General features: G+C 52.7%; 221 protein-coding genes, 2 tRNA genes, 1 other RNA gene, 1 pseudogene and 1 riboswitch (1 of these 226 cut by a window edge). Of the genes and pseudogenes, 108 read left to right on the top strand and 117 right to left on the bottom strand.

Going from position 1 to position 230,686, the window contains the following annotated elements:
* Positions 1-5 precede the first annotated feature (5 nt).
* The 7 genes from gcvP to G4551_RS19580 form a co-directional block, all read right to left on the bottom strand.
* Positions 6-2,879, bottom strand: a complete 2,874-nt coding sequence (gcvP, locus tag G4551_RS19550) for an aminomethyl-transferring glycine dehydrogenase (protein WP_003838260.1) — start codon at positions 2,877-2,879, stop codon at positions 6-8.
* 131 nt (positions 2,880-3,010) lie between these two features.
* Entirely contained in the window at positions 3,011-3,400 is a 390-nt protein-coding gene (gcvH, locus tag G4551_RS19555; protein WP_003838257.1) for a glycine cleavage system protein GcvH, read from the bottom strand.
* Positions 3,401-3,425: 25 nt separating this feature from the next.
* The gene (gene gcvT / locus G4551_RS19560) at positions 3,426-4,520 is read right to left on the bottom strand and encodes a glycine cleavage system aminomethyltransferase GcvT (RefSeq protein ID WP_003026967.1); all 1,095 of its coding nucleotides are present in this window, start codon (positions 4,518-4,520) and stop codon (positions 3,426-3,428) included.
* A gap of 452 nt (positions 4,521-4,972) precedes the next feature.
* Complete coding sequence (gene ubiI, locus G4551_RS19565) at positions 4,973-6,175, bottom strand: FAD-dependent 2-octaprenylphenol hydroxylase (protein ID WP_003838254.1); 1,203 nt, start codon at positions 6,173-6,175, stop codon at positions 4,973-4,975.
* Positions 6,176-6,315: 140 nt separating this feature from the next.
* Positions 6,316-7,494, bottom strand: a complete 1,179-nt coding sequence (gene ubiH / locus G4551_RS19570) for a 2-octaprenyl-6-methoxyphenyl hydroxylase (protein WP_003838251.1) — start codon at positions 7,492-7,494, stop codon at positions 6,316-6,318.
* Positions 7,491-8,816: a Xaa-Pro aminopeptidase gene (gene pepP / locus G4551_RS19575; RefSeq protein ID WP_003838249.1), complete on the bottom strand. Its 1,326-nt coding sequence runs from the start codon at positions 8,814-8,816 to the stop codon at positions 7,491-7,493. The genes ubiH and pepP overlap by 4 nt, the downstream gene beginning before the upstream one ends.
* Before the next feature lie 24 nt (positions 8,817-8,840).
* Complete coding sequence (locus G4551_RS19580; RefSeq protein ID WP_003026978.1) at positions 8,841-9,419, bottom strand: YecA/YgfB family protein; 579 nt, start codon at positions 9,417-9,419, stop codon at positions 8,841-8,843.
* 167 nt (positions 9,420-9,586) lie between these two features.
* Between G4551_RS19580 and zapA the strand changes: the two genes are divergently transcribed.
* The 3 genes from zapA to G4551_RS19595 all read left to right on the top strand — a co-directional run bounded on the left by zapA (position 9,587) and on the right by G4551_RS19595 (position 10,757).
* Positions 9,587-9,916, top strand: a complete 330-nt coding sequence (zapA, locus tag G4551_RS19585) for a cell division protein ZapA (protein WP_003026980.1) — start codon at positions 9,587-9,589, stop codon at positions 9,914-9,916.
* 41 nt (positions 9,917-9,957) lie between these two features.
* Positions 9,958-10,141, top strand: a non-coding RNA gene (gene ssrS, locus G4551_RS19590) — 6S RNA.
* Positions 10,142-10,160: 19 nt separating this feature from the next.
* Positions 10,161-10,757, top strand: a complete 597-nt coding sequence (locus G4551_RS19595; protein WP_003026982.1) for a 5-formyltetrahydrofolate cyclo-ligase — start codon at positions 10,161-10,163, stop codon at positions 10,755-10,757.
* Positions 10,758-10,807: 50 nt separating this feature from the next.
* Here G4551_RS19595 and serA read toward each other — a convergent pair whose 3' ends face one another.
* Complete coding sequence (gene serA, locus G4551_RS19600; protein ID WP_003026984.1) at positions 10,808-12,040, bottom strand: phosphoglycerate dehydrogenase; 1,233 nt, start codon at positions 12,038-12,040, stop codon at positions 10,808-10,810.
* A gap of 271 nt (positions 12,041-12,311) precedes the next feature.
* Positions 12,312-12,971: a ribose-5-phosphate isomerase RpiA gene (rpiA, locus tag G4551_RS19605; RefSeq protein ID WP_003026986.1), complete on the bottom strand. Its 660-nt coding sequence runs from the start codon at positions 12,969-12,971 to the stop codon at positions 12,312-12,314.
* A gap of 170 nt (positions 12,972-13,141) precedes the next feature.
* On the opposite strand from rpiA, the gene argP reads away from it, so the two are divergent.
* The 5 genes from argP to G4551_RS19630 all read left to right on the top strand — a co-directional run bounded on the left by argP (position 13,142) and on the right by G4551_RS19630 (position 19,687).
* A complete protein-coding gene (argP, locus tag G4551_RS19610) occupies positions 13,142-14,035 on the top strand; it encodes a DNA-binding transcriptional regulator ArgP (protein WP_003026988.1) in 894 nt (297 codons plus the stop codon).
* Between the two features lie 232 nt (positions 14,036-14,267).
* Positions 14,268-16,412, top strand: a complete 2,145-nt coding sequence (gene scpA, locus G4551_RS19615) for a methylmalonyl-CoA mutase (protein ID WP_003838245.1) — start codon at positions 14,268-14,270, stop codon at positions 16,410-16,412.
* A complete protein-coding gene (gene meaB, locus G4551_RS19620; protein ID WP_003838244.1) occupies positions 16,405-17,400 on the top strand; it encodes a methylmalonyl Co-A mutase-associated GTPase MeaB in 996 nt (331 codons plus the stop codon). The genes scpA and meaB overlap by 8 nt, the downstream gene beginning before the upstream one ends.
* A 10-nt stretch (positions 17,401-17,410) precedes the next feature.
* The gene (scpB, locus tag G4551_RS19625; RefSeq protein ID WP_003026994.1) at positions 17,411-18,196 is read left to right on the top strand and encodes a methylmalonyl-CoA decarboxylase; all 786 of its coding nucleotides are present in this window, start codon (positions 17,411-17,413) and stop codon (positions 18,194-18,196) included.
* A gap of 24 nt (positions 18,197-18,220) precedes the next feature.
* Positions 18,221-19,687, top strand: a complete 1,467-nt coding sequence (locus tag G4551_RS19630; RefSeq protein WP_003838242.1) for an acetyl-CoA hydrolase/transferase family protein — start codon at positions 18,221-18,223, stop codon at positions 19,685-19,687.
* On the opposite strand, the gene srsR is transcribed toward G4551_RS19630, so the two are convergent.
* The 7 genes from srsR to epd form a co-directional block, all read right to left on the bottom strand.
* Positions 19,684-20,580: a LysR family transcriptional regulator SrsR gene (gene srsR, locus G4551_RS19635; RefSeq protein WP_003026999.1), complete on the bottom strand. Its 897-nt coding sequence runs from the start codon at positions 20,578-20,580 to the stop codon at positions 19,684-19,686. The genes G4551_RS19630 and srsR overlap by 4 nt on opposite strands.
* Before the next feature lie 123 nt (positions 20,581-20,703).
* On the bottom strand, positions 20,704-21,450 hold the full coding sequence (locus tag G4551_RS19640; protein WP_003027002.1) for an oxidative stress defense protein: 747 nt from the start codon (positions 21,448-21,450) through the stop codon (positions 20,704-20,706).
* Between the two features lie 93 nt (positions 21,451-21,543).
* Entirely contained in the window at positions 21,544-22,179 is a 636-nt protein-coding gene (gene argO / locus G4551_RS19645; protein WP_003027005.1) for an arginine exporter ArgO, read from the bottom strand.
* Between the two features lie 150 nt (positions 22,180-22,329).
* Positions 22,330-23,190, bottom strand: a complete 861-nt coding sequence (locus G4551_RS19650) for a small-conductance mechanosensitive channel MscS (RefSeq protein ID WP_003027007.1) — start codon at positions 23,188-23,190, stop codon at positions 22,330-22,332.
* 191 nt (positions 23,191-23,381) lie between these two features.
* The gene (gene fbaA / locus G4551_RS19655) at positions 23,382-24,461 is read right to left on the bottom strand and encodes a class II fructose-bisphosphate aldolase (RefSeq protein WP_003027029.1); all 1,080 of its coding nucleotides are present in this window, start codon (positions 24,459-24,461) and stop codon (positions 23,382-23,384) included.
* Positions 24,462-24,549: 88 nt separating this feature from the next.
* Positions 24,550-25,713, bottom strand: a complete 1,164-nt coding sequence (gene pgk, locus G4551_RS19660; RefSeq protein WP_003027032.1) for a phosphoglycerate kinase — start codon at positions 25,711-25,713, stop codon at positions 24,550-24,552.
* A 39-nt stretch (positions 25,714-25,752) separates the two neighbouring features.
* Positions 25,753-26,781, bottom strand: coding sequence for an erythrose-4-phosphate dehydrogenase (gene epd, locus G4551_RS19665; protein WP_003027035.1), 1,029 nt, complete (start codon positions 26,779-26,781; stop codon positions 25,753-25,755).
* 374 nt (positions 26,782-27,155) lie between these two features.
* Here epd and G4551_RS19670 point away from each other — a divergent pair, with 374 nt between their 5' ends.
* Genes G4551_RS19670 through G4551_RS19690 form a run of 5 tightly spaced genes read left to right on the top strand, consistent with a single transcriptional unit; the run spans position 27,156 to position 30,201 of the window.
* A complete protein-coding gene (locus G4551_RS19670; RefSeq protein WP_003027037.1) occupies positions 27,156-27,581 on the top strand; it encodes a PPC domain-containing DNA-binding protein in 426 nt (141 codons plus the stop codon).
* Between the two features lie 24 nt (positions 27,582-27,605).
* Positions 27,606-28,184, top strand: a complete 579-nt coding sequence (locus G4551_RS19675; protein WP_003027040.1) for an ECF transporter S component — start codon at positions 27,606-27,608, stop codon at positions 28,182-28,184.
* On the top strand, positions 28,185-28,892 hold the full coding sequence (locus G4551_RS19680; protein ID WP_003838237.1) for an energy-coupling factor transporter transmembrane component T: 708 nt from the start codon (positions 28,185-28,187) through the stop codon (positions 28,890-28,892).
* On the top strand, positions 28,880-29,557 hold the full coding sequence (locus tag G4551_RS19685) for an ABC transporter ATP-binding protein (protein ID WP_003838234.1): 678 nt from the start codon (positions 28,880-28,882) through the stop codon (positions 29,555-29,557). Before G4551_RS19680 ends, G4551_RS19685 begins: the two co-directional genes overlap by 13 nt.
* Complete coding sequence (locus tag G4551_RS19690; RefSeq protein WP_003838233.1) at positions 29,551-30,201, top strand: ABC transporter ATP-binding protein; 651 nt, start codon at positions 29,551-29,553, stop codon at positions 30,199-30,201. Before G4551_RS19685 ends, G4551_RS19690 begins: the two co-directional genes overlap by 7 nt.
* Before the next feature lie 59 nt (positions 30,202-30,260).
* Here G4551_RS19690 and tkt read toward each other — a convergent pair whose 3' ends face one another.
* Positions 30,261-32,252 (bottom strand): transketolase, encoded by a 1,992-nt coding sequence (gene tkt / locus G4551_RS19695; RefSeq protein ID WP_003027049.1) that lies wholly within the window; start codon positions 32,250-32,252, stop codon positions 30,261-30,263.
* A gap of 279 nt (positions 32,253-32,531) precedes the next feature.
* Between tkt and loiP the strand changes: the two genes are divergently transcribed.
* Positions 32,532-33,290, top strand: coding sequence for a metalloprotease LoiP (gene loiP, locus G4551_RS19700; protein ID WP_003027053.1), 759 nt, complete (start codon positions 32,532-32,534; stop codon positions 33,288-33,290).
* A 196-nt stretch (positions 33,291-33,486) separates the two neighbouring features.
* On the opposite strand, the gene speB is transcribed toward loiP, so the two are convergent.
* The 4 genes from speB to G4551_RS23960 form a co-directional block, all read right to left on the bottom strand.
* Positions 33,487-34,407, bottom strand: a complete 921-nt coding sequence (gene speB, locus G4551_RS19705; RefSeq protein ID WP_003027056.1) for an agmatinase — start codon at positions 34,405-34,407, stop codon at positions 33,487-33,489.
* Between the two features lie 237 nt (positions 34,408-34,644).
* Positions 34,645-36,621 (bottom strand): biosynthetic arginine decarboxylase, encoded by a 1,977-nt coding sequence (gene speA / locus G4551_RS19710; RefSeq protein ID WP_003027059.1) that lies wholly within the window; start codon positions 36,619-36,621, stop codon positions 34,645-34,647.
* A gap of 8 nt (positions 36,622-36,629) precedes the next feature.
* Positions 36,630-36,761 carry an acid stress response protein YqgB gene (gene yqgB / locus G4551_RS19715; protein WP_003027062.1) on the bottom strand — a complete coding sequence of 44 codons (132 nt, stop codon included), beginning with the start codon at positions 36,759-36,761 and terminating at the stop codon, positions 36,630-36,632.
* A 91-nt stretch (positions 36,762-36,852) separates the two neighbouring features.
* The gene (locus tag G4551_RS23960) at positions 36,853-36,990 is read right to left on the bottom strand and encodes a hypothetical protein (protein ID WP_269147429.1); all 138 of its coding nucleotides are present in this window, start codon (positions 36,988-36,990) and stop codon (positions 36,853-36,855) included.
* 418 nt (positions 36,991-37,408) lie between these two features.
* Here G4551_RS23960 and metK point away from each other — a divergent pair, with 418 nt between their 5' ends.
* From metK to ruvX, 8 genes are all read left to right on the top strand, one after another.
* Positions 37,409-38,563, top strand: a complete 1,155-nt coding sequence (metK, locus tag G4551_RS19725) for a methionine adenosyltransferase (protein WP_003027071.1) — start codon at positions 37,409-37,411, stop codon at positions 38,561-38,563.
* Between the two features lie 399 nt (positions 38,564-38,962).
* Positions 38,963-40,357 (top strand): galactose/proton symporter, encoded by a 1,395-nt coding sequence (gene galP, locus G4551_RS19730; RefSeq protein WP_003027074.1) that lies wholly within the window; start codon positions 38,963-38,965, stop codon positions 40,355-40,357.
* Between the two features lie 77 nt (positions 40,358-40,434).
* A complete protein-coding gene (locus G4551_RS19735) occupies positions 40,435-40,932 on the top strand; it encodes a SprT family zinc-dependent metalloprotease (protein ID WP_003838223.1) in 498 nt (165 codons plus the stop codon).
* 94 nt (positions 40,933-41,026) lie between these two features.
* Complete coding sequence (endA, locus tag G4551_RS19740; protein ID WP_003838221.1) at positions 41,027-41,734, top strand: deoxyribonuclease I; 708 nt, start codon at positions 41,027-41,029, stop codon at positions 41,732-41,734.
* A gap of 74 nt (positions 41,735-41,808) precedes the next feature.
* Positions 41,809-42,540: a 16S rRNA (uracil(1498)-N(3))-methyltransferase gene (rsmE, locus tag G4551_RS19745; RefSeq protein ID WP_003027080.1), complete on the top strand. Its 732-nt coding sequence runs from the start codon at positions 41,809-41,811 to the stop codon at positions 42,538-42,540.
* A gap of 19 nt (positions 42,541-42,559) precedes the next feature.
* Complete coding sequence (gene gshB / locus G4551_RS19750) at positions 42,560-43,507, top strand: glutathione synthase (protein WP_003027083.1); 948 nt, start codon at positions 42,560-42,562, stop codon at positions 43,505-43,507.
* 175 nt (positions 43,508-43,682) lie between these two features.
* On the top strand, positions 43,683-44,246 hold the full coding sequence (locus G4551_RS19755; protein ID WP_003027086.1) for a YqgE/AlgH family protein: 564 nt from the start codon (positions 43,683-43,685) through the stop codon (positions 44,244-44,246).
* Entirely contained in the window at positions 44,246-44,662 is a 417-nt protein-coding gene (gene ruvX, locus G4551_RS19760) for a Holliday junction resolvase RuvX (RefSeq protein WP_003027087.1), read from the top strand. The genes G4551_RS19755 and ruvX overlap by 1 nt, the downstream gene beginning before the upstream one ends.
* On the opposite strand, the gene G4551_RS19765 is transcribed toward ruvX, so the two are convergent.
* Positions 44,659-45,639 carry a type IV pilus twitching motility protein PilT gene (locus G4551_RS19765; protein ID WP_003838217.1) on the bottom strand — a complete coding sequence of 327 codons (981 nt, stop codon included), beginning with the start codon at positions 45,637-45,639 and terminating at the stop codon, positions 44,659-44,661. The genes ruvX and G4551_RS19765 overlap by 4 nt on opposite strands.
* Before the next feature lie 17 nt (positions 45,640-45,656).
* On the opposite strand from G4551_RS19765, the gene G4551_RS19770 reads away from it, so the two are divergent.
* Genes G4551_RS19770 through hemW form a run of 5 tightly spaced genes read left to right on the top strand, consistent with a single transcriptional unit; the run spans position 45,657 to position 48,963 of the window.
* Entirely contained in the window at positions 45,657-46,361 is a 705-nt protein-coding gene (locus tag G4551_RS19770; RefSeq protein WP_003838215.1) for a YggS family pyridoxal phosphate-dependent enzyme, read from the top strand.
* A gap of 18 nt (positions 46,362-46,379) precedes the next feature.
* Positions 46,380-46,946 (top strand): YggT family protein, encoded by a 567-nt coding sequence (locus tag G4551_RS19775; protein WP_003027097.1) that lies wholly within the window; start codon positions 46,380-46,382, stop codon positions 46,944-46,946.
* Positions 46,943-47,233 (top strand): DUF167 family protein YggU, encoded by a 291-nt coding sequence (gene yggU / locus G4551_RS19780; RefSeq protein WP_003027101.1) that lies wholly within the window; start codon positions 46,943-46,945, stop codon positions 47,231-47,233. The genes G4551_RS19775 and yggU overlap by 4 nt, the downstream gene beginning before the upstream one ends.
* A 7-nt stretch (positions 47,234-47,240) precedes the next feature.
* On the top strand, positions 47,241-47,834 hold the full coding sequence (locus tag G4551_RS19785) for an XTP/dITP diphosphatase (RefSeq protein ID WP_003027104.1): 594 nt from the start codon (positions 47,241-47,243) through the stop codon (positions 47,832-47,834).
* Complete coding sequence (gene hemW, locus G4551_RS19790) at positions 47,827-48,963, top strand: radical SAM family heme chaperone HemW (protein WP_003838212.1); 1,137 nt, start codon at positions 47,827-47,829, stop codon at positions 48,961-48,963. Before G4551_RS19785 ends, hemW begins: the two co-directional genes overlap by 8 nt.
* Before the next feature lie 62 nt (positions 48,964-49,025).
* Here hemW and G4551_RS19795 read toward each other — a convergent pair whose 3' ends face one another.
* The 5 genes from G4551_RS19795 to trmB form a co-directional block, all read right to left on the bottom strand.
* Positions 49,026-50,033: a DUF1202 family protein gene (locus tag G4551_RS19795; RefSeq protein ID WP_003838210.1), complete on the bottom strand. Its 1,008-nt coding sequence runs from the start codon at positions 50,031-50,033 to the stop codon at positions 49,026-49,028.
* 116 nt (positions 50,034-50,149) lie between these two features.
* Complete coding sequence (ansB, locus tag G4551_RS19800; protein ID WP_003027108.1) at positions 50,150-51,196, bottom strand: L-asparaginase 2; 1,047 nt, start codon at positions 51,194-51,196, stop codon at positions 50,150-50,152.
* A 188-nt stretch (positions 51,197-51,384) separates the two neighbouring features.
* On the bottom strand, positions 51,385-52,104 hold the full coding sequence (locus G4551_RS19805; RefSeq protein WP_003838208.1) for a YggN family protein: 720 nt from the start codon (positions 52,102-52,104) through the stop codon (positions 51,385-51,387).
* Between the two features lie 49 nt (positions 52,105-52,153).
* The gene (locus G4551_RS19810; RefSeq protein WP_003027115.1) at positions 52,154-52,480 is read right to left on the bottom strand and encodes a YggL family protein; all 327 of its coding nucleotides are present in this window, start codon (positions 52,478-52,480) and stop codon (positions 52,154-52,156) included.
* Positions 52,480-53,199, bottom strand: a complete 720-nt coding sequence (trmB, locus tag G4551_RS19815) for a tRNA (guanosine(46)-N7)-methyltransferase TrmB (protein ID WP_003027117.1) — start codon at positions 53,197-53,199, stop codon at positions 52,480-52,482. The genes G4551_RS19810 and trmB overlap by 1 nt, the downstream gene beginning before the upstream one ends.
* Before the next feature lie 160 nt (positions 53,200-53,359).
* Here trmB and mutY point away from each other — a divergent pair, with 160 nt between their 5' ends.
* The 4 genes from mutY to G4551_RS19835 all read left to right on the top strand — a co-directional run bounded on the left by mutY (position 53,360) and on the right by G4551_RS19835 (position 57,349).
* Positions 53,360-54,412 carry an A/G-specific adenine glycosylase gene (gene mutY, locus G4551_RS19820; protein WP_003838206.1) on the top strand — a complete coding sequence of 351 codons (1,053 nt, stop codon included), beginning with the start codon at positions 53,360-53,362 and terminating at the stop codon, positions 54,410-54,412.
* Between the two features lie 27 nt (positions 54,413-54,439).
* Entirely contained in the window at positions 54,440-54,709 is a 270-nt protein-coding gene (locus G4551_RS19825) for an oxidative damage protection protein (RefSeq protein WP_003027126.1), read from the top strand.
* Positions 54,710-54,795: 86 nt separating this feature from the next.
* Positions 54,796-55,881, top strand: a complete 1,086-nt coding sequence (mltC, locus tag G4551_RS19830; RefSeq protein ID WP_008321260.1) for a membrane-bound lytic murein transglycosylase MltC — start codon at positions 54,796-54,798, stop codon at positions 55,879-55,881.
* Between the two features lie 211 nt (positions 55,882-56,092).
* The gene (locus G4551_RS19835) at positions 56,093-57,349 is read left to right on the top strand and encodes a nucleoside permease (RefSeq protein WP_003027130.1); all 1,257 of its coding nucleotides are present in this window, start codon (positions 56,093-56,095) and stop codon (positions 57,347-57,349) included.
* A gap of 53 nt (positions 57,350-57,402) precedes the next feature.
* Here G4551_RS19835 and G4551_RS19840 read toward each other — a convergent pair whose 3' ends face one another.
* Positions 57,403-59,538 carry an ornithine decarboxylase gene (locus G4551_RS19840; protein WP_003838203.1) on the bottom strand — a complete coding sequence of 712 codons (2,136 nt, stop codon included), beginning with the start codon at positions 59,536-59,538 and terminating at the stop codon, positions 57,403-57,405.
* Between the two features lie 480 nt (positions 59,539-60,018).
* Between G4551_RS19840 and G4551_RS19845 the strand changes: the two genes are divergently transcribed.
* Positions 60,019-60,726 carry a DUF554 domain-containing protein gene (locus G4551_RS19845; protein WP_003838201.1) on the top strand — a complete coding sequence of 236 codons (708 nt, stop codon included), beginning with the start codon at positions 60,019-60,021 and terminating at the stop codon, positions 60,724-60,726.
* Positions 60,727-60,831: 105 nt separating this feature from the next.
* A tRNA-Phe gene (locus tag G4551_RS19850) sits at positions 60,832-60,907 on the top strand.
* A gap of 109 nt (positions 60,908-61,016) precedes the next feature.
* Here the strand turns inward: G4551_RS19850 and gss are convergent.
* Together gss and G4551_RS19860 are read right to left on the bottom strand one after the other, a co-directional pair.
* On the bottom strand, positions 61,017-62,876 hold the full coding sequence (gene gss, locus G4551_RS19855) for a bifunctional glutathionylspermidine amidase/synthase (RefSeq protein WP_003838200.1): 1,860 nt from the start codon (positions 62,874-62,876) through the stop codon (positions 61,017-61,019).
* A 153-nt stretch (positions 62,877-63,029) separates the two neighbouring features.
* Positions 63,030-65,318: an FdhF/YdeP family oxidoreductase gene (locus G4551_RS19860; RefSeq protein WP_003838198.1), complete on the bottom strand. Its 2,289-nt coding sequence runs from the start codon at positions 65,316-65,318 to the stop codon at positions 63,030-63,032.
* A 217-nt stretch (positions 65,319-65,535) separates the two neighbouring features.
* On the opposite strand from G4551_RS19860, the gene yghU reads away from it, so the two are divergent.
* A complete protein-coding gene (gene yghU, locus G4551_RS19865) occupies positions 65,536-66,402 on the top strand; it encodes a glutathione-dependent disulfide-bond oxidoreductase (RefSeq protein ID WP_003838197.1) in 867 nt (288 codons plus the stop codon).
* 95 nt (positions 66,403-66,497) lie between these two features.
* On the opposite strand, the gene hybG is transcribed toward yghU, so the two are convergent.
* The 11 genes from hybG to yghX form a co-directional block, all read right to left on the bottom strand.
* Positions 66,498-66,746, bottom strand: coding sequence for a hydrogenase maturation factor HybG (hybG, locus tag G4551_RS19870; protein WP_003024459.1), 249 nt, complete (start codon positions 66,744-66,746; stop codon positions 66,498-66,500).
* A gap of 30 nt (positions 66,747-66,776) precedes the next feature.
* Entirely contained in the window at positions 66,777-67,118 is a 342-nt protein-coding gene (gene hypA, locus G4551_RS19875; protein ID WP_003024462.1) for a hydrogenase maturation nickel metallochaperone HypA, read from the bottom strand.
* Positions 67,111-67,599, bottom strand: a complete 489-nt coding sequence (hybE, locus tag G4551_RS19880; protein WP_003024465.1) for a hydrogenase-2 assembly chaperone — start codon at positions 67,597-67,599, stop codon at positions 67,111-67,113. Before hybE ends, hypA begins: the two co-directional genes overlap by 8 nt.
* Positions 67,592-68,086 (bottom strand): HyaD/HybD family hydrogenase maturation endopeptidase, encoded by a 495-nt coding sequence (locus tag G4551_RS19885; RefSeq protein WP_003024473.1) that lies wholly within the window; start codon positions 68,084-68,086, stop codon positions 67,592-67,594. The genes hybE and G4551_RS19885 overlap by 8 nt, the downstream gene beginning before the upstream one ends.
* Positions 68,086-69,789: a hydrogenase 2 large subunit gene (hybC, locus tag G4551_RS19890; protein WP_003024476.1), complete on the bottom strand. Its 1,704-nt coding sequence runs from the start codon at positions 69,787-69,789 to the stop codon at positions 68,086-68,088. Before hybC ends, G4551_RS19885 begins: the two co-directional genes overlap by 1 nt.
* A complete protein-coding gene (hybB, locus tag G4551_RS19895) occupies positions 69,786-70,964 on the bottom strand; it encodes a Ni/Fe-hydrogenase cytochrome b subunit (protein ID WP_003838191.1) in 1,179 nt (392 codons plus the stop codon). Before hybB ends, hybC begins: the two co-directional genes overlap by 4 nt.
* Positions 70,954-71,940, bottom strand: coding sequence for a hydrogenase 2 operon protein HybA (hybA, locus tag G4551_RS19900; RefSeq protein WP_003828357.1), 987 nt, complete (start codon positions 71,938-71,940; stop codon positions 70,954-70,956). The genes hybB and hybA overlap by 11 nt, the downstream gene beginning before the upstream one ends.
* Positions 71,941-71,942: 2 nt before the next feature.
* Positions 71,943-73,061 carry a hydrogenase 2 small subunit gene (hybO, locus tag G4551_RS19905; RefSeq protein WP_003024486.1) on the bottom strand — a complete coding sequence of 373 codons (1,119 nt, stop codon included), beginning with the start codon at positions 73,059-73,061 and terminating at the stop codon, positions 71,943-71,945.
* Positions 73,062-73,249: 188 nt separating this feature from the next.
* Positions 73,250-73,537 carry a DUF2623 family protein gene (locus tag G4551_RS19910; protein WP_003838189.1) on the bottom strand — a complete coding sequence of 96 codons (288 nt, stop codon included), beginning with the start codon at positions 73,535-73,537 and terminating at the stop codon, positions 73,250-73,252.
* 84 nt (positions 73,538-73,621) lie between these two features.
* Positions 73,622-75,262, bottom strand: a complete 1,641-nt coding sequence (locus G4551_RS19915) for a methyl-accepting chemotaxis protein (protein ID WP_003838188.1) — start codon at positions 75,260-75,262, stop codon at positions 73,622-73,624.
* Between the two features lie 215 nt (positions 75,263-75,477).
* Positions 75,478-76,365: a YghX family hydrolase gene (gene yghX, locus G4551_RS19920; RefSeq protein WP_003838186.1), complete on the bottom strand. Its 888-nt coding sequence runs from the start codon at positions 76,363-76,365 to the stop codon at positions 75,478-75,480.
* Between the two features lie 155 nt (positions 76,366-76,520).
* Here yghX and G4551_RS19925 point away from each other — a divergent pair, with 155 nt between their 5' ends.
* Positions 76,521-77,561, top strand: coding sequence for an aldo/keto reductase (locus tag G4551_RS19925; RefSeq protein WP_003838184.1), 1,041 nt, complete (start codon positions 76,521-76,523; stop codon positions 77,559-77,561).
* A gap of 68 nt (positions 77,562-77,629) precedes the next feature.
* On the opposite strand, the gene G4551_RS19930 is transcribed toward G4551_RS19925, so the two are convergent.
* Positions 77,630-78,133: an ESA_00282 family adhesion-associated protein gene (locus G4551_RS19930; protein ID WP_003024499.1), complete on the bottom strand. Its 504-nt coding sequence runs from the start codon at positions 78,131-78,133 to the stop codon at positions 77,630-77,632.
* A gap of 104 nt (positions 78,134-78,237) precedes the next feature.
* Here G4551_RS19930 and G4551_RS19935 point away from each other — a divergent pair, with 104 nt between their 5' ends.
* A complete protein-coding gene (locus G4551_RS19935; protein ID WP_003838181.1) occupies positions 78,238-78,642 on the top strand; it encodes a hypothetical protein in 405 nt (134 codons plus the stop codon).
* A 1-nt stretch (position 78,643) separates the two neighbouring features.
* Positions 78,644-79,051: a hypothetical protein gene (locus G4551_RS19940; RefSeq protein WP_003838178.1), complete on the top strand. Its 408-nt coding sequence runs from the start codon at positions 78,644-78,646 to the stop codon at positions 79,049-79,051.
* 77 nt (positions 79,052-79,128) lie between these two features.
* Here the strand turns inward: G4551_RS19940 and exbD are convergent, their stop codons facing one another.
* Positions 79,129-79,554 (bottom strand): TonB system transport protein ExbD, encoded by a 426-nt coding sequence (gene exbD / locus G4551_RS19945; RefSeq protein WP_003024505.1) that lies wholly within the window; start codon positions 79,552-79,554, stop codon positions 79,129-79,131.
* Positions 79,555-79,560: 6 nt separating this feature from the next.
* Positions 79,561-80,295, bottom strand: a complete 735-nt coding sequence (gene exbB / locus G4551_RS19950; RefSeq protein ID WP_003838175.1) for a tol-pal system-associated acyl-CoA thioesterase — start codon at positions 80,293-80,295, stop codon at positions 79,561-79,563.
* A gap of 250 nt (positions 80,296-80,545) precedes the next feature.
* Here exbB and metC point away from each other — a divergent pair, with 250 nt between their 5' ends.
* A complete protein-coding gene (metC, locus tag G4551_RS19955; protein ID WP_003024509.1) occupies positions 80,546-81,733 on the top strand; it encodes a cystathionine beta-lyase in 1,188 nt (395 codons plus the stop codon).
* A gap of 131 nt (positions 81,734-81,864) precedes the next feature.
* Positions 81,865-82,524: a DedA family general envelope maintenance protein YghB gene (gene yghB, locus G4551_RS19960; RefSeq protein WP_003024510.1), complete on the top strand. Its 660-nt coding sequence runs from the start codon at positions 81,865-81,867 to the stop codon at positions 82,522-82,524.
* Between the two features lie 73 nt (positions 82,525-82,597).
* On the opposite strand, the gene G4551_RS19965 is transcribed toward yghB, so the two are convergent.
* A complete protein-coding gene (locus G4551_RS19965; protein WP_003838170.1) occupies positions 82,598-83,497 on the bottom strand; it encodes an AraC family transcriptional regulator in 900 nt (299 codons plus the stop codon).
* A gap of 194 nt (positions 83,498-83,691) precedes the next feature.
* Here G4551_RS19965 and yqhD point away from each other — a divergent pair, with 194 nt between their 5' ends.
* From yqhD to G4551_RS19985, 4 genes and pseudogenes are all read left to right on the top strand, one after another.
* Positions 83,692-84,855: an alcohol dehydrogenase gene (yqhD, locus tag G4551_RS19970; RefSeq protein ID WP_003838168.1), complete on the top strand. Its 1,164-nt coding sequence runs from the start codon at positions 83,692-83,694 to the stop codon at positions 84,853-84,855.
* 104 nt (positions 84,856-84,959) lie between these two features.
* Positions 84,960-85,787: a 2,5-didehydrogluconate reductase DkgA gene (dkgA, locus tag G4551_RS19975; RefSeq protein WP_003024520.1), complete on the top strand. Its 828-nt coding sequence runs from the start codon at positions 84,960-84,962 to the stop codon at positions 85,785-85,787.
* 189 nt (positions 85,788-85,976) lie between these two features.
* Positions 85,977-87,431, top strand: a pseudogene (locus G4551_RS19980) (DASS family sodium-coupled anion symporter).
* A 44-nt stretch (positions 87,432-87,475) separates the two neighbouring features.
* On the top strand, positions 87,476-87,931 hold the full coding sequence (locus tag G4551_RS19985; protein ID WP_003024529.1) for an HIT family protein: 456 nt from the start codon (positions 87,476-87,478) through the stop codon (positions 87,929-87,931).
* A gap of 103 nt (positions 87,932-88,034) precedes the next feature.
* Here the strand turns inward: G4551_RS19985 and G4551_RS19990 are convergent, their stop codons facing one another.
* Positions 88,035-90,206 carry a YgiQ family radical SAM protein gene (locus G4551_RS19990; RefSeq protein WP_003024532.1) on the bottom strand — a complete coding sequence of 724 codons (2,172 nt, stop codon included), beginning with the start codon at positions 90,204-90,206 and terminating at the stop codon, positions 88,035-88,037.
* A gap of 199 nt (positions 90,207-90,405) precedes the next feature.
* Between G4551_RS19990 and G4551_RS19995 the strand changes: the two genes are divergently transcribed.
* The gene (locus G4551_RS19995) at positions 90,406-91,881 is read left to right on the top strand and encodes a TrkH family potassium uptake protein (protein ID WP_016150983.1); all 1,476 of its coding nucleotides are present in this window, start codon (positions 90,406-90,408) and stop codon (positions 91,879-91,881) included.
* 16 nt (positions 91,882-91,897) lie between these two features.
* Here G4551_RS19995 and ftsP read toward each other — a convergent pair whose 3' ends face one another.
* From ftsP to G4551_RS20015, 4 genes are all read right to left on the bottom strand, one after another.
* Complete coding sequence (gene ftsP, locus G4551_RS20000; protein WP_003024538.1) at positions 91,898-93,310, bottom strand: cell division protein FtsP; 1,413 nt, start codon at positions 93,308-93,310, stop codon at positions 91,898-91,900.
* A 71-nt stretch (positions 93,311-93,381) separates the two neighbouring features.
* Complete coding sequence (gene plsC / locus G4551_RS20005) at positions 93,382-94,119, bottom strand: 1-acylglycerol-3-phosphate O-acyltransferase (RefSeq protein ID WP_003024540.1); 738 nt, start codon at positions 94,117-94,119, stop codon at positions 93,382-93,384.
* A gap of 195 nt (positions 94,120-94,314) precedes the next feature.
* Positions 94,315-96,573, bottom strand: a complete 2,259-nt coding sequence (gene parC, locus G4551_RS20010; RefSeq protein ID WP_003838157.1) for a DNA topoisomerase IV subunit A — start codon at positions 96,571-96,573, stop codon at positions 94,315-94,317.
* Positions 96,574-96,691: 118 nt separating this feature from the next.
* Entirely contained in the window at positions 96,692-97,090 is a 399-nt protein-coding gene (locus tag G4551_RS20015; protein WP_003024544.1) for a YgiW/YdeI family stress tolerance OB fold protein, read from the bottom strand.
* Between the two features lie 150 nt (positions 97,091-97,240).
* On the opposite strand from G4551_RS20015, the gene qseB reads away from it, so the two are divergent.
* The 4 genes from qseB (at position 97,241) to G4551_RS20035 (ending at position 100,282) form a co-directional block, all read left to right on the top strand.
* The gene (gene qseB, locus G4551_RS20020) at positions 97,241-97,900 is read left to right on the top strand and encodes a quorum sensing response regulator transcription factor QseB (protein ID WP_003024547.1); all 660 of its coding nucleotides are present in this window, start codon (positions 97,241-97,243) and stop codon (positions 97,898-97,900) included.
* Entirely contained in the window at positions 97,897-99,246 is a 1,350-nt protein-coding gene (gene qseC / locus G4551_RS20025) for a quorum sensing histidine kinase QseC (RefSeq protein WP_003838154.1), read from the top strand. The genes qseB and qseC overlap by 4 nt, the downstream gene beginning before the upstream one ends.
* A gap of 109 nt (positions 99,247-99,355) precedes the next feature.
* Positions 99,356-99,937: an NAD(P)H-dependent oxidoreductase gene (locus G4551_RS20030; RefSeq protein WP_003838153.1), complete on the top strand. Its 582-nt coding sequence runs from the start codon at positions 99,356-99,358 to the stop codon at positions 99,935-99,937.
* A gap of 30 nt (positions 99,938-99,967) precedes the next feature.
* Positions 99,968-100,282, top strand: coding sequence for a putative quinol monooxygenase (locus tag G4551_RS20035; RefSeq protein WP_003024557.1), 315 nt, complete (start codon positions 99,968-99,970; stop codon positions 100,280-100,282).
* Between the two features lie 72 nt (positions 100,283-100,354).
* On the opposite strand, the gene G4551_RS20040 is transcribed toward G4551_RS20035, so the two are convergent.
* Genes G4551_RS20040 through G4551_RS20050 form a run of 3 tightly spaced genes read right to left on the bottom strand, consistent with a single transcriptional unit; the run spans position 100,355 to position 104,668 of the window.
* Positions 100,355-101,545: a glycoside hydrolase family 88 protein gene (locus G4551_RS20040; protein ID WP_003838151.1), complete on the bottom strand. Its 1,191-nt coding sequence runs from the start codon at positions 101,543-101,545 to the stop codon at positions 100,355-100,357.
* Between the two features lie 23 nt (positions 101,546-101,568).
* Positions 101,569-102,837, bottom strand: a complete 1,269-nt coding sequence (locus G4551_RS20045; RefSeq protein WP_003838149.1) for an oligosaccharide MFS transporter — start codon at positions 102,835-102,837, stop codon at positions 101,569-101,571.
* A 10-nt stretch (positions 102,838-102,847) separates the two neighbouring features.
* Entirely contained in the window at positions 102,848-104,668 is a 1,821-nt protein-coding gene (locus tag G4551_RS20050) for a DUF2264 domain-containing protein (RefSeq protein ID WP_003838148.1), read from the bottom strand.
* A gap of 165 nt (positions 104,669-104,833) precedes the next feature.
* Here G4551_RS20050 and G4551_RS20055 point away from each other — a divergent pair, with 165 nt between their 5' ends.
* Positions 104,834-105,685: a helix-turn-helix transcriptional regulator gene (locus tag G4551_RS20055; protein WP_003838145.1), complete on the top strand. Its 852-nt coding sequence runs from the start codon at positions 104,834-104,836 to the stop codon at positions 105,683-105,685.
* Positions 105,686-105,725: 40 nt separating this feature from the next.
* Here the strand turns inward: G4551_RS20055 and parE are convergent, their stop codons facing one another.
* Genes parE through nudF form a run of 5 tightly spaced genes read right to left on the bottom strand, consistent with a single transcriptional unit; the run spans position 105,726 to position 110,131 of the window.
* Positions 105,726-107,618: a DNA topoisomerase IV subunit B gene (gene parE, locus G4551_RS20060; protein ID WP_003024571.1), complete on the bottom strand. Its 1,893-nt coding sequence runs from the start codon at positions 107,616-107,618 to the stop codon at positions 105,726-105,728.
* A 28-nt stretch (positions 107,619-107,646) separates the two neighbouring features.
* Positions 107,647-108,228, bottom strand: coding sequence for an esterase YqiA (gene yqiA / locus G4551_RS20065; RefSeq protein ID WP_003024575.1), 582 nt, complete (start codon positions 108,226-108,228; stop codon positions 107,647-107,649).
* Positions 108,228-109,055: a 3',5'-cyclic-AMP phosphodiesterase gene (gene cpdA, locus G4551_RS20070; RefSeq protein ID WP_003838143.1), complete on the bottom strand. Its 828-nt coding sequence runs from the start codon at positions 109,053-109,055 to the stop codon at positions 108,228-108,230. Before cpdA ends, yqiA begins: the two co-directional genes overlap by 1 nt.
* Before the next feature lie 24 nt (positions 109,056-109,079).
* A complete protein-coding gene (locus tag G4551_RS20075) occupies positions 109,080-109,502 on the bottom strand; it encodes a DUF1249 family protein (RefSeq protein WP_003024582.1) in 423 nt (140 codons plus the stop codon).
* The gene (nudF, locus tag G4551_RS20080; RefSeq protein ID WP_003024585.1) at positions 109,499-110,131 is read right to left on the bottom strand and encodes an ADP-ribose diphosphatase; all 633 of its coding nucleotides are present in this window, start codon (positions 110,129-110,131) and stop codon (positions 109,499-109,501) included. The genes G4551_RS20075 and nudF overlap by 4 nt, the downstream gene beginning before the upstream one ends.
* 199 nt (positions 110,132-110,330) lie before the next feature.
* On the opposite strand from nudF, the gene tolC reads away from it, so the two are divergent.
* From tolC to G4551_RS20095, 3 genes are all read left to right on the top strand, one after another.
* Complete coding sequence (gene tolC / locus G4551_RS20085) at positions 110,331-111,809, top strand: outer membrane channel protein TolC (RefSeq protein ID WP_085951568.1); 1,479 nt, start codon at positions 110,331-110,333, stop codon at positions 111,807-111,809.
* Between the two features lie 157 nt (positions 111,810-111,966).
* Complete coding sequence (locus tag G4551_RS20090) at positions 111,967-112,644, top strand: DUF1190 family protein (RefSeq protein WP_003024591.1); 678 nt, start codon at positions 111,967-111,969, stop codon at positions 112,642-112,644.
* A 5-nt stretch (positions 112,645-112,649) separates the two neighbouring features.
* Positions 112,650-113,810 carry a glutathionylspermidine synthase family protein gene (locus G4551_RS20095; RefSeq protein ID WP_003024594.1) on the top strand — a complete coding sequence of 387 codons (1,161 nt, stop codon included), beginning with the start codon at positions 112,650-112,652 and terminating at the stop codon, positions 113,808-113,810.
* A gap of 85 nt (positions 113,811-113,895) precedes the next feature.
* Here G4551_RS20095 and ygiD read toward each other — a convergent pair whose 3' ends face one another.
* Positions 113,896-114,684, bottom strand: a complete 789-nt coding sequence (gene ygiD, locus G4551_RS20100; RefSeq protein WP_003024597.1) for a 4,5-DOPA-extradiol-dioxygenase — start codon at positions 114,682-114,684, stop codon at positions 113,896-113,898.
* A gap of 147 nt (positions 114,685-114,831) precedes the next feature.
* Here ygiD and zupT point away from each other — a divergent pair, with 147 nt between their 5' ends.
* The 4 genes from zupT to dsbI all read left to right on the top strand — a co-directional run bounded on the left by zupT (position 114,832) and on the right by dsbI (position 119,420).
* Positions 114,832-115,605, top strand: a complete 774-nt coding sequence (gene zupT, locus G4551_RS20105) for a zinc transporter ZupT (protein ID WP_003024600.1) — start codon at positions 114,832-114,834, stop codon at positions 115,603-115,605.
* A gap of 640 nt (positions 115,606-116,245) precedes the next feature.
* A complete protein-coding gene (locus G4551_RS20110; protein ID WP_003838134.1) occupies positions 116,246-118,042 on the top strand; it encodes an aryl-sulfate sulfotransferase in 1,797 nt (598 codons plus the stop codon).
* 23 nt (positions 118,043-118,065) lie between these two features.
* Positions 118,066-118,734, top strand: coding sequence for a thiol:disulfide interchange protein DsbA/DsbL (locus tag G4551_RS20115; RefSeq protein ID WP_003838133.1), 669 nt, complete (start codon positions 118,066-118,068; stop codon positions 118,732-118,734).
* Positions 118,735-118,748: 14 nt separating this feature from the next.
* On the top strand, positions 118,749-119,420 hold the full coding sequence (dsbI, locus tag G4551_RS20120) for a protein-disulfide oxidoreductase DsbI (protein ID WP_003838131.1): 672 nt from the start codon (positions 118,749-118,751) through the stop codon (positions 119,418-119,420).
* Between the two features lie 82 nt (positions 119,421-119,502).
* Here the strand turns inward: dsbI and ribB are convergent, their stop codons facing one another.
* A complete protein-coding gene (ribB, locus tag G4551_RS20125; protein ID WP_003838130.1) occupies positions 119,503-120,156 on the bottom strand; it encodes a 3,4-dihydroxy-2-butanone-4-phosphate synthase in 654 nt (217 codons plus the stop codon).
* A gap of 106 nt (positions 120,157-120,262) precedes the next feature.
* Positions 120,263-120,412: riboswitch (FMN riboswitch) on the bottom strand.
* A gap of 132 nt (positions 120,413-120,544) precedes the next feature.
* Here ribB and ubiK point away from each other — a divergent pair.
* The gene (gene ubiK / locus G4551_RS20130; protein ID WP_003024618.1) at positions 120,545-120,841 is read left to right on the top strand and encodes a ubiquinone biosynthesis accessory factor UbiK; all 297 of its coding nucleotides are present in this window, start codon (positions 120,545-120,547) and stop codon (positions 120,839-120,841) included.
* Positions 120,842-120,873: 32 nt separating this feature from the next.
* Here the strand turns inward: ubiK and glgS are convergent, their stop codons facing one another.
* Positions 120,874-121,080: a cell surface composition regulator GlgS gene (gene glgS, locus G4551_RS20135; protein ID WP_019077704.1), complete on the bottom strand. Its 207-nt coding sequence runs from the start codon at positions 121,078-121,080 to the stop codon at positions 120,874-120,876.
* 260 nt (positions 121,081-121,340) lie between these two features.
* Here glgS and G4551_RS20140 point away from each other — a divergent pair, with 260 nt between their 5' ends.
* Together G4551_RS20140 and G4551_RS20145 are read left to right on the top strand one after the other, a co-directional pair.
* A complete protein-coding gene (locus G4551_RS20140; protein ID WP_003024624.1) occupies positions 121,341-121,970 on the top strand; it encodes an OB-fold-containig protein in 630 nt (209 codons plus the stop codon).
* Between the two features lie 23 nt (positions 121,971-121,993).
* Positions 121,994-123,661: a flotillin family protein gene (locus G4551_RS20145; RefSeq protein ID WP_003838127.1), complete on the top strand. Its 1,668-nt coding sequence runs from the start codon at positions 121,994-121,996 to the stop codon at positions 123,659-123,661.
* Between the two features lie 92 nt (positions 123,662-123,753).
* Here the strand turns inward: G4551_RS20145 and hldE are convergent, their stop codons facing one another.
* The 3 genes from hldE to G4551_RS20160 form a co-directional block, all read right to left on the bottom strand.
* The gene (hldE, locus tag G4551_RS20150) at positions 123,754-125,187 is read right to left on the bottom strand and encodes a bifunctional D-glycero-beta-D-manno-heptose-7-phosphate kinase/D-glycero-beta-D-manno-heptose 1-phosphate adenylyltransferase HldE (RefSeq protein ID WP_003838125.1); all 1,434 of its coding nucleotides are present in this window, start codon (positions 125,185-125,187) and stop codon (positions 123,754-123,756) included.
* A 59-nt stretch (positions 125,188-125,246) separates the two neighbouring features.
* Positions 125,247-128,087: a bifunctional [glutamate--ammonia ligase]-adenylyl-L-tyrosine phosphorylase/[glutamate--ammonia-ligase] adenylyltransferase gene (glnE, locus tag G4551_RS20155; protein ID WP_003838123.1), complete on the bottom strand. Its 2,841-nt coding sequence runs from the start codon at positions 128,085-128,087 to the stop codon at positions 125,247-125,249.
* 125 nt (positions 128,088-128,212) lie between these two features.
* A complete protein-coding gene (locus tag G4551_RS20160) occupies positions 128,213-129,514 on the bottom strand; it encodes a CYTH domain-containing protein (protein ID WP_003838121.1) in 1,302 nt (433 codons plus the stop codon).
* 241 nt (positions 129,515-129,755) lie between these two features.
* Here G4551_RS20160 and G4551_RS20165 point away from each other — a divergent pair, with 241 nt between their 5' ends.
* Together G4551_RS20165 and G4551_RS20170 are read left to right on the top strand one after the other, a co-directional pair.
* A complete protein-coding gene (locus G4551_RS20165; protein WP_003024650.1) occupies positions 129,756-130,376 on the top strand; it encodes a TIGR04211 family SH3 domain-containing protein in 621 nt (206 codons plus the stop codon).
* A 61-nt stretch (positions 130,377-130,437) separates the two neighbouring features.
* Positions 130,438-131,679 carry a multifunctional CCA addition/repair protein gene (locus tag G4551_RS20170; protein ID WP_003838120.1) on the top strand — a complete coding sequence of 414 codons (1,242 nt, stop codon included), beginning with the start codon at positions 130,438-130,440 and terminating at the stop codon, positions 131,677-131,679.
* Positions 131,680-131,776: 97 nt separating this feature from the next.
* On the opposite strand, the gene bacA is transcribed toward G4551_RS20170, so the two are convergent.
* Positions 131,777-132,595 carry an undecaprenyl-diphosphate phosphatase gene (gene bacA, locus G4551_RS20175; RefSeq protein ID WP_003838118.1) on the bottom strand — a complete coding sequence of 273 codons (819 nt, stop codon included), beginning with the start codon at positions 132,593-132,595 and terminating at the stop codon, positions 131,777-131,779.
* A gap of 86 nt (positions 132,596-132,681) precedes the next feature.
* Complete coding sequence (gene folB / locus G4551_RS20180) at positions 132,682-133,050, bottom strand: bifunctional dihydroneopterin aldolase/7,8-dihydroneopterin epimerase (protein ID WP_003838117.1); 369 nt, start codon at positions 133,048-133,050, stop codon at positions 132,682-132,684.
* 106 nt (positions 133,051-133,156) lie between these two features.
* On the opposite strand from folB, the gene plsY reads away from it, so the two are divergent.
* The gene (gene plsY, locus G4551_RS20185; RefSeq protein ID WP_003024662.1) at positions 133,157-133,774 is read left to right on the top strand and encodes a glycerol-3-phosphate 1-O-acyltransferase PlsY; all 618 of its coding nucleotides are present in this window, start codon (positions 133,157-133,159) and stop codon (positions 133,772-133,774) included.
* A 31-nt stretch (positions 133,775-133,805) separates the two neighbouring features.
* On the opposite strand, the gene ttdR is transcribed toward plsY, so the two are convergent.
* Positions 133,806-134,747, bottom strand: a complete 942-nt coding sequence (gene ttdR / locus G4551_RS20190; RefSeq protein ID WP_003838115.1) for an L-tartrate utilization transcriptional activator TtdR — start codon at positions 134,745-134,747, stop codon at positions 133,806-133,808.
* A 212-nt stretch (positions 134,748-134,959) separates the two neighbouring features.
* Here ttdR and ttdA point away from each other — a divergent pair, with 212 nt between their 5' ends.
* From ttdA to ureG, 10 genes are all read left to right on the top strand, one after another.
* Positions 134,960-135,868, top strand: a complete 909-nt coding sequence (ttdA, locus tag G4551_RS20195) for a L(+)-tartrate dehydratase subunit alpha (RefSeq protein WP_003838113.1) — start codon at positions 134,960-134,962, stop codon at positions 135,866-135,868.
* Positions 135,865-136,470 carry a L(+)-tartrate dehydratase subunit beta gene (gene ttdB, locus G4551_RS20200; RefSeq protein ID WP_003838111.1) on the top strand — a complete coding sequence of 202 codons (606 nt, stop codon included), beginning with the start codon at positions 135,865-135,867 and terminating at the stop codon, positions 136,468-136,470. Before ttdA ends, ttdB begins: the two co-directional genes overlap by 4 nt.
* 48 nt (positions 136,471-136,518) lie before the next feature.
* Positions 136,519-137,982: an anion permease gene (locus tag G4551_RS20205; protein ID WP_003838109.1), complete on the top strand. Its 1,464-nt coding sequence runs from the start codon at positions 136,519-136,521 to the stop codon at positions 137,980-137,982.
* A gap of 121 nt (positions 137,983-138,103) precedes the next feature.
* On the top strand, positions 138,104-138,928 hold the full coding sequence (locus G4551_RS20210; protein WP_197027403.1) for an urease accessory protein UreD: 825 nt from the start codon (positions 138,104-138,106) through the stop codon (positions 138,926-138,928).
* A gap of 10 nt (positions 138,929-138,938) precedes the next feature.
* Entirely contained in the window at positions 138,939-139,241 is a 303-nt protein-coding gene (locus G4551_RS20215) for an urease subunit gamma (RefSeq protein WP_003024678.1), read from the top strand.
* A gap of 9 nt (positions 139,242-139,250) precedes the next feature.
* Positions 139,251-139,571 (top strand): urease subunit beta, encoded by a 321-nt coding sequence (locus tag G4551_RS20220; protein ID WP_003838104.1) that lies wholly within the window; start codon positions 139,251-139,253, stop codon positions 139,569-139,571.
* Positions 139,564-141,267, top strand: coding sequence for an urease subunit alpha (gene ureC, locus G4551_RS20225; RefSeq protein ID WP_003838102.1), 1,704 nt, complete (start codon positions 139,564-139,566; stop codon positions 141,265-141,267). The genes G4551_RS20220 and ureC overlap by 8 nt, the downstream gene beginning before the upstream one ends.
* Before the next feature lie 8 nt (positions 141,268-141,275).
* Entirely contained in the window at positions 141,276-141,734 is a 459-nt protein-coding gene (gene ureE / locus G4551_RS20230) for an urease accessory protein UreE (protein WP_003024684.1), read from the top strand.
* A complete protein-coding gene (locus tag G4551_RS20235) occupies positions 141,734-142,405 on the top strand; it encodes an urease accessory protein UreF (RefSeq protein ID WP_003838098.1) in 672 nt (223 codons plus the stop codon). Before ureE ends, G4551_RS20235 begins: the two co-directional genes overlap by 1 nt.
* Before the next feature lie 9 nt (positions 142,406-142,414).
* Entirely contained in the window at positions 142,415-143,032 is a 618-nt protein-coding gene (ureG, locus tag G4551_RS20240; RefSeq protein ID WP_003838095.1) for an urease accessory protein UreG, read from the top strand.
* 37 nt (positions 143,033-143,069) lie between these two features.
* Here ureG and tsaD read toward each other — a convergent pair whose 3' ends face one another.
* Positions 143,070-144,083, bottom strand: coding sequence for a tRNA (adenosine(37)-N6)-threonylcarbamoyltransferase complex transferase subunit TsaD (tsaD, locus tag G4551_RS20245; protein ID WP_003024694.1), 1,014 nt, complete (start codon positions 144,081-144,083; stop codon positions 143,070-143,072).
* 236 nt (positions 144,084-144,319) lie between these two features.
* Here tsaD and rpsU point away from each other — a divergent pair, with 236 nt between their 5' ends.
* The 5 genes from rpsU (at position 144,320) to G4551_RS20270 (ending at position 151,944) form a co-directional block, all read left to right on the top strand.
* A complete protein-coding gene (gene rpsU, locus G4551_RS20250) occupies positions 144,320-144,535 on the top strand; it encodes a 30S ribosomal protein S21 (protein ID WP_001144069.1) in 216 nt (71 codons plus the stop codon).
* 237 nt (positions 144,536-144,772) lie between these two features.
* Positions 144,773-146,518, top strand: a complete 1,746-nt coding sequence (dnaG, locus tag G4551_RS20255; protein ID WP_003024697.1) for a DNA primase — start codon at positions 144,773-144,775, stop codon at positions 146,516-146,518.
* Positions 146,519-146,877: 359 nt separating this feature from the next.
* Positions 146,878-148,725, top strand: coding sequence for an RNA polymerase sigma factor RpoD (gene rpoD, locus G4551_RS20260; RefSeq protein WP_003024699.1), 1,848 nt, complete (start codon positions 146,878-146,880; stop codon positions 148,723-148,725).
* A 161-nt stretch (positions 148,726-148,886) separates the two neighbouring features.
* A complete protein-coding gene (gene yncE, locus G4551_RS20265; RefSeq protein WP_003838092.1) occupies positions 148,887-149,936 on the top strand; it encodes a 7-bladed beta-propeller protein YncE in 1,050 nt (349 codons plus the stop codon).
* A gap of 10 nt (positions 149,937-149,946) precedes the next feature.
* Positions 149,947-151,944, top strand: coding sequence for a TonB-dependent receptor domain-containing protein (locus G4551_RS20270; RefSeq protein ID WP_003838090.1), 1,998 nt, complete (start codon positions 149,947-149,949; stop codon positions 151,942-151,944).
* A gap of 30 nt (positions 151,945-151,974) precedes the next feature.
* On the opposite strand, the gene mug is transcribed toward G4551_RS20270, so the two are convergent.
* Positions 151,975-152,481: a G/U mismatch-specific DNA glycosylase gene (mug, locus tag G4551_RS20275; protein WP_003838087.1), complete on the bottom strand. Its 507-nt coding sequence runs from the start codon at positions 152,479-152,481 to the stop codon at positions 151,975-151,977.
* 125 nt (positions 152,482-152,606) lie between these two features.
* Between mug and G4551_RS20280 the strand changes: the two genes are divergently transcribed.
* A tRNA-Ile gene (locus tag G4551_RS20280) sits at positions 152,607-152,682 on the top strand.
* 309 nt (positions 152,683-152,991) lie between these two features.
* Positions 152,992-153,774, top strand: coding sequence for a hypothetical protein (locus G4551_RS20285; protein ID WP_003838085.1), 783 nt, complete (start codon positions 152,992-152,994; stop codon positions 153,772-153,774).
* A gap of 544 nt (positions 153,775-154,318) precedes the next feature.
* Here G4551_RS20285 and G4551_RS20290 read toward each other — a convergent pair.
* The 23 genes from G4551_RS20290 to G4551_RS20390 form a co-directional block, all read right to left on the bottom strand.
* Positions 154,319-156,022, bottom strand: coding sequence for a hypothetical protein (locus G4551_RS20290; RefSeq protein ID WP_085951565.1), 1,704 nt, complete (start codon positions 156,020-156,022; stop codon positions 154,319-154,321).
* Positions 156,022-156,567 (bottom strand): baseplate complex protein, encoded by a 546-nt coding sequence (locus tag G4551_RS20295; protein ID WP_003838080.1) that lies wholly within the window; start codon positions 156,565-156,567, stop codon positions 156,022-156,024. Before G4551_RS20295 ends, G4551_RS20290 begins: the two co-directional genes overlap by 1 nt.
* Positions 156,539-157,264: a hypothetical protein gene (locus tag G4551_RS20300; RefSeq protein WP_003838079.1), complete on the bottom strand. Its 726-nt coding sequence runs from the start codon at positions 157,262-157,264 to the stop codon at positions 156,539-156,541. Before G4551_RS20300 ends, G4551_RS20295 begins: the two co-directional genes overlap by 29 nt.
* Positions 157,254-157,712, bottom strand: a complete 459-nt coding sequence (locus G4551_RS20305) for a tail fiber assembly protein (protein ID WP_003838077.1) — start codon at positions 157,710-157,712, stop codon at positions 157,254-157,256. The genes G4551_RS20300 and G4551_RS20305 overlap by 11 nt, the downstream gene beginning before the upstream one ends.
* A 90-nt stretch (positions 157,713-157,802) precedes the next feature.
* Positions 157,803-159,806, bottom strand: a complete 2,004-nt coding sequence (locus G4551_RS20310; protein WP_003838074.1) for a phage tail-collar fiber domain-containing protein — start codon at positions 159,804-159,806, stop codon at positions 157,803-157,805.
* A 10-nt stretch (positions 159,807-159,816) separates the two neighbouring features.
* On the bottom strand, positions 159,817-160,404 hold the full coding sequence (locus G4551_RS20315) for a phage tail protein (protein ID WP_003838073.1): 588 nt from the start codon (positions 160,402-160,404) through the stop codon (positions 159,817-159,819).
* Complete coding sequence (locus G4551_RS20320) at positions 160,397-161,581, bottom strand: baseplate J/gp47 family protein (protein WP_003838071.1); 1,185 nt, start codon at positions 161,579-161,581, stop codon at positions 160,397-160,399. The genes G4551_RS20315 and G4551_RS20320 overlap by 8 nt, the downstream gene beginning before the upstream one ends.
* A complete protein-coding gene (locus G4551_RS20325; RefSeq protein WP_000004502.1) occupies positions 161,578-161,907 on the bottom strand; it encodes a DUF2590 family protein in 330 nt (109 codons plus the stop codon). Before G4551_RS20325 ends, G4551_RS20320 begins: the two co-directional genes overlap by 4 nt.
* Positions 161,904-163,964, bottom strand: a complete 2,061-nt coding sequence (locus G4551_RS20330) for a phage tail tape measure protein (RefSeq protein WP_003838068.1) — start codon at positions 163,962-163,964, stop codon at positions 161,904-161,906. The genes G4551_RS20325 and G4551_RS20330 overlap by 4 nt, the downstream gene beginning before the upstream one ends.
* Positions 163,961-164,155 (bottom strand): DUF6890 family protein, encoded by a 195-nt coding sequence (locus G4551_RS24080; protein ID WP_371321192.1) that lies wholly within the window; start codon positions 164,153-164,155, stop codon positions 163,961-163,963. Before G4551_RS24080 ends, G4551_RS20330 begins: the two co-directional genes overlap by 4 nt.
* Entirely contained in the window at positions 164,152-164,409 is a 258-nt protein-coding gene (locus G4551_RS20335) for a putative phage tail assembly chaperone (RefSeq protein ID WP_003838066.1), read from the bottom strand. Before G4551_RS20335 ends, G4551_RS24080 begins: the two co-directional genes overlap by 4 nt.
* On the bottom strand, positions 164,396-164,584 hold the full coding sequence (locus G4551_RS23905; RefSeq protein WP_024137079.1) for a hypothetical protein: 189 nt from the start codon (positions 164,582-164,584) through the stop codon (positions 164,396-164,398). Before G4551_RS23905 ends, G4551_RS20335 begins: the two co-directional genes overlap by 14 nt.
* A complete protein-coding gene (locus G4551_RS20340) occupies positions 164,514-164,894 on the bottom strand; it encodes a hypothetical protein (RefSeq protein WP_003838063.1) in 381 nt (126 codons plus the stop codon). The genes G4551_RS23905 and G4551_RS20340 overlap by 71 nt, the downstream gene beginning before the upstream one ends.
* Positions 164,894-165,235 (bottom strand): M15 family metallopeptidase, encoded by a 342-nt coding sequence (locus tag G4551_RS20345; protein ID WP_000175561.1) that lies wholly within the window; start codon positions 165,233-165,235, stop codon positions 164,894-164,896. Before G4551_RS20345 ends, G4551_RS20340 begins: the two co-directional genes overlap by 1 nt.
* Positions 165,222-165,524 (bottom strand): phage holin family protein, encoded by a 303-nt coding sequence (locus G4551_RS20350; protein ID WP_001738730.1) that lies wholly within the window; start codon positions 165,522-165,524, stop codon positions 165,222-165,224. Before G4551_RS20350 ends, G4551_RS20345 begins: the two co-directional genes overlap by 14 nt.
* 10 nt (positions 165,525-165,534) lie before the next feature.
* Positions 165,535-165,990, bottom strand: a complete 456-nt coding sequence (locus tag G4551_RS20355; protein ID WP_000044253.1) for a phage protein — start codon at positions 165,988-165,990, stop codon at positions 165,535-165,537.
* Entirely contained in the window at positions 165,987-167,114 is a 1,128-nt protein-coding gene (locus tag G4551_RS20360; protein ID WP_003838055.1) for a DUF2586 domain-containing protein, read from the bottom strand. The genes G4551_RS20355 and G4551_RS20360 overlap by 4 nt, the downstream gene beginning before the upstream one ends.
* Positions 167,111-167,818 (bottom strand): hypothetical protein, encoded by a 708-nt coding sequence (locus G4551_RS20365; RefSeq protein ID WP_003838053.1) that lies wholly within the window; start codon positions 167,816-167,818, stop codon positions 167,111-167,113. Before G4551_RS20365 ends, G4551_RS20360 begins: the two co-directional genes overlap by 4 nt.
* Positions 167,815-168,321, bottom strand: a complete 507-nt coding sequence (locus G4551_RS20370; protein ID WP_003838051.1) for a phage tail protein — start codon at positions 168,319-168,321, stop codon at positions 167,815-167,817. Before G4551_RS20370 ends, G4551_RS20365 begins: the two co-directional genes overlap by 4 nt.
* Positions 168,318-168,770, bottom strand: a complete 453-nt coding sequence (locus tag G4551_RS20375; RefSeq protein WP_003838049.1) for a head completion/stabilization protein — start codon at positions 168,768-168,770, stop codon at positions 168,318-168,320. The genes G4551_RS20370 and G4551_RS20375 overlap by 4 nt, the downstream gene beginning before the upstream one ends.
* A 96-nt stretch (positions 168,771-168,866) precedes the next feature.
* Positions 168,867-169,568 (bottom strand): phage terminase small subunit, encoded by a 702-nt coding sequence (gene gpM / locus G4551_RS20380; RefSeq protein WP_003838045.1) that lies wholly within the window; start codon positions 169,566-169,568, stop codon positions 168,867-168,869.
* A 3-nt stretch (positions 169,569-169,571) separates the two neighbouring features.
* Positions 169,572-170,594, bottom strand: a complete 1,023-nt coding sequence (locus G4551_RS20385) for a phage major capsid protein, P2 family (RefSeq protein WP_003838043.1) — start codon at positions 170,592-170,594, stop codon at positions 169,572-169,574.
* A gap of 61 nt (positions 170,595-170,655) precedes the next feature.
* Positions 170,656-171,459, bottom strand: coding sequence for a GPO family capsid scaffolding protein (locus tag G4551_RS20390; protein WP_003838041.1), 804 nt, complete (start codon positions 171,457-171,459; stop codon positions 170,656-170,658).
* Positions 171,460-171,620: 161 nt separating this feature from the next.
* Between G4551_RS20390 and G4551_RS20395 the strand changes: the two genes are divergently transcribed.
* The 3 genes from G4551_RS20395 to G4551_RS20405 are packed head-to-tail and all read left to right on the top strand — an operon-like array spanning position 171,621 to position 174,774.
* The gene (locus tag G4551_RS20395; protein ID WP_003838038.1) at positions 171,621-173,396 is read left to right on the top strand and encodes a terminase large subunit domain-containing protein; all 1,776 of its coding nucleotides are present in this window, start codon (positions 171,621-171,623) and stop codon (positions 173,394-173,396) included.
* On the top strand, positions 173,393-174,454 hold the full coding sequence (locus tag G4551_RS20400; RefSeq protein WP_003838036.1) for a phage portal protein: 1,062 nt from the start codon (positions 173,393-173,395) through the stop codon (positions 174,452-174,454). Before G4551_RS20395 ends, G4551_RS20400 begins: the two co-directional genes overlap by 4 nt.
* Positions 174,451-174,774, top strand: coding sequence for an Ogr/Delta-like zinc finger protein (locus G4551_RS20405; protein WP_012602735.1), 324 nt, complete (start codon positions 174,451-174,453; stop codon positions 174,772-174,774). The genes G4551_RS20400 and G4551_RS20405 overlap by 4 nt, the downstream gene beginning before the upstream one ends.
* Here G4551_RS20405 and G4551_RS20410 read toward each other — a convergent pair.
* From G4551_RS20410 to G4551_RS20455, 10 genes are all read right to left on the bottom strand, one after another.
* Positions 174,748-174,954 (bottom strand): hypothetical protein, encoded by a 207-nt coding sequence (locus tag G4551_RS20410; RefSeq protein WP_000364823.1) that lies wholly within the window; start codon positions 174,952-174,954, stop codon positions 174,748-174,750. The genes G4551_RS20405 and G4551_RS20410 overlap by 27 nt on opposite strands.
* Before the next feature lie 119 nt (positions 174,955-175,073).
* A complete protein-coding gene (locus tag G4551_RS20415) occupies positions 175,074-177,089 on the bottom strand; it encodes a replication endonuclease (protein ID WP_174435667.1) in 2,016 nt (671 codons plus the stop codon).
* A 1-nt stretch (position 177,090) separates the two neighbouring features.
* Positions 177,091-177,303, bottom strand: coding sequence for a hypothetical protein (locus tag G4551_RS20420; protein WP_003838016.1), 213 nt, complete (start codon positions 177,301-177,303; stop codon positions 177,091-177,093).
* The gene (locus tag G4551_RS20425) at positions 177,300-178,169 is read right to left on the bottom strand and encodes a DNA adenine methylase (protein ID WP_003838014.1); all 870 of its coding nucleotides are present in this window, start codon (positions 178,167-178,169) and stop codon (positions 177,300-177,302) included. Before G4551_RS20425 ends, G4551_RS20420 begins: the two co-directional genes overlap by 4 nt.
* A complete protein-coding gene (locus G4551_RS20430; protein WP_003838012.1) occupies positions 178,160-178,393 on the bottom strand; it encodes a DUF2732 family protein in 234 nt (77 codons plus the stop codon). Before G4551_RS20430 ends, G4551_RS20425 begins: the two co-directional genes overlap by 10 nt.
* 67 nt (positions 178,394-178,460) lie before the next feature.
* Positions 178,461-178,862, bottom strand: coding sequence for a hypothetical protein (locus tag G4551_RS20435; RefSeq protein WP_003838010.1), 402 nt, complete (start codon positions 178,860-178,862; stop codon positions 178,461-178,463).
* The gene (locus tag G4551_RS20440; RefSeq protein WP_003838008.1) at positions 178,862-179,290 is read right to left on the bottom strand and encodes a hypothetical protein; all 429 of its coding nucleotides are present in this window, start codon (positions 179,288-179,290) and stop codon (positions 178,862-178,864) included. Before G4551_RS20440 ends, G4551_RS20435 begins: the two co-directional genes overlap by 1 nt.
* Positions 179,280-179,507, bottom strand: coding sequence for a phage filamentation protein Fil family protein (locus G4551_RS20445; RefSeq protein WP_003838006.1), 228 nt, complete (start codon positions 179,505-179,507; stop codon positions 179,280-179,282). The genes G4551_RS20440 and G4551_RS20445 overlap by 11 nt, the downstream gene beginning before the upstream one ends.
* A gap of 9 nt (positions 179,508-179,516) precedes the next feature.
* Positions 179,517-180,020, bottom strand: a complete 504-nt coding sequence (locus G4551_RS20450) for a phage regulatory CII family protein (protein WP_000460873.1) — start codon at positions 180,018-180,020, stop codon at positions 179,517-179,519.
* 30 nt (positions 180,021-180,050) lie between these two features.
* Complete coding sequence (locus G4551_RS20455; protein WP_003838003.1) at positions 180,051-180,272, bottom strand: helix-turn-helix transcriptional regulator; 222 nt, start codon at positions 180,270-180,272, stop codon at positions 180,051-180,053.
* 133 nt (positions 180,273-180,405) lie between these two features.
* Between G4551_RS20455 and G4551_RS20460 the strand changes: the two genes are divergently transcribed.
* The 3 genes from G4551_RS20460 to G4551_RS20470 are packed head-to-tail and all read left to right on the top strand — an operon-like array spanning position 180,406 to position 183,845.
* Positions 180,406-180,987, top strand: coding sequence for a phage repressor protein CI (locus G4551_RS20460; protein WP_032941131.1), 582 nt, complete (start codon positions 180,406-180,408; stop codon positions 180,985-180,987).
* 1 nt (position 180,988) lies between these two features.
* On the top strand, positions 180,989-182,032 hold the full coding sequence (locus G4551_RS20465; RefSeq protein WP_003838000.1) for a phage integrase: 1,044 nt from the start codon (positions 180,989-180,991) through the stop codon (positions 182,030-182,032).
* Positions 182,025-183,845, top strand: a complete 1,821-nt coding sequence (locus G4551_RS20470; RefSeq protein ID WP_032941132.1) for a P-loop NTPase fold protein — start codon at positions 182,025-182,027, stop codon at positions 183,843-183,845. The genes G4551_RS20465 and G4551_RS20470 overlap by 8 nt, the downstream gene beginning before the upstream one ends.
* Before the next feature lie 378 nt (positions 183,846-184,223).
* Here G4551_RS20470 and G4551_RS20475 read toward each other — a convergent pair whose 3' ends face one another.
* The 5 genes from G4551_RS20475 to G4551_RS20495 form a co-directional block, all read right to left on the bottom strand.
* Positions 184,224-184,547: a DUF1889 family protein gene (locus G4551_RS20475; protein WP_001573898.1), complete on the bottom strand. Its 324-nt coding sequence runs from the start codon at positions 184,545-184,547 to the stop codon at positions 184,224-184,226.
* Positions 184,548-184,656: 109 nt separating this feature from the next.
* Positions 184,657-186,471 carry a diol dehydratase reactivase subunit alpha gene (locus G4551_RS20480; RefSeq protein WP_003841444.1) on the bottom strand — a complete coding sequence of 605 codons (1,815 nt, stop codon included), beginning with the start codon at positions 186,469-186,471 and terminating at the stop codon, positions 184,657-184,659.
* A gap of 10 nt (positions 186,472-186,481) precedes the next feature.
* Positions 186,482-186,910: a diol dehydratase small subunit gene (locus G4551_RS20485; protein WP_003024721.1), complete on the bottom strand. Its 429-nt coding sequence runs from the start codon at positions 186,908-186,910 to the stop codon at positions 186,482-186,484.
* A 2-nt stretch (positions 186,911-186,912) separates the two neighbouring features.
* Entirely contained in the window at positions 186,913-187,497 is a 585-nt protein-coding gene (locus G4551_RS20490) for a propanediol/glycerol family dehydratase medium subunit (RefSeq protein WP_003024724.1), read from the bottom strand.
* An 11-nt stretch (positions 187,498-187,508) separates the two neighbouring features.
* Positions 187,509-189,176 (bottom strand): propanediol/glycerol family dehydratase large subunit, encoded by a 1,668-nt coding sequence (locus tag G4551_RS20495; RefSeq protein WP_003841447.1) that lies wholly within the window; start codon positions 189,174-189,176, stop codon positions 187,509-187,511.
* Positions 189,177-189,568: 392 nt separating this feature from the next.
* Between G4551_RS20495 and G4551_RS20500 the strand changes: the two genes are divergently transcribed.
* The 4 genes from G4551_RS20500 to G4551_RS20515 are packed head-to-tail and all read left to right on the top strand — an operon-like array spanning position 189,569 to position 192,084.
* Complete coding sequence (locus G4551_RS20500) at positions 189,569-189,997, top strand: GlcG/HbpS family heme-binding protein (protein ID WP_003024730.1); 429 nt, start codon at positions 189,569-189,571, stop codon at positions 189,995-189,997.
* Positions 189,998-190,019: 22 nt separating this feature from the next.
* Complete coding sequence (dhaT, locus tag G4551_RS20505; RefSeq protein ID WP_003024734.1) at positions 190,020-191,183, top strand: 1,3-propanediol dehydrogenase; 1,164 nt, start codon at positions 190,020-190,022, stop codon at positions 191,181-191,183.
* A gap of 16 nt (positions 191,184-191,199) precedes the next feature.
* A complete protein-coding gene (locus tag G4551_RS20510; RefSeq protein WP_003841450.1) occupies positions 191,200-191,553 on the top strand; it encodes a glycerol dehydratase reactivase beta/small subunit family protein in 354 nt (117 codons plus the stop codon).
* Positions 191,554-192,084, top strand: coding sequence for a cob(I)yrinic acid a,c-diamide adenosyltransferase (locus tag G4551_RS20515; protein WP_003841452.1), 531 nt, complete (start codon positions 191,554-191,556; stop codon positions 192,082-192,084).
* Here G4551_RS20515 and dhaR read toward each other — a convergent pair.
* On the bottom strand, positions 192,062-193,987 hold the full coding sequence (gene dhaR / locus G4551_RS20520; RefSeq protein WP_003841455.1) for a dihydroxyacetone kinase operon transcriptional regulator DhaR: 1,926 nt from the start codon (positions 193,985-193,987) through the stop codon (positions 192,062-192,064). The two genes, G4551_RS20515 and dhaR, sit on opposite strands and share 23 nt — an antisense overlap.
* 91 nt (positions 193,988-194,078) lie before the next feature.
* Positions 194,079-195,176, bottom strand: a complete 1,098-nt coding sequence (locus tag G4551_RS20525; protein WP_003024745.1) for a glycerol dehydrogenase — start codon at positions 195,174-195,176, stop codon at positions 194,079-194,081.
* Between the two features lie 561 nt (positions 195,177-195,737).
* On the opposite strand from G4551_RS20525, the gene G4551_RS20530 reads away from it, so the two are divergent.
* Entirely contained in the window at positions 195,738-197,396 is a 1,659-nt protein-coding gene (locus tag G4551_RS20530) for a glycerone kinase (protein ID WP_003841457.1), read from the top strand.
* 90 nt (positions 197,397-197,486) lie between these two features.
* On the opposite strand, the gene cfa is transcribed toward G4551_RS20530, so the two are convergent.
* A complete protein-coding gene (gene cfa, locus G4551_RS20535; RefSeq protein ID WP_003841459.1) occupies positions 197,487-198,641 on the bottom strand; it encodes a cyclopropane fatty acyl phospholipid synthase in 1,155 nt (384 codons plus the stop codon).
* Positions 198,642-198,708: 67 nt separating this feature from the next.
* Between cfa and G4551_RS20540 the strand changes: the two genes are divergently transcribed.
* The gene (locus G4551_RS20540) at positions 198,709-199,557 is read left to right on the top strand and encodes a helix-turn-helix domain-containing protein (protein ID WP_032941143.1); all 849 of its coding nucleotides are present in this window, start codon (positions 198,709-198,711) and stop codon (positions 199,555-199,557) included.
* Here G4551_RS20540 and G4551_RS20545 read toward each other — a convergent pair.
* Positions 199,554-200,336, bottom strand: coding sequence for a siderophore-interacting protein (locus tag G4551_RS20545; RefSeq protein ID WP_003841463.1), 783 nt, complete (start codon positions 200,334-200,336; stop codon positions 199,554-199,556). The genes G4551_RS20540 and G4551_RS20545 overlap by 4 nt on opposite strands.
* Before the next feature lie 236 nt (positions 200,337-200,572).
* Here G4551_RS20545 and G4551_RS20550 point away from each other — a divergent pair, with 236 nt between their 5' ends.
* Entirely contained in the window at positions 200,573-201,250 is a 678-nt protein-coding gene (locus tag G4551_RS20550) for a PadR family transcriptional regulator (RefSeq protein WP_162138602.1), read from the top strand.
* 53 nt (positions 201,251-201,303) lie between these two features.
* On the opposite strand, the gene G4551_RS20555 is transcribed toward G4551_RS20550, so the two are convergent.
* A complete protein-coding gene (locus G4551_RS20555) occupies positions 201,304-202,824 on the bottom strand; it encodes a methyl-accepting chemotaxis protein (RefSeq protein ID WP_003841468.1) in 1,521 nt (506 codons plus the stop codon).
* A 430-nt stretch (positions 202,825-203,254) separates the two neighbouring features.
* Between G4551_RS20555 and ygjG the strand changes: the two genes are divergently transcribed.
* Positions 203,255-204,634, top strand: a complete 1,380-nt coding sequence (gene ygjG, locus G4551_RS20560; RefSeq protein WP_168150126.1) for a putrescine aminotransferase — start codon at positions 203,255-203,257, stop codon at positions 204,632-204,634.
* 73 nt (positions 204,635-204,707) lie between these two features.
* On the opposite strand, the gene G4551_RS20565 is transcribed toward ygjG, so the two are convergent.
* Complete coding sequence (locus G4551_RS20565; protein ID WP_003024768.1) at positions 204,708-205,040, bottom strand: tRNA-binding protein; 333 nt, start codon at positions 205,038-205,040, stop codon at positions 204,708-204,710.
* A 209-nt stretch (positions 205,041-205,249) separates the two neighbouring features.
* On the opposite strand from G4551_RS20565, the gene ebgR reads away from it, so the two are divergent.
* The 7 genes from ebgR to G4551_RS20600 all read left to right on the top strand — a co-directional run bounded on the left by ebgR (position 205,250) and on the right by G4551_RS20600 (position 217,362).
* Entirely contained in the window at positions 205,250-206,233 is a 984-nt protein-coding gene (gene ebgR / locus G4551_RS20570; RefSeq protein ID WP_003024771.1) for a transcriptional regulator EbgR, read from the top strand.
* Positions 206,234-206,440: 207 nt separating this feature from the next.
* The gene (gene ebgA / locus G4551_RS20575; protein ID WP_003841476.1) at positions 206,441-209,533 is read left to right on the top strand and encodes a beta-galactosidase subunit alpha; all 3,093 of its coding nucleotides are present in this window, start codon (positions 206,441-206,443) and stop codon (positions 209,531-209,533) included.
* Entirely contained in the window at positions 209,530-209,979 is a 450-nt protein-coding gene (locus G4551_RS20580; RefSeq protein ID WP_003024776.1) for a beta-galactosidase subunit beta, read from the top strand. Before ebgA ends, G4551_RS20580 begins: the two co-directional genes overlap by 4 nt.
* Before the next feature lie 66 nt (positions 209,980-210,045).
* A complete protein-coding gene (locus G4551_RS20585; protein ID WP_003841478.1) occupies positions 210,046-211,479 on the top strand; it encodes an amino acid permease in 1,434 nt (477 codons plus the stop codon).
* A 207-nt stretch (positions 211,480-211,686) separates the two neighbouring features.
* Complete coding sequence (ygjJ, locus tag G4551_RS20590) at positions 211,687-212,748, top strand: protein YgjJ (protein WP_003841480.1); 1,062 nt, start codon at positions 211,687-211,689, stop codon at positions 212,746-212,748.
* 15 nt (positions 212,749-212,763) lie between these two features.
* Positions 212,764-215,115 carry an alpha-glucosidase gene (ygjK, locus tag G4551_RS20595; protein ID WP_003841482.1) on the top strand — a complete coding sequence of 784 codons (2,352 nt, stop codon included), beginning with the start codon at positions 212,764-212,766 and terminating at the stop codon, positions 215,113-215,115.
* A gap of 228 nt (positions 215,116-215,343) precedes the next feature.
* A complete protein-coding gene (locus G4551_RS20600; RefSeq protein WP_003841484.1) occupies positions 215,344-217,362 on the top strand; it encodes an oxidoreductase in 2,019 nt (672 codons plus the stop codon).
* Between the two features lie 128 nt (positions 217,363-217,490).
* On the opposite strand, the gene rlmG is transcribed toward G4551_RS20600, so the two are convergent.
* Positions 217,491-218,627 (bottom strand): 23S rRNA (guanine(1835)-N(2))-methyltransferase RlmG, encoded by a 1,137-nt coding sequence (rlmG, locus tag G4551_RS20605; RefSeq protein ID WP_003024789.1) that lies wholly within the window; start codon positions 218,625-218,627, stop codon positions 217,491-217,493.
* A gap of 84 nt (positions 218,628-218,711) precedes the next feature.
* Between rlmG and G4551_RS20610 the strand changes: the two genes are divergently transcribed.
* From G4551_RS20610 to sstT, 4 genes are all read left to right on the top strand, one after another.
* Complete coding sequence (locus tag G4551_RS20610) at positions 218,712-219,212, top strand: M48 metallopeptidase family protein (RefSeq protein WP_003024792.1); 501 nt, start codon at positions 218,712-218,714, stop codon at positions 219,210-219,212.
* Between the two features lie 72 nt (positions 219,213-219,284).
* Complete coding sequence (locus tag G4551_RS20615; protein WP_003841488.1) at positions 219,285-220,283, top strand: Gfo/Idh/MocA family protein; 999 nt, start codon at positions 219,285-219,287, stop codon at positions 220,281-220,283.
* Positions 220,284-220,554: 271 nt separating this feature from the next.
* Complete coding sequence (locus tag G4551_RS20620) at positions 220,555-221,523, top strand: TerC family protein (protein WP_003828551.1); 969 nt, start codon at positions 220,555-220,557, stop codon at positions 221,521-221,523.
* A gap of 243 nt (positions 221,524-221,766) precedes the next feature.
* Positions 221,767-223,011 (top strand): serine/threonine transporter SstT, encoded by a 1,245-nt coding sequence (sstT, locus tag G4551_RS20625; RefSeq protein ID WP_003841490.1) that lies wholly within the window; start codon positions 221,767-221,769, stop codon positions 223,009-223,011.
* A 16-nt stretch (positions 223,012-223,027) separates the two neighbouring features.
* Here the strand turns inward: sstT and G4551_RS20630 are convergent, their stop codons facing one another.
* From G4551_RS20630 to uxaC, 3 genes are all read right to left on the bottom strand, one after another.
* A complete protein-coding gene (locus tag G4551_RS20630; RefSeq protein WP_003024807.1) occupies positions 223,028-223,582 on the bottom strand; it encodes a YgjV family protein in 555 nt (184 codons plus the stop codon).
* A 134-nt stretch (positions 223,583-223,716) separates the two neighbouring features.
* Positions 223,717-225,204: a UxaA family hydrolase gene (locus G4551_RS20635; RefSeq protein ID WP_003024809.1), complete on the bottom strand. Its 1,488-nt coding sequence runs from the start codon at positions 225,202-225,204 to the stop codon at positions 223,717-223,719.
* Positions 225,205-225,219: 15 nt separating this feature from the next.
* The gene (gene uxaC / locus G4551_RS20640) at positions 225,220-226,632 is read right to left on the bottom strand and encodes a glucuronate isomerase (RefSeq protein ID WP_003024811.1); all 1,413 of its coding nucleotides are present in this window, start codon (positions 226,630-226,632) and stop codon (positions 225,220-225,222) included.
* Between the two features lie 471 nt (positions 226,633-227,103).
* Here uxaC and G4551_RS20645 point away from each other — a divergent pair, with 471 nt between their 5' ends.
* The 4 genes from G4551_RS20645 to mzrA form a co-directional block, all read left to right on the top strand.
* Positions 227,104-228,405: an MFS transporter gene (locus G4551_RS20645; RefSeq protein ID WP_003024814.1), complete on the top strand. Its 1,302-nt coding sequence runs from the start codon at positions 227,104-227,106 to the stop codon at positions 228,403-228,405.
* Positions 228,406-228,539: 134 nt separating this feature from the next.
* Entirely contained in the window at positions 228,540-229,316 is a 777-nt protein-coding gene (gene exuR / locus G4551_RS20650) for a transcriptional regulator ExuR (protein WP_003024817.1), read from the top strand.
* A 348-nt stretch (positions 229,317-229,664) separates the two neighbouring features.
* Positions 229,665-230,327 carry a DedA family general envelope maintenance protein YqjA gene (gene yqjA, locus G4551_RS20655; RefSeq protein WP_003024820.1) on the top strand — a complete coding sequence of 221 codons (663 nt, stop codon included), beginning with the start codon at positions 229,665-229,667 and terminating at the stop codon, positions 230,325-230,327.
* An 18-nt stretch (positions 230,328-230,345) separates the two neighbouring features.
* Positions 230,346-230,686, top strand: partial view of an EnvZ/OmpR regulon moderator MzrA gene (gene mzrA / locus G4551_RS20660; protein WP_162838710.1) — the 5' portion only. It continues 28 nt past the right edge of the window; 341 of the gene's 369 nt are visible here — the first part of the coding sequence; its start codon is at positions 230,346-230,348; its stop codon lies beyond the right edge, outside the window.

Here is a 230,686-nt window from a genome sequence, read left to right on the forward strand (position 1 = left end):
GCAAATTACTGATATTCGCTCATCGGTACACAGGAGCAGAACAGGTTACGGTCACCGTAAACGTCATCAAGGCGTTTCACGGTTGGCCAGTATTTGTTCGCCACACCCGCCGGGAAGACGGCGATTTCGCGGCTATAACCGTGATTCCACTCCATGACCAGCTCGTTTTGCGTGTGCGGTGAGTTAACCAGCGGGTTATCTTCCAGTGACCATTCACCGGCTTTCACGCGATCGATCTCAGCGCGGATTGCCAGCATCGCATTGATAAAGCGATCCAGTTCCACTTTGCTTTCAGATTCAGTCGGTTCAACCATCAGGGTACCCGCGACCGGGAATGACATAGTCGGCGCATGGAAACCGTAATCGATTAGGCGCTTGGCAATATCCAGTTCGCTGATGCCGGTCTCTTCTTTCAGTGGGCGAATGTCGAGAATACATTCATGCGCCACGCGACCATCGCGACCGGTATACAGTACCGGATAAGCATCTTTCAGACGGCTGGCAATGTAGTTAGCGTTAAGAATCGCCACCTGGCTTGCCTGCTTCAGACCTTCTGCGCCCATCATACGGATGTACATCCAGCTGATTGGCAGAATGGATGCGCTACCGAACGGCGCCGCAGAAACTGCGCCCTGACGGGTCAGCATCCCTTCAATCTGCACTACGCTGTGGCCCGGTACAAACGGCGACAGATGTGATTTCACGCCGATCGGTCCCATACCTGGGCCGCCGCCGCCGTGCGGAATGCAGAATGTTTTATGCAGGTTGAGGTGCGAGACATCTGCGCCAATAAAGCCCGGCGTGGTGATCCCAACCTGAGCGTTCATGTTCGCGCCATCCAGGTAAACCTGGCCGCCGAACTGGTGCACAACGTCGCACACTTCACGGATCGTTTCTTCATAAACGCCGTGGGTGGATGGGTAGGTCACCATAATGCAAGAAAGGTTGTCGGCATGTTGTTCTGCTTTTGCTCGCAGATCGTCCAGGTCGATGTTGCCGTTCTTATCACAGGCGACAACCACTACCTGCATACCCGCCATCTGTGCAGACGCCGGGTTGGTACCGTGGGCAGAAGCCGGGATCAAGCAGATATCGCGATGACCTTCGTTACGGCTTTCGTGATAATGACGAATCGCCAGCAGACCCGCATACTCGCCCTGCGCGCCGGAGTTCGGCTGCATGCAGACGGCATCATAACCGGTCAGTTTTACCAGCCACTCGGAAAGCTGGCCGATCATCTGGTGATAACCTTCAGCCTGCTCTGGCGGGCAGAACGGATGCAGCTCAGCGAATTCAGGCCAGGTGATAGGGATCATCTCGGCAGCGGCGTTGAGCTTCATGGTGCAGGAACCCAGCGGGATCATTGCCTGATTCAGCGCCAGATCTTTACGCTCCAGTGAGTGCATGTAGCGCATCATCTCGGTTTCGCTGTGATAGCGATTGAACACCGGATGGCTGAGGATCGCATCGTCACGCAGCATGCTTTCCTGAATAGAACGGCTGTCGAGCGCCACGTCTTTATCCAGCGTATCGATGTTCAGAGCGTGACTGTCGCCCAGCAGTACATTGAACAACTGCACCACGTTTTCACGGGTGGTGGTTTCATCGAGCGTAATACCTACCGCGTTATGGATATCGCTACGCAGGTTGATTTCTGCCGCTTCGGCACGCGCCAGCACTGCGGCCTTATCGGCTACTTCAACGCACAGGGTGTCGAAGTAATGCGCATGACGCAGCTTCAATCCTTTCTGTTGCAGACCGGCTGCCAGGATATCAGTCAGGCGGTGGATGCGATTAGCAATGCGTTTCAGGCCAACCGGACCATGATAAACGGCATACAGGCTGGCGATGTTGGCCAGCAGGACCTGCGAGGTACAAATGTTGGAGTTCGCTTTCTCGCGGCGGATATGCTGCTCACGAGTCTGCATCGCCATGCGCAGTGCTGTATTGCCCGCCGCATCTTTGGAGACGCCGATAATACGGCCTGGCATGGAGCGTTTGAATTCGTCTTTAGCGGCGAAGAATGCCGCGTGTGGGCCACCGTAACCCATCGGTACGCCGAAGCGTTGTGCAGAACCGAAAACGATATCCGCGCCCTGTTTGCCCGGAGCAGTCAGCAGTACCAGCGCCATAAAGTCGGCAGCGACACTGACCACAACTTTACGGGATTTCAGCTCGGTAATCAGTTTGCTGTAGTCATGCACTTCACCGGTGGTGCCAACCTGCTGCAACAGCACGCCAAACACATCCTGGTGATCCAGTGCTTTCGCCGCGTCATCAACAATCACGTCAAAACCAAAGGTTTCCGCACGGGTGCGCACAACATCCAGCGTTTGCGGATGGACATCAGCGGCCACAAAGAAGCGGTTGGCGTTTTTCAGTTTACTGACGCGTTTTGCCATCGCCATCGCTTCAGCCGCCGCGGTGGCTTCATCCAGCAGAGAGGCGGAGGCCATGTCCAGACCGGTCAGATCCAGCGTCACCTGCTGGAAGTTGAGCAGCGCTTCCAGGCGCCCCTGAGAAACTTCTGGCTGATACGGCGTATACGCAGTGTACCAACCCGGGTTTTCCAGCATGTTGCGCAGGATAACCGGTGGCAACTGCACGGCGGTGTAGCCCATGCCAATGTAGGACGTGAAGCGCTTGTTACGCCCAGCGATGGCTTTTAATTCAGCCAGCGCAGCGTATTCGGTCGCCGCCTCGCCGACCTGCGGCGGGGTTGCGAGCTGAATGTCTTTCGGCACAATCTGGCCGATCAGCGCGTTTAACGACTCGGCGCCAACCGCATTCAGCATCTCTTGCTGCTGCGCGGCGTCCGGTCCGATGTGGCGTTCAATGAAAGCGCCGCTGTTTTCAAGCTGGCTTAACGTCTGTGTCATGGGCGATGGTTCCTGAAACGTGCAGTGAATCGTGATTGTCTCTGTCTACGAGCCCGGCAGCGCTAGCGCTTACCGGGTCTACGCATGCTTTGTAGGCCGGATAAGCGCAGCGCCATCCGGCAAAAGCGTATTTACTCGTCTTCTAACAATGCTTCATATGCGGCCGCATCCAGCAGCGATTCAATTTCGCTTTCATCGCTGGCTTTGATTTTGAAAATCCAGCCGCCCGCATACGGCTCGCTGTTGACCAGTTCCGGGGAGTCGCTGAGCGCGTCGTTAACCGCCACAATCTCACCACCTACTGGCGCATAGATATCGGATGCCGCTTTTACGGACTCCGCAACGGCGCAGTCATCGCCCGCGCTGACGGTTGCGCCAACTTCAGGCAGGTCAACGAAAACCATGTCACCTAACAGCTCCTGAGCGTGTTCGGTGATACCAACGGTGTAAGAGCCGTCAGCTTCTTTGCGCAGCCATTCGTGTTCTTTGCTGTATTTCAGTTCTGCAGGTACGTTGCTCATCAATCAATCTCCAAAAAAGGATGAATTACGCGACGGCTTTGCCGTTACGCACAAAAACAGGTTTAGTCACTTTTACCGGCATTTCGCGGTTACGGATCTGCACGATCGCAGTTTCGCCGATACCCGCAGGGACACGCGCCAACGCGATGCTGTAACCAAGAGTTGGGGAGAATGTCCCGCTGGTGATAATGCCTTCCTGCTGGTTGCCGGAAGCATCGGTGAAGCGCACCGGCAGTTCATTACGCAGCACGCCTTTCTCGGTCATCACCAGCCCGACCAGTTGTTCGTGGCCTTTTTCACGCTGCATTTCCAACGCTTCACGACCGATAAAGTCGCGGTCAGCCGGTTCCCATGCGATGGTCCAGCCCATGTTGGCCGCCAGCGGAGAAATGCCTTCGTCCATCTCCTGACCGTACAGGTTCATACCGGCTTCCAGACGCAGCGTGTCACGTGCGCCGAGACCGCAGGGTTTGACACCAGCCTGTACCAGCGCACGCCAGAAATCTGCCGCTTTTTCATTCGGCATGGCAATTTCATAGCCTGCTTCGCCGGTATAACCGGTGGTTGCGATAAACAAGTCGCCCGCCTGAACGCCGAAGAACGGCTTCATGCCTGCTACCGCCTGACGCTGCTCGTCAGTAAACAACGTAGCTGCTTTTTCCTGTGCGTTTGGACCCTGTACCGCAATCAGCGACAGGTCGTCACGAACGGTGATGTCGATGGCGTAAGGTTCAGCGTGTTGGGTAATCCAGGAGAGGTCTTTTTCGCGGGTGGCGGAGTTTACAACGAGGCGGAAGAAGTCTTCAGTGAAGTAGTAGACAATCAGGTCATCTATCACGCCGCCCGAAGCGTTAAGCATACCGGAGTAGAGGGCTTTACCCGTCTTCGTTAGCTTTGCGACGTCGTTTGCCAGCAGATAACGCAAGAACTCCCGGGTGCGGCTACCGCGCAGGTCGACGATGGTCATATGCGACACATCAAACATTCCGGCATCGGTGCGAACAGCATGGTGTTCATCGAGCTGAGAACCGTAATGCAGTGGCATCATCCAGCCATGGAAATCGACCATGCGCGCGCCACATAGCGTGTGTTGTTCGTACAAAGGAGTCTGTTGAGCCATCTTTTCCTCGTTGAATAAGCGGGGCTATCAACTCTTTCGCGGTGAAATTATCGCCACGAAACCCAGCACCGCAGCCGCTCCAGGGGCTACGACGCAAACGTTCTCTTTGTCCTGAACTTACCACCGAAACAGACGCTAAACCATAAGTCAAAATTAACCATCACATTAGCTTATGGCGAAAAACAGCCTGATCGCCAACAGAATAAAACTCCATGTATGTAGTAATAAACCAGAATAACAAACAAAGATAAGCGCAAACTTACAGCACCAATCCACATTAAATGTGGAAAAAATGTCAAAAATGGCGTTATGAAAAAAACGTGATATTAAAAAAACTAATGCGAAAAAAGGCGTGGAATTAGATTATTTCAAATGAGAGAAGCACCCCGGCGCACAGGCCGGGAGAGGAAAGTGTGACGGGTCTCAAACTCTTAAGATTGTCCTTACGGACACTAACGTAACCACTCGGGAAGATCGTTCAGTCCCATCGCCTGACGGATGAGTTGTGGTTTTACGCCCGGGAGGGTATCGGCCAGTTTCAGCCCAATATCGCGTAGCAGTTTTTTCGCCGGATTCTCGCCTGCAAACAGTTCACGGAAACCCTGCATCCCTGCCAGCATCAGCGCTGCGCTGTGCTTACGGCTGCGTTCGTAGCGGCGTAAATAGAGATACTGCCCAATATCTTTACCCTGACGTTGTAGCCGCTTAAGTTCATCGATCAGCTCCGCCGCATCCATAAAGCCAAGGTTAACCCCCTGACCCGCCAGCGGGTGGATGGTATGCGCCGCATCCCCCACCAGCGCCAGACGATGGGCGGCGAACTGACGGGCATAACGTCCCGTCAGCGGAAACGCCTGACGTTCGCTTTCAAGGCTGCACAGCCCCAGACGATTATCAAAAGCGATATTCAGCGCCTGATTAAACTCGTCAACGCTTGCCTGCTGCATACGTTCTGCTTCCTGCGGCGAGAGCGACCAGACGATAGAACACAGGTGTGGATCGCTGAGCGGCAGGAATGCCAGGATCCCCTCGCCGTGAAACGCCTGACGCGCAACCGCACCGTGCGCTTCCTGCGTACGGATAGTCGCCACCAGCGCATGATGACGATAATCCCAGAAGGTGAGCGGAATATCCGCTTTGTTGCGCAGCCAGGAGTTAGCACCATCAGCACCGACGACCAGGCGGGCCGTCAGCATTGCGCCATCTTTCAGGGTCAGAAATGCTTCGTTCTCCCCCCAGGCCACCTGCTGTAATTCAGCGGGTGCCATCAGCGTAATATCCGCTGAACGCTGCGCCTTTTGCCACAGCGCATAATGAATCTCTGAGTTTTCGACAATGTGCCCCAAATGGCTGTAGCCCATGCTCTGGTCATCAAACGCAATACGTCCAAAGCTGTCTTTGTCCCAGACTTCCATGCCGTGGTAGCAGCAAGCGCGACGGGCAACAATGTCGGACCAGACACCAAGACGGGTAAGCAGTTTTTCGCTGGCGGCATTAATGGCCGAAACACGAAGCTGAGGAGGTGCATCCGCCGCCAACGGCTGCGGAACATGTTGTTCTAATACAGCAACGCGCAACCCGCTGCCCTGTAAGCCGCAGGCAACCGCCAGTCCTACCATGCCGCCACCAACAATTGCTACATCAACACTTTGCACTGTTTGCTCCTGAAAAATAGGACAATCAAAAACCGTAGGCCGGATAAGGCAAAGCCGCCATCCGGCATCAATTCCGCGACATTGCCTGATGGCGCTGCGCTTATCAGGCCTACTTCTTTAATTCGGCCTACAGATTATATTTAGCGCGCAACCCAGCCCAGGGTCCGCTCCGCCAGCGCATCGCGCGCAGGGGGGAATAATTCCATCGCCATCAGCCCGGCATTACGCCCAACAACCAGCGGGGCCCAGTGATTGGCAAACAAATACACTAAATTATTGGTCACACCAATCGTCGTATCACGATCGCTTTCGCGGCGCTGCTGATAGCGTGCCAGCACCGCATAATCACCCACATCTTCCGCGCCGTTTTCCGCCTGCGTCAACGTCTCAGCCAGGCTCATTACGTCACGCAGGCCCAGGTTGAAACCTTGCCCGGCAATGGGATGCAGCGTCTGGGCGGCGTTCCCTACCAGCACGGTACGATGGGTAATCGCCTTCAGCGCTGTAGTTAACGAAAGCGGGTAGGCGCTGCGTTTACCGGCCTGGGTAATACGTCCCAGTCGCCAGCCAAAAGCGGTTTGTAGTTCACGGCAAAACTGTTCGTCGGACCAGGCCATAATCTCATCACGCTGCTCCAGCGGATGGCACCACACCAGCGAGCAGCGACCGTCAGACATCGGCAGCATTGCCAGCGGACCATATTGCGTGAAGCGTTCAAACGCTCGCCCGTCGTGCGGTACAGAGGTCGTGACGTTGGCAATTACCGCCAGTTGCTCATAAGGCTGTTGCAGCCAGTCAACACCGCAGGCGGTAGCCAGTGCGGAGCGCGTACCGTCGGCGGCCACCAGCAGGCGACCATCAATCACTTCGCCATTTTCAAGCGTAACTTCTACGCGCTCCTGTGTGCGCGACACGCTGGCTACGCGATCGGGGCAGTGCAATGTGACGCCCGGCGCTTTGCGCAGCAGCGCAAACAGACGCAGCCCGACGTCGTGCAGTTCTACCACCTGGCCCAGAGCCGGAATACGGTATTCCTGCGCATCCAGCGTCACAAATCCGGCATGACCGCGATCGCTGACGTGAACCGTTTTAATGGCCGTTGCGCAATCGGCAATCGCCTGCCATACGCCAATTCGCGCCAGCTGTTGGCAGGTTCCTGCCGCCAGAGCGATCGCCCTGGCATCAAACCCGGGATGGCGGTCAGTTTCAGGTTCGCTCGCTTCTATCAGATGAACCGGCAGAGTCCCATGGCTGAGCTGAGAAATGGCCAACGCCAGCGTCGCGCCAACCATACCACCACCAACGATAATCACGCTCATTGCAGTCGCGCCGCAGCCATTAAGGCTTCAATGTCATCCGCTTTCTTCACTACGCTGGCGGTCAGGTTTTCATTGCCGTCCTCGGTGATGAGGATGTCATCCTCAATACGAATGCCGATACCACGATAAGCCGGCGGTACATCGGCGTCTGGCGCGATATACAGTCCCGGCTCGACGGTGAGCACCATTCCCGGCTCAAGAATACGTGAGCGGTCCTGACCATAAACGCCGACGTCGTGCACATCCAGCCCAAGCCAGTGGCTTAGACCATGCATAAAGAATGGGCGATGTGCATTTTCGGTAATCAACTGATCGACATCACCGTGCAAAATACCGAGTTTCACCAGACCCGTAATCATGATGCGCACCACTTCACCAGTGACTTCCTGAATGGACGTTCCGGGACGATACAGACGCAGGCTGGTTTCTAAGGATTCCAGCACGATATCGTAGATTTCACGCTGTGCTGGGGTAAATTTGCCATTTACCGGAAAGGTACGCGTAATGTCGCCCGCATAGCCTTTGTATTCACAGCCAGCGTCGATCAGCACCAAATCGCCATCGCGCATTTCACTTTCATTTTCGGTGTAATGCAGGATACAGCCGTTTTCACCGCTGCCGACAATCGTGTTATAGGACGGATAACGCGCACCATGGCGGGTAAATTCGTGGTGAATCTCCCCTTCTAACTGGTATTCAAACATTCCCGGACGGCATTTTTCCATCGCACGGGTATGCGCCAGCGCGGTGATTTCTCCGGCACGACGCATGACCGCAATCTCTTCCGGTGATTTGAACAGGCGCATCTCATGCACCATTGGACGCCAGTCGATAATCGCGGCAGGTGCGTGCAGATTTTGTCTGGAGCCTTTACGCAGTTTATCCAGTGCCGTGCACACAATCTCGTCGGCCCAGGCATATTCGTCCTGCGCGTGGTACACCGCGTCCAGGCCATTGAGCAACAGGTGCAGCTGTTGGTTGATTTCACTGAAGGCCAGCGCCCTGTCAACGCCAAGTTTTGCCGGGGCAGCATCCTGGCCCAGACGGCGACCAAACCAGATCTCCGCCGTCAGATCGCGAACCCGATTGAACAAAACGCTATGGTTATGAGTGTCATCGCTTTTAATCAGCACCAGCACGGCTTCAGGTTCGTTAAAACCGGTGAAGTACCAGAAATCACTGCTTTGGCGGTACGGGTATTCACTGTCCGCGCTGCGCGTCGCTTCAGGCGCGGCAAAAATCAGCGCGGCGCTGCCGGGCTGCATTTGTGCCAGTAAAGCCTGGCGACGACGCTGGAATTCTTGCTGAGATATCTCGCTCATCACACTCTCCTTTGCGTTTCGTTCTTAGTGCAGAGTCGGTTTACGAACTTCCGGCGCAGTCGGCTGCTGACGCGTAAACGTGTCATGACACAGCAAAGCGGCTACGCGCACGTATTCGATGATCTCTTCGAGCGACATTTCCAGCTCTTCCTGATCTTCGTCTTCGTCATACCCTAACTGCGCGATATTGCGCAGGTCGTCAATCGCTTCCCCGGTTTCGCCGGTTACTTTGTCGAGCTTCGGCTGCGTGACGCCAAGACCCAGCAAAAAGTGGTTTACCCATCCCGCCAGCGCATCGGCGCGATCGAACACGCTGACGTCATCCCCTTCAGGCAGATAAAGCTGAAAAAGGAAGCCGTCGTCTTCGAGGGCATCGCTGGTGGCAGAGTGCATTTTCAGCAGCGCCTGAGCCAGCTCGTGACCAAAGGCCAGGCCTTCGTTCGTCAGGTCGTGCAACAGCGGCTGCCATGAGCTGTCGTTGTTTCCACCACAAATCATTCCGCTTATCAAGCCGTGCATTTCGGCCGGGGTTAATCCAGCCCCTTGTTGGTTCAAAAACTGGCTAACTTCGTTGTAACCAGGCATTTCGTTCTGTATAGACATAAGCATTCGTCATCAAAGGGAGGAATATTCATGGTATGCTACCACTTTGGACCCTGGTGGACCAGAAAAGGGCTTGTATCTTGATACCAGGGTAGCTATAGTGTCGCCCCTTCGCGGACCCATGGTCTGGAGACGAAGGCAGCGCAGTCAATCAGCAGGAAGGTGGCATGTCTGCACAACCCGTCGATATCCAAATATTTGGCCGTTCACTGCGAGTGAATTGCCCGCCTGAACAAAGGGATGCGTTGAATCAGGCTGCGGACGATCTCAATCAGCGATTGCAAGATCTAAAAGTTCGCACTAGAGTCACAAATACTGAGCAGTTGGTTTTCATCGCCGCGTTGAACATCAGCTATGAATTAACTCAGGAAAAAGCGAAGACGCGTGAGTACGCGGCGAGCATGGAACAACGTATTCGGATGCTACAACAGACCATCGAACAGGCGTTGCTTGATCAGGGTCGCATAACCGAAAAAACGGGCCAAAACTTTGAATAACACTTTTCGGTTTACTGTGGTAGAGTGACCGTGAAGACAAAATTTCTCTGAGATGTTTGCAAGCGGGCCAGTCCCCTGAGCCGATATTTCATACCACAAGAATGTGGCGCTCCACGGTTGGTGAGCATGCTCGGCCCGTCCGAGAAGCCTTAAAACTGTGACGACACATTCACCTTGAACCAAGGGTTCAAGGGTTACAGCCTGCGGCGGCATCTCGGAGATTCCCTTCTACCTGGCAACAGCCATGACATTACTTTCTGAACTCCCTTTATCCCGGCAAGAAATTCGTCAACTGATTCGGCAGCGTCGTCGTGCGCTTACCTCCGAACAGCAACGACAATACGGTCAGCAAGCCGCGACCCGAATGCTCAGCTTTCCCCCTGTTGTACTCGCTCATACGGTGGCAGTATTCCTCTCGTTCGATGGCGAACTCGATACCCAGCCGCTAATAGATCAGCTGTGGCGAGCGGGCAAGCGCGTTTATCTTCCGGTTCTTCATCCCTTCAGCGCCGGTAATTTGCTGTTCCTACACTATCATCCGCATAGCGACCTGGTAACCAATCGCTTAAAGATCCAGGAACCACGACTTGATGTACGTGACGTATTACCGCTGTCACAGCTGGATGTACTGATTACGCCGCTAGTGGCGTTTGATGAATATGGGCAACGCCTGGGCATGGGCGGCGGATTTTATGACCGCACGTTACAAAACTGGCAGCAGCATAAGATCCAGCCCGTAGGCTACGCGCACGATTGTCAGCGAGTAGAAAAGCTGCCTGTTGAAGAATGGGATATCCCGCTGCCTGCGGTGGTGACGCCGTCCAAAATTTGGGCGTGGTAGGAAAACCTGGAACATGCGGGCAGGCCAGCAGCCTGCCCGTAAAAAGGAAATCAGTACAGCAGACGAGCGCGAATGGTACCCGGGAGGGCTTTCATCGCCAGCAACGCTTTCTCCGCCACATCTTCATCCGCTTCAATATCAATAACCACGTAACCTACCTGTGCGGAAGTCTGCAGATACTGTGCGGCAATGTTGACGCCCTGCTCGGCAAAAATCTGGTTCAGCGCGGTCAGTACGCCCGGACGGTTTTCGTGAATGTGCATCAGACGACGACCGCCGTGTAGCGGCAGCGAAACTTCCGGGAAGTTAACTGCAGACAGCGTAGAGCCGTTATCGGAATACTTGGTCAGTTTCCCAGCCACTTCCAGACCGATGTTTTCCTGCGCTTCCAGCGTTGAACCACCAATGTGCGGCGTCAGGATCACGTTGTCGAAATCACACAGCGGCGAAGTGAAAGGATCGCTGTTGGTTGCCGGCTCGGTTGGGAATACGTCGATTGCCGCCCCTGCCAGGTGCTTGGTCGCTAACGCGTCGCACAGCGCAGGAATATCAACAACCGTACCACGTGCGGCGTTAATCAGCAGCGCGCCTGGTTTCATCAACGCAATCTCACGCGCGCCCATCAGATTTTTGGTAGAGGCATTTTCCGGTACGTGCAAACTGACCACGTCGCTCATATTGAGCAGGTCGGAAAGATGCTGCACCTGCGTGGCGTTGCCGAGTGGGAGTTTATTTTCAATATCATAGAAATAGACATGCATCCCCAGCGATTCCGCCAGAATGCCTAGCTGAGTACCAATGTGGCCGTAGCCGATGATCCCCAGTTTTTTGCCACGCGCTTCAAAGGAGCCGGTAGCCAGTTTGTTCCACACGCCGCGGTGTGCTTTGGCGTTCGCTTCGGGTACACCGCGTAGCAGGAGAAGCAGTTCGCCAATCACCAGTTCCGCAACGGAACGCGTGTTAGAGAATGGCGCGTTAAACACGGGGATCCCGCGCTTTGCCGCAGCGGTCAGATCAACCTGGTTGGTGCCGATACAGAAGCAGCCAATCGCGACCAGTTTCTCTGCGGCGTCAATCACATCTTCAGTCAGATGGGTACGGGATCGCAGACCAATGAAGTGGGCATCACGGATAGACTCTTTCAGTTGTTCAGTGTCCAGAGCGCCTTTGTGAAACTCGATGTTGGTATAACCTGCTGCACGAAGGCTCTCGAGTGCTTTTTGATGCACGCCTTCTACCAGCAGAAATTTAATCTTATCTTTCTCCAGTGATACCTTTGCCATTTCCCCGACCCTGTCTTTTTTTGTTCAAACTGATGTGTTGTGTGTGGGATTTTCATCCGCCTCTTCAACATATCAAAAAATAATATTGCGGCAATATGAACGTTTGCGTCGCCGTGCTGAAGAAATGTCATTCAGAGAGAAATGTCAGAGGAAAATACTGGCGATAACTTTTTCTTTGGAGAGATCGGCAGGACAATATTATAAACGTGACACAAGTCACCAAATTTGCCCTGCCAAAATTTTTTTAACGGGAGAAGACACTCCCATCAGATCATTTTACGATAGTTTTCACGCCGTCTGGGGTACCGATCAGCGCGACATCCGCACCACGGTTGGCAAACAGACCGACGGTTACCACGCCCGGAATCGCATTGATGGCGTTTTCCATGGCCACGGCGTCAAGGATCTCCAGACCGTGTACATCAAGGATCACGTTGCCGTTGTCCGTCACTACGCCCTGACGGTATTCAGGACGACCACCCAGCTTCACCAACTGGCGAGCCACAGCGCTGCGCGCCATTGGGATCACTTCAACCGGCAGCGGGAAGTTGCCGAGAATGTCGACTTCTTTGGACGCATCCGCGATGCAGATAAATTTCTTCGCCACGGAAGCAATGATTTTTTCACGGGTCAACGCTGCACCGCCGCCCTTGATCATCTGCATGTGGCCGTTGATTTCATCCGCGCCGTCCACGTATACGCCGAGACTATCAACTTCGTTAAGATCGAACACGTGGATGCCAAGGCTTTTGAGTTTTTCGGTTGAAGCGTCCGAACTGGACACAGCACCTTCAATCTGACCTTTCATTGTGCCCAGCGCATCAATAAAGTGTGCGGCTGTTGAACCTGTACCTACGCCCACAATGGTACCGGGCTGTACATACTGAAGTGCCGCCCATCCTACTGCTTTTTTCAGTTCATCCTGCGTCATGATTGTTTCGCCTGTGGTGTGAATATGGTGGGAAAATTCACGCGCATTATAGAACATTGTGCAGAAAAATGTCCCCACACCCGTTCGCAAGCGGCGGATTTCGTCTTTACCCAACCTAAATTTGTGTCATAGTGCAGAACAAGCAAAATTTTCAGGAGTGCGTCAAAGCAATGAAACGTCCGGACTACAGAACACTACAAGCACTGGATGCGGTTATTCGTGAACGAGGATTTGAGCGCGCGGCGCAAAAGCTGTGCATCACGCAATCCGCGGTTTCACAGCGCATAAAACAGCTTGAGAATATGTTCGGACAACCGCTGCTGGTGCGTACCGTACCACCACGCCCAACCGAACAGGGGCAGAAACTACTGGCACTTTTGCGTCAGGTTGAACTGCTGGAAGACGAGTGGCTGGGTGATGAACAAACCGGATCGACGCCGCTGCTGCTCTCACTGGCAGTGAACGCCGACAGTCTGGCGACCTGGTTGCTTCCGGCGTTAGCCCCGGTACTGGCCAATTCACCGATTCGGCTGAATCTGCAGGTTGAGGATGAAACGCGCACCCAGGAACGTCTGCGTCGTGGTGAAGTGGTCGGTGCGGTGAGTATCCAACATCAGGCGCTGCCAAGCTGTCTGGTGGATAAACTTGGCGCGCTGGACTACCTGTTTGTTGGCTCCAAACCTTTCGCCGAACGTTATTTCCCTAACGGCGTCACCCGCTCCGCCCTGCTGAAAGCCCCGGCGGTAGCGTTTGACCATCTTGATGATATGCACCAGGCGTTCCTACAACAAAACTTCGACCTGCCGCCGGGCAGCGTGCCGTGCCACATCGTTAACTCGTCTGAAGCCTTCGTCCAGTTGGCGCGTCAGGGCACCACCTGCTGCATGATCCCGCACTTACAGATTGAGAAAGAGCTGGAAAGCGGCGAGCTGATCGACTTAACGCCAGGTCTGTTCCAGCGTCGGATGCTGTACTGGCACCGTTTTGCACCGGAAAGCCGCATGATGCGCAACGTTACCGACGCGCTGCTGGAATACGGGCACAAGGTGTTGCGTCAGGATTAAACCGTTTATTGCTCCAGAGTGCCGGATGGCGGCGTAACGCCTTATCCGGCCGACAAGCCTTTACCCTCTATTCATGCTATTCCCGCCACGTCTTTGAAATAAATCACAAAATCAAACACGCCATGCGGCAAAAAACGACGCCCTGTTGGCTATTTTTTGCTGGCGACAAGCCAAATGAAAAAGCTCACCGTATCCGCAAAGATTCAACTTATTGCGTAATACGGAGCAAAAAATGGCAAACGTGCAGGAGTGGCAAACACTCGCTAATAAAGAACTCAGTCGACGGGAAAAAACCGTCGAATCGCTGGAAAGACAGACGGCGGAAGGAATTGCCATCAAGCCGCTGTACACTGAAGCGGACCTCGATAATCTGGAAGTCACGGGCACTCTTCCCGGCCTACCGCCTTACGTGCGTGGCCCACGCGCCACCATGTATACCGCGCAGCCGTGGACCATTCGCCAGTACGCTGGTTTCTCTACCGCCAAAGAGTCCAACGCCTTTTACCGCCGCAACCTCGCCGCCGGGCAAAAAGGACTTTCCGTCGCCTTTGACCTTGCCACCCATCGCGGCTATGACTCTGACAACCCGCGCGTGGCAGGCGACGTCGGCAAAGCGGGCGTGGCGATCGATACTGTCGAAGATATGAAGGTGCTGTTCGACCAGATTCCGCTGGATAAGATGTCGGTATCAATGACCATGAACGGCGCGGTGCTGCCGGTACTGGCGTTTTATATCGTCGCTGCAGAAGAACAAGGCGTAACGCCGGAGCAACTCACCGGGACCATTCAGAACGATATTCTGAAAGAGTACCTGTGCCGCAACACCTACATTTACCCGCCAAAACCTTCAATGCGCATCATCGCCGACATCATCGCCTGGTGTTCCGCCAATATGCCGCGCTATAACACCATCAGTATCAGCGGTTATCACATGGGGGAAGCCGGGGCGAACTGCGTCCAGCAGGTGGCGTTTACGCTGGCTGACGGCATTGAGTACATCAAAGCCGCGCTGTCTGCCGGGCTGAAAATTGATGACTTCGCGCCGCGCCTGTCATTCTTCTTCGGCATCGGCATGGATCTGTTTATGAACGTAGCCATGCTGCGCGCGGCTCGCTATTTGTGGAGTGAAGCAGTCAGCGGTTTTGGCGCAAACAACCCGAAATCTCTCGCTCTGCGTACCCACTGCCAGACCTCCGGCTGGAGTCTGACCGAGCAGGATCCTTACAACAACGTGATCCGCACGACCATTGAAGCGCTCGGCGCTACGCTTGGCGGCACCCAGTCTCTGCATACCAACGCCTTTGATGAGGCGCTCGGGCTACCCACCGATTTCTCCGCCCGCATCGCGCGTAATACACAGATCATCATTCAGGAAGAGTCAGAGATCTGCCGCACCGTCGATCCGCTGGCCGGATCGTATTACGTCGAGTCACTCACCGATCAAATCGTGAAGCAGGCGCGCACGATCATCAAACAAATTGATGAGGCAGGCGGCATGGCGAAAGCGATCGAAGCCGGGCTCCCTAAACGGATGATCGAAGAAGCTTCCGCGCGCGAGCAGTCGCTGATCGACCAGGGTAAACGCGTTATCGTCGGTGTGAATAAGTACAAGCTGGATAAAGAAGACGAAACGTCGGTACTGGAAATCGACAACGTGAAGGTACGCAACGAGCAAATTGCCTCGTTGCAGCATATCCGTGCAACTCGCGACACAGATGCCGTCAATGCCGCACTCGCGGCGCTGACCCACGCCGCGCAGCATAATGAAAATCTACTGGCCGCCGCCGTTAACGCAGCCCGCGTTCGCGCCACGCTTGGTGAGATCTCCGACGCGCTGGAAACCGCTTTTGACCGCTATCTGGTTCCCAGCCAGTGCGTAACCGGCGTGATTGCGCAAAGCTATCACCAGTCCGACAAATCCGCCGATGAGTTCGACGCCATTGTTGCGCAAACCGAACAGTTCCTCGCGGAAAATGGTCGCCGACCGAGGATCCTGATCGCCAAGATGGGCCAGGATGGTCACGATCGTGGCGCGAAAGTGATCGCCAGCGCCTACTCCGATCTCGGCTTCGATGTTGACCTCAGTCCGATGTTCTCCACACCAGAAGAGATCGCCCGTCTGGCGGTAGAAAACGATGTGCATGTAATAGGCGCATCGTCACTGGCGGCAGGTCATAAAACGCTGATCCCGGAACTGGTTACCGCGCTCAAAAAATGGGGGCGTGAAGATATCTGCGTGGTAGCAGGAGGCGTTATTCCGCCACAGGATTACGCCTTCCTGCACGAGCATGGTGTGGCTGCCATTTATGGCCCCGGCACGCCAATGCTCGACAGCGTCCGCGATGTGTTAACCCGTATCAGTCAGCATCATGATTAACGCCGCCACGCTTGAGGATACCGTCCGCCGCTTGCGGCTTGGCGAGCGGGCTACGCTCGCCCAGGCAATGACGCTGGTCGAAAGCAGCCACCCGCGCCACCAGCCGCTGAGTACACAGTTGCTGGACGCAATTATGCCGTTCACCGGTAACGCCCTGCGTTTGGGGATAACCGGTACGCCGGGCGCGGGCAAAAGCACCTTTCTGGAAGCATTCGGCATGCTGTTAATCCGTCACGGATTACGGGTGGCTGTGATCGCCGTCGATCCCAGCAGCCCGGTCAGCGGCGGCAGCATTCTTGGCGATAAAACCCGCATGACGGAGCTGTCTCGCGCCGAATCTGCGTTTATTCGCCCGGTCCCTTCCAGCGGTCATTTAGGCGGAGCCAGCCAGCGCGCCCGCGAATTAATGCTGTTGTGCGAGGCGGCTGGCTTTGACGTGGTGATTGTAGAAACCGTCGGCGTTGGGCAGTCAGAAACCGAAGTCGCAGGCATGGTGGATTGCTTTATCTCCCTGCAAATCGCTGGCGGTGGCGACGACTTGCAAGGCATCAAGAAAGGTCTGATGGAAATGGCGGATCTAGTCGTCATCAACAAGGACGACGGTGAGAACCATGCCAGCGTGGCCATCGCCCGCCATATGTACGAATCCGCCCTGCATATTCTGCGCCGCAAATATGACGAGTGGCAGCCGCTGGTTCTGACCTGTAGCGCCCTGGAAAAACGCGGTATTGAGGAGGTCTGGCAGGCAATAACCGACTTTAAAACGTGCCTTACCGCCAGCGGTCGACTGGAAAAAGTCCGCCAGCAGCAGGCGGTGGACTGGTTACACCAGCAGGCTGAAGAAGAAGCCCTACATCTGCTGTTTGCGCGGACTGATTTCGACCGCTATTTCCAGCAGACGCTACAGGCCGTCAAAAATAACGATCTGTCGCCGCGCACCGGTCTGCGGCACATCAGCGAATTTATCCAGCATCATTACTTTCAATAAAGAGAACATTATGTCTTATCAATACGTCAACGTGGTCATCATCCAGAAAGTCGCGGTTATTGAGTTCAATTACGCCCGCAAGCTCAATGCCCTGAGTAAAGTGTTTATTGACGATCTGATGCAGGCGCTGAGCGATCTCAATCGTGCGGACATTCGCTGCATCATTCTGCGCGCTCCGAGTGGAGCCAAAGTTTTCTCCGCCGGGCATGATATTCATGAACTCCCGACCGGACGTCGCGATCCGCTCTCCTATGACGATCCGCTGCGTCAGATAACCCGCATGATCCAAAAATATCCAAAACCGGTGATCTCTATGGTTGAAGGCAGCGTCTGGGGCGGCGCATTTGAGATGATCATGAGTTCCGATCTGATCATCGCCGCTGAAACATCCACCTTCTCGATGACCCCGGTCAACCTCGGCGTGCCGTATAACCTGGTCGGCATCCACAACCTGACTCGCGACGCCGGTTTTCACATCGTGAAAGAGCTGATCTTTACCGCCTCACCGATTACCGCTCAGCGTGCGATGGCCGTCGGGATCCTCAACCATGTGGTTCCTGTAGACGAACTGGAGGATTTCACTCTGCAAATGGCGCACCACATCTCGGAGAAAGCGCCGCTGGCGATCGCCGTCATTAAAGAAGAGCTGCGCGTGCTGGGTGAAGCGCACACCATGAATTCCGATGAGTTCGAGCGCATTCAGGGCATGCGCCGCGCGGTGTACGACAGCGAGGATTATCAGGAAGGGATGAACGCGTTTATGGAAAAACGTAAACCTAATTTTGTCGGCCATTAATCACGTCTGAGGAAGGAGACGGCCATGAAACGGATGAGCGCCGAACAGGCGGCAGAAATTATCCAGCACGATGATATGGTGGCGTTTAGCGGCTTTACCCCCGCGGGTTCGCCAAAAGCGTTACCCACCGCAATTTCCCAACGCGCCTGCGAACAGCATCAGAACGGACAGCCTTTTCAGATCCGCCTGCTGACCGGAGCATCAATTGGCGCCGCCGCTGATGACGTACTATCCGCGGCGGATGCCGTTTCCTGGCGTGCGCCTTATCAAACGTCATCGGGCCTGCGCGACAAAATTAATCAGGGCCAGGTGAGATTTGTCGATCTCCATTTGAGCGAAGTGGCGCAAATGGTTAATTACGGCTTTTTTGGCGAGATCGATGTTGCCGTCATTGAAGCCTCAGCCATCGCGCCGGATGGCCGGATTTGGCTGTCCAGCGGTATCGGTAATGCCCCCACCTGGCTGCTGCGGGCGAAAAAAGTGATCATTGAATTGAATCATTACCATAATCCGCGTGTGGCGGAGTTTGCCGACATCGTGATACCCGGTGCGCCGCCGCGGCGTAACAGCGTACCCATTTTTCATACCATGGATCGCGTAGGCAGTCAGTGCGTACAGATAGACCCCAAAAAGGTGGTTGCGGTGGTGGATACCGAACTGCCCGATGCAGGAAATGCATCGGATAAAACCAATCCGGTCAGCCAACAAATTGCCGATAACGTAGTCTCTTTTCTGCTGGCAGAAATGGCGCACAAACGCATTCCAGCTGAGTTTCTGCCCTTACAAAGCGGGGTGGGCAATATCAACAACGCGGTAATGGCTCGACTGGGCGAGAACCCGGATATCCCGCCCTTTATGATGTATTCGGAGGTGTTGCAGGAGTCGGTGGTGCATCTGCTGGAAACGGGCAAGATAACTGGTGCCAGCGCCTCCAGCCTGACCATTTCAGCCCCGTCGCTACAGAAGATTTACGACAACATGGACTTCTTCGCCAGCCGGATTGTGTTGCGCCCGCAGGAGATCTCCAATAACCCGGAAATCATTCGTCGGCTGGGGGTTATTGCGCTCAACGTCGGTCTGGAGTTTGATATCTACGGTCATGCCAATTCCACGCACGTTGCGGGGGTGAACCTGATGAATGGCATCGGCGGCAGCGGAGATTTCGAGCGCAACGCCTACCTGTCTATCTTTATGGCGCCGTCGATTGCCAAAGGCGGGAAAATCTCAACCATCGTACCGATGTGCAGCCATGTCGACCACAGTGAACATAGCGTTAAAGTGATCGTGACCGAACAAGGGATTGCCGATCTGCGTGGGTTATCTCCGATGCAGCGGGCGCACACAATTATCAATAACTGTGCGCATCCGCTTTACAGAGATTACTTGCACCGCTATCTGGAGAAAGCGCCCGGCGGGCATATCCATCACGATCTCAGCCATGCGTTCGATCTGCATCGCAACCTTCTCGAAACAGGCTCGATGCTAGGTTAACTTGCACTACCGTCACGATCTTCAGCAATATGCTGGAGCATGGTGGCGGTATAGCGATGATTTTTCAGCGAATAGAGAAACTCCTGCATATACATGGGACTGCCGGGCGCGTCGAAATATTTCAGCGTCGACGGGTTCACCAACCGCCAGGCGAAGTGAGGGATCACCGTCAAAAACTGCCCGCGCTCCACCGCGCTAATCTTGGCCATAAAGCTGTACGGACGATAGATAATCGTCGGGTTGATCCCGCAGGGTCGCATGTATGCATCCAGCATCGCCTCAAAGTTGGCGCGATTCTGGAAGCGCATTTGCAGCCAGGGCAGCTCGCGCAGCAGATCCTGCGGCTGTTTTTCTTCATAGCGCCGGGAAACGAGAAACCCCAGACGCAGCGGAGGCAGTTCGCTGATCGCCAGATTTTCCAGCTCCTGCACGCGGGGGGAAACGTGTTGCGGCGAGATAATAAAATCCAGTTTGCGATCGAACAGGTTATCAATCACCCCATTCTCGCTGAATTCAACGGCCTGAGCCGTCACACCGTCATACTTGTCACCAAGGCTAATCAACTGGTCAAAAATAATCGTTGGGTAGGTATTGTCGATGCCGATAACAATTTCCCGCGAGCGGCGAGAGGCGTTATGGATTTCGTTATCAATGGCAGAGAGACGCTGATAAACGGGAAACAGCTTCTGATACAGCTCTTGTCCTGCTTTATTCAGGCTGATGTTGTTATCTTTGCGGGTAAACAGCGTATAGCCGATTTGATCTTCCAGTGCAGCAATGCTTTTACCGAAGGGCGATGCGGTCATATGTATTTTTTCTGCCGCTCTGGCGATGTTATTGGTTTGCGCCAGCAGAATGAAATTACGCATCTTTTTCGAGATAAAAATATCCATAGCGTCCCCTTAAAAATCGCTATGGCCTATCCTCATTACGGCGAAAAAAAAGACCGGATGTGAAGTCTCATTTTTACAGTTGCTCACAGAAAAAACCCGGCTGGAAAGCCGGGTCTGCAACAATTACTGAGTTTTGGCTGGCGTTGCGGCTGGTTGCCCCGCCGTCGGCTCAATCTGGAAGACGACATCAACCTGATCGTCAAACTGAATAACCGGCTGTTCGTAGGTTTCCTGAGCAGAAGCAGCAGGTGCAGCATCTGCTTTCATCATCCGTACCATCGGGCTAGGCTGATAATTGGAAACGTGGTAGCGCACGCTGTACACCGGGCCAAGTTTGCTATTGAAGCCCGCAGCCAGTTGTTCTGCCTGATGAATAGCATCATCAATTGCCGCTTTACGCGCTTTATCTTTGTAAGCATCCGGTTGGGCAACACCAAGCGATACCGAACGGATCTCATTCAGACCAGCCTTCAGCGCGCCATCGAGCAGAGCGTTAAGTTTGTCCAGCTGACGCAGCGTGACTTCAACGGTGCGCACCGCACGATACCCTTTGAGGATACTTTTACCGTTCTGGTAGTCGTAATCCGGCTGGGTACGCAGGTTGGCCGCGCTAATGTCTTTCTTCGCTATCTGGTTCTGTTCAAGGAAGGACAGATATTGCGCCACGCGCTCATCGGCCTGCTTCTTCGCTGAAGCCGCATCCTTGGCAGCAACGTTCACTTCAATTGCCAGCGTAGCTATGTCTGGTGTCGCATCCACGCTTGCTGTTCCGGAAGTCACGATGTGCGGTCCATTTGGCAGCTCATTTGCCTGTACCGATAGTGCGCTGAATCCGACTAATGCCGCCAGGGCCATTATTTTGAACTTCACGGTCGTTCCTCCATGTTTCAATAATTACCCCGAAACTCAGGGCACATGCAGGCAAGCTTAGACGATCTCGCTGCGTTGTCCATCAGACAACACTTAGTTGAACAACGCATGAACGTGCGCAACACCTTCTTTTGCCAGTTGAAAAGCAATAAACCACATCACTAATCCTACCAACGTATTGATGATGCGCTGCGCTTTAGCAGTGCGCAGACGCGGAGCCAGCCAGGCCGCCAGCAATGCCAGACCGAAAAACCACAGGAACGAAGCGCTGACGGTTCCCAGCGCAAACCAGCGCTTCGGCTCAACGTCCAGCTGCCCCCCCAGACTCCCCAGCACCACAAAGGTATCCAGGTAAACATGGGGATTGAGCCATGTCACCGCCAGCATGGTGGCGATGATTTTCCAGCGCCCCTGCTTCATCACCTCGGCACTGGCCAGTTCCAGGTTACTGCTCATCGCCGTTTTTAACGCCCCGAAACCGTACCAGAGTAAAAAAGCCACCCCACCCCAGGTGACCAGCGCCATCAGCCATGGTGACTGCATCAGCAAGGCGCTACCGCCAAAGATCCCCGCACAAATCAGCACTAAATCGCTGATAGCACAGAGTAAAGCAATCATGATGTGATACTGGCGGCGAATGCCCTGGTTCATCACGAAGGCGTTTTGCGGACCAAGCGGAAGAATCATGGCCGCACCAAGTGCAAGCCCTTGAAAGTAATACGATAACACGTTAATCATCCCGAACTGTTTCTCTTAGGAGCAGACTATAGCGCGGGGAAAACATTAGCGGAAATGGATAATTTTAATCGTAGATTAGGGAAATTAATGGAAAGAAAATTCTTATCGGCCCGGAAAGCAAAAGCGCCTCCGGGCGCGTAATTACTCTGCCGCGCGCTCTTTCACACGCTTGAAATTCACATCCATCTGCGGATACGGGAAGCTGATGCCGTTGGCATCGAACTCGCGCTTAATGCGTTCCAGCACATCCCAGTAGACGCTTTGCAGATCGCTGCTGTTGCTCCAGACGCGTACCACAAAATTAATTGAGGAAGCCCCCAGCTCATTCAGGCGTACCGTCATTTCACGGTCTTTAAGAATGCGATCTTCCGACTGAATGATATCAGTGAGGATTTTTTTCACCTGATCGATATCGGAGTCGTAAGCCACGCCGATAATAAATTCGTTACGACGAACCGGCTCACGAGAGAAGTTAATGATGTTCCCGGCAATAATTTTACCGTTCGGGATCACTACAATCTTACCGTCAACGGTACGCATGGTGGTGGAGAAAATCTGCACGTTGAGCACGGTTCCAGCCACGCCGCCGAGATCGACATACTCACCCGCACGGAACGGACGGAACATTACCAGCAGGACACCTGCGGCGAGGTTGGACAGCGAACCTTGCAACGCCAGACCGACGGCTAAACCTGCGGCACCGAGAACGGCGATCACGGAGGCTGTTTGCACCCCAACGCGGCCCAGAGCGGCAATCAGCGTGAAAGCGATAATACCGTAACGCACCAGTGCAGAGAGGAAGTCGGCAACAGTGGCATCAATTTTACGCGCCAGCATCAGGCGGTTAACGGTATTTGATACAATGCGCGCCACGATCATACCGATAATGACAATCGCGATGGCCGCAACGATGTTGACGGCATAGCTCAACAGCAGTTCCTGGTTGCGCACCAGCCAGGTGCCCGCACCGTTTATGCTGTCGACAACATTCAAATCTTCCATTCAATATTCCTTTTTTGCTTACCCAAACGGGAGAAATAAAGCCGCCCTGACGGGACTGGCAACCTGACAAGGGTAAACAATAAACCTGGATTTTGCCAAACAGATCACAGAATTCTCTGCCAGCAGAGCGTTGACATAGCAATAAAAAAGGCCCGCATTTGCGGGCCTCATGTCACGTGGAACGGCGTAAATTACAGAACGTCAACCGCGTTCAGTTCTTTGAAAGCCTGTTCCAGACGGGTGATCATGGTTGCCTGACCAGCACGCAGCCATACGCGCGGATCGTAGTATTTCTTGTTCGGCTGATCTTCGCCTTTCGGGTTACCCAACTGGCCCTGCAGGTAAGCTTCGTTTGCTTTGTAGTAGTTCAGAACGCCTTCCCAGGTAGCCCATTGGGTATCGGTATCGATGTTCATTTTCACTACGCCGTAGCTTACGGAGTCTTTGATTTCCTGAGCAGTAGAACCGGAACCGCCGTGGAAGACGAAGTTCAGGCTGTTGTGCGGCAGGTTATGTTTCTTAGAAACATAGTCCTGAGAGTCGCGCAGGATGGTCGGGGTCAGAACGACGTTACCCGGCTTGTAAACGCCGTGTACGTTACCGAAGGAAGCTGCGATGGTGAAACGCGGGCTGATTTTGCTCAGCTCGGTGTATGCGTAATCAACGTCTTCCGGCTGGGTGTACAGTGCAGAAGCGTCCATGTGGCTGTTGTCCACGCCATCTTCTTCGCCACCGGTGCAACCCAGTTCGATTTCCAGAGTCATGCCCATTTTGGACATGCGCGCCAGGTATTTGGAGCAAATTTCGATGTTCTCTTCCAGAGACTCTTCAGACAGGTCGATCATGTGAGAAGAGAACAGCGGTTTGCCGGTTGCTGCGAAGTGTTTTTCGCCCGCGTCCAGCAGACCGTCGATCCACGGCAGCAGTTTCTTCGCGCAGTGGTCAGTGTGCAGGATAACCGGAACACCGTAGTGTTCAGCCATCTGGTGAACGTGATGCGCGCCAGAGATAGCACCCAGGATTGCAGCGCCCTGAGGAACGTCGGACTTCACGCCTTTACCAGCGATGAAAGAAGCACCACCGTTGGAGAATTGTACGATTACCGGCGCTTTAACTTTTGCAGCAGTTTCCAAAACGGCGTTGATGGAGTCGGTACCCACGCAGTTAACAGCTGGCAGAGCAAAGTTGTTTTCTTTAGCTACCTGGAAAACTTTCTGTACGTCATCACCAGTGATTACGCCTGGTTTTACGAAATCAAAAATTTTAGACATTTTACGAGTCCTGTATCTTCGGCCTTGGAAAGGGCGCGCGCCCTAAAGCGCGCTAAAATAAGGGCAGGTTTCCCTGCCCATTAAATTCTTACTTTTTAGCACGCTCTTCGAGCATGGCTACTGCTGGCAGTACTTTGCCTTCCACGAATTCGAGGAACGCGCCGCCGCCAGTAGAGATGTAGGAGATTTTGTCAGCAATGCCGAACAGGTCGATTGCTGCCAGGGTGTCACCGCCGCCTGCGATAGAGAATGCTTCGCTGTCTGCGATGGCATTAGCAACGATTTCAGTACCTTTGCGGAAGTTCGGGAATTCGAACACGCCAACCGGGCCGTTCCACAGAATGGTTTTCGCATTCTTCAGAATGTCAGCCAGCTGCTGTGCAGAAGCGTCGCCGATATCCAGGATCTGCTCGTCTTCTTTTACATCGCTAACGGATTTCAGGGTAGCCGGTGCGGTTTCAGAGAATTCAGTCGCTACGCGAACGTCGGTTGGGACCGGGATGTCGCAAGTGGTCAGCAGACGCTTAGCTTCGTCAACCAGGTCAGCTTCGTACAGGGATTTACCCACGTTGTGACCTTGAGCAGCAACGAAGGTGTTCGCGATACCACCGCCAACAATCAGTTGGTCAGCGATTTTTGACAGAGAATCAAGAACGGTCAGTTTGGTAGAAACTTTAGAACCACCAACGATAGCAACCATCGGACGAGCAGGTTCTTTCAGTGCTTTACCCAGTGCATCCAGCTCGGCAGCGAGCAGCGGACCTGCACAAGCGACATCGGCGAATTTACCGATACCGTGAGTAGACGCCTGCGCACGGTGAGCAGTACCGAAAGCGTCCATAACGAATACGTCGCACAGAGCAGCATATTTTTTGGACAGCGCTTCGTCGTCTTTCTTCTCGCCTTTGTTAAAGCGAACGTTTTCCAGAACAACCAGTTCACCGGCAGCGACTTCAACGCCGTCCAGGTAATCTTTTACCAGGCGAACCGGAGCAGACAGTTTGTCTTTCAGGTAGTTAACAACCGGCAGCAGAGAGAATTCTTCGTTGTACTCGCCTTCGGTAGGACGACCCAGGTGGGAAGTTACCATCACTTTAGCACCTTGTTTCAGGGCCAGTTCGATGGTTGGCAGGGAAGCACGGATACGCGCATCGCTGGTTACTTTCCCTTCTTTAACTGGTACGTTCAGGTCCGCACGGATAAAAACGCGTTTACCAGCCAGATCCAGATCGGTCATCTTAATTACAGACATGGTGAATCCTCTCGTTGATTCATAAAGTTTTGTCGACGCTCAAGCGTCGAGCCTGAAACCAATAGCAGCCATCGCTAACGTCGTATCGAGCATACGGTTAGCAAAGCCCCATTCATTATCACACCAGACCAGCGTTTTGATCAGGTGAGCGCCACTCACGCGCGTTTGCGTACCATCAACGATGGCGCTGTGCGGGTCGTGGTTAAAATCTACTGAGACCAACGGTAATTCCGTATAGTCAACTATACCATGAAATGCACCTTGTGCTGCTTTTTGCAGCAACTGGTTGACTTCACTGGCTTTTACTGGTTTTTTCACCGTCACGCTTAAGTCGATCGCCGTCACATTTATGGTCGGTACACGCACCGCTATCGCTTCAAAACGATCGTTAAACTGCGGGAAAATTCGCGTGATGCCCGCCGCCAGTTTGGTATCAACCGGAATGATCGACTGGCTGGCCGCTCGCGTGCGACGCAGGTCAGGATGATAAGCATCAATAACCTGCTGATCGTGCATCGCGGAGTGGATCGTGGTGACGGTACCAGACTCAATGCCGTAAGCATCATCCAGCAATTTAATGACGGGTATTATGCAATTCGTGGTGCAGGAGGCATTGGAAACGATCCGGTGCTCAGCGCGCAACTGATCCTGATTAACGCCAAACACAACGGTTGCGTCGATGTCGTGACTACCAGGATGTGAAAAGAGCACTTTCTTTGCGCCGGCGGCAATATGCGCCTCGCCGTGTTCGCGACTGCCAAAGACCCCCGTACAATCCAGCACAACGTCGACACCCAGCTCGCGCCACGGAAGCGCATCGAGCGTTCGCTCATGCAGAATGCGGATCGCGTCATCGCCAACGATGAGCTGGTCTCGTTCCTGACGAACATCCCAGGCAAAACGCCCATGGCTGGTGTCATATTTCAACAAATGCGCCATGCCTGCAGCATCCGCCAGTTCGTTGATTGCCACCACGGTGATTTCCGCCCGACGCCCGGATTCATACAAAGCACGAACCACGTTGCGTCCGATGCGACCGAAACCATTAATCGCTACGCGTACGGTCATAGGTCTCCTGCAAGGATTTCTCAGAAACGATGTGGCAGACAGAGTAATGCAGCAAATCGCTCAGGGAAACCTTACCTGTCGCAAACTGCGACTAATTGGTTAATTGTCGAACATTTAATCGACTGAAACGCTTCAGCTAGAATAAGCGAAACGCGGAATAAAAGGAATGATTGTCCAGCAACAGAACACAGTTATCTGACTTACGTCACATTTTAACGTCCTTCAACGCGACTTTTATTCCATATTCCAGAATTACGAATAACCGTAGCAAGATTATTTCGTTGCCATGTCACAAATCCTGATTTATATCAGAAAGCTCCCTAACCCGCGTCTATATTATCAGCGCAACGTCCGAGTCTCGGAGTCCCTCAACTATGGCAACATTCTATCCCCAACCATCTGAAGCTCGCTTTCATGCGCTGCGTTTATTACCGGGCCAGGAAGTCTTTTCAGCGCTACACGCTTTTATCCAGCAGCATCAACTACAGGCAGCCTGGATAGCGGGTTGCACCGGCAGTTTGACCAACATTGCTCTGCGCTTCGCCGGACGTGAAGAAACCACATTACTTACGGGTACGTGGGAAATTATCTCTCTGAACGGCACGCTAGAACTTACCGGCGAGCATCTTCATCTGGCGGTTGCTGACCCACACGGCGCGATGCTGGGCGGACACATGATGCCGGGCTGTACCGTGCGAACCACGCTGGAACTGGTGATTGGCGAGTTGACGTCTCTGGCATTCAGCCGTCAGCCCTGCGCCGTTTCCGGTTATGACGAACTGGTTATTTCATCCCGCTAACGATTCACTTATACGAGGTCTTTTATGGCGCGTCGCCAATTTTCCAGCCAGTCTCTGGTTCTTATTGTCATTGCTATCGCCATCAACATGGTCGGTGGGCAGCTTATCAGCATGTTGAAATTACCTATTTTTCTCGACTCGATTGGCACGTTGATCAGCGCGGTGCTGTTAGGTCCGGTTGTGGGGATGCTAACCGGATTACTCACTAACCTATTGTGGGGGTTGCTGACCGATCCGATCGCCGCCGCCTTTGCGCCCGTTGCCATGGTTATTGGACTGGTCGCCGGTTGGCTGGCACGGGCGGGATGGTTTCGCACCTTACCCAAAGTCGTGGTTAGCGGCGTAATTATCACGCTTGCCGTGACCCTCGTTGCCGTGCCGATTCGCACGACTCTGTTCGGCGGTGTCACTGGCAGCGGCGCGGATCTTTTTGTCGCCTGGATGCACTCGGTCGGTCAGAACCTGGTGGAGTCCGTCGCCATCACCGTCATCGGTGCGAATCTGGTCGATAAAATCCTCACGGCAATCATCGTCTGGGTGCTGCTGCGACAGCTTCCGCTGCGCACCACGCGCCATTTCCCTACGATGTCTGCCGTGCGCTAAATGCATCCGTTTACGTCGTTAACTCTATGGGTGCTTGCCGCCTGCTCCACGCTCCTGCTGCCAGCCGGAGTGCCGCTCAGCTTGTATAGCGCCGCGACGTTTGTCGGTTTGCTATGTATGAAGGCTACGCGGTCGCGGGCGAAATACGTACTCTGGCTGATGATCCCCTTAGGACTGGGGCTATGGCTGGTACACGGCGGATGGCTTACCGAGTGGATTAGCGGGCAGCCGCGCACACCAGAACGCTGGGTCGATGCCGTTACGCTCTGGCTGCGGATCCTCGCCATTGTGTCGACATCGCAGATGTGGATGCAGTACGTGCCGGTTGCGCGCTTTATGCGCGCCCTGTTTGCTTCACGCCTGCCGCCAGGAGTTGCCTATCTGTTCGCAGGCCCGCTGCTGGTGGTTGAACAGCTCAAACACCAATTGGCGATTATTCACGAGGCACAGCGCGCACGCGGCGTACCGCTGGATGAGTCCTGGTACCAACGTTTACGCGCTATGCCGGCATTGATTGTGCCGCTCACCCATAACGCGCTCAATGACTTGGCCGTTCGCGGTGCAGCGCTCGATATGCGGGGATTTCGCCTGCATCGCACTCGCACCACGCTATGGGCGCCGCCAGACAGCACCTTACAACGTCTGGCCCGCTACGGTATGGTGGTTCTGATGGCAGTTGAGACAGGAATCTGGATATGGTTACGTTAGAGCAGTTTCGCTATATTCCGACGCACGCTATGCGGCCATCCGCCTGTTACGATTTCCATTACGCCAGGCCTGGTATGGTGGCTATTTTTGGTGACAACGGCTGCGGGAAAAGTACGCTGGCACAGCTGATGGCTGGCTGGTACCCCGACTTCCTTCCGGGAGAAATTGAGGGCACAGGCACGCTACTGGGTAATCCCATCGGGCAACTATCGCTGGTCGAGCAGTCGAGTACCATCCAGCTTGTACAGCAGTCACCTTACCTGCAGCTTTCAGGTTGTACTTTCAGCGTGGAGGAAGAAGTGGCGTTTGGCCCGGAAAATCTCTGCCTTACCGAGACTGAAATTATGCAGCGCATAGATGCCGCCCTTACGCTGACAGAATGTCAGCCCCTACGCCATCGTCATCCCGGCACCCTTTCCGGCGGGGAAACCCAGCGGGTAGTCATTGCCAGCGCACTCGCCATGCAGCCGAAAATATTGATTCTGGATGAAGCGTTCAGTCGCCTGACGGCGCAAGCCACGGCAATGCTGCTGGCGCGACTGCAACAGTGGGCACAGGAACAGCATGCTTTGGTGATATTTTTCGAACGCAACCCTTCACCTTTTCTCAGCTACTGCCAGCAGGCATGGCAGCTGCGCGACGGAGCATTATCATCACTATGCTAACGCTAAACCAGGTCAGCTATCGCTGGCCGAACGCCGCCGATGACTGTTTACGCAATATTTCGCTGGAACTCCTGGAGGGGGAATGGCTGGCGCTAACGGGCGATAATGGCGCAGGAAAATCCACGCTTTTGCGCATCATGGCCGGGCTACTGACTCCCTCATCCGGCACAATAACCGTTCAAAATCGTGCGATTGCGCAACTGAAAAACCGGGAGCGCGCCAGGGTGCTCGGCGTACTGTTTCAGGAAGCGGAGAATCAAATCTTTCACAGCAAGGTTGCAGAGGAAGTTGCCTTCGGATTACGGCTACAGAAGCTTCCGGCGACTGAAATTGCGCAACGCACGATGGCGGCGCTGCAATTATGTCAGTTAGAGGATGTCGCCGACGCGCACCCGCTCGATCTGCATACGGCACAACGACGTATGGTTGCCGTCGCCAGTCTGGAAGCCCTCAAACCCGCTATTCTACTGCTGGATGAGCCCAGTCGGGACTTTGATGCACACTGGCTTGGCGTCTTCGAAAACTGGCTGGCAGTGTGTCGTACACGTGGCGCCAGCGTTGTAGCGATCAGTCATGACGCTGCATTTACGCAGCGCCATTTTTCGCGCATAGTACGTCTTGAAGCAGGTCAGCTACGCACGTAACTACCCTGAGAAGCAAAAAACGGGCCGCCTAAGCGACCCGTTTTCACCTGTAATCGAAATTACAGCAGTTCTTTTGCTTTCGCGACCACGTTGTCTACGGTGAAGCCGAATTCTTCAAACAGCAGTTCTGCCGGTGCAGACTCACCAAAGGTAGTCATACCGACAATAGCGCCGTTCAGGCCCACGTATTTGAACCAGTAGTCAGCAATGCCAGCTTCGATAGCGACGCGAGCAGAGACGGCTTTCGGCAGTACGGATTCACGGTAAGCCGCATCCTGCTTGTCGAATGCATCGGTAGACGGCATGGAAACCACGCGCGCTTTCACGCCTTCAGCGGTCAGTTTGTCCCAGGCAGCCACGGCAAGTTCAACTTCAGAACCGGTGGCGATGAAGATCAACTCCGGCTGACCCGCGCAATCTTTCAGCACGTAGCCACCGCGAGCGATGTTCGCCAGTTGCTCTGCGGTACGTTCCTGCTGTGCCAGGTTCTGACGGGAGAGGATCAGCGCGGTCGGGCCGTCCTGACGCTCAACACCGTATTTCCATGCTACTGCGGATTCAACCTGGTCACACGGACGCCATGTGCTCATGTTCGGAGTCACACGCAGAGAAGCAACCTGCTCTACCGGCTGGTGAGTCGGACCATCTTCACCCAGACCGATGGAGTCGTGAGTATAGACCATCACCTGACGCTGTTTCATCAGCGCAGCCATACGCACCGCGTTACGGGCATATTCCACGAACATCAGGAAGGTGGAGGTGTACGGCAGGAAACCACCATGCAGGGAAATACCGTTTGCGATAGCGGTCATACCGAATTCACGTACACCGTAATGGATGTAGTTACCGGCAGTATCTTCGTTGATGGCCTTAGAACCAGACCACAGAGTCAGGTTAGACGGTGCCAGGTCAGCAGAGCCGCCGAGGAATTCAGGCAGCAGAGGACCGAAGGCTTCAATCGCGTTCTGAGAAGCTTTACGGCTGGCGATTTTCGCCGGATTAGCCTGCAGCTTAGCAATGAACTCGTTGGCTTTCGCGTCGAAGTCAGACGGCATTTCACCTTTCATACGACGGGTGAATTCAGCAGCTTCCTGCGGGAAAGCTTTGGCATAAGCAGCGAACTTCTCGTTCCATGCGGCTTCTTTTGCCTGGCCGGCTTCTTTCGCATCCCACTGCGCGTAGATTTCAGACGGGATTTCGAACGGCGCGTATTTCCAGCCCAGCTGTTCGCGGGTCAGTGCGATTTCTGCATCGCCCAGCGGTGCACCGTGAGAGTCGTGGGTACCGGCTTTGTTCGGAGAACCGAAACCGATGATGGTTTTGCACATCAGCAGGGACGGTTTGTCGGTCACTGCGCGTGCTTCTTCAACAGCGCGTTTAATCGCGTCAGCATCGTGACCATCTACACCACGAATCACGTGCCAGCCGTAAGCTTCGAAACGCTTCGCGGTGTCATCGGTGAACCAGCCTTCAACGTGGCCATCGATAGAGATGCCGTTGTCATCGTAGAACGCAACCAGTTTACCCAGTTTCAGCGTACCAGCCAGGGAACATACCTCGTGAGAGATACCTTCCATCATGCAGCCGTCGCCCATGAAAGCATAGGTGAAGTGGTCAACGATGTCGTGACCAGGACGGTTAAACTGCGCCGCCAGCGTTTTCTCAGCGATAGCCATACCCACTGCATTCGCAATGCCCTGACCCAAAGGACCGGTCGTGGTTTCAACACCCGCGGTGTAACCCACTTCCGGGTGACCCGGCGTTTTGGAGTGCAGCTGACGGAAGTTCTGCAGCTCGGACATCGGCAGATCATAGCCGGTGAGGTGCAGCAGGCTGTAAATCAGCATTGAACCGTGGCCGTTAGACAGCACGAAGCGGTCACGGTCAGCCCAGGACGGGTTAGTCGGGTTGTGGTTCAGGAAATCACGCCACAGGACTTCGGCAATGTCAGCCATACCCATCGGGGCACCCGGGTGACCGGATTTGGCTTTCTGTACTGCGTCCATGCTCAGCGCACGAATAGCATTGGCAAGCTCTTTACGTGAGGACATTTTGACTCCAGATCGGATAATGAAGGCCACGCCCTAAACGACTTGACGACAGCGCGTTTTGGGCTACGCCGGAAAAAAGTGCCAACAATGTAACCCAAGCCGCGTGTCATGTACATGGAGCATCCTTTTACCGCTTCAGAAATCTCTGGATCATGCGCGCAAGTTGCGCAATCTTCTCGCCCGCTTATTGTTCTTTTCTTTATACTTATGCCGAGCGTCGGTTCACCTGCAAACGACGCATTTTTTAGAATAATCCTGACTTTGTGCGGAAGAGAAAAAATGAAAATTCGCGCTTTACTGCTTGCTACGAGCATGGCGGCGGCATTGACCGGCTGCCAGAACATGGACTCAAACGGACTGCTTTCCTCAGGCGCAGAGGCTTTTCAGGCCTACAGTCTGAGCGATGCGCAGGTAAAAGCGCTGAGCGATCAGGCCTGTAAGGATATGGACAGCAAAGCTACCATCGCCCCGGCTGGCAGCGAGTATGCAACGCGTCTTGGCAAAATCGCCGCCGCGCTTGGCGATAACATTAACGGCCAGCCGGTGAACTACAAAGTTTATATGGCGAAAGATGTAAATGCCTTTGCCATGGCGAACGGCTGTATCCGCGTATACAGCGGCCTGATGGATATGATGACCGACAACGAAGTCGAAGCGGTGATCGGCCACGAAATGGGTCACGTTGCGCTGGGTCACGTGAAAAAAGGGATGCAGGTTGCGCTGGGTACGAACGCTGTGCGCGCAGCTGCGGCTTCCGCTGGCGGGATTGTCGGCAGCCTGTCGCAATCGCAATTGGGCGATCTTGGCGAGAAACTGGTGAACTCGCAGTTCTCCCAGCGTCAGGAATCCGAGGCGGATGATTACTCGTATGATCTGTTGCGCAAACGTGGGATCAACCCGGCTGGCTTAGCCACCAGTTTTGAGAAACTGGCAAAACTGGAAGCAGGACGTCAAAGCTCAATGTTTGACGATCATCCGGCATCCGCAGAACGTGCGCAACATATTCGCGATCGCATGAGCGCAGACGGGATCAAATAATCTTCGAACAGTGCCGGATAGCGGCGTGAACGCCTTATCCGGCCTACAGAATTACAAATTTAGTCCAGCGATCGGGCGTTATTGGCGAAGCCAGTTTGGGACCGGACAGCGCGCAGCCACCGGAGCGTACACGTAGTACGTGAGGATGGCGAGCACTGCCCGGGTTCAAAATGGCGAGTAAAATAGCCCGAAACCGTTACTCGCCTTTCTTAGCCGCCTGGATATAGAGCATTTCTAATGCTAACGTTGCCGCCGCCAGTGCGGTGATCTCTGACTGATCGTAGGCCGGAGCCACTTCAACAACATCCATCCCGACGATGTTCAGATCTTTCAGACCACGTACCAGTTTAATAGCACGATCGGAAGTCAGACCGCCGATCACTGGCGTACCGGTTCCTGGTGCAAACGCCGGGTCCAGACAGTCGATATCAAAAGTCAGGTATACCGGCATATCACCGACAATCTGCTTAACCTGAGCGATAATGTCATCAACGCTGCGGTCGTTAACCTGGCACGCATCCAGTACGGTAAAGCCGTTGTCTTTGTCGAACTCGGTACGAATACCGATCTGCACAGAGTGATTCGGATCGATCAGACCTTCGTTCGGCGCAGTGTAGAACATGGTGCCGTGGTCGAATTCGCAGCCGTTCGCGTAGGTGTCGGTGTGGGCATCAAAGTGCACCAGCGCCATTTTACCAAAGTGCTTAGCGTGCGCGCGCAGCAGCGGCAGCGTGACGAAGTGGTCGCCGCCAAAGGAGAGCATGCGCTTACCGGCAGACAGCAGCTTCTCAGCATGCGCCTGCAGTTTTTCACTCATTTCACGCGCATCCCCGAACGCATAAACCAGATCGCCGCAGTCCACCACGTTCAGGCGCTCGCGCATATCGAAGTTCCACGGGAAGCGGTTGTGCTCCCAGGCCAGGTTGGTGGACACCTGACGGATTGCCGCCGGACCATGACGCCCGCCCGCACGACCAGACGTTGCCATATCAAACGGTACACCGGTGATCACCCAGTCGGCGTCGCTATCGTACGGCATGAAGTTCATCGGCAGACGTAAAAAACCAAAGGCGTTAGAAACCAGGGAGTTGTCGTATTGATGACCTAAGGTGCTCATGTACTGACCTCTTTAAAAATCGATGAAAAAAAATCCCCTCCGCGTCGTTAAGCCCGACGAGGAAGGGATTGATTTGGTAACTGCATATTTACGGCAAATTATCGCCGTTATTTTGTACGGATTCAAGTGAGTGCCACAAATGCTGCCCCCGCGGATTCCGACTGCCGGATGGCGGTTTCGCCTTATCCGGCCAACTTTCGTAGGAACGGTAAGCGCAGCGCCACCTGGCATTTATCGTTACTCATCTTCCAGATAAGTATAACCGTACAGACCGGCTTCAAACTCTTCGAGGAACTGCTGTTGCAGCTCAGCGTCCAGATCGGTGTTTTTCACCTGGTCACGGAACTGCGTCAGCAGGGTGTTCGGATCCAGCTGCACGTATTGCAGCATATCCGCCACGGTATCCCCTTCGTCGGACAGCTCAACTTCTACGCTGCCGTCAGGGAAGACGAACACGTCAACCGCTTCGGTATCACCAAACAAGTTGTGCATGTTGCCGAGGATCTCCTGGTACGCACCCACCATAAAGAAGCCCAGCATCGGCGGGTTCTCAGGGTCGTATTCCGGCATCGGCATGGTGGTCGCAATGCCATCACCGTCAACGTAGTGGTCGATAGCGCCATCAGAGTCACAGGTGATATCCAACAGCACCGCGCGGCGTTCAGGCACCTGATTCAACCCTTCCAGCGGCATTACCGGGAACAGCTGATCGATCCCCCACGCATCCGGCATCGACTGGAACAGCGAGAAGTTGACGTAAATCTTATCCGCCATACGCTCCTGCAGCTCGTCGATAATCGGACGGTGCGCACGGTTGCTCGGGTCGAGTTGTTTCTGCACTTCATGGCACATGTTCAGATACAGCTGCTCTGCCCACGCACGCTCCTGCAGGCTAAAGGTGCCTGAAGAGTACCCAACGTGAATATCGTGCAGATCCATCTGGCTGTCGTGCAGCCATTCACGCAGCGAACGACGGGTTCCCGGTTCATGCATCTCTTGCCAGGTTTCCCACATGCTTTGCAGGGCACGTGGCGCATCGTCAGCCGGAGGTGTAGCTTCGGTGTGTTCACTACGCTCAACGCCGATAATGTTAGATACCAGCACGGTATGGTGCGCGGTTACCGCGCGGCCAGACTCGGTGATTACCGTCGGATGCGGCAGACCGTGTTCTTCACAGGCGTCGCCAATAGCCCAGATGATGTTGTTGGCGTATTCGTTCAAACCGTAGTTTACGGAACAGTCAGACTGCGAACGGGTACCTTCGTAATCCACGCCCAGACCACCGCCCACGTCGAAGCACTGGATATTGACGCCAAGCTTGTGCAGCTCAACGTAGAAACGCGCCGATTCACGTACGCCGGTGGCGATATCACGAATGTTCGCCATTTGGGAGCCGAGATGGAAGTGCAGCAACTGGATGCTGTCCAGACGACCACGCTCGCGCAGAATTTCTACCAGTTGCAGCACCTGGTTTGCCGCCAGGCCGAATTTTGATTTTTCACCGCCGGAGGACTGCCACTTGCCAGAGCCCTGCGACGCCAGACGCGCACGCACGCCCAGACGCGGAACGACATTCAGGCGTTCAGCTTCATCCAGCACGATAGCGATTTCAGACATCTTCTCGATGACCAGATAGACCTTATGGCCCATCTTCTCGCCAATCAGCGCCAGACGGATATATTCGCGGTCTTTATAACCGTTACACACGATCACGCTACGGGTCATTCCGGCATGGGCCAGAACGGCCATCAATTCAGCTTTGGAACCAGCTTCCAGCCCCAGCGGTTCGCCGGAGTGGATCAGCGATTCAATCACGCGACGATGCTGGTTGACCTTGATCGGGTAAACGAGGAAATAGTCACCGTTGTAGCCGTAGGATTCACGGGCGCGTTTAAACGCGGCGTTAATCGAACGCAAACGATGTTGCAGGATCTGCGGGAAGCAGAACAATGCAGGCAGACGCTGGCCCTGCGCTTCACGGGCTTTCACCAACTCAGCAAGGTCAACGCGCGCTTCGGGTACGTCCGGATCCGGGCACACGCTGATGTGGCCCAGTTCATTGACGTCGTAGTAGTTATTACCCCACCAGGCAATATTGTAAGTACGCAGCATCTTGCTGGCTTCCTGGGAACTCATTGCAACCTCCTGCATGGAGCGTAGTACACCGTGTTCGCCTGCTGACGAAGGCGAACCCAAAGAAATGTCGTCAGACATAGCGAACCTCAAATTTTATTAACAAGTGTAAAACAGTTGACTACTATCGCAATCCGAAGACGCGATAACAACCCAAATACAGGCAGAATTTGCAGCAGATAGTGCTGACGCTCCGACTGTGCGACCGGTTTCTTTTTCATATCAATGTAAACACGTAACCGAACTTAATGCTGACGGTTCGGCGAAACCACGAGAAAACTCTTGTTTACCAAGAGCGCCCTTGTTCAGTTCTTAGTGACCGTTACCGGCCCTGGAGTCCTGAGAAGCGCCGAGATGGGTATAACATCGGCAGGTATGCAAGATGCAGATTGCGGGGAACATATGTACACCAGAACGGTGCGACAGATTCAGCAGAATACAACGGTTCATTATCTCGTATCACCTCCACGGTTGCTCCTTACGGAACGAACCCACAAGCCAAAGCTAAAGTCTTAACCCGGCTGGAAGTGGCAACACGATGAAAACGTCGTGTGCTTTTGTATGAGCCGCGCGCCGCGTTTTATACCCATAAGGAAGTCAAAAAGCAAAAGATAAATGCGCGCATTGCCAGCACCGTCAGGAAAAATTTCCAGTTACATTTTCAGTACAATGCGACCTCAATCAAAAAAAGCTGGAAATCAGGCGAAGAACTGTCCTAAAATAGCCGTCCAGATGTTAATCCATCTATACCGATTAACACTCAGACTGCCAGTGTCCGTCATCTGCAGACTCATGGTAGAATCTTCTACACATGGCTATTCCACTCGACAGTTTGAGCTAACCAAATTCTCCTTAGGTGAAATTAAATATGGCAAAACACCTTTTTACGTCCGAGTCCGTATCAGAAGGGCATCCTGACAAAATCGCTGACCAAATCTCTGACGCCGTACTGGACGCAATCCTCGAGCAGGATCCGAAAGCACGCGTTGCCTGCGAAACCTACGTCAAAACCGGTATGGTTTTAGTTGGCGGTGAGATCACCACCAGCGCATGGGTTGATATCGAAGAGATCACCCGTAATACGGTTCGCGAAATTGGCTATGTGCATTCCGACATGGGCTTTGACGCCAACTCTTGTGCGGTACTGAGCGCGATTGGTAAACAGTCTCCGGACATCAACCAGGGTGTTGACCGCGCCGATCCGCTGGAACAGGGCGCAGGCGACCAGGGTCTGATGTTTGGTTATGCAACCAACGAAACCGACGTGCTGATGCCAGCTCCAATTACCTATGCTCACCGTCTGGTGCAGCGTCAGGCTGAAGTGCGTAAAAACGGCACTTTATCCTGGCTGCGTCCGGATGCAAAAAGCCAGGTTACCTTCCAGTATGACGACGGCAAAATCGTCGGTATTGATGCGGTTGTTCTGTCGACTCAGCACTCTGAAGACATCGATCAGAAATCGCTGCAAGAAGCAGTTATGGAAGAGATCATCAAGCCGGTACTGCCTACTGAATGGCTGACTGCTTCGACCAAGTTCTTCATCAACCCAACCGGTCGTTTCGTAATCGGCGGTCCAATGGGCGACTGTGGACTGACAGGTCGTAAAATCATCGTTGATACCTACGGCGGCATGGCGCGTCACGGCGGCGGTGCATTCTCTGGTAAGGATCCGTCTAAAGTTGACCGTTCCGCAGCCTATGCAGCTCGTTACGTCGCGAAAAACATTGTTGCCGCTGGTCTGGCTGATCGCTGTGAGATTCAGGTTTCCTACGCAATCGGCGTGGCTGAACCGACCTCTATCATGGTGGAAACGTTTGGTACTGAAAAAGTGCCTTCTGAGCAACTGACCCTGCTGGTGCGCGAGTTCTTCGACCTGCGCCCGTATGGTCTGATTCAGATGCTGGATCTGCTGCACCCGATTTACAAAGAAACCGCTGCTTACGGTCACTTTGGTCGCGAACATTTCCCATGGGAAAAAACCGACAAAGCCGCTCTGCTGCGTGAAGCTGCCGGTCTGAAGTAATTCCCTCACGGCTCAACGCTTATGAAGACCAGCCTCGCGCTGGTCTTTTTTATGTCCTTTTCTCTTCCATACCCCATAGCCAAAGCTACGCTAATCTCCCTTGTTGCAAACAACAAATGAAAGCGATTACATATCGTAGAATTTCGATCCAACATGAATCAACATCTCTTCGTTACTATGATTGCATCACTGTTACATTATATTTCAGCATTATCTTAAACCCAGACAATCAATGTTATTCATGCGAAATAAATAACGTTATTTTTCAATCAAATAACCAATAACTTACATGAATGCTAGTGTAACCGATTACACTAATGTGATGTGATTCGCATTTTTTTACCCCGTACTCACCTACCCTTAACATCAACAAAACTAGCTACCCAACCGGAGGGCATCATGCCTGACAATAAAAAAACGGGGCGTTCCAACAAAGCCATGACATTTTTTGTCTGCTTTCTTGCAGCCCTGGCTGGATTACTTTTTGGCCTGGATATCGGTGTTATTGCCGGAGCTTTACCGTTCATCACCGACGAGTTCCAAATTACCCCCCACACTCAGGAATGGGTGGTGAGTTCGATGATGTTTGGTGCTGCCGTGGGTGCCGTCGGCAGCGGTTGGCTCTCCTTCAAACTGGGGCGTAAAAAGAGTTTGATGATCGGCGCAATCCTGTTTGTTGCCGGTTCACTGTTCTCCGCCGCGGCACCAAACGTTGAAGTGCTGTTGGTTTCCCGCGTGCTGCTCGGCCTTGCGGTAGGCGTTGCGTCTTATACCGCGCCGCTTTACCTGTCTGAAATTGCCCCGGAAAAAATTCGTGGCAGCATGATCTCTATGTATCAGTTGATGATCACCATCGGTATTTTGGGTGCGTATCTTTCCGATACGGCGTTTAGCTACAGCGGCGCATGGCGCTGGATGCTGGGCGTGATCATCATCCCTGCCCTGCTGCTGCTGGTTGGCGTTATCTTCCTGCCGGACAGCCCACGCTGGTTTGCTGCTAAACGTCGTTTTGTCGATGCTGAACGTGTTCTGTTGCGTTTGCGTGATACCAGCGCAGAAGCCAAACGCGAGCTGGATGAAATTCGTGAAAGTCTGCAGGTGAAGCAGAGCGGCTGGGCGCTGTTTAAAGAAAACAGCAACTTCCGCCGCGCGGTATTCCTTGGCGTCCTGTTACAGGTGATGCAGCAGTTCACCGGGATGAACGTCATTATGTATTACGCACCGAAAATCTTTGAGCTGGCGGGCTACACCAACACCACCGAGCAGATGTGGGGGACTGTTATCGTCGGTCTGACCAACGTGCTGGCAACCTTTATCGCCATTGGCCTGGTTGACCGCTGGGGCCGCAAGCCTACGCTGATCCTCGGCTTTATCGTCATGGCCGTCGGTATGGGCGTGCTGGGTACGATGATGCACGTGGGTATTCACTCGGCGGCCGCGCAATACTTCGCTGTACTGATGCTGCTGATGTTTATCGTTGGCTTTGCCATGAGCGCCGGTCCGCTGATTTGGGTTCTGTGCTCTGAAATCCAACCGCTGAAAGGCCGCGATTTCGGTATCACCTGCTCTACCGCAACCAACTGGATTGCCAATATGATCGTCGGTGCAACCTTCCTGACGATGCTGAACTCGCTGGGAAGCGCCAATACTTTCTGGGTCTACGGTGGTCTGAACGTCCTGTTCATCTTCCTGACCCTGTGGCTGATACCTGAAACTAAAAATGTCTCTCTGGAACACATTGAACGTAACCTGATGAAAGGTCGTAAACTGCGCGAAATTGGCGCACACGACTAATCACGAAAAGCTTCCTCCCCCGCGGGAGGAAGCCTTCCTCTTGCAGTCCCTTCCCTGTCGCACTATCCTCTGGCGTTATGAAAACCTCCCGTCTCCCTATCGCCATCCAGCAAGCCGTTATGCGCAGCCTGCGGGAAAAACTCGCTCAGGCCAATCTCAAGCTAGAACGCAATTACCCGGAGCCAAAGCTGGTTTACCAACAGCGCGGAACCGCCGCGGGTACCGCGTGGCTACAAACCTACGAAATTCGTCTGAATCCCGTCCTGCTGATGGAGAACGTTGACGCGTTCGTTAACGAAGTGGTGCCCCATGAACTGGCGCATTTACTGGTGTGGAAATACTTTGGCCGCGTGCCGCCGCACGGCAAAGAGTGGAAATGGATGATGGAAAGCGTGCTGGGCGTGCCAGCCCGACGTACGCATCAGTTCGAACTGCAATCCGTGCAGCGTAAGACCTTTACTTACCGCTGCAAGTGTCAGGAACACCAACTGACCGTACGCCGCCATAACCGCGTGATACGCGGCGAAGCCACCTACCGCTGCGTTCACTGCGGCGAACCACTGATTGCAGAATAATCTTCAGAATTATCAGGAACTTTTCTGATCTAACTGATTGCATACAGGAATGACTTTCGCTACGTTGCGGGCTCGTTTTGACACGGAGTTCGTGATGTACCGTAATTTTTCTTTTGCTGCGGCCCTGTTAGCCGCAGCATTTTCAGGCCCGGCTTTAGCCGAAGGCATCAACAGTTTTTCTCAGGCAAAAGCGGCGGGCGTCAAAGTTAACGCCGATGCGCCAGGCGATTTCTACTGCGGTTGTAAAATTAACTGGCAAGGCAAAAAAGGGGTCGTGGACCTCGAATCCTGCGGCTATAAAGTGCGAAAAAACGAAAACCGCGCCAGTCGAATTGAATGGGAGCACGTTGTCCCCGCCTGGCATTTTGGTCATCAGCGCCAGTGCTGGCAGGACGGAGGGCGTAAAAACTGCGCTAAAGATCCGGTCTATCGCAAAATGGAAAGCGATATGCATAACCTGCAGCCTGCGGTAGGTGAAGTGAATGGCGATCGCGCTAACTTCATGTACAGCCAGTGGAACGGTGGCGAAGGCCAGTATGGACAGTGCGCGATGAAGGTTGATTTCAAAGAGAAAGTTGCCGAGCCGCCTGCCCGCGCCCGTGGCGCCATCGCGCGTACCTATTTTTATATGCGCGACCAATACAACCTGACGCTCTCTCGCCAGCAAACCCAGCTTTTTAATGCCTGGAATAAGCAGTATCCGGTCACCGACTGGGAGTGTGAGCGCGACGAACGCATCGCGAAGGTACAGGGGAATCATAACCCCTATGTGCAACGCGCTTGCCAGGCGCAAAAGAGCTAACCTACACTAGCGGCAATATTTTTAACCATGCCCTGGCCTGTTGCAGCCCAGGGCCATGACGCGGATGTTTAACTATGCGCATTCCTCGCATTTATCACCCAGAGCCACTCGCTTCCGGTAGCCAAATTTCACTGTGTGAAGATGCTGCCAACCATATCGGCCGTGTACTACGTATGGGGCCAGGCCAGCCGCTACAGCTGTTTGATGGCAGCAATCAGGTATTCGACGCCGAAATTACCCACGCCAGTAAGAAAAGTGTGGAAGTGAAGGTGCTTAACGCTGAACTCGACGATCGGGAATCACCGTTGCATATCCACCTGGGCCAGGTAATGTCGCGCGGTGAAAAAATGGAATTTACTATCCAGAAATCGATTGAACTGGGTGTAAGCCTCATTACGCCACTTTTTTCTGAGCGTTGCGGCGTTAAACTGGACAATGAACGCCTGAACAAGAAGCTCCAGCAGTGGCAGAAAATCGCTATTGCCGCCTGCGAACAGTGCGGTCGTAATCGGGTGCCTGAAATTCGCCCGGCAATGGATCTGGAAGCATGGTGCGCAGAACAGGACGAAGGACTGAAGCTCAATCTGCATCCTCGCGCCAGCGCCAGCATTAACACGCTGCCGCTCCCGGTGGAGCGTATCCGCTTGCTGATTGGCCCGGAAGGTGGGTTGTCGGCAGATGAAATTGCCATGACCGCACGGTATCAGTTTACTGATATTCTGTTAGGACCTCGCGTTCTGCGTACTGAGACAACTGCGCTCACCGCCATTACCGCGCTTCAGGTGCGTTTTGGCGATCTGGGCTAAGGCATAAACGGAGAAGAACATGATCAAGCTCGGCATCGTGATGGATCCCATCGCAAGCATCAACATCAAGAAAGATTCCAGCTTCGCAATGCTGCTGGAAGCGCAACGCCGCGGTTACGAAATTCATTATATGGAGATGGCCGATCTTTATCTGATCAACGGTGAAGCCCGCGCCCATACGCGTACCCTGAGCGTAGAGCAGAACTACGACAAATGGTATGAATTTAAGAGCGAACAGGATCTCCCGCTGGCAGACCTGGACGTTATTCTGATGCGTAAGGATCCGCCGTTTGATACCGAGTTCATCTACGCGACCTATATTCTGGAACGTGCAGAAGAGAAAGGAACGCTGATCGTCAACAAACCGCAGAGCCTGCGCGACTGCAACGAAAAGTTGTTCACCGCATGGTTTGCCGATCTGACGCCGGAAACGCTGGTCACGCGTAATAAAGCGCAGCTGAAAGCCTTCTGGCAAAAACACAGCGACATCATTCTCAAACCGCTGGACGGCATGGGCGGGGCCTCTATTTTCCGCGTGAAGGAAGGCGATCCGAACCTTGGCGTTATTGCGGAAACGCTGACCGAGCACGGTACCCGCTACTGCATGGCGCAGAACTATCTGCCAGCCATTAAAGACGGCGATAAACGCGTGCTGGTGGTCGATGGCGAACCCGTTCCTTACTGCCTGGCGCGTATTCCGCAGGGCGGCGAAACCCGTGGCAACCTGGCCGCAGGTGGTCGTGGCGAGCCGCGTCCATTAACCGACAGTGACTGGGAAATTGCCCGTCGCATTGGGCCAACGCTGAAAGCGAAAGGTTTGATTTTTGTCGGTCTGGATATCATTGGCGATCGTCTGACGGAAATTAACGTCACCAGCCCAACCTGTATTCGTGAAATTGAAGCGGAGTTCCCGGTTTCGATTACCGGTATGCTGATGGATGCCATTGAGGCCCGTCTGCAGAAGTAAATACGTTGCCGGATGGCGACGATTTCGCGTCTAATCCGGCCTACAATTGCACCCCGTAGGCCGGATTAGGCAAAGCCGACATCCGGCAAGCTATTTTCAGAGGGTGACATCTTCGCACTTTGCCCACATACTGGGCGCTGTTGCTTTTTTGAACCAGGAAACAGAACCTCTGACAATGAATTTACAGCATCACTTTCTAATTGCCATGCCTGCTCTCCAGGATCCAATTTTCCGCCGTTCCGTGGTGTATATTTGCGAACACAATGAGAACGGAGCAATGGGGATTATCGTCAATAAGCCTCTGGAAAACTTACAAATTGAAGGGATTCTGGAAAAGCTGAAGATTACTCCAGAAGAACGCGATCCGGCCATTCGTCTGGATAAGCCCGTGATGCTCGGCGGCCCGCTGGCAGAAGACCGTGGATTTATACTTCATACCCCACCGTCGCGCTTTGCGTCCAGTATTCGCATTTCTGATAACACCATCATCACAACCTCCCGCGATGTATTAGAAACCCTGGGTACGCAGGAACAACCGTCCGAAGTGCTGGTTGCGCTGGGTTATTCATCATGGGAAAAGGGCCAACTGGAACAAGAGTTACTGGATAACGCCTGGCTTACGGCCCCTGCCGATCTCAACATCTTATTCAAAACACCGATTGCCGACCGCTGGCGCGATGCGGCGAAGCTTATCGGGATAGATATTCAGACCATGCCCGGCGTGGCGGGACACGCATGATGAACGGAACATTACTCTCTTTTGATTTTGGTACGAAAAGTATCGGCGTCGCCGTGGGTCAGCGCATTACCGGTACGGCAAGGCCATTGCCCGCCATCAAAGCACAGGACGGTACGCCAGACTGGAATTTGATTGAACGCCTGCTGAAAGAGTGGCAACCGGATGAAATCATTGTCGGCCTGCCACTCAACATGGATGGCACCGAACAGCCCCTTACCGCGCGCGCACGTAAATTCGCTAATCGCATTCATGGTCGCTTTGGCGTAACCGTAACGCTGCACGATGAACGTTTGAGCACCGTCGAAGCCCGCTCAGGCCTGTTTGAGCAAGGCGGTTACCGGGCGTTGAATAAAGGCAAAGTGGACTCCGCTTCTGCCGTTATTATCCTGGAAAGCTATTTCGAGCAGGGCTATTAAAGCCGCCCCTGCGCCTGTCGCTGCTGCAAACTTTGTGCAAACGTCTGCATACCTGTCTGCTGCCCGGTTTGAATCACGCCGGGTAGCTGATGCGTTTTCCCTTCGCGGATCAAATTGCCCACGGCGGGCGTGTTGACGAGCAGTTCGAATAGCGCCACGCGTCCCCCCTGCTTATCCTCCTCCAGTTTTTGCGAAAGAACCGCCCGCAGGCTGTCTGCCAGTTGGTTACGCACAGGATCTTTCTCTGTTGCTGCAAAGGAATCCACCAGCCGCGCGATGGCCTGCGCCGCACCTCGCGTATGTAACGTTGCCAGCACCAGATGTCCGGTCTCCGCCGCCGTTAATGCCAGCCGAATGGTTTCCACGTCGCGCAGCTCACCCAGCAAAATAACGTCGGGATCTTCGCGTAGCGCACCGCGCAAACCGGTGGCGAAAGAGGCGCAATGTGCGCCCACCTCCCGCTGTTGAATCAGACAACGTCGGCTGGTGTAGCGATATTCAATAGGATCTTCCAGCGTCAGAATGTGCCCCTCAATATGCTGATTAAGATACTCCACCATCGCCGCCAGGGTCGTAGATTTACCGCTGCCGGTAGCGCCTGTCACCAGAATCAACCCATTTTCACTGTGAAGCAGTTCAGGTATGACCGCGGGAGGCTGAAGATCGTCTAAATGAGGACAATCCAGCGGTAGCAGTCTTAGCGCCAGCGAGGTTCCCTGCAGATGGACAAATGCGCTGGCGCGCAGCCGCCGGGAGTCCGTCAGGGTAACGGCAAAATCAACCTGCCCTTGCTCCTGCAACTGTACCTGTTGTTGCTCACTGAGCCAGCACATCAGCAGATTCTCTACGTCAGGCGTGATAAACGGTGCGCTTTCGACTTTTCCATGTCTGCGCCAACGCGCGGGCCATGCATTGCACAGGTGTAGATCCGACACGTTATGCTTTACACTAAGGGCCACTATTTCTTCCATATTCATATGAACATCCTCGGAAAATGAACGATATCGCGCATAACCTGGCACATGTCCGGGACAAAATCTCAGCCGCCGCGACGCGTTGCGGGCGGTCTTCAGAAGAAGTTATGTTGCTTGCAGTCAGCAAAACCAAACCTGCGAGCGCCATCGAAGAAGCCATTACCGCAGGGCAGCGTGCCTTCGGTGAAAACTATGTCCAGGAAGGGGTGGATAAAATCCGCTACTTTCAGGAAAAAGGCGTCAACGATCTGCAGTGGCACTTTATCGGCCCGCTGCAGTCCAACAAAAGTCGTCTGGTCGCCGAGCACTTTGACTGGTGCCATACGATCGACCGTCTACGTATCGCTGCCCGTCTGAGCGAACAGCGCCCGGCAGACCTGCCGCCGCTGAATGTGCTGATCCAGATTAATATCAGCGATGAGAACAGTAAGTCAGGGATTCCGCTGGCAGAGCTTGATGCCCTGGCCGCTGAAGTCGCTGCGCTGCCGCGCATTACCCTGCGTGGTTTGATGGCTATTCCCGCTCCTGAGTCAGATTATGTAAGGCAGTTTGAAGTTGCACAGCAAATGGCTGTAGCATTTGCCGGGTTGAAAACACGCTATCCAAATATCGATACGCTCTCGCTGGGGATGTCTGATGATATGGATGCCGCTATCGCGGCGGGTAGCACGATGGTGCGCATCGGCACTGCCATTTTTGGTGCTCGTGATTACACTAAAAAATAAGGAAAATTAAGGAACACCATGAATACGTTGACCTTCCTGCTCTCAACGGTAATTGAGCTGTATACCATGGCGCTGCTGCTGCGCGTGTGGATGCAATGGTCTCGCTGCGATTTCTACAACCCGTTCTCGCAGTTTATTGTGAAAATCACTCAGCCCATTATTGGGCCGTTACGCCGTATTATTCCTCCGATGGGGCCCATTGACAGCGCATCAGCATTAGTCGCACTCGTTCTCAGCTTTATCAAAGCCATCGTGCTATTTAAGGTGGTCACGTTCCAGCCGATCATCTGGATCGCCGCCGTGCTGATTGTCCTGAAGACCATTGGGTTGCTGATTTTCTGGGTGCTGCTGGTAATGGCGATTATGAGCTGGGTCAGCCAGGGTCGCAGCCCGGTGGAGTACGTGCTGATTCAACTGGCGGATCCGCTGTTGCGTCCTATCCGTCGCATACTTCCAGGCATGGGCGGGATCGATTTCTCCCCAATGATTCTGGTTCTGCTGCTCTATGTCATTAACATGGGTATCGCAGAAGTGTTACAGGCGACAGGCAACATACTGCTGCCGGGGCTGTGGATGGCGCTATGAGTGCCGTTACACCCTGCGACGACGGTCTGGTTTTACGGCTCTATATTCAGCCGAAAGCCAGCCGTGACAGTATTGTGGGTTTACATGGCGACGAAGTTAAAGTCGCCATTACCGCCCCGCCGGTCGATGGACAAGCCAACAGCCATCTGGTGAAGTTTCTCGGCAAACAGTTCCGCGTAGCGAAAAGCCAGGTCGTTATTGAGAAGGGCGAGCTTGGTCGTCACAAACAGGTTAAAATTATTCATCCGCAACAGATCCCGCCCGAAATTGCGGCGCTAACTGATTAGGTATCCCATGCAAAAAGTTGTCCTCGCGACCGGCAATGCCGGTAAAGTGCGTGAACTCGCCTCTCTTCTGAGTGATTTCGGTCTTGATGTTGTTGCCCAAACGGATCTGGGAGTTGATTCTGCAGAAGAGACCGGACTGACGTTTATTGAGAACGCCATTCTGAAGGCGCGTCATGCCGCGCAAATTACGGGTTTGCCAGCCATTGCTGATGACTCCGGCCTGGCAGTAAATGCCCTTGGCGGCGCGCCGGGTATCTATTCAGCCCGCTATTCCGGCGAAGATGCGACCGATCAGCAGAACCTGGAAAAACTGCTGCACACCCTGCGGGATGTCCCGGATGACCAGCGTCAGGCGCAATTCCACTGCGTGCTGGTGTATATGCGCCATGCGGACGATCCCACGCCTTTAGTGTGCCACGGAAGCTGGCCGGGCGTGATTACCCGTGAACCGGCCGGAAACGGTGGTTTTGGTTACGACCCAATCTTTTTTGTGCCGTCCGAAGGAAAAACAGCTGCTGAGCTGACCCGCGAAGAAAAAAGTGCGATTTCTCACCGCGGACAGGCACTGAAGCTGCTGCTGGATGCCCTGCGCAATGGTTAACCTTCCGCCGCTAAGTCTTTATATTCACATCCCCTGGTGCGTGCAGAAATGCCCGTACTGCGACTTTAACTCGCATGCGCTTAAGGGCGAGGTTCCTCATGACAACTATGTTCAGCACCTGCTGAGCGATCTGGATACTGAGGTGGCCCACGCCCAGGGGCGGGAAGTAAAGACAATTTTTATCGGTGGTGGTACGCCGAGCCTGCTTTCTGGCCCGGCAATGCAAACGCTGCTCGACGGCGTGCGCGCACGGCTGAATCTGGCCGCAGATGCAGAAATCACAATGGAGGCGAATCCCGGGACGGTGGAAGCCGATCGCTTTGTTGATTATCAACGCGCTGGCGTAAACCGTATCTCAATTGGCGTACAGAGCTTTAGCTCCGCCAAACTCGAGCGTCTGGGACGTATTCACGGACCGGAAGAAGCCAAACGAGCAGCACACCTGGCGAGCGGTCTGGGGCTACGCAGCTTTAACCTCGACCTGATGCATGGTTTGCCAGATCAGACGCTGGAAGAGGCGCTGGGCGATTTACAGCAGGCCATCGCGCTCAACCCACCGCATCTTTCCTGGTATCAGTTGACCATCGAACCCAACACGCTGTTCGGTTCCCGACCGCCTGTTTTACCAGACGATGATGCGCTGTGGGATATTTTTGAGCAAGGCCACCAGTTGCTGACCGCCGCCGGGTATCAACAGTACGAAACCTCAGCCTATGCGAAGCCGGGCTATCAGTGTCAGCACAACCTTAATTACTGGCGTTTTGGCGACTATCTCGGTATTGGCTGCGGCGCGCATGGCAAAATTACGTTCCCGGACGGGCGCATTCTGCGTACCACCAAAACGCGGCATCCGCGTGGCTACATGCAAGGGCGTTATCTCGAAAGCCAGCGTGATGTCGCCGAAGCCGATAAGCCGTTCGAGTTCTTTATGAACCGTTTCCGGTTGCTTGAGGCCGCGCCTCGCGCGGAGTTCAGACAATATACCGGGCTTACCGAGGACGTTATTCGTCGACAGATCGATGAGGCTATTTCCCAGGGCTACCTGAGTGAATGCGATGAATACTGGCAGATTACTCAACAAGGTAAGCTGTTTTTGAACTCTCTGTTGGAGCTGTTTCTGGCGGAGTAATGGCTGGTGAACATGGCGTTTTAAATCAAGTTCGGTAGCGCTAACGCTACCGAACTCGAAATTTATTTGATAATACCTTTGCGCCGTAAATCAGTAATCTCTCTATCCCAGCGCTCATACTCGCTTTTTAATTGATTGATCTGCGTATCCAGCGCCATTCCCTGACCACGCAGCTCACTTTGCTGGTCATAAAGCGGTTTCAGCTTTTCATCTTGCGCTGCCATCTCTTCTTTGATTTTTGCATTCATAAGCGCGTGCTGACGGTAATATTCTCGCTTCTGTTCATTAAGCGCAGTATCACGCGCAGCGCGTAACGGCGCAGCATCACATTCTGGTTTGGCCTGGCAGGAAGCAAGCGCGGGGTCGTATACGGTTTTATAGTAATGATTCTCGAATTTCAGCGGATCGTTTTGCCTGTCGATCTCGTACATTTGCTGCAACTTTTCTTGCATAACATCGCTGCGGGTACGGGGATTGCCGTTTGCATCCTTACCCCATGATTGCTTAATTTGCGTATCCAAGTCAGCAATCTGTTTTTCCACTTTATCTATCTGGCTCTGAGCTTTTTCCTGAGCAATTTTTTTATCGTGATAGCTGGCCTCTATCCTGGCCAACTTTGGGTAGAAATTGCTGTCGGTAATCACGAGGTACTGATCTTTATTTTCCGTTTTTGACAATGGATAACCGATATTTTTAGCCGCTGTTTGCATGGAAAAAAACTCAGTCCGCCACCCTGAAGCAGGTGTACCAACAGATGTCACCATGGCAGAAAATTTAACCTGATGACCTTTAACCCAGTTTTTTTCCATAAATTTATAGTCGCCCGCCATCCCGACCATGCTATAGAGATCTTCAGTAGCGGACATATCACCTTCTGCCGACCACGTTGCCTGGTTTCCTTCTGCGCTAATCAACTTTAACGAAATATCATCTAGCTTCATCAGTCCCGTAAAGTCGGCATAAAATTGGTCTTTAAGGATCTTGTCAGTCGGAGGAGTAACGTCATTAGCAAGGCAATATGTTGATAACATTGCCAGGAGTACAATTCCAGCAGTCCATTGTTTTTTCATTCGTGGGGCTCCACCCAAATAATAACAACAGTTATTATAACAAGGAGCATTATTGCGTGGGAATTACAATGCGTGTACAGAAACGAACCCCGGCCAAATGACCGGGGCCGGAGTGATTAATACTGATTAAACATTTCCTGGATCTGTTTAGGATCCTTGGTTTGAGTCAGCGCAAGCTGCAGCAGAACACGTGCTTTTTGCGGGTTCAGGGAACCTGAAGCCACAAATCCGTATTTTGCATCATCAACTTCTGCATCCTGCGTGGTGGCACCCGTTGGTACACGAGATGAACGCACCACAACGGTACCTTTATGCGCGGCGGTTGCCAGCGTATCGAAAATGGTTTTATACAAGTTACCGTTACCTACACCCGCACTAACGATCCCTGCGTAACCCGCATCTACCAGCGCTTTTGCCGGCAGATCGGAGGCGTTAGCATAGTTGTAAACAATCCCAACTTTCGGCAGCTCGGTCAGCTTAGAAACATCGAACGGAGTAGACGTGGTGTGCTTACGCGCAGGCGTACGCTGGTAGTCGATTTTACCGTTATGAATGTAACCCAACGGGCCGTAGTTAACGGATTTGAAGGTAGCAACGTCGGTAGTGTTGGTTTTAGTCACGTCGCGACCATCCATAACGGTGTCGTTCATCACCACCAGCACTCCGCGGTTGGCAGAGGCTTTGTCTGCGGCAGTTACCACTGCGTTATACAGGTTGAACGGGCCATCAGCGCTCATACCCGTAGATGGACGCATGGCGCCGACCAGCACGACCGGCTTGTTGCACTTGACGGTCAGGTCGAGGAAATAGGCGGTTTCTTCCATGGTATCCGTACCATGTGTCACCACGAAGCCGTCGGTTTTATCACACTCGGTATTAATCTTTTTGGCCAGCGTTAACCAGACTTCGTCATTCATATCCTGGGAGCCGATGTTCACCACCTGCTCGCCTTTAACGACAGCGATATCTTTCAACTGAGGTACGGCCTCAACCAGATTTTCTACGCCAACCTTGCCTGCCGTGTAGTTAGATTTTGTCGCGGAATCACCACCGCCAGCAATCGTCCCGCCGGTCGCTAAAATGGTGATGTTTGGCAGTGCAAGCGCCGCGCCGCTGAAACCCATAACCAGTGCGGCAAGTGCCGTTTTCTTGAAAAACTCCATGTTATTTCTCCAGTTACTTGAATTTGCAGCATTATGTCTATCCTACAGATGAATAATGTGACGAGTTCCAATTAACCAGATTTATATCTCCATCAAATTGTTATTCTTAGAGATGGATATCAAAAAAACAGAAAAGTACAAAATAAAACGGCGCAGAATGTTTCTGCGCCGTTAAAAAGAGGTGAAGATTATTTCAGAGTGCTAACCAGCGTTTTACGATCGTTTTCCAGCGTCACGACGCGGGCACAGACATCTTTGCCAAACTGTTGGAAGTCTTGTTCCTGATTCTTCCATTCGTTTTGAATTGAGGTTTGCAAGCCACCAAGGCTACCGAGCACGCCCTGCAACGGATTACCACCACCTTTGAGTACGGCTTTGGCACCCATTTCGTTGATGCTGTCCTGCAAAATACCGCCCATCGCCTGATTAACCAGCTGTTGTCCGTCCGCGCGAACTTGATCAATCGCCTTATAATGGAAGGTCAGGCCATCAGTTCGATGCTCGATGATACGGTTCATCTGCTCTTTCAATTGCGCATCCAGCTTGGTTAAGCGGCCACGCATGTTGCTGCTTTCACCGACCTCTTTGGCGATGATTTTATCCAGCGCCACGCGACCTTTCTCTACGCGCGCTCTGGCACCTTCGTCAATCCACGGCAGGCTGCTACGCAACGCCGCCTGATAATCTTTGGCCTGCTCACGCTGTGCGGCGTTCAGGCTGTACTGTTTACCGTTGAAGGTGACATCGCCGGCCTGGGTAATAATCAGGTCGCCGTTCTCACCCTTCACTTGCACCGTTTGTGGGCTCAAAATCACATCGTCACGCGGGGTGACGCTGCACTGGTAATCTGCATGTGCGGCCATCGCCGTGAACGTTAGGACTGCCGCCAGCAGCGTTTTGCGCATCATATCTTTCCCTCAAGACAAATCGGGCCGGCATTTGCCGACCCTGTGCTACTTAGTCCCACCAAATATCGAAAAGTTCGCTGGTACGCACTTCTTCTAGTTTGTGCTCTTCCAGCCACTTACGCACGATTGCCTGGTGTTCTTCGGTGCATTTGCCGATTTCCTGCAGACAGATCAGACCTTCCCAGGCCAGATAGCCGCTGCCGTCAAAAGCCAGCTTGTTCGGTTCAATAACTTCATTGATAAAGTCATCAACGATTTGATCGACCTGCTCTCCAGATGTACCTTCCGGGAAACGCCATGCAACCGAAAATCCTACTTCCTGGAATTCTTCGATGTGCATCTTTTTACGCAGACGACGGCTACGGTTCTTTGCCATTATTTCACCCTCTCGAACATTAAGTCCCATACGCCGTGGCCAAGACGATGACCACGTTGTTCAAATTTGGTTACCGGGCGCGATTGTGGGCGCGGTACATAATCGTTACTCTCGGACTGGTTTTTATACCCGTCAATGGAGGACATCACTTCCAGCATATGTTCCGCATAAGCTTCCCAGTCGGTTGCCATGTGGAATACGCCGCCCAGCTTCAGCTTACTTAAGATATGCTCAGCAAACGGTACCTGAACGATACGGCGTTTATTATGACGTGCTTTATGCCACGGGTCAGGGAAAAACAGCTGAACCATAGATAAAGAATTGTCAGGAATCATTTTATGCAGGACTTCAACGGCATCATGGCACATGACGCGCAGGTTCTCGACACCCTCTTCATGGGCTGAAGCCAGACACGCACCAACGCCCGGCGAGTGAACCTCAATGCCAAGGAAATTCTGTTCCGGACGCGCTTTCGCCATTGCGACCAGCGACGCTCCCATACCAAAACCGATTTCCAGCGTGACTGGCGCATCACGGCCAAACAGTTCTGCGAAATTTACAGGCTCTTCGCTGAACTCAACGCCCATCACCGGCCAGTAGTTTTCCAGCGCGTGTTCCTGCCCTTTGGTCAGTCGCCCCTGGCGACGAACAAAACTACGAATCCGGCGCAGAGGGCGGCCGTTTTCATCAAATTCCGGTGAAATGACGTCGTTCTTCATAAAAGTTTAGTCTGCTGTGTTTGAGTTCTGAAAACGGGCATTATCCAAAGTTAGTTGCCGGATGCAAGTAAAGGAAGAAAGTGAGCAGCGGAAAGTTCCGGTTTACACCCTGTTGCCGCTGTGCTGCAATCTTGCCCCCGGCAATAATGAAACGGTAATCATGCAAGCGTCTCAATTCTCGGCTCAGGTATTGAGCTGGTACGACAAATACGGGCGGAAAACGCTGCCCTGGCAAATTGATAAGACGCCTTACAAAGTATGGCTCTCTGAGGTAATGCTGCAACAAACTCAGGTTGCGACCGTTATCCCTTATTTTGAGCGCTTTATGGCGCGCTTCCCAACGGTAACGGATTTAGCCCATGCGCCGCTGGATGAGGTTCTGCATTTGTGGACCGGGCTGGGTTATTACGCCCGAGCGCGTAATCTGCATAAAGCCGCGCAGCAGGTTGTCACGCTACATAGCGGTATATTTCCGCAAACTTTTGATGAGGTGGCCGCCCTACCTGGCGTCGGTCGCTCAACCGCAGGCGCGATCCTTTCCCTCTCTCTGGGTCAGCATTTTCCGATTCTCGACGGTAACGTCAAACGCGTGCTGGCTCGCTGTTATGCTGTAAACGGCTGGCCGGGTAAAAAAGAGGTCGAAAAGAAGCTGTGGGAGTTGAGCGAGCAGGTGACGCCCGCCCATGGCGTTGAGCGTTTTAATCAGGCGATGATGGATTTAGGCGCCATGGTCTGTACGCGCTCAAAACCTAAATGTTCGCTGTGTCCGTTGGAAAATGGCTGTGTGGCCAGCGCCAATGCAAGCTGGGCGTTGTACCCGGGTAAAAAACCCAAGCAAACGCTGCCAGAACGAACGGGCTATTTTTTACTGATGCAGCATGATGACGAAGTGCTGCTCGCACAGCGACCGCCCAGCGGCTTATGGGGTGGTTTATACTGTTTTCCACAGTTTGACGACGAAGATGGACTGCGCAACTGGCTGGCGCAACGGCAAATTAACGCAGATAATCTGACCCAACTGAATGCGTTTCGCCATACCTTTAGCCATTTCCACTTAGACATTGTGCCTATGTGGCTTCCTGTGTCTTCATTCGGCGCATGCTTGGATGAAGGCAACGCGCTCTGGTATAACTTAGCGCAACCGCCGTCGGTCGGACTGGCGGCTCCCGTGGAGCGTTTGTTACAGCAATTACGTGCCGGTACACACGTTTAACGTACCGGTCGATAGAGAGGATTTTTTATGAGCAGAACGATTTTTTGCACTTTCCTGCAACGCGAAGCAGAAGGCCAGGATTTTCAGCTGTACCCGGGCGATCTGGGGAAACGCATCTACAACGAGATTTCTAAAGAAGCATGGGCGCAATGGCAGCATAAGCAAACCATGCTGATTAACGAGAAGAAGCTCAATATGATGAACGTTGAGCATCGTAAACTGCTTGAGCAGGAGATGATCAACTTCCTGTTTGAAGGCAAAGACGTGCATATTGAAGGCTATACACCAGAGTCTTAAGAACCGTTGCCGGATGGCGCTGCGCTTATCCGGCCTACGATTTAATCTGGTCCTTGCAAATAACAAACACAACACGCACTCCCGGAATGATGAAAAAATTTCTCGCGCTTGCCGTTATTGCGCCGTTGCTCATCTCCTGTTCCAGTTCGACCAAAAAAGGCGATTCCTATAACGAAGCCTGGGTCAAGGATACCAACGGTTTTGATATTCTGATGGGGCAATTTGCCCATAACATTGAGAATTTGTGGGGATTTAAGGAAGTGCTGATTGCGGGTCCAAAGGACTACGTAAAGTATACCGATCAGTATCAAACCCGCAGCCATATCAACTTTGATGACGGTACGATAACCGTCGAGACCATTGCCGGGACAGATCCCGCCGGACACCTGCGTCGGGCGATTATCAAGACATTGCTGATGGGGGATGATCCAGGTTCTATCGACCTCTATTCCGATGTCGACGACATTAAGATTTCCAAAGAGCCGTTCCTGTACGGGCAGGTGGTCGATAATACCGGCAAGCCCATTCGTTGGGAGGGGCGTGCCACCAATTTCGCTGACTATCTGCTGAAAACACGCCTGAAAAGCCGCAGCAATGGTATTCGCATCATCTATAGCGTGACGATCAACCTGGTACCGAACCACCTTGATAAGCGTGCGCATAAATACGTCGGCATGGTGCGTCAGGCTTCGCGTAAGTATGGCGTCGATGAGTCGCTGATTCTGGCCATCATGCAAACCGAATCCTCATTTAACCCATATGCGGTCAGCCATGCCGATGCGCTGGGACTGATGCAGGTGGTACAGCACAGCGCCGGGAAAGATGTGTTTCGCTCGCAAGGGCGCTCCGGCACACCGAGCCGTAGCTTCCTGTTTGACCCGGCCAGCAACATTGATACCGGTACCGCCTATCTGGCTATGCTCAACAATGTCTATTTAGGCGGCATTGATAATCCAACATCCCGTCGCTACGCGGTGATCACGGCATATAACGGCGGTGCGGGCAGCGTGCTGCGCGTTTTCTCGAACGATAAAATCCAGGCCGCGAATATTATCAACAGCATGACCCCGGGGGACGTTTATCAAACGCTGACTACCCGGCATCCGTCTGCTGAATCACGCCGATACCTTTACAAGGTCAATTCCGCACAAAAATCATATCGACGCCGCTAATATATCCCCTCTTCTGCCCCGGTAAACGGGGTCCGGAAGAGGGTAAAGTGTTAACTCCATCACTCTTTTGCTTTGCAATCAGAAATTGTTTGCAAATATTTGTCACAGGTAACAAAAAAAGAGTGTCCCTCGTTGATAGAATCACATCATCAAGCCCCGGCAAATGTGCCTTTTAAAACATTCATCCGCATTACGGTGTGAGGAAATTAACATGAATCTTAAGCTGCAGCTGAAAGTGCTCTCGTTTCTGCAGTTCTGCTTATGGGGTAGTTGGCTCACTACCCTCGGCTCCTATATGTTTGTCACCCTAAAATTCGATGGTGCATCCATTGGCGCAGTGTATAGCTCGCTGGGGATCGCCGCCGTGTTTATGCCTACGCTGTTAGGGATCGTGGCCGACAAATGGATCAGTGCGAAATGGGTGTACGCCATTTGTCACCTGGTCGGTGCAGCAACGCTGTTCGCCGCAGCCGAAGTCACCACCCCAGGCGCGATGTTCTTTGTGATCTTGCTTAACTCTTTGGCCTATATGCCAACGCTGGGGTTAATCAACACCATTTCTTACTATCGCCTGCAGTCAGCCGGGATGGATATCGTAACGGACTTCCCGCCAATCCGTATCTGGGGCACTATCGGCTTTATCATGGCGATGTGGGGCGTGAGCTTCTCCGGCTTCGAGCTGAGTCATATGCAGCTGTATATCGGTGCAACGCTGTCCGTTGTTTTGGCGCTGTTCACGCTGACGCTGCCGCATATTCCGGTGGCTAACCAGCAGAAAAACCAGAGCTGGTCGTCCATGCTGGGCCTGGATGCTTTCGCGCTGTTTAAAAACAAGCGCATGGCGATTTTCTTCATCTTCTCAATGATGCTGGGCGCGGAACTACAGATTACCAATATGTTCGGTAATACCTTCCTGCACAGCTTCGATAACAACCCACTGTTCTCCGGTAGCTTCATCGTTGAACACGCCTCGGTGATGATGTCGATCTCGCAGATTTCCGAGACGCTGTTTATCCTGACCATCCCGTTCTTCTTGAGCCGTTACGGTATTAAGAATGTAATGCTTATCAGTATTGTGGCGTGGATGCTGCGTTTCGGCCTGTTTGCCTACGGCGATCCGACACCGTTCGGTACCGTGCTGCTGGTTCTGTCGATGATTGTTTACGGCTGCGCCTTCGACTTCTTCAACATCTCTGGCTCGGTATTCGTGGAGAAAGAAGTTCGCCCTGAAATCCGCGCCAGCGCACAGGGTATGTTCCTGATGATGACCAACGGCTTCGGTTGTATTCTGGGCGGACTGGTGAGCGGTAAAGTAGTTGAACACTATACGCTGAACGGTATTACCGACTGGCAGACCGTGTGGCTGATCTTCGCAGGTTACTCGCTGGTTCTGGCTTTTGCCTTCGTTGCGCTGTTTAAATACAAACACGTACGCGTTCCGGCAGGCACCCAAACTATCGCGCACTAACATTTACGCAGAGAAAAGCGGGTTGCCAAAAGGTAACCCGTTTTTTTTTGCGCTTACTTCACAACATATCCATACAGACGCTTAATACCGTCTGCATCCGTTTCACTGTACACACCTTGCAGCTCCGGCGAGAAGCCCGGCAGCAGGTTAACACCCTCTTCCAGCGCCAGGAAATAACGTTGCACCGCCCCGCCCCAGATTTCGCCCGGTACCACGCACAGAACGCCTGGAGGATAAGGCAGCGCACCTTCTGCCGCAACGCGACCTGCGGCATCACAAATACGCACCAGTTCGACATCACCACGGATAAAGGCGCTGTTGGCATCCTGCGGGTTCATCGCCACGGCAGGCAAACTCTCCTGTCGGAACATCGCTTTTTGCAGATCCTTCACATCAAAGCTGACGTATAAATCGTGCATCTCCTGACACAGTTCACGCAGCGTGTAATCCCGATAGCGTACCGGATACTTGTTGAAGATGGTGGGCAGCACATCTGCCAGCGGCGTATCGTCCTCAATATGCTGCTCAAACTGCGCCAGCATCGCCACCAGTTGCGCCAGTTTCTCGGTGCTTTCTGCCGGGGTCAGCAGGAACAGAATCGAGTTAAGGTCGCATTTCTCCGGAACAATGCCGTTTTCACGCAGGTAATGCGCCAGAATCGTCGCCGGAATACCAAACTCAGTATATTGCCCGGTTTGCGCATCAATGCCCGGAGTAGTTAACAACAGCTTGCAGGGATCAACGAAGTACTGGTCGCGCGCGTAGCCGGAAAAACCATGCCATTTAGCACCCGGTTCAAAGCTAAAGAAGCGGCGCTCGCTGGCAATCACCTGCGTCGGATAGCTTTCCCACGGCTTACCATCAACTACCGGAGGAATAAACGGCTGAATCATCTTACAGTGGGTAAGAATCGCTTTACGGGCCTCAATGCCCAGCGCTACACACTCCGCCCATAGCCGACGCCCGCTCTCGCCTTCATGGATTTTAGCGTTAACATCCAGCGCCGCAAACAGCGGGTAAAACGGACTAGTGGAAGCATGCAGCATAAATGCATTGTTCAGACGCTTATGCGGACAGAACCGCGCCTGACCGCGAATATGGTTATCCTTTTTGTGGATCTGCGAGGTTTGCGAGAATCCGGCCTGCTGTTTGTGTACCGATTGGGTGACAAAGATCCCCGGATCGTCAGCATTGAGCTCCAGTAGCAGCGGTGACCCATCGGCCATCATCGGAATAAATTGCTCGTAGCCAACCCAGGCAGAATCAAACAGGATGTAATCGCACAGGCTACCGATCTTGTCGATCACCTGCCGGGCGTTGTAGATCGTACCGTCATAGGTACCAAGCTGAATGATTGCAAGACGGAACGGACGCGGCTGGTCAGCCTTGTGCGGTGCAACGTCACGCAGTTGCTGGCGAAGATACGCCTCATCGAAGCAGTGCTCGTCAATGCCGCCAATAAAGCCAAACGGATTACGCGCCGCTTCCAGATAAACCGGCGTCGCGCCCGCCTGGATCAGCGCACCGTGGTGGTTCGACTTATGGTTGTTGCGGTCAAACAGCACCAGATCGCCGCGCGTCAGCAGCGCATTGGTCACCACTTTATTCGCCGCAGAGGTCCCGTTCAGCACAAAGTAGGTTTTATCCGCGTGGAAAACTTTCGCGGCAAATTTCTGCGCATGTTTCGCTGATCCCTCATGAATCAGCAGATCGCCCAGCTTAACGTCAGCGTTGCACATATCCGCGCGGAACAGGTTCTCGCCAAAGAACTCATAGAAATGTCTGCCCGCCGGATGCTTCTTAAAAAACTCACCGTGCTGGTGTCCCGGGCAGGCAAACGTGCTGTTCCCCATTTCGACATACTGGGTAAGCGTGTCATAGAACGGCGGCAGCAACTCTTCCTCATACTGACAGGCAGCAGACTCCAGCTCCAGCCAGTCCTGAGCCTGACCGCAAATCACCGCGTTAACGCCCGCAGGTACATCGACATCAGACTCTGCGAACAAAAACACCGGTATATGAAAACCAGTGCGTTTCAGCAAAGCCAGGATCCCACTGCGGCTGTCCGCAACGGTAATGACGACTGCCGCGACGTCAGTAAAATCGGTGCTGTCCAGCGCAACCACCTGGCGATGGCTGGAAAGACGAGAAGCCAGTTCACCACTGGCGGCAATTTTCATTGATTTCATAAGCGCAATAACCCGTTTCGGGAAAATCAAAAGTCCCGGGCAAAGCCGCATTGCTTTGCCCACGAAATGACGGGTCAAACTGTTTACCAGCCCCGACCGCCAGACATCAGTAAAAGCAGATAGCCTCTGATCTTACTGTTATCCTGCAGTGAGCGTACGCTGCCCTCACCGCATGGTGAGAGCGTGAAGATAAGTCGCAGGAAGGGGCGAACGTCGCGCAAAAAGGCGATGTTGAAGGCGATGTTGAAGGCGATGTAGGGGGAGTAATATCATCCCAGGCAGCCCCATTCAGACAGGAGAAAATTCGCGCAATCATGGCACCTTTCACCTACTGGCGCAAGATAAAATCCTGTGCTTAAACCTCACAGATAAACAAGCATTTCGTCTGACAATAGCGGCATAATAATGCAATCTGAAACATAATTTCACCCAAACAGTTGCCTTTAACATCAAGACGATAATGGGTATGCAGGAGCAAACGTGGTAATCGGACCCTTTATTAATGCCAGCGCCATTTTATTAGGCGGTGTTCTCGGCGCGCTGCTCAGTCAGCACTTACCCGAACGTATTCGGATCTCAATGACCTCAATATTCGGGTTGTGCTCGTTGGGAATTGGTATCTTGTTGGTTATCAAATGCGTTAACTTGCCGGTGATGGTTCTGGCGACACTGATCGGTGCATTAATTGGCGAATTCTGCCATCTGGAAAAAGGAATCAATGCCGCGGTTGCCAAAGCGCAACAGCTTTTCACCAAATCGGATGCCAATGCAACACACGAATCCTTTATCCAAAGCTATGTGGCGATCATCGTGTTGTTTTGCGCCAGCGGGACCGGGATATTCGGGGCGATCCATGAAGGGATGACCGGCGATCCTAATATTTTAATCGCCAAGTCATTTCTCGATTTCTTCACCGCTATTATCTTCGCCTGCTCGCTAGGGATCGCCGTGTCTGCCATTTTCATACCGATGCTGGCAATTCAGTTGACGCTTGCCACCTGTGCAGCTCTGATTTTACCGCTGACAACCCCAGCCATGATGGCCGATTTCAGCGCTGTAGGCGGACTGTTGCTACTTGCAACCGGTTTGCGGATTTGCGGCATTAAAATGTTTGCGGTGGTGAATATGCTTCCTGCCCTTCTACTGGCAATGCCGCTTTCCGCAGCGTGGACGGCTTTTTTTGCCTGAGAATGCGTGCAATAGCAACAATGTGGTGATAGATTGTGCAGTCTGCATTGATTTGAAGAAATTTCGTTGACGAAACGAAGTGAATCGGGTTTAATGCGCCTCGTTGCCCGGATAGCTCAGTCGGTAGAGCAGGGGATTGAAAATCCCCGTGTCCTTGGTTCGATTCCGAGTCCGGGCACCACTATTCAAAGAACCCGCCCAAAAGGCGGGTTTTTGCTTTGGAGTATTTCTAAAATTATTCCCATCAAATAACCCCGTGGTAGTAACATCACCACCACAGGGGGTTGCGATTATTCCTTCACCACAATCAGCGGTTCGATATCGCTCTCTTTTTTAATCACCAGTGATTCGTCGCCGCGCAGGCAGGTACCGCCGTAGTTACCGCCTACGGTGAAGGTACAAACCTGAATATATTTACCGGCAATGTTTGGCAAACACCAAAGCTGCTGATAAATGTTCTTCTGCTCGGCAAACTTACCGCTGGTTTTATCCAGTAGCTCTTCCTGATGGCTCACCAGATCGATGTTGCTGCCACAACGTCCTGCAATGGGTTTCACCGCATAACCGGTTTGTGCCAGCTCTTCATTAACAGTGAAATCGGTATCAAGCAGATAGCGGTGGTGCGGGAAAAGCTGCCAGAGGATTGGCAATATCGCTTTGTTGCCTGGGATCACCGTCCACAGAGGTTCGAAGACCAGCACTTCCGGGCGCAGCAACACGTCGATTAAACGCACTTCCTGATTCGTATGCCCGGTACGAATTGGTACCGCGGCGTACTCCGTTTCGCTGACCTCTCGCACCTGCTCAATCGCGGTTTCCCACGCCCAGGTTTTCCAGACACAGTTCACCAGGCGGCCGTCACCGTCAATCAGTTGACCGGCATCATCCCAACGTAGCTCATCGAGGCCACGCAGAATTTTGCTGTCAAACCCGGCCTGACGCAGCGCCTGCTGCATAAACTGCGCGTGATAGTTTTCTTCGATATCCTTATCCTGCATGATGTGGACAAACGGACGTGCGCGGCTGTGCTTCCAGGCACCCGCCAGTTCGTTGATCAACCCTTCAGCCGGGTTGTGTCCCTGCCCTGTGTAGCCCCGCTCAGCCCATCTTTCGAGAATCAAGCCAGCTTCGGTATGGCACGAGGCGGAATCGGCGTTGTACTCATACACCTTCAGTCCACGTTCATCCATACAGAAATCCATACGACCCGTAATCATATGATGCCGACGACGCTGCCAGGAAAGGCGCAAGCGCGGCCAGAGGATTTTCGGAATATCGAACAGTGCCAGCAAGTTATCGTCTTTCAGCACCTTGTCGGTCGCGTGCAAGTACATCAGGTGCAGCTCGTTAGTGGCTTTGATCAGCTCCTGCTCGGCACTTTCGGTAATGGTGAAGTACTGATGCGGATCCTGATTAATCACATGCCCATTCGCCAGCACGTAGGCTTTTTGCAGCGGATCCTGTTCATCCAGCCATTTACCGTCAAACTGCCCGTTATCTTCCAGTCGCGCGCCGCCAATTTTCAGTGAGTCACTGGCGATCTCCGGCTGCGGCAGGCTGTAACGAGTATCCTCGGTCTGGATCATCCAGCCAAGGATGGTGGTGTCGTCAAAGGTATCCCGCAGAGTGTAGCAACCGTTTTCAACCACCATCTCCAGCTCGCGGGTCCACTGCTGTCCGGGAGGCAGCGGCGTATGGAGCACGTTCTGTTCGGCAATACGGATTTTGTTTTCCAGCAACTGGGTAACGACCGCCACATGCCCGGTATCTTTAAATTCGCCGCCTTTTTGCCAGATAAGCAACGCGCCTGCTACCGGTGCGCGGGGTGAACCATTGGGAAATGCCTGTAACGGCAGGATATTGTCGTTCACCACTTCGCGCAGGAAGCGTAAGGAGAAGATCTCCCAGGCCATGCCTACATCAGTGAAGACCACACCATAGTTAAGGAAGAGAAAGCGGCGTGCGAACTCTACGCACTGCCATTTGTGGCCCATGTATTCGTCGTCGATATAGCTGCGAAATGCCGCATCATCGTCGTAGTCCCGCGGGTCGAGGGAGCTGTAATCTGAAGAGTAGATTGCTACGCCACCTGGGGCGTAGCCCAATAATGTCCCGAATGGGGCATCCTGACTGGTCGTTCCTTTGCTCATGCACCTTACCTCAAAACAATACAGCCTGAGCAGGTTGGCGTGAATTTTTCGCTCTGATTACCTGCTCTGCGACACTAACCGGACAGAGGTCGACATCATCATACACCTCAACGCAGCGGCTGGCGCTCAGAGGCGAAAAATTCACAACAGGAACTACACTTGAGTAAGGATTACCGGCACGCTTTTATAGGCCGGAGTCAAACTTTGTGTATCCACCGCGTCCAACGAGAGCAGGACATTCGCTTCAGGCAGATACGCGCCAATTGAGCCCGCCGCCATGTTGTAAATTACCACCGTTAAGCCGTACATGATGCGATCCGCGCAGGGCTGACCGTTGTCGTCCAGCGCCTGAACGTTGACCACATCACCCTGACTCAGACCGCGGCTCATCGCTTCTTCGGCGCTTAAAAACACCACATCCCGACGACCAGTAATGCCACGATAGCGATCGTTCATACCATAAATCGTGGTGTTGTACTGATCGTGGCTGCGAAGCGTCGCCAGTATCAGCGTATCGGCAGGCTGATTTTCCCGCTCTACCGCCCGCTGATGGCTGACGATAAAGTTGGCTTTGCCATTCTCCGTTCGCCATTCACGGCGCGAAGCAGGCGTATCCATACGAAATCCGCCCGGCTCGGCAATACGTGCGTTGTAATCGTGGAACGCCGGGATCACGGCTTCAATGACGTCACGGATCAACCCGTAGTCCCCGGTTAACGCTTCCCAGTTGATCGGCGAAAGCGGCAGCGTTGCGCGCGCCATGCCTGCCACAATCGCAGGCTCGGATTTTAGCCAGCGGGAAGCCGGCTTCAGCGCGCCACAGGACGCGTGGACCATCGACATCGAGTCTTCGACGGTCACAGACTGAATGCCCGTAGCTTGCAGATCGCGCTCGGTTCTACCCAACGCGGGGAGCAAATAGTTGTGTTTTGCCAGCAGCAGGTGCGATCTGTTCAGTTTGGTCGCCACATGGACCTGCAGATCCAGATTTTTCATCGCCGCAAAGGTACGCTGCGGCTGGGGCATCGCCACCGCCAGATTGCCACCCATGCAGATGAGTGCTTTTGCATCGCCCCGCTCGATGGCCCGAATACTCTCCACGCTGGAACGACCATGTTTGCGCGGAACACGGATAGAAAAATACGTCTCAAGGCGTTGCAGGAAATCTTCGGACGCCGCTTCGTTGATCCCCACAGAACGATCGCCCTGCACATTAGAATGACCGCGCAACGGGCAGATCCCCGCCCCAGGCTTACCTATATTGCCTTTCAGCAGCAGCAGGTTTACCAGTTGCTGGACGTTCTCAGTGCCGTTTTTATGCTGGGTGATGCCCAGGCCGTAACAAACAATCGTGGCGCGGGATTTACTGTAGCTGTGCGCCAGATCTTCCATCTGACTGCGCGTCAGACCCGAGTCCTGTTCCAGCTCCGCCCAGCTACGCTGGCGTAAGTCATCATACAACGCGGCATATCCAGCGGTATGCTCTTCGATAAACGCATGATCGAGCGTCGGCTGCTGATCCAATAAGATCCGCGCTTCGTCCATTTCGATTAGCGCTTTCATGATGCCTTTGAGCAGCGAAGCGTCACCGCCCATTTTTACCTGGTAGTAGTCGTTGCTCAGCGCCGTCGCCTGACCGGTGAACATCTCTTTCGCGCTTTGCGGGAAGCTAAAGCGCTCAAGCCCCCTTTCGTTCAGCGGATTAATGGAGATAATTTTAGCCCCGCGTTTGGCAACGTCGCGTAAGGTGGTCAGCATGCGCGGATGGTTAGTGCCAGGGTTATGCCCGATACAAATCACCAGATCGCAGTGGTCAAAGTCCTCAAGTTCAACGGTTCCTTTTCCAAGGCCAATGGCCGGCGTTAACCCTGCGCTGGTCGGTCCGTGGCACATGTTTGAGCAATCAGGGAAGTTGCTGCTGCCATATTCGCGGGCAAACAGCTGATACAGGAACGCTGCTTCATTTGACGTTCTGCCGGAGGTGTAAAACTCAACCTGTTGTGCTGAATCATAGCTGCGCAGACGCTCGCCGATCTCCTGGAAGGCGATATCCCAATCCACCGCCTGCCAGGTATCTGATGCGGCATCGTATTTCATTGGATGCGTCAAACGACCGATATTTTCCAGTTCATAATCGCTGTAATGCCAGAGTGTGGAAACCGGGTTACGACTGAAAAATTCCGGTGACGCTTTCTTGTTGGTAGTCTCCCAGGAGACCGCCTTAACGCCATTTTCGCACAGCTCCATCGGTGCCCGATGGCCAGGGTCCGGCCATGCACAGCCCGGACAGTCGAATCCTTTCACCTGGTTCATTTTAAACATCGCGATAATGTCGCGGGCGACAGCCTTTTGCGAAAACAGCGAAGCAGTGACGGCTTTTACCGCGCCCCACCCACCCGCCGGGCCCTGATAACCGCTTACTCCTGGAACACCCTTTTTCATTATTACTGCTTATTCACCGCCAATTTTTGATGGCGAATACGGTAGCAATTTCCGTGCAACAATGATTTCCTCTTCATGGAGTACGGGCCAGGTACAATGAACGGGTTAGATTTATCTTCCCCTTTCAGCACAAAACGGCATAAAGTCCCAATCTGTTAAATTCAGTTCTACCTGGCTGCTACACTGCATCAAACAACCACTCAGAAGGCAGGTCACTATGTCAGACAATACCTATCAGCCCGCGAAAGTCTGGACGTGGGAAAAATCGAACGGCGGCGCATTCGCCAATATCAACCGCCCTGTTTCCGGCGCTACACACGAGAAAACGCTGCCGGTTGGCAAGCATCCGCTGCAGCTCTATTCGCTGGGTACGCCAAACGGGCAGAAAGTGACGATTATGCTGGAGGAGTTGCTGGCGCAGGGCGTGAAGGGCGCGGAATACGATGCCTGGATTATCCGCATCGGCGATGGAGATCAGTTTTCCAGCGGCTTTGTTGAGGTGAATCCGAACTCGAAGATCCCGGCACTGCGTGACCACTCGCAAAACCCACCGGTTCGCGTATTTGAATCTGGCGCAATCCTACTCTATCTGGCGGAAAAATATGGTTATTTCTTGCCGCAGGATTTGGCAAAACGTACTGAAACGCTAAACTGGTTGTTCTGGTTACAGGGTGCTGCCCCGTTCCTTGGCGGTGGCTTTGGTCACTTCTATAATTATGCGCCGGTTAAAATTGAATACGCGATTAATCGCTTCACCATGGAAGCCAAGCGCTTACTTGACGTGTTGGATAAACAGTTAGCGCAGCATCAGTTTGTCGCCGGAGATGAATACACCATTGCCGATATGGCAGTCTGGCCGTGGTTTGGCAATGTGGTTCTGGGTAACGTGTACGACGCGGCAGAGTTCCTTGATGCAGGAAGCTACAAGCACGTGCAGCGCTGGGCAAAAGAGATTGCGTCGCGTCCGGCGGTTAAGCGTGGTCGTATTGTGAACCGTACCAACGGACCGCTGAACGAGCAGCTTCATGAACGCCATGACGCCAGCGACTTCGATACCAATACCGAAGATAAGCGCCAGGCTTAAAATGCCTGATGGCGACGCCGGGGCGTCTTATCAGGCCTACAAAGATGTCATGCCGTAGGTCGGATAAGGCGTTTGCGCCGCCATCCGGCATAAAATCACGCGCTGGTGACGTCGTACTCCATACGGCGAAGTGCGTCTAACGTGGCTTTAGCTTCATCTTCATCAATGATGCTCATGGCGAACCCTACGTGCACCAGCACCCATTGCCCGACCAGCTCAGCCGTATCACCTTCACAAATCAGGGCAATATTGACATCACGTTTGATGCCGCACACTTCAACCTGCGCAAGCTGGTGAATATCTTCACCAACGGCCAGAACCTGACCAGGGACTCCAATACACATATCTGACTCCGCCCCATAGCAACCTATGGGTTATTCGACTTCAATACTTTTCACTTTCAGTGAATCGCCCGCATCAACTCGCAGACGATCCCCCTGACAATGTGGACACTGCGCATCATGCTGGGTGATTTCCACAACCTGACTGCAATCCCAGCACCATGCCTGGGCTGGCTTGTAATCAATATGCAGCTCACACCCTTGCGCCAGCGTCCCCTGACAGACGATGTCGAAACTGAAACGCACGGCGCTCTCTTCAACGCAGGAGAGCGCCCCAATTTCCAGCCAAACGCCGGTTACACGTTTGACACCGTGCTGCTCTGCCTGCTGTTGAACAATCTCAACCGCGCTCTGACAAAGGGACAGCTCATGCATTTTCGCAGTTCCGACGACCCAGCAGCAGCGCGCGGCGATTGAGCTGCGGCGCATTTGGATCGCTCACCGGCAGCGATAACAGCATTCGCGCACAATCGTCAGTCAGGCGCACACCTTCTTGCGCAGACATGCTGTGCGAAAGCGGCGACATCAGTGAACAGGAAAGGTATTGTGATACGCCCTCCAGTTCACCAACGGTAAAGGTCATCTCGCCATACGGCAGACGCAGCCCGATTTTTTCGCTGACTTTACGTACCGGCCAGACCTGGTCTGGTCCAGGGAAAATCAGTGCGCTGAGCATCCAGGGTGTGATAACACACCCCGTCCACTGCCCTTCAAACAGCGTAAAATCAGAGACATATACCGGCATATTCGGATGCAAGAAAGAGAGATCGTGCATCGAACGCCGGGCAACCTCTTCAAACGCTGCCTGAATCTGCATCTTCGGGGCCGTCTGAAAACCGACAAACTCCTCAGACATGAGCCGCCTCCCGAGGGATCGCTTCAACACCTGATTCGCGAAGCGCAGCAAGAACCTGCTCAAGCGCAGGTTCAATCATCGCTTCGACCGTTGGCGTTAGCCCGATATGCGGCTCCAGTGATTCCGGAATAATGCCGACTAACGTCAGCTTTTTCGGAAACTCTCCGGTGAAACGCAGGGCCGACAAAACGTCGGCCAGGCCAAGCTGGTGCGGTGAGATTTTGTTGGTAAACAGCGCCGGGATCTCTTCATCCCGCAGGACCATCATCGTTCCTGGCGTGTTTTTCTTCGACACAATGGCGTCAGCAATGATCAGATGATCTCTGTTCGCCATATCGCCGAGAAGCTCCATCCCAGCCGTACCACCGTCCAGAACATCAACAAAGTCTGGCAGGATGTACCGTTGCTCTAATGCCTCAACGATACGTACTCCGATGGCTTCGTCGGTCAGCAAAATATTGCCGACCCCTAAGACTAATATCCGCATTACAGAACCTTAACTGAGACCACTTCGTTCCCGTCAACGTCCACCACATGCACCGCACATGACATACAAGGATCGAAGGAGTGAATGGTACGAACCACTTCCAGCGGTTTGTTTGGATCGGCAATCGGCGTACCTACCAGCGAGCGCTCATACGGTCCCACTTCATCATTAAAGTTACGTGGGCCAGAGTTCCAGGTTGACGGTACAACCGCCTGGTAGTTGCTGATAATGCCATCTTTAATGACCATCCAGTGAGACAGCATACCGCGCGGCGCTTCGAGGAAACCAACACCTTTGAATTCGCCCGTTGCCGGAATATCCGGTTTCACGAAGGTGGTATGGTCGCCTTTACCGATGTTCACGATCAGCGCGTTGTACTGATCCTGCAGAACGTTCTGCAGTTCACAGCAGTGAACGGTACGGCCAATAATACGACCCAGCGTAGAGTGCAGTTGAGACACTTCGATAGTTTTACCGGTCAGCTTGGTGTAAATCGCGATGATTTCATTCAGCTTGGCATGAGTAGACTCGCGTTTGGCCGCCAGTTTACACAGCATGTTGGCCAGCGGACCCACTTCAACCGTTTTACCGTAGAAGGTCGGTGCTTTAACCCAGGAGTACTTGCCGTCATCTGACCAACCGGTGTAATCAGGAACCGTTGTACCTTCCCACGGAGCCTGCGGCGCTTCGTCTTTGTACCACGCGTGTTTCGCGCTCTCCTGAATCCCTTTGATCAGGTACTCATCGGAGTGAGAGGTGATCGGACGATAGGTCGACAGATCTTCATTAGTAATGTAACCACCCGGGAACAGGAAGCTGCCGTTTTTACCGTCAGTCGGGAATTCCGGCGCGCTCAGGTAGTTAACCGCGCCCTGACCACGTTCCAGCCATTCAGGGTAGAACGCAGCAATGACCGCGGTATCAACCTTGTAAACCTGCTCAACGAAGTCGCTCAGCTTATCAATGAATGACTTGATGTACATCAGACGCTCAAGGTTCAGCACGCCAAGACCGTCGAGGTTAATCGGGTTAGCAACCCCACCTACAGCCAGGTTCTGGATGTGCGGCGTTTTACCGCCCAACAGCGCCACAACGCGGTTGGCATCACGCTGGCATTCCAGCGCCTGCAGATAGTGAGCGACCGCAATCAGGTTCACTTCCGGCGGCAGCTGCATTGCCGGGTGACCCCAGCAACCGTTAGCAAAAATGCCTAACTGACCGCTGGCAACAAGATCTTTGATCTTGTTCTGAACCTTGGTGAACTCTTCTGCGCTGTTCAGGTGCCAGGAGGACACGCCGTTCAGCATGGCAGATGCTTTCGCTGGGTCAGCTTTCAGGGCAGAGGTGATATCCACCCAGTCCAGCGCAGACAGCTGATAGAAGTGAACAATATGGTCGTGCGTGGTGTGCGCGGCCAGAATGATGTTACGGATATACTGTGCGTTCACCGGAACATCAATATTCAGCGCACTTTCTGCTGCACGAACGGAAGAGATAGCGTGAGTGGTCGTACAAACGCCACAGATACGCTGCACAATCATCCAGGCATCGCGCGGATCGCGGTTTTTCACGATCTCTTCCATGCCGCGCCACATGGTACCGGAAGCCCATGCTTTAGATACCACGCCATTTTCGATTTCGCAGTCGATGCGTAAATGACCCTCAATACGGGTTACCGGATCAATAGTAATTCTCTGGCTCATGCTTTGCTCGCCTCATGACGATTTTGATCGTTTTGTTTTAAAGGAGGAAGTATCGGCAGTAGACGAATGAGTACGATGTATGCACAAATCTCAATAGCCACAAAACCAATAGAAATCAACAGTTCTTCCCAGGTCGGGAAGTAGTGGTAGCCACCACCAGGATTGAACGCCACCAGCGAATAGGACAGACGCCATGTTGCACAACCCAGCAATGCGCTCAGCGCAGACAGATACAGCATGCGCGAATCATTACGCAGCTTAGTGACGCGCAGCACCACCAGCGGGAAGACCATCAGCACGACCTCAAGCCAGAACATGGCTGAGTAGAAATCGCCTGCAAACGCATACGACAGCTTGTCGCGATAGATCAGTTCGCCAAAGCGCAGAATCACGAAAATCGCCAGCAGCACGCTGATGGTGTTCGTCAGCTTGATGAACAAACTTTTCTCGTCCGGACCGTTACCTTTCAGACCCGCTTGTACCAGTGAGCCTTCAAAGATGACGATCGAGAAGCCCATAATAAAGGCGGTTAATACCGAGAAAAGCGGCAACATTTCATAAGCTTGCCAAAGCGGATGCACCTTATAACCCGCAGAAATCATCAATGAACCCATTGAAGACTGGTGCATGGTTGGCAGCAGCGCGCCGAGGGCAATAACAAAGAACATCACTTTATTCAAACGCTTGAGAGAAACTTTCCACCCCAGACGTTCAAACAGAGCCGGAGCAAATTCCAGCGCCATGATGCCGATATAGATGGTCATACAGACCGCCGTTTCGAACAGTACCGAATTCACGTTGAAGTGACCCGGAATGTAGAAATACGGCAGGTTCCAGTAACGACCGACGTCGATGGTGATTGACAGACCACCCAGCGAGTAGCCAAACAGGCTCGCCAACAGCGCCGGACGTACCAGCGGATGGTATTGTCCTCTGTTGAAAACATACACCGCCCACGCCAGCGCCCAACCGCCGCACGCAAAGCCAGTACCAATCAACAGGTCAAACGCGATCCATACACCCCATGGGAAACCGCCGTTCAGATCGGAGACTGAGCCCAATCCGAAGACCAGACGTTTCACGATCAGGAGCATACACAGGACGATAAGCGGCCCAAAAATAATGACCGGTTTGCTGATTATTTTTCCGCCCAGCGGTTTAGGATCATGACTCATGATCGTCTCCTCCATCGTGATGGTCGTTTTTCGTGTTACGACGAACCAGCACGGTTAAGCCCGCCAGCGCAGCCAGGGGTAATATCATGCCCTTGTACAGGGAATGTTGAACATGTTCGGAACGCGCACCAGTTGAAAGATCATCCAGCTTCGGCAGATCCAAATCCTCGTAAGGAACACCCGTCAGCACCATAACCTGTGTACCACCACCTTCTTTCTCACCGTACAGGTGTGGGTAGTACTTCGGTACCGTATGCAGATAGGTATCGCCTGCTTTCACCGTTTGACGCGGATAGTGGTATTCGCTGCCAGGCTTCAGCGCGAGACGTTTTTTCGCCTCAGCCATCAACTCTTCACGGGTACCAAAAATCACCGCACCGGCTGGGCACACTTCAACACAACCCGGCAAACCGCCTTTGTCCAGACGCTCAACGCCTTTCTGGTTACACAGTTCACATTTGTGAAGCGCACCAAACGGGTTGTTGTAGTCGTACTTAGGCACGTTGTACGGGCAGGCGACCATGCAGTAACGACAGCCCGTGCAGACGTCTTTGTCATAATGGACGATGCCGGTTTTCGGATCTTTCTTCAGCGCGGAGACCGGGCAAACGGAAACGCAGTTCGGATCAACACAGTGCATGCACTGTTTCTTGATGTATGCGTAGCCATTTTCTTCCTGGTCTTTGTTCACGCCTGTTCCGCTACGCCACACCTGGATGATGTTATTGGTATACGGAGACAGTTTGTCGTTGTTCGACCAGGTTTGCTCGCCTTCCGGGTTACGGGCCGGGAAGTTGATATCCTGACACTTGGTGACACAGGCCTGGCAGCCTACGCACAGCGTCGAGTCATAGAGCATCCCAAGAGAACCCGGGATCGGCGGACGGTTTTCTGCAGCCGCATGACTGATGGACGGCGCTGCGCCCAACAGCAATGCCCCGCTGGAGGCTGCTTTAATAAAGTTACGTCTGTTCACGGTTATTCTCCCCGTGAGTCAGCGTTATCTTTCTTTTGCTGACGCCCCAGTTCACGTACCGCCATCACGCTGACGCCGGCAACCAGTCCTACTACGCCACCCAGCAGTCCAATCGCTCCGGCAGATACATTACCGCCTTCTTTCATATTGACGTCAGGCTTCTCGGAACGCGGCGTTTGGTTTTCCACATGAGCAAGCTGGTGAATACCTTTATGGAAACCGACGCCTTCTTCGTTGCAGCCGTAGCAAGGGTGACCAATAGCCACCGGCCACACGCCGCCAACGTCGCAGAATTGCAGCGTTGAACAGTTGCCGTAGGTTTCTGGCCCTTTACAGCCCAGATGGTAGAGGCACCAACCTTCACGGTGGCCTTCATCGCCAAACTCTTTCGCAAAACGACCAGCATCGAAGTGCGGGCGACGTTCGCAGTGCTCGTGAATCAAACGGCCATAGGCGAATGTCGGACGGTTTTTGGTATCCAGCTTCGGCGGCTTACCGTAAGTGATGATATGGGCGACCGTTGCGAGGAAGTTATGCGGGTTCGGCGGACAGCCGGGGATGTTGATGATGGTTTTGCCTGGCAGAACTTCTTGCAGGCCGACGGCACCCGTTGGGTTAACGCCAGCGGCAGCAACACCACCCCACGCGGCGCAAGAGCCGATGGCAATGATAGCGGCTGCGCCCTCTGCGGCCCGGCGGATGTGATCCACGATCGGCTCACCGGCAACCATGCAGTAAATACCATTATCTTTCAGTGGGATAGATCCATCTACTACCAGAACATATTGCCCTTTGTACTTCTCCAGAGCGTTATGTTTGTTCTCTTCAACCTGATGGCCGAAGGCGGCAGAGAGCACCTCATGGTATTCCAGAGAGATTGTCTCCAGAACGAGGTTTTCCACTGTAGGGTGTGTCGCGCGAAGCAGCGATTCAGTACAACCCGTACACTCCTGGGCACCAATCCAGATAACCGGTGGGCGCTGAGGACGAGAAACTGATTCGGCCATTTCTGCGGCGGCTTTGCTACTGAGCCCCATGGTAGCGGCCAGTGCTGCACAAAGCTTCATGAAATCACGGCGATTAATGCCGCTCGAATTGATGAGAGAGTTATCTCCAGTCATTTTATAGTTATTCCGTTGCGAAGACCTGGCTTTTATTTTGCACCATTCGCATGTTGCATATTGCGATCGGCGCGCCATTACCACACTTTTTATATGGTTATGTGCATTATAATACTTCGACGGAGCAACAAAACGAAGGCGTAGGTCAATAGTGTAATTAATTAAAGCAAGATAATACCCCTTTCGGATCAAGCTTCGAGTCGATAGCCAGCCATGAAAAAACGAATTGTTGTACTGGATTGATTCTCTCTAAAGAAATCCATAACCATCTCTTTATCCAGTCCATAGCGACGCGTGAGGATGCCCGCTTCCCACGCGCTAAGCTGTCGATCGCCCGTTTTTTCAAACATGCGATGTGAAAATCCCAACACAAAACCACGCTTATAATCCGCACAAAAATTCGCCACTGAGCGTGCGCTGTCCGCACTTGAGGCGTTTAATCCGGCCATCAGGCCTTTTCCAAAATGGTTGTCCATGCATAACCTCCAATCGCTATATAATAAATTATATAGCGATTTTTTGAGCAAAGACCAGAGGTATCACGAACTTTTTATGCCAGCTTAAAAGGACACCCATTCATCCGTTTTAGCTGCCGCAGACGTTTTGCTGTCTGCTGAAGGGGAAGCAGTATTAGCAGCGGCGTATTGCACATCATTCGCTGAGAGGCGGAACTGTTGCACCGAGCGTTGCAGTTCCTCTGTTTGTCTTTCCAACGCCACGGCAGCGGCGGAGACTTGCTCTACCAATGCAGCGTTCTGTTGCGTTACGCTGTCCATCTGCGTGATCGCCACGCTCACCTGCGAGATGCCCTTATTCTGTTCTTCCGAGGCTGAGGCAATTTGCTTCATGATGACCGTCACTTCGGTGGCGCCGCGCAGAATTGCCTCCATGGTTAATCCCGTTTCTTTAACCAGACGAGCCCCCTGGTCGACACGACGGGATGACTCGCCAATTAGCGTCTCAATCTCTTTCGCCGCTCCGGCGCTGCGACTGGCAAGGTTGCGTACTTCACCGGCAACGACGGCAAAACCGCGCCCCTGCTCGCCTGCCCTGGCAGCTTCAACTGCGGCGTTCAGCGCCAGAATATTGGTCTGGAAAGCAATACTATTAATAACTGACGTGATTTCCGCGATCTGTTTAGAGCTGGCGGCAATACCATCCATCGTCTCAACCACTTCTGAAACCAGCGTGCTCCCTTTACCTGCCGTTTCTGTGGCCGTATCGGCAAGCTGGCTGGCTTCACGCGCATTTTCAGCGTTCAGTTTTACCGTTGCGGTCAGTTGCTCCATGCTGGCAGCGGTCTCTTCCAGCGCCGCGGCCTGCTCTTCAGTACGTGAGGAGAGATCGTTATTACCGGTGGAAATTTCCGTCGCCCCTCGCCAGATGTTGTCACTACCTGAACGGATGGTACTGACGGCTTCGCGCAGGCTGTCCTGCATCGCGCACAGTAACGGCACCAGTTGACCCACACAGTTACGACCAAAATCTTCAATGGGATGGCTGAGATCGCCCTGCGCAATCTGCTGGAACTGCTGACGGATGCGTCCCAGAGGTTTCACCATCATGGCGACGAGGTAACGGTCGGTAAAGAACAGTAGGGCAATACCGAGGATAACAGCAGTAATAATTAAAGTTCGGATGATAGACGTTTTGCCATCGACCATCACGCGGGTGGTATCAAGCCGCTCTCCTGCCGTGGCGTTAAAACGCTCGGCACTGGCGCCAAATTCACGGCTCAACGCTGGCGTAACGGTACTGGCATGTTCCGCAAAGGCCGTGAGCGTGCCCTGCTTTGCCAACTGCATTTGCGGGATCACGCCATTGTCCAGCAGCGCCTGCCACTTCGTCAGTACCGCCGCGGCAACTTCCGGATCCATGGGGCCTGGAGACAATGTTTTCATCTCCTGGAGTTTTTTACTCATATTCTCCAGGGACTGCTGCGCCGGCGCAAAATCAGGCGTTCCGCCGCTCATTTTGACATCCATGGCGCGACTTAAGCGCGTTACGAAGCGAAAGTACTGATCGTTACCCTGACTGAGAACCGTCATCTGATGGACAAGATGGCGGTCAATATCATTGCCTTCAGATATTTTTGATAACGAATGAAGACTGAATAAACCCACGCCCGACCAGAGCAGGCAGAAAAGTCCCAGTATTGCCAACATGACAATACGAATAGTTAAGTTTTTCAGCAAACGCATAATAATTTCCTTGCCGTTGATGAGGAATTCGCCATCAGGCGATACTTATCCTTGTTATCGGCAGGCAGTAGAGAAGATATAATGCGTTCTTTATTTTTTTACTTTCTTAAGTACATCCACTATCTCTCCACCCTATATCAATATGAATGCTAATGAAATTAGGTAGCATTATTATTCAGGTAATTAATTAAAAGCATTAAATAATCTATTGTTTTCTATCGCAAATATTTATCAAACCACGCAAGGGTACGTTCCCAGGCTAATTCAGCGGTAGCTTTATCATAACGAGGGGTAGAATCATTGTGAAAGCCATGATTAACACCGGGGTAGATATATGCTTCATAGACTTTCTTATTCGCCTTTAGCGCCGCTTCATATGCAGGCCATCCCTCATTAATTCGGGTATCTAATTGCGCATAGTGCAGTAATAAAGGCGCGCTTATTTTAGGGACATCTGATGCAGGAACCTGACGCCCATAAAAAGGCACCGCGCAGGCCAGTTCAGGGAAAGCCACAGCTGCGGCATTCGACACACCACCACCATAGCAAAATCCGGTGATACCTACCTTTCCCGTCGTCCCTGAATAATGCTGCATAAATTCAATGGCGGCAAAAAAGTCGTTCATTAACTTTACGGGGTCAACCTGCTGCTGCAATTCCCGACCTTTATCATCATTGCCTGGGTATCCCCCTACCGAACTTAACCCATCAGGCGCGAGTGCCATAAAGCCCGCCTTCGCCACCCGTCGCGCCACATCTTCAATATACGGATTCAGCCCACGATTCTCATGCACTACCACCACCGCCGGAACTTTCCGCGTCACCTTCGTTGGTTTAACCAAATACCCCCGCACGTCACCATGACCTTCAGGCGAGGGATAGGTAATATATTCCGCCAGAATATCGGGATCGGTAAATTCTACCTGCGTTGCGAGAGCGTAGTTGGGTTTCAATAAATTGAATAAGGCCAATGCCGTCATGCCACCCACTGCATATTTCGCTGCCATATTGAGAAACTCGCGTTTCGTTATTTTGCCATGAGCGTAATAGTCATAGTAATCGAGCAGTTCTTGCGGAAAATCTTTGGCAGTCAAACGCGGCATCGTCGCACTCCTGATTGATGTTTTTTTAAGCAAAGCACAGTGACCTGTTTTTGCCCAGTTTTTCATCTCAGTGTGACCTGGTGAACGGGATATTCACCGTGAACCCGCTAGAATAGAAACGTTGTTTCGAAATTCACCTGCACTAAGGAGATCTCATGGCCTGGTTTGCCAATCCTGAACGTTACGAACAGATGCTCTATCGCTACTGTGGGCGCAGCGGTTTGCGCTTACCCGCTCTATCGCTGGGTTTATGGCACAGTTTTGGGCACGTTCAGGCGCTGGATTCACAGCGAGCCCTGTTGCGTAAAGCATTTGATTTAGGCATCACGCATTTTGATTTAGCCAATAACTATGGGCCGCCACCAGGCAGCGCAGAAGAGAATTTTGGCCGATTACTGCGCGAGGATTTTGCACACTATCGCGATGAACTGATTATCTCCACCAAGGCAGGCTATGACATGTGGCCAGGGCCATACGGTTCTGGCGGTTCGCGCAAATACCTGCTCGCCAGCCTCGATCAGAGCCTGAAACGCATGGGCCTCGACTATGTCGATATCTTCTACTCGCACCGCGTCGACGAAAATACGCCAATGGAAGAGACCGCCTCAGCCCTGGCCCACGCCGTACAGAGCGGCAAAGCGCTGTATGTCGGCATCTCATCCTATTCGCCAGAGCGTACGCAGAAAATGGCCGAGCTGATGCGGGAATGGAAAATTCCCCTGCTGATCCACCAACCGTCTTACAACCTGCTTAACCGCTGGGTAAACAGCAGCGGCCTGCTGGATACGCTGGAATCCAATGGCATGGGCTGCATCGCCTTTACGCCACTGGCTCAGGGACTGCTGACGGGGAAATACCTCAACGGCATTCCGGAAGGTTCACGCATGCAGCGTGAAGGGAAAAAAGTTCGTGGGCTGACGGAAAATATGCTGACGGAAGAAAATCTTAACAGCCTGCGGTTGCTCAATGAGATGGCGCAACAGCGTGGACAGTCGATGGCACAAATGGCCTTAAGCTGGCTGCTAAAAGACAACCGGGTGACTTCGGTATTAATTGGCGCCAGTCGACCGGAGCAACTGGAGGAAAACGTTCAGGCGTTGGCGAATCTGACGTTCAGCACCGAAGAACTGGCGCAGATCGATAAGCACGTCGCGGACGGTAAGCTGAACCTGTGGCAGGCCTCATCTGACAAATAGCCGTATGTAACATCGTGCCGGGTGGCAGCGTAAGCCTCCCCGGCACGTAATACGGGCCAGCCAGTCCCTCACACCTCTTCCGCTTTGATCTCCGGGCGTTGATACTCCGGCCACACCAGCGCGACAAGCGCGGGATAAGCCTCCAGACTGAACTCCCTGAAACACTGACGCAGGTTGAGCACGTCCAGGTCGGCATGCGGGACCTTCTCACCGCTCAAACAGCGCTTTTTAATATTGTCGTAATATTTATACACCGCAGAGTTGAGATCGCTACAACGCCGCTGCGCATCAAATAATCCAGGTGTCTCATTCAACTCCACCATTGTCATCCGCTTGATCGTGGAGTGGATAAAATCGATATATTCGTGATTAACGCGCCAATACCAGACCGGCGTAATCGAATTCATCAATACCGAGAAATGGTCCTCGCCTTCTTCTTTACTCAGCATTTCCGGCTGGTTTTCAGAGTGCCCATTTTCGGCATGTCGGTTTTTATTTGCACTGCGCATTAACAAAAGTACCCCGCAGGTCAGCAATAGCAGGGTAATAACAGAATAAAATATACTGTTCATATACTGGCTCCATTTTTTTTGATTTTAAAATTACGCCATGCTATTGTCAACGCGGCCTGGTTTATTTAAAACAACATATCATTGGCATCAAAGGATATTTCAACATGCTTCCCGAGCATCTTGTTCCCTCGCACTTTCACTTATCCAGCCCCGCTACCAATACCAATCCCGTAGATAATAGTGAAAATTTGACTCAGGGAAAGAGAACATTAAGCGATTACGAATCCGATATTTTGATTAGCTCAACGGCTACCGGTCAGTCACGAAATATGCTATTTGAAGAGTGCGACCGTCATTTAAAAGAGCGTCTGTTTCGTGCAGCAAAAATTGAGTCATTCTCTCGCCTGCTCAATTCACTACAAGCAGAAGGCGATATTAACGCACAAGAATTAAGTAAAATTTTGACTCAAAAAACAGCCATCATAAATGAACAGGGCAACAAAATTTGGCTTAATTTAATTACGCGTGAAACCAGCGACCCTATTTTTTATTCTCTGGAAAAGAAATAAAATGAAAGATGTTGAGGATAACAATGTTTATTTGGCTTTAGATAACCATAAAAGCGATGAGTTTGTCTTAAAGCAAAATTTAGCCGTGTTGATTGCCAATAAAAACGCGACGCTGGAAAGCGTTGCTCAGGAGATAGTCTCTATTCCCGCTGCACTGGTGCGGATGAAATGGCAAAATCGGCGTGAAATTTACACGCTACAGGCTAAAGAAGAGATCTACGGTGCCGCGATCGAAGCCATTATGGAGCAGCAACCAGAACTGCGGGACAAAATCATGGCCCGACTGGAAAGCACCTACCAGCATATACTCGCACGGGAAACGGCCACCTTACGCCTGACACGAAAGCTGTCTGAAGGGAACTACGAACCCACCAGGATAACCACGGTCGCGTTAGACGAGAACAGATAAGAACAGGTATGCGAGAGAGTTGAATCAGGAGATGCACGCCGGGTAAGGCGGCAACCATTACCCGGCAATGAGGAGGATTACTTCGCTTTCACAGTCTCTTCGCCAACCAGACCAATCTTCAGGAAGCCCGCCTGATGCAGCGTATCCATAACCTTCATCATGGTCTCATAATCAACGGTTTTATCTGCCCGGAAGAAAATGGTGGTGTCTTTCTTCCCATCTGTCAGTGCATTTAACTCGCTAATCATGGTGTCATCCGTCACCTGATTGTTGCCAATAAACATACTTTTATCGGCTTTAACAGACAGGTATACCGGCTTTTCCGGACGCGGCTGCGGCGTGCTGGTGGAGGCAGGAAGATTCACTTTCACATCCACCGTTGCCAACGGTGCGGCCACCATAAAAATGATCAATAAAACCAACATAACGTCGATAAACGGCGTCACGTTGATTTCATGCATTTCACCGTTATCGTCCAGGTTTTCATTAAAGCTCATTGCCATGGAACATTATCCTACACGTAATTTCTGCGCTGCACGTACCGGATGCGCGGATGCGCTTGCGTTCAGGTCCAGATCGCGACTTTGCAGTAACAGCACCTGTGCCGCGACGTCACCCAGCATCGCTTTATAGCTGCCAATCTGACGTGCGAAAATGTTGTAGATAACAACCGCTGGAATTGCTGCGACCAGACCAATTGCGGTCGCTAACAGCGCTTCTGCGATACCCGGCGCAACAACGGCCAGGTTGGTCGTTTGAGTTTGTGCAATCCCGATGAAGCTATTCATGATGCCCCATACGGTACCGAACAGACCGACGAATGGAGAGATAGCCCCGATGGTGGCCAGGTATCCGTTACCACGTCCCATATGACGACCTACCGCCGCCACACGACGCTCCAGACGGAAGCCGGTACGCTCTTTAATGCCTTCGTTATCGTCACTGCCTTCTGACAGTTCCAGCTCGTTTTGCGCTTCGTTAATCAACTGTGCGCCCAGGCTTTTGCCATCGAATCCTGCGGCAATCTCACTTGCCTGATCTAAAGAGCGGGCTTCCGCCAGCAGTTGCTGTTCACGCTTAAGGCGGCGTTTCTGAGTAAAGAACTCAAGGCTCTTACTAAAGAAGATAGCCCAGGTGACCACTGACGCCAAAACCAGCCCAATCATCACGCACTTAACCACGATATCGGCGTGCTGATACATACCCCAGACGGAAAGATCCGTCTGCATCAAATTATTACCCACTCTGTATCTCCAGGACGCAAATCACAAAATCTGAGCGTAATGATATCAAAAAGACGTCGAATTGATAGTCGTTCTCATTACTATTTACATATTGCCGCACCTTTGGTTTCTTTTCCTTGCGCTTACGCAGTAAAAAAGTCACCAGAAGCATTTTGAGATTATTTTCTACTGTATGACCGTTCTGCAGGATGCGTCATCTTTGATTCATGGTAGTTTAGACATCCAGACGTATAAAAACAGGTAAGACAACATGGCAGATAAGCAACTTGAAACCAAGCTCGTTCACGCAGGACGCAGTAAAAAATACACGCTGGGCTCGGTAAATAGCGTGATCCAGCGCGCTTCTTCGCTGGTGTTTGACACCGTGGAGGCCAAAAAGCAGGCCACACACAACCGTGCCAACGGTGCGCTTTTCTATGGACGTCGCGGAACCCTGACGCATTTCTCTCTGCAGGAAGCGATGTGCGAACTGGAAGGCGGCGCGGGTTGCGCCTTGTTCCCTTGCGGTGCGGCTGCCGTTGCCAACACCATCCTCGCTTTTGTGGAGCAAGGCGATCATGTGCTGATGACCAATACCGCCTATGAACCCAGTCAGGATTTCTGCACCAAAATTCTCGGCAAGCTTGGCGTGTCCACCGGCTGGTTCGATCCGCTGATTGGCGCCGATATTGTGAAGCACATGCAGCCGAACACCAAAGTCGTATTTCTGGAGTCGCCCGGCTCTGTCACCATGGAAGTGCATGATGTTCCGGCAATTGTTGCCGCCGTCAGAAGCGTAGCACCTGACGCAATCATCATGATTGATAACACCTGGGCTGCCGGAGTGCTGTTCAAAGCGCTGGATTTTGGCATCGATATTTCTATTCAGGCAGGCACCAAATATCTGATTGGCCATTCCGACGGCATGGTCGGAACGGCGGTATCTAACGCCCGCTGCTGGGATCAACTTCGCGAAAATGCGTATCTGATGGGGCAAATGCTGGACGCCGATACCGCCTATATGACCAGCCGTGGGCTGCGTACGCTGAGTGTACGCCTGCGTCAGCACCATGAAAGCAGCTTAAAGGTCGCCGAGTGGCTGGCCAGCCATCCGCAGGTCGCCCGTGTGAACCACCCGGCACTGCCCGGTAGTAAAGGGCATGAATTCTGGAAGCGTGATTTCACCGGCAGCAGCGGCCTGTTCTCCTTTGTATTGAATAAGAAACTCAATAATGAGGAGCTGGCCGCGTATCTGGATCACTTCAGCCTGTTCAGCATGGCCTACTCCTGGGGCGGTTTTGAGTCGCTGATTCTCGCCAACCAGCCGGAACACATTGCGGCAATCCGTCCGCAAGGCGAGGTTGACTTCAGCGGAACGCTCATCCGTTTACATATTGGTTTAGAGAATGTTGACGATCTGATTGCCGATTTGGCCGCAGGATTTGCCCGAATCGAGTAAAATTGCCACAGATGGACATATATGCAGACACTTCTGGTGGAAAAGTCTGCAATTGTTGCGTCCGGGATCAAGGCATCCCGGGCAATTCAGGAGTACAATCCACATATAAACGCTGTTCCACAGGAAAGTCCATGGTAGTCATTCAAGATATTGTCTCCGCGCTCTGGCAACACGATTTTGCCGCACTGGCGGATCCGCACGTTGTGAGCGTGGTGTACTTCGTCATGTTCGCCACACTGTTTTTAGAAAATGGCCTTCTGCCCGCCTCCTTTTTACCCGGAGACAGCCTGTTATTACTGGCAGGAGCGCTGATCGCTCAGGACGTGATGAGTTTTTTACCTACCATAGCTATTCTGACTGCCGCAGCCAGTCTGGGCTGCTGGCTGAGCTACATTCAGGGACGCTGGCTGGGCAACACGCGCACGGTGAAAGGCTGGCTGGCGCAATTACCTGAAAAATACCATCAACGCGCTACCTGCATGTTTGACCAACACGGGTTGATGGCGCTGCTTGCCGGGCGTTTCCTGGCGTTCGTCCGTACCTTGCTGCCAACGATGGCGGGCATTTCAGGGCTTCCTAACCGTCGGTTCCAGTTTTTTAACTGGCTGAGCGGACTGCTGTGGGTCACCGTCGTTACCAGTTTCGGCTATGCGCTGAGTATGATCCCGTTCGTCAAACGTCATGAAGATCAGGTGATGACCTTTTTAATGATCCTGCCAATTGCCCTGTTAACCGCAGGTCTGTTGGGAACGCTGTTCGTGGTGATTAAAAAAAAATACTGTAGCGCCTGAGTATTAGCCGTATGCCGGAGTCACTCCGGCATTTCATTGATGGCGCACAGCTAGCTTTAAAGCCGACAAGAAATCAACTCCCCTGCATCATACGAATTCTTGCCGCATCTTCCCCCGGCGTTACGCCAAAGAAACGTTTGAACTCCCGACTGAATTGCGATGCGCTCTCATAGCCGACGCGCATTGCAGCCGCACTGGCCTTCATTCCATCGTGGATCATCATCATCCGTGCTTTATGCAGGCGATAGCTCTTCAGATATTGCAGCGGCGAGGTACTGGTCACCGCTTTAAAATTATGATGAAACGCCGATACGCTCATGTTCGCCTCTGCCGCCAGCTGTTCTACATTGAGGTTTTCGGTGTATTTGGTTTCAATCCGCTTGAGTACCCGGCTTATCAAACTGAAATGCGTCTGGCGACTTACCAGCGCAAGTAACGCGCCACCACGCGGCCCGGTCAGCACATGGTAGAGGATTTCGCGAATGATCTGTTTCCCCAGAATACGCGCATCCAGCGGTCGCTCCATCACATCCAGCAGGCGCTCAGCAGCACAGAGAATTTCGTCTGAGAGCGTCGCAGAGTTAATCCCACTGGCAGCCATAGCGGGCTGGAACAGCTCGTCTTCCCCAATGTCCATCAACAGCTCCTGCAATTGCAGGATATCGACATTCAGGTAAATACCGGCCAGAGGAACCTCCGGCGTCGCATACGTTTCACATTCGAAGGGTAAAGGTACGGTTAGCAGCAGGTATTCGTTGGCGTCATAGCGAAATACGCGCTCATTAATGTAACCAATTTTATGTCCCGAAAAGAGAAATATGATGCCTGGCTGATACATGACTGGTGTACGCGCCGCCGGCTCCGTACCGTGTAGCAGGCGGACATCTGGCAGCAGTTCGCTAAGTTTATTTTCATTGTTTTTCAGATGCTTAATTTTATCTGTCAGCAGAAGGCAGATCTCATCACGGTTCATGGGGCACCATTTCATTATCGTTTTTCGACCCTGACATAATGCGCAGATTTATCCGTTTTCTCCAGCAGTCTGTAGAAATGGGCAAGACATCGGCAGAAATGAGCATTGAGAGCAGCGCGGCGGGCGACCACAATGTTCATCATCCGGCAGACACTCTCCTGCCCTCTTTTATTACCCACCAAAGGGAACGAGCAATGAACAACTTTAATCTCCATACCCCAACACGTATTTTGTTTGGTAAAGGCGCGATTGCTGAGCTGCGCGATCAAATTCCTCAGGACGCTCGCGTACTGGTTACTTACGGCGGCGGCAGCGTGAAAAAAACAGGTGTCCTGGCACAAGTTCAGGACGCGCTGAAAGGTCTGGACGTGCTGGAGTTTGGCGGTATCGAGCCAAACCCATCTTATGAAACGCTGATGAACGCGGTAAAAATCGTGCGTGATGAGAAAGTGACGTTTCTGCTGGCAGTAGGCGGCGGTTCCGTGCTGGACGGCACCAAATTCATCGCGGCTGCTGCACAGTACGCTGACGGCATCGATCCATGGCGCATTCTGGAAACCCACGGCAACGACGTAACAAGCGCCATCCCGATGGGCTCCGTATTAACCCTGCCTGCAACCGGCTCTGAATCTAACTCCGGCGCGGTAATTTCGCGTAAAACCACCGGCGATAAACTGGCCTTTATGACCCCATTTGTGCAGCCAGTATTTGCCGTACTGGATCCGGTTTACACCTACACCCTGCCGCCACGTCAGGTTGCAAACGGCGTCGTGGATGCGTTCGTTCATACCGTTGAGCAGTATGTGACTTATCCGGTCGACGGGAAAATTCAGGATCGCTTTGCCGAAGGCATTCTGCTCACACTGGTAGAAGAAGGTCCGAAAGCCTTGCAGGAGCCGGAAAACTACAACGTGCGTGCGAACGTCATGTGGGCGGCAACCCAGGCGCTGAACGGTCTGATTGGCGCAGGGGTACCGCAGGACTGGGCAACGCATATGCTGGGCCATGAGCTGACTGCAATGCACGGTCTGGATCATGCTCAAACACTGGCCATCGTTCTGCCTGCGCTGTGGAATGAAAAACGTGATACCAAGCGTGCCAAACTGCTGCAATACGCAGAGCGTATCTGGAATATCACCGAAGGAAGCGATGACCAGCGCATCGACGCCGCCATTGCCGCAACCCGCGCTTTCTTCGAACAAATGGGCGTACCGACTCGCCTCTCTGACTACGGTCTGGACGGTAGCTCCATCCCGGCGCTGCTGGAAAAACTGCAAGCGCATGGCGGTACGAAACTGGGCGAACATCAGGACATTACGCTTGAGGTCAGCCGTCGGATTTACGAAGCTGCCCGCTAAGGTTTTTTAACCTCCGCCTTTCGTTTTTGGGTATTTATACCAGACTTAAGTCACACCTATGTCACCGGAGTATGTTCCGGTGACAGTCATTAAGGGGAGGAATTATGACCACTCCAACCATTATCAAACTACAGGATGGTAACGTCATGCCGCAACTGGGCCTGGGGGTCTGGAAGGCAAGCAACGAAGAAGTCATCACTGCCATTCATAAAGCGCTGGAAGTGGGGTATCGCTCAATTGATACCGCGGCAGCGTACAAAAACGAAGAAGGTGTCGGCAAAGCAATACGTGACGCAGGCGTGCCACGGGAAGAGTTATTCATTACCACCAAGCTGTGGAATGATGACCAGAAACGCCCCCGGGAAGCCTTGCTCGAAAGCATGGAGAAACTCCAGCTTGATTACCTCGATCTGTACCTGATGCACTGGCCAGTTCCGGCGATCGACCACTACGTTGAAGCGTGGGAAAACATGATCGACCTGCAAAAAGAAGGGCTGATTAAGAGCATCGGCGTGTGCAACTTTCAGATCAACCATCTCCAGCGGCTGATGGATGAAACCGGCGTACCTCCGGTGATTAATCAGATAGAACTTCACCCGCTCATGCAGCAGCGCCAGCTGCACGCCTGGAACGCCACACATAAAATCCAGACCGAATCCTGGAGCCCGCTGGCGCAGGGCGGCAAAGACGTCTTCGATCAAAAGATAATCCGTGACCTCGCAGAGAAATATGGCAAATCACCGGCGCAGATTGTCATCCGCTGGCATCTGGATAGCGGCCTGGTGGTGATTCCGAAATCGGTCACCCCTGCGCGTATCGCAGAAAACTTTAACGTCTGGGACTTCCGCCTGGATAAAGATGAATTAGGCGAAATCGCGAAACTCGATCAGGGCAAGCGTCTGGGGCCAGACCCGGACCAGTTCGGCGGTTAACCCCTTCCCTCCAGCCCGACACTCTCGTCGGGCCTTTACTGATTTGAAATATCAGGAAACAATTCACGCACATATATTGTTGTATTTCTTGCAGTCACTGGAGCAGCATTGCTGCAACATAACCTGTTAATTATCATATAAATATATTTATTTGATGAATATATTCACCATATCCATAGGTGCGTAACCGTGACTGAGAAAAAAGGTAGCGGAGTCAAATGGCTCCCATTAATTCTTATAACATTCATTTCTGCCGGGCTGTGGCAACTTCCCCCTCCATCCGGGTTAAGTGCGCCAGCCTGGCATTCAGCAATTATCTTCGTTGCGACGATTGCTTCTATCGTGGCAAAAGTTTTACCCATCGGCGCGGTCGGCATTATTGGGATTACGGTTTTTGCACTCGCCTATGCGGCCGGGGATAAAACCGCCAGCGGCGCTATCACCACGGCGCTAAGCGAGCTGAACAGTTCGCTTATCTGGCTTATCGTCGTGGCTTTTATGATTGCCCGTGGGTTTATCAAAACTGGCCTCGGACGACGCATTGCGCTGCAGATGATCCGTCTGCTTGGCAAGCGCACACTCGGACTCGCCTACGGTCTGGCCTTTGCCGATCTGATCCTCTCCCCGGCAATGCCGAGTAATACGGCACGCTGCGGCGGTGTCATCTATCCGATTGCCGACTCTCTGGCACGCAGTTTCCATTCGAACCCGGAAGATGAGTCCCGCAGTAAAATCGGTACCTTTCTTATCACCTGCATTGGCAACGTCAACGACGTCACCGCCGCGCTCTTTATGACCGGCTATACCGGCAACTTGTTGGCGGTGAAGTTGGCGGCCAATGCGGGCGTCACGCTGACCTGGGGCAGCTGGTTTATGGCGGCGCTGCTGCCATGCCTTGTGTCCTTACTGCTGGTTCCACTGCTGGTCTACTGGATCGTGCGCCCGGAAATAAAGCACACGCCGGATGCCCCGAACCTGGCGCGCAAAGAGCTGGCGGAAATGGGCAGTATGTCTCGCGGCGAATGGCTGATGCTGGTTACCGTCGGCGTACTGCTGGTACTGTGGATTTTTGGCGATACGTTAGGCGTCGACGCCACTACTGCCTCGTTCGTGGGACTGTCCATTTTATTGCTAAGCGGCGTTCTGAGCTGAGAAGATGTGAAAAGCGAGAAAGGCGCATGGGACACGCTGATTTGGTTTGCCGCGCTGCTGATGATGGCGAACCAGCTGAAAAAACTAGGTTTCACTACCTGGTTTGGCAATCTGATCGGCGATAGTCTGAGCAGTACTATGCACGGTACCAGTTGGGTGATCGTCCTGTTGCTGCTGAATGCCGCCTACTTCTATACCCACTACTTTTTTGCCAGCGGTAATGCACAGATTGCCGCGCTGTACGCCGTTTTCCTCGGCGTCGGACTGCATCTGAATATCCCCGCAGCCCCCACGGCGTTAATGCTGGCCTTCACCAGCAGTTTGTACTGCTCGCTCACCCAGTACACCCACGCTCGCGGTCCAATCCTGTTTGGTGCCGGGTACGTTCCAACGGGCGTCTGGTGGCGCACAGGATTTATCATTAGCTTGTTTAACCAGGCGGTGTTTATCACCGTAGGTCTGATGTGGTGGAAGGTGTTGGGTCTGTACTAAACTAACTGCGCCCTGACGAATCACCTTACCTGCGGAGAAAAGGAATGACCTGTATTTTCTGTCAAATTGTTGAAGGTAAAGCCCCCTGCCATAAGGTCTGGGAAGACGAGCACCATCTGGCTTTTCTGTCGATTTTCCCGAACACCGACGGTTTTACCGTGGTGATCCCGAAAAAGCATTACCCCAGCTATGCCTTCGATATGCCGCCGCAGGCGTTGGCTGACCTGATGATGGCAACCCAAAAAGTGGCTAAGAAACTGGATAAGGCTTTCCCGGATGTCAGTCGTACGGGGATGTTCTTCGAAGGTTTCGGCGTAGACCATGTGCACAGCAAATTAAGCCCCATGCACGGCACTGGCGATCTAACTCACTGGAAACCGATTGAGTCGCGGCAGACCAAATTTTTCGAGCAATATGAAGGGTATCTGTCATCACACGATCATGAACGGGCGGATGATGCAAAACTGGCCGCATTAGCGGCCAGAATTCGTGAGGCATAAATACTGAGCACTTCTGCCGGATGGCGGTGCAAGCACCTTATCCGGCCTACAAAACTGTGCTGCTCGTAGGCCTGATAAGCATTTCACCACCGGGCAAAGTAAATTAACGTCCCGCTACTTTCCCGCGTTTTTTGTTTGCGGCAGGGGTCTGGCGCTGGTGCGCCACCGGGGTGTGCTTGGTCAACGCCGGGCGGGTATGACGGTTCTGGCGACGTGCTTCGCGCATCTCTTCCAGCGTAGGCGCCGGAACCAGACATTCACGACGACCGCCGATCAGATGCTTTTTACCCATGTCTTCCAGCGCCTGGCGGATTAACGGCCAGTTAGCTGGATCGTGGTAACGCAACAGGGCTTTATGCAAACGGCGCTGCTTATCACCTTTCGGCACCACCACGTCTTCACTCTTATAACCAATTTTACCCAGCGGGTTTTTCCCGGTGTAATACATGGTTGTGGAGTTCGCCAGCGGCGATGGATAAAAGTTCTGCACCTGATCCAGACGGAAACGACGTTGTTTCAGCCACAGCGCCAGATTCACCATATCCTCGTCACGCGTACCCGGGTGCGCGGAGATGAAGTACGGGATCAGGTACTGCTCTTTACCCGCCTGTTTAGAGTAGGTATCGAACAACTCCTTAAAGCGATCGTAGCTGCCCATCCCCGGCTTCATCATCTTCGACAGCGGGCCTTCTTCAGTATGCTCTGGCGCAATCTTCAGATAGCCGCCAACGTGGTGGGTCGCCAGCTCTTTGATATAGCGCGGATCTTCAACCGCGATGTCATAGCGCACACCGGAAGCAATGAGGATCTTTTTAATGCCTTTCAAATCACGCGCCCGGCGATAAAGGTTAATCGTCGGTTCGTGGTTAGTGTCCATATGCGGACAGATATCCGGGTAGACGCATGACAGACGACGGCAGGTCTGCTCCGCACGCGGTGACTTACAGCGCAGCATATACATGTTCGCCGTTGGGCCGCCGAGGTCGGAAATCACGCCGGTAAAGCCCGGAACGGTGTCGCGAATGGCTTCGATTTCATTGATGATCGAGTCTTCAGAGCGGCTCTGGATGATGCGGCCTTCGTGCTCGGTGATCGAACAGAACGAACAGCCGCCAAAGCAGCCACGCATAATGTTGATCGAGAAACGGATCATCTCATAGGCAGGAATGCGGCTGTCGCCATACGCCGGATGCGGCACGCGCTTGTACGGCAGCGCAAAGACGCTATCCATCTCTTCGGTAGACAACGGAATGGCTGGCGGGTTGATCCAGATGTAGCGATCGCCGTGCTTTTGCATCAGCGCACGCGCGCAGCCAGGGTTGGTTTCGTGGTGCAGGATACGCGACGCATGCGCATACAGCACTTTATCGCCCTTCACTTTTTCAAAGGACGGCAGCAGCACGTAGGTTTTTTCCCACGGTTTCGGACGCGGCGGCTGTACGGTTACCGCTTTCGCTTCCTGCTTTTTCGGTGCGACCGGTTTGTTGTCAGCACACGGCAGATCTTCGCCGTACGGATGGGGGATCGGATCAATCTTGCCCGGCGTGTCGAGACGCGTGGAATCCACCCCACTCCAGCCCGGCAGCGCTTCTTTAACCATAATCGCGGTGTTACGCACGTCGCGGATCTGATCGATGGTTTCGCCCATCGCCAGACGATGCGCCACTTCTACCAGCGGACGTTCGCCGTTGCCGAACATCAGCATGTCGGCTTTGGAATCCACCAGAACAGAGCGACGAACGGTATCAGACCAGTAGTCATAGTGCGCGGTACGGCGCAGGCTGGCCTCAATGCCGCCGAGAATAACCGGCACATCTTTCCATGCTTCTTTACAACGCTGGGTATAGACCAGCGTGGCGCGGTCCGGGCGTTTACCTGCTACGTTGTCTGGTGTGTAGGCATCGTCATGGCGCAGTCGGCGATCGGCGGTATAACGGTTGATCATCGAGTCCATGTTGCCTGCGGTCACACCAAAGAACAGGTTCGGTTTACCCAAACGCATAAAATCGTCTTTGTTGTTCCACTCCGGCTGGGCGATAATCCCTACACGAAAGCCCTGCGCTTCCAGCATACGGCCGCATATTGCCATGCCAAAGCTCGGATGATCGACGTATGCATCGCCGGTAACCAGAATGATGTCGCAGCTATCCCAGCCTAGTTGGTCCATTTCGTCGCGTGACATCGGCAAAAACGGTGCCGGGCCAAAACAGGCAGCCCAGTACTGCGGCCAGGAGAAAAGGTCTCTGTCCGGCTGGATCAGGGATATTGCGCTCATAATGCTTCCAAAAATGGTAAAAAAATAATCAAAGGCCGGGGATTATACGCTGTATGTCGACAAGAAATGAAGTGGAGTCTGAACCAGGGCAGTAGAAAGTTATATAAATTGTTAAATTTTACGACGCTCATTTTTATCAATCATAATTAACACCATGCCGGCCAGCTGAGATAACTCTTTTTCGGCGGGGGATTTTTCATTGCGACTCAACGATTCACTGCATATTTCCCAGCTACGGGTTGTTGTTCACCTGTGTGGGTTTCTGGTTCTTCTCTACAGCTTTTCTATGCTGCCACCGATGACCATCGCTTTGTTAAACAAAGAGCGGAGCTTGTTCGCTTTTTTCAGCACATTTATGACTTTCTTCACCCTCGGCGGCGGGGCGTGGCTGGCAACCAAACATGCGGGTATTCAACTGCGAACACGGGATGGTTTCGTTATTATCGTCCTGTTCTGGCTGTTGTTTTCGTTTATCAGCGCGATGCCGATGTGGATGGACGATGGCTTAAACCTCTCCTTTGCGGATGCCCTGTTTGAAGGGGTTTCCGGGATTACCACCACGGGCGCAACGGTAATTGGCGACGTCAGCGCGATGCCGAAGTCGTATCTCTACTATCGGGCCCAGCTTAATTTTATTGGTGGCCTGGGTGTTATTGTCCTCGCCGTGGCGGTATTACCGCTTTTGGGTATCGGCGGCATGAAGCTGTATCAGTCTGAAATGCCGGGCCCTTTTAAAGAAGAACGCCTCACGCCAAGACTTGCTGATACTGCACGTACGCTGTGGCTGACCTATGTCATTCTGGGTCTTATCTGTACCCTGGCCTACTGGGCTGCCGGGATGTCGTTCTTCGATGCCTTATGCCACGGGCTGTCTACGGTTTCTCTCGGCGGATTTTCCACTCGCAGTGAAAGCATCGGCTTCTATAACAGCCATGCGATCGAGCTGGTCGCTGGGGTGTTTTCCCTGTTGTCTGCGTTTAACTTCACCCTCTGGTACGTGGCTATCGTGAAACGTACCTTCAAACCCTTTCGTCGTAATGCCGAACTGCGTTTCTTTTTGCTTATTGCGTTGGTTGTCACTCTGATCGCCACCTGGCAAGTTTGGCGGGCAGGCATGTACGGATTAACGGACAGCCTGGTGCATGCTTTTTTTCTGGCAAGTTCGATGCTGACAGATAATGGCCTGTCGACGGCGGATTACGCGCAGTGGCCTTCGCACACGATCTTCATGCTGCTCAGCGCCAGTTTCTTCGGCGGTTGTGTGGGATCGACCTGCGGGGGGATTAAGGTGCTACGTTTTTTGATTATGTTCAAGCAGTGCCGTCAGGAGTTACACCAGCTCGCGCATCCCCGTGCCCTGCTGAACATTAAAGTGGGCAATAGCGTGGTAAGCGACCGGGTGGTGCGTTCGGTATGGAGCTTTTTCTTTCTCTACGTTTTGTTCACCAGCTTTTTTATCTGGGCGCTCAATCTGATGGGCTACGATCTCTTCTCCTCTTTTGCCACCGTCGCCGCCTGCATCAACAATATGGGGCTAGGATTTGGCGTCACCGCCACGACATTTGGCACCTTAAATGAGGAAGCAAAGCTACTGATGTGCGCGGCCATGATCATGGGGCGTCTGGAGATTTACCCCATTCTGATCCTGTTCTCGCGCATGTTCTGGCGGGCATAACGGAAATCCCGGCGCATTACGGCGCCGGGTTCACCAACATCTGTCCGATTGAGCCACGATCTGCCATTTCCAGCGTCTGGCTATTAAAGTAGAACGGGAAATGGGCCCAGGAAGGCTGTCCGTAATAAACCAGTAATTCAACCTGGCCGTCAACCCAGACGGTATCTTTCCAGCCTCTGTCTTCCGGGAACGGCATCGCGCCATTCACATTACGGATCAGGAACGAGACGCCTTCAATATGGAAGGACTGGGGCATATCCGCCCGCACCGTCCAGCGCTCCCAGGAGCCCTGCTGAGCGGTAATATCCATACGATTGACGTCCCACAGCTGACCGTTGATGCCAGGGTCATCGTCCAGGCTGATATCACGGCTGCGAATCGGCGAACCGCTGAGGATTTCCGTTGGCAGCAGGCGCATTGGCAGGCTGTCAGTCACCAGCGGCAGAAGCCCCGTTGGACGCAGGGTCAGCACCAGCGTGGAGATGAGAATACTGGAAGGCTCAAAGAACCCGCGGATCCTGTCGACAATACTGGCTGCCTCGCCACAGGTGATAGAGACCTCATTACCGTTCGTCATATCCACCAGGATCTCACGACGCTCGCCAGGCGCCAGCGAGAGCTGCTTCACCGAAACGGGCGCAGGTAAAAAGCCCTGATCGCTGGAAATCACATGCAGCGCACGGCCATCGCTCATTTGCAGCTGGTAACGACGCGAGTTTGAAGCGTTCAGTAAACGCAAGCGCACCCAGCCGCGGGAGACTTCGACATACGGGCTTTGCGCCCCATTGACCAGCAACGTATCACCGACAAAGCCACCGCTGCCGGGCTCGCTGTATTCCGGCGTGCCAAAGTTGTCCAACCGCTTGTCCTGGATAATGACCGGAAAATCATCCACGCCATAGTGGTTGGGAATAGACAGTGATTTACTCACTTCATCTTCAACCAGCCACATCCCGGCAAGGCCGTTATAGACCTGCTGAGCAGTACGATTTGGCGTATTGGCGTGATACCACAACGTGGCGGCATTCTGGCGAATCGGTAGCACCGGCGCCCAGTCAGCATTCGGGGACATCATGCGCGCCGGGCCGCCCATCAGCGGGCCTGGTACCTGTAACCCGGCGACGGTCATCGAGACATTCTCAGTCAGACGGTTGCTGTAGATAAGCTTGACGTCATCCCCTTTCCAGACGCGAATTGTCGGTCCCAGGTAGCGGCCGTTAATTCCCCAGACAGGTGCGCGCGTGCCTTGTGTAAAGGACCAGTGCGCACGTTGCAGCGTCATAAATAGCGGCTGCCCCCGGCGGGATTCCAGCAGCGGAGGCACAGGTAACGGTTGTTGCTGACCGGCAGCATTAGCCTTCAGCGGAACAGCACCTGCACACAGTGCGATCCCCGATGCCTGAATGAACTGACGCCGACTGAATGACATATAAACTCCATAAAAAACTGGCTATTAACACGCAGGAAGTCATTTCCTGTAAAAAACCCGAATTGCGCGGATTAAACCTTACCGGCGGCTTCCCGCTCAGCAACTTCTTTATCGAGCTCTGCGATTTTTTGTTCCATCAACGTGCGGCAATGTGCTGCCAGTTCACGAACCTGATCTTTGCCAAAGTGGCTAATATCCACCGGCGGCAACATCTCGACAATCGCCAGACCATTATTGAGTCTGTTTAATTTTATCTTGTTCGAGGTTGTGGAAACGCATACCGGAATGACCGGGACACCAGCAGCAATCGCTGCATGGAACGCGCCGGTTTTAAACGGAAGCAGACCGCGACCGCGGCTACGCGTTCCTTCCGGGAACATCCAGATAGAAATGCGGCGTTTTTTGAAATGATTAACCACGGCAGCAATGGTGCTGTGTGCTTTTGCGCGGTTATTTCTGTCAATCAGCAGGTTACCGGTTAACCAGTACAGCTGCCCGAAGAAAGGGATCCACAGCAGGCTTTTTTTACCTACCGTCACCGTCGGCGGTTGAACGATATTCGCAGCAGTAACCATGTCATAGTTGTTCTGATGGTTACAAATATAGATAGCATTACCATAGTTCTGCGCGTCTGCCGGCATGCGGCACTCGACCTTCAGACCATAAAGGGGAGCCAGGCGGCCAAACATATGACCGAACGTTGCAACGTGTTTTGGATTTCGCGGGCTGAACAGACAGTATATGCAACCGAAAATACAGACCAGAACGCAGTAAATAACAGTAATAATTAAACGAAAAATATATAGCATAACAACCTCTAAGGCCTAAGAGCCTGGCATTTTACGTCACCTGATTCATCACGCGGTATCAGGTTAGGGCTTTGTTAAGGGCGGCTCTCTGGAAAAGCGTATTGTTAATCGCAACGCACGAATAAACAACGGTTTCACGGGAATTTTTAACGTTGGCTCTCCCTGGGCTTTAACAGGGAGAGCCGGACGGTAGCGTTATTCTTCGCTGTCGCCGTGACTGGCGCGTCGAGGCGAGTCAATCTCAATGCTGTCGATACGCTGCAGACCACGCATTAGCGTGCCGCGACGGCCGCGCTCGCCGGTCACTTTCTGCAACTCTTCGGGACGCAGTTTGATTTTGCGCTTACCGACGTGGATAGTCAGCGTGCTCTGCGGCGGCAGCACGAAAAGTTGCGCCAGACCATCCTCGCCTTTCGCCGCTTCCGCTGAAGGGATATTAATGATCTTGTTCCCTTTGCCTTTCGACAACTGCGGTAAATCGCTCACCGGGAACATCAACATGCGACCAGCCTGAGTAATCGCCAGCAGCATATCGGTTTCATCTTCAATCACCACCGGCTGCATGACGCGCGCATTCTCTGGCAGCGTAATCAATGCCTTACCTGCACGGTTACGTGCTACCAGGTCATTGAAGGTGCAGACAAAACCGTAGCCCGCATCCGATGCCATCAGCAGTTTCTGATCATCGCCTTCCATCAGCATGTGCTCAACCGTCGCGCCCGGCGGCAGAGTGAGCTTCCCGGTCAGCGGTTCACCCTGACCGCGCGCCGACGGCAGCGTAATCGGATCGATGGCATAGCTGCGGCCGGTCGAGTCCACGAACACCACCGGCTGATTGCTCTTACCCTTCACTGCCGACTTAAAGCTGTCGCCCGCTTTATAGCTTAATCCCGGCGCATCGATGTCGTGGCCTTTCGCGCTACGCACCCAGCCACTCTGGGACAACACAATAGTCACCGGCTCAGACGGCAGCATGTCGTGCTCGCTCATCGCCTTCGCTTCTTCGCGCTCCTGCAGCGGAGAACGACGATCGTCGCCATAGGCCTCAGCGTCAGCCTGCAGCTCTTTCTTCAGCAGGTTATTCATTTTACGTTCAGATGCCAGAATGGCCTGCAACTGATCGCGCTCTTTCGCCAGTTCATCCTGCTCGCCGCGGATTTTCATCTCTTCGAGTTTGGCAAGATGGCGCAATTTCAGCTCAAGGATGGCTTCAGCCTGGGTTTCAGAAATACCAAACCGCGACATCAGCTCTGGCTTAGGTTCATCTTCATGACGAATAATTTCGATTACTTCGTCAATATTGAGGAACGCCACCAGCAAGCCTTCAAGGATGTGCAGGCGCTTGAGCACTTTTTCCAGACGATAATTCAGGCGGCGGCGCACGGTATCGCGGCGGAACGCCAGCCATTCGGTGAGGATCTCCAGCAGGTTTTTCACCGCCGGACGACCATCAAGACCGATCATGTTCAGGTTGATGCGGTAACTTTTTTCCAGATCGGTGGTGGCAAACAGGTGGTTCATCACCTGCTCCATATCCACGCGATTGGAGCGCGGGACAATCACCAGACGAGTCGGGTTTTCGTGATCCGATTCGTCGCGCAGGTCGTCTACCATCGGCAGCTTTTTATTGCGCATTTGAGCAGCGATCTGCTCCAGCACTTTTGCCCCGGAAACCTGATGTGGCAGCGCGGAAATCACCACCGCGCCGTCTTCTTTCGTCCATACCGCACGCATACGTACGGAGCCGCGTCCGTTTTCGTAAATCTTACGAATCTCCGCGCGCGAGGTAATGATCTCCGCTTCGGTCGGGTAATCCGGCCCCTGCACGATATCCAGCAACTGCTCCAGCGTCGTTTTCGGCTGCTCAATCAGAGTAATCGCTGCTTTTGCCACTTCACGCAGGTTGTGCGGCGGAATGTCCGTTGCCATACCAACGGCAATACCGGTCGTACCGTTGAGCAGAATATTTGGCAGACGCGCAGGCAGCATCTTCGGCTCCTGCATGGTGCCATCGAAGTTCGGCACCCAGTCCGACGTGCCCTGACCGAGTTCACCCAGCAGGACTTCCGCATATTTAGACAGGCGGGATTCGGTATAACGCATCGCCGCGAAGGATTTCGGATCGTCCGGCGCCCCCCAGTTCCCCTGCCCGTCAACCAACGGATAACGGTAAGAGAACGGCTGCGCCATCAGCACCATCGCTTCATAGCAGGCGCTGTCGCCGTGCGGATGGTATTTACCCAGCACGTCACCGACGGTACGGGCGGATTTTTTAAATTTGGCGCTGGCATTCAGCCCCAGTTCGGACATCGCGTACACGATGCGACGCTGAACGGGTTTCAAACCATCGCCAATAAACGGCAACGCCCTATCCATGATGACGTACATGGAATAGTTCAGATAGGCGTTTTCCGTGAATTCATGCAGCGCCAGGCGCTCTGCCATATCGCTCATTAATCGTGGTTCCTCAACTTTGTACCCCTCTATTGAAGGGCAATATTGCCGCAGATACTACCCTATCTGGCGTGTTGAGTCACAAAGAAAAGGGCCGCGAATGCGGCCCTGATGGGGATTACTTAGCAACTTTGGTAATCTGTTTCACGTCGATTTCAACGGAGTTCCAGTCTTTATCCACTTCACCCTGGATTTCAACCACATCCTGCGGTGTGACGGTTACGCCGTTCCAGCGCTTGTGGTCGATATCCACATTCACTGTGCCGGTCGCATCTTTAAACACATACAGGTCGTCGGAAATACGCTCAACGATGTTCCCGCGCAGGGTAACCCAGGTGTCATCTCGCAGTGATTTGGCGCTTTCTACTGTCGTGCTGCTACCGTTCGGGCCGACAAATCCGCCGTTTTGGCTCTGCGTAGTGGTTGTCGTTGGCCCAGAGAAGCCGCCCTGCTGAGCTGCCAGAACAGGTGCGGAACACAGTGCCATTACGGCAACCATTGCAGCTAATTTTTTCATCGTCATGTCTCCCTTTCATGTTGGTTTACGACTATTAAATAAGTTAATCCTTAACAAGTTCTTAAGGCAAAAAAAGATACTTTTTTTACTGTACAGAGACTGTAGCCACAGGTTTACTGACTGCAAATGAGTTATCGCAGGGAAGAACATATGCGTATTTTACTGATCGAAGATGACACGTTGATTGGCGATGGCCTGAAAACAGGTCTGAGTAAAATGGGTTTCAGCATTGACTGGTTTACCGAAGGTCGCCAGGGGAAAGAAGCACTCTACAGCGCACCTTATGATGCGGTAATCCTCGACCTGACACTGCCAGGCATAGACGGACGGGACATTTTGCGCGAATGGCGAGCTAACGGGAAGCAGGAGCCGGTACTGATTCTGACCGCTCGCGACGCGCTGGCGGAACGCGTTGAAGGCCTGCGCCTGGGCGCAGATGACTATCTGTGTAAACCCTTTGCGCTGATCGAAGTTGCTGCCAGACTGGAGGCGCTGGTGCGTCGTGCCAGCGGCCAGGCCAGCAACACATTGCGCCATGGCCAGGTAACGCTCGATCCTGGCGCATTGGTCGCCACGGCGGCGGGTGAACCTTTGTCACTCAAACCTAAAGAGTTCGCACTGCTGGAACTGCTGATGCGCAACAAAGGTCGCGTCCTGCCCCGCAAACTGATTGAAGAAAAACTGTATACCTGGGACGAAAATGTCTCCAGCAATGCGGTTGAGGTCCACGTTCATCACTTACGCCGTAAGCTCGGCAGCGACTTTATCCGTACCGTGCATGGCATTGGCTACACCCTGGGTGACGCATGAAACTCACACAACGCCTCAGCCTGCGCGTCAGGCTAACGCTTATTTTTCTGATTCTGGCATCAGCCACCTGGGCCGTATCCAGTTTTGTGGCCTGGAGGCAGACTACCGATAATGTCGATGAGCTGTTTGATACCCAGCTGATGCTGTTCGCCAAGCGGCTTAGCACGCTGGATATCAGCGATGTCACCACCTCAAGCAATATGGCCCGCACGCCAAAGAAACTGAAGCATGGCCATATTGATGACGACGCACTGGCGTTTGCCATCTACTCCACCGACGGCAAAATGGTGCTACACGATGGCGATAATGGCCAGGATATTCCCTACACCTACAGCCGGGAAGGGTTTAGCGACGGCCAACTCAGGGGCGACAGCGATTCCTGGCGCTTCCTGTGGCTGAATTCCGCTGATGGAAAATATCGCATTGTGGTGGGCCAGGAGTGGGAATATCGGGAGGATATGGCGCTGTCGATCCTTACTGCACAATTAACCCCGTGGCTGGTTGCGCTGCCGCTGATGTTGCTGATCCTGGTGGTCATGCTGAGTCGCGAACTCAAGCCGCTAAAAAAACTGGCGCAAGCTCTGCGCTGGCGCGCCCCGGAATCAGAAGAGCCGCTCGACCCGAAAGGTGTGCCAAGCGAAGTGCGCCCGCTGGTTGAATCGCTAAATCAGCTGTTTACCCGCATCCACTCAATGATGGTGCGTGAACGCCGCTTCACTTCTGATGCCGCCCATGAGCTGCGCAGTCCGTTGACCGCGCTGAAGGTGCAAACCGAAGTGGTGCAACTGTCAGACGACGACCCGCAAACGCGGGAAAAAGCGCTGGCGCAGCTACATGCGGGAATTGAACGCGCCACCCGACTGGTCGATCAGCTCCTGACGCTTTCGCGCCTCGACTCCCTCGATAATCTTCAGGATGTGGCGGAAATTTCATTGGAGGAGCTACTGCAATCCGCGGTGATGGATATCTACCACCCGGCCCAGCAGGCGCACATTGACGTACGTTTGCAGATTAACGCACACAATATTATGCGCACAGGACAGCCGCTGTTGCTGAGCCTGATGGTACGAAATCTGCTGGATAATGCCATTCGCTACAGTCCGCAGGGGAGCATTGTGGAAGTGACGCTCAACGCCCGCAATTTCAGCGTCAAAGATAATGGTCCTGGCGTTGCGCCGGAGGTACTTACACACATCGGTGAACGTTTTTATCGTCCACCGGGACAAAGCGTGACCGGCAGCGGTCTCGGCCTGTCAATTGTCCGCCGTATCGCAACACTGCATGGAATGTCAGCCTCGTTTGGCAACGCTTCGGAAGGCGGGTTTGAAGCTAAGATCAGTTGGTAACTGTATTATTATTGCTCAAATAGCAAAAGACTTTGCACATTTTGCTAATTTCACCGCACCGCTGGTGGGGGTAAAATCGTCCTCAAACGTATTTCCTTGAGGACACAAAATGAGCAACATTCTGATTATCAACGGGGCGAAAAAATTCGGCCATTCTAATGGCCAACTGAATGACACCCTGACCGAGGTCGCGGACGGTATCCTGCGCGACCTCGGGCATGATGTTAAAGTCGTACGCGCGGACAGCGATTATGACGTAAAAACAGAAGTGCAGAATTTCGTCTGGGCCGATGCGGTTATCTGGCAGATGCCAGGCTGGTGGATGGGCGCACCGTGGACCGTGAAAAAATACATCGATGACGTGTTTACCGAAGGTCACGGCACGCTGTACGCCAGCGATGGCCGCACACGTTCAGATGCCTCTAAAAAATATGGCTCCGGCGGGCTGATTCAGGGCAAAAAATACATGCTGTCCCTGACCTGGAACGCACCGATGGAAGCCTTCACTGAAAAAGACCAGTTCTTCCATGGCGTTGGTGTTGATGGCGTCTATCTCCCGTTCCATAAAGCAAACCAGTTCCTGGGAATGGAAGCGCTGCCGACCTTTATCACCAATGATGTGATTAAAATGCCGGACGTCCCGCGCTATATCGCAGAATATCGCAAGCATCTGACCGAAATTTTTGGTTAACTGGTAACCTGGAATTAGAAGGAGTTAACCATGCTTACCGTTATTGCAGAAATCCGTACACGTCCAGGTCAACATCACCGCCAGGCGGTACTGGATCAGTTTGCTAAAATCGTTCCGACCGTACTGAAAGAAGAAGGCTGCCACGGCTATGCGCCGATGGTGGATCATGCCGCAGGTGTGAGTTTTCAGACCACAGCGCCAGATTCAATCGTGATGGTTGAGCAGTGGGAAAGCATCGCGCATCTTGAAGCGCATTTGCAGACCCCGCATATGAAAGCCTACAGCGAAGCCGTGAAAGGTGACGTGCTGGACATGAATATTCGAATTCTGGAGTCGGGTATTTAAGGTTGTCGATTTGCCGGATGAGGCGTTTTAGGCCACCATCCGGCATTCAACCGCAGCGCCACCGGGCACTCTTTACCAGTAGAGCTTCCAGCTCTGAGTGAAGCGCATTAACGCTTCAACGTAGAAATAATCCCCCCAACTTGCACACTCATCGACCCCTTTGTTGCTCGACAGGTGATACACCGAGTGTTTCAGTAGCCCGTTCCCCTGCTCATCTTTACCCATCAGATAATGCCTGGTCAGCGAAGACATGATCCCCATCGCCCACTGCTGGTAGCACTCGCGATCCGGATCGGTCACCGGCAGATGTTTAATCAGCTCCAGCAGACCACAGACGGCAATCGCCGCCGAAGATGAATCGCGCAGCGCATCGGTTCCGACTAATGCCAGATCCCAGTGGCAAACGGCATCTTCCGGCAGGCGATTAAGAAAGTAGTTGGCCAGTTTCTTCGACAGCTGCACCATTTGTGTATCGCCAGTGTAAATATAGCTCAGCAGAAAACCATAAATCCCCCATGCCTGCCCACGCGACCAGCAAGAATCATCAGCATAGCCCTGCTGCGTATTACCGTAACGCGGTGCGCCGGTTTGCACGTCCATATAGTAGGTGTGGAAGGTCGACGCATCCTGGCGGATCAGATATTTGGCTGCCTGCGCAACGTGGGCCTTCGCCGCATTCGCAAAACGCGGATCGCCCGTTTGCTCGCTAGCCCAGTACAGCAGCGGCAGATTCATATTGCAGTCAATGATCATCCGTCCGGCCTGATCGGGATCGCGAAGATCGCCCCACGCCTGGATGATCTGCGCCTTTTCATGAAAACGCTCCAACAGCGCTTCTGCCGCCATCAGGGAAAAACCTCGAGCATCGCGATTGCCGGTCAATCGCCAGGCCGCCACACAGGAAAGCGTGTAGAGGAATCCCAGGTCGTGGGTGTTGGTATCGTGGCGTCCGGCAATACGCATGCCAAACGAACGCACATGCTTCTCCGCCATCTCACGAAATTTGCTCTCACCACTCATTTCCCACGCCAGCCATAATTGCCCGGTCCAGAAGCTGGTCGTCCATTCCACATTCTCTGTCAGTGGGTAATAACCTTGCACACAGGTTTCGGCAGGAAATTGTTCACCGAATTCCGTTAAATGACGGCTAATCAATTCGAGGACATCTTCTCGGGCGCAACTTATTTGATCCTGAAAACTGCCGGGATTAACCGGACTGCCAGGAAATACGCGCAACGATTCCTCAACGATATGATTTAACATATTTCGGTTCCTTATGACGTAAATTATTTTGCAGGGGTATTTTCAGCAATATCGAGAGCGATATTTTTGCCACGTTTGCTCTGACAGGCAGATAAAGTAAATGCCGATATCAATGTAAAGGTCAGCGCCACAATGCCCATAATGATATATGTCTTCTCAAAGCCTATCCGGTCGTACATTAATCCGGCAGGAGAGGAAACCACCACGTTACCGACATACAGCATCGCCTGATAACCCAGTAAATACATGGTCGCATTGACACGTTTATCAAAATGCTCGGCAATATATTTGAAGACGGAAACCAGTAATAAACAGATCTCCAGACCGTATAGCGGCTTCAGCACAGAAATTAATAAATGAGAGTCACATAGCCCAGATATCACCAATCGCGCGCCCACCAGCGCCCCAACAATCAGCAGACCACGCTTCGCGCCAATATAATTGACGAATAGCGGAATGACCATGTACATGACAAATTCCATTCCCGACTGCACGGTGCCCAGATAACCAAAGACGGCGTTCCCTTCATGTACATCGGCAAAGAAAGTGACGAAGTAGCGGGAGAACTGCTGCTCCGCGATAAACATCATCCACGCCACGCCCGCAACGTACAGGCAGAATGCCCAAAATTTGCGATTACGCAGCAGGGCGTAAACATCCGTCGGGGAGATTTTCTCTTTAGTTATCACCTCCGAGGCGTTGGCCGCATTGACATTGACTTTCAGACTCACCAGAACAACCAGCATCACCACTGACGTCAGGCTGCCGAGCATAAAGTTATAGGCCGGTGAGAGGTTAAACAGCAGGCCAGAGAACGATGACGCCACCGCCCAGCCAAGCGACCCCCACATACGGATCTGCCCAAACTCCATGCCGTTCAGACGGCTGTAGCGGTCAGAATAAGATTCACAGGCCGCCACCCCGGCATACCACGCAAAGCTCAAGTAAATCGCGCCAACTATAATACCCAGCATGGTATTGGAGAGTAATAATGGCTGATAGATATAAATAAAAAACGGTGCCATTAACGCTGACATCACTACGACGAAATAGAGCAGATATTTGCTCATACCTATTTTATCGAGGATATAGCCATAAATAGGCTTCAGAATAACCGAGAAAATACCGTTCACAGCAAATACGGTGCCGATCACCGTACCGCTCAACTGCGCTTTTTGCCCCAACCAGATAGCCAACAAACCAATACTTGCGGACCAGGTAAAGAAATAAAGGAATATAAAACTGCTTATTTTATAATATTCAGTCCGATTTCCCGTTGAATTATTTTTCATACCACCCTCGCTATAAAAAGAACGACAACTGGCGTGCATTTTCAGGTTGCTGAATAACAACCTGGTTATTGTTGATGGATAGCTGCGGAACGGCTGAGTACTGTCTTTGCTGCCCGCTGGCACTCACGGCGCAGCAAAGCCAGCTTTCGCCCTGCGGGATTTCGCTGGTCAACACAGGAATCGACGCACATTCAGGGAACATGATGCTACTGTTCGGCGGCGTGACCACGCTGTCTGGCTGGCGAACTATGGACGGCGACAGATCAACGATAACGCTGGTTCCGTTGCATGCCGCAAGGAGGCATCCACGCTCACATAACCGAGGCTCGGCTTTCATCACCGCAAATCCCCCTTCCACCGTTTGCAGCGTTCGCGCACTGTTAATACGGTGCAGGCGAAGATGCCATTCGCCAAACGGGACAAGCCAGGTCTCAATCATTACGTCATGCCAGGGAGACCAGCGGGACCAGATAAAATTCTCATCGACCCGAACCTCGTCGCACTGACGACGGCCACGATAGTAGCCATCGCCGTCCGCCAACAGCAGCATAGAGTCACAGGCCGCATGTTTGATGCCGTAACGGCCGCGCTCAATGGTGAAACCAAAGCGGCTGGAGTAGGCAAATTTGGTGTATTTGGCTTCGGTATTAACGTAGTTGTTCAGTTCAAGCTGGCCTGAGGTCAACATCATGACATGCTCAGAATGCTCACTATGCTGCAGGATCTGCGCAGCATGGGGGATAACGCGTTTTTCAACGAGTTGCGGTAGCGCCAGCTCTTCAGCCTGCCAGAATGGATGATCCTCCGGCAGTGCAAGAATCAAAAAAACCTTCAATGCCCAATAAGGCGATCCCGGCGAGTTGTAGTCTTCACACATCGCCAGATTCGGGTAGGCAAACCCCAGCGTTAGAATGCCATCACGATCGAAAATCGGCTGCTTCTGCCACCAGCGCAAATGACGCAGGATCACCCCTTTGATTATGCCTGGCGAAAGAACATCCAGTTCGGCAAACGCCACCGCGCTCCAGAAGGCAACCATGGCAAAGCGGTAGGTCAGGCTGCGGCCAAACGGCACCGATGCGCCGTCAGCGGCGGACAGGTAAATAAAATCTTCGGCAAACAAGCGCGAACGTTCACGCAGAACGACAGCGCGTTCGGTGTCATCCGGGCTGAGGGTGGCATACAACAGGCCGTAGAAGTGAAAAGCCATTGAGATGTAGTAATCTTTCGGTCGACCGGGACCATCGGAATACCAACCGTCACCAAGATAGTAGGCTTCCATCAGCTCAAAGCGGCGATCAATAGCCGCCTGATCGTAAGGCAGACCCGCACGCTTGAAACCAAGCTGAACGATAATCGCAAAGTAGTTCCAGTTGCTGTCCGGCATTTGCGAGTCGGTTATCTGATTCAGCCAGCGGTGCAGATTCTCGCGTTCGCTCAGGGAGAAATGCTCCGTTAATTGCGTCTGTAACAATGCCAGACCCAGGCCATAAGCAGCCATCTCAACCAGACGCTGATCGTAAGGACCGGTGTCTCCCCAGTAATGTGGGCTTTGTGGGTCAGTACCGAGTTTTATCGCCTGAATGTACTTTTCGGCAAACGGCACTTTAGCCCCGCCTGCCATCAGAGGAAATAGCCCCCACAACGCCCGGGAAAGCCCTTCCATACAGGCAATATCCGCGCTGTAGTGAGCACAGGTATTGCCAAGAGAAAACTGAGCCTGTCCCGCCGGAAACTGCCGATCCAGCGCACGTAAAATGGCGTTAACCGCACACGTTACGTCTTCGCGTGATGACAATGGATTTGATTTTTCTTCAGTTGCTGACCACATAATCTGCCCCTCTGAATTAAGTGGCTAAAGAATAGTGAATCGCAGAGCAGCAGAAATGTTACGTCAATCACAGCACCAGAATTAAAGTAAAACAGTGATTGAGAAAATTTAAAAATAGGGTTTATAAATTACCATTCGGCGGCAAAAATTTAAATTTATTGCACTATGACTTTATCCTCACCACAAGAACGTCTGGAGCTGATCGCCCTTAATGATGCGGTTGCGTCGTTCAGCCGTTTATTCGCCAATACGGTGCGTTATCACCACTGGCATCAGTGTCTGGAAGTGCTGTATGTGGAAGAAGGCTTTGGCGTGGTTACGGTTGACCATAAGCAATACACCATGCGACCGGGACGAATGTTCTTTTTCCCGCCGTTTACCCTACACAAGATCTGGGTCGATGAGCAGGCGCGGGATGGTTATCGACGTACCATTATTCATCTCGATCAACATGCGATACTGAAGGTGCTGCGCGACTTGCCTCATACTCAACAGCATCTGCAAAATCTGAGCATTCGCGGCAGTGAAGCATGGGTCGTCGACGCGGCGAATGTTCATCCACATGTTGATTTTCTCTTCAGCCGTTATGAAAAAATGGCCGCTCAAAAACCGCTGAGCACTGAGCAGGTTGCCTGTCTGTTAGTCAATTTATTCAGCCTGTTACCCGACGATAATGGCAATATGCCGGAAATTAGCAGCGGAATTGCCAGTCAGGTGATGTTCTGGCTGGATGAACATTACACTCACAAATTTAGTCTGGCAGCGCTGGCGCAGGAACTGAATAAATCAAAAAGCTATGTATCCCGCCGCTTCCAGATGGAAACGGGCGAGAGCATTCTCGACTATCTCAATACGCTGCGGTTACGCAAAGCCTGTGAAGCGCTGTTACACAGTGAAATCAGCGTGCGGGAGATTGCTCAAAAGGTGGGATTTTCAGAGGTAACATACTTCATCAGCGCCTTCGGTAAAGGCATTGGCGAGACGCCGTTGCAGTATCGCAAGCGGCATAAACAATAACGCCGGAAAGCACGTTGCTTTTCCGGCATTCAACGGTCAATTAGCCTTCGAGATCCGCCAGGTCGCCTTTCTCTTGCAACCAGTTACGACGGTCTTCAGAACGCTTCTTGGCCAGCAGCATATCCATCATTGCGTTGGTGCGCTGATCGTCTTCATCATCGATAATGAGCTGCACCAGGCGACGGGTGTTCGGATCCAGCGTGGTTTCACGAAGCTGCATCGGGTTCATTTCACCCAGTCCTTTAAAGCGCTGCACGTTCGGCTTACCTTTCTTGCGCTTTAACTGCTCCAGTACGCCCGCTTTCTCTTCTTCCGTCAGCGCGTAATACACCTCTTTACCGAGGTCGATACGGTATAACGGCGGCAGCGCCACGTACACGTGACCGTGTTTCACCAACGTGCGGAAGTGCTTCACAAACAGTGCGCACAGCAGCGTGGCGATGTGCAGACCATCGGAGTCCGCATCCGCCAGGATACAGATCTTACCGTAACGCAACTGGCTCAGATCGTCGCTGTCCGGATCGATACCGATCGCCACCGAAATATCGTGCACTTCCTGAGACGCCAGAACTTCATCAGAAGATACTTCCCAGGTATTGAGGATCTTACCTTTGAGCGGCATGATCGCCTGATATTCACGATCGCGCGCCTGTTTGGCGGAACCACCTGCGGAGTCACCTTCGACGAGAAACAGTTCGGTGCGGTTAAGATCCTGTGCAGTACAGTCCGCCAGTTTACCCGGCAGCGCCGGGCCGCTGGTCAGCTTTTTACGCACCACTTTTTTCGCCGCGCGCAGACGACGCTGGGCGCTGGAAATCGCCATCTCAGCCAGCAGTTCGGCTGACTGTACGTTCTGGTTCAGCCACAGGCTGAAGGCATCTTTCACCACGCCAGAAACAAACGCCGCACACTGACGCGAAGAGAGGCGTTCTTTGGTTTGTCCGGCAAACTGCGGATCCTGCATTTTTACCGACAGCACGTAAGCACAGCGATCCCAGATATCTTCCGCCGACAGCTTCACGCCGCGCGGCAAAATATTGCGGTATTCGCAGAACTCGCGCATCGCATCCAGCAGACCCTGACGCAGACCGTTGACGTGCGTCCCGCCCTGCATAGTTGGGATCAGGTTCACATAGCTTTCGGTCAGCAGCTCACCGCCTTCCGGCAGCCAGAGCAGCGCCCAGTCCACCGTCTCCGTCTCACCGCTGAAATTACCGATAAACGGTTTTTCCGGCAGCGTCGGTAGGCCATTCACCGCTTCGCTCAGATAGTCATTCAGACCATCCTGGTAGCACCAGCGCTGTTCGCTGTTGTTGACCTCATCCTTGAAGGTGATTTCAACGCCCGGGCACAGTACCGCTTTGGCTTTCAGTACGTGCGTTAAGCGCGAAACAGAAAAACGCGGGCTGTCAAAGAAGCTTTCATCCGGCCAGAAGTGCACGCTGGTCCCGGTATTGCGTTTGCCGCAGGTACCGACAACCTGTAAATCCTGCACTTTATCGCCATTCTCAAACGCGATGTTGTATACCTGCCCATCGCGGCGTACGTTCACTTCCACACGTTTGGACAGGGCGTTAACAACGGAGATCCCCACACCGTGCAGACCACCGGAGAACTGGTAGTTCTTGTTGGAGAACTTGCCGCCCGCGTGCAGACGACAGAGGATCAGCTCAACCGCCGGAACGCCCTCTTCAGGGTGAATGTCTACTGGCATGCCGCGTCCGTCATCAATGACTTCCAGAGACTGGTCGGCATGTAAGATCACGTCCACGCGTTTCGCGTGGCCCGCCAGTGCTTCATCCACACTGTTATCAATCACTTCCTGTCCAAGATGGTTCGGACGGGTCGTATCGGTGTACATCCCAGGGCGACGGCGTACCGGCTCAAGCCCAGTGAGTACCTCAATGGCATCAGCGTTATAAGTTTGCGTCATGGTTTAAATAAGCAATTCGAATTGATCGTCAGAAACTGTGCAGTCCAAGGAAATCGACAATCGGGTTGAAATAATCTTCGAAGCCCGTGAATGCGTGGTTTCCGCCCTCAATAACTGTCTGACGGCAGGAGGCGTAATACGCCACCGCCTGGCGGTAGTCCAACACTTCATCGCCCGTTTGTTGGAGCAGCCAGATCAAATCCGGCGCTTCCAGCGGGTCAATCTGCATGACTTTAAGATCGTAAATATGGCGTGACTCTAGCACATATTGCTGCCCCGTGTAGGGGTTCTCGTTTTGACCGAGATAGTCGACCAGCAGTTCATAAGGCCGTACAGCAGGGTTCACCACCACTGCCGGCAGCATAAAACATTGCGACAGCCAGGTGGCGTAATAACCACCTAATGAGGAGCCGACAATCCCCAGCGACTCTCCGCCATGTTCAAGAATGATCGATTCCAGCATCTCTGCGGCCTGGGCCGGATACGGCGGCAGCTGCGGTACGATCATCTCAACGTGCGGATGGTGCTCCGCCAACCAGTTTTTCAGCAAACACGCCTTCGCCGAACGAGGAGAGCTATTAAATCCGTGAAGATAGAGAAGCGTAGACATCAGTAGCCTTCTGAAGCGGTATCAGGGTGGAACCGATTACCCTGCAGACGACGTACCTGAGTCTGCAACGTCCCGTCAGCAAAAAGCTCCAGCGTCCGCCAGCCGGGGCTGATGGTATCCAATGTGAAGTTGGAACAGTGCGGCTTAAACTGCACGCAGGTCGACGGCGTCGCCAGCAGGCGGCGTCCGTTCCAGTCCAGATCCAGTTCCTGATGAATATGCCCGCACAGCAGATACTTCACGCGTGGATAATTCACCAGCACGTTATCCAGCTCAGCGGCATTGCGCAGGCTATGCTGATCGAGCCAGCTACAACCCGCAGGCAGAGGATGATGATGCAGAAGCAGCAAGGTATTACGCTCTGGTGCATCAGCAAGTTTACGCTCCAGCCATTCGAGCTGGAATTCACTTAATTCACCGTGGGGAACGCCGAACACCTGGCTGTCGAGCAACAATATTTGCCACTGCTCACCGATGAAAACACGCTTGGCAGGGGAAATTCCCGCGTCCTGCAGCGCGCTGTACATTGCCGGCTGAAAATCGTGATTGCCCGGTAGCCAAACGCAGGGCGCACGAAAGCTTGCGATGCCCTCAGCAAAATGCTGATAGGCCGCAGCGGATTGATCCTGCGCCAAATCACCCGTCGCGACGATCAGATCGTACTCAGGCGACTCTGCATGTATGGCATCCAGTACGGATTGATAACTGTCCCAGGTATTCACACCCAGCAGCGTTTCATGCTTTTCGGCAAACAGGTGAGTGTCTGTAATTTGTAAGATCCTGACTCTGGCCTCACCAGCCAAAGGAAGGGTTAACAGGCTTTCCAAATGGTGTCCTTAGGTTTCACGACGCTAATAAACCGGAATCGCCATCGCTCCATGTGCTAAACAGTACCGTAGCCAGTCGGCCAGAAACTGATTAATTTGATGCTTTTCGTCGCGTTGATGCAACTTTTTATTTGGATAATCATACCGCGCTTTGAAGCGAAAGATCTGCTGACTTGAACACACTTCAGCCACCCTCGCGTCATGATACAGGCGCACAGTCAATGACGGCAGGCTCCAGTATGTGACGGCCGGCGCCGTTTGTTCGATCGCGACAAGCGTAGTGTATCGGGTCGATTCAACGATCGTTAACCGATATTGTGCGTTTGCTACCTGATAGCTCACTGTTTCACCGGCTGCATCATTACGTGGCAGCAGGCGGCGCAATTGCGAATAGTTGGTTTCGCACAGGCGCATCATTTCAGGGAAGTCAGGTGTGTAACGCTTCATTTTTTCCACTCAGTTTTTAACTCTTGATAGTGCAGCTGTAACCATTGCAAGGCGATGACAGAAGCCGCGTTGTCGATTTTCCCCTCTTCTACCCATTGATAAGCCTGCTCCCGGCTCACCACATGAACACGAATATCTTCGTTTTCATCAGCCAGACCATGAATTCCGCTCGCGGTCGTAGCGTCCACTTCGCCAACTAAAATAGACAGGCGCTCACTGGTGCCGCCAGGGCTTGCCAGATAGCTCAGAACGGGTTTCGTACGTTTAACGTCCAGTCCGGCTTCTTCCATCGCTTCACGACGGGCCACATCTTCAACGGTTTCGCCCTCTTCGATCATTCCGGCTACCATTTCCAGTAGCCACGGGCTTTCGCTGGTATCAAACGCCGCGATACGTATCTGCTCGACCAGTACAACTTCGTCCCGCTCAGGGTCAAAGGGTAGCAAGACTGCCGCATGTCCGCGCTCAAAAATTTCGCGCTTTACCTCACCGCTCATACCACCGTTAAACAGGCGATGGCGGAACCGATAAAGATCCAGTGAAAAAAAACCGCGGTATAGCGTTTCTCGTGCAATAATTTCTACATCATTTTTAGTGAAAGTCATTGGCAAGTTGTCTGGTTTACGCATTGTGCTGTCCTGAAACCAATAGTGATTAAAATGTGAATTTCAAGGTCGTTTGACTGATGTTTGAACGCCCTTGTGTTAAATTGATGCAAATTAACGCCGTATGGCACGTAACGCCAACTTTTTGCAGTGGCGGATTCTGCTAGAATCAGCAAATATTTTTACAATTTGATCAGCGCTAAATACTGCTTCACAACAAGGAATGCAAATGAAGAAATTGCTCCCCATCCTTATCGGCCTGAGCCTGTCGGGGTTCAGTACTTTGAGCCAGGCAGAAAACCTGATGCAGGTTTATCAGCAAGCACGCCTGAGCAACCCGGAATTGCGTAAATCCGCCGCCGATCGCGATGCTGCATTCGAAAAAATTAACGAAGCGCGTAGTCCATTACTGCCGCAACTGGGTTTAGGTGCCGATTACACCTACAGCAATGGCTACCGTGATGCAAACGGCGTCAACTCCAACGCCACCAGCGCGTCATTACAATTGACTCAGACGCTGTTCGACATGTCTAAATGGCGTGCCCTGACGCTGCAAGAAAAATCAGCGGGCATCCAGGACGTAACGTATCAGACCGATCAGCAAACGCTGATCCTGAATACCGCTACGGCCTATTTTAACGTACTGAACGCGATTGATGTGCTGTCTTACACCCAGGCACAGAAAGATGCGGTTTATCGTCAGTTAGATCAGACCACTCAGCGTTTTAACGTTGGTCTGGTCGCCATCACTGACGTGCAGAACGCCCGTTCACAATACGACACTGTGCTGGCGAACGAAGTGACCGCGCGTAACAATCTGGATAACGCGGTAGAACAGCTGCGTCAGGTGACCGGTAACTATTACCCGGAACTGGCTTCGCTGAATGTTGATGGTTTCAAAACCAACAAACCGCAGGCGGTGAATGCGCTACTGAAAGAAGCGGAAAACCGCAACCTGACTTTATTGCAGGCGCGTTTAAGCCAGGATCTGGCGCGTGAGCAGATTCGTCAGGCACAGGATGGTCACTTACCAACGCTGGATTTAACCGCCTCTACCGGGGTATCTGACACCTCGTACAGCGGATCTAAAACCAACAGCTCCCAGTATGACGACAGCAACATGGGCCAGAACAAAATCGGTCTGAGCTTCTCGCTGCCGCTGTACCAGGGCGGGATGGTTAACTCGCAGGTGAAACAAGCGCAGTACAACTTTGTTGGCGCGAGTGAACAACTGGAAAGCGCACACCGCAGCGTGGTGCAGACCGTTCGTTCTTCATTCAACAATATTAATGCTTCTATTAGTAGCATTAACGCGTACAAACAAGCGGTTGTCTCTGCTCAAAGCTCATTGGATGCGATGGAAGCCGGTTATTCCGTAGGTACACGTACCATTGTGGATGTGTTGGATGCCACCACCACGCTGTACAACGCCAAACAGCAACTGGCAAATGCGCGTTATACCTATCTTATCAATCAGTTAAACGTCAAATCTGCGCTCGGTACGCTGAACGAGCAGGATTTGGTGGCACTGAACAATACGCTGGGTAAACCGGTATCCACAACGCCGGATACCGTAGCACCGCAAAATCCACAACAAGATGCCGCCGTGAATGACTTTAACGGCACTGGCAATTTGCCTGCGGCTCAGCCGACAGCAGCACGTTCAACCAGCAGCAACGGCAACAACCCGTTCCGTAACTGATGCTGATGACGGGGCTTCGGCCCCGTCTGAACGTAAGACAACGTAAAGATCCGCCCCTTCCTGCGCATTCTCGCCTCTTCCCGCTTCAATTTCGACCAGTCATCCTCTATCCTGAGCATTATTTACTGTGTTTACCACTGGGTCCTGGAAGACAAAAATGAAACGGACAAAATCTATACATCACGCCTCGTTCCGCAAAAGCTGGAGCGCGCGCCATCTGACTCCTGTCGCCCTGGCAGTTACCGCAGTGTTTATGCTCGCGGGCTGTGAAAAGAGTGACGAAACGGTTTCGCTTTATCAGAACGCTGACGACTGCTCTGCAGCGAATCCAGGTAAAAGCGCCGAATGTACTACCGCGTTTAACAATGCGCTGAAAGAAGCTGAACGTACCGCGCCAAAATACGCCACTCGTGAAGACTGTATCGCTGAATTCGGCGAAGGCCAGTGCCAGCAGGCTCCTGCGCAAGCAGGTATGGCGCCGACCGGTGAAGGTCAGGCTCAGGCGCAGAATCAAAGCAGCGGCAGCTTCTGGATGCCACTGATGGCAGGCTACATGATGGGCCGACTGATGGGTGGCGGAATGGGCGCTCAGCAACCGCTGTTTAGCTCGAAAAACCCAGCCAGCCCGGCTTACGGCAAATACACAGATGCCAGCGGTAAAAACTACGGCGCAGCAACGCCGGGTCGCACCATGACCGTACCGAAAACCGCTATGGCACCGAAACCAGCCACCACCTCTACCGTAACCCGTGGCGGATTTGGTGAGTCTGTGGCCAAACAGAGCACCATGCAGCGTAGCGCAAGCGGCACCACCACACGTTCAATGGGTGGCTGATCGTCATGGAAAGAGTCAGTATTGTTGAGCGCCCGGACTGGCGCGATAAAGCCACCGAATACGGTTTTAATTTTCACACTATGTACGGCGAGCCGTACTGGTGTGAAGACGCGTACTACAAACTCACCCTTGCTCAGGTTGAAAAGCTGGAAGAGGTCACCGCAGAGCTGCATCAAATGTGCCTCAAAGTGGTGGAAAAGGTCATTGCCAGCGATGAGCTGATGACCAAGTTTCGCATTCCGAAGCATACCTGGGGTTTTGTCCGCCAGTCCTGGCTGACACAGCAACCGTCGCTGTATTCACGTCTCGATCTGGCGTGGGATGGAACCGGTGAACCCAAACTGCTGGAAAACAACGCTGATACCCCAACCTCGCTGTACGAAGCTGCGTTTTTCCAGTGGATCTGGCTGGAAGATCAGCTCAATGCGGGCAACCTGCCGGAAGGCAGCGATCAGTTCAACAGTCTGCAGGAAAAGCTGATCGAGCGTTTCACCGAGCTGCGTGAACAGTATGGTTTTCAACTGCTACATCTGACCTGCTGTCGTGATACGGTGGAAGATCGCGGCACGATCCAGTATCTGCAGGATTGCGCGGCCGAAGCAGAGATCGCTACAGAATTCCTCTATGTAGAAGATATTGGTCTTGGTGAAAAAGGCCAATTCACCGATATGCAGGATCAGGTGATCGCTAACCTGTTCAAGCTCTATCCGTGGGAATTCATGCTGCGTGAAATGTTCTCCACCAAGCTCGAAGACGCTGGCGTTCGCTGGCTGGAACCCGCCTGGAAGAGCATTATTTCCAACAAAGCACTGTTACCGCTGTTATGGGAAATGTTCCCGAATCATCCGAACCTTCTGCCAGCATATTTCGCCGAAGACGACTACCCGCAGATGGATAAATTCGTTGTCAAACCGATCTTCTCGCGCGAGGGAGCTAACGTCTCCATCATTGAGAACGGTAAAACGATCGAATCCGTGGAAGGACCGTACGGTGAAGAAGGTATGATCGTGCAGCAGTTCCATCAGCTACCGAAGTTTGGCGACAGCTATATGCTGATTGGCAGCTGGCTGATCAACGATCAACCCGCAGGGATCGGCATTCGTGAAGACCGTGCGTTGATCACGCAGGATCTGTCACGTTTCTATCCGCATATTTTTGTCGAATGATTGAGAGTGCCGGGTGGCGGCTCCGCCTTACCCGGCCTACGGCACGAACTTAATGCCCGATAAGCGTAGCGCCATCGGGCGTTCATCACCCAACCTGCACCGACAACATACTTAAACTTCCCATCTCGATACCATCTACAGGGATCGTAACAGACTCTTTACCATCCCATGCCCCGAGAACATACAGCAGCGGCAGATAGTGATCTGGCGTCGGGTTCGACAACGATCCACCTTCATGATCGAGATAGTTCACCAGCGGGTGCTGCTCAGCCGGTCCCTGCCAGGTCAGGTTAGCCTTAACATAATCATTGAATGAGGTTGCCCACGGATATGGCGTGTTCTCACCGTGCCAACGCGCAGTACGCAGGTTATGCACCACGTTACCACTGGCCACCAGCATAATACCCTCATCACGCAGTGCCGCCAGCTTGCGGCCCATCTCAAAATGCCAGGCCGCCGGTTTTGTACTATCGATGCTTAACTGCACCATCGGGATGTCGGCATTCGGGTACATCTTGATCAGTACGCCCCAGGAACCGTGGTCAAAACCCCACGCTTCTTTGTCTAACGCGACGGGTACAGGAGCAAGTAAATCAACTAGGTGCTGCGCCAGTTCTGGCGAGCCCGGAGCCGGGTAATGGGTGTCATACAGCGCTTGCGGAAAACCGCCGAAATCGTGGATCGTTTTAGGCGCTTCCATCGCTGTCACACCCGTTCCACGGGTGAACCAGTGTGCCGAGACCACCACAATGGCTTTCGGACGCGGCAACGTTTCCCCCAGTTGCTGCCAAGCACGGGTATAAACGTTATCTTCCAGAACATTCATCGGGCTACCGTGGCCCAAAAACAATGCTGGCATACGAGTTGAAGACATGATGATATCCTTACTGAGGGAGTCATTTTGATACCATTACAATACGCTTATTCGGTTGATGAAGAACTCAGATAACCATGATGAAGATCATCAGTTATTTTGACGATCCAGTCCGGAAAGCAGATTGATAAGGAGTTTTATTTGTCGATGTCAGTACCTTTACTTCTGACTTTACTGGCAGGTGCCGCCACGTTTATCGGCGCATTTCTCGGCGTGTTAGGGCAAAAGCCTTCCAACCGCGTTCTCGCCTTTTCTTTAGGCTTCGCTGCCGGGATTATGCTACTGATCTCTCTAATGGAAATGCTACCTGCTGCGCTGGCCGCTGAAGGCATGTCGCCAGTGCTAGGCTACGGAATGTTTATCGTCGGCTTGCTGGGCTACTTTGGCCTGGACCGTCTATTGCCGCACGCGCACCCTCAGGATCTGGTACAAAAAACAACGCAGCCTCTACCCGGATCCATTAAACGCACCGCGATTTTATTAACGCTCGGCATCAGCCTGCACAATTTTCCGGAAGGGATTGCGACGTTTGTTACCGCCAGCAGCAACCTCGAGCTGGGCTTTGGTATTGCGCTTGCCGTCGCATTACACAATATTCCAGAAGGATTAGCCGTTGCAGGTCCGGTCTATGCAGCAACGGGCTCCAAACGTACGGCGATATTCTGGGCCGGGATCTCGGGCATGGCAGAAATACTGGGCGGCGTACTGGCGTGGTTAATTCTGGGGAGTCTCATCTCGCCTGTGGTGATGGCGGCAATAATGGCGGCAGTCGCGGGTATTATGGTGGCGCTGTCAGTCGATGAATTGATGCCACTGGCAAAAGAGATCGACCCAAATAATAATCCCAGCTATGGGGTCCTGTGCGGAATGTCGGTGATGGGGTTAAGTCTCGTCATCCTCCAGTCCATGGGAATCGGATAATCCAGAGGGCGGATGCCACCCTGCTATTTTACAGCATCCGCTCATCCATAGCAGAACGTGAAGGACTATTCCTGTTCCTTAATCACGCTGTTATCTTCACCAGAACGTCGGAAGAGTTTGTTTCGCGCCTCAAGCAATGCGTCTCTGTCTTGTCGGAATGCCCGACAATAACGCTTCATATGGCAATAATAACCCAATGCAACGAGTGCAATTAATACGATCCAATACCAGGCAATAAACATTCTTTTACCCTTAACATTTAACATCATTAAACATTTAACGTTAAAATTTTACATAAACTTATTCTGACATACCCCTATAGTGGCATATTTCAGAAACAAATATATGATTTCGATCATATAAACCAGCAGCTATGCCAATAGCTAAAACAGTTATAAAAAAATAAAACTCTGTCGACGAGATCACACTAAGCAATAATAAACATTGTCCTTAAAATACCTCACTCATACTATCCAGAAAACAATAAAAATTAGATTTTGTAGAATAATACACTTCATCAATATTTATATACCCACAATAAAAGTGACATCAGTAGTACCATTTTCATTTTTAGCCATATCGTAAAAACATAATATATTCAGTGAAATTATATTTAAAGTTAATATAAGGAGATATATCCATGTTTAGACAATACCGAAAAACACTTCTCGCTGGCACACTCGCACTGACGTTTGGATTAACCGCTGGAAATTCGTTTGCCGCAGGTTTTCAACCCGCTCAACCTGCGGGAAAACTGGGGGCAATAGTGGTTGACCCATACGGAAACGCCCCGCTTACCGCACTGGTTGAATTAGATAGTCACGTTATTTCAGATGTCAAAGTCACCGTTCATGGTAAAGGTGAAAAAGGGATTCCTGTGACATATGCCGTGGGCAAAGAGTCACTCGCTACCTACGATGGCATACCTATTTTTGGCCTTTATCAAAAGTTTGCCAATAAGGTCACCGTTGAATATAAAGAAAATGGCAAAGCCATGAAGGATGATTATGTGGTGCAAACGTCCGCCATCGTTAATCACTACATGGATAACCGTTCTATTTCCGATTTACAGCAAACGAAAGTTATTAAGGTAGCGCCTGGCTTTGAAGACCGTCTCTATCTGGTGAATACCCATACTTTCACCCCACAGGGGGCAGAATTCCACTGGCATGGGGAAAAAGACAAAAATGCCGGCATCCTGGATGCAGGTCCAGCCGGTGGCGCATTACCTTTTGATATCGCACCCTTTACCTTTGTCGTCGATACGGAAGGTGAATATCGTTGGTGGCTGGATCAAGATGCCTTTTACGATGGCCATGACATGGATATCAATAAGCGCGGTTACTTGATGGGTATCCGGGAAACGCCGCGCGGCACCTTCACAGCCGTTCAGGGTCAGCATTGGTACGAATTCGATATGATGGGGCAGATTCTGGCCGATCATAAGCTACCGCGCGGCTTCCTCGACGCGTCGCATGAATCGATCGAAACAATCAACGACACCGTGTTGCTTCGCGTGGGCAAACGCGATTATCGCAAAGAAGATGGCATCCATGTGCAAACCATCCGCGATCAGATAATTGAAGTAGACAAGTCCGGTCGTGTGGTTGATGTGTGGGATCTGACAAAGATACTCGATCCGATGCGTGATGCGCTTTTGGGTGCACTGGACGCAGGCGCGGTATGCGTCAACGTTGACCTCGCTCATGCCGGTCAACAGGCGAAACTGGAGCCAGATACTCCTTACGGTGACGCCCTCGGAGTGGGGGCTGGTCGTAACTGGGCGCACGTTAACTCCATTGCCTATGATGCCAAAGATGACTCCATTATTATCTCTTCCCGCCATCAGGGTGTTGTCAAAATCGGTCGCGATAAACAGGTGAAGTGGATTCTGGCACCGTCGAAAGGCTGGAATAAGGCGCTGGCAAGCAAGCTGTTAAAACCGGTTGATGATAAGGGCAACGCGCTAAAATGTGACGAAAACGGTAAGTGCGAGAATACTGATTTCGATTTTACCTACACCCAACACACCGCATGGCTCTCGAGCAAAGGGACATTAACCATCTTTGACAACGGCGATGGTCGTGGGCTCGAACAACCGGCATTGCCGACGATGAAATATTCCCGTTTCGTCGAATATAAAGTTGACGAGAAAAAAGGAACCGTTCAGCAAATTTGGGAATACGGAAAAGAACGCGGCTACGATTTCTATAGTCCCATCACCTCGGTTATCGAATATCAGAAAGACCGTGACACCATGTTTGGCTTTGGTGGCTCAATTAATTTATTTGACGTTGGACAACCAACCATCGGCAAGATCAACGAAATTGATTATAAGACCAAAGAAGTCAAAGTTGAGATTGATATTCTTTCAGATAAGCCGAACCAAACGCACTACCGTGCATTACTGGTCCGCCCACAACACATGTTTAAATAATCGCGTTAGATTAAGGATTAATTATGTCATCTAAATGGATTACTTCATTATTTAAAAGCGTGATATTAACCGCCGCACTTGCCTCGTCGTTTGCCGCCTCCGCTTTTACAGAAGGCACTGATTATATGGTTTTAGAGAAACCGATTCCTAATGCTGATAAGACGTTAATAAAAGTATTCAGCTACGCCTGTCCGTTCTGTTACAAATATGATAAAGCCGTGACTGGCCCGGTTTCTGAAAAAGTTGCCGATCTCGTCACCTTCACACCATTTCATCTGGAAACCAAAGGGGAATATGGTAAACAGGCCAGTGAAGTTTTTGCAGTAATGATTGCTAAAGATCAGGCAGCAGGGATTTCATTATTTGATGCCAAATCACAGTTCAAAAAAGCGAAATTCGCTTATTACGCTGCTTACCACGACAAGAAAGAGCGCTGGTCAGATGGTAAAGATCCGGCCGCATTCATTAAAACAGGCCTGGATGCTGCAGGCATGAGCCAGGCAGATTTTGACGCCGCGCTGCAAGATCCCACCGTTCAGCAAACGCTGGAGAAATGGAAAGCGGCATACGACGTCGCCAAAATTCAGGGGGTTCCGGCTTACGTCGTTAACGGTAAATACCTGATCTACACCAAGAGTATCAAATCCATTGACTCCATGGCTGAGCTTGTCAGAGAGCTGGCGACAAAATAAACAGGGACGAGGCTATGGTTTTCATAAAAGGATTGTGGCGGGACTTACGTACCACGCCGGTTGATACGCTGGTGAGATGGCAGGAACGGCGCTTTCTGTGGCTACTGATGGCCTGCGCGATGGGCGGGTTAATAATATTGGCCCACTCGTTTTTCCAAATCTATCTCTATATGGCCCCCTGCGAGCAGTGTGTCTACATTCGCTTTGCCATGTTTGTGATGGTTTTCGGTGGATTGATCGCGGCAATAAACCCTAAAAATGTTGTTCTGAAGCTTATTGGCTGCATTGCGGCATTTTACGGCAGCATCATGGGCATTAAGTTCTCGCTCAAACTCAATGATATTCATCATGCGGTACATAGCCCGGATTCGCTGTTTGGCGTCCAGGGGTGTTCCACTGATCCGACATTCCCTTTCAATTTGCCGCTGGCAAACTGGGCTCCGGAGTGGTTTAAACCCACTGGAGATTGCGGCTATGATGCCCCCATAGTGCCTGATGGCGTGGCACTCAGCAGTACGCAAAAGTGGTTTATCGATCTATACCAACAGTCTGAAGGCTGGTATCTGCTTCCACCGTGGCAATTTATGAACATGGCGCAGGCATGCCTGCTAGCCTTTGGCTTATGTTTATTGCTGTTGGTGATAATGAGCGGCGCATGGGCATTGAAACTGGCCAGGGCCAAATAATTTGAGCAAAAATAAAAAAACCGAAGCCTGGAAGATGGCTTCGGTTTTTTATGCTTACCACAACTAACGTGGTAATAGTCTATTAGCTGGCTTTGCGCTCGTGCGCCTGACGGTAAGCCACCAGGTCTTCGATAGTCACCACCGCCATATTATGCTTGCCGGCAAATTCGATGCACTCTGGCGCACGCGCCATGGTGCCATCGTCGTTGGTCAGTTCGCACAGCACGCCTGCCGGTTTAAACCCTGCCAGCGTCATCAGGTCGATGGTCGCTTCAGTATGACCACCGCGGGTCAACACGCCGCCAGCCTGAGCACGCAGCGGGAAAACGTGCCCCGGACGGTTAAGATCGGAAGGTTTGGCGCCATCCTTAATTGCCGCACGCACCGTAGTCACACGGTCCGCAGCGGAAACACCGGTGGTCACGCCCTCTGCTGCTTCAATGGTCACGGTAAAACCGGTGCCGTAAGCGCTGGTATTATTTTCCACCATCATTGGCAGATCGAGCTGTTTTCGTCGGTCTTCAGTGATGCACAGGCAAACAATACCGCTACCGTGACGGATGGTCAGCGCCATCTGTTCTACGGTCATGGTTTCTGCCGGGAAAATCATATCACCTTCGTTTTCGCGATCTTCATCGTCAAGCACCATCACACCGCGTCCTTCACGCAGCGCAGACAGCGCATGTTCAACACGTTCGAAAGCCGTACCAAAAGAGGAAAGTAGCGTCTGATTCATGGTAAAAAAACCTCACTAAAATTATGGTTACCAGAATCAGGGCAGTCTTAGGAGTACCGTCTAAGCGGCAAAAAAATAACGTGAGCGGGTCCATGCCCGACTGGATCGTTACTCTCTCCCATCCGGACTCTAACCGTCGGCCCCGGAATTACACCGGATCTGCTGACCTTTTTGCCGTAACAAAAAGCGCTCGCGGGCTTTCAACATCAGTTGATTTACCGCCGGTGGGGAATTTCGCCCCGCCCTGAGAATAAGCGGGTTAACTATAACGCTATTGATTACCTTCATCAACGCCTTTACTCGTCTTAGCTTCACACAATTCTGGTTTATGCCTGTGCCAGTTCGCACTACAATAGGCAGCAACACGTACCAGTTCAGGGAAACCACAATGATTGACCCGAAAAAAATTGAGCAGATTGCTCGTCAGGTTCACGAGTCGATGCCGAAAGGGATCCGCGAGTTTGGCGAAGACGTCGAGAAGAAAATTCGTCAAACGCTGCAGTCACAGCTGACCCGTCTGGATCTGGTAAGCCGTGAAGAATTCGATGTACAGACTCAGGTTTTATTGCGCACACGTGAAAAGCTGGCGCTGCTTGAGCAACGTCTGACTGAGCTGGAATCGCGTGAAAAAACGGCAGAAGTTAAACCTGCCCCCGCGATCCCGTCAGTCGATCCGCAAGAGTAAAACGACAACGGGCCGCAAGGCCCGTTTTTCTGTTAGTGTTCCAGTTCTAGCTTCCTGGCTTCCGTCGCCTGCTGGCAGTACAGCGCATAGCGTTTGCAAAACCAGCTTCGATGTTCTTCATCCATGTTCCCGGTTATCGCCTGGATATCAACGGGATGGCCCTCAGCCTGCATTCTGGCAAAACTACGGGCCAGGAAATCGAAATTGTTCATTGAATACATATTGCTGTTCATGAGCATACCCTCCAGTTATTGAATATCTGCTAAGGCCATATGCTTTTTCTAATTTCAGTATTTCCCTGGATACGAAGTTATTCTGTACATATTGTGCGCAAAAAAACCGCCTGCTTCACAGTTTCCTACGAAATCTAAGAGGGGGATGAGCCCCTTTTCGGATTAAAGACCAGGGTAACGCATGTTATTGTAACTTCATGTAAAAGTAAGAGGTAAAACCATTACTTTTGACACGGACAGGGAACGCAGTAACAGGAGGAAACAACTTGGTATTATTCACGGATTACAACAGCCCCTACCTGTTTGCTATTTCATTTGTACTGTTGATTGGCCTACTGGAAATCATCTCTCTTATTTTTGGCCATTTTCTTTCAGGTGCGCTTGATGCTCACCTCGAACATTACGATGCCCTGACTTCCGGCAATATCGGCCAGGCGCTTCACTATCTCAATATCGGGCGGATCCCGGCACTGATCGTGCTGTGTTTACTCGCTGGCTTCTTTGGACTCTTCGGTATCCTCCTTCAGCATGGCTGGGTCACGCTGTGGCAAGCACCGCTCAGCAACCTGCTGCTTGCTCCGGTGAGTTTTATTCTTGCCGTCTTCGCCGTGCATTACAGCGGAAAAATCATTGCTCCCTGGCTGCCGCGGGATGAAACCACCGCCCTCGCTGAAGATGAATTTATCGGCAGCATGGCGATTATTACCGGACATTCCGCAAGTGCCGGAACCCCCTGCGAAGGCAAATTTACCGATAAGTTCGGGCAGACTCACTATGTGCTGCTGGAGCCTGAAGCGGGCAAAGAATTCAAAAAAGGAGACAAGGTGCTGATTATCTGCCGACTCTCCGCAACGCGTTACCTGGCCGAGCTAAACCCCTGGCCGACTGTTTTATAATTTTATACAGAGGGATCTTATAGATGGATGATGTTTTTGGCATGTTACCTTCATGGATGTTTACCGCCATTGTGGCGGTGGTCGTCTTAGTAATTATCGGGATTATTTTTGCCCGCCTGTATCGCCGCGCATCTGCTGAACAGGCGTTTGTGCGTACCGGCCTTGGTGGACAAAAAGTGGTGATGAGCGGCGGCGCAATTGTCATGCCTATCTTCCACGAAATTATTCCTATCAACATGAACACCCTCAAACTTGAGGTGAGCCGTTCAACTGTCGACAGTCTCATCACCAAAGACCGTATGCGCGTGGATGTCGTCGTCGCCTTTTTCGTGCGTGTAAAACCGTCTGTTGAAGGGATTGCTACCGCCGCACAGACGCTGGGACAGCGGACGCTGTCACCAGAGGATTTACGTGTGCTAATAGAAGATAAGTTTGTTGATGCCCTACGTGCCACTGCGTCGCAGATGACCATGCATGAACTGCAGGATACGCGTGAAAACTTCGTTCAGGGCGTACAAAATACCGTCGCGGAAGACCTGTCCAAAAACGGCCTGGAACTGGAGAGCGTTTCACTCACCAACTTTAACCAGACCGAAAAAGTCCATTTCAACCCGAATAACGCCTTTGATGCCGAGGGTCTGACCAAGCTGACCCAGGAAACAGAACGCCGTCGTCGCGAACGTAACGAAGTCGAGCAGGACGTAGAAGTTGCCGTTCGTGAGAAAAACCGTGATGCGCTGGCACGCAAGCTGGAAATCGAACAGCAGGAAGCCTTCATGACTCTCGAGCAGGAGCAGCAGGTGAAGACCCGCACGGCCGAGCAAAACGCCAAAATTGCCGCCTTCGAAGCCGAACGTCATCGTGAAGCTGAGCAGACGCGCATTCTTGCCGAACGGCAGATTCAGGAAACAGAAATCGAGCGCGAACAGGCGGTGCGTTCCAGAAAAGTCGAGGCCGAGCGTGAAGTTCGCATTAAAGAAATCGAACAACAGCAGGTAACGGAGATCGCCAACCAGACCAAGTCCATCGCTATTGCCGCCAAGTCTGAACAGCAGTCTCAGGCTGAAGCACGCGCTAACGATGCGCTAGCCGAAGCGGTTCGCGCCCAGCAGAACGTAGAAACCACCCGCCAGACCGCAGAAGCGGATCGTGCCAAACAGGTGGCGTTGATTGCCGCTGCGCAGGATGCAGAAACCCAGGCGGTTGAACTGACCGTCCGGGCAAAAGCGGAAAAAGAAGCTGCAGAATTGCAGGCGGCAGCAATTGTTGAACTGGCCGAAGCCACGCGGAAAAAAGGTCTGGCGGAAGCCGAAGCCCAGCGTGCGCTGAACGATGCCATCAACGTGCTTTCCGACGAACAGACCAGTCTGAAATTTAAGCTGGCCCTGCTGCAGTCCCTGCCAGCAGTCATTGAGAAATCCGTTGAGCCAATGAAGTCTATCGATGGGATCAAGATTATCCAGGTTGATGGTCTGAATCGTGGCGGCGCCGTCGGTGAAGTGACCGCAGGTAACGTAACCGGAGGGAATCTGGCTGAGCAGGCATTATCCGCCGCCCTTGCCTATCGTACACAAGCGCCGCTGATTGACTCGCTGTTAAATGAAATTGGTTTGTCCGGCGGTTCGCTGTCGGCACTGGCCGATCCGCTGAAAAACAGTCCACAGCCTGTTGAGAAAACGACTGAAGAATAAGAAACAGAAATGCCGGATGGCAACGCTTACGCGTTTTATCCGGCCTACAACCTCGTAGGCCGGGCACCGCCATCCGACAAACATTCCAATTGTTATTTATCGCTGTCTTTCTGGATCTTCTTGATGATATTGGTCGTTGAGCAGCCATCTTCGAAGTTCAGCACCAGCACTTCACCGCCGTTCGCCCATACCTCTTTGCTGCCCGCAATATCTTCTGGCTTATAGTCACCGCCTTTGACCAGCAGATCCGGCAGGATGCCGGCGATCAGACGCTGCGGTGTATCTTCTTCAAAAGAGACCACCCAGTCGACGGATTCCAGCGCGCCCAGCACGATCATGCGCTGTTCCAGCGGGTTGACCGGACGCGTTTCGCCTTTCAGACGTTTGGTCGACGCATCGCTGTTTACCGCCACGATCAGGCGATCGCCCAGCTTGCGCGCATTTGCCAGATAGGAAACGTGGCCCGCATGCAGGATGTCAAACACGCCGTTAGTCATCACCACTTTCTCACCGCGCTTGCGGGCGCTGGCAACGGCCTGTTTCAGCTCAGATTCGCTCATCACGCCAAAACCAGTATCAGCCCGACCACGCACCGCGTTTTCCAGTTCAATCGGAGAAACGGTGGAGGTTCCCAGTTTACCAACCACAACACCGGCTGCAGCGTTGGCAAAATAGCACGCCTCTTCCAGTGTGTTACCCGCCGCCAGCGTCGCCGCCAGCACGCCAATTACCGTATCGCCCGCACCGGTCACGTCATACACTTCCTGCGCCTGCGTCGGCATATGCAGTGGCGATTTGCCCGGTTGCAGCAACGTCATCCCCTGTTCTGAACGGGTAATCAGCAGTGCGGAAAGGTCGAAATCAGCAATCAATTTCATGCCGCGCTCAACCAGTTCATCTTCGCTTTTGCATTTACCCACTACCGCTTCAAACTCAGACAGGTTGGGCGTTAGCAGCGTTGCGCCTCGGTAACGTTCAAAATCGGTCCCTTTCGGATCGATAAGTACCGGCACGCCAGCCTTACGCGCCAACGCAATCATCTGCTGCACGCTTGCCAGCGCGCCTTTGGCGTAGTCGGAAAGCACCAGAGCGCCAATAGAACCCAGCGCCTGATTAATACGCTCGTGCAGCGGCTGCGGATCCACGCCTTCAAAACCTTCTTCAAAATCCAGACGAATCAACTGCTGGTTGCGGGAAAGCACGCGCAGTTTGGTGATTGTCGGATGCGTCGGCACGGAAACGAAGTCGCATTTTACGTTCACATCCGCCAACGTTTTGCTCAGCGCACGCGCCGCGTCGTCGATACCGGTCAAACCCACCAGACGGGAATTTGCGCCCAGAGAGGCAATGTTCATCGCCACGTTTGCTGCGCCACCGGGACGTTCTTCGATGGTATCGACCTTCACCACCGGAACCGGCGCTTCAGGTGAAATACGGCTGGTAGGGCCGTACCAGTAGCGATCCAGCATCACATCACCGACAACCATGACTCCTGCACGTTCAAACTCTGGCAGCGTTACTTTCATTCCTGTCTCCTGAGAGATTCTCTGAGGGTCTTAAAATTTGCGCGCGATAATAGCACACTTCACTCGGCAACCAGCCACTTCTGCCAGCTGTCACGCACCAGCGTACGTTCAGCGTCAAAGTGCTCCAGCGCCACATGGCCCGGAAGTTCCTGCAACGCAAGATGGTGAAGTTCATCACGCAACGTCGTATAAGCACGGGTAAGCGCCAGCGCTTCCTGCTCGTCCATAATGTCGTTTTGCGCCAGCAATTCCAGAATGCGCACGTTATCCGACCAGCGCGTCAGCTTCGGTTTTTCATGCGCATAGCGCAACACCAGATACTGCGTAATAAACTCAATATCGGTAATGCCACCCTCATCCGCTTTAATATCAAAACGATCCCGATGCTTATTGCCCAAATGGGCGCGCATTTTCTCACGCATTTCACGCACGTCGGTCTGCAAGGTTTTCCCATCACGGACGAGGGTCATGATATCGCGACGAATCGCATCAAACTGAGAGGTCAACTGCGGGTCGCCATATACCACACGAGCACGCACCAGCGCCTGATGCTCCCATGTCCAGGCTTCGTTGCGCTGGTAATCGTCGAAAGCGTCGGTTGATGTCACCAGCATTCCCGCCGCGCCGGATGGACGCAGCCGCGCATCCACTTCGTACAAAATACCGGACGAAGTGCGGGTGCTGAAAAGGTGCATAATGCGCTGCGACAGACGCAGATAGAACTGTCGCCCATCAATCTCACGCTCACCGTCCGTCATCACGTCCATCGGACAATCATGCAGGAAGATCAAATCAAGATCCGAACTGTAGCCCAGTTCCCAGCCGCCCAGTTTGCCATAGCCGACGACGGCAAAACCGCGCCCCTCACGTTCGCCAAGATGGGTAGGTTGCCCGTAGCGAGCAACCATCTGCGTCCACGCCTGCTGGACTACCGCATCAATAATCGCTTCCGCCAGCCAGGTTAAATGGTCGCTCACCTTCATCACCGGCAGCGTACCGGCGATATCAGCCGCGGCAATACGCAGTAGCTGCGTTTGCTTAAACTGGCGCAGTGCCTCCAGTTGCTGCTCTTCGTCATCTTCTGGCACGCGCAGCAAATACTGGCGCAGCTCATCACGGTAGGCGTCCGTCGCGGTAGGTTGATACAGGGTATTCGGATCCAACAGTTCGTCGAGCAACAACGGATACCGCGCCAGCTGGCTGGCGACCATCGGCGAGGCCGCACAGAGCGAAATCAAATGCTTCAGCGCCCCGGGGAATTCGCTCAGCAGTTCCAGATAGGTCGTGCGAGTCACAATACCCACCAGCAGCGGTGTAATGCGTGACAGCGGGACTGAGGCGTCGTCACGCGTACAGACATCGCTCAGCAGATGCGGCATTAAATGATCCAGCACCTGTCGTCCGCGTGGGCCAATAGTGCGTTTATCCAGCTCTTTGCGGAAATCAGCAATCAGAGACAGCACGCGCCGCCGATCGTCATCCGCCAGATGCGTCAGCACTGGCGTGGTGTCATCTTCCTGTAAGGCATCCTGCCACAATTCGCGCCACTGTTCTGAGAGCGACTCTTCCTGGGTTTCAGCTTCGTCATCGCCAATCAGCTCGTTGAAGACCCGGCGCACATTGTCCATATGATTGGTCAGCACATCGGTTAACTGCTGCCAGTCATCAACGTTCATCCCCCACGCCAGCCGCGCGCGATTCAGTTCATCACCCGGCAGCGTCTGGGTCTGCTCATCATTGATACTTTGCAGCAGGTTTTCCAGGCGGCGTAAATAGAGATAGGCTGCGCGCAGTTGTTCCGCGTCGGTATCAGAAAGCAAGTGCAGCGCATTGATGGCGCTAAGCGTCGGTAACAGCGAGCGGGATTGCAGCGATGGCTCGCGCCCACCGCGAATCAGCTGGAATACCTGCACGATAAATTCGATTTCACGAATGCCGCCCGCCCCCAGCTTGATGTTATCTTTCAGGCCACGACGGCGTACTTCACGCGCAATCATCCCTTTCATGTTACGCAGCGACTGGATCACGCTGAAATCAATATAGCGACGGAAGACAAAAGGCCTCAGCATGGCACGAAGCTCGCTGACGTATGTACCGTCGGCATCGCCCATAATGCGGGCTTTAACCATCGCATAGCGTTCCCAGTCGCGCCCTTGTTCCTGGTAATAATCCTCCAGCGCGGAGAAGCTCAGCACCAGCGGGCCGCTGTCGCCAAACGGGCGTAAACGCATATCCACCCGATAGACAAACCCATCCATTGTGGGCTGATCCAGCACTTTGATAAGCCGCTGGCCCATACGGGTAAAGAACTGCGCGTTATCCAGCTCGCGACGCCCACCCTGTGTGCTGCCGTGTTCCGGCCAGGCAAAAATCAGGTCGATATCGGAGGAAAAATTCAGCTCGCCGCCGCCCAGTTTCCCCATGCCTAAAATCAGCAGCGGCTGCGCCACACCTTTAGGATTACACGGCGTTCCCCATTCGCGACAGCAGGCTGCGTACAACCAGTCGCGCGCGGCAACGATCAACGTTTCAGCCAGATGACTTAGCTGCTGCAAAATACTCTCTTCGGTCACCAGCGACAGCGTCTGTGCCCAGGCGATACGCACCATAATGCGACGACGAAACAGGCGTAACTCACGCATCAGTGTGTTTTCGTCACTAACGTCAGCCAATGCTTGCTGTAACCAGTTGGCATAGTGTTGCCATTCATCCGCCAGGGGTGGAGTGCTTTCCAGCTCAGCCAGCCATTCGGGATGGGCAATAATGCTGTCACGGACAAAATCACTGAATGTAAGTACTGACTTCGCCTGAACGCTAAGCGAGGACTCAGATATTGCTGCTGGCAGCCGCTCAACAATGGTCGGCCAGTACTGCTGTAACGGTGAAGAGAGCTGCTTCATTTACGGGTTATCCTTTGAATGGTGCCGGATGCGTCTTTTCGCCTTATCCGACCTACATGACAGTTACACACATCGCGTAGGCCTGATAAGCGCAGCGCCATCAGGCATCCCGGCCTCGGCCCTGATTATCGTTTTCCGCTGTGCAGCCAGAACGGTTCCAGCGCGATCGCCTCGTTGCGGAAGTGTTCAATTTCAATATATTGGTTGGCCGCAATGGCGCGACGTAAGCCCTGCCAAGTTGCGATCCATTCTGATGCGACATTTTCGTCGTAGTATCCCGCCAGCATCAGCATGCTATCAATGTTGCGCGTCAAACGTGGAAGCTGATCGGCGTACTGATCGCCCAACGGCTGCGCAAAAGCGGTTTTCAGCTCAGCGGCATGGCGTGAAAGATGGGTATCAGAGAAGCGCTTAAAGGAGTCGGCAATTTTGCCCTGCGCCTTCGCATCCAGGAACGGCTGCCATCCTTTGGTCACCAGCCATTCGGTCAGCGCCAGCTTGGCCATTGCCGTTTGCGTACTGTAAACCGCCGAAATAGCAGAAACGTCCGACGCAATGATCGCTTCCGATTGGGTCAGTAAATCACGTAAGTGAGCGCTCGCTTTTCGTGGCACATTACCGCCAAACAACATCAGAATGTGACGCACCAGCCCCATTGCCGCCAGCACCTCGGCTTTCGCCCCTTTAACGCCGCGTACCCACAGCTCTTCGTGGTACTGCCACTGTGATAATGCCAGCTCCAGCGCCGCTTCCAACCCCTGCTCAATGCTTGCCTTCGCCGGAACCTTCAAAATCCGCGTCGGTTTGAGTTCGCGCGGCGCATTCCCCAGGGCCAAATGATAACCGCGCGCGGCTTTGCTCAAACTGCCCTGGCGTAAACCGGTTTGCGAAACCAGCTGGTTTGCCAGCTTCAGTACCGCACGGGTATCGCCGCTTAGCAGTTCAAGTTCAAGCTCACAGATAGGTTCTGCAAACTCGCCCGCTTTCACTTCCCCCACATCGAGGGCCATTTCAATCCGGCTGCCATCAACATCAACCAACCATTTCTCACGGAAAAAATCGGTGCTGAACAACGGCTGCACTTGAGAAGCAAGTTCAGCGGGCAGTTTGCCATCAGGCCAGGCTTCCGTTGGGAACAAGGCGAGATCCAGCTCAGGCGCGTCCAGCGCAACGTTAAATTCCGGTCGCTGATGCAGGCCGCCCGTCACGCGTCCGGCAATTTTCATGGTCATTTCGTAATGACCGTTTTCACCGCGAATACGCAGCCCCATATCGTGACCACGCAACCACGCATCCGGCGTTTCGTAGTAAATATTCAGCAACTGGCTGGGCGCATGATGCTCTCCCCCCAGCGTATTCAGACGTTCACGTAGCGCATCGACAGCGTCACTATTAACGATAAATTTTAATTCGATTTCCTGGGCCATGGTCTTGTACTTATGGGTTATGTCACAGTTGAGAAAACTGACTGCGAACTAAGTTCGTTCTTTATGGTCAGTAGATAGTATTTTGCGCCAAATTGCCATGCAACGAGCAATTTGACGGGCGTAAAAGTTTCGAGTGGTGGCAAAAAGGACACAGATGATTCCGATTGATGTCGAATGCTTTGCGTAGAGACACTGATGCCACTACTATCGTTCCACTTTCTATGACAATAACGACAGCCTGATGCCAAAATTACGCCTGATTGGATTAACTTTACTCGCACTTAGCGCCACTGCAGTCTCTCATGCCGAAGAAAAGCGCTATGTCTCTGACGAACTGAACACCTGGGTCCGCAGCGGTCCGGGAGATAATTATCGCCTCGTGGGTACGGTTAACGCCGGCGAGGAAGTCACGCTATTACAGACCGATGCCAATACTAATTACGCCCAGGTGAAAGACAGCACCGGACGTACCGCCTGGATCCCACTGAAAGAGCTGAACAGTACGCCGAGCCTGCGTACCCGCGTTCCCGACCTGGAAAACCAGGTTAAGATCTTGACCGATAAGCTCAATAATATCGATACCACATGGAATCAGCGTACCGCCGACATGCAGCAAAAGGTAGCGCAGAGCGACAGCGTGATTGACGGGCTGAAACAAGAAAACCAGAAGCTGAAGAACGAACTTATCGTGGCGCAAAAGAAGGTGAGCGCAGCCAACCTTCAGCTTGATGACAAGCAGCGTACTATCATCATGCAATGGTTTATGTATGGAGGCGGCGTGCTGGGTCTTGGTCTGCTGCTCGGTCTGGTTCTGCCACACATGATCCCAAGCCGTAAACGCAAAGATCGCTGGATGAACTGAATCGCCTTCTCCGCCACACTGACATATGATTAAGGGATATTTTTTTCAAAAGGAAAGTGGCGTGAAGATTTATCTGGTCGGTGGTGCTGTTCGGGATGCGTTATTAGGGCTACCGATTAAAGATAAAGATTGGGTCGTTGTCGGCGCCACGCCGCAAGGAATGCTCGACGCGGGTTACCAACAAGTAGGCCGCGATTTTCCCGTGTTTCTGCATCCGCAAACCCGGGAAGAGCATGCGTTGGCGCGTACTGAACGTAAATCAGGTTCGGGATATACCGGATTCACCTGCTACGCCGCGCCAGATGTGACGCTGGAGGCCGATCTTCAGCGGCGCGACCTGACCATCAACGCAATGGCCCGCGATGACAACGGGGAGATTATCGACCCGTATAACGGACGCGACGATCTGGAAAACCGCCTGCTGCGTCATGTTTCCCCGGCTTTTAGCGAAGATCCACTGCGCGTGCTGCGCGTAGCACGCTTTGCTGCCCGCTATGCGCACCTTGGCTTTCGTATTGCCAACGAAACCATGACGCTGATGCGCGATATGAACGCCGCTGGCGAACTGGAACACTTGACGCCAGAGCGCGTGTGGAAAGAAACGGAAGGCGCCTTAACCACCCGCAACCCACAGGTATTTTTTCAGGTCCTGCGCGACTGCGGCGCACTGCACGTTCTGTTTCCTGAAGTGGATGCTCTGTTCGGCGTTCCCGCGCCCGCGCAGTGGCACCCGGAAATTGATACCGGTATTCACACGCTGATGACGCTGTCGATGGCAGCCATGTTAAGCCCGGAGGTCGACGTGCGTTTCGCCACGCTGTGCCACGATCTTGGCAAAGCATTAACGCCTAAAGCGCTATGGCCGCGCCATCATGGCCACGGTCCGGCGGGCGTTAAGCTGGTCGAGCAACTGTGTCAGCGCCTGCGCGTGCCGAATGACATCCGTGATTTAGCCAAACTGGTGGCCGAGTTCCACGACCTCATTCATACCTTCCCGATCCTGCAACCGAAAACCATCGTTAAGCTGTTTGATTCCATCGATGCATGGCGCAAACCGCAGCGCGTGGAGCAAATCGCCCTCACCAGCGAGGCCGACGTGCGTGGGCGAACCGGTTTTGAAGCGGCGGATTACCCGCAAGGCAGGCTGTTGCGTGAAGCCTGGCTGGTTGCACAGGCGGTTCCCACGAAAGATGTCGTGGAAGCGGGATTCAAAGGTCAGGCAATTCGTGAAGAACTGACCCGGCGTCGCATTGCGGCGGTGGCCAACTGGAAGGAGAAGCGGTGTCCTAAACCTGCCCATTAAACTGACGTTGCCGGATGGCGGCATAAATGCCTTATCCGGCCTACATATTACGCCCGTAGGCCGGATAAGCGCAGCGCCATCCGGCATTTAGTGGCGATCAGAAAAAAACCACATAGACGGCAGCCGCCACAACAAAGCGGTAAATCGCAAACGGAATGAACGAAATACGCTTAATCAGTTGCAGGAAGGTTTTGATCGCGACCAGCGCCACGATAAACGCCGTCACAAAACCGACTGCAAACATCGGTAAATCTGATGCGCTAAGGAACGACCAGCTCTTGTAGAGATCCAGCGCCGTCGCTCCCATCATCATCGGCACCGCCAGCAGGAATGAAAACTCAGAGGCCGCGTAACGGCTCACGCCCATCAGCATACCGCCAGAAATCGTCGCCCCTGAGCGAGAAAAACCCGGCCACAGCGCCAGACACTGAAAACAGCCAATCATAAACGCCTGGCGATAGGTCATATCATCCAGACCCGGCGCGCGCGGCTCTTTCGGCTTCAGGCATTCTGCAGCAATCAGCAGTACACCACCCACCACCAGCGCATACATCACGTTGATCGGGTTAAACAGCGACTTGATAGTGTCGTGGAACACCAGTCCCAGTACAACCGCCGGAATCATCCCCAACAGGATATGCCCCAGCGTCAGCCGACCTTTGCCAGTACCTTCATGCGGGGCCTTGCCGAAGTGAATGCCTATCAGGCCAAACAAACGTCGCCAGAACATCACCACTACTGCCAGAATAGACCCCAACTGGATCACCACCTCGAATGTTTTTGCGGTATCACCCTCAAAACCCAACAGGTGGCCAACAATAATCATATGGCCGGTACTGGAAACGGGTAAAAATTCCGTCAATCCTTCGACCACACCCAAAATTGCCGCCACCAGCAGCGAGTGCATATCACTCATTAATAAACCCCTAGATAGAGAAAACACGGCAAAAAAGAGCCGACGAAAGGACTCTTTTATACCCGTTTGATTTAGAAATTATTAAATTAATTATTTTCTTTCAGATTATTGCCACGCTCAATGACGACCCCGACGTTTGCCGCACGGGCTACCGCGCCAGGTTTGCTGAGTTTGATCCGCACCCACGGTGAATTAAAGCGGTTAAGTAGCAAATCCGCCACCTCTTCCGCTACACGTTCTACCAGCGCAAAACGCCCACCTTCCACATGATTAACAACCGTTTGAGCAATATCAGCATAGCTCAGGCAATCAGCCACATCATCGCTTTTAGCTGATTTGCGGTTATCCCATGCCATTTCGATATCGAACACCAACCGTTGTTCGATCGTTTGTTCCCAGTCGTAAACACCAATAGTGGTGATTACAGAAAGTTGCTCTATAAATACAATATCCATCACGACCTGCCTGCTTTTTGGCTAACCCGGATACCACTTCCGGCGAAATATGCGTATTATCCACAGAAGTAGCGTTTTACACGACATTTTCAAAACGGAACAGCTTATGAGTGCAATCGCGCCTGGAATGATTATCTTCGCGTACCTCTGTGGCTCAATTTCCAGTGCTATTCTGGTATGCCGCCTTGCTGGATTGCCGGACCCGCGCGACAGCGGCTCTGGGAATCCGGGCGCGACAAACGTGCTGCGCATCGGTGGCAAGGGAGCCGCCGTCGCGGTACTGATTTTCGACGTCCTGAAAGGTATGTTACCCGTCTGGGGTGCCTATGCGCTAGGCGTCAGCCCCTTCTGGCTGGGATTGATCGCAATCGCCGCCTGTCTGGGACACATTTGGCCGGTATTTTTCGGCTTTAAAGGTGGAAAAGGCGTTGCCACCGCCTTTGGCGCAATTGCGCCGATTGGCTGGGACTTAACCGGCGTGATGGCCGGAACCTGGCTACTAACCGTCCTGTTAAGCGGCTATTCGTCGTTAGGCGCTATCGTCAGTGCGCTGATCGCCCCTTTTTACGTCTGGTGGTTCAATCCCCAGTTCACTTTCCCGGTGTCCATGTTGTCGTGCTTAATTCTGCTTCGTCACCATGACAACATTCAGCGTCTGTGGCGTCGTCAGGAGCCGAAGATCTGGACCAAGCTAAAGAAAAAACGCGAAAAAGACCCCGAGTGATTTTATTGTCGGATAGCGACGCGTCGGCGTCTTATCCGGCCTCGGGGATGTGATACCCCTCCACCGGTTTGCCTAATCGGTTCTGACACCACGTCGCCAGAAACTCCACGCACACGCGAAGCTTCACGCTGCGATACAGCGGCACCTGATAAACCGCCCAGATATTAGCGCTCTGCGCATAGTCCGACAGCACACGCACCAGCTCACCGCTGGCCAGAAACGGTTGTACGTCCCATTCAGAACGCAGCATGATCCCTTTTCCCTGTAGTGCCCACTGCAGCACAATCTCACCGCTGTTAGAAGAAAGATGTCCCGCTACCTTAACCGACTTTTTCTCCTGACCGTTATCCAGTTCCCACACCCCGTGAGTCATATCCCGTTCTTTGGTGACCAGACAATCATGCCGAATTAATTCCTGTAACGTCGTCGGCTCACCGTATTTTTGTAAATACGGCGGTGCTGCGCATAATATCCTTTTATTTTTCGTTAACAAATGCGCAATATAATAATCAGGAATTTCATCATTGATACGAATATCCAAATCGATATTATCCTGCGCCAAATCAATTTGCCGATCGTAAAGTTCAAAATGTACCTGTAATTCAGGATAGCTGTGCATCAATTCTGTAATTGCCGGTGCAATATAACTGCGCCCAAAACCAAAGCTACAGCCGATACGAATCATCCCTGCCGGACGCGTTTTGAGTTGCGTAACGTCATCGACCAAATGTTGATAACCTGCGAGGATCGCTTGCGCGTGTTCATAGCAACGTTGGCCACTCTCCGTTAGCGCCACGCCGCGCGCCGAGCGGCTTAGCAACGTAGCCCCTAGCGTGGACTCGAGGATCTGAATGCGCTTCGTCACAAACGCTGGCGTCTGGCCCAGCGTCGCAGCGGCGGCGCTAAAGCTGCCGCTATGAACAATTTCAACCAGCACCTGTAGGTCTTTCGCCAGGGGATACGTATTCAGCATGATCGGTAATCCGTAATGTGATTAACCGCAGTGTAATTCTCCCATACGTATTAAACCCTGCCCTGGCGCAATTTTTATTGCCTTATCTGGACATCATTCACGAACTGTTAATTAGATATTCACAGTGCCAAATAATATAAAACCACATTTTTAGTGGTAGTTTGTGGCGGAGAATTTATTTCCAGACAAATAAAAGAACTGGAGTTAATAAGATGAGCAATCAAAATAACCAACATGCGATAACTACGCTGACGAACATTGTCGCCGACTTTACCGCCATGATTTCTACCCGCATGCCTGACGATGTTGTGGATAAATTAAAACAGCTGCGTGAAGGCGAAACCTCGCCGATGGGTAAAATCATCTACCACACCATGTTTGACAACATGCAGAAAGCTATCGACCTGAACCGCCCTGCCTGTCAGGACACCGGGGAAATTATGTTCTTCGTGAAGGTCGGTTCCCGTTTTCCTCTACTTGGCGAACTGCAAAGCATTCTGAAACAGGCTGTTGAAGATGCCACGGTAAAAGCGCCGCTGCGCCATAACGCGGTTGAGATTTTTGACGAAGTGAATACCGGAAAAAATACCGGTACCGGTGTGCCGTGGATCACCTGGGACATCATCCCTGATAACGATGACGCGGAAATCGAAGTCTACATGGCAGGCGGCGGCTGTACGCTGCCGGGGCGCTCGAAAGTGTTAATGCCTTCTGAAGGCTATGAAGGCGTGGTGAAATTTGTCTTCGAAAATATCTCCACGCTGGCAGTTAACGCCTGTCCTCCGGTGCTGGTGGGCGTGGGTATTGCCACCTCTGTAGAAACCGCTGCCGTGCTTTCTCGTAAAGCGGTGCTGCGCCCAATCGGATCACGCCATCCAAACCCAAAAGCGGCAGAACTGGAACTGCGCCTGGAAGAAGGACTTAACCGTCTGGGCATTGGGCCGCAAGGGTTGACCGGGAATAGCTCAGTGATGGGCGTACATATCGAATCCGCCGCGCGCCACCCGTCGACTATCGGCGTTGCCGTCTCTACCGGCTGCTGGGCGCATCGTCGCGGCACGCTGTTGGTTCATGCCGACCTCTCCTTCGAAAACCTGTCTCACACCCGGAGCGCGTTATGAAAAAGATCCTCACAACCCCGATCAAAACCGAAGATCTGGCAGACATTCGCGTTGGCGATGTCATTTACCTGACCGGCACGCTGGTGACCTGCCGCGACGTTTGCCACCGTCGCCTGATCGAACTGAAGCGCCCGATTCCTTATGACCTGAACGGCAAAGCCATTTTCCATGCGGGCCCGATCGTCCGTAAAAACGGTGAAAAATGGGAGATGGTCTCCGTCGGCCCAACTACCAGCATGCGTATGGAAGCGTTTGAGAAAGACTTTATCGAGCAGACGGGCGTCAAGCTGGTGGTCGGCAAAGGCGGCATGGGGCCGCTGACGGAAGAAGGCTGCAAACAGTTTAAATCACTGCACGTCATCTTCCCGGCTGGCTGTGCGGTCGTGGCGGCTACTCAGGTTGAAGAAATTGAAGAGGTACACTGGACCGAACTCGGCATGCCGGAATCTCTGTGGGTATGCCGGGTAAAAGAGTTCGGCCCGCTGATCGTTTCCATCGATACTCACGGTAATAACCTGATTGCCGAAAACAAAAAGCTGTTCGCTGAACGTCGCGATCCTATCGTCGAAGAAATCTGCGAGCACGTGCACTACATCAAATAACCCTCCCGGAGGGGCGTAACGCCTCTCCCTCTTTGCAGGGATACAACAATGGCACCTTTAGCTGGTTGGTGGCGATACCTGGCTCCGCTGGTGGTCATCGCCATTATTGCTGTTCTGCCCGTCCCCACCGGTCTTGAGAGTCACACCTGGCTCTATTTTGCCGTCTTTACCGGTGTGATTGTCGGGCTTATTCTGGAACCTGTACCGGGCGCGGTGATAGCGATGATTGGCATTTCGATCATCGCCGTCCTTTCACCGTGGCTGCTGTTCAGTCCGGAGCAACTCGCGCAGGACGGTTTTAAATTTACTGCCAAATCGCTGTCGTGGGCGGTATCTGGATTCTCAAACTCGGTCATCTGGCTGATCTTCGCGGCCTTTATGTTTGGTACCGGCTATGAGAAAACCGGCCTTGGTCGGCGAATCGCGCTGATGCTGGTGAAAAAGATGGGGCACCGGACGTTATTTCTCGGCTATGCGGTGATGTTCTCCGAACTTATCCTCGCTCCCGTCACGCCTTCCAACTCCGCGCGCGGAGCCGGAATAATCTACCCGATTATCCGCAACCTGCCGCCGCTGTATAACTCGCAGCCCAATAGCGCCAGTTCACGCTCCATTGGCTCGTACATCATGTGGATGGGCATTGTCGCTGACTGCGTTACCAGCGCTATTTTCTTAACGGCGATGGCACCGAATCTGCTGTTGATCGGCCTGATGAAAGGCGCGTCCCACACGGCGCTGAGCTGGGGCGACTGGTTCTTAGGCATGCTGCCGCTGAGCATTTTACTGGTGCTGATCGTGCCGTGGCTGGCGTACCTGCTGTATCCACCGGTACTGAAATCCGGCGATCAGGTTCCACGTTGGGCAGATACAGAGCTAAAAGCGATGGGACCGCTCTGCGCTCGCGAGAAAAAGATGCTGGTACTGATGGTCGGCGCGCTAGTGCTGTGGATCTTCGGCGGCGACTACATTGACGCCGCAATGGTCGGATACAGCGTGGTGGCGTTGATGCTGGTACTACGCATCATTAGCTGGGATGACATCGTCAGCAATAAAGCCGCATGGAACGTCTTTTTCTGGCTGGCCTCGCTGATAACGCTCGCCACCGGGCTCAATAACACCGGTTTTATTACCTGGTTCGGCAAGCTGCTGGCGGGAGGACTGAGCGGCTATTCGCCGATGATGGTGATGGTGGCGCTGATCGTGGTGTTCTATCTGCTGCGCTACTTCTTTGCCAGCGCCACGGCGTATACCTCTGCCCTCGCGCCGATGATGATTGCCGCCGCGCTGGCAATGCCGGAAATCCCGCTACCGGTCTTCTGCCTGATGGTCGGCGCCGCCATTGGCCTGGGCAGCATTCTGACCCCGTACGCCACCGGTCCTAGCCCTATCTACTACGGCAGCGGTTATTTGCCAACGGTGGATTACTGGCGACTCGGCGCTATTTTTGGCCTGATTTTCCTCGTGCTGCTGGTGATCACCGGTCTGATCTGGATGCCCCTCGTTTTACTGTAATCTCCCTTGGGCGGCATATTGTCGCCCCTTAATCCATAAGCTTCTCATATGATCGATTTCCCGATGCGCTGAGGCATACTTTTTTGTATGCAAACACCCTCATGCTGATAGGGGAAACGCTCTGGACACGGTTGCGCACGAGACACTCACACGAGGCTGGCAGGCCGAACTGGAACTGCATTTTTCCTGCACCAGGCACAAAACGGTGCTCGCCTCGGCGCGTCATCATGGTCCATTGACAGTTCAGCGCCCGTTTTACCCGGAAGAGGACGTCTGCCACCTCTATTTGCTGCATCCACCTGCGGGGATCGTTGGCGGGGATGAGCTTCATATTGCCGTCACGCTCGACGAAAACAGCCATGCGTTAATCACCCAGCCCGGCGCGGGCAAGTTTTATCGCAGCCGAGGGCCACAAGCGCTGCTGCGCCAGCATTTTACCCTCGCCTCGCACGCCACGCTGGAGTGGCTGCCGCAGGATACGATCCTCTTTCCCGGCGCCAACGCCGCTATTCAGACCGTCTTTCATCTGACATCCGCAAGTCGCCTGCTGGCCTGGGATCTGCTGTGTCTTGGCCGACCGGTTATGCAGGAAACTTTCAGCCACGGCATGCTGCAAAATCGCCTGGAAGTGTGGCGAGATGGGCAGCCGCTGCTGATAGAACGCTTGATATTGCAGGAGGGGAATCTGAGCGGCGTCGCGCATCATCCCTGGGTCGGCACGTTGCTGTGTTATCCGGCCAACGAACACATGCTGGAGGGCACGCGGGAGCGGCTTATGGCGCTTGGCGATTACGCCGGGGCAACGCTTAACGACTCGCTGCTGACAATCCGTTTTCTTGCTAACGACAACCTGGTTGTTCAGCGCGTTATGCGTGACATCTGGCAATTTTTGCGCCCGCTGCTGACACATAAAACGCCTGTACTACCGAGAATCTGGCACACCTAAGAGAACCCTTATGGAACTGACCCCCAGAGAAAAAGATAAGTTGTTGCTGTTTACCGCCGCGCTGGTGGCGGAACGTCGCCTGGCCCGCGGACTGAAGCTGAATTACCCGGAATCGGTGGCGCTGATTAGCGCTTTCATCATGGAAGGGGCGCGCGACGGGCAAACTGTAGCCGCGCTGATGGAGGACGGGCGTCACGTCCTGCGCCGCGATCAGGTGATGGAAGGCGTACCGGAAATGATCCCGGATATTCAGGTTGAAGCCACCTTTCCGGACGGATCGAAACTGGTCACTGTCCACAACCCGATCGTCTAAGGAGCGGCAATGATCCCAGGTGAATATCAGATCGCAAAAGGCAGTATCGCACTTAATCAGGGGCGAGAGATCTGCACGATCGTGGTGGAAAATCATGGCGACAGGCCCATCCAGGTGGGATCGCACTATCACTTTTTCGAAGTGAACCCGGCGCTGCACTTTGACAGGCTGGCCGCACGCGGCTTTCGTCTGAACATTGCTGCGGGCACAGCGGTGCGTTTTGAGCCAGGACAAAAACGCGAAGTCGAACTGGTGCGCGTTGCTGGCACACAAAGGATCGTGGGTTTTCGCAGCGAAGTGATGGGCGCGCTGGAGGCAGATAATGAGTGACATTTCCCGGCAGGCGTACGCCGACATGTTTGGCCCAACCACTGGCGATAAAGTGCGCCTGGCGGATACCGACCTGTGGATCGAAGTGGAAAAAGACTTCACCACCTACGGCGAAGAGGTCAAATTCGGCGGCGGAAAAGTGATCCGCGACGGCATGGGCCAGGGGCAAATGCGCGCCGATGCATGTGTGGATCTGGTGATAACCAACGCGCTGATCGTCGATCACTGGGGGATCGTGAAAGCGGATATTGGTATCAAAGCCGGCAGGATCTTCGCCATCGGAAAGGCAGGTAATCCCGATATTCAGCCCAACGTTACGATCCCGATAGGCGTGGGAACTGAAGTCATCGCCGGGGAAGGCAAGATCGTCACCGCAGGCGGCGTGGATACACATATTCACTGGATCTGCCCACAGCAGGCGCAAGAGGCGCTGGTTTCCGGCGTGACGACGATGATCGGCGGCGGCACCGGTCCGGCCGCGGGCACTCACGCCACCACCTGTACGCCGGGTCCGTGGTACATCGCACGCATGCTGCAGGCGGCGGACGCGTTGCCGGTTAACATCGGTTTACTGGGCAAAGGTAACGGCTCAAATCCTGACGCCTTGCGCGAGCAAATCACTGCAGGCGCAATTGGCCTGAAAATCCATGAAGACTGGGGCGCCACACCCGCCGCTATCGACTGCGCGCTGACCGTGGCCGACGAAATGGACATCCAGGTCGCGCTGCACAGTGACACGCTCAATGAGTCCGGTTTCGTGGAAGATACGCTGGCGGCGATTGGCGATCGCACCATTCATACTTTTCACACCGAAGGCGCGGGCGGCGGTCATGCGCCGGATATCATCACCGCCTGCGCACATCCGAATATCCTGCCCTCCTCTACGAACCCGACGCTGCCCTATACCATCAACACCATCGACGAGCATCTCGATATGCTGATGGTTTGCCACCATCTCGATCCAGATATCGCCGAAGACGTAGCCTTTGCCGAATCACGCATTCGCCGGGAAACGATCGCTGCCGAAGATGTGCTGCATGACATTGGCGCCTTTTCCCTGACCTCGTCCGATTCGCAGGCAATGGGGCGCGTGGGCGAAGTGATCCTGCGTACCTGGCAGGTGGCGCACCGCATGAAGGTTCAGCGTGGCCCGTTGGCAGAAGAAACCGGTGACAACGACAACCTGCGCGTTAAACGTTACGTCGCCAAATACACCATCAATCCGGCGCTAACCCACGGTATCGCCCATGAAGTCGGCTCCGTTGAACCTGGCAAACTGGCCGATCTGGTGTTGTGGTCACCGGCATTCTTTGGCGTAAAACCGGCGACGATCGTTAAAGGCGGGATGATCGTCTGTGCGCCGATGGGCGACATCAATGCCTCGATTCCCACCCCACAGCCGGTGCATTACCGCATGATGTTCGGCGCACTTGGCGCAGCGCGGCATCACACCCGGCTGACCTTTATTTCGCAGGCCGCTGATGCGCAAAACATCGCGCAGCAGCTCAACCTGCAAAGCGCCATCGCCGTCGTTAAAGGCTGCAGAACAGTGAAAAAGGCCAACATGATCCACAACGACCTGCAACCCAATATCACCGTCGATGCTCAGACCTACGAGGTGCGTATTGATGGCGAACTGATTACCAGCGAACCGGCAAACGTTTTGCCGATGGCACAACGCTATTTTCTGTTTTAGGAGTGACGATGATCTACCTGACCCAACGCCTTGACCACGCTCACCGCGTCACCGCAAGCGTCACGCTACCCATTGATATGCGGGTAAAAAGTCGTGCCAGAGTGGCGCTGAACGACGGTCGCGAAGCCGGGCTGATGCTACCGCGCGGTTTGCTGTTACGCGGTGGCGACCTGCTGACCACCGACGATGGAAGCGAGGTGATCGAAGTGATCGCCGCGCCGGAGTCGGTTTCCGTGGTGCGCTGCGCCGATCCTTTCCTGCTCGCCAAAGCCTGTTATCACCTCGGCAATCGCCACGTTCCGCTACAAATTCTGCCGGATGAGCTGCGCTACCACCACGATCATGTGCTGGACGCCATGCTGCGCCAGTTCAACCTCGAGGTGACGTTCGCCCAGTTGCCGTTTGAACCGGAAGCAGGCGCTTATGCCAGTGAATCACACGGGCATCATCACGGCCATGCGCACTGATGCATAACACCCAACAACTGCGTCTGATGCAGCTCGCCAGCAGCGCACTCCCGGTGGGGTCGTTTACCTGGTCCCAGGGTCTGGAGTGGGCGGTGGAGATTGGCTGGGTGAAAAGCGTCGATGACTTCTCTGCCTGGCAAATTCAGCAGATGGAGCAGAACTTTTTTACCGTCGACCTACCGCTGCTGGCGAGACTGTATCGCGCCTGCGAGCAGGACGATCTCGACGCCGCACGCCGCTGGAGCGCTTACCTGTTGGCCTGCCGGGAAACCCGCGAACTGCGGGATGAAGAACGCAGTCGGGGCGCGGCGTTTACGCGGCTGGTCACCGACTGGGAGGCGGATTGCTCGCGAGAGTGGCGCACTCTCTTCGCCGACAGCCAACTCTGCGGCATGGCCTGGCTGGCCGTGCAGTGGAGAATTCCCCTGACCGAACTGGCGTTAAGCCTCGGCTACAGCTGGATTGAGAGCGCTGTGATGGCTGGCGTCAAGCTGGTTCCTTTTGGACAACAGGCGGCCCAGCGTTTGATTATTGCGCTCTGCGATCGCTATGCGCAGGGTCTGGCACAGGCGCTGGCGACGCCTGACGCCAGTCTCGGCTCCGCAACGCCGTTGGCCGCTATCGCGTCTGCCCGGCATGAAACCCAATATTCCCGATTATTCCGCTCCTGAGGAGAAAAAATGAGTAACTACAAGCATCCCCTGCGTGTGGGCGTTGGCGGCCCGGTCGGCTCCGGCAAAACGGCGCTGCTGGAAGCGTTATGCAAAGCCATGCGCAGTAGCTATCAACTGGCGGTAGTCACCAACGATATCTACACCAAAGAAGATCAGCGCATTCTCACCGAGGCGGGCGCACTGGAGCCAGACCGGATCGTCGGTGTGGAAACCGGCGGCTGCCCGCATACCGCCATCCGCGAAGATGCGTCGATGAATCTGGCTGCCGTAGAGGCGCTGAGCGAGAAATTCGGCAATCTGGATCTGATTTTTGTGGAAAGCGGTGGCGATAACCTGAGCGCCACCTTCAGTCCGGAATTAGCGGATCTGACGATCTATGTGATCGACGTTGCCGAAGGCGAGAAGATCCCGCGTAAAGGCGGTCCTGGGATCACTAAATCCGATTTTCTGGTTATCAATAAAACCGATCTGGCCCCTTACGTCGGCGCCTCGCTGGAGGTGATGGAACGCGATACCCTGCGTATGCGCGGCGAGCGTCCGTGGACGTTCAGTAATTTAAAATCCGGAGAGGGTCTGGAAAAAATTATCGCGTTTCTGGAAGAGAAAGGAATGCTGCGGATGTAGCGTCTTGCCCGGTAACATTGCGCCACCGGGCAAAAAATCACGCCGCCGGTAATTCCGCCAGCGGCCAGCGTGGGCGCACGGTTACGCCAAGATCCGCCGTTGCGCCCGCTTTAAAACGCACCATGCCCGCGTAGGCGATCATCGCCCCGTTGTCGGTACAAAATTCCGGACGCGCGTAAAATACTTCGCCACGACGTTTTTGCATCATCTCGGCCAGTTTTGCGCGCAGCGTACGGTTCGCGCTCACCCCCCCCGCCATCACCAGACGTTTAAAACCGGTTTGATCCAACGCGCGTTTGCACTTGATCATCAGCGTATCAACTACCGCATCTTCAAAGGCACGGGCGATATCTGCGCGCGTCTGATCGTCATTTTCGTTATTACGAATGGTATTCGCGGCAAAGGTTTTCAGCCCGGAGAAGCTGAAATCCAGCCCCGGACGATCGGTCATCGGGCGCGGGAAGACAAAGCGTTTTTCAACGCCTTGCGAGGCCAGCTTTGACAGCATTGGACCGCCAGGATAATCCAGTCCCAGCAGCTTGGCGGTTTTGTCGAACGCTTCGCCAGCAGCATCATCAATCGATTCGCCGAGTAATTCATACTGACCGATACCGGTGACGCTAATCAGCTGCGTGTGACCGCCAGAAACCAGCAGCGCGACGAACGGAAAAGCAGGCGGATTATCTTCCAGCATCGGCGCCAGCAGATGACCCTCCATGTGGTGCACAGGAATTGCTGGTACGCCCCAGGCGAACGCCAGCGAACGTCCTACGGTTGCGCCAACCAGCAGCGCGCCAACCAAACCAGGACCTGCGGTATACGCCACCGCATCAATCTCTTTTGCCGTCAGTCCCGCCTCTTTCAGCGCGGCCTGGATCAGCGGTACGGTTTTACGTACGTGATCGCGCGAGGCCAGTTCTGGCACTACGCCGCCGTAGTCAGCGTGTAATTTCACCTGACTATACAATTGGTTGGCTAAAAGACCTTTTTCATCGTCGTAAATGGCGATGCCGGTTTCATCGCAGGATGTTTCAATACCCAGTACACGCATGACTTGTTTTACCTCGCTCTATTACCGCGCAGTGTAGGACCAATGCGGGTTGATGTAAAACTTTGTTCGCCCCAGGAGTTCCGCTCGTGTATACTCCTTGTCCTTATAAAAGTCCCTTTCAAAATCGCGTCGGTGCTTTACAAAGCAGCAGCAATTGCAGTAAAATTCCGCACCATTTTGAAATAAGCTGGCGTTGATGCCAGCGGCAAACCGAATTTATTAAAGGTGAGAGTTACATGCCGGTAATTAAAGTACGTGAAAACGAGCCGTTCGACGTAGCACTGCGTCGCTTCAAGCGTTCATGCGAAAAAGCAGGTGTTCTGGCGGAAGTTCGTCGTCGTGAGTTCTATGAAAAACCGACTACCGAACGTAAGCGCGCTAAAGCTTCTGCTGTGAAACGTCACGCGAAGAAACTGGCTCGCGAAAACGCACGCCGTACTCGTCTGTACTAATCTATTGAGAGCCAAAGCTCTCAATTCAGACTGAGTTGTAGTTGTAAGGCCGTGCTTCCGGAAGGAATGCGCGGCTTATTTTCGTTTATACACGTCATCATTCAAGCTGCCTCAGTGTTGGCTGCAGTCGCTCACCCCAGACACGTACTGCTGTACGCTCCTGAGGATTCGCTTCCTTGCCGCCTTGATGCATCCTGAATGATTTTGTGTATATGAGTCATCAAAAAACAGGGGCTTATGGCTGGACGAATTCCTCGCGTTTTTATCAATGACCTGCTGGCAAGAACCGACATCGTCGATCTCATCGACGCGCGGGTAAAGCTGAAAAAGCAGGGCAAAAATTATCACGCGTGCTGTCCGTTCCATAACGAAAAAACCCCCTCTTTCACCGTAAACGGTGAAAAACAGTTTTATCACTGCTTTGGGTGTGGCGCGCATGGCAACGCCGTCGACTTTCTCATGAACTACGACAAGCTCGAGTTTGTGGAAACCGTCGAAGAACTGGCCGCAATGCACAACCTTGAAGTGCCCTATGAAGCAGGCAGTGGCCCCAGTCAGATAGAGCGCCATCAACGGCAAAGCCTTTATCAATTGATGGATGGCCTGAACACTTTTTATCAACAGTCTTTGATGCAACCCGCCGCTACCCCTGCGCGCCAGTACCTGGAAAAGCGAGGATTAAGTAGCGACGTTATCACCCGTTTTGCTATTGGTTTTGCGCCCCCCGGCTGGGACAACGTCCTGAAACGGTTTGGCGGCAATGCTGAAAATCGCAAATCGCTGGTTGATGCGGGGATGTTGGTCACCAACGATCAGGGACGCAGTTACGATCGCTTCCGCGAACGGGTGATGTTCCCCATCCGCGACAAACGTGGTCGGGTCATTGGTTTTGGTGGACGCGTGCTGGGCGATGCCCTGCCGAAGTATCTGAACTCCCCGGAAACCGATATTTTCCATAAAGGTCGCCAGCTGTATGGTCTTTATGAAGCCCAGCAGGATAACGCCGATCCACAGCGCCTGTTAGTGGTAGAAGGCTATATGGATGTGGTGGCGCTGGCGCAATACGGCATTAACTACGCCGTGGCATCCCTTGGGACGTCAACCACCGCCGATCACATCCAACTGTTGTTCCGCGCGACGAACAACGTAATTTGCTGTTACGACGGCGACCGTGCCGGACGCGACGCAGCATGGCGCGCGCTGGAAACCGCACTGCCCTATATGACAGACGGACGCCAGCTACGCTTTATGTTTTTACCTGACGGCGAAGATCCCGATACGCTGGTGCGCAAAGAAGGGAAAGAGGCCTTTGAAGCGCGGATGGAGCAGGCGCTGCCGCTCTCTGCGTTTTTATTTAACAGCCTGTTGCCGCAGGTGGATTTGAGTACCCCAGACGGACGCGCACAGCTCAGCACGCTGGCATTACCGCTGATTACTCAGGTACCAGGCGAAACGTTGCGCATTTACCTGCGACAGGAGTTGGGAAACAAGCTCGGCATTCTGGATGACAGCCAGCTTGAACGTTTAATGCCAAAACTGGCAGAAAATGGGGCTTCCCGCCCTGTTCCACAGCTAAAACGTACGACCATGCGTATACTTATAGGGTTGCTGGTGCAGAACCCGGAGCTCGCCCCGCTGGTTCCACCGTTAGGCGCACTGGATAGCAATAAGCTGCCTGGACTTGGCTTATTCAGAGAACTGGTCAACACTTGTCTGGCTCAGCCAGGTCTGACCACCGGGCAACTTTTAGAACACTATCGTGGCACAAATGATGCTGCGACCCTTGAAAAACTGTCGATGTGGGACGATATAGCAGATAAAGATATCGCAGAAAAAACCTTCACCGACTCACTCAACCATATGTTTGATTCGATGCTTGAACTGCGCCAGGAAGAGTTGATAGCTCGTGAGCGCACACACGGTTTAAGCAGCGAAGAACGCCGGGAACTCTGGACGCTGAACCAGGAACTGGCCAAGAAATAAGAGAAAGACAAAACAAAGACAAAATCATTCGCGTTGTATCAAGGCAGCAAGTGAACGAACGCCTGGGAGTGTACATAAGTACATGACCAGGATGACAAATCCGCCGGGAGCGGATTTGAACGCTGCTTGCGGCGGCCCCGTAAGGGGCGAGGCTCAGGATGAGCCGAGTAACGAACGCAGCTAACGCAGAGACAACGTGAAAGATGAAGTATTTAACGGCTTAACTGCCGAATATCGATCGGGAAGCCCCCGACAGCCGCACGGAGAGGCAGCGGCAAAATATAAGTATGCCCTCGTTTTGCCGTTGGCGGTTTTACCGCCCAACACCAATCAAACGAATTAAGTGTGGATACCGTCTTATGGAGCAAAACCCGCAGTCACAGCTGAAGCTTCTTGTCCAACGTGGTAAGGAGCAAGGCTATCTGACCTATGCCGAGGTCAATGACCATCTGCCGGAAGATATCGTCGATTCAGATCAAATCGAAGACATCATCCAAATGATCAATGACATGGGTATTCAGGTGATGGAAGAAGCACCTGATGCCGATGATCTGCTGCTTGCTGAAACCTCCAACAGCACCGATGAAGACGCGGAAGAAGCGGCTGCCCAGGTTCTGTCCAGCGTTGAGTCCGAAATCGGTCGTACAACTGACCCGGTCCGCATGTACATGCGTGAAATGGGTACCGTTGAACTGTTAACCCGCGAAGGCGAAATCGACATCGCTAAACGCATCGAAGACGGGATTAACCAGGTTCAATGCTCCGTTGCCGAATACCCGGAAGCTATCACCTACCTGCTTGAGCAGTACGATCGTGTAGAAGCTGAAGAAGCACGTCTTTCCGATCTGATCACTGGCTTTGTCGATCCAAACGCGGAAGAAGACATGGCGCCCACGGCGACCCACGTCGGTTCTGAACTCTCTCAGGAAGAGATGGATGACGATGAAGACGAAGATGAAGAAGATGGCGACGACGACAGCAGCGATGACGACAACAGCATCGACCCTGAGTTAGCGCGTGAAAAATTCGGTGAACTGCGTACTCAGTACGAAATCACTCGCGACACCATCAAAGCGAAAGGCCGCAGCCATGCTGCCGCGCAGGAAGAAATTCAGAAGCTGTCCGAAGTGTTCAAACAGTTCCGCCTGGTGCCGAAGCAGTTCGACTACCTGGTAAACAGCATGCGCGTCATGATGGACCGCGTGCGTACTCAGGAACGTCTGATCATGAAGCTCTGCGTTGAGCAGTGCAAAATGCCGAAGAAAAACTTCATCACCCTGTTCACTGGCAACGAAACCAGCGAAACCTGGTTCAACGCGGCAATCGCGATGAACAAACCGTGGTCTGAAAAACTGCACGATGTGGCAGATGACGTTCACCGCGGCCTGCAGAAACTGCAGCAGATTGAAGAAGAAACCGGCCTGACCATCGAGCAGGTTAAAGATATCAACCGTCGCATGTCCATCGGTGAAGCGAAAGCCCGCCGTGCGAAAAAAGAGATGGTTGAAGCGAACTTACGTCTGGTTATCTCTATCGCTAAAAAATACACCAACCGTGGCCTGCAGTTCCTGGATCTGATTCAGGAAGGTAACATCGGTCTGATGAAAGCGGTTGATAAGTTTGAATACCGTCGTGGTTACAAGTTCTCCACCTATGCAACCTGGTGGATCCGTCAGGCGATCACCCGTTCGATCGCGGATCAGGCGCGTACCATCCGTATCCCGGTACATATGATTGAGACCATTAACAAGCTCAACCGTATCTCCCGTCAGATGCTGCAAGAGATGGGCCGCGAGCCTACGCCGGAAGAACTGGCTGAACGCATGCTGATGCCGGAAGACAAGATCCGTAAAGTGCTGAAGATCGCTAAAGAGCCTATCTCCATGGAAACGCCGATCGGCGACGATGAAGATTCGCATCTGGGTGATTTCATCGAGGATACCACCCTCGAGCTGCCGCTGGACTCTGCGACTACCGAGAGCCTGCGTGCCGCAACGCACGACGTTCTGGCTGGCCTGACCGCCCGTGAAGCGAAAGTTCTGCGTATGCGTTTCGGTATCGATATGAACACCGACCACACGCTGGAAGAAGTCGGTAAACAGTTCGACGTTACCCGCGAACGTATCCGTCAGATCGAAGCGAAAGCGCTGCGTAAACTGCGCCACCCGAGCCGCTCTGAAGTACTGCGTAGCTTCCTCGACGATTAATCCTTTCTGTTATTAAGAAGCTCCCTCCGGGGAGCTTTTTTTTTTGGGATTTTCCGCAGTGTACAAAAATTGGTAGGGGGCATTGCTTATACATGCAATTGTAAATGATATTTATTTTCATTATCATTTTCTTTTCGTAAACAACTGTAAAGAAAAATGACATGAATTTAAAAACATTGAAAAATCAGTCCCTCTGCGCGCTTGCGATTTCACTGGCACTTTATACCGGTTCAGCCCTGGCAAAAGACTTTACTGAGGATCAGTTCGCCTCTCAGACGCTTGGTCATGGCGTTTACGAACTGGCTTATGACGCCGGACAACAGGCTATCTATGCAGCCTCTGCCCCCTCTTTCGACAAAGATAAAACCGCCGGTGAAGTGTTCCTGTTTTCAACTGAATCATTAAAAGTCGATGAGCGGATCGCCACCGAACGCCGTCCTTTTGCGGTCTCACTGGATGAACCTAACCACATTCTCTGGCTAGGTAATGCGCTGGATGGCTCACTGACCCTGCTGGATACCCGCACCCATAAAGAAGTGAAAATGCTTCAGCTTGCAGACGAAGAAAATAAAGCCCACGTTCGTGAAGTGGTGCTCGACAAGAAGCACCACCGTCTGTATGTCTCCGGTATTGGCAGTGAAAATAAAGGTGTGCTGTGGGTTGTCGACACGCATAACCAGAAACTATTACACGCCCTCAAAGGGATGGATCCGGTCGGTTTCGCCGTTGATGAAGCTGGCGATAAAGTTTACGCCGTCACTGGCAAAGGCGAACTGGTTACCCTGGATGGCAAAACGTCGCAGGTTCTGTCGCGTGTGAAGGTTGACCCCTCCGAGCCGAAGCATTACTTCCTGAACATCGCATTAAACACGGCCAAAGGCGTCGGATTTATCGCCGATACCAACACCGCCGACGTGCTGGTAGTCCAACTGGACAGCGGTAAAATTGTTCACCGCGTTCCCACGCCAAACTCTATCGCTGCGGTCTATAACCCTGCCCGCAACGAAGTGTATGTTACCCATCGCAATGCCCGTCAGATTAGCGTTATCGATGCCAACACTTACAGCCTGAAGCACACCATCAAAACGGCAGCAATGCCAAACAGCATGGTGCTTTCTCCTGACAGCAAAACGCTCTTCGTTAGCGTGAAGCAGGATGAAAAAGCCAACAAGGCTGACTATGTACTCAAGCTCGATTTAACCCAGTTCTGAGGAATGCGTTGTGATTAACCAGACTCGTACCGCGCTGGCGATTTCGCTCGCCCTTGCCAGCCTCCCGGCGACCGTTTTCGCCGAAGAAACCACACCAGATAATGAAGATCAACTGGTGGTCACCGCCACCGGTTTCGCACAGGAACGCCGTGAGGCACCGGCGACCATCTCCGTCGTCGGCGAGAAAGAACTGAACACCCGCTCTAACCAGAACGTCACCGAAGCCCTTCGCGAGATGCCCGGCGTATTGGTGGGTAATGGCAACGGTAGCCTTGCCACAGGCGATGTGCAGATGCGCGGAATGGACTCGACCTATACCTCCTACATGGTCAACGGCATCAAACAAGGCACCCGCGAATCGCGTCCTTACGGACACCATATCGGGACAGAGGCTGCCTTTTTACCGCCACTTGCTGCTATCGAGCGAATAGAGGTGATTCGCGGACCGATGTCCTCACTGTATGGCTCTGACTCCATCGGCGGCGTGGTCAACGTCATCACCAAAAAAGGCTACAACCTCGATAAATGGACAGGTGTGCTGGAAGATAACTACTTCCTGCAAGAGAAGAGCGAGTACGGTAACACCAACCAGACTAATGTCTTCCTGATGGGGCCAATTATCCCCAGCAAGCTCGGGGTGAGCGTAGCGGCGGATTATCTTGATCGCCGTGATGACGACAGCATCTCCGATGAGCGCTTTGTGAAGCACCAGGCTGGCAATCTGGATGCCACCATCAACATGTCGCCGACCGACACCCAACTTTGGGATTTGAACGTCGTCAAAGGGCATCAGGTAAAATCACACAATGATAAAGCCTGGCAATGGGACTTTGACCGCGATGCCGCTTCACTTGCGCAGCATGCCTGGTACGGCGACGATCTGCTGGAAGTGAAGAACTTCATCAGCTACGAAAACGCTAAAACCGAGTATCGTGTGCCGGGCATGAGTTCGCAGTTCATTAAGCAGAAAAACTATGAAGCCAACAGCGCGAACACCTTTACGCTGGGCGACCACAAGTTGACGCTGGGGATCAACTTCACCCGTAATGAGCTGGACGACACTTTCGGCATCGAAAACAAAGAAGTGCCGGGCATAACGCCAGTCAGCAAGATCACCCGTGACGGCTGGGCCATCTTCGCGGAAGATGCCTGGATGATGGTTCCGGACTTCACCCTCACCACCTCGGCGCGTCTCGATCACGACAGCTACTTTGGCTACCACGTCACGCCAAAACTCTACGGTAACTGGACGATTGACGAAAGCTGGGCGCTGAAGGGCGGCGTATCGGCGGGCTATAAAAAACCGGACCTGCGTGAGAACAATGAAGGTTTCACCAGCGTCTACGGTTCGTATCCGTATTCCTTCATTGGGATCGGTAACGATGACCTGAAACCTGAGCAGAGCGTCAACACCGAGCTGGGCGTCTACTGGCAACAGGACACACTGGCACTGGATGCAACCGTGTTCTTCACCAAATTCAAGGACAAGATCAGCGACTACACCATCTGTACCGCAACGGCCACGCAGAAGTGTATTTACAACGGGTATGAAGCGGAAGAAGTCTCGCAGTATTTCAACGTCAGCGACGCGGAAATCTATGGCCTGGAGCTGAACGGCGACTGGCAGGTCACTACCGCGCTGAAAGCGAACGCGAACTACACCTATACCCACAGCGAGCAAAAGAGTGGTCAGTACAAGGGAGAGGCACTGAACGAGTTCCCGACGAGCATGGCCAACCTGTCTCTGACATGGAATGCACTTAACGATCTTGAACTGTGGAGCAAAGCCAGCTGGCGCAGCAATACGCCTGACATCGGCAAATCAACGTCAACCGACGCCTATGCGCTGGTCGATTTAGGGGCACGCTACCATCTCAACAAGAGCATCACATTGATGGCGGGGGTTTATAACCTGTTCGACGTGAACCCAATCTACAAAACGTCCTATAACCAGTCTTCCATCCTGGAAGGACGCCGCTACAACATGGGCGCACGCTTCGAGTTCTGACAGTGACGCCGGAGCCTAAGGCTCCGGCAGTTACAGGCCGCGCGCCTTCAACGCCACATTCACTTCCCGATACGCCTCTACCAGTTTATCCAGCGTGATCCGGCTTAACCCGCTGGGATTCGGCAATACCCATATTTGCGTCGCGCCAATGGTCAGTGTCTGTTTTCCCCACTGCGCTCCACGCTGGCTAAGCCCCTGCTCAAATGCCTGCTTCCCGAGGATAGCGAGCGCGGCTGGCTGATACTCTTCTATTTTCTCAATAAGCAGACGACCGCCGTTGCGCATCTCCAGGAGCTTGACTTCATTGGCTTGTACCGTTGGTCTGTCGACAAACTTAGTCACGCCGCAGCGGAAATCCAGCAGATGCTGTGCCTCTTCAGGTTTAAGCTGGCGATCGGTGAACCCCGCCTGATGGATAACCTTCCAGAAGCGATTAGCGGGATGTGCAAAGGGGAATCCTGTACCTGCGGAAGATAACCCCGGATTGATGCCGCAAAATACCACCCGCAGCCCCGGTGCCAGTATGTCCTTAACCATAATTACTCCGAACAATACATCAGAGGAACAAGTATAACGGACTGAAAATACATTGTTTATAAAAACAGCATCCGTACGCTTATGTCTGGATTGCAACGCGGAGTTACTTTATAATCCACCGCCACGGCCCCTTAGCTCAGTGGTTAGAGCAGGCGACTCATAATCGCTTGGTCGCTGGTTCAAGTCCAGCAGGGGCCACCAAATTTTAGCTTCAATAACAGCAAGTTAAGCCATCTCAATACGAAGTGGCTTTTTGTTTATGATGTTGAATGTCGCAAAAGTGTCGCAATACTTTTCGCACAACCTGAAGCAGATGAACATATCAGCATCCCGAACTAGTACATGCGTGAGTCCTTCCCCCCCATTTCAGATGGCTGATGTCATAAAATTCATTAGAATCGGTCCGGTTAAGCAAGGCATTAGCCTAACAACTCAAATGCGGTTAAGATGAGACTCTTCAAAATGTACTGCTTATCCGAAAGACTCATAACATTAGGCGCGGACATATAAATGGCTACTGATAGTTGGGTTACAATTGGCGGTTTCCTTGCTTCCTCATGCTCGGCGATCGCTGCTATTTATGCAGTTAAACAATCAGTTTTACAGAGAACAATCTCAATAAAACCTGAATTAATTATTAAAGATATCGAATTAAAGACAATCTATATTGATAAATCTATTTTCCCATGTAAGACATTTGACTTGAACGCTGAATACGACATTGACATTCCTGTATTGAATATTGGACTGGGAACAGCATTAAACATAAAGTATCAGTGGTTTTTTGAGTATAACAAACATATAGCATCATGCGGATTTGTTAAATTAGAAGACCACCCAATATATTCAAAACAATCAGTAGAAAAATTCACAAAAGGAGTGTTCTATGAAGATAAGGATGAAAATCAATACCATAATTATGATTTTTTTAACAATGGCTTTATGAAACCTTACTCTATCCCTAAGGTAAATAAGGAAATAGAGTACATCATGCCAATCACACAAAACCCAGAAGTAGTTAGTATAAAATTACCAAGTTTAATTCCAATGCTTTTAATCACTGAAGCAGATCAAACTGACTCTCTTACCGATATAATGCTAGAACCTATAAAATGTGGCAAACTTAAGATTACATACGAAGATATATCTGGCAATAAGAAGAATATCCAGTTAGATATCACCATGCGTATGATAAGCTTCCAAAGCACTGGTGAACATGGTCCAGAGTCTGTATTCAAAATCAATTTCCATCGTTCTGAAAAAAAATCAAAATTCATTCATTTATTTAGTTGAAAAATGTAAATCACGAAATGAGATCGATACAAAGATTTCAGTTCCTATAAACGATTAGTTTCTTTCAATTCCACATCAGCCAAGGCTTATGCGGTTTTTTTATTTTTTAGAGAGTCCTTACGACATTTATCACACGCAATACATAAATGAAATATATACCATACACATCAATGAGTTACATAAGAACACAGTTCCTTTAAAGATCCTTCTAACTGAAAAACACTGAAATTCTTTTCAATATTTTCAGTTCACGTTCTCTGTGAAGCCGCCAGTACTGGCGCAGTCCAAGGCGGTGATTTGTAGAAAAAGAAAACTGAAAAATTTTATCTATCCAGAAACCGCAGGCGGGTGCGGTGTAGTGCCGTTTTTGTCTGCGAAAGATTTATTTTGTCAGCGTGTAGCGCCGTCAGCGTCACGTGATAGCACAGATCCTTTTGTGGTGTTACGCGGTCGCGGGCAGATAAAAAAAACGCTTAGAATGCGCCTGGTGAGGTCTGGGAATGGATACAAAAAAGCCCGCATTATGCGCGGGCTGATGGGATGGTCAGGCGATTATTTTCTGGTACTTACTTCGGGTCTGTCCGGCCTTCTCCGCCGTCTGCGTGAATGCCCCGGCATTGGTTGGCGTACCAACACTGGGGTGTGAATGGCTCGCACACTGCTGCGCCAGCTCGGCCAGTAAATCAATGGTGTCCAGCATCATGGTCAGCGTGTTAACGCTCTCACTGCCAATATGGACGGTTGGTCCCATAATCTGCTGGCCGCCCGCCGCCACCGATTTGCGCAATCCGGCAATCTTTTCAGTCAGGGTTCCCCCCACATCAACATCCACGGCACCGGCCACTTTCGTGGATTGTTTGCCAGTTATATCGGCTTCGTCATTCCCCTCAATGCTGGCCAGTCTGTTGCCCTTCACCGCCTGGCTAAAATCACCGGCACTGACCTGCTGAATGGCTCCGGCCATCAGGGTGGTGGTACCCAGAACCGTAGTCTTATCCGTGGCTTTAACCGTGGTTTCACGGCTGACCAGCTCGCGCTGTTCCGTGTCGGCTTTGACCGTACGCGCCATTGATGTTTCGCTGATGGTCTGATCGGTCTGCCTCACCCAGTCACCAGCCTGGGTAACTCGTTGCGACACTTCCGCCCGCTGCTGTTGCAACTGCTCGCCGGGTTTAACATCCGGCAGACTGGTGCCATCCGGCAATGTCTGCCGGATAAACGGTTTATCCGGGCGCCCTCCGGTAAACGCAACTTCAACCAGCGTCCCTTCAGGCGGGAACTGGAACATACCCGAATCATTACCGGCCATAGGTACCGGCAGCGGCACCGCAGAATAAACCGGCGTCTGGTTATCCGGGTTGCCGTCTGCATCAAGCAGCTGCACATCAACGGCATAGCGCGGCCTGAACGGATCGGCAAAATTACCGCTTTTCACAGTCTCACTGGGTGCCACCACTCTGGCCAGCTTTGGCAGGTGCAGCCCGGAAGCCAGTTCCGGGTAATGGCTTTCAATCTGTCGCTGTGCCGGTGTTTTCTGTAATGGCTGACCTGTTGCGCGGTTTCTGGGTGTCCAGGTGACAGCCATTGTGTCATTGGTCAGATGAACTTTAGTCACGCGCTCCCCGTTCAGCTCCACACCCGGCCGCAGACTCTGGATCATCGGCAGCGTCATAGAGTTACCGCCAGCAACTCCCTGGCTAAACTCTGCCGGGATATCGACCGGGCGACCGGCAAACATCGCTTTTTCCGCCCCGCCCACATACAGGGAACCATCCGGCAGCTGGTACCAGATGTAATCCTGGATACTGAACGCCCTGCCCAGATTATTCAGCAGTTGATAGCCCGTGCCGTTATGGGTGAAATGGGGGATCGGTTTATCGCTGTAAGGGGCATCCGGCACACTGACAGCAATTCCGCTGTTTTCCTCCAGCCAGCTGGCTACCTTGCGCAAAGTGGGATGCTGAAATGAACATGGCCACATCCTTTCAAATACGCCGACCAGCTCGCGCACAAACAGGCGCTGAAAACCGTTTTCGGCAGGTTGTGCGCGTTCCACGTAGCCGGTAAACCAGCGCAAAAGCAGATCGGAGTATCCCACATCCAGCCGCACCAGTTTTCCGGTGTAATCCGTGGCGGTCTGTGCAGTGATAAACCCCCGGCCGCAGCTGTTCAGCTCCAGTACCAGGCTGGCATCAGCCAGGTGTACTTCATCCGTTGAAAGGTACAGGCGTTTAACTGGTTTCATCATTAACCCAAAGCATCATTGACGGGTTTCAGCACCCGTTTTTCAAACCACGTCAGTTTTTCTTCATCTTCCCCGGCACTCTGACCGCCAGATTGTCCCGCATTGCCGGCCGTCTGTTTTTTGGCAGACGTTTTACCTGTTGCCCTGGCTTCCCGCTTTTCCTGCACACTGATATGTTCTGCCAGCGTAAACGTGACCAGCCAGGCCATTTTCCCGTCCTGCTGCGGGGCATCTAGCATTCCGCTGAATGTCGCCTCACGAAAATTCACTGCTCTGGCCACTTCATGCGCCACGCGGTATTTCTGGCGGTTTCCTCCGGCATCCGTGGCGCTGGCCAGCTCGAAAATACGCTTCAGGATCTCCGGGCTTTTAAAAGGAATTTCGCCGCTGATACGCAGTTCTTTCCCTTTTGCCCCCTGTTCTGATTTGGTTGTGGCACTTGTCTGGCCGGACTGGTCTTTATCCTGAAACTGCTGCGAGACGGTCACGCGCATATTTTTCAGCTGGATAGCTTCACCATTAAGCGCCAGCGTTGGGATCGAAGTCATGAATCATTCCCTTTATTCCATCCAGATTGTCACCGACCAGCATCACCGCCGCGGTATAGACGGCTGACGGTTGCGGGATATCCTTTACCAGTTCCAGCAGCGTGGTGGCCGTATCGCCGGTGCAGGTAAACACCCATGCCCTCGCGCTTTTCCCCTGCAAATCATTCAGCCCGCTGGCCACATCACTGATCAGGCTGTCGCGCAACTGCGCGAACTCACCCATTTGCTGCTTTAATCCGTCCAGGCTGAATCCCGCACTGGCCGCTTTTTGTGCCTTGCTGACAGCCGCCGCAGACAATGCCGCCCTGCTGGTTGGTACAGACAGCGGAATAGGCACCGGCAACCCCGCCCCGGCTTTAGCGGGGATCTGCATTTTTTCGATGGCCAGCGCCGCAGCAGATTGTGCCAGGCGCTTGACCTGCGTGAATGCCGGTGCCGGGAAAACATCTACCAGACCATTGAGGCGGGTCATAAAATTCTCATGTGTCCGGCCTGTCACCATCATGATCATCACATCGGCATTCCCGCCCGTTCCGGCCAGCCTTTCAGCAAGATAGCGGACGGCATTCACCGGGCTGAGATATGCCCCGTTATCCGTCTGCTGCCCCAGACCGTTTATCCACGGATGCGCCGGAACAACGGAACAATTCAGCGCGGCCAGTGAGTCAGTAAAAGCCAGACGTGCTTCACGCCACATATTCAGGCACCTCCGGCCAGTTAATATCTGGCGCTGAGCTCAAATCCAGACGGCGCAAAGCAGTGCGGTAAGCGCGTAGTGTTGCCAGTTCTGTTTCCTCATCGGATGAAATATCACCGTCTTTTTGCGCATCCTCCAGCCAGTCAATACGCGTTGTAACCTCCGCCATACGGTTGCCACGTTCCGCTTCAGCCTCAGCCAGGTAATTCCGGATTTGCTGTAATTTGCTGTCTTTATAAAACCAGTCATCACCCAGCGTGACGCGCAAATTAGCTTTTGTGGCCGGAAGCTCGACAACACTCAGATTGACCGGGAAAAACGCATGAATATTTGTCGTGAACGTTCTTACACGACCATCATCGTCATATCCAATTTTCAGCGTTTTTGATTCATCAAATAATTCAATAACGTCATACCAGTCATTACCTTTATCATCCTGCAAAAACATAACATTCTGACCATCTATAATTCTTGGCCTGTCAGTAGTGTCTGGTGTATATGGGGTGAATTTGCCGAAGCGTTGCATTTTTATTTACCTTTAATTAATCACATACCAGGTGTTATTCACCTGTTTCCGCATATAACGAATGATAAAATTACCGACGTTACTGCTACCACCAACCATATTAAAGTTGTACATGGCTGCGCCATCTGTCCCTCGTGGATACCCCCACCCATCACGGAATCCAACTTCAGCAGGTGCTGTCAGGTCAATATTTTGGACAAAGTTCTGCAACACCCAGCTTTGCGTTGCATAACCTTCAAAGCTAACGGGCTGCGGGTTGTTGGGTGAATAAACGCGAGTGTTACCTTCATAAACAGCACGACCTGACAAATTACCACTAACTGTCGTATTTCCATTGCGTCCTATGGTTAATGGATTTGATTCCCACGCACCTTTAATGTCATAAAAATGAATATCAAATCTGTCCTGATAATAACCATATCCGCAAGCCAGTACTCCGTTATCATCGCCGTTGTATATTAAGTGATTAGCGCCATTTCTGGGTTGCGAGAATGAAAAGGAAAGTTGCCCCTTTAAATCACCACCTGTTATTGGTAGCGCCCCCACATCTGTAGAGGTTGGTTTATTTCCAGTGTGAAACACATAATTCCATTTATTCCATGTTCTGTTATCACCATTACGCGCACGAAACGCCAGTATTTCGCCTGTCGAGTAGTTAGCGAATAGCTGGATGCTATAACCACTACCAAGCCCGGAAACATCCAGGATAGTCCCTGTATTTCCACTCGGTGAGTTTTTAGCATCACCATAGACAAACGATACTGCGTTAACCGGAAGGTTATTAGCATCGTCTACCTGTCCTCCATTGATTGCGCTGATGCTACGAACAGCAATAGCGCTACCATTAACCAGCAATTTTCCGGCAGTAATATCATCCTGAGAAGTCTGGACCTCACTTCGCTGCACTGCTCCGGCTGCTTTGTTAACTGTTTCCTGCAAACCAATGTTTTGAATAAACAGAGGTTTATTCGGAATGTCTCCACCGTTACGGTCTTTTGCAAGACGCGCGTTAGCGTTATCCATCACGATTTTAACCGCTTTCGACGTCGCGGCTTGCCCTTCACTGGTGCTGTCTGTCGCGCTGCTTAACTGGGTGAATCCCTTCTCGCTGGTCGTGGCATCAGGGTGATTTCGGGACTGTTCATGCTTTTTCAGCGCATCACTGGCCTGTTGTTCGTTCAGCGTCCCTTTTGGCCGTAAATCCGTGATATTGCCATTCACATCAATGCTGGCCACGGCAAAAACATAATGCTGTACGCCGTTCTGCATGTAATCCGTCAGGTTTTCCGCGACGGTGATTTTGCTCTGAACATTCCAGACACTGGTCAGTGCTCCCGTCCAGCATACATCCAGCCAGACTTTGACCGGCTTTGTTGTCACGGTGATATTCTGATTGTCAGCCAGTGACGTACGCAGTCCCGCCACATAGCCGGTGCCTTTGGTGACAAAGAACTGATTGCCCGTTTTACCGACCAGCCAGCCATCGCCAAAGAATGCCGCAGCGCCGTAAATATCCGTATTTTCCAGGCGCTGGCGTTCATCCATTCCGGTCATCCGCGCCGTGAAGTCAATCTGCCAGGTTTCAGCCGGTGTAATAATCCCGGTTTCGGTCTGTGCGCCGTTGTACTCCATCAGAAACGAACGGGTAAGCACATTCCCCTGCTGCCCTTCCGCTGTTTTCAGCTTTTGCTGTAAAGGCGCATGAACAATCATGGCCAGGGTGCCGCTGGCCTTATTCAGCAGACCGATCCAGTTGAAACTGAAATCGCCCACGTCAGCGCCCAGAACGGCGGAATACACCACGCCATTATCATTCACCACGCCAGTGCGGGTAACAGGCTGCCGGTGCACAATCTGCTCCACAGGCGGCAGTGCTTCACTACGATCAACGGGAATATCCGGGTTCAGCCCTGGCACATTCGCAAACACAAATTCATCCAGTAACACCGGCTCGCCGGTCGCACCCTGCTGCGCTTTCCAGTGTTCAAACGCCAGCGTGATAGCTGTCTGTGACATAAAAAACTCCTTACAAACCTGCGCTGAATGTCGCGCTGTGGGTTTCCGTCCCTGCTAACGAAGCCGGATAAACCACATATTCCCCCTGATCCCATCCGGCTCTGATGGCCATTTTTTCCGATGTGATCACCTCGAACTGATAGCGGCGGCATGTTCGCCCGTACTGCCGGATTATCTGGATAAGCAGCTGCGTGTTGTCCGCTATCTGGCTGTCCGTCACACGAACCAGGATCACATCCCAGTCAATACCCGGCTGACGCTCCCGCAGTTCCACATATCCAATGCCCAGCCGTTCAAAGATGTTGATAAATCCCTCTACGGAACCGGCATCACGGGCATTGACAAAGGCATACGCCACACGCTTACGAAACAGACTCAGTGGCTCACCATCAAAGCGAGTTATGTCCCGGTCATACGCCAGCAGGTTCAGTAATGCCGGTGTGCAGGTGAGCGGATCAAACTGGTTCAGTGGCCAGGTTATCCAGCCGTAAACCTCCGCCCAGAATCGCCGCGCTGTTTTCAGCAGCTTGTTCGGCTCCCCCTGATTCATCCAGGAGGGAAGCACCATCCCGGCCAGCTTTTTCATGAACTCATTCATTCTCAAGACTCACTACCAGTGACTTCAGGCGCGGCACATTCAGCTCACTGGTAATGTCACCCAGTGAAAAGGACAGCGAATCCGCCAGCGCAAAGGTTTTGTGGATCTCCCGTCCCAGCTGAGAAAACGAGAACCGCGAATATGGCCACGTCTTTCTGACGTCAAAATCAGCGTTTTCACGAAAAGCACAGCGGATCATGTTTTCAATCCCGGCCTTCAGGCTGTTCCGTTCATCGTCTGTCAGGTTGGCCAGATTTCTGACATACACAGTAACGGCCAGATCGTGACGGGTTTCCGGCATGGCATAACACTGCATATCGTCGCCGTGGCCGTGGTGTCCCTGCGTGTTGATGTAATCATTCACTGCATTCACAAACGGCGCGGAAGCCACCCCGCTGTCCAGCAATAAATAGGCGTTTGCGGTACCCGGTCCCCTCGGTGCTTCATGCTCAAAGAAAATCCGGTCAATACTCAGCCCGGCAACACCGGCAATCATTGAACGGTAAACCGCATCCGTGTGGTAATTGCCCACCAGGTTGAACTGGTTGCGGCAGCGTTCACGCAGTTCATCATCACTTTCTTCATCGGCACCCGGCACCGTCAGCCAGTTTTCTTCGCTGGCCACATGGCTGATACCATCCACGGCCACAGGCAAAATGCGGTAATAACCTGGTGCAAGGTTATAGGCTCCCCCGGTTCCGGTGGCTTTCACCGGCAGCAATGCGCTGGCCGTGCCGGAAGGGATCACCACATCGCCTGTGGTCGCCAGTTCGTACACCCTGCCGTTGATGCGTTCAGTCTGGATAACCGTCCCGGCCTTAACCGTCACAACGGCTCTGGCATCTTCCTTAAAGAAGCGGATCACACCCTGCGCTGCGCTGGCGGGTTTCGCCGTCACGTTCACCGCCCAGGCCAGCAGACGCAACATGCTCCCGCTGGCCGTGGCCACAAACATATTGGCCAATACCGTGGACACCAGAACCTCTTTCAGCCACATCACCGGCGCAGTCACAATGGCCGTAATTAACCGCCAGAACGGTGACATGCGGGATGTGTTGGTGATCATGCCCTCATCAGCCGCAATCGCATTAAAGCGATCCCGTACTTCAGATTCCGTCACCGGCATCCCGCTGGCCTTCACCACTTCCTCAAAATCAACCTGCGGTTTTTCTGTCATAAATCCACCTGCGCAGAAATGCCGCCAAAATCATAGGTGCTGGCCGTTATCCATAATCGTTTCTGGCTTTCCTCACTGATTTCCACTGTTCCCGGAATAATCCGTTCATCATCTTCAATCAGTAATTCCATACGGGTAAAAATATCCGCCCGCATTGTTGGGCTGCGTTCGGCAATCAGTTCCGTTGCCAGCCCACTTTCAATAATGGAATGAATAATGTCCTGCCCGATACTTTTACGGTTATTACACAGTTCAGGTTCATATCCGGTATTCAGAACAAAATCACCGCCCTGAATAAGCAAATCAATATAAAGGCTCTCACTCATGCGCCCAGCTCCTGAAATTCCATTAACTGACCGGGTGTAATCATTTCTTTCGGATAAATATTTACCGTGTCAATTTTCCGGCTATTGTCGGTCACGGACTTAGCATTACTGTTAATCGTTTTGGTAATTCCGCCCTTCTCAATGCCTTTTAATTCACCTCCGGTTAAAAGCCTGTCTGGGGTGAAACTATTTTGCGTCACCGCAGGAAGTGCGCCTTCAGCTTTTGCGGATTGTTTTAACTCTGGTACCGGATACACCGCTGTTTCATTTTTAGCGATACCCGCTGAAGCAGCGCCCGCCAGTTCAATATCAACACCCGGAATATTATTTAATTTACTTACAATCCAGTTCCATGATTTCAGAAAGCCGTTTTTAACGGACAGCCAGACATTATCAAACAATGACACAATGCCCGTGGCCAGCCCGCTTAATGCCTGGGAAGGGGAAAACCCGGTCAGCATGGAAATAAAACTGTTCCAGCCTTCGCTGATAAACTGCCAGGCTGAAGCAAACACCCCGGCAAGCCATGCCACTACCCTGGCGCATGCCAGAAATGCAGCGGTATCCATGACCGCGTTCTTTACCGTGTCCCAGTGTTTAATCAGCAGCCAGCAACCAGCAGCAAGTAAGGCAACGGCACCAATCACCAGCAGGATCGGCCAGCTCATCAGATTGATACCTATCCCGGCCATCATTGCCGCCATACGAACCGCCAGCAACGTACCGCGCAGAAATTTCAGCGTGGCGTTCCAGGCAACCACGGCAATGTTCCCCAGCCAGACAGTGGCGGTGTAGATTTTCGCGACGGCCGTCAGCGCTACCCAGATCCCGCGCAACCCCATCATGATGAATCTGGAGACACCCATCACGATGTTTGCGACTGCGCCCACAGCCGCAAAGCTGAGCAAGGCCATTGCCGCATACCCGACAACACGCGCAATGTTGGGAAACAGCTGCATCCAGCGGGCAAAGGTCTGCCCCATATCAGCCAGGCGATTCAGTACCGGATATAACACCGGGATCAGCGTCAGGCCAATCACGGTCTGGATAGCCTTCAGGATTGCGACAAAGCGATCCCACGGCTTCACCATTTTCTGCGCCATTTCCTGGGTACGCTTCAGACCATCAGCACCGCCCAGCTCGGTGATATTGCGCTGAAGCAGCGCCACATTACCGTACAGATGTTTCACCACCGCCGAACTGTCACCAAATGCTGCATCCAGTTCAGCCTGGGCTTTCAGATTCCCTTCCAGGCTTTTGCCATACTTGCCCTGTAACTTGATCAGCATTTCAGGCATGGACAGCATTTTGCCGGTGGAATCCGTGAAGGACAGCCCCAGCTTTTTACCGCCCTCAATGGCTCCGGTCATAAAGCCTTCATAAGCGCTGCTGGCTTCCGTGCCCAGTGTCCGCTGAAGCTGTCCCAGCACGGCCAGCTGTTCATCCAGCCCCACGCCGTAGTTGGTACCCACGCCGCGCGCCCCTTCCATCAAATCCTTGATAGCGGCCATTTCCGTGCCAAAGGTTTTGCGCATGTACACCATTTTTCCTGCCAGCTGTTCAGCAAACTCAACCTTTCCCAGCCGGTTGGCATCGGCGGAGAAGTTACCGAACATCTGCCCCATAAACTCAGCGGTTTCCGCTGCGGTGGATTTGAGCGCAAACGCCAGGGTATTGGCGACTTTCGTCACTTTCGGCAGTTCATTCCCGGTCAGCCCGGCAATGGACGCATTTATACTTTCCGTGGACTGGACGAACTCCACCGCACTGGCACCGTAGGTTGTACTGAAGCGCAGCGCATCACGCTGAACGGCCTTAAGCGCAGAATCATCGATCCCTTTTGCAGCCGCATCATTCAGCGCGTCATACATTTCAATGGCGGGCATCAGCGCACCTTTAATGGCCATCCCTGTAGCCGCCAGCGCCAGAACGCCGCCGCCAATCTGCATAAAGGCTTCTTTTGATTTTTCAGCAAAGCCCGTTACGTTGCCCTGCGCCTGTTTTAACGGGCGGGACAATTTATCAATAAGGCTTAATGTAAAATCTAACTGTTTCATTCAGTGCCTTTAAATGCTTTAGCCACACCATTAGCCACGGCTATTCCCGTATATTCCCAGTGACGGTTATCCAGCCATATAGCGGCAGCAATATCGTCAACAGAATCCTGACCATGTGGTAAATAATGACGACGGAGAATTAAATACTGTTCGAGTCCATTTCGTTCAATATCATGGACTCGCTTTGTCAGTTTTTTACTTCAATCTCCAGTTCTGGCGCGTAAATATCATTAACCTTACTGACCAGTTGCAACGCTGCACCCGGACGTTTTAATACGTCAATCAGTGTTTCTTTCGTTTCCGGGGTAACAATACGCATCAGATAATTATTTGCAGGTGCAACTTTATTATCCATCGCCATTTCATTAATCAGTTTATTGTAGGCAGTCTGATTAGGTTCAAAAACAATATCCGCACCACAAACACACAGTTTAATTTGTTCCATAAATAACACGCTCTCTTAAATTAATTTCATCAACTAACTGATTATGACGCGCCGCACACTGACCATATATTTCAAGGTAAACAGTCAGCAGTTCCGCTGCATCTTTACCTGTTGCCCCGTTCAGGCGCGGCAGCTGCGTGGCGCATCGTGTTTTCAGGTTTTCCTGATAACGCACGTTCGGTACCGGCGACGGCGCTGTTGTACATGCTGACAAACTCATCAGACAGGCATCTGTTAGTAAAAACCGGCTTAAGCACTTCCGTGCGGATCTCTCGCGGTTGCGCATTTCTTAGCGCCTCCAGTTTATCTTCCAGCGTCCTGGCGGAATCACTGGCAATGCCCTGCATCACCTTGCGCGATTCATTACCTGCCACCTGCGCCGCCGTGTTGATTGCCAGCTCCAGGCTGTCGCGCCGCCAGTCAGCTGTCAGCCAGCCCCAGACAAACGCCAGCGCCACCACAACCAGCCACTGCGCGTGATTCATCAGCGCACCCCGTTATGTTCCAGGCTGAAATGATTACCATCCGGTCTGGATTTGAAGCGCCCGCCCCAGCTTCCGCCCAGTGATTCCCAGTATTCACCCAGGGGCAGATAGTCCTCTGTACGGGTCTGGTACTGGCCATTCACAAACAGATTAAAATCCACTGCCAGACGCTGGGTATGCAGACTGTTCGAAATACCGCTGCCCTTCTTCGCGTTCAGCGCCGCCTGTTCCGGGGTGCGGTACGCTTCGCCAAACGTCAACCGGTAGCCGCGTTCTTCTGCCCAGTGGATCAGGTTGGCCACCATGACGGTAAACAGCTGCTGCTTTTCACTCAGGGTCATTTGTCACGCTCCCGTTCTTCTTTCCCGCTGCACGTCTGCGCAGCCACATTTCAACAGCCTGATAACCTGCAATACCCAGCGCTGCCCCCAGTCCCTGAATTGCCAGCGGGCTGGCCTCCGGGATTTGAATCAGCACCGCGCCAGCGATGACTGAAACAAAACTGCCCAGGATCACACGGCTGATAAACAGGCGCGGGGTAATGGGATCATCACTGGCCAGCACCTTCGCAACAGCAATGAGCGCCCCCATAATCAGCAGTGAATAAAGACTTTTTTCATGTTCCTGCATTCCGGCTTCCTTATCCGATCAGGTTTTCCGTGGCTTCCGCTTCCAGATACGGCACACCGTTGATGTTCACGAACTTGGGACTGGTCACAAAATATTTGATTTTGTGCGTCGCCACACCGCCGCCCTTTGGATCGATATCCAGCAGATTACTTAGCTGGAGTTTGTTGCCGAACGATTCCACTTTCATTTCTTCGCTGCCCGCTTTAGCATAGAAAAGAAAATCCAGCGGCGGAATACCACGCCACGAACCTGCGGCGCGGGCTTTGGCCGTCAGTACGCCCAGCACTTTGGAACTGACTTCAATTTCTCCCTCTGCGGCCACATCGCCATCAACATGGCCATCCGGCACACCACGGGTCTGGGCGGCGGCGCTGTTATCCGTGATATCGAGTGTGATTTTCTCGATGTGGATCAGATCGCCGTCAAGATAGGTATCAAACGACATACCCGAAATACGTTTACTCATGCAGCGCCCTCCAGACTGGCATCCAGTAACAGACTGATGGTGATTTGCAGCGGAACTTCCCAGGTGCGTACCACCAGATAAATATCCACCGTCTTTTTGTTCTTCCAGACAATGGTCACATCACCTTCCTGCGGCGGCTTTACTTCCCCCGGAAATGACACGCCATTGATACTGGCCGCCGTGGACATTTCACGCAGTGGGCGTGCAAACAGCGTCTGGTGTGCAGCAATGCTGCCCGGTGTGCTGTTCAGTGAACGATCCGCAATTTTGCTGATAGCCAGCAGACGTACACGACGCGCCGCTTTATCGGCAACACGCAGGGTTTCAATCGACTGGTAATCGCCGCCTTCCACATCCAGCGTCCGCCCGTCAGCCCAGTAAAAACCGTCATAATCCGGGTACCACATCGGCACACTAAAGCGCTGTGCTTCCAGCGCCTGAAGCATGGCCAGTTCCAGCACCGCCCCGGTACCATCAACCGGCATTTCATCACTGCCCAGATTGAGCAGCGCCCCGGTTTTCACACGGGCGGGACTGTCTGCGATAGTCACGGCACGACTGCACAGACGGCCAGCCAGCACACCCGGCTCATTTCCCCACAGACGCGGGACCAGTTGCACGGCCTTCTCTGCAATACCGTCCTGGATGGCAGACACACGGGTCAGGTAATCCGCCTGGGCTTCTTCTTCCTGCATTCCCTGCACGGCCAGGATGAACCACACCCAGCGCCCATATTTAGAAATCAGCGTGGATCGTAACGTCGCCGCCTGATTCACCTGGGCTTTTGCCGTCACATCACTGGACAGCACCACCCCTTCCACCGAACACACCACCTGTGCGGCCAGTACCGCTTTTACCCAGGCATCGTCCTCAGCATCTGCGGGCAGCACATGCATAAATGCCCACCAGTTCTGACCGGCGTTTGCCAGTGCCGCCAGAACATCGTTTTTCAGCGGGCTTTCCCCTTCTCCCAGCAGTGCATCAAAATCACTCTGGGCATTCACCGCCAGCGTTTCCCCCACATTTTTGGTACCCGTACCGATAAACAGCAGCGTGCGTTCCACTTCATTGGTTTCACCCAGCAGCTGGTTTACCTGGTTCACGGTCACGTTTGGCCAGGTCATGCTTTCCCCTTAATATCCTGCGCCTTAACATCCCAGCCAAAGCCAATGGCCTGAAGCTGACGCGCCAGCGCGTTATCAAATTCATCGTCACTCATGCCCAGAAAAACACGGGCAGGAAGATCCACTGTCCAGCTGGTTTTCACCGCTTTACCGCTGAGTTTTCGAATCAGTAGCCCCGCCCGGCTGTATGGCATCGTTTGGGTTAACTCGCCCAGCGTGGGCTTTTTCCAGCGTTTACCGGTGCGTACCCGGTACCCCAGCGCCCGCAGTTTTTTGGCCTGGGCTGGCGTGGCCATTTTTCCGGCCTCCACCTTCCGTGGCTGGCTGCGACGGCTGACACTGACACGCATCCCGTTTTGTTGCGCATATCCGACCGTCCCGGCCGGTACCGGCGTTTCCCCGTTCCGGTAGCCACCACCCTGCAAATAGATCCGTACCGCCTGAATTTCTGGCATTTCACGGATATGCAGCAGTTTTGGCAGGTTCCGCAGCATCTTCCCTTTGCGCTTCGTTTTACGCCCCGGCCACTTCTGGCCATCCGGTGTTTCCTGATTGCGGACATGCCGTTTTGCAGCGGCAATCACGCCGTATTTGGCCAGCCTCCAGATAAGACGCTGGCGCTTTTTGGGCGGCAGCTCCATGCTGGCCAGTGATTTACGCAACTCCGCCAGCTGTTTTTTATTCAGCTCGCCACCGGCAATCATTCGTTACCGCCTACCGGCGCACCGGTTTCATCCACGCCATAAATATTGGCGGTTATCGCTATCCAGACTTCAGGGTTAACCAGCGACCAGCGTTTCCCCTGCCACGGGATCGCCCCGTTTTCGTCCTCCCTGATCACCAGCTCTTCCGCCATTGGTACCGTCAGTACAATGGTGGCAGTTTCCTCATCCTCCACTGACACATCCCAGTCCGGTTCAGCTTCAGTCAGGCCGACTTCATCCAGTAATTCCCTGTCAGCCTCATCCAGCCACGCGGCCAGCAGCGACATGAGCAACTGCGGCGGACACAGGCGATACGGGAAACGCTGCCAGCTGATTACCGCGTCATAGCGAATCACCGCCTGGCGGTACTGCCCCAGCCCGTAATCCTTCGCGGCGGGGATGAACTTCATTTCATCCAGCACACTGTCAAATGACTGCATGGCGCGCGGTGGCACGTTTTGCCGAAAAAATGCGGTCAGGCTCTCAAGCTGCGTCTGGCTCATACTTTTTTCACCGTTGCCCGTTTCAGCCCCTTCATGCGGCGAATCACCACTGAAGCCTCAGCCAGTAACCCGGCGCGGGTTTCCATGCTCTCCTGCCCCGGATGGGTTTCACGCCGCCCGACAGTGGCGAACTCCCCCAGTAAATCCGCTTTCGCCCTGGCAAATACCGCTTTCATGTACTGGGCGCACAGGCTGTTAAGCCCGCCCATGCTGACACCCGGAACATCTGCCGCCAGCGCGTGGCCTTTTGCTTTCCAGCTGGCCTCCACGTTTTCCAGCTCGGCATTCACCTCCGCGACAGCAGCCAGCAGCGCCTGACTAATGGTGTCCGCATCAATATCGGCTGGCAGTGACCGCTGCGCCTGAAAATCCTTCAGATTCAGATCCGGCCAGAACCCGTTATTCGTCAGCGGTTCATCCTGATAATCCAGCGGTTTTCCGCTAAACATAATTCCCCCGAAAAAGGCGGACTGACCGGTTTCCACGGCACAGTGACACACGGAGTGTTCTGCCCTCCACCGCGTCCGCCTGGCTTGCGGTAGTCTTTACCCCTGCGTCAGTTTTCGGATACGGGCGGCAATCGTCTGCCGTGCCGTTCTGACGCCGATTTTTAAATAGAATTTTTCTGCGGTGGCCAGCAGTTGATCGGCTTTCTCCAGCGTTTCAATATCGTCCACACTCGCGGCCGTTGTCTGACCATCTTCGCCGCGCAGTAGCTCCAGCCCGGCAAACTTGAACCACTTGGCCGTAACCTGTTCATGCAGCCGCCAGGTACTGGCGACGCGCTCAAATGTGCGGGAAAAATACGGTTCCACACTTTCCCCGCGCCCGGATGTTTCCTGCGCCCAGGCCAGCATCGTATCGGCCACGAACGTGGGAAAATTGCTGCGCAACCGATCCGGGGTTGCCTGCTGCTGGCTGATTGCAATGTCAGCCCAGTCCAGCGCCTTATCCAGATCGCCCACGTCAAACAGCCAGATAACACACCAGGCAAATACCGGGTTGGCGTACACCTGCCCGCTTTCCAGATACGCTTCCACAGTCGGTGTCCAGCGCGGCAGCAACACATCCCGCTTAAACTCAACGCGATCCGCGATTGTCGGCAGGTTACGGGCATGTTCCACATCCGTTTCCAGCGCCTTAATCAGCAGGTGCATGCTTTCTGTGGTTTCCAGTGCCTGACTGCGTTTCAGCTTTTGTTCCATCGCAATGCGCTGGCTGTGACGCTGCGCGGGAGAAAGTGCCATTTATCAGCCCTCTGCTGGTTCGGAAACCTTGCCGATGGTCACGGCGGATTCATCAATGGCCGCATACAGCTCCGGCACTTCAACCGCATAGCCTTCATTACGCAGGTATTTGTTTTCGAACTGCTTACGGTCTTCAACAAATTCCGCCTTACGCATACGGGTGTTGCGCTGGGTGTAGATATGCAAATTAGAAAGCGGCGTGACGACCATACGTTTACCCGGCATAAATGGCGGGATAACAGCAGGACGGCCAGCAATAGTGCTGCCCAGCATCTGCGCCGCGATTTTCTCAGTCGGGCGGTCTGCGGCCTGATACAGTCGGTATTGTTCAGCAGCAACCAGATCAGCACCGACCAGAACCACCAGGCGCGGGTCATTGCGGAACTGGGCAGGAATCTTGGCGTTAATCAGGTCTGAAGCCATTGCATCCAGTGACTTGTAATCCCCGGCCTCATCCAGCACGACCGGATCGGTCATAATCTGATTACCACCCAGCAGCGTTTTCATACGCTCATGCCAGCCGATATTGACATCTTCGCCGTTCGGGTTATCCGTTGGATTCGTCGTTTTGGCACGGCTCTTACCGTTAAAACCAATACGCAGCATATCCAGCGCAAACGCCTGTGTGGTAAACGCCTGGACCAGGTTGTAAAACTCGTTTTCGTCCTTACCGGCATTGGCCCAGACCGAAAGCAGATCCCAGCGCAGTGCAGCGCAGCTGTCCGTTTCAACCAGTGAATAGTCATTGCCGTCCACGCCAACCTGACGAACAAAGCGGCCATTTTCACTGCGCCCGGTATGCAGCACGGAGGAACCGACAGAAATCACCTGGCCACTCAGCTGGTCAACATCCAGACAGGTGATCATGTTCAGGAACTCCACGGACTCCAGCAGCGCCAGACGCAGCGCGTTTTCCTGCGGGTCATTCAGGGAGAAATAACGACTGGTATCACGTGCGCCAAACTGCTGCGCCATACCACTCGAATATTTATCCAGTAAATCCCGTGCACGATTATTAAGGTGCATAAAACTCCCTCGCGATTAAGCGATAATAAAAATGTTTTGTACTAATTAACGTCAGAACGTATTACAGGAAATTAAACTTACCCGCTTTTTCTGAAATCTTACGCCCTGGCGTACGGGTGGATTTATTACCCAGATCGTTAAAACGTTTAACGATATCTTTTGCATTATCACGAATAGCCGCAAATTCTTCGGTATCGACTACTTCCGCAATGGTATCCACATCACCCTGAACATCATTGAGCTGATTTTCAATTTTGGCCACACGGCCTTCCAGTTCGTTTACCGCGTTGGCCAGCGCCTGTAACTTATCATCACCCTGCGCGGTATCATCAGGCGGCGTTTCATCTTCAAACTTCGGTTTAATACCAAACAATTTTTGCCAGTTCTTCATTCGTATTTCCTGTTTAATTTTTCCATCACGGGAAATCACACAACTGTAATATCCCTGCTTAGATAATTTTTTGCGCCGACTACTAAAGCGCAGCCGTGTGGTGCCAACACTGGCGGGAGTATCTGTTACCGCCAGCCCCTTGAGGTATGTACGCCCACTACCGCGCCAGTTCTCATCCGGTTCAATCGAGAAAAACAGGAGCTGATCTTCATGGTTGGCGAAAATTAAACGCATATTCGGGCAAAGGCTGACGTAAAGCCGCGCCAGTCCGTCATCGCCATCATGCCAGGTGGCCTCCAGCACCTCCCCAAAATTACCGCAATCATTCTCGTGTTCAGGCCAGATCAAAGCGACATAGTGGTTATAGTCATAGGTTTCCCCCATATCGATAATCCACTGGCGTTTAATCTCTCTGCCGTCAACGGTATCCCCTTCGGTAGCAACACACAGCCAGTCAGTTTTTAAATGCGACATATCCCCCCTGATTTATTCACCGACGCTGCAAATCAATTATTGCCAAATAAAACCACCACCGCATCACGCTTTATTCTGAACAGTTCGGTTATCACGTATTACCGAACAGACGCGAATTAACACCGCCGTTTTTTCATAACAGCCACGGCATAATTATCCGCATGGCTAAATACTCAGAAGAACTAAAAGGCGTTGTCCGCGCACTTTATTTGCGCCGCTATACGCCAAAAGAAATTGCATCAGAATTAAATCTGCCGAATGCGCGGATCGTTTACTACTGGGCTGAGAAATACAGCTGGGCGGATTTACTCAGCTTTGAAAGTACAGAGGAGGCAATTGAACGCCGCTACCAGCTGCTGGCCAGCCGCGATAATAAAACCGATCTCGACCTGAAAGAAATGGACATGCTGATTGCCCACGCCACAAAGCTGCGTGCTCAAAGCAATAAGCATAAAGAAAAGATGGCCAGCGGCCAGAGTAACGGTCAGGCAGCTGCACGGGACAGCAACAGCGATGAACCGCGCCCCAAACGCAAAAACAGGAAAAACGATATTTCCTCTCTGACCCAGGCGGATTTCGACACCTGGGCGGAAGAACATCTTTTTGAATACCAGAAACACCTGCGCCGGAATATTGGCCAGCAGGTCAGGAACATCCTTAAAAGCCGCCAGATCGGTGCCACCTGGTACTTTGCATTTGAAGCCTTTGAAAACGCGGTCATGACAGGCGATCCGCAAATCTTCCTGTCTGCCTCCAAAGTCCAGGCGGAATACTTCCGGTCTTACATCGTCAACATTGCAGAACAGTATTTTGGCATCACGCTAACCGGCAACCCGATCCGCCTCAGCAACGGCGCTGAACTGCGTTTTCTCTCAACCAACAAAAACACGGCCCAGTCTTACAGTGGCCACCTGTACTGTGACGAATATTTCTGGGTGCCTAACTTCGCCAGGCTTAACGAAGTGGCCAGCGCAATGGCCACCCATGACAAATGGCGCACCACCTACTTTTCAACGCCATCGGCCAAAACGCACCAGGCCTACCCGTTCTGGACGGGTGAGGAATGGAAACAGGGCAGCAAAAAACGCGCGGCCGCTCAGTTCCCGTCCTTTGATGAAATGCGCAACGGCGGACGGCTTTGCCCGGATGGTCAGTGGCGCTATGTCATCACGATGGAGGATGCCATTGCGGGCGGCTTCAACCTGGCCAACATCGAGAAGCTGCGCAACCGCTACAACACCGCCACCTTCAACATGCTTTATATGTGCGTGTTCGTGGACAGCAAGGATTCCGTATTCAGCTTTTCAGACCTGGAAGCCTGTGGCGTGGAAGTGGACACCTGGCAGGATCACAACCCGGACGCTGCGCGGCCATTTGGTGACAGGCCAGTATGGGGAGGCTTTGACCCGGCACGTAGCGGCGATTTGTCGTGTTTTGTGATTATTGCCCCGCCGATGTATGCCGCAGAGAAATTCCGCGTTCTGAAGGTCATTAACTGGAAGGGCATGAACTTCCGCTATCAGGCCAGGCAGATCGAACTGCTGTTTAAAAAATACAACTTCACCTATCTGGGAGTGGACGTTACCGGCATTGGCCAGGGTGTTTTTGACAACATCCAGCATTTTGCCATGCGCGTGGCCGTCGCCATTCGTTACGACATGAACACGAAAAATCAGCTGGTACTGAAAGCGGCGGACGTGGTGGAAAGCCAGCGTATCGAATGGGACAAAAACCTGAAAGAGATCCCGGCCAGCTTTATGGCTGTACGCCGCACCACCACGCAAAGCGGTAACGCCATGACATTTGTCGCTGACCGCAGCCAGGACACAGGCCACGCGGAGGCGTTCTGGGCGATTACCCACGCCCTGCATAACGAACCACTCAACTACGAAAACAAACCGAAATCCCGCTGGGGTGTAAGGAAAGAGGCTGCATGAGTAAAAAAAACCGCTTCGTTAAGCGCAACCCGCGCGGCGATAAGTCCAAAAAAATGAGCATCATCACATTCGGCAAACCGGAACCCATCCTGACCACCGGCACGGATTACCGCGACATCTGGTACGACAATGCCGCCGATCACTTCACCCAGCCGATTGACCGGCTGGCACTGGCACAGCTTATCAATCTGAACGGTCAGCATGGCGGCATCATCCACGCCCGGAAAAATATGATTGTGTCTGATTATCTGGGCGGTGGCCTGACTTACGACCAACTGGAAGCCGCAGCGTTTGACTATACAACCTTCGGGGATATTGCGATTGGCAAAATCCGCAACGGATGGGGGGATGTGATTGCCCTGGAACCTTTACCCGGCCTGTATATCCGCCGCCGTAAAGTCAGGGACAACGCCACAGACCAGCCCGGCGATTATGTGGTATTGCAGGACGGTGAACCGCAGGTATGGCCGCAGGAAGATATCATCTTTATCAAGATGTACGACCCGCAGCAGCATATTTACGGACTGCCCGACTATATCGGCGGCGTACACTCGGCATTGCTTAACAGTGAAGCCGTAATTTTCCGCCGCCGCTACTACCACAACGGCGCTCATACTGGCGGCATTCTCTATACACGCGATCCCAGCATGACGGATGAAATGGAAGAAGAAATTGAACAGCAGCTGCGTGACAGCAAAGGCATTGGCAACTTCTCCACTATTCTGGTGAACATACCAGGCGGGGATGGGGATGCGATCAAGTTCATTGAAATGGGTGATATCTCTGCAAAAGATGAATTTGCCAACATCAAAAACATCAGTGCGCAGGACATTCTCAACGCGCACCGCTTTCCCGCTGGGCTGGCCGGAATTGTCCCGCAGAACACTGCCGGTCTGGGGGATGTTGAAAAGGCGGAAAGGATTTACAAGAAAAGCGAGATAGCACCCATCCAGCGCCGGTTTATGACCGCTGTTAATAACGATCCCGAAATACCGGAACGTCTGCACCTTCACTTTGATTTAAGTTACACAGAATCAACGGATAAGGATGCGGCATGAGGCGAAAAAGGCTAAAATCCAGGCATCATTTAACAGCTGGAGCATGGAATATGCGAGTTCTGAAAATCGAATGCCCGGAATGCGGCTCAAAGGCTGTTATTCGTAAAACAAACCGGAAGCACCGGCAGATTGCGGATATTTACTGCGCCTGTTCAGATGTGGAGTGTGGCCATACGTTTGTGATGAATCTGACGTTCTCCCACACTCTCAGCCCCAGCGCGAAAACGGGTGATGCGATGGTGCAGAAAATACTGAATGCACTTTCACCCGATCAGCGCCAAATGGCATTAGACCTACTGAAAGCGACTCCCGCCGCCTGATAAGCCCCCTTCCTGGGGGTTTTTAGCTTCTGTTCTGACCATCTCCCGCATTTCTCCAGCAATCTCACCAATCCAGGCCAAAGCGATTGTTTTTTCTCTCTGGTTACTTTCGTACACATGGGCAATTTTGGCCAATAACTCAATGCGCTCCAGCTGTGCCGACGCTTCCAAAAGATCCATTTAGCCCCCACAAACAATATATTACTGTATATGCATACAGTACACCGTAAAGCACAAATTGTGAAATGTATTTTCCTGCCATCTACTGACAAATGAACGTGTTACACAGATTTATACCGCTACAACCACCCCGGCCACAGCTCGTGCATTGGCTCGCTTCGTGTCTCTTGCAACCGGCCATTACGGTAAATCAATGCCACCTGGCCAAATCTCAAACCACTACCCCGCATAAGAATGGCTATTTCGTCGTCAGAACCATCAAAACCCCGGCTGCGCAATTCCAGTTTTAACCGTCTGCGGGTTCCACCCTCCGTACAGTTATTGACAGAACTCCAAGGGGCGGCGTTGCCGCCAGAAAAACCCGCCTCCGCTGGCGCTTCGGCCAACTTCGCAACCTTCTGCCACTTCACCAGGCGAGTACATACCGCCGAATCTGGAACCAATGGAGAATAGACACCCTGAACGCGCTGCACGTCCTCTGCGTATTCATTACCCTGCTCTGTGATTTCATAGGCCAGACGAACAACCAGATCACGGCGGGCAACCAGTGCGCCACCCTGCGCCTGAGTGTATGACGCCCAGCACCCCACATCCGCAGCGGCCAGCACAGCATCCATTTTTGGATTGGGCAGCTGTTGGTTACGCAGGCGGCGCAATTCACGCCAGACAGTTACCGGCGCACCGCCAATCTGCTGAAACTGGCGAATGCGCCAGCGGGAAGCCCATGCGGTAACAGATTTGGCCATTTCTTTAATGTCCTCGCCTGTCTTCTCATCCTTTTCACCATCCATCGCGTAACCATCTATATTCTTTGAGATGTATTTAGCGATATAGCCAGTAGCGCTGCCTTTCTGCGGGTCGATAGCTTTAAAGCAGAAGCGGGCTTTTCTTGCTGAATAGCTGCGCAACTCATGTGCATCTTCCTGGCAAGCGTATGTGTGGATAACTCGACGAATCGCTTTCGCATCTTCCGGACGCATAAACAGCAGAAGATGCCAGTGCGGTGTGCCATCGTGATGCGGCTCAACAACGCGGAACCCGAAACAACGCAAATCTTTACGCGACAGCGCTGCACGAATTTTCTGCCAGACGCCGCATAAATAGCGCTGTGTATCCTGTGGTGTGCATCCTTCCCATTGCGAAACAAAGCCCCCTTTGCTGTACACCGCATGGAATCGCGATGGCGCAGTGATAGTGTAAAACTCACCAGCCAGCCCTTCTTCATTGGCCATATCTTCAAATCCCCTCATTCTTACCATTAGCTCACAACGACGGATCGCCGGATTGGCAACGCTGCGGTGCACCATGCTGTCCAGTGCAATACGCAGCCCTTCGTCATTCAGCAGGTCAAACTTTTTAAAGAACTCAAGGTTCCGCTTTTTCTGGTCTATCCATTCGACAAGGGTTTTACGGGACACATAAGCACTCGCGGCTTTCTGTACCTGCCCCACGGCAATGGCCATATGCTCACGCTGCATATCCCGCGCCCGCTTAAGACGCAGATACCACCATTCAGGTGCCATCATGCGGAGAATCCCGGATTCAGCCTTACGCATTTCCAGTTGCCCGCCATTAGCTTCATGTTCTGCCCAGTACGGCGGTTGATTGTTCAGCATCAGGGAACATGTGCATAAATGGCGGTAAGACTCCAGCGTACGGCGGCGCAGCTCTGCGGCATCGTCAGTGCTGCCCACAAACTGATCGGTAAAGTCATACAGTGACTGGGAGATCCAGCCAGATATCTGGCCAGCCAGTTTTTTGAGGTCCTGGCGGTCAAGTGACGGCAATCGCTCCAGCGACTTACCGAAAGGAAGATCAAGTGCATCAGCGGCCAGCTTGTAACGTGCAGCCACTTTGCGCAGACGTGGCAATACATTCTCACCGATAGTTTTGCGCAGAAATGTATTGGCACGGCGACGCCCGTCACGGCCAGCCAGCAGCTTTTCGTAACGGTTGCCGAAATACCCGGCTAACCAGTCGGGTATCTCATGCAGGTACTGGGAACGCCATTCATAATCCTGTGGGTTAACAGCCCACAGGCGGCGTTCGGTGATCGTCGCATCTGACGGGGTACCAGGCGCAAAGGTTTCGCGCCGCCAGGCATTGACGGCATGGTGTTGGCCAGGCTCCAGCATATCAACCACGGTTAACCCACTTGCGCCAGAAATCAATCAGGAAGGCCACAAGTACAGCCGCTACCAGTGGTAGCCAGAAAACCGCACTCAGAGTGATTAACCCTAAGTCCTCAGCATCGTGATCAAATTCGTCCTGGCATTCGTCCCATAAGAGAAAGGCGAAAGTAATACAGGCAAACAAGGCATAAAAGCCGGTAATAATTTCCGTCATCATGCCACCACCGCCCGAACATCGATCGCAGGGTTAGCAGGTGACTTAAGAATCAGCTCAGCAGCCACTTTCTGGCTTGCAGCTGCTGCACCCACACTACGTGGCGCATTTACCCGAACAGCTTCAAATCCTGCATACAGGTAATGCACCATTTCCAGATCGCTGTTTGACGCGACAATCTTAATCCCACGCTCAGTCAGGCGGCGCAGCTTACGCGCCAGCCGTCCCTGATCCATGTGCGAAAAACCACGCTCATGGTAAGCGGTGAAATTATCGGTATCAGTCAGGTAAGGCGGATCACAATAAACAACGTCATGCCCGTCCCTTACCAAATCAAGCGTTTCTGAATAATGGGCAGTAATGAACGTTGCGCGTTTCGCTTTTTCAGCAAAAGCGCGGATTTCATCAGCAGGAAAGTACGTTTTTTTGTACTTACCAAACGGAACATTGAACTGGCCGCGGCGATTGTATCGGCACAGGCCATTGAAGCAGTGACGGTTCAGATAAAGAAAACGCGCCGCAGCTTCCACAGATTCAGAACCAAAGGATTTTCCTGATTGGTTGAAGGCATCACGCACCGCGTAATAGAAAACAGCGCGGCTTTCTTCATCGCCTAATGAACCGGCAGAAAATAAAGCCTCCAGCTCAATGAGCAAGGCATCAGTCTGATAGGCCATTGTCTTATACAGATTAACCAGGTCAGGATTCACATCAGCAATCAGATACTCGTCATAATCCGTATTCATCATGACAGCACAGGAACCAGCAAAAGGTTCTATCAGGCGCTTACCCTCCGGCAGATGGGGAAGCAACTGCGGCATAAGGCGGGCTTTGCTGCCCACCCACTTAAGCGGAGTTTTTACTGCCATACTGCACCGCCTTTACTGCAAATCGCTGCGGCTTCTTCGCGGATTAACTCAACGATTTCCGTTGCGCTTAAACCTTCATTGGCTGCATGGGTGGCCAGCTTATCCAGACGGGTGGAACACAGATCAGCAGCAGCGGCTTTACCTTCCTGCGTAGCTTTGGTGAGCATAGCCAGCAGGTCAGTACCTGATTTCGTTCCGGGTAAATCCTGACGTGTAATGTGCATTTTGGTTTCCTTAAGGCAAAAGAATCCCCGGCCACCTAAGCTGTGGCCAAAAAATTCAGGTTGTTAATTAGTGAAAAGCGGGTTGTACAGTGACGGCGGAATGGTTCGGTGCTGGAATAAGGTGCAGCTCGTACGTTGTCCGCCACCACTCCTGGATCAGTGCTTTAATTTCGCCAACACCCAACGCACCGGCCGTGTAGAAAATTGCGCGGATTCCGGCCAGCGCTTCAATCTGTGCTTCTTTGCTTTCGGCCTCGCGGTACACGCAGCACCAGAAAGCGGCATTGATTGCCAGCCAGTGACGCGGATTAGTCATGTGCTCAGTGTCATTAAAGAAGAATGGATGCAGCGCAATGCGACCATTTTTACTGGTACTTTTCTCTGCAAAAGCCACGGCGTAATTATGTGGAACGCCCCACACGGCCAGCTCAGCACCTAACGATTTACCTTCAACGGAAATAATGGCCATCAGAGATTCCCCTGTTGTTGCAACTTATGGACGATGTGAGGCGCTATAACCATCTGCACCCCGCTACTGCTATAAATTGGATGTACCTTTTTGATCGGGCGGTTCGCGGTGCGCTTTGAAAAATCGCTGTCACGTAAACTGCCGAAACCTTCAAACGTTAACCGCGCCCGTGAAATGCCTTGGCGCAGCAGAATCATGTCCCGATAGCCCAGGCGTTCATAAAGCTCACGCCAGCAGCACTTGCTTAAATGGGCTTTAAATGCCCTAGCGCCAGAAGTAACCGCAGCGGCATGAAGCACCACACCGCGCCACTCCGGTGTCAGGTTGTCCCACCATTCAGCGGCCTCGCTGCTTTCACTGAAGTATTTGCGGCGGATCTGTTTTAAATGTTCCAGCCCGCGCTTTTGTTGTTCCTGGCTAATCGCCATAGCGCCCCCCTATACATCCAACCAGGCGACGGACTTTTGTAGGCAAGAAACGTAAAATCACCTCGCCTTTCATTCGAACAGACTCATGCGCATTGAATTTATACGTGTGGCCAGGATTCCAGCGCTGACCGTTCGGCAGTTCTATCCAGCCCGTTGAACCGCTTGGCCGTTGCATAGCTGGTGATTCTTTTTTCAGGTAAGTAACAAACGCTTTCATGGTGCTCCCTCACATCAAGCCGGTGGCGTTAGCCGTCACCAGATCCACCGCTGCGGCCAGAACGGGCGCAGACTGGATACGACTTTCAACGGTATAAGCCAGCACGGATAAGCTACGGATTGCATCGCGAGCGCGATCCAGAATTTGTGTACGGCGGGCGGCGGTCATATGACCAGTTGATACGGCTTCCCCAGCAATTGCGCCCACACAGGCGGTGGCACTCAGTGCGCACAACTGCATGTTGCCTTCTGTGGCATTGTTCACCGGTACGGATGGAAGGCAGTTAATCTGCCCCAGCATCCCATCCAGTAAACGCGCATCTTCGGTGTAATCCGTAATAGCTAAAAGCTCGTCACAGGTTAAACGGTGCGGCTGTGCTGGATTCAATTTGTTGCGCAGGATTTGCGGCCTCATGCCAACGGCAGCGGCTACATCTTCCAGATTGTGTTCAATTGCAAATGCTCGGCAAGCCGCATCAAAGTGAGCATGTTTAGAGGTCTGGTAATCAAACATTGTTAGCCCCGCTCTAATCCGTAGGATAAATTACGTGTTAAGCGAAACATTGCATTCGCTTAACGCCATTACGGTTAAGGCGGCCATGTTCACTTCAACCAGCCCTTTTTTCTGTGCTCCTTTAGGCTTGATAGGGAGTTTTCCGTATGAAATCAGGTTCTCAGCAGTACTTTTTGACATGCCTGTACGGCGGCAATACTCATCAAGCGGGATGTATGGATCGGGGATCACGATTGTAATGTTGGGACGCATAATGCAAACTCCTCAGGTTGTGGATACGCCAATATCCACCGTTATTAGCCAATATCTAAACACAGGAGCAAGGTTAATTAGATTAAATCTACATTTCAATATTATGTAGACATTATCTACACACCTTTATTTTATGGCGAGATTTAGACTAGACCCAGAATCTGATAGCACCCCGGTACTTGATCGGGTACTTGAGGCTTACGGCTTTACGCAAAAATTACAGCTTGCCGAACATCTTGGAATTGCTTCCAGTTCAATGTCTGCACGATATAAACGCGGTGGGCTTCCTGCTGACATAATGCTCAAATGCATGGCTGAAACAGGCGTAACACTTGAATGGCTGGCAACAGGTCAAGGTAGAAAATTTGAGGATGAAGAAGTGGATATCCTCAAAATGCCGCGGCGTAAAATCGTTGACGGTTTGATGTATGACGCAGGGATGTACATGCTGGATAAAGTCTCTTTTTTACCCGGTGTCCCTTTGCCAACCTCTCCCGTATGTGTGGTGGAAGGTAATAATCAGTTCATCGTTGATACCTCATTCACAGAAGTTTATGACGATCAGTGGCTTGTAGAGATTGAGGGTAAAATGAGTATCCGCACCCTTACGCGTATTCCGATTAAGAAAGTCAGAGTTAGCGGCGTTGGCATGGCTTTTGATTGTGGTATCGACGACATAAACGTGATTGGGCGCGTTGTTCTGACGATTCATTGATATGGCCGTAAGAAAACTCAGTGATGGCCAATGGGTTGCGGATTTCTATACCGTCAACCGCAGCGATGGCAAGCAAGGCAAGCGTGTACGCAAAAAGTTCGCGACCAAAGGCGAGGCGTTAGCGTTTGAAAATTACACTCTACAAAAAGTGGAGAATTCGCCCTGGCTTGGCCAAGGTAAAGACAAGCGCTACCTTTCAGATCTGATTTATCTTTGGTTTGAGCGCCATGGGATAACGTTAAGCGATGGTGAGAAACGCAAACGAGCCATGCTCTGGGCTGATGAGTGCATGGGTTCGCCACGGGCTATAGAATTCACTGCCCAGTTATTCACCGCTTACAGGGCTAAAAGACTTGAAGGTGACTTTTCCCGAACCAAGCGTGTTACTAAGGTTTCTCCCCGCACAATGAATCTGGAGCATGCCTATTTTCTTGCTGTATTTAATGAATTAAAACGGATCGGCGAGTGGGAAGCACCCAATCCATTAGAAAATGTGCGTCAGTTTAGGACTAACGAAAGTGAGATGGCCTATTTGACAGGCGATCAGATTGCTCGACTTCTTGAAGAGTGCCGCCGAAGCTCCGCCAAAGATTTAGAAATTATAGTTAGAATATGCCTATCAACAGGGGCGCGCTGGGGAGAGGCTGAGAAATTAAAACGCAGCCAGATAAGTTCAGGAAAGATTACCTTTGTAAAAACTAAAGGGAAACGGAATCGCACTATTCCAATAGATGACAATTTAATTTCAACTCTTCCCAATAAGAGTGGTTCATTATTCACACCTTGCTATTATGCTTTTAGAAATGCACTTGAGAGAGCAAACATTGAATTGCCACCAGGACAATTGACCCATGTCCTGCGACACACTTTTGCAAGCCACTTTATGATGAACGGTGGAAATATATTAGTACTTCAACGAATTTTAGGACACACTGATATCAAAATGACAATGAGGTATGCTCATTTTGCGCCCTCTCATTTATATGAAGCTATAAAGTTTAATCCATTATCTAATTCAATAAAAAAGGAAGTTGAAGATGATTGATAAAAGCTTACAAGAATACCTTAACTATTATATTCAACAAAATGAACCAAGTTATGCTGTTCTAATAACAGGTGATTGGGGAATAGGTAAAACTTACCAAATAATGAATGTATTACCGAAAGAGCAAGTATGTTACATTAGTTTGTTTGGTTTAAGTTCTACAAGTGAAATATATGCTAATGTTTTTGCTGCAATGTACCCCAGAAGAAATGCCATTAAAAATTCCGCGAGTGCAGTTAAAGATTCAACTACGGAATTGAATGGTATAACATTTGGGGCAGGTGCTATCATTAGTAGCCTTGCTGATGCTTTTATAAAAGAAAAAGTAGACAATAAAAAAATCATAGTCTTTGACGATCTTGAACGATGTTCAATAAATTTAAAAGATATACTTGGCGCTATTAATAAGTATGTTGAGCATCATAAATGTCGTGTATTAGTGATAGCACACGATTCAGAAATAGAGTCAGAATTCATAGCAACAAAGGAAAAAATAATTGGTCACACCATAAAGATAAAACCTCAAATAGATCATGCTTCAAATGCTTTTTTCTGCGAAACCGACAAGTTAAAACATTATGATCATATAAAAAATTTCATTATTTCTGCCTTTAAAAGCTCTCACTGTCAGTCATTGCGAATTCTTCGGCATGTTATTAAAGACTGTGAAAGGTTGATATCATGCATGTTATATAGCCAAATAAACAATCATGATGCTATGCAAGAAGTATTCAATACTTTTACCATACTGAATATAGAATTTAGATTAAGTAATATTTTAGCAAATGAAATAAAGGAATTAGATGCTGAGTTCACTTCTTTTTCATATATATTGCCAAATGTCGAAGGGGATGATGAAGAAGAAGATGATGATGAGAAAATTAAAGAAAAAAGATTAAAGAAATTATTCAATAACTATTCTCAAGAAATTTTTTCTGGCGGCATATTTAATGATGAACTAATTTACTTGATGTTGGTTGATGGTATATACCCACAAAAAACAATAAGGAAAAAGATTCAACAATCAAAATATTTTAAGGAAAAAACAAAAACAGAATTACCAGCATGGTTAAAAATTCAAAGCTTTGACTACACTGATGATGATATTGTTGATAGTTCTATAACTGAGATGCTCAGACAGTTCAAACATAGAGAAATAAATGAAATTGGAACATTGCTGCACATGTTTCATCTTATGTTTTTGATGTCATCTATTAATGTGATTGATGAGTGTTTTGAAGAAATTTTTGATGAATGCAAGGCTTATTTAGATGACCTTGTGGCTGAAAATAGATTACCATACGATAATTCCAGTGATAACTTTTATAACATCAATTTAAATCCTAGCGCACATGGACATGGTTTTTGGTTAAATGAAGAATACAAATCTTTTATTTATGAGATTAAATCATACCTTCAAAGTAAACAAAAAGAAGCATTACATAATAATTACCCTGAATTTGCTAAAGAAATAATGCAAGCTTTAGATAATGATATTGATGAATTCAAGAGACTTTTAATTGGTGATGGCTCAACACCAGGTAAATACGCAAGCATTGATGTCCTATCGACAATACCCTATGAAGATTTCGTTTTATCATGGTTATGCCGTCCTTATATAGAATGGGACAGAATTAGAAATATACTTATAAATCGATATACAAGAGGGATTGCTATCAATATTTTAGCTAATGAGAAAGAATGGTTATGCGCAGTAGCTGTAACTATCAAAATTGAAGCAATGAAGATGAATGGCTTTGAAAGATTACGAATAGAAAGGATTGTACCAACACGAGCACTACAGCAGTTGTAGTGTCTCAAAAGTGTCGCGAAAACTTAAGAATATTGGGGGATATAGGTTGATATTGGATTCTTATCTTACTGATTTTAAACTAACTTATTGTTTTACCAATATTTGTCATAGTTCTCATAATCGCTTGGTCGTTGGTTCAAACCCAACAGGGGCCACCAAATTTCAAGGACTTGCGAGAAATCGCAGGTCCTTTTTGTTATTGGAAATATATGCAATTGTTGGCAAAGCCAATAATTGGATGGCTCTGAATGCGTAGCGGGGGATGGCGTGGGAATAAGGATATATCATGCGATACGCCAGCCCATATCGCTGGCATTCCATTTGGACGCCGCCATCCCGAGATGGAAACGTCCGTTAGAGTTTGATTCGATAGTCAGCTCACACTAGCTCTTTGAGCTGCTCCTGCATATAGGTTGAAAAATACTCTGGGTTCTTGATAAGGATGCGGTTACCGGAGGCAACTTTTTCTGCCCATCCGGCCACTTTTTTCGTGAACTCGGGATTCCATCCCTCCTGCTCACCCCGTGCCATCACAACTTCCGGACTCGCTGGCACACCTAAGTCATGCAAATACTTTAAGATTCCCTTAGCGGTGCTTTCATCCATTGAATGGGGTACTGACGCCGAAGTGTTCATACCACCAATAAAATCCAATGCTTTCTCAATTGCTGTTGGCATGCTCTTATCCTTAAAATTAACCACGTGAGAGACACATTTATACTATGTACCCAACTCCGCCGGGATATCAAAGAGAACATCGCCTTTATTTGACTTACCCCGCAGCTAAACGCTTGCGCGGCTGTTTTCTGCGCTATTTTTTTGCATCTCCGGCTAAAACCAGTCCGGTTGCCACCGCATTACGCGGCCCTTCGGTACCTCGAATATTGCCCTGCCCGGCGACAACTCCGTAATGCGCCAGCGCATCGGTGATCATCTGCGGGATTTCGAAATCCAGAGAAGAACCGCCTACCAGCACCACAAAAGTCATATCGCGAATAGATCCACCGGGTGACACCAGGCGTAACGCGCGCAGGCAGTTGGTCACAAAAACCTTCTCTTTGGCCTGTCGGCGCACCAGACGTATTTTTTCCAGCGAGGTCTGGTTATCTACCGGGATCAGCTCGCCCTCTTTCAAATACACAACTTTGGCAAACACCGACGGGCTGAGCGGTTCGCGGAAAAACTCTACCGCGCCGTTCTCATGGCGAATGCTGAACAGGCTCTCCACTTTTGCCAGCGGGTATTTTTTAATTTCCTCCGCCAGAAATGCATCGCTTAAGCCCAGCTCTGTTTGAATCAACAGGCTGACCATATTCCCCGCCCCGGCCAGATGTACCGCTTTCACTATGCCATCGCTATTGATGACGGCTGCATCGGTAGATCCTGCACCTAAATCGAGGATTGCCAGGGGCGCAGCGCATCCAGGCGTTGTTAACGCACCCGCTACAGCCATGTTGGCCTCCACGCCACCAACCTCAACCAAAGTGTTTAACCGGGCGCTCAGCTCACTGGCGATGGCCTGCATCTGTAAGCGATCGGCTTTCACCATCGCCGCAATGCCCACGGCGTTCTCCATTGAACACTCTCCGGCGATGCCGCCCTGCACCTTACGCGGAATAAATGTATCGACCGCCAACAGATCCTGAATATGCACCGTGTTCATGTCATGACCGGTCAGCGAGGCCATCACCTTTCGCACCCGCTCCAGCATGCCGCCTGCGTGCGTACCAGCTTCCCCAGCAATATCGCGCACGGGCGCGCAGGCGCTCATCGCCTGCATAATGGCCTGCGCGCCTTGCGCTACGTCGGCTTCACCGCCACGCTTTTCACCACGGATAAAGATCTTACCCGCCGGGATCACTCTTGATTGCACATCGCCCTGCGGGGTTTTCAGTACCACGGCGGAACGGTTGCCAATCAGCGCTCTGGCGATGGGGACGATAGCTTGCGTTTCCTCGGGCGTCAGGGCAAAGAAGGTCGCAATGCCGTAAGGGTTCGACAGCACCCGTACCACCTGTCCCGGGGCCGCCACTTCCACCGCCGCCAGCACACCTTCCGGCACCTTCTCCAGCAGGGTGACTTCATCAACCACCGGCATTGGCCGACGCAGGCGATTATTCACCAGCACCCCATCATCTTTTTTCAGGATGGCCGCCACCACATTTACGCCGCGATCCAGCGCTTCATTGATAAACCAAACCGCCTCAAGGAAATCCATCTCCTCACCTACCAACGGGATCCAGCCCTGGGCAAATCGATCCTCGCTCAACGCCGCCAACTTCTCCACGGCGATGGTGGTTCCCATGCCCACGCCAACGCCACCGGGCGTTTGCGGGTTATGGCCAATCATCGTCGATTCGGTAATGATGGTTTCAGTGATGGTTTCCATCGCCACATCGCCAATCACCGGTGCGGCCTCGTTGATGCAAATTTTTGCTACGTCCTGCAGCGACCACGGCGTGTTATTCAGCGCCTGCTGCAGGGACGCGACTACCCCGGCGATATTATCCCGCGTGCCTTTCATACCGGTCGTGGCGACAATCCCGCTGCCGATAAACCGGCCATCCTGCGCCAACGCCACTTCGGTGGTGGCGTTGCCGATATCGATCCCTGCAATTAACGGCATGCTGCCTCCGTCACTGGCTGCCTTTACGCAGCTTATTTCTCTGCTGGTATACCTCTGCCGATTCGCGGACAAAGCCGGCGTTCACCGTGGCATGCCATGTGTGTTCCAGTTCATCGGCAATGGCCTGCAACTCGGCGAACGAAGAACGAAACGGCCGCAGCGCGTTGTAGATCTCCAGAATGCGGGCATCCGGAATCGCAATCAGCTCAGCCGCACGACGAAAATTGCGCGCCACGGCATGACGCTGCATCTGCTCGGCAATCTGCGCCTGGTACTCCAGCGTTTGCTGAGAAATACGCACATCCTGCGGTCCTACGCGGCCCGCCAGCACATTCTCAAGGGTAATGTCGGTTAGCGGCTTGCCGGTAGGCGTCTGGATTTTCTCCGGGCAGCGGGTCGCTAATGGGTAATCCTGCGCAGTCATGATGTTGTCGTTCATGGTCATTCCCTTACCAGTGCAATGTGCAACGTGACAGGCGCAGCATCCTGCACCACGTGTTTGGTTTCTTTGATATGAAACAGCGCGGCCTTGGCCATAAATTTAGGGCGCACCATCTGGTCATTGACCACTGGCACCGGCGAAGGCGACTCTTTGCGTGCATATCGCGCGGCGTTTTTACCAATCTGACGATAGGTTTCCAGCGTCAGCAGCGGAGCTTGAGAAAACAGCTCGAGGTTGCTTAACGGCAGCAGATCGCGCTGATGAATCACCGTGGTTCCTTTCGACTGGATGCCAATCCCGATGCCTGAGCCGCTGAGGTTTGCCGCATCCCATGCCATAAAAGAAACATCCGAGGTGCGCAGGATCCTTACTACCCGCGCATGTAATCCCTCTTCTTCGATGCCAGCAACCAGCTCTTTCAGAATCGCGTTGTGAGGCATATCAATCAGGGTTTTATGCTGGTGCTTGCCAAAGGCCGGGCCGACGCCAATCACCACTTCATCCACGCGTTCATCCGCGTTAGCCGCCTCGCCTTCGCTCACCTGTAAGGTGAAAACCGGCTTACGTTCAGTTGTGCATTCCACAGTGTTCCGCCTTATTCGATCGAGCCGGGCTGAACCACGCCCGCAATATTTTTAATTTCCGCCCAGCGTTCGGCACTGATGCGATAGCCGGTACCAGGTCCCTGATAATCATTGATGTCGTTGACGGCGCTGACGACGTCGAACTGGCGATCCAGAATGGCCGACGTTTGCAGGTAATCACCAGTAACACGCTGTCTCAGCATATTGAGGATATTGCTGGCGATATCTTCAAAACCGCTGCAACTCAACGCGCCGACGATATCCAGCCCGGTGATATTACGCTTCATCATCTCTTCCACGGCCGCCAGATCCTCCACTACATTGCGCGCAGGCATATCTTTGCTGCCGTGAGCATAAGTAGCGGCTTCCACTTCTTCATCGCTAATCAGCGGCAAGCCCAGTTCGCGGAACACCGCCTGAATGGCGCGTGCAGCCTTATTGCGTATAGCGATGGTTTCTTCTTCAGTCACCGGACGCAGACCGCCGTCAACCATCAGATCGCGTTGCAGGATGTTGTAATCATCGAAGTCTTCAGCGTCGAAGTTCGACCCGGCAAACATGTTGTCGTAGTTGGGTACCGCGCTGTAACCGGAGAAAATAAAATCGGTACCCGGCAGCATCTGCATCAGGGTGCGGGCTGTACGGCGAATATCGGAGTGAGAAAAGGTCTGGTCATTGGCGGAGGCCACTTCAAGGTCGAGCATTGAGGCAATCAGGTTTTCCGCCAGCACCGCGCGGATCCCCGAAGGCACAGCGCCGGTCATGCCGATACAGCTGACCGCACCGTTTTGCAGCCCCTGTACGCCCGCGCCTTTAGTGATAAAAATGCAGCGCGACTCCAGATATAGCATCGATTTACTTTCGGAATAGCCCATCAGCGCTTCCGAGCCAGTACCGGAGGTGTAGCGCATCTTCAGGCCACGCGAAGCATAAGCCGAGGCGAGAAACGCTTTGGACCACGGCGTGTCATCACCGTCGGTAAACACCGATTCTGTGCCATACACCGACACCGTTTCGGCATAACTGGTTAGCCCACGCATGCCCAGCTCCAGCTCCGTGGCCTCTTCAACAGAACATTGTGTCAGCACACCGGGACGACCGCATTGGGAACCCACCAGCAGCGCCAGGGCGTTAAACGGCGCGTAGCGGGCGATCCCGACCGTCGTTTCTTGCTCGGAAAAGCCGCGGATCCCCGCTTCAGCAGCGTCGGCGGCAATCTGTACCGGGTTATCTTTCAGGTTGGTCACGTGGCACTGGTTGGAGGGCGTGCGTCTGGCACGCATTTTTTGCAGCGCCATCATCATCTCCACCACGTTCATTTGCGCCATCACTTCCACCGCTTTCGCCGGGGTGATGGCAGTGGTAATGGCAATAATCTCTTCCCGACTGACGTGGATATCCACCAGCATTCTGGCGATCTCCAGCGCGTCGAGCTGCATGGCGTGCTCGGCCTCAGCCACGTTAATGGCGTAGTCGGCAATGAAACGGTCGATCATGTCGAACTCGGCGCGGCTCTTACCGTCCAGCTCAACAATACGACCATTTTCCACCTTCACCGACGACGCTGGATCGTAGGGGCTTTCCATGGCGATCAGCCCCTCTTCAGGCCATTCGCCAATCAGCCCATCCTGATTTACAGGCCGCTTCGCAAGTACTTCGAATCGTTTTGATCTTCTCATGATTTATTGACTCAAAAGATAAAAAATAGGGACGCCGGGCCGCATTGCCGGGGACACAACACCCGTCATTCGCCTTTCATCAGCAATGGTCGAACTCTAAATGAGCAGAACAATAAAAAAATAAAATTAATTTCGTTCCAATTTGGTACCTAATAAAAACGCATCGTTTCATATTGAAACGCAATTCAGGAATATCCATCGTGAATTGTGACGAGGTTAAATGATCATTATCAATAAACGCAAAACCGGGAAGGTGATTTTAATATCTTTGAAATTTTCGCCCTATTGACTTAATAACGTGCGGCGAGAAAATAAGGTAAAGCCAATGATAAAAATAGCTGTTGCGCGATATGTTTCGTGACCTCAGCCCTACAACATTTTCAGGAGAAACTGTGAATAAGAGCCAACAAATTGCCACCATTACGCTGGCGGCTGCAAAAAAAATGGCGCAGGCCGTTGAGGCTAAAGCGCTTGAGATCAGCGTTCCGGTGGTCTTTTCCGTGGTGGATCGCGGTGGGAATACGCTGCTAATGCAACGCATGGACGATGCGTTTGTCACCAGCTGTGATATCTCTCTTAATAAAGCGTATACCGCCTGCTGTCTGCGCCAGGGTACCCATGAAATTACCGACGCGGTACAACCTGGTGCTTCGCTATATGGTTTACAGCTTACCAACCAACAGCGCATTGTTATTTTCGGCGGCGGTTTACCTGTCATATTAAACGGTAAATTAATTGGTGCCGTTGGCGTTAGTGGCGGCACCGTGGAACAAGACAGATTATTAGCAGAAACCGCACTGAATTGTTTCTCTGAATTATAATTTAAATCTAAGAAGGTATATTATGAGCTATCGTATGTTTGATTACCTGGTGCCAAATGTGAACTTCTTTGGCCCCAATGCTATTTCCGTTGTCGGCGAACGCTGCAAACTGTTAGGCGGTAAAAAAGCGCTGCTGGTTACTGATAAAGGTCTGCGGGCCATTAAAGACGGCGCGGTAGATAAAACCCTCGCCCATTTACGTGAAGCGGGCATTGACGTGGTGGTTTTTGATGGCGTTGAACCTAACCCCAAAGACACCAACGTGCGTGACGGTCTGGAAGTCTTTCGCAAAGAGCATTGCGATATCATCGTTACCGTCGGTGGCGGTAGCCCGCATGACTGCGGTAAAGGCATCGGTATCGCAGCAACTCACGAAGGCGATCTCTACAGCTATGCCGGGATTGAAACCCTGACCAACCCGCTGCCGCCGATCGTTGCGGTAAATACCACTGCCGGTACCGCCAGCGAAGTCACCCGCCACTGCGTGCTGACCAATACAAAAACCAAAGTGAAGTTTGTGATTGTCAGTTGGCGCAACCTGCCGTCGGTCTCCATTAACGATCCGCTGCTGATGCTCGGCAAACCCGCCCCGCTGACCGCCGCGACGGGTATGGACGCCCTGACCCACGCCGTAGAAGCCTATATTTCCAAAGATGCCAACCCGGTCACCGACGCTGCCGCTATTCAGGCTATTCGCCTGATCGCACGCAACTTGCGTCAGGCCGTAGCGCTGGGCAGCAACCTGAAAGCTCGCGAGAACATGGCCTACGCCTCCCTGCTGGCAGGTATGGCTTTCAACAACGCCAACCTCGGCTACGTTCACGCGATGGCGCATCAACTTGGCGGTCTGTACGACATGCCGCACGGCGTGGCGAATGCCGTACTGCTGCCGCACGTGGCGCGCTATAACCTGATCGCTAACCCGGAAAAATTTGCTGACATTGCAGAGTTTATGGGCGAAAACACTGACGGACTTTCCACCATGGATGCCGCAGAACTGGCCATTCACGCCATTGCTCGTCTCTCTGCTGACATCGGCATTCCGCAGCATCTGCGCGATCTGGGTGTCAAAGAAGCCGATTTCCCGTACATGGCGGAAATGGCGCTGAAGGACGGCAACGCCTTCTCTAACCCGCGCAAAGGGAACGAGAAAGAAATTGCCGAGATCTTCCGTCAGGCATTCTGATAGTACAGGGGGCGCAATGTCACTTTCATCACCGGGCGTACATCTGTTTTATCACTCGCGCTGGCAGGATACTCGCGTGCTTGATGAGCTGTGCTGGGGACTGGAAGAGCAAGGCGTCCCTTGTCGGGCAATCTGTTGCAACGAGCATGACTGCGCACTGGCATTGAGCAAACTTGCGGCCAAAAGCTCAACGCTACGTGTCGGTCTGGGTCTTAACGCCACGGGTGATATTGCTTTAACCCACGCCCAGTTGCCCGAGGATCGGGCGCTGATCCGTGGTCATATCACCGCCGGAATTGCGCAGATCCGCACGCTTGGCGCCAATGCTGGTCAACTGGTCAAAGTGCTTCCCTTCAGCGAGATAAAATAAATGTACCGCATCTACACCCGAACCGGCGATAAAGGCACGACCGCACTGTTTGGCGGCAGCCGTATCGACAAAGACGACATCCGCGTTGAGGCCTATGGCACGGTGGATGAACTGATTTCCCAACTTGGCGTCTGCTATGCCAGCACGCGTCAGGCCGGGCTACGCCAGGATCTGCACGCCATACAGAAAATGCTGTTTGTTCTGGGTGCGGAACTCGCCAGCGATGAGAAAGGACTCGCTCGCTTACAACAGCGTATTGGTGAAGAGGATACTCAGGCGCTGGAGCAGCTTATTGACCGTAATATGGCGCAAAGCGGCCCGCTCAAAGAGTTTGTTATTCCGGGGAAAAATCTCGCATCGGCACAGCTACACGTTGCGCGAACCCTGACGCGCCGACTGGAGCGGGTCCTCATCGCGATGAGCAGATCGCTAACGTTACGCGATGAACCCAGGCGTTATATCAACCGACTGTCAGACGCGCTGTTCTCGATGGCGAGAATTGAAGAAACTAGTCCAGATGCTTGCGCTTAAACTGGCTGGCATCAATGTCGTACTGCTTCATCTTGCGCCACAAGGTAGTGCGGCCGATATTCAACAGTTGCGACATCTCCTGCACGCGCCCGCTGGTGACGCGGGCAGCATGGATAATCGCCTCTTTTTCAATAGCGGTAAACGTCAGACTAGCAGGCAGCAGTGAAGACGCCGTCTCCAGACCCGGACGTTCGGCAAACAAATAATCCGGTAGATTGCTCAGCCGAATATGGCCGTTATCACTGCTGATGGCGATGTTTTCGATAATGCTGTTCAGCTCAAAGTCATTGCCCGGCCACGAATAGGCCACCAGTTGCGCCAGCGCGTCGTCGTCGATCTTCAAACTGTATGAAAAGCGTTTTTTCAGGCTATTCAGCCGCGTAAAAATCAGCGAGGGAATACTACTGCGCCGCGCCCGCAGCGGTGGGATCACTATCTCAAAAGAGTGCAGCGCATAATACAGCTGACGGCTAAAGCGGTTTTGCTCCACCAGATTGGCGAGATCAACCGTGGTGGTGGCGATCACTTTGACATCCACCGGAATCAGCCGACGGGCATCCAGGCGGGTTAATACCCCCTGTTTGATCACCTGTAACAGCGCGGATTGCAGCTCCGGCGCCAGATATTCAATTTTTTCCAGAAACAGCGTGCCGCCGTTCGCCAGTTCAAGACGGCTCAACCGGCCATTTTCATCGTCGGTGGGCGCACTGCCCATAAAATCCTGCCCCAGTACGCTGTTGGCATACAGCTGACAGTTCACTGCGATATACGGCCCGCTGGCGCGCTCGCTTTCATTGTGGATGGCCTGACTCAGCAGCTCTTTACCAACACCCTCTTCCCCGCACAGCAGGATCGGGAAACTCCCCCTCGCTGCCTGGCGTCCAAAATGGATCAAGCGGCGGGTTTCCGGATCGTCAGTCGACATCTGCTCAAAGGTGTGGCTCACCTTGCCGAGCTGGCTGGTCATCAGCTGGCGCATTTGTTCCACCGGATGCAGTAGCAGAATAAAGCTGTTGCCCTGCTCCTCAACAATCGGCTTCAGGGTAATGACGGCATCAACAAACTGATGCTGGCTTTCAAAGGTAACTTCGACGTGATTCAGACCGCGGGCATGTTTGATCGCCCGGCGCAGCAGCATGGGGAGATTAAGCAGATCGTGAATGTTTTTCCCCTGACTGGCCTGCGCATCGAGATGCAAAAGCAGCGCCGCTCGTGCATTGAGGAACTGCAATACGCCCTGTTCGTTCCAGGCCATCACACCATCATCCATACTCTCCAGCAGCCCGTACATCTGGTTCAGATGGCGGTTGGATTCAGCCAGCAGGCTGTCGGTCAGCAAAGAGTTGCCGACTTCTCTGGCAATCGCCAGCGTCAGGGATAAATCAGAAACGCACTCATGCTCCACCAGACAACACAGCGAAATGGAGCCGAACAGTCGACCATGGTTATCGAAGACCGGCGTCGAGCAGAACGACCACGGATGCAGCGCCTGTTTAAAATGCTGATCGCCAGAGGTTTTTGTCGGCTGACCCGGCATCGTCGCCAGCGACAGGGCACAACTGCCAATGATGCTTTCCGCACAGTAGCTGCCGTCACGAAACCCAAGCTCCGCCAGCTGTTCTACCGTCTGCGGATCGCCGCAACGGCTGAGAATACAGGCTGATTCATCCAGAATCAGCAGCGCGCACGGGCGGCCGTCCATAAACTCCCAGGCATCTTCCAGCGCAGCCTGAGCAATCGTCAGCAACGCCGTCTTGCGACGACAAATCGACTCAAAGGTCAGCCCCTGCGCCTGATGCGGCGCCTGCCAGGTTTCCCGCTGCATAAACTTGCTGCAACGATGCCATGACTGGGCAATGACTGAAGAGACTTCCTTCCCGATGCTATGCGTGTGCGCCGTCATATCCCTTTCCGCTGTTTAACCATAGACAACCCCTCCGGCAGAAACTGTCAGAGGGGGAGAAGATGCCGGATAAAAACCTACCGACGACTGATTAACGCGCCAGCCACTGCTGTCCCAGCAGATCTGCCGTCAAGATAGCGGCATGTACGCTTTCAGGCGTTACCGGAAACGGCATATTGTGGATGGTTTCACCTTCTGCGCAGGTCGCTTTCGCCACGGCCATGATCTTGCCGTCAACGTCTTCTTTCACGCCCATTTCCGCTAACGTTACCGGCAGGCCGACTTTCTGACAGAAATTCAGCACGGTTTCGATCTCTTCCATCGGGCTGTTTTGCAGCACCAGTTGCGCCAGCGTACCAAAGGCGACTTTTTCACCGTGGTACAAATGGTGGCACTCTTCCAGAATCGTAAAGCCGTTGTGGATCGCATGCGCCCCTGCAAGACCGCTGCTTTCAAAGCCGATGCCGCTGAGGTAAGTGTTAGCTTCGACAATACGCTCCAGCGCATCGGTCACCACGCCAGCCTGCGCAGCAAAGCGTGCCTTCTCGCCTTCCGCCAGCAGGGTATCATAGCACAAGCGCGCCAGGCTCAGCGCCGCCACGGTGGACTGTCCGCCCGCCATGCTAGTCGCTCTGGCGTCATAACAGGCTTTCGCTTCAAACCAGGTCGAGAGCGCATCGCCCATCCCAGCCACCAGCAGACGTACCGGCGCTTTGGCAATGATCGCAGTGTCCATCACCACCATATCCGGGTTTTTCGGGTAGATCAGATACTCTTCAAACTCACCGGCTTCGGTATAGATAACGGACAGCGCGCTGGTTGGCGCATCGGTAGATGCGATAGTCGGGATCACCACCACCGGCAGCTTCTGGTAGTAACCAATCGCTTTGGCGGTATCCAGCGTTTTCCCGCCGCCAATACCAACCACGCCGCGACAACCGTGCTGTTTCAGAATGGCAATCAGTCGATTAATTTCAACATGGCTACATTCACCGTTAAAGCGTTCCGCATGGCAGCTAATGTCGTGGCTGTGCAGGCCGTTGAGTACTTTCTCTCCCGCCAGCTTCATCACGAAGTCATCCGCAATCACAAAAAAGCTGTCCGCCAGGTTTTTAGCGTATTGACCAAACAAGGTGGAAGCGTCAGGACCCTGGAGATATTTGGCTGGAGATTGAATAACTTTTAGCATTCCTTTCATCCTCAAATAAGTACATGTTTTTACATGGTGAGCCCTGGCGTTAACCTGTTTGGCCTGATGCAGACGGCGAAAACGGGAGGTACCGGAGCGATGCAATAACTGTATGGCGAGGCGTGCACAAAAAAATCTTTCGTCTTTTTGTTCTGATATGAAACAGATAAAAACGGAGTACGTTCCATATTGGAACGCTTATCCACAAAAATGATAAGGTTTGCGATCCCGATCCGCTCATTTGCCACCAAATCTCCAGCACAGACGAATCTCACTTTCTTTTTACCTACTCACTTGCCAAAAAACCGGCAAAAAAAAAGCTGACAGTGCCATATCAGCTGCATTCATCGCGAGAGAAAAAAGTCGAGCGAGCTCGCATTGTGATCGTTCCTCGTTCTTTTCGGTTTCATTACGGAACAAAAAACAATGACAACGTTCCGTAATGGAACTCATTTTAACGTTGTTTTTTTCCGCGCTGACTTCGCCAGAATCTCTCTATCGCCTCCGTACCATGACCATGCTTCCGGGGGTTTGTCTTACACTCAACCTCAAGGAGCCGTTATGTCTCAATTCTTTTTTAATCAACGCACCCATCTCGTGAGCGACGTCATCGACGGTACGATTATCGCCAGCCCGTGGAATAACCTGGCGCGTCTGGAAAGCGATCCGGCCATTCGCATCGTGGTCCGTCGTGACCTCAACAAAAATAACGTGGCGGTAATTTCCGGCGGCGGTTCAGGGCACGAACCCGCGCACGTTGGGTTTATCGGTAAAGGTATGCTAACCGCTGCGGTTTGCGGCGACGTTTTCGCTTCCCCGAGCGTGGATGCGGTACTGACCGCCATCCAGGCGGTAACCGGTGAGGCGGGCTGTTTATTGATCGTGAAAAATTACACCGGTGACCGTCTTAATTTCGGTCTCGCCGCCGAGAAAGCCCGTCGCCTTGGTTACAACGTTGAAATGCTGATTGTTGGCGACGACATCTCCCTGCCTGATAACAAACACCCACGCGGCATTGCGGGAACCATCCTGGTGCATAAAATCGCAGGCTATTTTGCCGAACGCGGCTACAACCTCGCCACCGTCCTGCGTGAAGCGCAGTACGCGGCCAATAACACCTTCAGCCTGGGCGTTGCGCTTTCCAGCTGTCATCTGCCGCAAGAAGCCGACGCCGCCCCGCGTCATCATCCGGGCCACGCGGAACTGGGCATGGGCATTCACGGCGAACCAGGCGCATCGGTTATCGACACCCAGAACAGTGCGCAGGTGGTGAACCTGATGGTGGATAAACTGATGGCAGCCCTGCCTGAAACCGGCCGTCTGGCGGTGATGATTAACAATCTTGGCGGCGTTTCCGTTGCCGAAATGGCCATCATTACCCGCGAACTGGCCAGCAGCCCGCTGCACCCACGTATCGACTGGCTGATTGGCCCGGCCTCACTGGTCACCGCGCTGGATATGAAAGGCTTTTCACTAACTGCTATCGTGCTCGAAGAGAGCATCGAAAAAGCGTTACTCACCGAGGTGGAAACCAGCAACTGGCCGACGCCGGTCCCGCCGCGTGAAATCAGTTGTGTACCGTCATCACAGCGTAGCGCACGCGTGGAATTCCAGCCTTCGGCGAACGCCATGGTGGCCGGGATTGTGGAACTTGTCACCACAACCCTTTCCGATCTGGAGACTCATCTTAACGCGCTGGACGCCAAAGTCGGCGATGGCGATACCGGTTCGACCTTTGCCGCTGGCGCGCGTGAAATTGCCAGTCTGTTGCATCGCCAGCAGTTGCCGCTGGATAACCTTGCCACGCTGTTCGCGCTGATTGGCGAACGTCTGACCGTAGTGATGGGTGGTTCCAGCGGTGTGCTGATGTCTATTTTCTTTACCGCTGCGGGGCAGAAACTGGAACAGGGAGCTAGCGTTGCCGAATCCCTGAATACGGGACTGGCGCAGATGAAGTTCTACGGCGGCGCAGACGAAGGCGATCGCACCATGATAGATGCGCTGCAACCGGCCCTGGCTTCGCTGCTCACGCAGCCGCAAAATCTGCAGGCCGCATTCGACGCCGCGCAAGCGGGAGCCGAACGAACCTGTTTGTCGAGCAAAGCCAATGCCGGTCGCGCATCGTATCTCAGCAGCGAAAGCCTGCTCGGAAATATGGACCCCGGCGCGCACGCCGTAGCGATGGTGTTTAAAGCGCTGGCAGAGAGTGAGTTGGGATAAGCCATAAGTGCCTGATGCGCTGCGCTTATCAGGCCTACGAGTGCAAAGCTTTGTAGGCCGGATAAGGCAACACAGCCATCCGGCGGAACGTTAACGATAAACGCGGATCCCACCCTCTACGCCGCGGCTAAACAGCACCTGCCAAAGCTCAATATCTCTGGCGCGGAAAGCCCCTGCGCACGCGCATAAATAGTAATTAAACATTCTTCTGAAGGTGGCGGAATAACGTGATGACAGCTCCGGCCATGCCTGATTAAAGCGCTCATGCCAGGCCATCAGCGTTTTATCGTAATCGCTGCCGAAGTTATGCCAGTCTTCCATCACAAACCGTGATTCGCTGGCCTCGGCAATATGGGAAATCGCCGGTAAGCAGCCATTTGGGAAAATGTATTTATTGATCCACGGATCGACGCTCATCCCTTTTTTATTGCTACCAATGGTATGCAGCAGGAACAGTCCGTCTGGTTTTAAACAACGGTCGGCGATACTGAAATAGGTGTCGTAGTTTTTCGGCCCGACATGTTCAAACATCCCCACGGAGACAATGCGATCGTAGTGTTTATTAAGATCGCGATAATCCTGCAGCAGAATGTTAACGTCCAACCCTTCACAGCGCTGCTGCGCCATTTTCTGCTGCTCTTTGGAAATGGTAACGCCTTCTACTGCCACGCCATAATGACGCGCAGCATATTCCGCCAGCCCGCCCCAGCCACAACCGATATCGAGTAAACGCATACCCGGTTTAAGCTGCACCTTCTCGCAGATCATTTTTAATTTGGCATTTTGCGCATCGTTTAATGTGGTTGCATCTTTCCAGTAACCGCAGGAATATTGCATATGCGGATCAAGCATCAGCGCAAAGAGATCGTTACCAATATCATAATGCTCTTTACCGACGATCCATGCACGACTACGTGACTGCAAATTAAACAGGCGCGCGCTGGCAATGCGTAAAATATCTTTCAGATTACCTGGCATCTGCTGGTCGAGTTTTGCTTTCAGGATTTTGCAGAACAGAATATCGAGCCGTTCGCAGTCCCACCAGCCTTCCATATAGCTTTCGCCAAGCCCTAATGAGCCTTGCTGCAATACTCGTTTAAAGAAACCGGTATGATGAAGTTGAATGTCCCAGGCGCGTGAGCCATTAATTCTGATATCCGCTTGTGAAAGCAGCTCTTTTCCCATTCGGGTCCAGTTATCATTTGTTTCATTGACGATGACAGCATCTGAACAAAGCGAGTTCATGGTATTTACCAAAAGTGGGCTAAAAATTATTACGCAAGATTATTATGGAAAAAAGAGTGTATGTATTATGATCCGCGGACAAGATCTATCGAGCAGCGGACACATCATCGGGAGCATTGACGATTCATTTATGGAAACTCTGGCGCAAAAACAGTGGAACTCCTTCCCGGATAACTCCATGACCGAACTGCCGCAGGATGTATTCTTTCGCTCTTATGTCCTGGAAGCCAACCACCATGTACCGCAGCATTCACACTCTTTTATGCAATTTCATTTCGCCCGCAAAGGCAGCATGCGCATTGATGTTGCCGGTAAGTGCTGGATAATCCCGGCGCATTATGGCATCTGGATCCCCAATAATACTGAGCATGCAGTTTGGGCATTGGATGATGTGTATTTAGAAAATCTAGATATTAAACCGGGCTTTCTTGAAGAGAACATCAATGAATGCAAAGTTGTGGCTATCAGTGATTTCGCCAGAGAGTTTATTCATTACGCCACGAATTCAATTTCAGGTCATTATGATAGCCAGTCAAAAGAGGGCAAACTGGTTAGCGTACTGGTCGATATTATTCTGCAACTCCCGGAAGTCGCCTTTGTATTACCCTGGCCGCAGGATCGCGAATTAACCAAAGTATGCCGAACCATACAAGAATCCCCCGCCCTGGAGCATTCAGTTGAATACTGGGCGCATCATCTGGGTATGTCTGCCCGTACCTTTTCACGCCATTTCAAAAAAGAAACCGGATTGCCTTTCAGCGTCTGGAAGCAAAAAATGCGTATTCTGGAATCCGTATTAATGCTGAAAAAAAATAAAAGCGTGACAGCCGTGGCGCTCGACGTAGGATATTCAAGCACCGCGGCATTTAGCTATGCCTTCCGCCAGGCGTTTGGCGTTCCGCCATCTAATTATTAATCTGCCGCTTTATGCTGATGCCAGTAGGCTGCCGCACGCACCCGTTGAGGGTCAAACGCCTCGGTTTCAAAGCGAGCACTCAGGTTTTTTACCACCTTGCCTTCGCCAGTGATCCAGACGTAATAATCATCTGCGGGCACGGTTAGTCGCGATAAGCGTTCATTCACCGCCTGCGCGTCATGGCCGATAAACCACTCAATAGTAAACCCGTCGAGATGGGCAAGATAATCCTGGTACGCCGCATCCTGCACGCTGACCAGCGCCGTGACGTTTGGACGTACCGCTAAACGGCTGAGCGACTCCAGGCGTCGGCGTAGCGCGGGCATTCCCGACTCATCGCACACATAAACCTGATACGCATAATCCTCTGGCACCACCAAAGAACCGCGCGGCCCGCCGATTGTCAGCTTGTCGCCCTCGCGGGCATTCATCGCCCATGTACTCGCCACGCCGCCATCATGAATATAGAAGTCCAGCGCCAGCACATGGCGCGCTTCGTCATACAACGGCGTGTAGTCACGGGAAAGCGGACGCACGCCGTCAGCCCAGACAATGCCTTCATCGGTGACGACAGGCGGCACAAAGTGGCTGCCCGGTTCAGGGAAAAAGACCTTGGTATGGTCGTCAAAGCCGTGTGAGCTAAAACCGTCCAGAGCGTCACCGCCCAGTACAATGCGCTGAAAGCCCGCGCTAATACGCTCTACGCGCAGGACGGTAAGTTCTCGAAAACGCAGTTCATTACGAACGCGCTGCGGGTAGCGTGAGGTGTTTTTTGTCATGTTTTCGCCTTCGTGAAAATAATAAGATATATCTAAATTAATTTTTAAATGATAATGATTGCTAATCAATAAGATTGCAAGCACTTTTTTGATATAGTCACCGTTTGATTAAACAGCTATCAAAAATCAATAAAAACACTTTATAATCAACATATTAAACAAAATATAATTTGTAGACTTGCAAAATACCATTTTTTAGATATAAATTAGATATATCTAAATAACATCAGGAGACGATGATGCAAAACCATCATGAAGGTTGCTGCAAAAATACAGAGCACCAACACGAAGGCTGCTGCAAGGGTGAAGGACATCACCACGAAGGCCGCCACAACGAGCACCATGCAGGTTGCTGCAAAGGTGAAGAACATCGCCATGAAGGCTGTAACAAAGATCACCACCACGAGCACGGCTGCGGGCACCGCCACGGTCGCGGCGGCGGTGGTCGTCGCCAACGCTTCTTCGGTCACGGAGAATTACGCCTGGTCATTCTGGATATCTTGACCCGCGACGCCAGCCACGGCTATGAGCTGATAAAAGCGATTGAAACCCTGACTCAGGGTAACTATACCCCGAGCCCGGGCGTTATCTATCCGACGTTGGATTTCTTGCAGGATCAGGCACTGATCACCGTCAGCGACGAGGAAGGTGGGCGTAAACAGATTGCGATCACGACTCAGGGCCAGCAATGGCTGGATGAAAACCGTGAGCATCTGGAACATATCCACGAACGGATCAAAGCCCGCTGCGTGGGTTTTGAATTACGCAAAAATCCACAGATGAAACGCGCGCTGGAAAACTTCAAAGCCGTGTTGGATCTACGCGTTAATCATGGTGATACCAGCGATGCGCAGATCAAAAAAATCATCGGTATTATCGATCGCGCTGCGCTGGATATTACTCAGCTGGATTAATCTGCACAGCAGGCGGAACCCGTTTGCCCGACGTTCCGCCTGTATTATTAGTATTAATGCAGCACCGTGACCGCATCTTCCAGACGACCCGCGCGATGTTTCACCATTGCGGAAATCTGCGCACTCTCTTCAACCAGTTCGGCGTTTTTCTGCGTAATGTTGCTCAGCTCATTCACCGCGCGGGTCAGGCTGGAAAGACCATCTGACTGTTCCAGCGTTGAGTGGCTGATTTGGGCGATCAGCTGAGTGACGTTTTGCACCTGCGCCACAATATCGTCCATCGTGCGTCCTGCGGCGTGAACCTGGTCGGATCCGGACTGCACTTTGTCGGCGCTGGCATCAATCAGCTTACGGATATCATTGGCAGCACTGGCGCTGCGGCTGGCAAGATGACGCACTTCTCCCGCCACCACGGCGAACCCTTTCCCCTGCTCGCCCGCCCGCGCGGCTTCAACAGCGGCGTTCAAAGCCAGAATGTTGGTCTGGAAGGCAATATCGTTAATCAGCGTGGTAATGGTGCCGATCCGCTGGGTGCTGTTGGCGATATCGTCCATGGTTTTGATGACGGTATCCATCGCCTCACCGCCGTGCGTTGCCGCGCTGCTGGCGGCAATAGAGAGCTTATCAGCCGCCGCGGCGGTCTCTGAGTTTTGTTTTACCGATGCCGCCATCTGATTCATGGTGGTCACCGTTTCCTGCACGTTCTCAACGGTCTGCTGCGTATGCTTATTTAAATCATCGCTACCTTTTGCCAGCGTTTCGCTGTCGCTGCGCACGCAACTCACCTGGCTGGAGACGTCATGAATAAGCCAGCGACACATTAATCCCAGTTGGCCCACTGCTCGCAGCATCAGTCCCAGTTCATCGCTGCGGTTAAGATGCGACACGCTGTTCCGCTCACCGGTCGCCACTTTCAGCGCCTGACGGGTGACATTCTCAATAGGACGCACAATCTGCCATTCGAAAATAGCCGTTCCTAAAAGCATCACCAATGCACTCATCAACAGTAACGGCCATTCAGCACCCATTTGCTGCAATGCGACCGCTAGCAGGACAAACATGAATGCCATCACGCTGCGTACCCGCCAGCGAATCGGCATCGCCGGCAGTTTACCCAGCCAGCCTTTGCGTACCACCAACCCCTTATGGATACGCCGGTTGCAACGTCCTTCGTTCAGCGCTTTATATAAAGGCTCTACCGCTGCAATTTCCTCGTCAGTTGCCCGGGTACGAATCGACATATACCCGGTCACGCGTCCTTCCCGCACCATCGGCACCGCATTGGCCCTCACCCAGTAGTGATCGCCATTCTTACGCCGGTTTTTCACAATCCCGCTCCATGGCTCGCCCTGCTTCAGGGTGTACCACATATCCGCAAACGCCGCTTTTGGCATGTCCGGATGACGAACCAGATTGTGCGGCTTTTCGAGCAACTCATTCAGTTGATAGCCGCTGACCTGAACGAAGGTGTCGTTCGCATGGGTGATATAGCTTTGCAAATCGGTGGTCGACATGAGGGTGATATCATCATCCAGCGGTGTATTTTGCTGACTAACGTAGGGATGAGAAGACATGATTGCGTCCTGTGCAGGTTATCTGGTTGTTAACTCTTTCGGCTTATGTTATTTCGGCGATAATTTTTTTATCTTTAGTTGTTAAATTTGATTTAGATCGCAATTTGCGATTAAACCTCAAAAACTGTACGCATTCTAATCCATTGATTTAAAATACTTTCATCCAGTAACTATTCAATATTACTTCTACCAGCGCACTGTCACAGTGCAAATATTGCCCATTTTTAGAGCAAATTTGCGTTTATTCGATCTGTTTTCAGGCTCCTGACTTGGGCAAAATGCCAGCAAATGTTAAATAATGGCATTAAATGTTGCGTAAATAAGATGTTTCCTGGTGTTTATCCCGATTTTTGCTAAGCGCGCCGGAATGGCGCAATCCCTGCAATACTTAAATCAGTATCATGTGATACGCGAGCTCCGGGAGCATATTTTGAACAGGTTACCTTCCAGCGCATCGGCCCTGGCCTGCAGCGCACACGCACTGAATCTCATCGAAAAGCGCACGCTTGATCATGAGGAAATGAAATCGTTAAACCGAGAGGTGATTGAGTACTTCAAGGAGCATGTCAATCCGGGGTTCTTAGAGTATCGAAAATCTGTAACTGCAGGCGGGGATTACGGAGCCGTAGAGTGGCAAGCGGGAAGCCTGAATACGCTTGTCGACACCCAGGGGCAGGAGTTCGTCGATTGCCTGGGTGGTTTTGGAATTTTCAACGTGGGGCACCGTAATCCAGTCGTGGTTTCCGCCGTACAGAATCAACTCGCGAAACAACCTCTGCACAGCCAGGAGTTACTTGACCCTCTGCGGGCCATGCTGGCAAAAACTCTCGCCGCACTGGCGCCCGGTAAACTGAAATACAGTTTCTTCTGTAACAGCGGGACCGAGTCGGTTGAAGCCGCACTGAAGCTGGCGAAAGCGTATCAATCACCGCGCGGTAAATTTACGTTTATTGCCACCAGCGGCGCATTCCACGGTAAATCACTGGGCGCGCTGTCCGCCACGGCTAAATCTACCTTCCGCAAACCCTTTATGCCGCTGCTGCCGGGCTTCCGTCATGTGCCGTTTGGCGATGTTAACGCGATGCGCACCATGCTCAGCGAGTGTAAAAAGACCGGTGACGATGTCGCAGCCGTGATCCTCGAACCCATCCAGGGTGAAGGGGGGGTGATCCTGCCGCCACAAGGCTATTTAACCGCTGTTCGTAAACTTTGCGATGAGTTCGGCGCACTGATGATCCTTGACGAAGTGCAGACCGGGATGGGGCGTACCGGCAAGATGTTCGCCTGTGAGCACGAAAATGTGCAGCCCGACATTATGTGTCTGGCCAAAGCGTTGGGCGGCGGCGTAATGCCCATTGGCGCAACCATTGCCACCGAAGAGGTGTTCTCCGTCCTGTTCGACAATCCTTTCCTGCATACCACCACGTTTGGCGGCAACCCGCTCGCTTGTGCGGCTGCGCTGGCCACCATTAACGTCCTGCTGGAGCAAAATTTACCGGCTCAGGCGGAGCAGAAAGGCGACATGTTGTTGGATGGTTTCCGTCAGCTTGCGCGGGAATACCCGGACCTGGTACATGATGTACGCGGCAAAGGCATGCTGATGGCGATTGAGTTTGTCGATAATGAAATCGGCTACAACTTTGCCAGTGAGATGTTCCGCCAGCGGGTACTGGTCGCCGGGACGCTGAACAATGCCAAGACGATCCGCATCGAACCGCCGCTAACGTTAACGATCGAGCAATGCGATCTGGTGTTGCGATCAACACGCAAAGCCCTGGCAGCATTACGGGTGAGCGTGGAGCAGATGTAACAGATGTCTGTCCGGCCTGCGTGAGCAAACGTAGGCCGGATAAGGCGTAGCCGCCATCCGGCATCAGCACCATTTAAACAATCCGCACGCCTGCAGGCATCACCCGTTCTGGCGTTAACAGCACGCTTTCGCTGCCATCGTCCGTCTCAGCGCACAGCAGCATACATTCTGATGTTTCACCGCGCATTTTGGCCTTTTGCAGATTACACAGCACCACCACCGTTTTCCCCATCAGCTCCTCTTCGCTGTAATAAGGCACCAGGCTGGTCACGGTTTGCAGCGTACGTTCTCCCACATCAACCTGTACGATATACAGCTTATCGGCATTGTCATGGCGCTTAACCTGTGCGATTTTTCCAACACGTATTTCCATGCGGGCAAAATCAGCAAATGCGACAGTATCCATTGTTTTCTCCTTTGGTAAAATTTTACTAAATACTAGCAAACTATTTTCCGGGCATTGTTCTCAAAAGCGGGGAAATGACGTATCCATCACACTCTGCAAGCCCAGTTTTACCCCGAGCATGTCAATTAAACGTGCTTTTTTTACTGAAAACAGATGAATAGATAAGCACTTCATTTACAATGCGCAGGTAACTCAGGGAAAAGGCAAACATGGCAACACTTAAAGACATCGCAATCGAAGCTGGCGTGTCCCTGGCGACAGTGTCCCGGGTTTTAAACGATGACCCCACGCTGAATGTAAAAGAAGAGACCAAGCATCGCATTCTGGAGATCGCGGAAAAGCTGGAGTACAAAACGAGCAGCGCCCGTAAGAACCAGACCAGCGCACTCGGCCCCCAGCATATTCTGGCGCTCTACAGCTATCAGCAGGATTTGGAAATCAACGATCCTTACTATCTCGCGATCCGCCATGGGATTGAAACCCAGTGCGAGAAGCTGGGGATTGAACTGACCAACTGCTATGAGCACAGTGGGTTGCCGGAGAGCAAAAACATTACCGGCATTCTTATTGTCGGCAAGCCTTCTCCTGCGCTGCGCGAGGCGGCAACAGCGCTTACCGACAACATCTGCTTTATCGATTTTCATGAACCCGGCAGCGAATATGACGCTGTCGATATCGATCTGGCCCGCATCAGTAAAGAGAGCATCGACTACTTCATCGCCCAGGGCGTGACCCGCATTGGCTTCATCGGCGGCGAAGATCAGCCTGGCAAGGCTGATATCCGCGAAGCCGCGTTTGTCGAATACGGTCGTCTGCAGCAGGTCGTTTCAGAACAGGATATTTATCGCGGCGGCTTCTCCAGTTCATCAGGCTATGAACTGGCCAAAAAAATGCTGGCGAAAGCCGACTATCCCAGCGCCCTGTTTGTGGCTTCTGACTCGATTGCTATTGGCGTTCTGCGCGCCATTCACGAGCGTGGACTGAACATTCCGCAGGATATTTCGCTGATTAGCGTTAATGATATCCCGACGGCGCGCTTCACCTTTCCTCCGCTTTCCACCGTACGCATCCATTCAGAAATGATGGGCAGTCAGGGCGTCAACCTGCTGTTTGAGAAAGCCCGCGACGGACGTGCACTTCCCCTGCTGGTTTTTGTTCCCAGCAAGCTGAAACTGCGCGGCACCACCCGCTAAAATCCCCCGTTAATCCGTCCGGTTTCTGCTGAAGCCGGGCGCGCATTGTCATGCATTCTTTTCTGCGCCCGAATTATTTTCGTGATCCAGTTAAAGTAAATCACCTCACTCGCTATATTTTAGTAAAACTTTTACTAAAATCACCATCAATTACACTTACTCACCATTAAAATGAATGGTTCCGATTTTTCTCCACCGGGAGGCCTTATGAATCGCTGGGAAAACATTCAGCTCACCCACGAAAATCGACTGGCGCCACGCGCATATTTTTTCTCTTACGACTCCGTTGCGCAGGCTCGCTCGTTTGCCCGCGAAACCAGCAGCCTCTTTCAGTTGCTGAGCGGTCAGTGGAATTTCCAGTTCTTTGAGCATCCGCTGCAGGTGCCGGAAGCCTTTACGTCGCAGTTTATGAGCGACTGGGGCAACATCACCGTCCCCGGTATGTGGCAGATGGAAGGGCACGGCAAGCTGCAGTATACCGACGAAGGTTTTCCTTTCCCGATTGATGTCCCCTACGTGCCGACCAATAACCCCACCGGAGCCTACCAGCGTATTTTCTCTCTCAGCGAAGGCTGGCAGGGCAAACAGACGCTGATTAAATTTGATGGCGTAGAAACCTACTTCGAAGTTTACGTGAATGGTCAGTACGTTGGCTTCAGCAAAGGCAGTCGCCTGACGGCCGAGTTTGATATCAGCGCGGTGGTGAAAACCGGTGACAACCTGCTGTGCGTTCGCGTCATGCAATGGGCTGATTCCACCTACGTTGAAGACCAGGATATGTGGTGGTCGGCGGGAATTTTCCGCGACGTCTATCTGGTCGGCAAACAGGCGACCCATATCCAGGATTTTACCGTTCGTACCGATTTCGATGATGACTATCGCGATGCCACCCTCTCCTGCGACATCGTGCTGGAAAACATCGCCTCCACGCCAACGATGGCATCGCTCGAATACACTTTGTTTGACGGTGAGCAGGCACTGCATAGCGGTGTGATTAACGCTCTGACAGTGGATAAACTCACCCGCACCGCGTTCAATTTCAAGGTCAGCGCACCACAGCAGTGGTCAGCGGAATCGCCGTATCTCTATCATCTGGTGATGACCCTGAGAGATGCCAGCGGCAACATCCTTGAGGTTGTGCCGCAGCGCGTCGGATTCCGCGATATCAACGTTCGCAACGGTCTGTTTTACATCAATAACCGCTATGTCATGCTGCATGGCGTCAACCGTCATGATAACGATCATCTCAAGGGTCGCGCGGTCGGTATGGATCGCGTGGAAAAAGATCTGCTGTTAATGAAGCAGCACAACATCAACTCCGTACGCACCGCCCATTACCCGAACGATCCACGTTTCTATGAATTGTGCGATATCTACGGTTTGTTCGTCATGGCCGAAACCGACGTTGAATCTCACGGCTTCGCTAATATCGGCGATATCAGCCGGATCACCGACGATCCGCTGTGGGAAAATGTCTACGTTGAGCGCATCGTACGCCACGTCCACGCGCAGAAAAACCACCCGTCGATCGTCATCTGGTCGCTCGGCAATGAATCCGGCTACGGCTGTAATATTCGCGCCATGTACCACGCGGCAAAAGCGCTGGATGACACGCGTCTGATCCACTACGAAGAAGATCGTGACGCCGAAGTGGTGGATATCATTTCCACCATGTACACCCGCGTACCGTTGATGAATGAGTTTGGTGAATACCCACATCCTAAACCGCGCATCATCTGCGAATATGCTCACGCAATGGGCAACGGCCCCGGCGGGCTAACGGAATATCAGAACGTCTTCTATCAGCATGATTGCATTCAGGGACACTATGTCTGGGAGTGGTGCGATCACGGGATTCAGGCCAAAGATGACGACGGTAACGTCTGGTACAACTATGGCGGTGACTACGGCGACTACCCGAACAACTACAACTTCTGCCTTGATGGCCTGATTTATTCCGATCAAACCCCAGGCCCGGGTCTGCAAGAGTACAAGCAGGTAATTGCACCAGTGAAAGTGCGCGCGCAGGATCTGGCTCGCGGCGAGCTGCGGGTAGAAAACAAACTCTGGTTCACCACGCTTGACGACTACACCTTGCATATTGAGGTTCGCGCCGAAGGAGATACGCTCTCTGCTCAGCAGATAAAACTGCGCGACGTTCCTCCCAACAGCGATACGCTGCTGCAATACACGTTGCCGGAGCTGGATGCGCGCGAGGCGTTCCTCAACGTCACCGTGACGAAAGATTCCCGCACGTTATACAGCGAAGCCGGGCATCACATCGCGACTTATCAGTTCCCGCTGAAAGCCAGAACGGCGACTGCCGTACCGTTCAGTCTGCAAAACGCCACCCCTTTGACGCTGGAAGAGAACCGCCAGAGCTGCACCGTTCGCGGTTATAACTTCCATCTGACGTTCTCAAAGCTGACCGGTAAACCCATTAGTTGGAACGTCAATGGTGAAGAGCTGATTACCCGCGAGCCGAAGATTAATTTCTTCAAACCAACCATAGATAACCACAAGCAAGAGTTCGAAGGCCTCTGGCAGCCAAATCATATACAGATAATGCAGGAGCATCTGCGCGACTTTACCTTTGAGCAAACCGAAGATGCGCTGCTGATAACCAGCCAGACGATTATCGCCCCGCCGGTATTTGATTTCGGTATGCGCTGCACCTATCGCTGGCGGATTGCCGCAGACGGTCAGTTGAATGTGGAGCTTTCCGGCCAGCCTTACGGCGAGTACCGGGACATTATTCCTTGCATCGGCTTCACGATGGGCATCAGCGGTGATTTGGGACAGGTGGCCTGGTACGGACGTGGTCCTGGTGAAAACTATGCCGATAGTCAGCAGGCCAACATCATCGACATTTGGCGCAGCAGCGTGGATGAGATGTTCGAGAATTATCCGTTCCCGCAAAACAACGGCAATCGTCAGGACGTACGTTGGGCAACGCTAACCAATCGTCACGGTAACGGTCTGCTAGTGATTCCGCAGCGCCCTGTCAATCTGAGCGCCTGGCGCTATACGCCAGAAAATATCTTTGCCGCACAGCACTGTAATGAGCTGCAGCACAGCGATGACATCACCCTCAATCTGGACCATCAGCTACTGGGCTTAGGTTCTAACTCGTGGGGAAGCGAGGTACTTGATTCCTGGCGCGTCTGGTTTACGTCATTCAGCTACGGCTTCACGTTGTTGCCGGTTTCCGGCAGTGAGTCTGGCGCTCAAACCACCGCCAACCGTGCCTTTGGCACCGGGTTCTTTTCCACGAATATGCACAGCGAGAATACAAAATGAGGATCATCGACAACTTAGAGCAGTTCCAGCAACGCTATGCTTCGGGTCGAAAATGGCAACGCTGCGTCGAGGCCATTGAAAATATTGACAATATTCAGCCAGGCGTCGCTCACTCTATCGGTGATTCTCTGAGCTACCGTGTAGAGACGGACTCTGCAACCGATGCGCTGTTTACCGGCCATCGTCGTTATTTTGAGATCCACTACTACCTGCAAGGACAGCAAAAAATAGAGTATGCCGCCAAAGAGGATCTCCAGGTGGTTGAATATTATCGCGATGAAACCGACCGCGAATATTTGAAAGGCTGCGGAAAAACCGTAGAAGTGCACGAAGGACAAATGGTTATTTGTGACAACCATGAAGCCTATCGTTTTATCTGTAATAGCGTAGTGAAGAAAGTCGTACTCAAAGTCACCATCGAAGATGGTTATTTTCATAATAAATAAAAAACACAGGCGGCGCCGACGTTGCGCCGCCAGTACCCTATAATAATCAGGAATCGGAGATGTGCTATGTCTGATACCAAACGTAATACCATCGGCAAGTTCGGCTTACTTTCACTCACCTTTGCCGCGGTTTATAGTTTTAATAACGTTATCAACAATAATATTGAGCTTGGTCTGGCATCCGCACCGATGTTTTTCCTCGCGACAATTTTCTACTTTATTCCATTCTGCTTAATCATCGCCGAATTTGTTTCGCTGAATAAAAACTCCGAAGCCGGTGTCTACGCATGGGTGAAAAGCTCGCTGGGCGGGCGCTGGGCCTTTATTACCGCCTACACCTACTGGTTCGTTAACCTGTTCTTTTTTACCTCGTTACTCCCGCGCGTTATCGCCTATGCCTCGTACGCATTTTTAGGCTACGAATACATTCTGACGCCGTTCGCCACAACCGTGTTAAGTATGGTGCTGTTTGCCTTCTCGACCTGGGTTTCGACCAACGGCGCAAAAATGCTGGGGCCGATTACCTCCGTCACCTCCACGTTAATGCTGCTGCTGACGCTGTCCTACATTTTACTGGCGGGTACTGCGTTGGTGGGCGGCGTGCAGCCTGCTGACCCCATCACCGTTGATGCAATGATCCCGAATTTTAACTGGGCGTTCCTCGGTATTACCACCTGGATATTCATGGCGGCAGGCGGCGCGGAGTCCGTGGCGGTATATGTCAACGACGTCAAGGGCGGGTCAAAATCGTTCGTGAAGGTCATTATCATTGCCGGGATTTTTATCGGCGTGCTTTATTCCATCTCCTCGGTGCTGATCAACGTCTTCGTCAGCAGCAAAGAGCTGAAGTTTACCGGTGGATCGGTGCAGGTATTCCACGGTCTGGCGGCATACTTTGGTCTGCCGGAACTGATCGTTAACCGCTTTGTCGGCCTGGTCTCCTTTACCGCGATGTTCGGCTCTCTGCTGATGTGGACCGCAACGCCGGTGAAGATCTTCTTCTCTGAAATTCCGGCGGGCATTTTCGGTAAAAAAACCGTCGAACTGAATGAAAACGGCGTACCGGCCCGTGCAGCGTGGATCCAGTTTCTGATCGTTATCCCGCTGATGATTATCCCAACGCTCGGTTCCAATACCGTGCAAGACCTAATGAACACCATCATCAACATGACCGCCGCCGCATCGATGCTGCCGCCGCTGTTTATTATGCTGGCCTACCTGAATCTGCGCGCAAAACTGGACCACTTACCGCGCGACTTCCGTATGGGTTCGCAAAAAACCGGCATTATTGTGGTATCAATGCTGATCGTCCTGTTCACTATCGGATTTATTGCCTCTACCTTCCCGAGCGGCGGAAATATCATAACCATTATTTTCTATAACGTCGGTGGGATTGTTATTTTCCTCGGTTTTGCCTGGTGGAAATACAGTAAATACATCAAAGGGCTAACTAAAGAAGAAAAAGCTATTGAGGCTGCTCCCGCTTCAGATGTCAATTAATGACTAAAACATAATAACAATAAACAATATTCTCCAAGGCTATAACCAAAATAATTCGAGTTGCATGAAGGCGGCAAGTGAGTGAATTCCCAGGAGCATAGATAACTATGTGACTGGGGTGAACGAACGTAGCTAACGCACATGCAGCTTGAAGTATGAAGGGTATATAACAATAAAAATTATATTTTATTTGCTTAGGATCGAAGCATGAATAACATTAGCCATTATTGCAGGGCAATTATTGCCCTGCCCTTTTTCTGCGTCTCTTCTCTGGGTGCAGAAGAAGTTCGCCCTGCTGAACACGACGATACGAAAACACCTGCCATAACCTCCCCCTCTTTTCGTTTTTATGGCGAATTGGGCATGGGTGGATATATGGATTTAGAAGGAAAAGATAAGCATAAATACAGCGACGGTACTTACATTGAAGGTGGCCTGGAGATAAAACACGGTTCATGGTTTGGTCTGATCTACGGCGAGGGCTGGACCGTACAGGCCGACCATCAAGGCAATGCCTGGGTTCCTGACCATAGCTGGGGCGGATTCGAAGGCGGGATCAACCGCTTTTACGGTGGTTACCGTACCGATGCAGGAACAGAGGTGATGCTCAGCCTGCGCCAGGACTCCTCGCTGGATGACCTGCAGTGGTGGGGGGATTTCACGCCAGACCTGGGCTACGTTATTCCGAATACCCGAGACATCATGACCGCCATTAAGGTGCAAAACCTGACCGGCCCTTTGCGCTATAGCGTGACCGCTACACCCGCCGGACATCACGATGAAAGCAAAGCCTGGTTGCACTTTGGTAAATACGATCGCTACGACGATAAATATACCTATCCGGCTATGATGAATGGTTACATCCAGTACGACCTGACTGAAGGCGTAACCTGGATGAACGGTCTGGAGATAACGGACGGTACCGGACAGCTGTTCCTGACCGGCATCCTCTCGCCCAACTTCGCCGCCCGCGCGTGGCACCACACGGGTCGCGCCGACGGGCTGGATGTGTCCGGCACCGAGACCGGCTATATGGTCAGCGCGATGTATGAAGCGCTAAAAGGCGTTTACCTCTCCACCGCATATAGCTACGCCAAACACCGACCAGATCGCGCTGAGGAAGAAACCACGTCCTTTATGCAGTTCGGTATCTGGTATGAATACGGCGGCGGACGTTTCGCTACCGCCTTCGACAGCCGGTTCTATATGCAGAATGCATCTGGTGATCCGAGCGACCAAATCTTCCTGATGCAATATTTCTATTGGTAACAAGGACCGGAACCCATGAATATCAAACCTCTTCTTACGCCGCTGGCCTGCCTCCTGCTGATGAACGTCTCTGCGCATGCCGCCAGCGTTAATGACTTCAAAAACATCATTAATCGCACCGGTGCGCCGGACTACATGCATGACTACGATCACGACGACCACCAGCGTTTTAATCCATTTTTCGACCTCGGCTCATGGCACGGGCATCTGTTGCCAGATGGCCCCGCAACAATGGGCGGCTTTCCTGGCGTCGCACTGCTGACCGAAGAGTACATCAACTTTATGGCCAATAATTTTGACCGACTGACGGTGTATCAGCACGGTAAAAAGGTCGATTTCACCCTTGAGGCTTACAGCATTCCCGGGGCGCTGGTACAGAAATTGTCATCAAAAGATGTACAGGTAGAGATGACGCTACGCTTCGCCAGTCCGCGCACTTCGCTGCTGGAAACCAAAATCACCAGCAACTCGCCGCTGGATCTGGTGTGGGACGGCGAACTGCTGGAAAAACTGGAGGCAAAAGAGGGAAAAGCCCTGTCGGATAAAACCATTGATGGCGAGTTCCCTGGCTATCAGCGCAAAATCACCGCCACGCACGACGGCCTGAAAGTCACCTTCGGCAAGGTGCGTTCAACCTGGGATCTGCTCACCTCCGGCGAGTCGGAGTATCAGGTGCATAAATCTGTCGCCATGAAAACCACGGTTAATGGTCATCGCTTCACGGGGAAGACCCATATCAACGGTTCGACGACGATTTACACCACCTGGTCTCATCTGCTTACCGCCGAAGATGTGGCAAAAGAGCAGCCGCAGATCCGCGATATTCTGGCGCGTCCTTCTTCTTACATGCTCGCCTCGCAGCAGCGCTGGGACGACTATCTCAAGAAAGGCTTAAACAACCCGGACGCCACGCCAGAACAAACCCGAGTGGCGGTGAAGGCGATCGAAACGCTGAACGGTAACTGGCGATCGCCGGGCGGCGCGGTAAAACACAATACCGTGACACCGTCGGTTACCGGCCGTTGGTTCTCCGGCAACCAGACCTGGCCGTGGGATACCTGGAAGCAGGCCTTCGCCATGGCGCACTTTAACCCGGAAATCGCCAAAGAGAACATCCGCGCCGTCTTTTCATGGCAGATTAAACCCGGCGATCCCGTTCGCCCGCAAGACGCCGGATTCATTCCCGACCTGATTGCCTGGAACCTTAGCCCCGAGCGCGGCGGCGACGGCGGCAACTGGAACGAGCGTAACACCAAGCCAAGCCTGGCTGCCTGGTCGGTGATGGAAGTCTACAACGTCACCAAGGATAAGGCCTGGCTCGAAGAGATGTATCCAAAGCTGGTCGCATATCACGACTGGTGGCTGCGAAACCGCGATCATAACGGCAACGGCGTACCGGAATACGGCGCGACCCGCGATAAAGCCCACAATACCGACAGCGGTGAAATGCTGTTTACGGTGAAAAATGGCGACAAGGAAGAAACCCTTTCCGGACTGAAAAACTACGCCAACATCACCAGTAAAGGCCAGTATGACAGCCTCGAGATCCCAGCACAGGTTGCTGCTTCCTGGGAATCCGGGCGTGACGATGCGGCAGTCTTTGGTTTTATCGACAAAGAGCAACTGGATAAATACGTCGCTAACGGTGGGAAACGCAGCGACTGGGTGGTCAAATTTGCCGAAAACCGCAGTAACGACGGTAAGTTGCTGGGTTACTCGCTGCTGCAGGAATCGGTCGATCAGGCCAGCTATATGTACAGCGACAACCATTATCTGGCGGAGATGGCGACCCTGCTCGGTAAACACAAAGAAGCGCAGCGCTACCGCCAGTTGGCGCAAAAACTGGCGGATTATATCAATACCTGCATGTTCGACCCAGACACCCGATTCTTCTATGACGTGAGGATCGAAGATACCCCGTTGACCAACGGCTGTGCGGGTAAACCAATCGTCGAACGTGGCAAAGGGCCGGAAGGCTGGTCGCCGCTGTTTAACGGGGCGGCAACGCAGCCCCATGCGGATGCGGTGGTTAAGGTGATGCTCGATCCCAAAGAGTTCAACACCTTTGTACCACTTGGTACTGCAGCGCTAACCAACCCCGCCTTCGGCGCGGACATCCACTGGCGCGGGCGCGTCTGGGTGGATCAGTTCTGGTTTGGGCTAAAAGGGATGGAGCGTTATGGCTATCGCGATGAAGCATTAAAACTGGCGGATACCTTCTTCAGCCACGCCAAAGGCCTTACCGCAGATGGTCCGATTCAGGAAAACTATAACCCGTTGACTGGCGCACAACAGGGCGCGCCGAACTTCTCCTGGAGCGCGGCACATCTCTATATGCTGTATAACGATTTTCTTAAAAAACAGTAATCTGTGACATACCGCCGGATGGCGCTTCGCTTATCCGGCCTACAAAGACACATTTTCACAGGCCGGATTAGGTGCTTGCACCGATATCCGGCATATTCATTCTCTGGCCCCACTCCTTTTTTGAATCCCATCACAATCACGGCATTCCCCTTTTCCCTTTTACGCGGCGACGGCTAAATTAGAACTCATCCGACCACATAACAATAATTTTACATACTGGACACCTTTATGAGCTATCCGTCGCTGTTCGCCCCGCTCGATTTAGGCTTCACCACGCTTAAAAACCGCGTGCTGATGGGTTCAATGCATACCGGGCTGGAGGAGTATCCCGACGGTGCAGAACGGCTGGCCGCGTTCTACGCCGAGCGCGCTCGTCACGGCGTAGCGTTAATTGTGAGCGGAGGCATTGCGCCTGCGCTTTCCGGCGTGGGGATGGAAGGCGGCGCGATGCTCAACGACAGCAGCCAGCTTGCACACCATCGTGTCATTACCGATGCCGTTCATGACGAAGGCGGCAAAATCGCCCTGCAAATCCTGCACACCGGGCGTTACAGCTACCAGCCGCATCTGGTGGCACCATCTGCTATTCAGGCCCCCATTAACCGCTTTACGCCACATGAGCTGACGCACGATGAAGTGCTGCAGTTGATTGAAGATTTTGCCCATTGCGCCCAACTGGCGCGGGAAGCGGGCTACGATGGCGTAGAAGTGATGGGGTCGGAAGGGTATCTCATCAACGAATTCCTGACTCTGCGTACCAACCAGCGCGATGACCAATGGGGCGGTGAGTATGCCAACCGGATGCATTTTGCCGTTGAGGTGGTGAGAGCGGTACGTCAGCGTGCCGGTAATGACTTTATAATTATCTTCCGCCTGTCGATGCTCGATCTGGTAGAAAACGGCGGAACCTTCGACGAAACCGTCCAGCTGGCGCAGGCTATAGAAGCCGCCGGGGCCACCATCATTAACACCGGTATTGGCTGGCATGAGGCGCGTATTCCCACTATCGCTACCCCGGTACCGCGCGGCGCGTTTAGTTGGGTGACGCGTAAGCTGAAAGGGCATGTGACAATCCCACTGGTCACCACCAACCGCATTAACGATCCCCAGGTCGCCGATGACATTCTGGCCCGTGGCGATGCCGATATGGTGTCGATGGCCCGTCCGTTCCTCGCCGATGCCGAACTGCTGTCAAAAGCGCAAACCGGACGAGCGGATGAGATCAACACCTGTATCGGCTGTAACCAGGCCTGTCTGGATCAGATCTTTGTCGGCAAAGTCACCTCTTGCCTGGTCAATCCGCGCGCCTGCCATGAAACTAAAATGCCGATCGTTGCGGCAGCTGTACCAAAGAATCTGGCGGTTGTCGGTGCGGGTCCTGCGGGCCTCGCCTTCGCCATTAATGCCGCCGCACGCGGGCATCACGTCACGCTGTTTGACGCACATGGCGAGATTGGCGGGCAGTTTAATATCGCCAAACAGATCCCCGGCAAAGAAGAATTCTATGAAACCCTGCGCTACTACCGCCGGATGATCGACGTGACTGGCGTGACCCTGAAGCTGAATCACTTTGTCAGCGCACACGATCTGCACACTTTCGACGAAGTGATCCTTGCCAGCGGGATCGAGCCACGTATGCCGCCGATCGAGGGGATCGAACATCCAAAAGTGCTGAGCTATCTCGACGTCCTGCGCGATAAAACGCCAGTGGGCAAACGCGTAGCGATCGTTGGCTGCGGCGGGATTGGTTTTGATACAGCCATGTATCTGAGTCAACCCGGTGAAGCCACCAGCCAGAACATTGCGGAGTTCTGCGTGGAATGGGGGATCGACACCAGCCTGCAACAGCCTGGCGGCTTACGCCCGGAAGGTCCGCACTTATCCCGCAGCCCGCGCCAGATAGTGATGTTGCAGCGCAAAGCCAGCAAACCGGGGCAAGGTTTAGGTAAAACGACAGGCTGGATCCATCGCGCCACCCTGCTCTCACGCGGCGTGAAAATGATCCCGACAGTCAGCTACCAGAAGATTGATGATGATGGGTTACACGTCGTGTTGAACGGCGAACCGGTGATCTTTAACGTGGATAACGTGGTGATTTGCGCCGGACAAGAGCCACGCCGTGAACTGGTCGATCCGCTGCACGCGGCAGGTAAAACGGTGCATCTGATCGGCGGCTGCGATGTGGCGATGGAACTGGATGCCCGACGCGCTATTGCGCAGGGGACCCGCTTAGCGCTGGAGATTTAACACGTTGTATCCCGTAGGTCGGATAAGACAACTGCGCACATCTTTGCCTGATGGCGCTACGCTTATCAGGCCTACGAGGCAGCTCGTGTAGGCCGGATAAGGCGTTAGCCGCTATCCGGCACAAGGGCTTAACGACGGCGACCGGTTTTGACCGCTTTTAGCACCACGAATTTATTATTGGTGGCGATGGTTACGCAGTTGCCGAAAATCTTCTTCAACTTGTGGAAGTAGTCGAGGTGACGGTTAGCCACAATGTACAGCTCACCGTTGATTTTCAGGCAGCGGCGGGCGTGGTGGAACATCTCCCAGGCGATATTATCGGTCAGCGCATGCTTCTGGTGGAACGGAGGGTTGCAGAACACCGCGTTGAAGCGGAACGGTTCTACGCCGGAGAGCGCGTTATTAATCATAAATTCGCTGCGATCCAGCGCGTCCGGCAGGTTGGTTTCCACGTTCAGACGGCTGGAAGCGACCGCCATCGGTGATTCATCAACAAACACCACGCTGGCTTCTGGGTTCTTCGCCAGCAGCGTCATGCCCAGCACGCCGTTACCGCAGCCGAGATCGACAATCTCGCCTTCAAGGTTTTCCGGCAGATGTTCCATAAAGAAACGTGCGCCGATGTCCAGCCCGGTACGGGAGAAGACGTTGGCGTGGTTGTGGATGGTCCAGTCGGTGCCTTCCAGCTTCCAGCTCAGGGTCTGGGCGGTATCGGCCAGCGCCGGTTTGGTAAAGGTGCCGTTGATCAGGCGCGCCTTTTTCCATGCCAGCGTGGTGGTGGTTGGTCCCAGCACTTTCTCAAACAGCTCCAGCGTAGAGGTGTGGATATCACGCGCTTTTGCACCGGCGATGATACGCGTCTGCGGCGTGACCACTTCACGCAGGGCGCGCAGTTGCTGCTCCAGCAGCGCCATGGTTTTTGGCAGCTTAATCAGCACCACGCCCGGCGCCTGCGGATAGTCAGCGGTACTGTCGAGGAACTTGACGCTCGACTCGGCAATATCGTTGTGACGCAGGTTCTCACGTGTGGCAAGCTCGCTGAGATAGGAGTCGCCAATGCTGTACGGCGTATGTTCCGCCAGCGCACAGCCCAGCGCACCAAAGGTATCATTCAGGATCAGCACCGGGCCGCTAATTTCGGTATCGTCCAACTGTTGCAGCAGATATTCATCTGCAGCTTCCCACGCCAGCAGCGGGTTAACGTCATCCGTTTCCGGGAAACGTTTAAGTGACAGCGAACGGAAACCGTTGTCTATGTGGCTCATCGGCCCTCCTGAATGGTAAAATTTCGGCGTATCCCTGAAAAGGGTGCGTGAGTATACACTTTTTATACTTTATATGGGGCACTAATGAGTCAGTTGATCTATCTGCAAGGATATCCGGAGAATTTACTTTCTCAGGTGAGAACGCTGATTGCTGAGCAACGCCTGGGCGCAGTGCTGGAGAAGCGCTATCCGGGTACGCATGACTTCGCGACCGACAAAGCGCTCTGGCAATATACTCAGGATCTGAAAAATCAGTTTCTGCGTAACGCCCCGCCGCTGAATAAAGTCATGTATGACAGCAAGATCCACGTTCTGAAGAATGCGCTGGGACTGCATACCGCCGTTTCTCGCGTGCAGGGCGGAAAGCTCAAAGCTAAAGCGGAGATCCGCGTGGCGACCGTTTTTCGCAATGCCCCCGAACCCTTTTTGCGTATGATTGTCGTTCATGAACTGGCGCATCTGAAAGAAAAAGAGCACGACAAAGCGTTTTACCAGCTGTGCTGTCATATGGAGCCTCAGTATCACCAACTGGAGTTCGATACCCGCCTGTGGTTAACGCAACAATCGTTAAAGCAAACTGCGTAGTCGCGCACTGGCTTTGTCTTCAGGGCATGCTAAATTGACGAAAGAATCCCTTTTCGCAGCCTGAAGGCCTTTATGATACGTTTCGCAGTAATTGGCACAAACTGGATCACCCGCCAGTTTGTCGATGCCGCCCATGAAACCGGCAAGTATAAGTTAACCGCAGTCTATTCTCGTAGCCTTGAGCAGGCACAGACCTTCGCCAACGATTACCCCGTCGAGCATCTGTTTACTTCGCTGGAAGCGATGGCGCAAAGCGAGGCGATCGACGCCGTCTACATCGCCAGTCCAAACTCCCTGCACTTCCCGCAGACCGAGCTGTTTTTGCGGCACAAAAAGCATGTTATTTGCGAAAAGCCACTGGCCTCCAACTTGGCGCAAGTCGAAGCCGCTATCGCCTGCGCGCGTAAAAACCAGGTCGTGCTGTTTGAAGCGTTTAAAACCGCCAGCCTGCCTAACTTCCTGCTGTTACAGCAATCGCTCCCAAAAGTTGGAAAAATCAGGAAAGCATTTATCAATTACTGCCAGTACTCCTCGCGTTACCAGCGCTATCTGGATGGTGAAAATCCGAACACGTTTAATCCGGCGTTCTCCAATGGCTCGATTATGGATATCGGTTTTTACTGCCTGGCCTCGGCGATTGCGCTATGGGGCGAACCACAGAGCGTTCAGGCCAGCGCCAGCCTGCTGGAAAGCGGCGTGGATGCCCACGGTGTGGTGGTGCTGAATTACGGTGATTTCAGCGTTACGCTCCAGCACTCAAAAGTAAGCGATTCAGTATTAGCCAGTGAAATTCAGGGCGAGTCGGGATCGCTGGTCATCGAGCATATTTCCGAATGCCAAAAAGTGTGCTTTGTTCCGCGCGGGGGAAAAACGCAGGATCTGACGACGCCTCAACACATCAATACTATGCTGTATGAGGCAGAGGCTTTTGCCCATTTGGTTGAATCCGGCGAAGTGGATCACCCGGCACTGGCCGTCAGCCGTATCACCGCTAAACTGCAAACGGAGATTCGCCGCCAGACCGGCGTGGTTTTCCCGGCAGACGAAACGGTAACCTCGCTGACTGCGTAAAAGTGTGTAAATGGAATGTTGCAGGCCATTGACTGAATGCATGGCCTGTAATATTTTGTAACCCGCAAAGGGGAGTAACTTCGTTGTCGGTTGATCGTCATTACGATGTGTGAAAAACCACATCCGGTCACCGGGCGATAACAAAGGAATACGCCATCGTATTCCTTTGTTGTTGTAAGTGAGACCTTGCCGAATGGCAAGGTCTATGCATAAAAAGCAGCGGCTAACGTCATTCGGCGTTGGCCGTTTTTTTTATGCATGGGGAAATACAATGAATACTGTCGGCACACCGTTGTTATGGGGTGGCTTCGCTGTCGTAGTGGTAATTATGCTGGCCATCGACCTGCTGTTGCAGGGGCGTCGCGGCGCACATACGATGTCGATGAAACAGGCTGCGGCCTGGTCAATCGTCTGGGTAACGCTGTCGCTACTGTTTAACGCCGCCTTCTGGTGGTACCTGGCGGAAACCCAGGGCCGCGCCGTTGCCGACCCACAGGCACTGGCGTTCCTGACCGGCTATCTGATCGAAAAATCGCTGGCAGTAGATAACGTCTTTGTCTGGTTGATGCTCTTCAGCTACTTCTCAGTGCCGCCTGCGTTGCAGCGCCGGGTATTGGTGTATGGCGTGCTGGGAGCAATTGTTCTGCGTACGATCATGATCTTCGCCGGCAGCTGGCTTATCACCCAGTTTGAGTGGCTGCTTTACGTGTTCGGCGCGTTCCTGCTGTTTACCGGCGTGAAGATGGCGCTGGCGAAAGAAGATGCCTCCGGTATCGGCGACAGACCGTTAGTACGCTGGCTGCGCGGCCATTTACGCATGACCGATACCATCGAAGATGAAAAATTCTTCGTGCGTAAAAACGGTCTGCTGTTTGTCACGCCGCTGATGTTGGTGTTGATTCTGGTTGAGCTGAGCGACGTGATTTTCGCCGTCGACAGTATTCCGGCTATCTTTGCCGTTACCACCGACCCGTTCATCGTGCTGACCTCGAACCTGTTTGCTATTTTGGGGCTGCGTGCAATGTACTTCCTGCTGGCGGGCGTGGCGGAGCGTTTCTCGATGCTGAAGTACGGCTTGTCGGTTATTCTGGTGTTTATCGGTATTAAGATGCTGATCGTCGATTTCTACCATATCCCGATCGCTATCTCGTTAGGCGTGGTATTTGGCATTCTGTTTGTGACGCTGATTGTTAACGCATGGGTCAACCACCAGCACGATAAAAAGCAGCAAATACAGTAAGTTTCATCTGCTAGCTGAAAAGCCCGGCAGCACACTGCGTGCGTCGGGCTTTTTGTTTATCATGTCAAAACAATGTTAATTCAAAGTTATAAAATATGATCTCAGCGGGGAATCCAGGATATTTCTCTTCCCGAAGCTTTATCTTTCCTTATACTCAACCACGCAAACACTTTGTTACATCCAGAAAGATGCGTCGTAAGAGCGCACGATGGATGAGCAACAACACAATGAAAGGATCACGACATGACTACGCAACGTTCATCGGGGCTACTCTCGCGTTTGGCGCAAGGGAGCCTGGTTAAACAAATTTTGATTGGCCTGGTACTGGGGATTTTACTCGCACTGGTGTCAAAACCTGCGGCAGAAGCCGTTGGTTTACTGGGTACGCTGTTCGTCGGCGCATTAAAAGCCGTCGCGCCAATTCTGGTTCTGATGCTGGTCATGGCCTCTATCGCCAACCACCAACACGGGCAAAAAACCAATATCCGCCCCATTCTGTTCCTTTACCTGCTCGGAACATTTTCAGCGGCATTAGCCGCCGTTGTCTTCAGCTTCGCCTTCCCGTCGACACTGCACCTTTCCAGCAGCGCTGGCGATATCGTGCCGCCGTCCGGCATCGTTGAAGTAATGCGTAGCCTGCTGATGAGCATGGTTTCTAACCCAGTTGATGCCCTGCTTAACGCTAACTATATTGGTATTCTGGTCTGGGCCGTCGGTCTGGGTTTTGCACTGCGCCACGGTAATGAAACGACCAAAAATCTGGTCAATGATATGTCCAACGCCGTCACCTTTATGGTAAAGCTGGTGATTCGTTTCGCGCCAATCGGTATCTTTGGTCTGGTCTCATCCACGCTGGCAACCACCGGTTTTGCAACGCTTTGGGGCTACGCCCAACTGCTGACCGTACTGGTAGGCTGTATGCTGCTGGTGGCGTTTGTGGTCAACCCACTGCTGGTCTTCTGGAAAATTCGCCGTAACCCGTATCCGCTGGTGCTGGCCTGTCTGCGCGAAAGCGGCGTGTACGCTTTCTTTACCCGCAGCTCCGCCGCCAACATTCCGGTGAATATGGCGCTATGTGAGAAGCTGAATCTGGATCGTGATACCTACTCGGTATCTATCCCGCTGGGCGCCACCATCAATATGGCGGGTGCGGCGATCACCATTACCGTGCTGACGCTGGCGGCGGTGAATACGCTGGGTATTCCGGTCGATTTACCGACGGCGCTGTTACTGAGCGTTGTGGCTTCGCTTTGCGCCTGTGGCGCATCTGGCGTGGCGGGTGGCTCTCTGCTGCTGATCCCACTGGCGTGTAATATGTTCGGTATCCCGAATGATATCGCCATGCAGGTAGTTGCCGTCGGCTTTATCATCGGCGTATTGCAGGATTCCTGTGAAACGGCGCTGAACTCTTCTACAGATGTCTTGTTTACCGCGGCAGCCTGCCAGGCTGAAGACGAGCGTCTGGCAAACAACGCTCTGCGCGGCTAATCCCTGCGCCCCTCCGTCATCGGGCGGAGGGGCTCTTTTCTTGTACGCTTTTTTCAATTTTGAACGGATCAATTCCGCGTTTTTGCATCCGCCGGAAGCGAATAATGTTCAGGCCATTCATCACCAGAAAACTCCCTTCGATCATCGTCCCGCCAATCGATCCCAGCCAGAAATTATGGATAACCCAACAGGCGGTTGCGCACCACATTACGCAACGCACGGTTAACCCTTTGCAGCGAAACAGCGCCCAGGTGCTGGCCAGCGTGCCAATTATCGGTAACAGCTCCATCGCATGCTGTAATTTCGCCAGACCGAGAACCAGGGTGAGGATAATAAAAACGGTCATCACCCACAGTTTGCGGGTATGCATTGAGACAAGTGTGCGGATGGTGTTGAGTTCTGCGCTCATTCCCGCGGGCCAGGCGCCCATCAGAAAAAAATGCACGCCAATGGTGGCGCTATAGACAGCAAGTTGCAGCCGGAAGCGGCGCTCATCGCGATTGAAAAAGGTGGTAATGCCGATCAGAAAGGCGATGACACCTACGCCCTGGGCCAGCCAATACGCGGTCATGCAAGCAACCCCAACTCCATTTTGTATGCCGGATAAGGCGTTTTCGCCGCCATCTGGCAACGGTTTGTGCCTGATGGCGCTACGCTTATCAGGCCTACGATTTGCGCAGACCTGCAGGCACCATCAGGCATTTATTACAACGTTACGCCACTTTTGAAAATAGCCAGTTCCCGGAAATCGTTGCGCTCGTTGCAGGTTTGCTTACCGTTGGCGAACTCAACGATCGTATCGACAAACTCGCTCAGCAGTTGAGGCATCGCTTTACCGTGGATCAACTGTCCAGCGTCAAAATCGATCCAGTGCTTTTTCTTCGCTGCCAGCTCGCTGTTGGTGGCAATTTTCACCGTCGGTACAAAACCACCGTACGGCGTACCGCGACCGGTACTGAACAACACCATATGACAGCCCGCGCCCGCCAGCGCGCTGGTGGCGACGGCGTCGTTGCCCGGTGCGCTCAGCAGGTTCAGGCCGTGGGTTTTCAGACGCTCGCCGTAGCGCAGCACGTCCACCACCTGACTGGAGCCTGCTTTTTGCGTGCAGCCCAGAGATTTATCTTCCAGCGTGGTGATACCGCCCGCTTTGTTGCCCGGCGATGGGTTCTCGTAGATCGGCTGGTCGTGGGCAATGAAATACTGCTTGAAGTCATTAACCATGGTGACCAGCTTGCCAAACGTTTCTTCATCGCGGCAGTGGTCCATCAGCAGCTGCTCGGCGCCGAACATTTCCGGCACTTCGGTCAGCACTGTAGTTCCGCCGTTAGCAATCACGTAGTCGGAGAAACGGCCCAGCATCGGGTTGGCGGTAATACCGGAGAGGCCGTCAGAGCCGCCGCATTCCAGACCAAACTTCAGCTCGCCCAGCTTACCCGGTTCACGCTTATCGTTACGCATCACGTTGTACAGCTGGTGAAGATGTTCAATCCCCGCTTCCACTTCGTCTTCCTGATGTTGGCAGACCATGAAGTGAACGCGATCAGGATCGTACTCGCCTAAGGTTTCGCGGAAGGCATCCACCTGATTGTTTTCACAGCCCAGACCAACCACCAGCACCGCACCCGCATTCGGGTGACGCACCATGTTTTGCAGCATGGTGCGGGTATTAATGTGGTCGTCGCCGAGCTGTGAACAGCCGTAGGTGTGGCTGAAGAGATGCACGCCGTCGATTCCTTCGGCGTCGTTAGTCTCTTTCAGAAAACGGTTCTGCATCTGACGCGCCATCGCGTTAACGCAGCCTACCGTTGGCAGGATCCACAGTTCGTTACGCACCCCAACGTCGCCGTTCGCGCGGCGATAAATCTGCACATCGCGATCCGCCGGTTGTGCAACTTCCGCCTGAAAATCAGGTTGGTAGCGATACGTATCCAGGTCGCTCAGATTGGTACGCGTGTTGTGAGCATGAATATGCTCACCCGCCGCAACATCCACCAGCGTATGGCCAATTGGCAAACCGTATTTAATGACGTTTTCGCCTTTCGCAATATCGCATAAGGCGAATTTATGGCCACGAGAGACCGCCTGACGTAGGATTACCGCCTGCCCATCAACGGTGACTTCGTTTCCTTCAGCCAAATCAGCAAGCGCAACCGCGACGTTATCCAGCGCATGGATCTTGATGTATTGCATACCTTCACCCAGGCCTTAGTTCAGTTCAATGGCGAAATAATCGCGCGCATTGTTGAAGCAAATATTTCTGACCATTTCACCCAGCAGCTGGATGTCGGCAGGGGCTTCGCCCGCGGCAACCCAACGGCCAATCATCTGGCACAGAATGCGACGGAAGTATTCATGGCGCGTGTATGACAGGAAGCTACGGCTATCGGTCAGCATACCGACGAAACGGCTCAGCAGGCCGAGCTGTGCCAGTTGGGTCATCTGACGTTCCATCCCGTCTTTCTGATCGTTGAACCACCAGCCGGAACCGAACTGCATTTTGCCCGGCATACCTTCGCCCTGGAAGTTACCGATCATAGTGCCCAGCACTTCGTTATCGCGCGGGTTCAGGCAGTACAGAATGGTTTTCGGCAGCAGGTTTTGTTCATTCTGCTTGCTCAGCAGTTTGGACAGTTCTTCGGCCATCGGACGATCATTGATGGAGTCGAAACCGACATCCGCGCCCAACAGTTTGAACTGGCGCAGGTTGTTATTACGCAGCGCGCCGATGTGGTACTGCTGTACCCATTCGCGACGGGCGTATTCAGCGCCGAGGAACACCAGAACGGCGGTTTTGAACTGCGCCACTTCATGTTCACTCAGGGTTTCACCCGCCAGGCGACGCGCCAGAATGCTATCCAGTTCAGATTCGTTAGATTCGGCAAACAGCACCACGTCCAGCGCGTGGTCCGAGACTTTACAGCCGTGCGCCGCGAAGTGATCAAGACGTTTGGTCAGTGCAGCTTGCAGGTCGCTGAAGCGGCGGATATCCGTGTCAGACACTTCACCGAGCTTCGCCATGTAGTCATTAAAGGTTGCCAGCTCAATGTTAAAGGCTTTATCCGGACGCCAGCTCGGCAGCACTTTCACATCAAAGCTTCCGTCTTTAGCAACGGCCGCATGGTGCTCCAGAGAGTCGATCGGATCATCGGTAGTGCCGACCATTTTCACATTCATCTGCTGCATGATTCCGCGCGCAGAGAATTTATCCTGCGCCAGCAGCTCGTTGCACTGGTTCCAGATTTCGTCAGCCGTTGCCGGAGACAGCAGCTTACCTGTAATACCAAACGGACGACGTAATTCGAGGTGGGTCCAGTGGTACAGCGGGTTACCGATAGTGTGCGGAACCGTGGCGGCCCATGCGTCAAACTTCTCGCGATCGGACGCATCGCCGGTACACAAGCGCTCAGCGACGCCATTGGTACGCATCGCACGCCATTTGTAGTGATCACCCTTCAGCCAGATGTCATACAGGTTATTAAAACGGTAGTTTTCAGCGATTTGTTGCGGTGGTAAATGGCAGTGGTAATCGAAAATCGGCTGGTCTTTGGCGTAATCATGGTACAGACGGCGGGCAAATTCGGTGTCCAGCAGGAAATCTTCAGTCATAAACGGGGTCATTATCGTCTTCCTCTCAACGAGTGCGTCAGATTGCTTATGTTTTGATGTTGACAAAGTTATCACACCAATTTCTATACGCTGAAGATATTTTCGTGAGTTAGATCAACAAATGGTGACAAAAAAATTACTCTCAAAGAGGTAAATCACGCGTCAAGCCGCGCCAGTTCTGGCTTTGCTGAATCGAAATAATGACCACACGAAGATTCACACTTTTGTGATGGCACTCACCTTTTAAAGCTGTATGACAAGTTATCTTTTGGCCGTCGCGATACATAAGCCGACGGAATGCAAATTACCGATGGATATCCATCGGATTGACCGGTACGGAAACCGAATTAGCACAATTATTGACATGGCAAAGTTCGGGGAGTACCGGCTTTTTTTCGGTCCCCCCTCGTAAAAGAACATCCTCCGCCCTGAACTGGAAGATGACCGCTCGTTCGCGGACATAACAAAACGATGAGGTTTTACATGCGTAAAATTAAAGGGTTACGTTGGTACATGATTGCACTGGTGACACTTGGCACCGTGCTGGGTTACCTGACACGTAACACTGTGGCGGCAGCTGCGCCAACTCTGATGGAAGAGTTACACATCTCCACTCAACAGTATTCCTATATCATCGCAGCGTATTCTGCTGCTTACACCGTAATGCAACCCGTTGCCGGCTACGTGCTCGATGTGCTCGGCACAAAAGTGGGTTATGCGATGTTCGCCGTTCTGTGGGCCGTCTTCTGTGGCGCGACCGCACTGGCTGGCAGTTGGGGTGGACTGGCACTGGCGCGTGGCGCGGTAGGTGCCGCTGAAGCCGCAATGATCCCTGCGGGTCTGAAAGCCAGTTCTGAATGGTTCCCGGCAAAAGAGCGTTCAATTGCCGTAGGTTACTTTAACGTCGGCTCTTCTATCGGCGCGATGATTGCTCCACCGCTGGTGGTCTGGGCCATCGTCATGCACAGCTGGCAGATGGCATTCATTATTTCCGGTGCGCTGAGCTTCATCTGGGCGATGTGCTGGCTTGTATTCTACAAACACCCGCGCGACCAGAAAAAACTGTCTGATGAGGAACGTGATTACATTCTGAATGGTCAGGAATCACAGCATAAAAACGCGACCTCGAAAAAAATGTCGCTCGGTCAGATCTTGCGTAACCGCCAGTTCTGGGGCATCGCGCTGCCGCGTTTTCTGGCAGAACCGGCATGGGGGACCTTCAACGCCTGGATCCCGCTGTTCATGTTTAAAGTCTACGGCTTTAACCTGAAAGAAATTGCGATGTTTGCCTGGATGCCGATGCTGTTTGCTGACCTGGGCTGTATCGTTGGGGGTTACTTACCGCCGCTGTTCCAGCGCTGGTTCGGCGTTAACCTGATCGTTTCACGTAAAATGGTCGTCACCATGGGTGCATTGCTGATGATTGGCCCAGGGATGATTGGTCTGTTCACCAGCCCATACATTGCTATCGCCTTGCTGTGCGTCGGTGGCTTTGCTCACCAGGCGCTGTCCGGTGCGCTGATTACACTCTCTTCTGACGTGTTTGGTCGTAATGAAGTGGCAACGGCGAACGGTCTGACCGGTATGTCCGCCTGGCTTGCAAGTACGCTGTTTGCGCTGGTCGTCGGCGCGTTGGCTGACACCATCGGCTTTAGCCCACTGTTTGCCGTACTGGCGGTATTCGACCTGCTCGGCGCGTTAGTCATCTGGACAGTATTGCAGAACAAATCGGCCAGCGAGGTAGAGTCAGAGTCGCAAACTGGCGATCCCGCTGCGCAAAGTTAACCGGACAAGATTTAACAAGGTTTTGTCATGCTAAGCCGCCAGTTATCTGGCGGCTTTTTTGACGTCGCGAGTGGAGCCGTAATCGTAAAAGTGGTATAACAAATAGAGTCTGCCGTATCATGCCTGGAGCGCATATGGAAATCACTGAACCACGACGTTTGTACCAACAACTTGCCGCTGATCTGAAAGAACGCATTGAGCAGGGCGTCTATCTGGTGGGTGAAAAACTCCCCGCAGAGCGCTTTATCGCCGATGAAAAAAATGTCAGCCGTACCGTGGTTCGTGAAGCGATTATCATGCTCGAAGTTGAGGGCTATGTAGAAGTGCGCAAAGGTTCTGGCATTCATGTCATTTCGAACCAGGCCCGTCACCAGCAGGCCACCGACGAATCGCTTGAATTCGCCAATTATGGTCCTTTCGAGCTGCTTCAGGCTCGTCAGTTGATTGAAAGCAATATCGCTGAATTTGCCGCGACGCAGGTTACCAAGCAAGACATCATGAAACTGATGGACATTCAAGAGCATGCGCGGAATGAAAAATGCTTCCGCGATTCCGAATGGGATCTGCAGTTTCATATTCAGGTCGCGCTAGCCACGCAGAACTCAGCGCTGGCCGCCATCGTAGAAAAAATGTGGACCCAGCGCAGCCACAACCCGTACTGGAAAAAACTGCACGAACATATCGACGCACGTACCGTCGATAACTGGTGTGATGACCATGATCAAATTCTCAAAGCACTGATCCGTAAAGATCCGAACGCGGCAAAACTGGCGATGTGGCAGCACCTGGAGAATACCAAAATCATGTTGTTCAATGAGACTAGCGATGATTTTGAGTTCAATGCCGATCGTTATCTTTTTGCAGAAAATCCGGTCGTTCATCTCGATACGGCGGTTAACAGCGCTAAATAAGCAATCTTTTCGATGCAGGCGCGACAAAGCGCCTGTTTCTCCTGCTTGGTAAGCATTAGGTATAAAGTGTCAGCCTGTGTAAATCCTCTCGCCTCCCTCCATTGCGATAAGCAAAATCACAGTTCAACAACCGTAATTTCTATAACGGACAACGTTGACCTTTGTTACAATTAGATGCTATTTGAATTTTTGTGTTTGAGAGCTTGCTTACTTCACAACTTTACAGGGAATAGTTCAGGCCGTGAATTTGTGTCAGACCGCGATCCATGTAAAAAACACCAATAAAATTGCGGCGTTACAAACTCCAGAAAACCGGCATGACGACAACCGATTCTCCAGGAATATTGAATGGAACTACTGACTCAATTACTGAATGCTTTATGGGCTCAGGATTTTGAAACGCTGGCCAATCCTTCCATGATTGGCATGCTCTATTTCGTACTATTTACCATTTTGTTTCTGGAAAACGGACTGCTGCCAGCGGCCTTTTTACCTGGCGACAGTCTACTGGTGCTGGTCGGCGTACTTATCGCCAAAGGCGCGATGGGTTTCCCGCAAACGGTACTGCTGCTCACTACCGCAGCCAGCCTGGGTTGCTGGCTTAGCTATATCCAGGGGCGATGGCTGGGGAATACCCGCACAGTACAAAACTGGCTATCTCATCTGCCCGCGCATTACCATCAGCGCGCGCATCATCTGTTCCATAAGCATGGCTTGTCTGCGCTGCTGGTCGGTCGCTTCATCGCGTTTGTCAGAACATTACTGCCGACCATCGCAGGATTGTCCGGCCTGAACAATGCGCGCTTTCAGTTCTTCAACTGGATGAGTGGACTGCTTTGGGTTTTGATTCTCACAACGCTTGGTTATCTGCTGGGCAAAACTCCGGTGTTTCTCAAATATGAAGATCAGCTGATGTCTTGTCTGATGCTGCTTCCTGTGGTGTTACTGGTGTTTGGTCTGGCAGGTTCACTGGTTGTTCTTTGGAAGAAGAAATACGGGAACCGAGGGTAAATTATGCTGAAATCATGCATAACGCTCCGACGACTTGCCTGGTCCACCACTTTTATGTTGTTCATTGGCGCGTTGCTCCTGACCTGGTCTGTCATTCGCCAGCAGGAATCAACGCTTGCCATTCGTGCCGTAAACCAGGGAGCCAGCATGCCTGATGGCTTCTCTATCTGGCATCACCTGGATGCCAACGGCATTCGTTTTAAAAGCATCACTCCGCAAAATGACGCACTGCTGATTACCTTTGATTCCAGCGCGCAGAGCGCAGCGGCAAAGGTCGTACTTGATCGAACGTTACCGCACGGTTTCGTTATCGCTCAGCAGGATGATGATAATCAGGCGGTGCAGTGGTTATCCCGCTT

Origin of the sequence: Citrobacter freundii ATCC 8090 = MTCC 1658 = NBRC 12681 (assembly GCF_011064845.1) — a bacterium.
Classification (GTDB): Bacteria; Pseudomonadota; Gammaproteobacteria; order Enterobacterales; family Enterobacteriaceae; genus Citrobacter; species Citrobacter freundii.

Bases quoted from the DNA above. Each gene is read 5' to 3' on its own strand.
- gcvP (WP_003838260.1), bottom strand. From the start codon at position 2,879: ATGACACAGACGTTAAGCCAGCTTGAAAACAGCGGCGCTTTCATTGAA.
- gcvH (WP_003838257.1), bottom strand. From the start codon at position 3,400: ATGAGCAACGTACCTGCAGAACTGAAATACAGCAAAGAACACGAATGG.
- gcvT (WP_003026967.1), bottom strand. From the start codon at position 4,520: ATGGCTCAACAGACTCCTTTGTACGAACAACACACGCTATGTGGCGCG.
- ubiH (WP_003838251.1), bottom strand. From the start codon at position 7,494: ATGAGCGTGATTATCGTTGGTGGTGGTATGGTTGGCGCGACGCTGGCG.
- pepP (WP_003838249.1), bottom strand. From the start codon at position 8,816: ATGAGCGAGATATCTCAGCAAGAATTCCAGCGTCGTCGCCAGGCTTTA.
- G4551_RS19580 (WP_003026978.1), bottom strand. From the start codon at position 9,419: ATGTCTATACAGAACGAAATGCCTGGTTACAACGAAGTTAGCCAGTTT.
- zapA (WP_003026980.1), top strand. From the start codon at position 9,587: ATGTCTGCACAACCCGTCGATATCCAAATATTTGGCCGTTCACTGCGA.
- G4551_RS19595 (WP_003026982.1), top strand. From the start codon at position 10,161: ATGACATTACTTTCTGAACTCCCTTTATCCCGGCAAGAAATTCGTCAA.
- serA (WP_003026984.1), bottom strand. From the start codon at position 12,040: ATGGCAAAGGTATCACTGGAGAAAGATAAGATTAAATTTCTGCTGGTA.
- rpiA (WP_003026986.1), bottom strand. From the start codon at position 12,971: ATGACGCAGGATGAACTGAAAAAAGCAGTAGGATGGGCGGCACTTCAG.
- argP (WP_003026988.1), top strand. From the start codon at position 13,142: ATGAAACGTCCGGACTACAGAACACTACAAGCACTGGATGCGGTTATT.
- scpA (WP_003838245.1), top strand. From the start codon at position 14,268: ATGGCAAACGTGCAGGAGTGGCAAACACTCGCTAATAAAGAACTCAGT.
- meaB (WP_003838244.1), top strand. From the start codon at position 16,405: ATGATTAACGCCGCCACGCTTGAGGATACCGTCCGCCGCTTGCGGCTT.
- scpB (WP_003026994.1), top strand. From the start codon at position 17,411: ATGTCTTATCAATACGTCAACGTGGTCATCATCCAGAAAGTCGCGGTT.
- G4551_RS19630 (WP_003838242.1), top strand. From the start codon at position 18,221: ATGAAACGGATGAGCGCCGAACAGGCGGCAGAAATTATCCAGCACGAT.
- srsR (WP_003026999.1), bottom strand. From the start codon at position 20,580: ATGGATATTTTTATCTCGAAAAAGATGCGTAATTTCATTCTGCTGGCG.
- G4551_RS19650 (WP_003027007.1), bottom strand. From the start codon at position 23,190: ATGGAAGATTTGAATGTTGTCGACAGCATAAACGGTGCGGGCACCTGG.
- fbaA (WP_003027029.1), bottom strand. From the start codon at position 24,461: ATGTCTAAAATTTTTGATTTCGTAAAACCAGGCGTAATCACTGGTGAT.
- pgk (WP_003027032.1), bottom strand. From the start codon at position 25,713: ATGTCTGTAATTAAGATGACCGATCTGGATCTGGCTGGTAAACGCGTT.
- epd (WP_003027035.1), bottom strand. From the start codon at position 26,781: ATGACCGTACGCGTAGCGATTAATGGTTTCGGTCGCATCGGACGCAAC.
- G4551_RS19670 (WP_003027037.1), top strand. From the start codon at position 27,156: ATGGCAACATTCTATCCCCAACCATCTGAAGCTCGCTTTCATGCGCTG.
- G4551_RS19675 (WP_003027040.1), top strand. From the start codon at position 27,606: ATGGCGCGTCGCCAATTTTCCAGCCAGTCTCTGGTTCTTATTGTCATT.
- G4551_RS19680 (WP_003838237.1), top strand. From the start codon at position 28,185: ATGCATCCGTTTACGTCGTTAACTCTATGGGTGCTTGCCGCCTGCTCC.
- G4551_RS19685 (WP_003838234.1), top strand. From the start codon at position 28,880: ATGGTTACGTTAGAGCAGTTTCGCTATATTCCGACGCACGCTATGCGG.
- G4551_RS19690 (WP_003838233.1), top strand. From the start codon at position 29,551: ATGCTAACGCTAAACCAGGTCAGCTATCGCTGGCCGAACGCCGCCGAT.
- tkt (WP_003027049.1), bottom strand. From the start codon at position 32,252: ATGTCCTCACGTAAAGAGCTTGCCAATGCTATTCGTGCGCTGAGCATG.
- loiP (WP_003027053.1), top strand. From the start codon at position 32,532: ATGAAAATTCGCGCTTTACTGCTTGCTACGAGCATGGCGGCGGCATTG.
- speB (WP_003027056.1), bottom strand. From the start codon at position 34,407: ATGAGCACCTTAGGTCATCAATACGACAACTCCCTGGTTTCTAACGCC.
- speA (WP_003027059.1), bottom strand. From the start codon at position 36,621: ATGTCTGACGACATTTCTTTGGGTTCGCCTTCGTCAGCAGGCGAACAC.
- yqgB (WP_003027062.1), bottom strand. From the start codon at position 36,761: ATGAAAAAGAAACCGGTCGCACAGTCGGAGCGTCAGCACTATCTGCTG.
- G4551_RS23960 (WP_269147429.1), bottom strand. From the start codon at position 36,990: ATGAACCGTTGTATTCTGCTGAATCTGTCGCACCGTTCTGGTGTACAT.
- metK (WP_003027071.1), top strand. From the start codon at position 37,409: ATGGCAAAACACCTTTTTACGTCCGAGTCCGTATCAGAAGGGCATCCT.
- galP (WP_003027074.1), top strand. From the start codon at position 38,963: ATGCCTGACAATAAAAAAACGGGGCGTTCCAACAAAGCCATGACATTT.
- G4551_RS19735 (WP_003838223.1), top strand. From the start codon at position 40,435: ATGAAAACCTCCCGTCTCCCTATCGCCATCCAGCAAGCCGTTATGCGC.
- endA (WP_003838221.1), top strand. From the start codon at position 41,027: ATGTACCGTAATTTTTCTTTTGCTGCGGCCCTGTTAGCCGCAGCATTT.
- rsmE (WP_003027080.1), top strand. From the start codon at position 41,809: ATGCGCATTCCTCGCATTTATCACCCAGAGCCACTCGCTTCCGGTAGC.
- gshB (WP_003027083.1), top strand. From the start codon at position 42,560: ATGATCAAGCTCGGCATCGTGATGGATCCCATCGCAAGCATCAACATC.
- G4551_RS19755 (WP_003027086.1), top strand. From the start codon at position 43,683: ATGAATTTACAGCATCACTTTCTAATTGCCATGCCTGCTCTCCAGGAT.
- ruvX (WP_003027087.1), top strand. From the start codon at position 44,246: ATGAACGGAACATTACTCTCTTTTGATTTTGGTACGAAAAGTATCGGC.
- G4551_RS19765 (WP_003838217.1), bottom strand. From the start codon at position 45,639: ATGAATATGGAAGAAATAGTGGCCCTTAGTGTAAAGCATAACGTGTCG.
- G4551_RS19770 (WP_003838215.1), top strand. From the start codon at position 45,657: ATGAACGATATCGCGCATAACCTGGCACATGTCCGGGACAAAATCTCA.
- G4551_RS19775 (WP_003027097.1), top strand. From the start codon at position 46,380: ATGAATACGTTGACCTTCCTGCTCTCAACGGTAATTGAGCTGTATACC.
- yggU (WP_003027101.1), top strand. From the start codon at position 46,943: ATGAGTGCCGTTACACCCTGCGACGACGGTCTGGTTTTACGGCTCTAT.
- G4551_RS19785 (WP_003027104.1), top strand. From the start codon at position 47,241: ATGCAAAAAGTTGTCCTCGCGACCGGCAATGCCGGTAAAGTGCGTGAA.
- hemW (WP_003838212.1), top strand. From the start codon at position 47,827: ATGGTTAACCTTCCGCCGCTAAGTCTTTATATTCACATCCCCTGGTGC.
- G4551_RS19795 (WP_003838210.1), bottom strand. From the start codon at position 50,033: ATGAAAAAACAATGGACTGCTGGAATTGTACTCCTGGCAATGTTATCA.
- ansB (WP_003027108.1), bottom strand. From the start codon at position 51,196: ATGGAGTTTTTCAAGAAAACGGCACTTGCCGCACTGGTTATGGGTTTC.
- G4551_RS19805 (WP_003838208.1), bottom strand. From the start codon at position 52,104: ATGATGCGCAAAACGCTGCTGGCGGCAGTCCTAACGTTCACGGCGATG.
- G4551_RS19810 (WP_003027115.1), bottom strand. From the start codon at position 52,480: ATGGCAAAGAACCGTAGCCGTCGTCTGCGTAAAAAGATGCACATCGAA.
- trmB (WP_003027117.1), bottom strand. From the start codon at position 53,199: ATGAAGAACGACGTCATTTCACCGGAATTTGATGAAAACGGCCGCCCT.
- mutY (WP_003838206.1), top strand. From the start codon at position 53,360: ATGCAAGCGTCTCAATTCTCGGCTCAGGTATTGAGCTGGTACGACAAA.
- G4551_RS19825 (WP_003027126.1), top strand. From the start codon at position 54,440: ATGAGCAGAACGATTTTTTGCACTTTCCTGCAACGCGAAGCAGAAGGC.
- mltC (WP_008321260.1), top strand. From the start codon at position 54,796: ATGATGAAAAAATTTCTCGCGCTTGCCGTTATTGCGCCGTTGCTCATC.
- G4551_RS19835 (WP_003027130.1), top strand. From the start codon at position 56,093: ATGAATCTTAAGCTGCAGCTGAAAGTGCTCTCGTTTCTGCAGTTCTGC.
- G4551_RS19840 (WP_003838203.1), bottom strand. From the start codon at position 59,538: ATGAAATCAATGAAAATTGCCGCCAGTGGTGAACTGGCTTCTCGTCTT.
- gss (WP_003838200.1), bottom strand. From the start codon at position 62,876: ATGAGCAAAGGAACGACCAGTCAGGATGCCCCATTCGGGACATTATTG.
- G4551_RS19860 (WP_003838198.1), bottom strand. From the start codon at position 65,318: ATGAAAAAGGGTGTTCCAGGAGTAAGCGGTTATCAGGGCCCGGCGGGT.
- yghU (WP_003838197.1), top strand. From the start codon at position 65,536: ATGTCAGACAATACCTATCAGCCCGCGAAAGTCTGGACGTGGGAAAAA.
- hybG (WP_003024459.1), bottom strand. From the start codon at position 66,746: ATGTGTATTGGAGTCCCTGGTCAGGTTCTGGCCGTTGGTGAAGATATT.
- hypA (WP_003024462.1), bottom strand. From the start codon at position 67,118: ATGCATGAGCTGTCCCTTTGTCAGAGCGCGGTTGAGATTGTTCAACAG.
- hybE (WP_003024465.1), bottom strand. From the start codon at position 67,599: ATGTCTGAGGAGTTTGTCGGTTTTCAGACGGCCCCGAAGATGCAGATT.
- G4551_RS19885 (WP_003024473.1), bottom strand. From the start codon at position 68,086: ATGCGGATATTAGTCTTAGGGGTCGGCAATATTTTGCTGACCGACGAA.
- hybC (WP_003024476.1), bottom strand. From the start codon at position 69,789: ATGAGCCAGAGAATTACTATTGATCCGGTAACCCGTATTGAGGGTCAT.
- hybB (WP_003838191.1), bottom strand. From the start codon at position 70,964: ATGAGTCATGATCCTAAACCGCTGGGCGGAAAAATAATCAGCAAACCG.
- hybO (WP_003024486.1), bottom strand. From the start codon at position 73,061: ATGACTGGAGATAACTCTCTCATCAATTCGAGCGGCATTAATCGCCGT.
- G4551_RS19910 (WP_003838189.1), bottom strand. From the start codon at position 73,537: ATGGACAACCATTTTGGAAAAGGCCTGATGGCCGGATTAAACGCCTCA.
- G4551_RS19915 (WP_003838188.1), bottom strand. From the start codon at position 75,262: ATGCGTTTGCTGAAAAACTTAACTATTCGTATTGTCATGTTGGCAATA.
- yghX (WP_003838186.1), bottom strand. From the start codon at position 76,365: ATGCCGCGTTTGACTGCCAAAGATTTTCCGCAAGAACTGCTCGATTAC.
- G4551_RS19925 (WP_003838184.1), top strand. From the start codon at position 76,521: ATGGCCTGGTTTGCCAATCCTGAACGTTACGAACAGATGCTCTATCGC.
- G4551_RS19930 (WP_003024499.1), bottom strand. From the start codon at position 78,133: ATGAACAGTATATTTTATTCTGTTATTACCCTGCTATTGCTGACCTGC.
- G4551_RS19935 (WP_003838181.1), top strand. From the start codon at position 78,238: ATGCTTCCCGAGCATCTTGTTCCCTCGCACTTTCACTTATCCAGCCCC.
- G4551_RS19940 (WP_003838178.1), top strand. From the start codon at position 78,644: ATGAAAGATGTTGAGGATAACAATGTTTATTTGGCTTTAGATAACCAT.
- exbD (WP_003024505.1), bottom strand. From the start codon at position 79,554: ATGGCAATGAGCTTTAATGAAAACCTGGACGATAACGGTGAAATGCAT.
- metC (WP_003024509.1), top strand. From the start codon at position 80,546: ATGGCAGATAAGCAACTTGAAACCAAGCTCGTTCACGCAGGACGCAGT.
- yghB (WP_003024510.1), top strand. From the start codon at position 81,865: ATGGTAGTCATTCAAGATATTGTCTCCGCGCTCTGGCAACACGATTTT.
- G4551_RS19965 (WP_003838170.1), bottom strand. From the start codon at position 83,497: ATGAACCGTGATGAGATCTGCCTTCTGCTGACAGATAAAATTAAGCAT.
- yqhD (WP_003838168.1), top strand. From the start codon at position 83,692: ATGAACAACTTTAATCTCCATACCCCAACACGTATTTTGTTTGGTAAA.
- dkgA (WP_003024520.1), top strand. From the start codon at position 84,960: ATGACCACTCCAACCATTATCAAACTACAGGATGGTAACGTCATGCCG.
- G4551_RS19985 (WP_003024529.1), top strand. From the start codon at position 87,476: ATGACCTGTATTTTCTGTCAAATTGTTGAAGGTAAAGCCCCCTGCCAT.
- G4551_RS19990 (WP_003024532.1), bottom strand. From the start codon at position 90,206: ATGAGCGCAATATCCCTGATCCAGCCGGACAGAGACCTTTTCTCCTGG.
- ftsP (WP_003024538.1), bottom strand. From the start codon at position 93,310: ATGTCATTCAGTCGGCGTCAGTTCATTCAGGCATCGGGGATCGCACTG.
- plsC (WP_003024540.1), bottom strand. From the start codon at position 94,119: ATGCTATATATTTTTCGTTTAATTATTACTGTTATTTACTGCGTTCTG.
- parC (WP_003838157.1), bottom strand. From the start codon at position 96,573: ATGAGCGATATGGCAGAGCGCCTGGCGCTGCATGAATTCACGGAAAAC.
- G4551_RS20015 (WP_003024544.1), bottom strand. From the start codon at position 97,090: ATGAAAAAATTAGCTGCAATGGTTGCCGTAATGGCACTGTGTTCCGCA.
- qseB (WP_003024547.1), top strand. From the start codon at position 97,241: ATGCGTATTTTACTGATCGAAGATGACACGTTGATTGGCGATGGCCTG.
- qseC (WP_003838154.1), top strand. From the start codon at position 97,897: ATGAAACTCACACAACGCCTCAGCCTGCGCGTCAGGCTAACGCTTATT.
- G4551_RS20030 (WP_003838153.1), top strand. From the start codon at position 99,356: ATGAGCAACATTCTGATTATCAACGGGGCGAAAAAATTCGGCCATTCT.
- G4551_RS20035 (WP_003024557.1), top strand. From the start codon at position 99,968: ATGCTTACCGTTATTGCAGAAATCCGTACACGTCCAGGTCAACATCAC.
- G4551_RS20040 (WP_003838151.1), bottom strand. From the start codon at position 101,545: ATGTTAAATCATATCGTTGAGGAATCGTTGCGCGTATTTCCTGGCAGT.
- G4551_RS20045 (WP_003838149.1), bottom strand. From the start codon at position 102,837: ATGAAAAATAATTCAACGGGAAATCGGACTGAATATTATAAAATAAGC.
- G4551_RS20050 (WP_003838148.1), bottom strand. From the start codon at position 104,668: ATGTGGTCAGCAACTGAAGAAAAATCAAATCCATTGTCATCACGCGAA.
- G4551_RS20055 (WP_003838145.1), top strand. From the start codon at position 104,834: ATGACTTTATCCTCACCACAAGAACGTCTGGAGCTGATCGCCCTTAAT.
- parE (WP_003024571.1), bottom strand. From the start codon at position 107,618: ATGACGCAAACTTATAACGCTGATGCCATTGAGGTACTCACTGGGCTT.
- yqiA (WP_003024575.1), bottom strand. From the start codon at position 108,228: ATGTCTACGCTTCTCTATCTTCACGGATTTAATAGCTCTCCTCGTTCG.
- G4551_RS20075 (WP_003024582.1), bottom strand. From the start codon at position 109,502: ATGAAGCGTTACACACCTGACTTCCCTGAAATGATGCGCCTGTGCGAA.
- nudF (WP_003024585.1), bottom strand. From the start codon at position 110,131: ATGCGTAAACCAGACAACTTGCCAATGACTTTCACTAAAAATGATGTA.
- tolC (WP_085951568.1), top strand. From the start codon at position 110,331: ATGCAAATGAAGAAATTGCTCCCCATCCTTATCGGCCTGAGCCTGTCG.
- G4551_RS20090 (WP_003024591.1), top strand. From the start codon at position 111,967: ATGAAACGGACAAAATCTATACATCACGCCTCGTTCCGCAAAAGCTGG.
- G4551_RS20095 (WP_003024594.1), top strand. From the start codon at position 112,650: ATGGAAAGAGTCAGTATTGTTGAGCGCCCGGACTGGCGCGATAAAGCC.
- ygiD (WP_003024597.1), bottom strand. From the start codon at position 114,684: ATGTCTTCAACTCGTATGCCAGCATTGTTTTTGGGCCACGGTAGCCCG.
- zupT (WP_003024600.1), top strand. From the start codon at position 114,832: ATGTCAGTACCTTTACTTCTGACTTTACTGGCAGGTGCCGCCACGTTT.
- G4551_RS20110 (WP_003838134.1), top strand. From the start codon at position 116,246: ATGTTTAGACAATACCGAAAAACACTTCTCGCTGGCACACTCGCACTG.
- G4551_RS20115 (WP_003838133.1), top strand. From the start codon at position 118,066: ATGTCATCTAAATGGATTACTTCATTATTTAAAAGCGTGATATTAACC.
- dsbI (WP_003838131.1), top strand. From the start codon at position 118,749: ATGGTTTTCATAAAAGGATTGTGGCGGGACTTACGTACCACGCCGGTT.
- ribB (WP_003838130.1), bottom strand. From the start codon at position 120,156: ATGAATCAGACGCTACTTTCCTCTTTTGGTACGGCTTTCGAACGTGTT.
- ubiK (WP_003024618.1), top strand. From the start codon at position 120,545: ATGATTGACCCGAAAAAAATTGAGCAGATTGCTCGTCAGGTTCACGAG.
- glgS (WP_019077704.1), bottom strand. From the start codon at position 121,080: ATGCTCATGAACAGCAATATGTATTCAATGAACAATTTCGATTTCCTG.
- G4551_RS20145 (WP_003838127.1), top strand. From the start codon at position 121,994: ATGGATGATGTTTTTGGCATGTTACCTTCATGGATGTTTACCGCCATT.
- hldE (WP_003838125.1), bottom strand. From the start codon at position 125,187: ATGAAAGTAACGCTGCCAGAGTTTGAACGTGCAGGAGTCATGGTTGTC.
- glnE (WP_003838123.1), bottom strand. From the start codon at position 128,087: ATGAAGCAGCTCTCTTCACCGTTACAGCAGTACTGGCCGACCATTGTT.
- G4551_RS20160 (WP_003838121.1), bottom strand. From the start codon at position 129,514: ATGGCCCAGGAAATCGAATTAAAATTTATCGTTAATAGTGACGCTGTC.
- G4551_RS20165 (WP_003024650.1), top strand. From the start codon at position 129,756: ATGCCAAAATTACGCCTGATTGGATTAACTTTACTCGCACTTAGCGCC.
- bacA (WP_003838118.1), bottom strand. From the start codon at position 132,595: ATGAGTGATATGCACTCGCTGCTGGTGGCGGCAATTTTGGGTGTGGTC.
- folB (WP_003838117.1), bottom strand. From the start codon at position 133,050: ATGGATATTGTATTTATAGAGCAACTTTCTGTAATCACCACTATTGGT.
- plsY (WP_003024662.1), top strand. From the start codon at position 133,157: ATGAGTGCAATCGCGCCTGGAATGATTATCTTCGCGTACCTCTGTGGC.
- ttdR (WP_003838115.1), bottom strand. From the start codon at position 134,747: ATGCTGAATACGTATCCCCTGGCGAAAGACCTACAGGTGCTGGTTGAA.
- ttdA (WP_003838113.1), top strand. From the start codon at position 134,960: ATGAGCAATCAAAATAACCAACATGCGATAACTACGCTGACGAACATT.
- ttdB (WP_003838111.1), top strand. From the start codon at position 135,865: ATGAAAAAGATCCTCACAACCCCGATCAAAACCGAAGATCTGGCAGAC.
- G4551_RS20205 (WP_003838109.1), top strand. From the start codon at position 136,519: ATGGCACCTTTAGCTGGTTGGTGGCGATACCTGGCTCCGCTGGTGGTC.
- G4551_RS20215 (WP_003024678.1), top strand. From the start codon at position 138,939: ATGGAACTGACCCCCAGAGAAAAAGATAAGTTGTTGCTGTTTACCGCC.
- G4551_RS20220 (WP_003838104.1), top strand. From the start codon at position 139,251: ATGATCCCAGGTGAATATCAGATCGCAAAAGGCAGTATCGCACTTAAT.
- ureC (WP_003838102.1), top strand. From the start codon at position 139,564: ATGAGTGACATTTCCCGGCAGGCGTACGCCGACATGTTTGGCCCAACC.
- ureE (WP_003024684.1), top strand. From the start codon at position 141,276: ATGATCTACCTGACCCAACGCCTTGACCACGCTCACCGCGTCACCGCA.
- G4551_RS20235 (WP_003838098.1), top strand. From the start codon at position 141,734: ATGCATAACACCCAACAACTGCGTCTGATGCAGCTCGCCAGCAGCGCA.
- ureG (WP_003838095.1), top strand. From the start codon at position 142,415: ATGAGTAACTACAAGCATCCCCTGCGTGTGGGCGTTGGCGGCCCGGTC.
- tsaD (WP_003024694.1), bottom strand. From the start codon at position 144,083: ATGCGTGTACTGGGTATTGAAACATCCTGCGATGAAACCGGCATCGCC.
- rpsU (WP_001144069.1), top strand. From the start codon at position 144,320: ATGCCGGTAATTAAAGTACGTGAAAACGAGCCGTTCGACGTAGCACTG.
- dnaG (WP_003024697.1), top strand. From the start codon at position 144,773: ATGGCTGGACGAATTCCTCGCGTTTTTATCAATGACCTGCTGGCAAGA.
- rpoD (WP_003024699.1), top strand. From the start codon at position 146,878: ATGGAGCAAAACCCGCAGTCACAGCTGAAGCTTCTTGTCCAACGTGGT.
- yncE (WP_003838092.1), top strand. From the start codon at position 148,887: ATGAATTTAAAAACATTGAAAAATCAGTCCCTCTGCGCGCTTGCGATT.
- mug (WP_003838087.1), bottom strand. From the start codon at position 152,481: ATGGTTAAGGACATACTGGCACCGGGGCTGCGGGTGGTATTTTGCGGC.
- G4551_RS20285 (WP_003838085.1), top strand. From the start codon at position 152,992: ATGGCTACTGATAGTTGGGTTACAATTGGCGGTTTCCTTGCTTCCTCA.
- G4551_RS20290 (WP_085951565.1), bottom strand. From the start codon at position 156,022: ATGATGAAACCAGTTAAACGCCTGTACCTTTCAACGGATGAAGTACAC.
- G4551_RS20295 (WP_003838080.1), bottom strand. From the start codon at position 156,567: ATGACTTCGATCCCAACGCTGGCGCTTAATGGTGAAGCTATCCAGCTG.
- G4551_RS20300 (WP_003838079.1), bottom strand. From the start codon at position 157,264: ATGTGGCGTGAAGCACGTCTGGCTTTTACTGACTCACTGGCCGCGCTG.
- G4551_RS20305 (WP_003838077.1), bottom strand. From the start codon at position 157,712: ATGTTTTTGCAGGATGATAAAGGTAATGACTGGTATGACGTTATTGAA.
- G4551_RS20310 (WP_003838074.1), bottom strand. From the start codon at position 159,806: ATGTCACAGACAGCTATCACGCTGGCGTTTGAACACTGGAAAGCGCAG.
- G4551_RS20315 (WP_003838073.1), bottom strand. From the start codon at position 160,404: ATGAATGAGTTCATGAAAAAGCTGGCCGGGATGGTGCTTCCCTCCTGG.
- G4551_RS20320 (WP_003838071.1), bottom strand. From the start codon at position 161,581: ATGACAGAAAAACCGCAGGTTGATTTTGAGGAAGTGGTGAAGGCCAGC.
- G4551_RS20325 (WP_000004502.1), bottom strand. From the start codon at position 161,907: ATGAGTGAGAGCCTTTATATTGATTTGCTTATTCAGGGCGGTGATTTT.
- G4551_RS20330 (WP_003838068.1), bottom strand. From the start codon at position 163,964: ATGAAACAGTTAGATTTTACATTAAGCCTTATTGATAAATTGTCCCGC.
- G4551_RS20335 (WP_003838066.1), bottom strand. From the start codon at position 164,409: ATGGAACAAATTAAACTGTGTGTTTGTGGTGCGGATATTGTTTTTGAA.
- G4551_RS20340 (WP_003838063.1), bottom strand. From the start codon at position 164,894: ATGAATCACGCGCAGTGGCTGGTTGTGGTGGCGCTGGCGTTTGTCTGG.
- G4551_RS20345 (WP_000175561.1), bottom strand. From the start codon at position 165,235: ATGACCCTGAGTGAAAAGCAGCAGCTGTTTACCGTCATGGTGGCCAAC.
- G4551_RS20350 (WP_001738730.1), bottom strand. From the start codon at position 165,524: ATGCAGGAACATGAAAAAAGTCTTTATTCACTGCTGATTATGGGGGCG.
- G4551_RS20355 (WP_000044253.1), bottom strand. From the start codon at position 165,990: ATGAGTAAACGTATTTCGGGTATGTCGTTTGATACCTATCTTGACGGC.
- G4551_RS20360 (WP_003838055.1), bottom strand. From the start codon at position 167,114: ATGACCTGGCCAAACGTGACCGTGAACCAGGTAAACCAGCTGCTGGGT.
- G4551_RS20365 (WP_003838053.1), bottom strand. From the start codon at position 167,818: ATGATTGCCGGTGGCGAGCTGAATAAAAAACAGCTGGCGGAGTTGCGT.
- G4551_RS20370 (WP_003838051.1), bottom strand. From the start codon at position 168,321: ATGAGCCAGACGCAGCTTGAGAGCCTGACCGCATTTTTTCGGCAAAAC.
- G4551_RS20375 (WP_003838049.1), bottom strand. From the start codon at position 168,770: ATGTTTAGCGGAAAACCGCTGGATTATCAGGATGAACCGCTGACGAAT.
- gpM (WP_003838045.1), bottom strand. From the start codon at position 169,568: ATGGCACTTTCTCCCGCGCAGCGTCACAGCCAGCGCATTGCGATGGAA.
- G4551_RS20385 (WP_003838043.1), bottom strand. From the start codon at position 170,594: ATGCACCTTAATAATCGTGCACGGGATTTACTGGATAAATATTCGAGT.
- G4551_RS20390 (WP_003838041.1), bottom strand. From the start codon at position 171,459: ATGTCGCATTTAAAAACTGACTGGCTGTGTGTTGCTACCGAAGGGGAT.
- G4551_RS20395 (WP_003838038.1), top strand. From the start codon at position 171,621: ATGGCTAAATACTCAGAAGAACTAAAAGGCGTTGTCCGCGCACTTTAT.
- G4551_RS20400 (WP_003838036.1), top strand. From the start codon at position 173,393: ATGAGTAAAAAAAACCGCTTCGTTAAGCGCAACCCGCGCGGCGATAAG.
- G4551_RS20405 (WP_012602735.1), top strand. From the start codon at position 174,451: ATGAGGCGAAAAAGGCTAAAATCCAGGCATCATTTAACAGCTGGAGCA.
- G4551_RS20410 (WP_000364823.1), bottom strand. From the start codon at position 174,954: ATGGATCTTTTGGAAGCGTCGGCACAGCTGGAGCGCATTGAGTTATTG.
- G4551_RS20415 (WP_174435667.1), bottom strand. From the start codon at position 177,089: ATGCTGGAGCCTGGCCAACACCATGCCGTCAATGCCTGGCGGCGCGAA.
- G4551_RS20420 (WP_003838016.1), bottom strand. From the start codon at position 177,303: ATGATGACGGAAATTATTACCGGCTTTTATGCCTTGTTTGCCTGTATT.
- G4551_RS20425 (WP_003838014.1), bottom strand. From the start codon at position 178,169: ATGGCAGTAAAAACTCCGCTTAAGTGGGTGGGCAGCAAAGCCCGCCTT.
- G4551_RS20430 (WP_003838012.1), bottom strand. From the start codon at position 178,393: ATGCACATTACACGTCAGGATTTACCCGGAACGAAATCAGGTACTGAC.
- G4551_RS20435 (WP_003838010.1), bottom strand. From the start codon at position 178,862: ATGGCCATTATTTCCGTTGAAGGTAAATCGTTAGGTGCTGAGCTGGCC.
- G4551_RS20440 (WP_003838008.1), bottom strand. From the start codon at position 179,290: ATGGCGATTAGCCAGGAACAACAAAAGCGCGGGCTGGAACATTTAAAA.
- G4551_RS20445 (WP_003838006.1), bottom strand. From the start codon at position 179,507: ATGAAAGCGTTTGTTACTTACCTGAAAAAAGAATCACCAGCTATGCAA.
- G4551_RS20450 (WP_000460873.1), bottom strand. From the start codon at position 180,020: ATGTTTGATTACCAGACCTCTAAACATGCTCACTTTGATGCGGCTTGC.
- G4551_RS20455 (WP_003838003.1), bottom strand. From the start codon at position 180,272: ATGCGTCCCAACATTACAATCGTGATCCCCGATCCATACATCCCGCTT.
- G4551_RS20460 (WP_032941131.1), top strand. From the start codon at position 180,406: ATGGCGAGATTTAGACTAGACCCAGAATCTGATAGCACCCCGGTACTT.
- G4551_RS20465 (WP_003838000.1), top strand. From the start codon at position 180,989: ATGGCCGTAAGAAAACTCAGTGATGGCCAATGGGTTGCGGATTTCTAT.
- G4551_RS20470 (WP_032941132.1), top strand. From the start codon at position 182,025: ATGATTGATAAAAGCTTACAAGAATACCTTAACTATTATATTCAACAA.
- G4551_RS20480 (WP_003841444.1), bottom strand. From the start codon at position 186,471: ATGCCGTTAATTGCAGGGATCGATATCGGCAACGCCACCACCGAAGTG.
- G4551_RS20485 (WP_003024721.1), bottom strand. From the start codon at position 186,910: ATGAACGACAACATCATGACTGCGCAGGATTACCCATTAGCGACCCGC.
- G4551_RS20495 (WP_003841447.1), bottom strand. From the start codon at position 189,176: ATGAGAAGATCAAAACGATTCGAAGTACTTGCGAAGCGGCCTGTAAAT.
- dhaT (WP_003024734.1), top strand. From the start codon at position 190,020: ATGAGCTATCGTATGTTTGATTACCTGGTGCCAAATGTGAACTTCTTT.
- G4551_RS20510 (WP_003841450.1), top strand. From the start codon at position 191,200: ATGTCACTTTCATCACCGGGCGTACATCTGTTTTATCACTCGCGCTGG.
- G4551_RS20515 (WP_003841452.1), top strand. From the start codon at position 191,554: ATGTACCGCATCTACACCCGAACCGGCGATAAAGGCACGACCGCACTG.
- dhaR (WP_003841455.1), bottom strand. From the start codon at position 193,987: ATGACGGCGCACACGCATAGCATCGGGAAGGAAGTCTCTTCAGTCATT.
- G4551_RS20525 (WP_003024745.1), bottom strand. From the start codon at position 195,176: ATGCTAAAAGTTATTCAATCTCCAGCCAAATATCTCCAGGGTCCTGAC.
- G4551_RS20530 (WP_003841457.1), top strand. From the start codon at position 195,738: ATGTCTCAATTCTTTTTTAATCAACGCACCCATCTCGTGAGCGACGTC.
- cfa (WP_003841459.1), bottom strand. From the start codon at position 198,641: ATGAACTCGCTTTGTTCAGATGCTGTCATCGTCAATGAAACAAATGAT.
- G4551_RS20540 (WP_032941143.1), top strand. From the start codon at position 198,709: ATGATCCGCGGACAAGATCTATCGAGCAGCGGACACATCATCGGGAGC.
- G4551_RS20545 (WP_003841463.1), bottom strand. From the start codon at position 200,336: ATGACAAAAAACACCTCACGCTACCCGCAGCGCGTTCGTAATGAACTG.
- G4551_RS20550 (WP_162138602.1), top strand. From the start codon at position 200,573: ATGATGCAAAACCATCATGAAGGTTGCTGCAAAAATACAGAGCACCAA.
- G4551_RS20555 (WP_003841468.1), bottom strand. From the start codon at position 202,824: ATGTCTTCTCATCCCTACGTTAGTCAGCAAAATACACCGCTGGATGAT.
- G4551_RS20565 (WP_003024768.1), bottom strand. From the start codon at position 205,040: ATGGATACTGTCGCATTTGCTGATTTTGCCCGCATGGAAATACGTGTT.
- ebgR (WP_003024771.1), top strand. From the start codon at position 205,250: ATGGCAACACTTAAAGACATCGCAATCGAAGCTGGCGTGTCCCTGGCG.
- ebgA (WP_003841476.1), top strand. From the start codon at position 206,441: ATGAATCGCTGGGAAAACATTCAGCTCACCCACGAAAATCGACTGGCG.
- G4551_RS20580 (WP_003024776.1), top strand. From the start codon at position 209,530: ATGAGGATCATCGACAACTTAGAGCAGTTCCAGCAACGCTATGCTTCG.
- G4551_RS20585 (WP_003841478.1), top strand. From the start codon at position 210,046: ATGTCTGATACCAAACGTAATACCATCGGCAAGTTCGGCTTACTTTCA.
- ygjJ (WP_003841480.1), top strand. From the start codon at position 211,687: ATGAATAACATTAGCCATTATTGCAGGGCAATTATTGCCCTGCCCTTT.
- ygjK (WP_003841482.1), top strand. From the start codon at position 212,764: ATGAATATCAAACCTCTTCTTACGCCGCTGGCCTGCCTCCTGCTGATG.
- G4551_RS20600 (WP_003841484.1), top strand. From the start codon at position 215,344: ATGAGCTATCCGTCGCTGTTCGCCCCGCTCGATTTAGGCTTCACCACG.
- rlmG (WP_003024789.1), bottom strand. From the start codon at position 218,627: ATGAGCCACATAGACAACGGTTTCCGTTCGCTGTCACTTAAACGTTTC.
- G4551_RS20610 (WP_003024792.1), top strand. From the start codon at position 218,712: ATGAGTCAGTTGATCTATCTGCAAGGATATCCGGAGAATTTACTTTCT.
- G4551_RS20615 (WP_003841488.1), top strand. From the start codon at position 219,285: ATGATACGTTTCGCAGTAATTGGCACAAACTGGATCACCCGCCAGTTT.
- G4551_RS20620 (WP_003828551.1), top strand. From the start codon at position 220,555: ATGAATACTGTCGGCACACCGTTGTTATGGGGTGGCTTCGCTGTCGTA.
- sstT (WP_003841490.1), top strand. From the start codon at position 221,767: ATGACTACGCAACGTTCATCGGGGCTACTCTCGCGTTTGGCGCAAGGG.
- G4551_RS20630 (WP_003024807.1), bottom strand. From the start codon at position 223,582: ATGACCGCGTATTGGCTGGCCCAGGGCGTAGGTGTCATCGCCTTTCTG.
- G4551_RS20635 (WP_003024809.1), bottom strand. From the start codon at position 225,204: ATGCAATACATCAAGATCCATGCGCTGGATAACGTCGCGGTTGCGCTT.
- uxaC (WP_003024811.1), bottom strand. From the start codon at position 226,632: ATGACCCCGTTTATGACTGAAGATTTCCTGCTGGACACCGAATTTGCC.
- G4551_RS20645 (WP_003024814.1), top strand. From the start codon at position 227,104: ATGCGTAAAATTAAAGGGTTACGTTGGTACATGATTGCACTGGTGACA.
- exuR (WP_003024817.1), top strand. From the start codon at position 228,540: ATGGAAATCACTGAACCACGACGTTTGTACCAACAACTTGCCGCTGAT.
- yqjA (WP_003024820.1), top strand. From the start codon at position 229,665: ATGGAACTACTGACTCAATTACTGAATGCTTTATGGGCTCAGGATTTT.